This is a genomic window from Bacillus sp. FSL E2-8887 (assembly GCF_038007205.1).
GTDB classification, from domain to species: domain Bacteria; phylum Bacillota; class Bacilli; order Bacillales; family Bacillaceae_G; genus Bacillus_A; species Bacillus_A mycoides.
In genome coordinates this window covers 3399726-3630411 of sequence record NZ_JBBOWS010000001.1, presented here as the reverse complement: position 1 = coordinate 3630411, position 230686 = coordinate 3399726, and the positions used below count along the sequence as shown (strand labels likewise).

Here is a 230686-nt window from a genome sequence, read left to right as displayed (position 1 = left end):
CCCGGAGTAAAGATTGGAATCCCTGGCGGATAAACCATAACAAAATCAGCTATAATACGACCTGCTGCGTTTTCAAATGGAATGACTTCTGTTTCTGAATAAAAAGCATCTCTAGGAGAAAGTGCTAGCACAGGTATTTCAGGTATTTCTACTTGTACTTGAACACCTTTGTCTGCTCTATTTCTATATGTTGCTGCTAAATCTTGTAATGCTGTAATAAGTGTATCTGTTTCACTTTCTGTATCTCCAAATGTGATAAGACAAAGTATGTTATATAAATCAGAGAGTTCTACTTCAATGTTGTAATGTTCTCTAAGCCATACTTCAGCCTGATGGCCTGTAATACCTAAATCTTTTACAGATACAATTATCTTTGTAGGATCATAGTTAAAAGTAGCATCTGTTCCTAGCATTTCTTTTCCGGGACAATAAAGATGCTCAATAGCATTAATAGCATCACGAACATGCTCAGCTAATTGTATTGTTTGTTCTATGAGAGCTGTTCCTTCTGTAGCAAGACGTTTTCTAGCAACATCAAGGGATGCTAACAAAATGTAAGAAGTTGATGTAGTCGTAAGCATGCTAATAATGGATTGGACATGCTTTACGTTCACAAGACCTTCTTTTACATTAAGAATAGAGCTTTGGGTTAAAGACCCACCTAATTTGTGAACACTTGTTGCTGCCATATCTGCACCTGCTTGCATAGCTGATATTGGTAGTTCATCATGAAAATGGATATGAACACCGTGAGCCTCATCAACAAGTACAGGAATATCGTAAGAATGTGCTAATTCTACAATCTGCTCTAAATCTGCAGCAAACCCAAAATATGTTGGATTTATAACAAGTAAGCCTTTCGCATCTGAGTGCTCTTCAAGAGCCTTTTTGACAGATTGAATTGTGATCCCATGTGAAATACCGAGCTTCGGATCAATCTCAGGATGCATGAAAATTGGTTTTGCACCTGAGAAAATAATAGCTGACATTACTGATTTATGCACATTCCGTGGCACGAGGATTTTATCCCCAGGACCGCACACGCTCATCACCATTGTCATAATTGCACCACTTGTACCTTGAATAGAAAAGAACGTATGATCTGCACCGAAAGCAGCGGCTGCTAAATCCTGTGCTTCTTTAATCATACCTTTTGGATGATGTAAATCATCGAGCGGCGCAATATTAATTAAATCAATTGCTAATGCATTATGCCCAATAAATTCGCGAAATGTAGGATCCATGCCCTGTCCTTTTTTATGACCAGGAATATGGAATTGAACTGGATTTCGCTTACTGTGCTCAACTAAAGCGGTAAACAATGGTGTTTCGTATTGGGACAATCTATACACCCCTTCTTCTTCGTAATATTTATTAGAGTTTGTTTTATATGATTTCATCTCATTCTAAAAGGAAATTAAGATGACAAACTTTTAGAACTTGACTTGTTTTTCTGCCATTCGCAAAAGCCTTTTTTGGGATGGTAGTCTCACTTTATTCTCTATAAAACAAAAGCATTATATCACCAATAATTATAGATGTATAGAAAAATCGCATTTTCAAGGTGAGTATGTTTAATAGTTATATTTTAAATACTGCAAAGAGGAAGACAATTCCATTGAAATGGATAAATGGTGTATAATGCAGAGTGGCTATAGTGAAGAATAAAAGGTTGTCTTAAAGGTAGCATAATGGAAAAAGAAAGAATACTGAATGAGGTGCAAAAATGGAATATCAATATCCACTTGATTACAATTGGTCAAATGAAGAAATGGTAGCAGTTGTAAAGTTTTATGAAGCGATTGAAAAGGTATACGAAAAAGGAGTTTTGAGAGAAGATTTGATGGAATTATATCGTCGTTTTAAAGAGATTGTGCCATCGAAGGCAGCGGAGAAAAAAATTGATAAAGAATTTCAAGAAGTAAGTGGATATTCTATATATCGTACGATTCAAAGAGCAAAAGAAGTAGCGGAAAAAAAGATTATAAAGATGTAAAAATATTTTGAAAATTATAATGCAAAGTGCTATAATGTGATAACAACTAAAAACGGACAATATAAATTGTCCGTTTTCTACTATCGATTACAAAGTGCATATAAAGGAAGGAGTGGTTGCATCGTAGATTCAATCTTAGCAAGGAATTGTTCGTTGGTCATTGCTGAAAACTCCTCTGGTGATATATGAATACCGACTAATAACTCTGCTTTTTTCACAGTAGCTAAACGTTCAATCATCTTTTGTAAGTCTTCCGTTTCAAGCGTTTTATGCAGTTTTACACCTGGTTTAGTATGGTCAATGGACCAAACGAAGTCATTTGGAATATTTGTTTTTAAATCATTTAAATGTTCTAAGAAGGCGTGAGCCGTCTCCACTTTTTGTGGACACTCATAGATTAAACCAAAGTATATGAAGGCGTGAGTACCCCATAAACCAATTTGAAAGTGTGGTAACATTTTATATCCACGTTTATTTGTTGAAAAAGCAACCCAAGTATCGTTTGGTGGATTGACTTTGCGGCGTGCATGTTTTGCTACATGGTAGAAAAAGTTTTCATCAGTTTGTTGTGATAAATATTCTGCAAATTGTTCCCCTAAAGCTTCTAGCTTAGGATGAATATTCGTTTTAATTGCGCTCATTCGTTCTTCAAGACCATCAACAGTAAAGACTTCAAAATCAGTTGATGTGAATGTTTGTAGTGTCATGATTGTTCCTCCAACTCCTATTTTGTTTTAATTTTAGCATAGCTTGTACTATTCATAAAAAAAACATCACAAAAAAATTTAAATAAAAAAATATAATTTTGTTGCATAGATGATTTATCCAACATAGTATAGTATAAAACAAAAAATCAGAAAATTGAATCAATTCTAGTCCGAGGGCAGACGAATATTGGGAGGAGGCAAAAAAATGAGACAGGTGATTAATGCGTTAAAGAGAACAGATGCTGAAAAGAGAATTCCGGTGCTACGTTTGGAGCTAGATTATGAATTAGCAACTTTATATGATGCGATGATGGATAATGACAAACAGAAAAAAGAAGAGTGCGTACAAAAATTAGAAGTGTTAAGACTTGAAATGATCCGTTTAGAAGCGTAATAATAGTATATGTATAAATAATTAGTTGGTGCGAACCTTATAAAGGGTTCGTTTTTTCTGTGAACAGTATAGATCGGAGTGTTTAAACATGCAAGAAGTATGGAAAGACATCGATACACACGCGAAACAGTGGATTCGAGAAGCCGGAGAACAATTAATGGCGTCACTGAAAAAAACACTTATTATAGAAACAAAGTCAAATGCAGCTGATCTAGTAACAAATATGGACCGAGAAACGGAGCAGTTTTTAATTGGGAAAATTAAAGAAACATTCCCGGCTCATAATATTTTAGGAGAAGAAGGCTATGGAGATGAGATTACCTCTTCTAATGGGGTTGTTTGGTTAATTGATCCAATTGATGGCACGATGAACTTTGTTCATCAAAAAAGAAATTTCGCAATCTCAATCGGGATTTATGAGAACGGTATCGGAAAGATTGGTCTTATTTATGATCCAGTTCATGACGAACTATATCATGCGGTAAAGGGAGAAGGGGCTTTTTGCAATGATTTAGCTATTCCCATGTTGGAAAAAGGAACGGTAGAGCATGGAGTTATAGCTTTGAATGCGATATGGCTTACTGATAATCCATTGCTTAATATGGAAAAAATGATGATGCTCGTTAAGAAGGCGAGAGGTACGAGGTCATATGGTTGTGCAGCGTTAGAAATGGTATATGTTGCCACGGGAAGATTAGACGCATATGTAACACCGCGCTTATCGCCATGGGACTTTGGCGGGGGACAGATTATTGTAGAGGAAGTTGGCGGTAAAGTGACAACGTTCTTGGGAACGCCTCTTTCTATTGTAGAGAAAAGCAGTGTGTTAGTTGCAAAACCAGGAGTATACGAAGAATTATTACCATTTGTATCGCAATAATGAAAAAAAGTAAGAGGCATAAAGAAGCTTCTTACTTTTTAATGTTATTGCGATTTACGCATTTTTCTTTTTGTTACAAAACCGTATCCAACTGTAACAAATGTGCCGATAATGCAAATAATAATGCCGATGGGACTATTTTCAGCAATCATAATTCCGATACCAATTAAGAAGATAACACCGATAATTGCTGTTAATAAAAAGCGATATTGAATGTGTTCCATTTCTTCACCCTCCAATCTTATTTTACTTTCACAAAAGTAAGAATACAACTATATTTTCATTCTTGATTTTATTTTGATTGCCATTGTATCCCCTTCGCTCTTATAATAGAGAAGGATTAAAAAGACATTAGGAGTTGGACATGTTGAAAAAACGACAAGATTTACGAAATATAGCAATTATTGCCCACGTTGACCATGGTAAAACAACACTTGTTGACCAGTTATTACGTCAAGCGGGGACGTTCCGTGCGAATGAACATATTGAAGAACGCGCAATGGACTCAAATGATCTAGAAAGAGAACGTGGTATTACAATTTTAGCGAAGAATACTGCGATTCACTATGAAGATAAAAGAATTAACATTTTAGATACACCTGGTCACGCTGACTTCGGTGGAGAAGTAGAACGTATCATGAAAATGGTTGATGGTGTTCTACTTGTAGTTGATGCATATGAAGGTTGTATGCCACAAACACGATTTGTTTTAAAGAAAGCTCTTGAGCAAAACTTAACTCCAATCGTTGTTGTAAACAAAATTGACCGTGACTTCGCTCGCCCTGATGAAGTAGTTGATGAAGTAGTTGACTTATTCATCGAACTTGGTGCAAACGAAGATCAATTAGAGTTCCCAGTTGTATTTGCATCAGCAATGAACGGAACAGCAAGCTTAGATTCAAATCCAGCAAATCAAGAAGAGAATATGAAATCATTGTTTGACACAATCATTGAACATATTCCAGCACCAATTGATAACAGCGAAGAGCCACTTCAATTCCAAGTAGCACTTCTTGATTACAATGACTATGTTGGTCGTATCGGGGTTGGACGCATATTCCGTGGTACAATGAAAGTAGGACAACAAGTTGCATTAATGAAAGTTGACGGAAGTGTAAAACAATTCCGTGTAACTAAATTATTTGGTTACATTGGATTAAAACGTCAAGAAATTGAAGAAGCAAAAGCTGGAGATTTAGTAGCTGTTTCAGGTATGGAAGACATTAACGTAGGTGAAACGGTATGTCCGGTTGAGCATGAAGAGGCTTTACCATTATTACGTATTGATGAGCCAACATTACAAATGACATTCCTTGTAAATAATAGCCCGTTTGCAGGTCGTGAAGGTAAATTCATTACTTCTCGTAAAATTGAAGAGCGTCTTCGTTCACAATTAGAGACAGATGTAAGTTTACGTGTAGATAATACAGATTCTCCTGATGCATGGATCGTATCTGGACGCGGAGAGTTACATTTATCTATCTTAATTGAAAACATGCGTCGTGAAGGTTATGAACTACAAGTATCTAAGCCAGAAGTAATTATTAAAGATGTTGATGGCGTAAGATCTGAGCCTGTAGAGCGCGTACAAATCGATGTGCCTGAAGAATACACTGGTTCTATTATGGAATCAATGGGTGCACGTAAAGGTGAAATGTTAGATATGGTGAATAATGGAAATGGTCAAGTTCGCCTTACTTTCATGGTTCCAGCACGTGGTTTAATTGGTTACACAACAGAATTCCTAACATTAACTCGTGGTTACGGTATTTTAAACCACACATTTGATTGCTACCAACCAGTACATGCTGGACAAGTGGGTGGACGTCGCCAAGGTGTTCTAGTTTCACTTGACACAGGAAAAGCATCACAATATGGTATTATGCAAGTTGAAGATCGCGGTGTAATCTTCGTTGAACCAGGTACAGAAGTATATGCTGGTATGATCGTTGGAGAACATACACGTGAGAATGATTTAACAGTTAACGTTGTAAAAATGAAACAACAAACTAACATTCGTTCTGCGACGAAAGATCAAACTTCATCAATGAAAAAACCACGCTTAATGACTTTAGAAGAGTCATTAGAGTACTTAAACGATGATGAGTTCTGTGAAGTAACTCCAGAATCAATTCGTCTACGTAAAAAGATTCTTGATAAGAGTGAGCGCGAAAGAGCTGCTAAGAAAAAGAAATCTGTTGAAGCATAAAATAATAGAACAGCTACCTTTTATAAAGGTAGCTGTTTTTTTGTTTTTTGTTTATTTTTTAGAATATTTACTCTTTTTTGTAGACAGTATTTTTTTTGCGAGTTACTCTTGTATTAAGTACATAAAGAGAATTTGTTTCATGAGAAGGGGTGAAAGATAGTGTTAGAAAGAATGTCATTTTTCGCGAAACTTTGTAAAGTTGATGAAAATCCAGAGTTAGGGATGTGGTTGCTTTATGGAACAATAATTTTATTAAGTGCACTTGTATATAATCTAGGATTTGCAAGGAAGCTATCGGTACTAAAAAATATAGTGATATATACATCTTTAGCAATTGGATGCACGGTATTAACTTTTTTTGCAGTTTTTTTACCCGTTGGAGAGGGGCTCGTTGTAGCGGCAATTGTACTTGGAATTTATAGACTGCGTTTACGTCAAGCTAAACAACAAAAAACAGGGTGAAAAAAGGAGGGGCTTTCATGCGCTCAGTACAAGATGCATTATATAATTGGTTAACAATTAAAACGGTTGCGGAAGCACGTCCAGATGATAGAGCTGCACAAGAAACGTATGTATTATTCCAAAATATGATATATGAAGAGCATAAATTACGAAATGTAGAAGTTGAAAAGAACGAGGAAATGTATTTGATTACATATGAAATTGATGGAGAAATAAGGTGTGCAAGATTTCCAGTAGAAGCCATTGATTGTTTTTTGGATCAGATGAATCGTGAACCAGAAAAATACAAATAAGTCCTTATCTATATGATTAAGGACTTATTTCCGGTTTACCAATCGTCTTCTACTTTTTTATCACGATATAATCGGAAATTACCACTCGCATGGCGTTCCGTAGTACGCTCTGCAATTCGTTCCGTACATTCCATGCACATATATGTATGAATAGGGCGATTACGCAGTTTTTTTGCCATAGGATTTTCGTCATCTAACATATCTTTTTTATCACAAATCATACATTTGACTCTCATTTCGTCACCTCAATACGAATTCTATCAGTATAAGTATATCATGGAAGTATAATGTTTTTGAATAATAGCGGGAAAAAATAATATTTTTGCAATTCGAAAAATAGGTTATGATAAGGATATATAAATAATATTTGGAGGTGGAAATATGGCGAATGTAGTTGAGCCTACATTGACAGGTGATTTAGTACAATCGTTGCGTAAAGAGTGTATCGTTATGATAGCAACAACAGATTTCGAAAAACAAATTCCTAACGTAAGTGCTATTTCTTGGGTATATGCAGTGAGTGAAACTAGTATTCGATTTGCGGTAGATCAACGCTCACGTATTGTGGGGAATATACGGCATAGTGCAGGGGTTGTATTGACTATAATGGCGAATGAATCCGTATTTTCCATAAGTGGTGAAAGTGAAATTTTAACAGATAGAATGGAAGGGATTCCTCTAAAATTAACGGTAGTAGAAGTGAATGTACAAGAAGTTCGTGATGTTATGTTTTATGGTGCGAAACTTGCTACTGAACCAACATATGAAAAAACATATGATCTTCGAGCAGCTAAAAAGCTTGATAACCAAGTATTAGTAGGAATGAAAGAATTATAAAGAAGATGAATAGGAACATCGTTCATAAACTTTTACAAGTGAGTATTGTGATTTAATGTGAAAAATTATAATAAAAAGTAATATATTGAATAGAAATGAATAAAAAATAAAGAAAAGGTTTAATTTCTATGAGTTTCGATTCTACCTCGTTTTTACGGTACATATAATTATAACAATGGTTCGTCCATATTTTATGGATGAAACCCTTGTTCTACAAATTTAAAAGTGGAGTCAGGGGGTAACAGGTTGGATAAAATTTATGTGTTAGATACGAATGTACTTTTGCAGGATCCTTTATCTATTTTTTCATTTGCAACAAATGAAGTAGTGATTCCAGCAGTTGTATTAGAAGAGGTTGATTCGAAAAAACGTTATATGGATGAAGTAGGACGAAATGCTCGCTATGTATCTAAGTTAATCGACAAATTTCGCGAAATAGGAAAGCTGCATGAAAGTATTCCGTTAGAAAACGGCGGTACATTTCGTATTGAATTAAATCATCGCTCATTTGTTCAACTGCAAGATATTTTTGTAGAAAAAACAAATGATAATCGAATTTTAGCGGTAGCGAAAAACCTCTCTTTAGAAGAACAAGAAAAAGAGGACGGGAAATCAGTTATTTTAGTAAGTAAAGATGTACTCGTAAGGGTAAAAGCTGATGCAATCGGATTGCAGGCCGAAGATTATTTAAGTGACCGAGTAATCGAAGTGGAAAATATATATTCAGGATTTTTAGAAGGGTATATATCAAAAGAACAGTTAGATTATTTTTATGAAAAAGGTGAACTACCTTTATCTGAAATCGCAAATCATCCTTTTTATCCAAATCAGTTTGTTGTAATGAAAGATGCACTAGGGGGTTCTAGTTCTGCACTTGGGATTGTGGATCATTTAGGTAAGAAGGTAAAAAAACTTATTTTTCACAATGAACAAGTGTGGGGGATACGCCCACGAAACGTGCAGCAAATTATGGGATTAGAATTGCTACTTCGGGAAGATATTCCACTTGTAACGTTAACAGGGAAAGCCGGTACAGGAAAAACGTTACTCGCATTAGCTTCGGGACTAATGCAAACGGAAGATTTAGGGTTATATAAAAAACTACTTGTCGCGAGACCAATTGTACCGGTAGGGAAAGATATAGGCTATTTACCAGGAGAGAAAGAGGAAAAATTAAGACCGTGGATGCAGCCGATTTTTGATAATCTAGAGTATTTATTCAATACGAAAAAGCCTGGGGAGCTAGATGCTATTTTAGCTGGGATGGGTTCGATTGAAGTAGAAGCGCTTACCTATATACGCGGGAGAAGTATTCCAGACCAATTCATTATAATTGACGAGGCACAAAATTTAACGAAGCATGAAGTAAAGACGATATTAACAAGGGTAGGCGAAAAAAGTAAGATTGTATTAATGGGGGATCCTCAGCAAATTGATCACCCGTATTTAGATGAATATAATAACGGTTTAACATATGTTGTAGAGAAGTTTAAAGAACAACGTATTAGTGGTCATGTAAAGTTTGTTAAAGGAGAGCGTTCTAATTTAGCACAACTAGCAGCGGATTTATTATAAAAAGGAGTGAGCTTAAGCTCACTCCTTTTTTGCCTTTTAATTATACAATTTAAATGATTGTAAATTTACGGATGTTACGAATCGGATTTTGTCTATTAGATCCATCATGGAAATATAGATGAACAGGCCCGTCTTCTCGTAATGGTTTACCTTCTTTTGAAAAACCGAGAATAGCTTTATGGGCTGTTTCTAACGGAAGTGTAATTGTATTGTCTGTGGTTGCAATTTCGACATGAGTAGCATCTTCTAAAATTTCAGCATTTTTTAGAAATGGATGAAGTGGTATGCCAAACGTCCCGTTAATAAGCTGTTCTTTTTTATATTTCTTTACACTTTGTTGTATTGGCGGGAAGGCAGCACCATCACGGATTTCGCGATCCCAATGCTCTGAAGTATGTTTTAAGTATGTTTCTAATTCGGATGATGCTTCTCTAGTTTCATCAAAGTAGGTTGTCAAATCTATTTTTCGATCATCGAAAATCCATACAGTTGGATCGATAGTGATTGGAAAACGAACTTTTCCATTAATAAATAAAATTTCGCTCATTGTTGTTCCCCCATTTGTGTTATACTCCCACTTTTCAGTATAATAGTATTAGGCACTGTTGTCACAAAAAATGTTTCTATTGCAATTTATTAAAACTATCGCTAATATTAATAGATATGAGAGAGTAGGACGGAAACGGAGGGAATCAATTTGGCGTCTGAGACAGTATCAAATCATCAGGAAAAGGCACTAGCCCTTCTACAAGCGGATGCAGAGAAGATTTTAAGACTTATTAAGGTACAAATGGACAATCTTACAATGCCGCAATGTCCATTATATGAAGAAGTTTTAGACACACAAATGTTTGGACTATCCCGCGAGGTCGATTTTGCGGTTCGCCTTGGTCTTATTGGAGAAGAACAAGGGAAAGCAATGTTAGGAGAGCTCGAACGTGAGTTGTCTGCACTTCATGAAGCATTTACAAACAAACAACAATAACGGGTTCAAATAAGGGGGCTCAAACTGAAATAGTTTGGGCTTTTTATTTGTTTAATAAAGAAGGAAGAACCTATATACATATGGAATACAACAATAATTAAATTGAAACAGAAAGAGGAAATGAAATGAAAAAAGTATGGAAATCGATGGATTATTCCTTATTACTTCCTCTTGTTATCTTATGTGTGCTGGGAGTAATAATGGTATATAGTTCTAGTTCCATTGTTGCGATTTCGTCGAGACATAACTGGCCAGCAGATTACTTTTTTAAAAAACAATTATTTGCTCTAGCTGTTGGAACGATAATGTTAGCGATTATAGTTGCCATTCCTTATAAGTTGTGGAGAAAGCGAATAGTTTTGATCGCAATGGGAATAGGGAGTATTGGTCTATTAGCAGCAGCCTTTCTTTTCGGTCAGGTCATAAATGGTGCAAAAGGATGGATATTAGGTATACAACCAGCTGAGTTTGTGAAAATAACGGTTATTATTACGCTAGCAAACTTTTTTGCTAAGAAACAAGAAACGCAAACAGCTTTTGTACAAGGGATAATTCCTCCTCTAGCTGTTGTCGGTGGAGCGATGGGATTAATTTTACTTCAAAATGACTTAGGGACCGATATACTAATAGGTGGAACTGTACTGATTATGTTCTTTTGTTCAGGAGTTAATGTTAATTTAAGTATAAAGCGATTCCTCTTAACGTCTATAATATGGATTCCAGCGTTATATTTTATTGGGAACTATAAGTTAAGTCAGTACCAAAAAGCTCGGTTTTCAGTTTTTCTTGATCCATTTAACGATCCTCAAAATGATGGGTTCCAATTAATAAATTCTTTTATTGGAATTGCTTCAGGAGGGCTAAATGGTCGAGGGTTAGGGAACAGTGTGCAAAAATATGGATACTTACCAGAACCGCAAACAGATTTTATTATGGCAATTATATCTGAAGAACTTGGATTTATAGGCGTAGCTGTCATTTTAATCTGTTTACTACTTATTATTATTCGGGCATTTAGGGTTGCACAAAAGTGCAGAGATCCGTTTGGAAGTTTAATAGCAATTGGAATTGCAAGTTTGTTTGGAGTTCAAACTTTTATAAATGTTGGTGGTATGTCTGGGTTAATACCGCTTACAGGGGTACCATTACCGTTTATAAGTTATGGTGGTAGTTCTTTATTGGCTAATTTACTTGCAATGGGTATACTGTTAAATATTGCTAGTTATGTAAAACGACAAGAGAAACAACAAAACAAATTGACTAACGAAATAGAACAAGGTGGACCGCATCTTGTTGTTGTAAAATAAAAAACACATTGAGCTCTAGAGTTCAATGTGTTTTTTATTTTGTTAGATTTTAAATGTGATACAATATTGATTGTTATAAAACGAAAAGTATATTACATTAAAGTGAATGTGATATACAATATTGTTGTTAGAAAAGGAAGAGGTATGCTATACTATTTTTGTGAAACAAATCGATCAGAAAACTTATCATTTGTTGAAAAATAAGGTATGATGGATAAAAATAAAGTGAAGCTTTCTAAGTATAATATAATGTAGAAAGTGAAGAACTTCACGCTCTTTAGAGTGTGTATGTATTTTATCTCTAGAGTGGTAGGAAAATAGAGGGGGAAAATCATGACAAAGCTGCAACGTATTCAAAAAGTATTGGTAGCTAACCGTGGAGAGATAGCAATTCGTGTGTTCCGAGCATGTTCAGAACTTGGATTAAACACAGTTGCGATCTATTCTAAAGAGGATAGCGGTTCTTATCATCGCTATAAAGCCGATGAGTCCTATTTAGTTGGGGAAGGGAAAAAGCCAATTGATGCTTATCTAGATATTGAAGGCATTATTGAGATTGCGAAAAGTAATCATGTAGATGCAATCCACCCTGGATATGGTTTCTTGTCAGAAAATATTCAATTTGCAAAACGTTGTGAAGAAGAAGGGATTATCTTTATCGGTCCAAAAAGTAAGCATTTAGACATGTTTGGAGATAAAGTTAAAGCAAGAACACAAGCGCAGCTAGCACAAATTCCAATTATTCCTGGTAGTGATGGTCCAGTAAATTCAATAGAAGAAGTTGAAGAATTTGCTGAAAAGTATGATTACCCGATTATTATTAAAGCATCCCTTGGTGGCGGCGGTCGCGGTATGCGTATTGTACGTGCTAGTGAAGAATTAAGAGAATCGTATAATCGCGCGAAATCAGAAGCAAAAGCAGCCTTTGGTAATGATGAAGTGTACGTTGAAAAATTCGTTGAAAAACCTAAACATATAGAAGTACAAATTTTAGCAGATGAAGAAGGTAATGTTGTTCATTTGTATGAGCGTGATTGCTCTGTACAACGACGCCATCAAAAAGTAGTTGAAATTGCACCGAGCGTGTCGCTTTCAGATGATTTGCGTCAGCGTATTTGTGATGCTGCAGTAAAGTTAACGAAAAATGTAAATTATTTAAATGCTGGAACGGTAGAATTCCTTGTAAAAGGTGATGAGTTTTACTTCATTGAAGTAAACCCACGTGTTCAAGTTGAACATACGATTACAGAGATGATTACAGGAGTGGATATCGTTCAATCGCAAATTTTAATAGCTGATGGACATGCATTACATAGCAAAATGGTAGGTGTTCCTAAGCAAGAGGAAGTGGTTGTGCATGGATTTGCAATCCAATCTCGTGTAACGACAGAAGACCCACTTAATAACTTTATGCCTGATACAGGAAAGATTATGGCGTACCGATCAGGCGGTGGTTTTGGTGTTCGTCTTGATACAGGTAATAGTTTCCAAGGTGCAGTTATTACACCGTACTACGATTCTTTACTTGTAAAAGTTACTACTTGGGCACTTACTTTTGAACAAGCCGCTGCAAAAATGGAACGTAACTTAAAAGAATTCCGTATTCGTGGTATTAAAACAAATATTCCATTCCTAGAGAATGTAGTAAAACATAAAAACTTCTTATCAGGAGAATATGACACTTCATTTATTGACGCGTCACCTGAACTATTCTTGTTCCCGAAACGTAAAGACCGCGGAACAAAAATGTTAAATTATATTGGTACAGTAACAGTAAATGGCTTCCCAGGAGTAGGGAAAAAAGAGAAGCCAATTTTCCCAGATGCTCGTATACCAAATGTGATACACTCAGAGCCAATGCAAAATGGAACGAAACAAATTTTGGATGAGCGTGGAGCGGATGGATTAGTAAAGTGGGTACAAGATCAAAAGCGTGTACTTTTAACTGATACAACATTCCGTGATGCACATCAGTCATTACTTGCAACTCGTGTTCGTACAAAAGATTTACATCACATTGCAGAGCCGACAGCGAGAATGTTACCAAACTTATTCTCAGCAGAAATGTGGGGCGGTGCAACGTTTGATGTTGCATATCGTTTCTTGAAAGAAGATCCATGGGAACGATTACTAGATCTTCGTGAAAAAATGCCAAACGTTTTATTCCAAATGTTACTTCGTTCTTCAAACGCAGTTGGATACAAAAACTATCCAGATAATTTAATTCGAAAATTTGTAGAATGTTCCGCGCAAGCCGGAATTGATGTGTTCCGTATTTTTGATAGCTTAAACTGGGTAGAAGGCATGAGAGTTGCAATTGATGCTGTACGAGATACTGGTAAGATTGCAGAAGCAACAATGTGTTACACAGGAGAAATTCATGATCCGTTACGCAGTAAATATGATTTAAATTATTATAAAAATTTAGCAAAAGAGTTGGAAGCATCAGGAGCTCACATTTTAGGAATTAAAGATATGGCGGGCTTACTAAAGCCAAACGCAGCATATGATTTAGTTTCAGCATTAAAAGAGACGGTGTCGATTCCAATTCACCTGCACACACACGATACGAGCGGAAATGGTATTTTAACGTATACGAAGGCAATTGAAGCAGGTGTTGATATTGTCGATGTAGCGGTGAGTTCAATGGCTGGTCAAACGTCACAACCAAGTGCGAATACACTATACTATGCGTTAGGTGGAAACGAAAGACAGCCAGATGTTAATATAGACTCATTAGAAAAACTATCTCATTATTGGGAAGATGTACGAAAATATTATGCTCCATTTGAAAGTGGTATGAATGCTCCTCACACAGAGGTATATATGCATGAAATGCCGGGTGGACAGTATAGTAATCTTCAACAACAAGCAAAAGCGGTTGGCTTAGGAGATCGCTTTGATGAAGTTAAAGTGATGTATCGCCGTGTTAATGATATGTTTGGCGACATTGTAAAAGTAACACCATCATCTAAAGTTGTCGGTGATATGGCATTATTTATGGTTCAAAATCACCTAACAGAACAAGATATTTTAGAACGTGGACATGCTATGGACTTCCCAGGATCTGTTGTTGAAATGTTCTCTGGAGATTTAGGACAACCATATGGTGGTTTCCCGAAAGAATTACAAAAAATTATTTTAAAAGGGAAAGAGCCATTAACAGTAAGACCGGGTGAATTATTAGAACCAGTAGATTTCGATGCTTTAAAAGAAGAGTTATTCCACAAACTTGGACGCGAAGTAACAATTTTTGATGTAGTCGCATATGCATTGTATCCAAAAGTATTTATGGACTACGAAAAAGTTGCTGGGATTTATGGAAATGTATCTGTGCTTGATACACCGACATTCTTCTATGGTATGAGACTTGGTGAAGAAATTGATGTGGAAATCGAGCAAGGTAAAACATTGATGGTTAAACTAGTTTCCATTGGGGAGCCACAGCCAGATGGAAATCGTGTGCTTTACCTGGAGTTTAATGGACAACCGCGTGAAATCGTAGTGAAAGATGAAAACGTGAAATCAACTGTTGCACAGCGTGTGAAGGGGAATCGTGAAAATCCAAATCATATTAGCGCAACGATGCCGGGAACTGTTATTAAAGTAGTTGTAAAAGAAGGCGATGAAGTGAAAAAAGGTGATTCCATGGCAATTACAGAAGCTATGAAAATGGAAACGACGGTTCAAGCGCCATTTAGTGGTAAAGTGAAAAAAGTATATGTAAATGATGGGGATGCAATTCAAACGGGAGATTTACTCATTGAATTAGATCATTAAAATAAAGAAAAAGAGCTGTGCGAAAGCAGCTCTTTTTTGTGTGTAAATAATACCTTGCCGAATTGGCAAGGTATTATAGTTTTACTTTATTTTGTTTGCTTAGAAGTTGATTCAGTTTCTTTTGCATTGACTGTACTTCTTGTACCTATCATAACTAAATAGCATAGTACAGCAAACAGGCAAGAAATGAAGAGCGAATGTAATAATGCCATTGCTAAACTAGCATTTGTAAATACGACCAAAATCCCTACTATAGCTTGAAGTGTAACAAGGATAAATGAAATAATCCATCCCCAGTATACTACACGCTGCTGCTTGTAATGGCGAATAGCGATAATCATCGCATATAGTATCCAAGCGAAAATTAACATCGCTGCAACTCTATGTCCCATTTGAACCCACTCATGTAGTTGAGTTGGCATAGGTCTACTTTTGCTACATAAAGGGAAGTCTGGACAGGCTAAGGTAGCTCGTTCGTGACGTACTAAAGCTCCTGTGTAGACAACGATATAACTGTAAATTGTTACACCATAAATATGAAATTTCATTTTTTTGTCCATAATAAGTGAACGTGCATCAAATTTCTGATCAATTTCAAAAATAAGACACGTTAACAAGATGACAGAAGCAAATGAAATTAAGGAAATACCGAAATGAATAGCTAATACAGCAGGCATTTGACCCCAAACAACCGCCGCCGCCCCCATTAATGCTTGTGCAACTAAAAATACGAAGGATAAAATTGCTAACGTCTTTGTTTCGCGCACATGTTTATAATATTTCCAGGACAAGATACAAAGAAGAGTAACAAGGATTCCGGCTGATCCAGATGTTAAGCGGTGACTTAGCTCAATAATAGTCTCCATTGATAAATTAGATGGAACAAATTCACCGTTACAAAGAGGCCATGATTTGCCGCATCCTTGGCCTGAACCCGTTTTTGTAACTAAAGCGCCTCCTAGTAAAACTACTAATAAATCGAGACTTGTAATGACTGCTAACCATTTAATAAAGCGTTGCAATCTCTTTCACCATCTTTCTGCTATGAAGTTATTGCGAAATATTTTCATTCCATTATGTATAGAATAAAACGTGCTACAGTCCTATGATATATAAAAAATAATAAAATAGCAAAGAAATGGAGGGCGAGGACAACGTACGTATTATAAAGAAAAAAATGGGATTTAAAATACATATTTTAGGAGGAATTTAGGCTATTTTGAAAAGAAATGGGGAGAATACATGCTAAATATGACAAAATAGTTTATTATAGAAGATAACATCATGTTATGATAAGGATAAATTAGAATAAAGTTTTTTAATGTTTGACACAAAAAGTTCATGTTTTCTTCACAAAATGTTCGGGAAATGTGATTTAATATATTGGAGTATGGGCGTAGATTAGTAGTAGAATGGGTTAACAATATTTCTACTGTAATAATATTGCTATATAGAAGCGAAATATTTCACATGAAATATATGCTTAGAAAGATGATAGGTTTAAGAGGGGGTTAAAGTGATGAACCATGCAACAAGTGAGCTGCATGATGAGTCAGCTGTTTCAATTGTACCGGAAACAACTCGGTTACAAGATTTATCAGCGCTCGTTAAAATGGGGATTGTAAACTCAAATACACTTACTGTATTTACAGGATTTTGGTTGGCTTTACATTTTAATGGATTGAGTGTTATGGACAATCTAGATAAGTTATTTTTCACAATCGTTGGTTCGGCATTAATTATGGCAGGGGTATGTTGTTTAAATAACTACATTGACCGAGATATCGATCCATTAATGGAAAGAACAAAAAACCGTCCAACGGTAACAGGTAAATATAAACCTGGCTTTGCACTTGCATTTGGACTTGTAATTTTACTTCTTGGCTTTGTATTTTTATTACTTACTACACCGATGGCAGTGTTAATCTCATTTATTGGTGCCTTCACATATGTTGTTTTATATACGTTATGGACGAAGAGAAAATATACGTTAAATACTGTTGTAGGTAGTATATCAGGAGCAGTTCCACCTTTAATTGGATGGGCGGCAATTGATCCGTCTTTAAATCATCCAATTGCTTGGATGTTATTTTTAATTATGTTTATTTGGCAAATCCCACATTTCCTCGCATTAGCGATGAAGCGTGTTGATGAATATCGAAATGCAGGAATCCCAATGCTTCCTGTTGTACAGGGATTTGATATTACGAAACGTCAGATTATGATTTGGACAGTATGTTTATTACCACTACCATTTTATATGAGTGGACTTGGAATAACATTCATGGTAATTGCAACATTGCTTAACATCGGATGGATCGCATTAGGGCTTTATGGCTTCCGTCAGCAAGATGACATCAAGTGGTCCGTAAAAATGTTTGTTTATTCCCTGAATTACTTAACAATCTTATTTGTGTCAATGATTGTAGTTACATTCTTCTAAGACAACGACATGATTGGATTTCTTTACGTTGAGATTTACTTTACTTAACTATAAAGTACAATCTAATTCACAAAGAAAGTGGGGGTTGTTTGTATGAAGAAACAGTGGCGACTGCTTTCGTTCGTTTCACTGCTGGCTTTACTGTTAGGGGGATGCGGTAAAGCTTTTCAGTCTACTTTAATTCCGCAAGGGGAAGTAGCAAAAATGCAATATGATTTGCTCTTGCTAGCGAGTGCAATCATGGTAGGAGTAGTACTTGTAGTTACTATTATTTTCTTATATGTAATTGTGCGTTTCCGACAAAAAAAGGGTGAGGAAGATTATATTCCAGAGCAAGTTGAAGGAAATCACAAACTAGAAATTATATGGACAGTCATTCCGATTATTCTTTTGTTAATCTTGGCTGTTCCGACTGTTACATATACATTCAAGCTTGCTGATGTAAGTGCGATGGAGAAAAAGAATATTGATAAAGATACTATCGTTGTTGATGTAACAGCGAATCTTTATTGGTGGGAATTTTCTTATAAATCAGAAAAAATAGTAACTTCTCAAGATTTAGTTATCCCCACAGGTAAGAAAGTGTATTTGAATTTGAAGGGTGCCGATATTAAACATTCGTTTTGGGTTCCATCTTTAGCTGGGAAAATGGATACAAATACAGATAATGTAAACAAAATGTGGTTAAAGGCAGATAAATCGGGCACTTATAATGGTTTTTGTACAGAATTTTGTGGCCCATCACATTCTTTAATGCAGTTCAAAGTGAAAGCTCTGGATGAAAGCGAGTACAAAAAGTGGCTTGCTGACATGAAGAAGATTGATGGAAAAAAAGAAGTAGCTTCTACAAAGGCGCAAGAGGGTCAAGAAATATTTAATAAAAGCTGTATTGGTTGTCATGCAGTTGGATCAAATGATAGTAGACCACCTTCTGCTCGTATCGCACCGAACTTAGCAAACTTCGCAGATCGCGATATGGTTGCTGGTATTGCCGAAAATAATGAAGAGAACTTAAAAAAATGGCTCAAAGATCCTGAAAATATGAAACCAGGTAATAAAATGACTGGTAAATATGGCAACTTAACGGATGATCAAATTAATGCATTAAATGCATATTTACAAACGTTAAAGATTGAAAAATAAAGAGGGATCATTTGCGAAGGGGAGGTTGAAAACGTGAGTTCTGTAGCAAAAAAACAGGGGATGGGTGCTGTCATATGGGATTATTTAACGACAGTAGACCATAAAAAGATTGCCATTCTCTATTTAATTGCAGGTGGATTGTTTTTTGTAATAGGTGGAATAGAAGCACTATTTATTCGCCTGCAGTTAGCGATTCCTAACAATGCTTTTCTTGTTGGGGATGCTTATAATCAAGTATTAACGATGCACGGTACAACAATGATTTTCCTCGCAGCTATGCCACTCGTGTTTGCATTTATGAACGCCGCTGTACCACTTCAAATTGGAGCACGTGATGTGGCGTTCCCGTTTTTGAATTCGCTCGGATTTTGGTTATTTTTCTTTGGTGGATTATTTTTAAATTTAAGTTGGTTTTTAGGAGGAGCGCCTGATGCAGGGTGGACATCGTATGCATCTTTAGCTTTAGCCTCTAAAGGACATGGTGTTGATTTTTATGTACTCGGCTTGCAAATATCAGGTATTGGTACATTAATTGGAGGTATTAACTTCCTTGTTACAATTATTAATATGCGCGCGCCAGGGATGACGTACATGCGCATGCCGATGTTTACATGGACAACATTTGTAACATCTTCACTTATTTTATTTGCATTTCCACCATTAACTGTAGGATTAGGACTTTTAATGTTAGATCGTTTATTTGGCACAAGTTTCTTTAATCCGGCACTAGGTGGGAACACGATTATATGGGAGCATTTATTCTGGATCTTCGGTCATCCGGAAGTATACATTCTTATACTCCCAGCTTTCGGAATATTCTCAGAAATCTTCGCCACATTTTCGAAAAAACGATTATTCGGTTATTCCTCTATGGTGTTCGCGACAGTATTAATAGGGTTTTTAGGATTTATGGTATGGGCGCATCATATGTTTACTGTTGGTCTTGGGCCTGTTGCAAATGCTATCTTCTCGGTTGCAACAATGGCGATTGCAGTTCCAACGGGTATTAAAATATTTAACTGGCTCTTTACAATGTGGGGTGGAAGTATTAGGTTTACAACACCAATGATGTGGGCGGTAGCTTTTATTCCATCCTTCGTTATGGGTGGAGTTACAGGTGTTATGCTTGCTTCTGCACCAGCTGATTATCAGTTTCATGATAATTATTTCGTAGTAGCACACTTTCATTATGTAATTGTTGGTGGTGTTGTATTTGGTTTACTTGCAGGTGCGCATTATTATTGGCCACTTATGTTTAATAAAGTATTAAATGAAACATTAGGTAAGATAACATTTTGGTTATTCTTTATCGGTTTCCATTTAACATTCTTTATTCAGCATTTCCTAGGTCTAATCGGTATGCCACGTCGTTACTACACATATCTTGAGGGCCAAGGGTTGGAAATGGGGAATATGATTAGTTCTATCGGAGCTGTGTTTATGGCTCTTGGAACGATTGTTCTTTTATTCAATGTAATAAAAACAACGGTATCAAAAGAGAAGGCTGGCCGTGATCCATGGGATGGACGTACATTAGAATGGACAATGCCAGCACCTACACCGGAATACAATTTTAAACAATTGCCATTTGTTCGCGGGTTAGATCCGTTTTGGATTGAAAAACGTGAAGGTAATAAAGAGATGACAGCAGCGGAACCAGTTGGTGATATTCATATGCCAAATGCTTCATTTTCACCATTTATCATTTCTCTAGGCTTATTCATAGCAGCATTCGGTGCGATGTATATGCAGGGTGGCAAAGATAAATTTTGGTTATTAGTAGCGATTATCGGTTTAATCATTACGTTTGGTACAATGTTCCTTCGTTCAGTAATTGATGATCATGGATATCATATTCATAAGGAAGATTTAGATGATAAGGGGGGCAAGGCGTAATGCATGTAGATGAGAAATTAACGAATGAAACATTTCCAGCAGAGCCTGAAAAAGCAACCCTTGAGGGGAAAAATAAGTTTGTTGGTTTTTGGTTATTTCTTGGAGGCGAAACAGTGTTGTTCGCTTCCTTATTTGGCACATATTTAGCGTTAAAGAACTCTACAAATGGTGGACCAACATCTCAAGAGATGTTTCAAATGCCACTCGTTTTCATTATGACGATGCTTTTGTTAACAAGTAGTTTAACGAGTGTATACGCAATGTATCATATGAAAAATTTTAACTTTAAGAAAATGCAACTTTGGTTACTTGTAACAGTGTTGCTTGGCTTAGGATTTTTGGGGTTTGAAATATATGAGTTTTATCATTATACGCATGAATTTAAGCATACTATGAGAAGTAGTGCATTTGGTTCTGCATTTTATGCTCTTGTTGGTACACACGGGCTCCACGTGTTGTTTGGATTATGTTGGATTTTAACATTAATCTTTAGAAACGCGAAGAGAGGCTTAAATTTATACAACGCACCAAAGTTTTATGTTGCATCAATTTATTGGCACTTTATTGACGTAGTTTGGGTGTTTATTTTCACTGTAGTATATTTGATGGGAATGGTGGGATAAACAATGGCGGTTAAGCAAACGAATAATCCTAAGGTGGATCTTGTTTATCGGAAGAGAAAAAGTGCAGAGGAAATGAAGCACCAAGTTGTTACATTTTCACTAATGATTTTTTTAACATTAGTTGCATTTGCAGCGGTGGCATATCCGAAAACATTTAGCCCGATTTTTTCGGTTCCATTTATATTATTGTTAGCAGTCATTCAAGTTATATTTCAGTTATATTATTTCATGCATATGAGTCATAAAGGGCATGAAGCGGCGAGTTTCTTCTTGTACTCTGGATTGTTAATTGGTTTATTAACAATATTAGCCTTTATGACAATTGTGTGGATTTAAACAGTGATAGTAGGGGGCTCTGATATATCAAAGCCCTCTTTTTATATGAAATATAAGAATTTTGAAAAGGTAGGTGTGGAAATGGAAAACTTATGGGTATTTGGTTTTCAAGCTTTATGGAGTCCAATTTTTTTATTATTTATGATCTCGATTCTTATTAGTTATTTTTTAATTATTGGACCGTATAGAACGCGATTTGAAAATGCGACGAAGGTAAGTAAGAAGCAAATTTTTTATTTTACGACCGGGATTGTTCTTTTGTATGTTGTAAAGGGAGGACCTATTGATTTAATTGGTCATATCATATTTAGTGCACATATGTTTGAGATGGCAGTAATGTATATTGCGGTGCCTCCGTTATTACTGCTTGGTATACCTGTTTGGTTATATCGTTATATTACTTCTTTTAAGTTCGTTCAAATTGTGATAAAGTTTTTTGCTAAGCCGCTTATTGCATTGTTTGTATTTAATGGCCTGTTTTCCTTTTATCATTTGCCAATTGTTTTTGATGCAGTAAAACAAAGTCAAATAGCGCATCCTATTTGCCTTGCTATATTGTTTTTTGCAGCAATGATGATGTGGTGGCCGATGTTAAATCCACTGCCAGAATATCAAACTTTAAGTGATATTAAGAAGCTTGGTTACATGTTTGCTAATGGTATTTTATTAACGCCAGCTTGTGCGTTAATAATTTTTGCGACTGCACCATTATTTGCAACATATACAGATCCGGCCGCTTGGATGAAGGCAATGGAACTCTGTGTACCGGCGGGTACTTTATCAGATTTAAATATAACTGGACCAGAATTTTTACATTGGATGCCGGTAGTACAAGACCAGCAAACAGGTGGTATTATTATGAAAATTGTCCAGGAAATAGTGTACGGTACGATTATCGGTTATGTGTTCTTTAAATGGGCACGTAGAGAGCGTGAAAAGGATAAAGAGCAGCTGCAAGAGTTACCTCCTTATTTACAGACGAAATAAAAACTAGCGCATCGTGTTAATGCGCTAGTTTTTTTGTTATTCAATAATTTGAAATTCTTTTAACTCTTTTTCAATATTTTGTAGGAGTTGTTCGCTTTTTTGAAGTACATTCGTTGGAAAAATCTCATCATCTCCATATTCAACGCCATGAGGATAATAATGTTTTCCTAATAAGGGTGGCAATAGTTTTACTTGAGCGTGTCTGCCGCCGATGTCACCTTCAACAGCAAATCCTTGTACACGTAAATAATAAATATCCTTTAATATTTCAAATTTATAATCATATGTAACGCGTTCGTAATCCCATTGTCCAGCAAGTACAAAATGATTGTTTTCCATAATCTCAGTTAAAAGAGTTAGATCAACGACTGCATCAGTAAAGTTTGTATTTGTAAATTGCATAGAATACCTCCTTATTTTAATGTTAGTTCATTATTTTTATAATAGTACGAATAATAAGAAAGTGCAATTCGTATTGCGAGAAAAGGGATAATCCAGACTTTTTTCGTGAAAATATGATATAGTGAAAAGAGTACGGTACACACAAAAAAAGGAAATAAAAGGATTTGTGTATATCTCGATTTTATGCTTTGTTCAGGAGGTATATCGTTTGAAGAAATTATTGCGTATCGTAATGATTACATTTTTAATTTTAGCTGTTGATTTATACGGGAAGTTACTCGTGTCACAATATATATTAACCCCATCTCACTCTAAGCAAGAAAATAAAATTGTGAAAAAGAAGAAGCAAGTAAATGAAGAATCCACAGACACTGTTTTAAATATGATTGGCGGGGACTCTGAGAATTTATTAGCGAAGTGGGGCGAACCATCTCGAATAGAGCCGTCTGCTTATGGATATGAATGGTGGGTGTATAATCAAGATTTAGCTCAGTATGTTCAATTTGGAGTTGCTGAACGTAAAGTTGTAACGGCGTATGTTGCTGGTGAGCAAGTTAAGGTGGCTCCCTATTATATAAATGAAAAGTATGAAGAGGTATATAAAAAGAATCCACTTTCACATGAGATTTCATTAAAAAGAGGAAAGAATAGTTATCAATTTGAGTTATCTGATACGGAAGTAATGGAACAACCGCTAGTACCTGTAGAAGATGGATGGGCACAATTATACTTTGATCACTTTACACATGAGCTTGTTGGTCTTCGTTATATGGATGATGAAACGTTATTACGACAAAGACCATATCAACTTGTTTATTCAGGTGAATTAATAGCGGAACAGCCGCTGACGCCAGAAAAAATGAAGCAAGTAGAAAATGGAAATATGCAACAAATTCTCGATTTAACAAATATTATTCGGAGTCGTCATCAATTACCGTTGTTAACATTGGATCAACAAACTGCAGATGTTGCATTTGGCCATAGTAAAGATATGAAGGATAATAATTATTTTTCGCACGATTCACCTACTTTTGGTACGTTAGGAGATCGCTTGCAACGTGGGCAAGTGGCTTTTCAACTTGCTGGTGAGAATATAGCGGCGCAACATAGTGATGGAATTGCGGCGGTACAGGGTTGGTTAAATAGTGAGGGGCATAGAAAGAATTTATTAAACGAACAATTTACTGGATTAGGTGTTGGGGTATATGATAAATTTTATACTCAAAACTTTATCCGAAAATAAAATGAAACTTTAATCAGTCGGGGCATCCTTCATTGATTATTAGTCTTCACCAATAGGGCTTTAATTGTCCACAAATAGGAAGATAAAAAGGTGCATGAATCGTCTAAAAATAGGCGAACCATGTGCCTTTTTTTTCTTACAATATAGTAGATATACATGAAGAGGTGAGGATTATGCCAACAACAAAAGGGCCGTTACATCCATCGGTTCAACAGTTTAAAGAGTTTGTAAACCATCACCCTAAAATGGTTCATGAGGTTAGAAGTGGTCAAAAAACTTGGCAGCAATTTTATGAAGAATGGTACTTACTTGGTGAAGAAGATCAAATATGGACAGCATATAGACCTGATGGAGCACCTGCTTTTTCTCCGGTAAAAGAAAATAAAGAAGAAAAAGAAAATCGAACAGAAGAGGAAAAAACTGCTGATGTGATGGGGCAAATGCTTTCTTTCTTTAAAAAGCTAGACGTAGAACAAATGCAACATCATTTAGCAAATGTAACGAGTGCGATTGGTAGCGTGCAACAAGTTATTCAACAATTTCAAGGAAACCGTGCGCAGCAAGAACAAAGTACTTCTGAAAATAATCCTTTTTTCTTTCAAAAGGATTAGGGGGAAAGAGAATGAGAGCAGAGCTTATGGAGTTTATAAAAGCTGATGAGGATTTAGCTCGCTATATTCGGGAACAGCCATACTGGTACCGGAAATTGACGCGTAACCCAGAAGAAAAAGAAGCTTTTGAGTTAGCTGCCATGCAGCATTTCAAAAAAACGATACCAGATAAAGTGGAAAAATTTCAAAATCAATTGGCCGTTGCTTCAATTATGATTGATATGTTCCAGTATATGAAGCAGCAAAATACGACGTAATTGGAAGGGAAAACTATGTCCGTTATGCAAAACTTTTGTTACAATAGAATCGGATTATTTAAAAAAGGAGTTGCAGCATGACGGAAATTTGTTTAGTACGACATGGACAAACTGATTGGAACTTTCAAGAGATTATTCAAGGGCGCGAAGATATTCCACTCAATGAAGTTGGGAAGAAGCAAGCGAGTCAAAGTGCAGCTGCCTTGCAAGCGGAATCGTGGGATATAATTATAAGTAGCCCGTTAATTAGAGCGCAAGAAACAGCTAAGGAAATTGCTGGGGCTATTGGATTACCATCTATTTTATTAGATGAGCGATTTATGGAACGTAATTTTGGGGAAGCTTCTGGGAAACCAGTTGCGGCCGTTAGAGAGTTAATTACAGAAGGTAATGTAGAAGGAATGGAACAGGATGAAGAAATCGTAGAGCGCTGTTTTACGGCTTTACAACAGGTTGCAGCAGCACATGGAGATAAACGTATTATCATTGTTGCGCATTCACATGCAATAAAAGCTATTTTACACGCAATTGCACCAAATGAAATTACATTTAAAACGCCGTTAAAAAACGCATGTATTAGCTACGTGAAAGAGAATAGCGGGAAATGGGATGTTCTTAAATATAATATTGCGGAGCATATTAGTGTATAAGAGTGCAAGGAGATTGTATGAAAAGTAATTAGAATCATATCTTTCTTTTAGGTGAGACACTTCAATTAGTAGTTCTGTTCCAAATGTGTTATGATGAATACTCGGAGGTGTCTCTCATGATTGTAGCGACGCTGGAAAGCGTATTGATTTTAGATAAGGCAGAGCAGCTTGCAAAAGCGATCATCTGTTCAGATATAGCAGAAGATTACCGTAAGTATTATAAGGATTTACAAGAAGATATAGAAGTCCAGACGCTAATTCAGCAATTTACAGCGATGAAAGAGCGATACGAAGAAGTGCAACGTTTTGGTAAATATCATCCTGATTATACTTTCGTTTCGACGAAAATGAGGGAATTAAAGCGTTCTGTAGATATGCATGATAAGGTTGCAACTTTTAAAAGAGCAGAAACAGCTTTACAGAAGTTATTAGATGAAGTTAGTGTAGCAATTGGTTCTGAGGTATCTTCTTCCGTTAAAGTTCCAACAGGAAATCCGTTTTTTGATGCGGGTGGCTGTGGCGGTGGTTGTGGTACCGGAGGCGGTTGTGGTTGTAAAAAAACGGGGTAATTTACCCCGTTTTTTAGAATATAGAAGAAAACGTATACAGAGTTTGTTCTTTAATGTCATAAATTTATGATTGGTTTTCATAAAATATAAGAATATAAGTTTTTAAAAGGAGAAGATGGAGAAGATTATGTTCGGGCAACGACAAAGTATGATTGTTTATTTACATTCATTGAAACATGCCAAGATTTTAAGGAAATATGGTAACATTCATTACATATCAAAACGTTTGAAATATGCCGTTGTATATTGTGATATGGAACAAATTGAGCATATGATGCAAAAATTGAATAAACTTCCTTTTGTAAAAAAAGTAGAACAGTCGTATCGCCCATTTTTAAAAACGGAATTCGAAAATTCGCGTCCTGATCGGGCAAAAGAATACGATTATAGCTAAGTAAAAAAATCCCCTGCTAAATTTAGTAGGGGATTTTTTTACTTGAAATAACGTGTTATTTCATTGGAGGAATGAAATTGTTCATTCGTAAAATACCAATTAGATGATTAAAAAATAGTTCTTTTTCAGGGAAAGTTGTTGATGGTTTTACAGTAAAGGGAGTAACTTTTTTCCCTATTTGTTCCGCCATTTCTTCAAATAAAACGACACGTTTACTTTTTTTATTTTCAAGTACAGGAATGCCTTCACGACATATGTATAATGGTTGGAAATCACCAGTAGTTGTCGGTTTTAGTATTACAACAAGTGAACACACTTTTTTTTCGTTTTTTACAGTTTCGAATTGTAACATATGTGTTACACGTTCTTGGTTTGTTTTGGCAATTTCAAGTAATTCATATAAGTCAGAGTAGCCTTCTCCGAGTTCTATAAAGCGTTGAATCATATTTTTTCCTCCTCTTTCTTTTACTGTACCACCTCACTTTTTAAATGAAAAGTAGACAAATAAAAAAACCCTGCAAAGCAGGGCCCTTCTAATACTAGTATGTACTACTAGTAAGAAGGCAAAGGGAGAGGAGAAACCGGAGGAAGAACTTATGGGGAAACGTAAGTCTTCTCCGCGGTTGGCAACAACATCGAAAATGATGTTGTTATATTTATTTATGTCCAATCTAAAATGAAGATATACATAATGAAATTAAAATTTATGTTAGGCTTTTTATTTTTCTTTTTTTTATTTTATGATAGGATAAAAAAGGTAAAGTGGAACTGATGTACATAGAGGGTTGTTGCTTGCAAATAGTGAAATGGATATGAAAGAAATAGCGAGCGATTATTTTAACTGAGGTTTTCAATTAGTTAAATAACAGATTAATGAAAAAATGTATGAAATAGTATGAATCGGTAGCGGTTACCGAATTGAAATGAATTTGCTGTAATCGCTCTATAGATTGAAATAAAGGTAGTGACAACAGATGAGAGTAGTTTCAGGAAAATGTAAAGGGCACCCACTTAAAGCGGTACCTGGTAATACAACGCGTCCAACGACAGATAAAGTGAAAGAATCTATTTTTAATATGATAGGTCCTTATTATGATGGTGGTATCGCTCTTGATTTATTTGGTGGTAGCGGTGGTCTTGGAATTGAGGCCATAAGTAGAGGGATTGATAAAGCGATTTTTGTTGACCGAGATAGTAAAGCGATAAAAGTCATTCATCAAAATTTAGAAAGCTGTAGACTACAAGAACAAGCTGAAGTGTACCGAAATGATGCAGAGCGTGCGGTAAAGGCGCTTATAAAGCGTGAAATATCATTCGATCTTATACTAATAGACCCTCCATATAAAGCTCAAAAAATTGTGTCTTTAGTTAGTGTAATGGATCAACATGGATTGTTAAATAAAGATGGCATCATTATGGCAGAGCATGGAGATGACGTGGTTTTACCTGATTCTATAGGAGAACTTGTAAAAGTACGGGCAGAAAACTACGGGATTACAGCAATTTCGATTTATAAGTATGAAGGTGAGGGGACAGAATGACAAGTATAGCTATTTCTTCAGGGAGTTTTGATCCAATTACCCTTGGACATTTGGATATTATTAAAAGGGGAGCAAAAGTATTTGATGAAGTATATGTAGTTGTTTTAAACAATTCATCAAAAAAACCATTCTTTTCGGTAGAAGAACGCCTAGAGTTAATTCGAGAGGCGACAAAGGATATTCCGAATGTAAAAGTTGATTCACATAGTGGATTATTGGTGGAATATGCAAAAATGCGTAATGCAAATGCAATATTACGTGGTTTACGAGCAGTTTCTGATTTTGAATATGAGATGCAAATTACTTCAATGAATCGAAAACTAGACGAAAGTATCGAAACTTTCTTCATTATGACAAATAATCAATATTCATTTTTAAGTTCAAGTATTGTGAAAGAAGTTGCGAGATATGGTGGAAGTGTAGTAGACCTTGTTCCTCCGATTGTAGAGCGTGCTTTAAAAGAAAAGTTTAAAACCCCGTTAAAGTGAACGGGGTTTTTCTTTATAAATGCGTAAAAACAATAAGATGACATATAAATATAAACAAAATAAGGTGAAGATTGGTCCGTAGTGTATAAATGATGTCCAAATATCAGTTAGTGTATAAGAATGATTCAATAAAAATACGGGAAGATCTTCTTGCGTAGGCGAGAAAGAATGAACTTTTTCATAAAATGGTCCCCAAAATATAAAAGTGAAAATAGGAGCGAGAATACTTTGGATAATTCGAGCTAAAAAATATGGTTTAAAGCGGATATCTGTCTCCGCTAATATGCTTGCTACTTGTGCCTGAATAGAAAGACCGCTAAATGCTAAAATGAAGCTTGTTACCATCGCTTGTTGAAGAAGTGTTGATTCATTAATTTGACTAATCATTTGGCTTCCGAGCGTCATTTCAAAAATACCGGATAATATCGGAATACTAAATTGGGATGTAAGTTGGAAGAATGATAAAATATGTTGCATAATAAAAGAAAGCGCTTCTGTAATTTTGAAAACAGTAATCATTTTATTTAAAACAGAGAATAAAATAATAAACCCACCAATCATGAGCAATGTTTGAATAGAAGAAACGATAGCGTCACCGAGTAGTTTTCCGATTGGTCTTTTTTCTTGCATACGTGTTTGGTGGAGGATGGAAAAAGGATTTTGAAAGGCACGCTTTTGATTCGTATGTTTGTCTTTTATGTAAGTATCGTTATTACCATAAAAGCGCATAAGTAATCCGACGATAAAGTTACTTATATAATGTGCTGCTGCTAATACGAGTCCTAATTTCGGATTATTGAAAAAACCAATAGAAACCGCTCCGAAAATAAAAAGTGGATTAGAAGAATTTGTGAAAGATACGAGTCGTTCCGCTTCAATTTGTGTTAGTTGATTGCTCTTGCGTAGTCTAGCGCTTAATTTGGCGCCAGCGGGGAATCCTGAAGCCATTCCCATTGCCCAAACAAATCCGCCTACCCCTGGAACACGAAACAGTGGACGCATTAGTGGTTCTAATATAACACCGATAAATTTTACAATACCAATACTGATTAGAAGTTCCGCAATGATGAAAAACGGTAGTAGTGAAGGGAATACAACTTCCCACCATATATTTAACCCGCGAATTGAAGCTTGCAAAGCATCTTGGGGGTGAAGTACAAGAGAAAAGGTTAAAAACAACATTGATATGGTAAGAAAAGCAGTTTTCCATTTTTCGTACATGTAAGAAAATCCCCCTTTGTCCCAAAAACGTTCATTTCAGTATACGTGGATATGTGGTGAATTTAGACCATAAGTATGAAAAAGGAATGAAAAAAATTAAAGGGTGAGAAAAATGAAGGAACCAAAAATCGGTTTAGCGCTTGGATCCGGAGGTGCAAAAGGTTTTGCTCACATAGGGGTAATAAAAGTGTTAAGGGAAGCTGGCATCCCTATTCACATGATAGCAGGTAGTAGTATAGGAGCGTTAATTGGTACATTTTATGCAGCGAGTTGTGACGTTGAAAGACTGTATAGATTGGCCGCTGTTTTTAAAAGGAAATATTATTTGGATTTTACAGTTCCTAAAATGGGATTTATTGCTGGAAAACGTATTAAAGATATGATTAAAATGTTTACATATAATAAAAATTTAGAAGAGTTAGATATCCCGACAGCTGTTGTGGCTACTGACATTTTGAAGGGGGAGAAAGTTGTTTTTACAAGTGGTCCAATTGCGGAGGCGGTTCGAGCTAGTATATCTGTACCAGGGGTGTTTGTTCCAGAAAAAATAGATGGCCGCTTATTAGTGGATGGAGGGGTAATTGACCGTATTCCCGTATCGGTTGTAAAAGATTTAGGTGCTGATATTGTTATTGCTGTTGATGTATCTCCAATTAAGGTGAATGGAGAGGTTACATCGATTTATGATGTAATTATGCAAAGTATTGAAATTATGCAACATGAACTTGTGATGAATCGGCAAATAGCATCAGATTTAATGATGCGGCCAGCAGTGGAACAATTTAGTTCGCGTGCTTTTACACATATTGAAGACATTATTAGGGTCGGAGAAGTGGAAGCGGAACAACATATTTCAAACATTTATTTACTAATTGAGCAGTGGAAGGAGAAACATAATGTTTAAGCGTTTTCGGTTTATATATGCAATTTTAATAGGGGTTATATTGGCGATGCTACTTGTTTATGTGCGCTTGCCGTATTATGTGACAAAACCAGGTATGGCCGCGAAATTAGCGCCGTACGTGCAAGTTGACGGTGGAACTAAAGAGTCTGGTGATTTCATGCTTGTCACTGTCTCAATGGGACCTGCTAATGTGGTGAACTTAATAGCCGCGCAATTTAATAAATATACACACGTTTCGAAGGCGGAAGAAATATTGCAAAAAGGCGAGAGTGATGAAGAATATCAATTTCGCCAAAATTATGCAATGAAAGATTCGCAAAATGCAGCAATCTATAATGCTTATAAACGTGCAAATCGCTCTGTTTCTTTTGAAAATAAAGGTGTACTAGTTGCTGGTGTAGCAAAGGGTATGCCGTCAGAGGGAAAGCTTAAGCTTGGAGATGTTATTATAGCTGTCGATGGAAAAATATTCGACAAGACGGAACAATTTATTGAGTATATGACAGGGAAAAAAGAAGGGGACACAGTAAATATTGAATACAAGCGGGGCGGAAAACAGTTTAAAGAAAATTTAAATGTAAAGACGATCCCTAATGGGAATGGACGCGTCGGTATAGGGGTCTCTATCGTTACGGAAAGAGAGTTAGTAGTAGACCCGAAAGTGAAAATCGATTCCCATGAAATCGGCGGTCCATCAGCGGGGTTAATGTTTACACTAGAAATTTATAATCAGCTCGTTGAAGAAGATTTAACAAACGGACATGAAATAGCTGGAACAGGTACAATCAATGATAAAGGAGAAATTGGTCCAATTGGTGGTATTCAGCAAAAAGTAGTAGCTGCTAGTGATGCGGGAGCTGAAGTGTTTTTTGCGCCAAATGAAAAAGGTGTAGAGAAATCGAATTATAAAGATGCTCTTGAAGCTGCGAAAGATATTAAAACGAAGATGAAAATTGTACCGGTGGACACACTGGATGATGCATTAACTTATTTGGAAAAAATGGGTAAAACAAAGTAAACCTCTCTGAAGAAGAGAGGTTTTTCTTATAGGAATTTTTTCGTTATTTCATCATAACGAATTGGATGATGCGTTGCGTCTTGTTTTAGCAGTTGTGTCCGCAAAGGTTCTTGCATTATGGAGAAATATACAGCATTTGATTTTCGTTCTATGTCTAAAGTTGGATGTTCGAATGTTTTTGTATGAGTAAGGATTGGGAGTTCTATTTTTTTCTTATTTCTAGAAAGATAAGTTTGTCCTTTTTGTGACATTCCGAGAAGACGGATATACGGCGCATGTTGCTCTATATTTGCTTTGTGTATTTCTTCCTTCGTTGTATTTGTTAAAATATGTGTACAAGCTCTTTGCAATCTAGTCCATGTATAACGTTTTGTTTTTAATGCTTCCATGAATGAATAGAAAGATGAACTGTTTTGTATTTTTGATAAAATACGATGCTCTAAACCTTCTTCCATTTCATATATATGTTGTAAGTCCTCTGAAGACATCGTCATAAGTTTGTATTTAAAAAATGAAAAGTATTTTTCCCAGTTATGTAACGTCCCGTAGTTTTGCTTGTAGTTTTCTAAAAGAGAAGCAGTCATTTTCGGGATAAAAGGCTCAATAGTTGTAGAGGAATTGTTTTCATTAAATAGCTGTTTGCGAATACTTGTTGCACTTGCAATATGTTGATCGTGAAATGTTTCATCATGATAATGAGAGGCGAATCTTTTTATAGTTTGTGCTTGCATCGAACTGTTTTGTAAGAGAATTGCTTTAATGTACTGTAAGCCTAAAATGTTATTTGGTTGTGACATATCTACGTTTTTTTCGGGTGGTAAGATGTGTAGAAAGGCTTCAGATGTAGCTTTCGCATAACTATTACCTGCATTCATAAATTGCTTCACAAGACGATTAAAAGTCTCTTCTTCATTTTTTTGTATAGCGATGGTATTGTAGAAATTTTCAGCTTGTCCATCTTCACTACCGAAACAAATTTCAGAAACACCAAGGGCGTTTAAAATCGAAATTGCGCCATTTGCGAAAGTTTCGGCCTTTTGTGTTGCGAATGCATATGGAAGCTCTACAACGAGGTCTACGCCGTTTGTTAAGGCCATTTTGGTACGATACCATTTGGAGATGAGTGCGGGCTCACCACGCTGCAAAAAAGGACCACTCATAACGGCGATAATAATATCAGACTGTGTTAACTTTTTTGTTTGTTGCACATGATAAGCATGACCGTTATGAAAAGGGTTATATTCAACAACAATACCACTGGATTTTATGGTAATCTCTCCTTTCGATGTAGCATCTTTTTGGAAAACGTGATAGTCTATATATTATTTCCTATGATGACTTCATTATAGTGTAAAGAAAAAACATTGACAAATATAAAATGGCTAGCTATAATTTTGTTTGTTGCCTTGAGGTGATATGATATGAAATGGTCCATCCATCAATTGAATAAATTGAGAAATAAAGGATTGACATTAAATGAAATGGTAGATGTAAGTGAGCTAAAAGAGGTCGAGAAAGATATTCGTGAAATTAATCCTGCTCATGTAACAGGAAGAGTTGATTTTGGCTCCGGTAAGTTTACGTTTCATCTACATATAACTGGAAGCATGGTTTTACCATGTTCTCGCTCTTTAGTAGATGTGACATTACCATTTGACATTAAAACAACTGAGGTGTTCCAAACTTCGGAAGAAGAATTTGAAACAGAAGCTGAAATTCATTGTTTAGAAGGAGAAGTACTTGACTTACTGCCCGTAATCAAGGAAAATATACTTTTGGAGATTCCAATGCAAATTTTCAGTGATGATGTTTCTGGTGGAGCACCGATGCAAGGTCAAGACTGGCAAGTGATTTCGGAAGAAAACAAAGAAAAGACTGTTGATCCACGATTAGCAGGACTTGCAAAGTTTTTTGACAAATAATCGGAAGACTGGTTTAGGCCTTCATATGAAAATAACTATTTCTTTTAAGGAGGTGGGAAGAATGGCTGTACCTTTTAGAAGAACTTCTAAAACAGTAAAAAGAAAGCGTCGTACGCATTTCAAATTATCAGTACCTGGTATGGTAGAGTGCCCAAGCTGTGGTGAAGCGAAATTAGCTCACCGTGTATGTAAAGCATGCGGTACTTACAAAGGTAAAGAAGTAATCAGCAAGTAATTGCGGGAAAATAAACGTAGAAGATATCTTCTACGTTTATTTTTTTTTTGTCTTATTCTTTATTTGTTGTATTCTATCTTTTCTAGTAACTGCATATGCTTAATAAAAAATGCATAGGGAGGACTAGAGAGATGGCGACAACAAGACAAGATGCTTGGACTGATGATGAAGATTTGCTTCTGGCAGAAGTAGTACTCCGGCATATTCAAGAAGGTGGAACGCAACTTTCTGCCTTTAAAGAAGTGGGGAGACATTTGTCTCGCACACCAGCAGCATGTGGATTTAGGTGGAATTCTTATGTTAGAAAGCAATACAAAGAACGTATTGAAGAAGCAAAGCAACTTCGTAAAGTAGAAAATTATGAAGTGAAAGAGACAAAGGTAGTAGAGCCTACATCAATTACATTGAATGATGTTATTGAATTTTTGCGAAATTATAAAGATGAAAGCTCTTTAATGGTGTTGCAACAACAAATTGAATCGTTGCAAACAGAGAAAGAACATCTTCTGGAGCGATTATCAGTATATGAGGAAGAATATAGAACATTACTTGATTATATCGATCAAAAAAGAAGTGTAATGGTAGCGGAAAGAAATGGCGCTCGCTCGAATGGAGAATTAGAAAAATTAAAGAAATAAAAACAGCTGCGTAACAGCTGTTTTTTTTTGTTTCTTATGCAGATTCTTCGTTTGTAATCGCATTCGAATTTGTTTCTGGATGCCAAATATAAAAATCACCATCAGTTACTGATACTGGCTGGAAACTTAATTTATCCCAAAAACCAGATGACTGGATACGTGCTATCGTTTTAATTGGGAATTGTAGTTGTTTCGCATAATTAACAAGCATTTGTCCGAATCCTTGTTTTTGAAAAGTCGGCAATACTTCAAGTTTATAAAGTTCTAGGTAAGTACCTGTAATTTCAAATGGTTCTCCGCCGTTCCTTTTCATATATAGACTCATACGTGCGATTAGCGATCCACCATAATAAATACCGTAAAATGGAGACTCACTATCATTTTCAATAATGTTTGCTTGTAATTCTTCCAACATGGATAGTTCTTGAGCTCCGCACCCTTTAAATTTTTTAAATTCATCTAATGTTTTATAATTGATGAGCAAGCGTTCAACTTTTGGGAATCCCATTACATCACGTCCTTTTCTTATCTTGTTGAATGCAGAAAAGTTAAAATATTTATAATAATATTATAACTCATTTTTAAATTTTTATGAAGAAGATAGAATATTTCTTTCATTATTTTTTTGAGGATTTGCTAAACTAAGAATAGAACTATGTATATAGGTAGTATATACGTAGTGAAAGAAGAGGTTGCATTTGTTAAAAGGTAATTGAATCCTCAACTATGTAATTGTAATTTAATAAGATATAAAGGGGGAAAGGCAAGGGAACTTATATCACTTGTTAATATGAGTTCTTTGTGTGAAGATGAAAATTGGAATTGTTGGACCGGGAGCTATTGGTCTCCTATATACATTTTATTTACAAAAAAGTAATCAAGATGTTACGTTGTTTACAAGAAACGATAAGCAAGCAGAAGAATTAAACTTAACGGGTGTAACTTGTATTAGGAATGGAGAACGTGAAACGGTATTTCCATCTATTTTACCGATAGAAAGTATGCTGGATAAACAGTTAGATTATATATTTATTGCTGTAAAGCAATATCATGTAACTGATATATTACCTTTTGTGCAGGGAGAATCGTCATTAATCTTTTTGCAAAATGGAATGTCACATCTTCACGTTATGCAAAAAATAGGAAATGAACGTATAGCAGTCGGGATTGTGGAGCATGGTGCAAAAAAAGAGGATGGACATACAGTTCGTCATACTGGAATAGGTGTTACAAAGTTTGGTGTAGTGCGTGGTCAATCTAGTTGTTTTAAAAAGGTATTTAATTGTTTTCCTTTTGATTATTTTCCGATTCATATAGAAGATGATTGGAAGGGGATTATGCGTAATAAATTAGTAGTCAATGTATGTATTAATCCGTTGACGGCATTATTGCGGGTTGAGAACGGGGAGTTAATTTCAAACCCGCTTTTTTATCAAATGATGGAGCAAGTATTTCAGGAAGTTGCATTTCTTGTTAAAGAAGAAGATAAGGAAATGCTATGGAAAATGGTATGCCAAGTATGTGAAAAAACATCCCATAATACTTCATCTATGTTAGCGGACGTAAGAGCGAATAGACAAACGGAAGTTAATGCGATTGTTGGATATGTATTAGAAGAAGCTAAGGAACAACAACAATCTGTTCCGACACTTCAATTTTTGTTCAATGCAATAAAAGGAATGGAATTATAAGTGTTTTTCTTTGCTTTTACGTGAAACATTGAATACAATGTGGGTTGGTGAGAGAACAGGATACGAAAGGAAGAATTATATGGAGATAAAAGAAATCTCTGTTCCACTACAAGGTGTTGTAGCGGACTATATGAACGGTAAAAAAGAGATACAGTCATGTTTTGATTATCTGTTAACAGAGGATGCTTTTAAACAGCGTTTACATGATTTACGTGAGAGAGAGTTTTTCCGTCAAGATTTAGTAACGCATTTATTAGAATATAATACACAATTGCAAGCGGGAGAATTTACAATTCAAAATATAAAAGCGCTTGAAGATGAAAATACATATGTAGTTATAGCTGGACAACAAGCTGGGTTATTAACTGGTCCGCTTTATACAGTTCATAAGATCATTTCAATTTTACAGCTTGCAAAAGAAAAAGAAGAGAGCTTAGGGGTTCGGGTTGTTCCTGTCTTTTGGATTGCTGGTGAAGACCATGATATGGATGAAATTAATCATACATTTGTAACGAAAAATAAAAAAATAAAAAAGACCATTTTTCATGATCGTTATCCGAAAAAGGCGAGTGCTTCTGAGTCTGAGTTTTCTATTGAAGACTGTAGAAAATGGGTCGAAGAGATTTTTAAAACATATCCGGAAACGAATTTTACAAAGGATGTATTACAATTTGTTGATGATGCTTTAGGTAAATCGCATACATATGTAGATTTCTTTGCGCACCTTATTACGAAAATGTTCGCAAATTCTGGTTTAATTCTTGTAGATTCACATCATCCTGCATTAAGAAAATTAGAAGTGCCGTTTTTACAACAAATTATAAGTAAATATAAAGAAATTCAAGTAGGGCTTCGTAATCAACAGGAAGTACTTAAGGAATTAGGATTTAAACCGATTATTGAAACGAAGACAAATGCAGTGCATATATTTATGGAAATTGATAATGAGCGAGTATTGCTTGAAGAGAATCAAGGGAAGTTTATTGGAAAAGATGGAGTGCATTCATTTTCGTATGAAGAATTGATGGAAGAGATGGAAAGAAGTCCAGAACGTTTTAGTAATAATGTTGTAACGCGCCCTCTTATGCAAGAATATGTGTTTCCTACGTTAGCGTTTATTGGCGGTCCAGGGGAGTTAGCTTATTGGAGTGAATTGCAACAAGTGTTTCATACGGCAGGTTTCCAAATGCCACCTGTTGTTCCGCGGCTTACAATTACTTATATGGAGCGAGATATAGCGACAGATTTATATGATTTAGATTTGCAAGAAATTGATCCATTTCTAAATAATATAGATAATCTGCGTGACAATTGGCTTTCTAATCAAATAGAGGAACCGATAGACGAGCGATTTATAGAAGCGAAAAAAGAAATAATGGATATTCATACATCATTACAACAATTCGTGAAAAAAATAGATCCAGGGTTAAATGAGTTTGCGGGGAAAAATGAACTGAAAATTAATGAGCAAATTGAACTGTTAGAAAAAATGTTGAAAAGAAATGTTGAGAAGAAACATGAGGTTCAACTGAATAAATTCCGCCGTTTACAATTCGCGCTTCGTCCATTAGGAGCACCGCAAGAACGTGTGTGGAATGTGTGTTATTATTTAAATCAGTTCGGCCTTGATTTTGTTGACCGGGTAATGGAACAATCTTTTTCGTGGGATGGAAAACATCATGTAATAAAACTATAGAATCTTGCTCTTTTGAGCAGGATTTTATTTTTATTCTGTTGAATTAACTGTGAAGTGAAATATTTCTGAATTATCCATCTTATGTTAATGTAATGAATCGCTATGTATTAGGTATATATATATATGACAAAATAGCACAAAATGTAAACGGATTAATATCTTTTTCGACAGGTTTTTGTTTAAATTCCCGCAAAAAATGATAAAATTTAGTATATAATAAAATAAAATAGCGATTTGTATAGCGTACTACCTTGTTGGAAGTTAAATGAGTCGTTCTTTAGTAGCATTTCATCCTCTAGTAGTAAATTGTGTTTGTAGAGTGAGAAATGTATTTAACATAATTAATTGGAAAAAGAGTAGGTGCAGCAATGTTCAAACACGTAACAGTACTTTTGAAAGAAACAGTAGATGGCTTAGATATAAAACCGAGTGGTACATATGTAGATTGTACACTGGGTGGAGGAGGACATAGTTCTTATTTATTATCGCAGCTAACAGATGGTGGAAAGTTAATAGCATTTGATCAAGATGAAATAGCGATTCAAAATGCGAAGGAAAAATTTTCTTCTTATGGTGAACAATTTGTAACAGTGAAGAGCAACTTCCGTTATTTATCTGAAAAACTACATGAATTAGGTATCACAGAAGTAGACGGGATTTTATTCGATTTAGGTGTTTCATCCCCACAATTAGATACACCAGAGCGTGGCTTTAGTTATCATCATGATGCACCGTTAGATATGCGGATGGATCAAGATGCCCCATTAACAGCATATGATGTTGTGAACAGCTGGTCATATGAACAACTCGTAAGAATTTTCTTCCAATACGGAGAAGAAAAATTTTCAAAGCAAATAACAAGGAAAATTGAAGCTTATCGCGAGAATAAGGCTATTGAAACGACAGGAGAATTAGTGGAATTAATTAAAGAAGGTATTCCAGCTCCGGCACGTAGAACAGGTGGACATCCTGCGAAGCGAGTATTTCAAGCGATTCGTATTGCTGTAAATGATGAATTAAAAGTATTTGAAGAAGCGTTGGAATCTGCAATTGATATGGTCAAGCCTGGTGGAAGAGTTAGTGTTATAACATTCCATTCTTTAGAAGATCGTATTTGTAAAACGACGTTTAAGCGAAATAGCACAACGCCGCAATTACCACAGGGACTACCGATTATTCCGGATGAATTTAAGCCGAAATTAAAGCTTATTACAAGGAAACCGATTTTACCTTCTGACATTGAATTAGAAGAAAATAATCGAGCGCGTTCTGCGAAGTTGAGAATCGCTGAAAAACGATAAAAAGGAGAGAGAGGTATGACTAATTTAGCTGTAAAGTATAAACAACAGGCGCAAGAAGAGGTACAAATTCAAGCGCCGCCACAGCAGATGGTTAAGCCAAAAGTTAAAACGAAAATTACAAGAATTGAAAAGCTATTGTACGTAACGTTTATTGGATTTTTATTATATGCTTGTGTAGCTTTTATTGGGAATAAAGCGGGTCTATATCAAGTTAATGTAGAAGCAGCGACGATAGAAGAACAAATTGTGAAAAAACAAAAGGAAAATCAAGAATTGCAGGCTGAAGTAGAGAAGTTAAGTCGTTATGAACGTATCGCTGAAGTTGCAAAAAAACACGGGCTAGAAATTAATGCGAATAATGTGAAAGGCCTAAAGTAAGGCAAATAGGTGTGAAGAAAAGATGAAGAGAAATATGACCAAATTTCATACCAATAAGGGAGCAGGTTATTTTATGATATTTTTCCTCCTGCTCTTTTTGCTGTTATTAGCCCGATTTTTTTACATACAAGCAACAGGAACAGTGGACAATCATGATTTGAAGAAACTTGCTGAACAGAAACATAGTAAAAAAGGAGTTCTCGAAGCGAATCGAGGAACAATTTATGACCAAAATGGTCATGTGCTAGCACAAGACGCAAATTCCTATAAAATGGTAGCGGAATTAAAAGGTGCTAAGCCTGTTGAGGATAAAGAGGATACTGCAAAGAAAATCGCTGGAGTACTCGGAACGGGCGAAGATGCGATCTTAGCCGCTTTAAATAAAGATAGAAGTCAAGTGGAATTTGGAACATTAGGTAGGGGCTTGACGAAAGAAAAGAAAGAACAAATAGAAGCGTTGAAATTGCCAGGAATCTCTTTTATCACCGAAAATGCGAGAGTGTATCCAAACGGTGATTTCGCATCTTACGTCATAGGGCATGCCAGCCCTGATGAGAATGGAATCGCAGTAGGTCAATTTGGCTTAGAAAAGAGTTTGGATAAGTATTTAGGTGCTTCTAATGGTGAGGTAGCTTATACAGGGGACCGTAAAGGAGTATCTCTTGACGGTGGGAAAGTGAATGTAAAGGCACCTAAAAATGGAGATAATGTGTATTTAACGCTTGACCAACGTATTCAAAGTTATTTAGAAGACGCAATGAAAGAAGCGAGTAAACATTATGAACCAGAAAATTTAATTGGAATTGTTGCGGATCCAAAGACGGGGAAAATATTAGCGATGTCTAGTAAACCTGGTTATGATCCGAACCAGGGAAAGATGGATTATTATTATAACGATGCAATTGCAAATGCATTTGAACCGGGATCAACAATGAAGATTTTCACATTAGCGGCGGCCATTAATGAAGGTGTATACAATGGACAAGACTTTTATCAGTCTGGTACATATCAAGTTGGTAATCGCAAAATAAAAGATCATAACGGTGGTGCTGGATGGGGTTCTATTACTTTTGATGAAGGGGTAGAGCGCTCTTCAAACGTAGCGTTTGCAATTTTAGGTGATCAAAAACTTGGTCCAGATCGTTTCCGAAAATATATTCATAATTTTGGATTAGATGAAAAAACAAACATTGATTTACCTAGTGAAGGGTCAAATACAATTTTATTTGATCAACAAATACAACAAGTAACAACAGCGTTTGGACAAGGTTCTACAGTTACACCAATTCAACTTGTACAAGCTGCAACAGCGATTGCAAATGATGGGAAAATGATGAAACCTTATACAATTGATAAAATTGTGGATCCAATAACAGGTAAAGTACAGCTAGAGCATAAACCAAAAGAAGTAGGGAAACCTGTTTCTAAAGATACAGCAGCGCAAGTAAGGCAATTACTAGAACGTGTTGTTACATCACCGAAAGGAACAGGAACTGCATATAAAGTTGATGGGTACTCAGTCGGGGGGAAAACAGGTACAGCACAAATTCCTGACGGGAAAGGTGGCTATATGACGGGAAGAGAGAATTATATATTCTCATTCTTAGGTATGGCACCGATGGACGATCCGCAACTTGTTGTGTATGTGTCCGTTAAACAACCAAAATTAAAAGATGATGAAAACGGGGCTAAACCTTTAGCAGATATCTTTAAATATGTAACGAAAAATAGCTTAGAGTACTTAAAGATTAAGCCGAATGAAGTAAAAGACCCGAAAAAATATGTGAAAGAACAACAAACTGTCGTTCCAGATGTAACCGGAAAAACGATGGAAGAAGCGAAAAAAGCAATTGATAAAGCAAAACTTCGTCCAATCGTATTAGGTGAAGGTAAAGTGCAGCAGCAAGTGCCAAAAGCAACTGAACAAACATTAAAGGGTGATCGAGTCTTCTTAGTAGGAGATAAACCTACAATGCCAAATATACAGGGATGGGCACTGCGTGATGTTATGAATTTAGCAAAAACATTAAAGCTTAACTTAAAACCTTCTGGTACAGGATATGTAACTGAGCAAAGTGTAGCGGAAGGGACATTGTTGCAACCTGGTACAGAATTAGGTGTAACACTCGTACCACCACTTGAACCGCAGCAAGAAGCAGAAAAGCCATAATGGTAATAGGGAAGAAGTTCTAATTAAATAAGTACAAGCATATATTGGAACAAGCTAGGCGTAAGGGAGGCTTGTTCCAATATGCGTGTATCAAATGTAACAGTTAGAAAACGACTTATTTTTATACTTATATCGGGTATACTCATTTTCACCATTATCGATATTCGTCTTGGTTATGTGCAATTTTTTCTTGGAAATATGTTAACGGATCGTGCGAAGGATTCATGGAGTCGTAATATTACTTTTGAACCAGAGCGAGGGAAAATTTTAGATCGAAATGGTGTGGAGCTTGCTACGAATAAAAGTGCACCGACCGTCTTTGTTGTGCCGAGGCAAATTGAAAAACCAGCAGAGACTGCAGAGAAGTTAGCTGCAGTATTAGGTGTGGAAAAAGATGATGTTTATAAGCGGATTACAAAAAAAGAATCGATTGTAAGGCTTGATAAAGGCGGAAGGAAAATATCGCATGACAAAGCGAAAGAAGTACGCGGATTAAGTTTAAAGGGTGTCTACATTGCAGAGGATTCTATCCGGTACTATCCATTCGGTAATTTTTTATCACACGTATTAGGATTTGCGGGCAGTGATAATCAAGGGCTTATGGGACTAGAGAAATATTATGATAAAGAGCTAAATGGTGATAAAGGTCATGTGCGATTTTTTGCAGACGCGAAAGGACAGAGAATGCCTAACGTTGGAGATGATTTCAAAAAACCAGAAGCCGGCTTGAATTTAGGATTAACAATTGATTCACGCATTACGAGGATTATGGAAAGAGAAATGAATATTGCGGAATCAACGTATAATCCTGACGGTATGATAGCAATTGCAATGAATCCGAAAAATGGTGAAATTTTAGGTATGTCAAGTCGACCAAGTTTTGATCCAGCAGATTTCCAAAGTGTTTCTCCGGAAGTATATAACAGAAACTTACCTGTATGGAGTACGTATGAGCCGGGGTCAACATTTAAGATTATTACATTAGCTGCAGCCTTGAATGAAAATTTAGTAGACTTAGAGAAAGATACATTTTATGATGATGGGGCAGCTGAAGTTGGTGGAGCTAGATTGCGGTGTTGGAAAGCTGGAGGCCATGGTAGCCAAACGTTTTTAGAGGTAGTTCAAAACTCTTGTAACCCAGGATTTATTGAACTCGGTGATCGTCTTGGTAAAGATCGATTGTTTAAATACATTCGCAATTTCGGGTTTGGACAGAAGACCGGAATTGATTTACAAGGTGAAGGTAGCGGTATTTTATTTAATTTAGATAAAGTTGGTCCAGTCGAGCAAGCGACGACTTCATTTGGGCAAGGTGTTTCTGTTACACCGATTCAACAAGTAGCAGCTGTAGCGGCCGCTGTAAATGGTGGAACTTTGTATCAGCCATATATAGCGAAGGAATTTATTGATCCGAAGAATAATCAAGTTGTCAGCAAAAAGACACCTGTTGCGAAAAGGGAAGTTATTTCCAAGGAAACTTCAGAGAAAGTTCGTTACGCATTAGAGAATGTTGTAGCGAAAGGTTCGGGTAAAGGGGCTTATATTGATGGATATCGTGTAGGTGGAAAAACTGGAACTGCTCAAAAGGTGAAAGATGGAAAATATTTAGATAATAACTATATTGTATCATTTATCGGTTTTGCTCCAGCTGACGATCCGCAAATTGTTGTTTATGTAGCAGTGGATAATCCAAAAGGAGTCACTCAATTTGGTGGAGTTGTAGCAGCACCTATTGTTGGGAATATTCTTCGTGACGCACTTCCTGTAATGGGAGTGGAACCGAGAAAAGAGCAAGTTGAGAAAGAATATAAATGGGGCGATACACCAACTGTGGAAGTTCCTAATTTAATTGGTATGAAAAAGAAAGATTTACAAACGCAACTTGTAGACTTGAAGCTTGATATAAGTGGTGATGGTGGGAAAGTAATTAAACAATCACCAGAAGCAGGAGCTAAAGTAAAAGAGGGTTCAAAAGTTAGAATTTACTTCGGGAATTAAAGGTAACTGATTGTGTTTTATGGTACAATTGGTGGAAGTGAGTTCTTTATAGAAAAATTGCTTTACTTGAGACGATAAGTGTCTCATTAATAAATAAATCTATTGATTAGACTATAGTAGCACTTACCTCCTATTTTTATATAACTAGGAGGTAACGTGTTACTTGCTAAAATAAGAGATAAATAAACAATGTAGAGAGGGTTTAGTGAAATGAAGTTGCATACACTTGTATCATGTTTGCATGATTTTCCAGTTGTTCCAACAGAAAATCCAGAAATAACATCTATTGAAGCGGATTCACGTAAAGTGAAAGAGGGAAGCTTATTTATATGTATGAAAGGATATACGGTTGATAGCCATGACTTTGCTAAGCAAGCAGCCGCACAAGGAGCGGCTGCTATTGTTGCGGAAAGACCAATTGATGTTGACGTTCCAGTTGTACTTGTGAAAAATACTTTTCGTTCGCTAGCGGTTTTAGCTGATTATTTTTATGGCCAACCAACACACAAGTTACATTTAATCGGTATTACAGGTACAAATGGAAAGACAACAACATCGCATATTATGGATGAAATTATGCGCGCACATGGTCATAAAACAGGGCTAATTGGAACGATTAATATGAAAATCGGTGATGAAACATTTGAGGTGAAAAATACAACACCAGATGCACTAACACTTCAACAGACATTTTCAAAAATGGTTGAACAAGGTGTGGATAGCACAGTAATGGAAGTTTCGTCTCATGCTTTAGATCTTGGCCGTGTACACGGGTGCGATTATGATGTTGCAGTATTTACGAATTTAACACAAGATCATTTAGACTATCATAAAACGATGGAAGAATATAAACATGCGAAAGGGTTGCTTTTCGCACAGCTTGGCAATAGTTATCATCATAATCGTGAAAAATACGCTATATTAAACAGTGATGATCCAGTAGCAGAAGAGTATATGAGAAGTACAGCAGCTACTGTTGTAACATACGGTATAGATGTTGCAAGCGACATTATGGCACGAGATATCGTAATGACGAGTGGCGGTACAACATTTTCACTTGTAACACCGTATGAAACTGTAAATGTTACGATGAAATTAATTGGTAAGTTTAATGTATACAACGTGTTAGCTGCTACAGCAGCAGGTCTTGTTTCAGGAGTGAGCTTACAAACAATTATTGATGTAATTAAAGAGCTTGCTGGCGTTCCTGGACGTTTTGAAGTTGTAGATGGTGGACAAAATTACACAGTTATTGTTGACTATGCGCATACACCTGATAGCTTAGAGAACGTACTAAAAACAGCAAAACAGTTTGCAAAAGGCGATGTATATTGTATCGTTGGTTGCGGTGGTGATAGAGATAGAACGAAAAGACCAATAATGGCAAGTGTTGCAACCGAATATGCAACTCATGCAATTTATACATCAGATAATCCAAGAAGTGAAGATCCGAAGGCTATTTTAGATGATATGGTAAATGATGTGAATGGGAATAATTATGAAGTAATTGTCGATCGAAAAGAAGCGATACGTTCCGCTATCTCGAAAGTAAAAGCAGAAGATATTATTATTATTGCTGGTAAAGGGCATGAAACGTATCAAATTATTGGTAAAGAAGTTCATCATTTTGACGATCGTGAAGTTGCTAAAGAAGCAATCACGGAGCGTTTAAACAACGAAGTGTAACAGCATGAGAGGAGGACTACATGTGCTTGAACAAGGTTTATTAGTAACGGCTGGGGTAGCATTTTTAATTTCTGTTGCCCTTTCGCCATTATTTATTCCATTTTTAAGAAAGTTAAAGTTCGGACAGAGTATTCGTGACGAAGGACCGAAGTCACATCAAAAAAAATCAGGGACACCAACGATGGGTGGTATTGTCATATATGTATCTATGATGGTGACTACGCTTATTATGGCGATTAAATTTAACAATTTAGGTGCAGAAGTATCATTGTTATTATTAGTTACATTTGGGTACGGATTAATCGGATTTTTAGATGACTACATAAAAGTAGTAAAGAAAAGAAATCTTGGTTTAACATCAAAACAAAAATTGATTGGTCAGCTTGTAATTGCTATTGCGTTCTTTTTAATTGGAAAAGGGCAAGCATTTCACACGTATATCATGATTCCAGGAACCGATGTTAAATTTGAATTAGGCTGGGCGTATTTTGTTCTCGTATTATTTATGCTTATTGGTGGATCAAATGCGGTTAATTTAACAGATGGTTTAGATGGTTTATTATCAGGAACAGCTGCTATTGCATTCGGAGCATTTAGTATTATTGCTGTAGCTCAAGAACAATTTGGGGTAGCGATTTTCTGTATGGCAGTCGTAGGAGCTGTACTTGGCTTTTTAGTATTCAATGCGAATCCAGCGAAAGTATTTATGGGGGATACTGGTTCTCTAGCTTTAGGTGGTGCTATCGCAGCTGTAGCGATTTTGTTAAAACAAGAATTGTTACTCGTTATTATTGGCGGTGTATTCGTAGCGGAAACTTTATCTGTTATTATCCAAGTTATTTCGTTCAAAACAACAGGAAAGCGTGTTTTTAAAATGAGTCCATTACATCATCATTATGAATTATGTGGTTGGTCAGAGTGGCGCGTTGTTGTAACGTTTTGGTCTGTAGGATTTTTATTAGCTGTGCTAGGAATTTATATCGGGGTGTGGATGTAATTGAAAACTGTAACTGAATATCAAAATAAAAATGTTCTTGTATTAGGTATTGCTAAAAGTGGTTATGCAGCAGCTACTTTATTAAAAAAGTTAGGGGCAAACGTCATTGTAAATGATGGGAAACCATTAGCGGGTAATGTGCTTGCAGCTGAGTTACAAGCGGAAGGAATGGATGTTGTGTGTGGTGGGCATCCATTAGAATTGCTGGAGAGAAACATTTCACTTGTCGTAAAAAATCCAGGAATTCCATATTCTAATCCACTCTTAGTGGCGGCGAAAGAAAAACAAATTCCAATTGTAACTGAGGTTGAATTAGCATATTCCATTTCAGCAGCACCGTTTGTTGGGATTACGGGATCTAACGGTAAAACAACAACGACAATGTTAACGTTTGAAATGTTAAAAGAAGGACAAAAGCACCCAGTTATTGCGGGGAATATAGGTACTGTAGCTTGTGAAGTTGCACAATTGGCGAAGGAAAATGAAGTTGTCGTTACGGAACTTTCATCGTTTCAATTGATGGGAGTGGAATCGTTCCAACCAAAAATTGCAGCCTTTTTAAATTTATTTGAAGCGCATTTAGATTATCACGGGACGAAGAAAGAGTATGGTTTGGCGAAAGCGAATATTTTCAAAAACCAAACTGAAGCAGATTATAGTATAATTAACGCAGATGATGCAGATGTCATGGCGTTATCGGCATATAGTAAAGGACAGAAAGTATTATTTTCGACGACGAAAGAAATTGAAGATGGTGCGTATATAAAAGATAACGCTCTTTATTTTAAAGGCGAAAAAGTAGTTAAAGTAAGTGATATTGTTTTACCTGGTAAGCACAATTTAGAAAATATTTTAGCAGCAATGAGTATTGCTAAATTACTAGGTGTTTCTAATGAAGCAATTACTGCTGTGTTAAAAAGTTTTACAGGTGTAAAACATCGCTTAGAATATGTAACAACGATTAATAATCGTAAATTTTATAATGATTCAAAAGCGACGAATATGCTAGCGACAGAAAAAGCATTATCTGCATTTACACAACCGATTGTATTATTGGCTGGTGGACTTGATCGTGGTAATGAATTTGATGATTTAATTCCATATTTTAAACATGTCAAAGCGATTGTGACATTTGGACAAACTGCACCAAAATTAGTAAGAGCGGCAGAAAAAGCAGGATTAGATGTAATTGAAAGTGTCGATACTTTAGATGATGCAGTAGTGAAAGCTTATGCTCATTCTACCGATGGTGATGTAATTCTTCTTTCACCAGCATGTGCAAGCTGGGATCAATTTAAAACATTTGAAGAAAGAGGAGACATTTTTATACAAGCTGTGCATAAACTTATATAAAGTAAATCAAAACATCAGTAGGCTAACACCTACTGATGTTTTGTTACATAGGGCAAAGGTTCTGCCCAAAGAGGTGGTGTTCATGGGTAATGAAGAAAACGCCTGATTTTATTCTCATCATCGTTACACTTGCGTTGTTAACAATCGGAATGATTATGGTTTATAGTGCGAGTGCGGTTTGGGCCTCTTATAAAATGGGGGATTCATTCTTTTTTGCAAAAAGACAATTGTTATTTGCAAGTCTTGGGGTAGTAGCTATGTTTTTTCTGATGAAAATTGATTATTGGGTATGGCGTACGTATTCAAAAGTAATTTTACTAGTTTGTTTCGTTCTTCTTATTCTAGTTCTTATTCCTGGAGTAGGTCTCGTTCGTGGAGGGGCACGAAGTTGGATTGGAATCGGGGCATTTTCTATCCAACCGTCAGAGTTTATGAAATTCGCGATGATTATTTTCTTAGCAAAATTTTTAGCGGAACGACAAAAATTAATTACATCTTTTAAACGAGGTTTACTACCGGCTCTTAGTTTTGTATTTCTTGCTTTTGGGATAATTATGTTACAGCCAGATCTTGGTACGGGAACGGTAATGATTGGGACATGTATTATTATGATATTTATTTCGGGAGCAAGGGTCTTTCACTTTGCAATGTTTGGTTTGCTTGGTGCAGCGGGATTTGTAGGGTTAATTGCATCAGCGCCATATCGAATGAAACGCATCACATCATATTTAGATCCGTGGTCGGATCCGCTCGGAAGTGGATTTCAAATTATCCAATCGTTACTCGCAATTGGACCTGGTGGTTTATTTGGGCTTGGACTTGGACAAAGTAGACAAAAATTTCTTTATTTACCTGAACCACAAACAGACTTTATATTTGCAATCTTATCCGAGGAATTAGGTTTTATTGGTGGTTCATTTGTGTTATTATTATTTAGTCTATTATTATGGCGTGGGATTCGTATAGCATTAGGAGCGCCAGATTTATATGGTACGTTTTTAGCAGTAGGTATTGTGGCGATGATTGCGATTCAAGTAATGATTAATGTTGGTGTTGTAACAGGACTGATGCCTGTTACCGGTATTACTTTGCCATTTTTAAGTTATGGTGGATCAAGTTTGACCTTAATGTTAATGGCAGTAGGTGTATTATTGAATATAAGTCGCCATTCTCGCTATTAAACCCTGTTTAAAAGACAGGGTTTTTCGTGTGTGTGTGTGAAAATACAATATGTATATAGAAATAAATACGATTGAATAAGAACAGGGAAGTGGAGGAATCAGTAGTGCGAGTATTAGTAAGTGGTGGGGGTACTGGAGGACATATTTATCCAGCTCTTGCTTTAATTAGAGAAATAAAAAAACTAAATCCGGAAGCAAGATTTTTATACATTGGTACAGAGAATGGATTAGAGAGTACCATCGTACCGAAAGCGGGTATTCCGTTCCAATCTATTGTTATAAGTGGATTTAAACGAAAAATATCTCTTGATAATGTAAAAACCGTGATGCGTTTCCTAAAAGGTGTTCAAGATAGTAAACGATATATTCGTCGTTTTAACCCTGATATTGTGATTGGTACGGGTGGATACGTATGTGGGCCAGTTGTATATGCTGCGGCTAAATTAGGTATTCCGACTATTGTCCATGAACAAAATAGTGTACCTGGTGTAACGAATAAATTTTTAAGTCGTTATGTCGATAAAGTTGCAGTTTGTTTTGAAGCAGCTGCAGAACATTTTCCACAGTCAAAAGTGGTTATGACAGGTAATCCACGTGCATCAGAAGTAATGGACCAAAATGGAATGAAAGGAAAACGTTCGGTAGGACTATCCCTTTCTAAAAAATCCGTGCTTATTTTTGGTGGGAGCCGCGGGGCTAGACCGATTAACGATGCTTTTGTAGAAGCGATTGAACAATTTGGGAATAAAAGTTACGAAGTATTATATGTAACAGGCGAAGTACATTATGATAAAGTTATGGAAGCCGTGAAACAAAAAGGGAATCCGAATAATGTTATTATTAAACCTTTTATTCATAATATGCCAGAGGTACTGACGGGTGTAGATCTTGTTGTTTCAAGGGCAGGGGCTACAACGCTTGCAGAATTAACAGCGTTAGGAAAGCCGAGTGTATTAATTCCAAGTCCGTACGTAACAAATAACCATCAAGAAAAAAATGCACGATCAGTTGTTGATAAAGGAGCAGCTAAAATGCTACTTGAAAAAGATTTAACATCTGAAACGCTTATTCGTGACATTGATGAGATTTTATTGGATACACAAACATTACAAAATATGAAACTGGCTACTAAGCAACTTGGTATTCCAGATGCAGCAAATAAGCTATATGAAGTAATGAACAAGCTTATTAAAAAATAACATTAGGTGAACGCCCCGCATATTACTGTAATAAGGAGACTTGATATGGGGGAGATTGTCTATGGAACAATTAGTAAAAGAGCTTTTAGAAGCAAATGTTGGTCGCGTGTTAGTTAATGAACCGTTAGCGCGTTACACGACTATGAAAATAGGCGGACCAGCTGATATTTTAATTGTACCAAAGCATGTTGCTGGTATTGAGAAGACTCTAGAGTTAGTAAAGAAGTACAAGACAAGGTGGACTGCAATTGGTCGTGGTTCAAATCTTCTCGTATCTGATCAAGGTATAGAAGGTGTGGTTATTCGTTTAGGAGAAGGATTAGACCATTTAGAAGTCGAAAAACATAGAGTAAGAGTCGGTGCTGGATATCCCCTTATTAAATTGTCAACTTTACTTAGTCGACAGGGATTAGCGGGCCTGGAATTTGCAAGTGGTATTCCAGGAAGTGTTGGCGGTGCAGTGTATATGAATGCAGGCGCTCATAAGTCCGACATATCGAGTGTATTAACGAAAGCTCGTATTTTGTTTGACAATGGAACAATTAATTGGTTGACGAATACCGAAATGGGCTTTTCTTATCGCACATCTGTATTGCAAATGAAACGCCCTGGTATTGTTTTGGAAGCTGAATTCCAATTGGAGGTAGGCGAACGCGAGGGAATTGTAAGAAGCATGCAAAAGAATAAAGAGTATCGCCGTGAAACGCAGCCTTGGAATCACCCTTGTGCAGGAAGTATATTTCGAAATCCAGTCCCCTATTTTGCAGGAGATTTAATAGAAAAATCAGGGCTTCGTGGTTATACAATAGGTGGAGCTCAAATTTCTGAAATGCATGGGAATTTTATTGTTAATACTGGTGTGGCCTCAGCGCAAGATGTATTAGACTTAATCGCATTGGTAAAGCGTACAATTAAAGATAAATTTGGTGTTGATATGCATACAGAAGTAGAAATAATTGGAAGATAACGGTTGTTCGTTCCGCTCATTATCATTTATGTTATAATAAGAAGATAAGAACGGCATGAGGAACATGCCGTTCTTTATGTTACATAGGGGGATCGTACATGAAAAATAGTAAAGTGATTAAACTACAAGATCGTGTACCAAAATTAAAGAATCAAAATAAAAAAAATAAGAAACCTGTTAATCATCGGTTAATTTTATACATATCGATTTTATTTTTATTAGTACTCTTTTTAATTTATTTTCGGTCTCCGCTTAGTAATATAAAAAAGATAAGTGTCTTTGGAAATCATTATATGACAGATGAACAAGTTATGAAGGAATCAGGTGTGACATATGATACGAGTTATTTCCGAGTAACAGCACATAAAGCAGAAGAAAACTTAACGAAACGAAAAGAAATTAAAGAGGTAAATGTAAAAAAACGTTTCCCAAACAAAATTGATGTTCATATCGAAGAATATTTAACAATTGGCTATATAAACAAAGATGGGAAATTACAACCGTTATTAGAAAATGGGAAAACACTCGATGTACTTCCGAACGGAAAGCTTCCAGTTGCAGCACCAATTTTTGAACCATTTAAAGAGGAAAAAATGAAGGAATTAATTGCAGAACTAGAAAAATTAACGCCAACTATTTTAAGGTCTATTTCTGAAATTCGTTATACACCAACGAACGCAAATGAAGATCATCTTACTTTATATATGAATGAAGGATATGAAGTGAGCACCACTATTCAAAATTTCGCAAAGCGAATGGAAGCTTATCCACTTATTTTAAAAACAATTGAACCTGGTAAGAAGGTTTTAATTGACTTAGAAGTGGGTGCATATACGAAGGAACTAGGTGCTGAAGAAAAGAAAGAATAGAATGATAGTTTTTACTGCGTTATTACGTATGAAATGAAACAAATGTTCTTTTATATGGATGCTAATTTGCAAGAATGCTTAATTTGATGAAAAAAATGTAAATTTTCTTAGATTCATACTAGGATTGGTACAAGTTTCACTTTTCTACAAGTACATCTTAGTGTAGACTTATACTTGGCGGTAATCTTTACACTTGAAATATAATTATTTCAAGATAGAGCAGTTATTCACAGGTTACTGCGATATTCTTAAATGAATGTTAAATAAAAATAAGAAAAATATAGGGTTAAAAAAGGGAAACGTACAAAGACGTTGAATATTTTTCTTATAAATAGTAAAGTTGCGATTGTTGTTCCATATATTGAGTTGTATGGTATAAATAAAGAAGGAGGTGCCAAAGAATGAACAGCAATGAAATATATGTTAGTCTTGACATCGGTACATCCAATGTTAAAGTCATCATTGGTGAAATGGTTAATGATAGCTTAAACATTATTGGTGTTGGAAACGTAAAATCAAATGGTTTGAAAAAGGGATCGATAGTTGATATAGATGAAACTGTTCGATCAATTAAAAAAGCAATTGAACAAGCTGAGCGCATGGTGGGTATCCACATTGAGCAAGTTGTAGTAGGTGTCAATGCAAACCAGGTACAGTTGCTCCCGTGTCACGGAGTAGTCGCTGTTTCAAATGAAGATCGTGAAATCGGGAATGAAGATGTCTTACGCGTTCTAGATGCAGCGCAAGTTGTGTCAATTGCTCCTGAACGTGAATTTATTGATGTGGTACCTCGACAGTTCATTGTAGACGGTCTTGACGAGATTAACGATCCACGCGGGATGATCGGTGTAAGATTAGAAATGGAAGGTACACTTATTACAGGCTCGAGAACTTTACTACATAACCTACTTCGTTGTGTAGAAAAAGCAGGTCTTGAAATTGTTGATATTTGTCTGCAACCTTTAGCGGCGGCGACAGTTGCGTTATCTTCGGATGAAAGAAATAGAGGGGTAGCCCTTGTTGATATGGGCGGAGGATCTACAACCTTATCTATTTTTAAAGATGGAGAGTTGCAAGCAACGAGCGTATTGCCATTAGGTGGAGATCATATAACGAAGGATATAGCGATTGGGCTGAAAACTTCAACAGAAAATGCAGATCAAATTAAGCTGAAATATGGACATGCTTTTTATGATACAGCATCTGAAGAAGAGATGTTTACGGTTCCTATTATGGGAAGCGATCAAACAGAACAATATTCTCAGTTGGAATTATCGGATATAATAGAGGCTCGTGTAGAGGAAATTTTAATGTTTGTTCAAGATGAAGTGCATAAGTTAGGAGTAAAGCAAGCTGCTTCTGGATATGTACTAACTGGTGGGATAGCTTCTATGCCAGGTGTTCTTGATCTTGCATACGATATTTTACATGAAAATGTTCGTATAGCAACTCCTGATTATATTGGTGTTCGTGAGCCTCAATATACAAGTGGAGTTGGATTAATTAAACATTCTTATCAAAAAGCTAAATTACGTGGGAAAAATGTGCAGGAAAAGCAAGAACATTTTGAACCAGTACCAGCACCAATGCCGGTACAACAGCAACCTGCGAAACAAAAAACTCGTAATCAAAACAATACTAATCAAAATGATGACCGCATGATGTCAAAAGTAAAACGTGCATTCCGTTATTTATGGGATTAAAATTGGACACGAAAAATGAGGTTCTAGGGGGATTTCGACATGTTAGAGTTTGATACTACTCAAGATCAATTAGCGAATATAAAAGTTATCGGTGTCGGCGGTGGCGGAAACAACGCTGTAAACCGTATGATTGAACACGGTGTACAAGGTGTAGACTTTATCGCTGTGAATACTGATGCACAAGCATTAAATCTATCAAAAGCTGAAACGAAAATGCAAATTGGTGGAAAATTAACGCGTGGACTTGGTGCAGGCGCAAACCCTGAAGTAGGGAAAAAAGCTGCAGAAGAAAGTAAAGAACAGATTCAAGAAGCGCTTCGTGGCGCGGATATGGTCTTCGTAACTGCTGGTATGGGCGGCGGAACTGGAACTGGTGCAGCTCCAGTTGTTGCTCAAGTTGCAAAAGAACTAGGCGCGTTAACAGTTGGTGTTGTAACACGTCCATTTACATTTGAAGGGCGTAAACGTGCAACTCAAGCTGCATCTGGTATTGCGTCATTTAAAGAAAATGTAGATACACTTATCGTAATTCCAAATGATCGCTTATTAGAGATTGTTGATAAAAATACGCCAATGTTAGAAGCGTTCCGTGAAGCAGATAACGTATTACGTCAAGGTGTTCAAGGTATTTCTGATTTAATTGCTACACCAGGTCTAATTAACTTAGACTTTGCAGACGTAAAAACAATTATGTCTAATAGAGGTTCTGCTTTAATGGGTATCGGTTCTGGTAATGGTGAAAATCGTGCTGCTGAAGCTGCGAAAAAAGCGATTTCTAGTCCATTACTAGAAACATCTATTGATGGAGCTCAAGGTGTTATTATGAACATTACGGGTGGCGCAAACTTAAGTTTATATGAAGTACAAGAAGCAGCAGACATTGTAGCTTCAGCTTCGGATCCAGAAGTAAATATGATCTTCGGTTCTGTTATTAATGAAGGATTAAAAGATGATATCGTTGTCACTGTAATTGCAACTGGTTTTGATGATAGTGCTTCTACACAACCACCAAAACCAATTATCCGTCCGACTGCGAATCACACACAACAGCAACAACAACCATTAGCTCAACCTTCAAAACAACGTGAAGTTAAGCGTGAAATGAAACGTGAAGAGCCGGTTGTGCATGATCGTCATACAGATTCAGATGACATCGATATTCCAGCATTCTTACGTAACCGTCGTAGACGATAAAAGAAAAGGAGCTTTCATGCTCCTTTTTTTTGTTGTCTAAATGGAAAAGATCTGCTAAGCAGATCTTTTTTTATTATTTTGCATATGGAGAGCCCAGTCCTATTTTCAAACCATAAGCTGTGATAAATTGAAACTTTAATTAGTCGGGGGTGTTCATCCAAAAATGATTGTTAGCCCGACTCCTACTTAACTTCTGTCCTTTTTTATAGCTGAATTTTGAGGCAGGGTCTTACTGCTCGCAAATAGCAAGATAAACTTTGTATATATATAATTCAATTATTATATATACAAGTAAAAAAATTATATTATTCTATGAAAAATACACTTTTATTTTTTACCGACAGATTATGTCTAGAAATCACAAAATAACAAAAAAATCCCTCCACCAATTGACACACTTTCCTATTGGATATGCATTATACTAGTCTCAACTTAAAAAAAGAGGTGAATTGTTTGGTTGTTTACGCCGACATTGTCTGGTTGTTAAACGCCTGCATTGATTTTCTTTTACTTTTATTAACAGCCACCGTGTTAAAAAAGAGAATCAAAAGATGGAGGCTTGTGTTAGGGGCATTTATAGGTTCAACTATTGTTATTTTCGCCTTTACGCCTTTTGCTTCTATGATGACACATCCAATTATGAAACTATTGTACTCGTTACTTATTGTGTATACAGCATTTGGGTTTTCGACATTTAGAAATTATACACAAACTGTTTTTACTTTCTATTTTGTAACCTTTATGGTTGGTGGAGGATTAATTGGAACGCATTACTTTTTGCAAACGAACGAAATGGTAAATGGATTAGTTCAATCTAAATCAGTTTCTTACGGTGATCCAATTAGTTGGGTATTTGTTATTTTTGGTTTTCCAGTAATTTATTATTTTTCTAAAAAGCGTATAGAAAGCGTAGAGGTCACAAAGATACACTATGATCAAATCGTGAAAGTGGAAATTCAATTAGCTGGAGAGGAACTAGAATTAGCAGGTCTAATTGATAGTGGGAACCAACTTTATGACCCGTTAACGAAAACACCCGTTATGATTATGCATATTTCATCATTAGAACATTGTTTGCCAGCTTGGTTAACAGAACAAATTTATTCCAAAACAGAAATTCCTCAAATACCAGAAAATGATTCTGGATGGGCGACGAAACTACGTTTAATTCCTTTCCGAGCAGTAGGAGTAGAGAATCAATTTTTATGGGCAATTAAGCCAGATTGTGTGCGAGTTTATCATGAAGGTAGTTCGGTTGTTGTAAACAAAGTACTGATTGGATTAAATACACAACAATTATCTACTAATGGAGAGTATCAATGCATTGTACATCCGAAAATGTTGATTTCGCAAAAGATGGTAATTGCTTAATTATGAGAGGCGGGATAATATGGTGAAATTTAAATTTTATTTGGTATACCTTTGGTATAAAGTATTGCTGAAATTAGGAATTAAGACCGATGAAATTTATTATATTGGTGGAAGTGAAGCGTTGCCACCGCCGTTAACGAAAGAAGAAGAGGCAGTTCTTTTGAATAAATTACCAAATGGAGATCAAGCTGCGAGGTCGATGCTTATTGAACGTAACCTAAGGCTTGTTGTATATATAGCAAGAAAATTTGAAAATACAGGGATCAATATTGAGGATTTGATTAGTATAGGAACAATTGGTCTTATTAAGGCAGTGAATACATTTAATCCAGAAAAGAAAATTAAATTAGCAACATATGCATCTCGTTGTATAGAAAATGAAATTTTAATGCATTTGCGTCGAAATAATAAAAATCGTTCGGAAGTTTCTTTTGATGAACCGCTTAACATTGATTGGGACGGAAATGAACTGTTACTATCAGATGTTTTAGGTACAGATGATGACATTATTACAAAAGATTTAGAAGCTACTGTAGATCGTCATCTTTTAATGAAAGCATTGCATCAATTAAATGACCGTGAAAAACAAATTATGGAGCTTCGGTTTGGACTCGCTGGTGGCGAAGAGAAGACACAAAAAGATGTGGCTGATATGCTTGGAATTTCACAGTCTTATATTTCTCGTTTGGAAAAAAGAATTATAAAAAGATTACGAAAAGAATTTAATAAAATGGTGTGAAGAATAAGACCAGTCGGTATCTAGACTGGTCTTATTCTTTTTTTGTGCATTAGGAAATATGATATTTGTGAAAAATGATGGAAAAACCGTATGCATAAAATCCCCTTCAAAGGAAATACTTTACACTGTACAGCAACTCCCGATAGGAGGGAACACTTTGACGAGAAACAAAGTAGAAATTTGCGGTGTTGATACAGCTAAACTTCCAGTACTAAAAAATGAAGAGATGCGTAAATTATTTCGTGAAATGCAAAGTGGAGAGATAAGCGCCAGAGAGAAATTAGTGAATGGAAACTTACGTCTTGTACTGAGCGTCATCCAAAGATTTAATAACAGAGGAGAATATGTTGATGATTTATTTCAAGTTGGTTGCATTGGACTTATGAAATCCATTGATAACTTTGATTTAGGCCAAAATGTAAAGTTTTCAACGTATGCTGTGCCGATGATTATTGGAGAAATACGCAGATATTTGCGTGATAACAATCCAATTCGTGTATCTCGCTCATTACGAGATATTGCGTATAAAGCGTTGCAAGTAAGAGAAAAATTGATTGCTGAAAATTCAAAAGAACCAACAGCGATGGATATTGCGAAAGTTCTTGAAGTGACACATGAAGAGATTGTTTTTGCACTAGATGCGATTCAAGATCCGGTTTCATTATTTGAACCGATTTATAACGATGGAGGAGATCCTATCTTTGTTATGGATCAATTAAAGGATGAAAAACAAAAGGACGAGCAGTGGGTTGAAGAACTGGCGTTGAAAGAAGGAATGAAGCGTTTAAATGATCGTGAAAAAATGATTATTCGAAAACGTTTCTTTCAAGGAAAGACACAGATGGAAGTTGCCGAAGAAATTGGGATTTCTCAAGCGCAAGTATCACGTTTGGAGAAGTCTGCTATTAAGCAAATGAATAAGACGATTCAAGGATAAGGTCCTCACCAGTTATGGTGAGGTCTTTTTTATATATAATATTTTGCGCTCATAGTAGATTGGGTAGGTTCATATAATGAAAATAAAATGGATGTTCTATTAGTAGCGGTTATATACTGTTTATCCGCTTCGAAATTAGGCTGAAGTAAAAGTTAGATGGAAGCGGGACTGCCCGTAAAAGTCCGATTGGCATGGGTTAATAATCAGTAGGGATGGGGATAATCCCACTGATTAAGGTTTCACTTTATTTGAGAGCGTACTTACGATTCATGATATAAGGGAGAGGATGAATATGATACGGATTTCGGAGTTTCAAATGAAGGATGTTGTAAATGTTTCAGATGGAAAGAGGCTTGGAAATATTGGAGATATTGATATTGATATAGACACAGGAAAGATTAGGGCGGTTATTATTTCTAAGCAGGCACGAATGCTTGGACTCTTTGGGAAGGAAGTAGAATTTGTGATTCCTTGGGAGCAAATTATGAAAATTGGAGAAGATGTCATACTTGTAAAAGTAGATCATGTTAATTCTGTAACAGAATCAATACAAACACCGACAATTTCATAAAGAATATTACAAATTCCTCTTTTTTTTCTGTTGTCATTATGAAAAAATAAAAGTATGGTAAAATAGACAGGAAGTACCATACTTTTTTCTGTTATTTTAATTAAAAGGAGTCGCTTTATGAGAGAACCATTTAAATATGCGGACGGTATACTGTATTTACAAGCGTGGAAAGAACTTGGAAACATTACTGTTGGATTTACGACAAAAGATGGTGGAGTAAGTACAGGCTCCTTTCATGCGATGAATTTAGGATTACATGTGAATGATATCGTGGAGAATGTTCATGAAAACAGACGCATTTTAGCTAATAAGTTACAAAAACCATTAGAAAAATGGATTTGCTCTGAACAAGTTCATGACCATCATGTTGAGAAAGTAGGACTGCAAGAAAAAGGGAAAGGCGTTTATTCATATGAAGACGGTATTCCAAAAACGGATGGCATTTATACGACTAACAAAGATGTTCTCTTAACATCTTGTTACGCTGATTGTGTTCCGCTCTATTTTTATGCACCATCACATGATATGATAGGACTTGCGCATGCTGGGTGGAAAGGGACTGTAACAGAGATTGCGAAAGAAATGATTCAAAAGTGGAATGCAGAAGGTGTTTCAAGTGATGAAATTTATGTCGCAATTGGTCCTGCAATCGGATCATGTTGTTATGTTGTTGATGATCGTGTATTAACAGCAGCACAGCAAGTAGTAAACGGATCTGTTCCTCATAAAGTAATTTCTGATGGTCAGTATGCAATTAATTTAAAAGAAGTTAATCGTATATTATGTGTACAAGCAGGCATAAAAGAAGAACATATTGTAATGTCATCTCTTTGTACAAGCTGTGAAGAACAATTATTTTTCTCTCATCGTCGTGATCAAGGTAAGACGGGGAGAATGTTGAGTTTCATAGGTTTTAAGGAGGAGTGAAGTAAGTGACAGTGCAAGGGAATTTAGCAGATGTAAACGAAGTAATTAAAGAATCTTGTGTACGAGCTGGACGTTCGATGAAAGATATTAAGCTCGTTGCAGTTACAAAAACTGTAGGGATTGAAAAAACAAGCGAAGTAATTGAAACAGGAATTATTGATTTAGGTGAAAATAGAAATGAAGGTTTCTTACAAAAATACGAGCATTTCGGTTCAAAAGTGAATTGGCATTTTATTGGATCATTGCAAACGAGAAAAGTAAAAGAAATCATTAATGAGATTGATTATTTACATTCATTAGATCGTCTTTCGCTTGCAAAAGAAATTCAAAAACGTGCTGATAAGAAAGTTAAATGCTTTATTCAAGTGAAAACATCATCTGAAGAATCAAAGCAAGGATTGGCGATAGAAGAAACAATTTCTTTTATTCAAAGTTTGCAAGAATTGGATAAGATTGAAGTGGTAGGATTGATGACAATGGCTCCGTTTACAGGAGAAGAGGAAGAGATTCGTCGCTGCTTTAAGGAATTGCGCATGCTACAAACAGAGGTGCAGGAGCTAGAATTATTACATGCACCATGTAAAGAATTATCAATGGGAATGTCAAATGATTACACGATTGCAATTGAGGAAGGCGCTACATATATTCGTTTGGGAACGGTTTTAGTAGGAAAAGCGTAGGAGGAAGGAGAAAGTTATTATGAGTTGGTCAAAAGTAAAATACTTCTTTTTTGACACACCGGAAGAAAAAGAAGCAGCTCAATATAGTTATGAAAAGGAGCAAACAGACATGAAAAAGCAACAAGATCCCCCAGAACAACAAGATGTTCCGTTTGCGAAAGTGCAACCGAAGCAAAATGTAGTGAGTATTGAAACAGCGAAGCAATCTTCAAAAGTTGTTTTACTAGAACCACGTACATATTCGGAAGCGCAAGGCATTTCGGATCACTTAAAAGGTAGACGAGCTGTTGTAATTAATTTGCAAAGAATGTCTACAGATCAAGCTGTACGTATCGTTGACTTTTTAAGTGGTACTGTATACGCTATAGGCGGGGATATTCAAAAAATAGGCCCGAAAACATTTATGTGTACACCTGAAAATGTTGATATCGTTGGTGCGATTTCAGAGTTATTCGGTGAAGAAGAAGAGACAAATATAAAGAGGTGGTAATACGCCATGACAACAGTTTTAACAGTGTTACTTACTGCTATCGAGATTTACTCGTGGGCACTAATTATTTACATTCTCCTATCATGGTTTCCTGGCGCAAAGGAATCAGCTTTTGGAGATTTTCTTGCGCGTATTTGCGAACCGTATTTAGAGCCGTTTAGAAGGTTTATTCCACCATTTGGTATGATTGATATTTCTCCACTTGTTGCTATTGTTGCCTTGAAACTTGCTAGAGGTGGTTTAGTGAGTTTATTCAACTATTTTTTATAGTGTGAGGTTAAATACATGAGCATCTATGAGCATTTTAGACCTGATGAAGAGGTCTTTGTGGATAAAGTATTAGAGTGGAAACAGGCTGCTGAGTACCATCAAGTTAAGTTAACAGATTTTCTTGATCCAAGACAGCAACAAATTGTTTCTATGGTAATAGGGCAAGGAGATGTAGCTGTACGGTTTGATGGTGCGATGCCTGAAGCCGAACGGAAAAGAGCACTAATTTATCCAGATTATCTAGAATTAAATGAAGAGGAATTTCAAGTAGAAGTATTAGAAATTGACTATCCTTCCAAGTTTTTTACGCTAGAACATAGGCAAATATTAGGTGCATTCATGTCGCTTGGTTTAACAAGGGAAAAATGTGGTGATATTTTGCTTCAAGAAGACCGTGCCCAAATTGCAGTTGCCAAAGAAGTTGTATCGTATATTGAAATGAACTTACAATCAATAGGGAAAATGAAAGTCACACTCTCTCCTATACAAGTAGAGAAAATTTTGCGTGTAGGTGAAAAATGGGGAGAAAAATCTGGGACTGTTTCGTCACTTCGTCTAGATGTTTTATTAGCTGAAATGCTACATATATCTAGGCAGAAGGTACAGCCTCTTATAAAAGGTGGCTTAGTAAAAGTCAATTGGAAAACAGTAGAGCAAACTTCGTATGAATGTTTTCCGGGGGATGTTTTCTCGGTTAGAGGGTATGGACGAAGTAAATTATTTTCTGTAGAAGGTAAAACGAAGCGCGACAAATGGAGAGTTTTGTATGGTATACTAAAATGATTGGTTTTTTAGAAGGAAATTCTCTTATTTTGTCGAAGAAAAGATATAATTGAAAGAGGAAATTTAGATAACTACTTGGAGGTGGCGTTGTGCCGTTAACACCATTAGATATTCATAACAAAGAATTTGGTCGCGGGTTTCGTGGCTACGATGAAGATCAAGTAAATGAGTTTCTTGATCAAATCATCAAAGATTATGAATTAGTCATTCGTGAGAAAAAAGCTTTAGAAGAAAAGGTTGCACAATTAGAAGGAAAGTTAGATCATTTTTCTAATATTGAAGATACGCTGAACAAATCTATCATTGTCGCACAAGAAGCTGCTGAAGAAGTGAAGCGTAATGCACAAAAAGAAGCAAAATTAATTGTACGTGAAGCAGAAAAAAATGCAGATCGTATCATTAATGAAGCGTTAGTGAAATCAAGAAAAGTTGCTTTTGATATTGAAGAGTTGAAGAAACAAGCGAAAGTATTCCGAACTCGTTTCCGTATGTTATTAGAAACACAACTTGAAATGTTAAACAACGATGATTGGGATAAACTAATTGAATTAGAAGACGAAGTGGACGAACTGTTGAAAAAAGAAGAAACAGTGTAAGCTTGACGTTTTTCTCATTATTACATATAATTTTAAACAGCATATTTATTAAGAAAAACGAAGATAGGGATAAGTACCTTTTTCATACCTTATATAGCGAACTGAGGATGGTGTAAGCTCAGGATAAGGAGATAATGGGAATATCACCCTGGAGTTCCGCGCTGAACAAATTTAGTAAGCGTAGGCGTATATTCGCGTTAAGAATATAAAGAGGACCTTATGCATTTGTATATGGTCTACTAGGGTGGTACCGCGGGAGACTTTCTCGTCCCTTTTTGGGGATGAGAGGTCTCTTTTTTATTCCCTTTTTTAAGGTCTGTCGTTTATATATTTAAGGAGGAATTGAGCATGGAGTACAAAAATACATTACTAATGCCAAAAACAGAATTCCCGATGCGTGGGAATTTACCGAAACGTGAGCCTGCAATGCAAGAAAAATGGGCTGAAATGAATATTTATGAAAAGGTACAAGAACATACGAAAGGCCGTCCTTTATTTGTACTACATGATGGACCTCCATATGCAAATGGTGACATTCATATGGGACACGCACTAAATAAAGTGTTAAAAGACTTTATTGTTCGTTTTAAATCAATGACTGGATACTGTGCACCATATGTACCAGGTTGGGATACACACGGTTTACCAATTGAGCAAGCTTTAACAAATAAAGGTGTAAAGCGTAAAGAAATGACAGTTGCTGAGTTCCGTAAGTTATGTGCAGAGTATGCATATGAGCAAGTGGAACGTCAACGTGAACAATTTAAGCGTTTAGGTGTACGTGCAGATTGGGATAATCCATATATTACTTTAGAGCCAGCTTATGAAGCACAACAAATTAAAGTGTTTGGTGACATGGCGAAAAAAGGTTATATCTATAAAGGACAAAAACCAGTTTACTGGTCTCCAACAAGTGAATCAGCTTTAGCAGAAGCTGAAATTGAATATCAAGATAAAAAATCAGCATCTATTTACGTAGCATTCCCTGTAAAAGATGGAAAGAACGTATTAGAAGGTGATGAGAAATACATTATTTGGACAACAACGCCTTGGACGTTACCTGCAAACTTAGGTATTTCTGTTCACCCAGAACTTGAATATGCTATTGTGAAAGTAAATGATGAGAAATATATCATCGCTTCTGAACTATTTGAGACAGTTGCAAAAACGTTAGAGTGGGAAAATGCTGAAGTTGTGAAAACGGTAAAAGGTAGCGAACTTGAGTATACAGTTGCAAAACATCCATTCTACGATCGTGACTCATTAGTTATGCTAGGAGAGCACGTAACAACAGATGCAGGTACAGGTTGTGTTCATACAGCACCAGGACACGGGGAAGATGACTTCGTTGTTGGTAAACAGTATGGCTTAGAAGTACTTTGCCCAGTTGATGATAAAGGTGTATTAACAAATGAAGCACCTGGATTTGAAGGCTTATTCTATGATAAAGCTAACAAGCCAATTACGGAAAAATTAGAAGAAGTAGGCGCGTTACTGAAACTAACATTCATTACGCATTCATACCCACATGATTGGAGAACGAAAAAACCAATTATTTTCCGTGCGACAGCGCAGTGGTTTGCATCTATTGAAGCGTTCCGTAAAGAATTATTAGAAGCTGTTGCGGAAACAAAATGGGTACCAGCATGGGGAGAAACTCGTCTTCATAATATGGTTCGTGACCGTGGTGACTGGTGTATTTCTCGTCAGCGTGCATGGGGTGTGCCAATTCCTGTATTCTATGCAGAAAATGGTGATCCAATTATTACAGATGAAACAATTAATCATGTAGCAGATTTATTCCGTGAGCACGGTTCTAACGTATGGTTCGAGCGTGAAGCGAAAGATTTATTACCAGAAGGATTTACACATACGGGTAGCCCAAATGGTGAATTCCGTAAAGAAACAGACATCATGGATGTATGGTTCGATTCAGGTTCTTCTCACCAAGCGGTATTAGAAGAGCGCGAAGACTTACAACGTCCAGCTGATTTATATTTAGAAGGATCTGACCAGTATCGTGGTTGGTTTAACTCTTCATTATCAACAGCAGTTGCTGTAACTGGTAAAGCTCCGTATAAAGGCGTACTAAGCCATGGTTTCGTACTAGATGGTGACGGACGTAAAATGAGTAAGTCGATTGGAAACATCGTCGTACCGAAGAAAATTATGGATCAATTAGGCGGAGACATTTTACGCTTATGGGTATCTTCTGTTGACTATCAATCTGATGTACGTATTTCAGATGATATTTTAAAACAAGTAGCAGAAGTGTATCGTAAAATCCGTAACACATTCCGTTTCTTATTAGGAAACTTAGATGATTTTAATCCAAGTGAAAATACAGTAGCGGTAGCTGAACTTCGTGAAGTAGATCGTTACATGTTAGTGAAGTTAAATGACTTAATTACAAAAGTAAAAGATGCATATGAAACATATGACTTTGCTGCTGTATATCATGCAATTCACAACTTCTGTACAATTGATCTAAGTTCATTCTACTTAGACTTTGCAAAAGACATTTTATACATTGAAGGTGCAGATCACGCGGATCGTCGTGCAATTCAAACTGTATTATATGATGTTCTTGTTGCATTAACGAAACTTGTAACGCCAATCTTACCTCATACAGCTGATGAAGTATGGCCATATGTTCCTGGTGCAGAAGAAGAAAGCGTACAGTTAACTAATATGCCAGAAGCTACAGAAGTAGAGGGTTCAGAAGCGTTAAGAGCAAAATGGGATGCATTTATGACATTACGTGATGACGTTTTAAAAGCGTTAGAAGTAGCTCGTAATGAGAAAGTAATTGGTAAGTCATTAAATGCGAGCATTACGCTATATCCGACTGCAGAAATGAAGGCTATGTTAGAGTCTATTAGCGAAGACTTAAAGCAATTATTCATCGTCTCTGAGTATAAACTTGGTGGTACAATTGAAGAAGCACCAACAGATGCACCAAAGTATGAGCATACAGCTGTAGTTGTAGCACAGGCGACAGGTGAGACGTGTGAACGTTGTTGGGTTGTTTCAGAAACAATTGGTAAAGATGCAGAACATGAAACATTATGTGAGCGTTGTGCAACGGTTGTTAAAGAAAATTATGTAAAATAATGAAAAAAAGCTGACTGCTCATAATAGCAGTCAGTTTTTTGTTGATGATATATCAAAATAACTTTCACTCTCTTTCCTATGAAGGAAAAATGTGTGTGAGGTAAGCGTGGAAATTTCGGACACACTAATTGTACATTGCAGCTGGGAGGAATGTACACGTGAATGAAATTTATATGGAAATAAAAGAAGAATTACAATTGATGAGAAAAGAGTTGCAAGATAGATTGGCGAAAGAAGTAATGCACACATACTATATGGAATTTGGGCAAGAACTTGGATACGAAATAAAGGAAGAGACAAAGAAAAAATTGCTATTACATGATATAAAAGAGGATTTAAAAGATGTAGAACGTGCATTGTTTAAAATGGAAATAGATATGTACGGTATTTGTGAAGAAACTGGAAGAGCGATTTCTACAAAACAAATGAAAACAATGCCGACTGCTCGTACTATTCATGAATTTTTCTATGAAAAGGTAAATGTATGAAATACGCACAACGATATTATGTTACCTTTTTTTAATTTATTTTATTCTTCTACAAAGGTTCATTGTGAAAAGGTAGCAGCTATGCTAAAATTTTGAGGTACACTGTCTTTGTGGGGGAAATGAAAATGATATATTATGTAATAGCGTTATTTGTCATTGCCATCGATCAAATATCGAAGTGGCTAATTGTAAAGAACATGGAATTGGGTACGAGCATTCCGATTATCGATAATGTATTATACATAACATCTCATCGAAATAGAGGAGCTGCCTGGGGTATTTTAGAAAATAAAATGTGGTTTTTCTACATTATTACAGTCATTTTCGTAGCATTTATCGTATTTTATATGAAAAAATATGCGAAAACGGACAAGCTTCTAGGTATTTCATTAGGTCTAATTTTAGGCGGAGCAATTGGCAATTTTATTGATCGTGTATTTAGACAAGAAGTAGTGGATTTCATTCACGTGTATATTTTCTCGTACAACTATCCGGTATTCAATATAGCTGACTCAGCATTATGTATTGGAGTTGTATTAATTATTATTCAAACAGTATTAGAAGGAAAGAAAGCGAAGGAGTAATTGAATGAGTGAAGTAGTACAAGTAACAGTTGCAGAAGAACAAAAAAGCGAGCGAATTGATAAATTCGTTGCAGAAATAAACAGTGAATGGTCACGTTCACAAGTGCAGCAATGGATTAAAGATGCTGTTGTGACAGTAAATGGGAAATCAGTTAAAGGGAATTATAAAGTAAAAGGAAATGATGAAATTACAGTAACAATTCCCGAGCCAGAAGAGTTAGATATTCAACCGGAAGATATGAATTTAGAAGTTTATTATGAAGATGCCGATGTACTAGTTGTAAATAAGCCGCGTGGCATGGTAGTACATCCAGCACCAGGGCATACGAAGGGTACGCTTGTAAACGGACTTATGCATCATTGTACAGACCTATCAGGTATTAACGGTGTAATGCGTCCTGGTATAGTACACCGTATTGATAAGGATACATCTGGATTATTAATGGTTGCTAAAAATGATATGGCGCATGAATCACTTGTAAATCAACTTGTAGCAAAAACGGTAACAAGACGTTATAAAGCGATTGTACATGGTGTAATTCCACATGATAAAGGAATAATTGACGCTCCAATTGGTCGTGATAAAAAAGAACGTCAAAGTATGACTGTTGATGAAAATGGTAAGAATGCAGTTACACATTTCCAAGTGTTAGAGCGATTTAAGGATTTCACACTTGTAGAATGCCGCTTAGAAACGGGACGTACACACCAAATTCGTGTTCATATGAAATATATTGGTTATCCACTTGCAGGGGATCCAAAGTATGGTCCGAAGAAAACATTAGATATGAATGGACAAGCACTTCATGCAGGGATTTTAGGTTTCGATCACCCTCGTACTGGTGAATATATTGAGTTTGAGGCACCGATTCCAGAAGTGTTTGAAGAAGCGCTAAATATTTTACGGAAATAGTATTGACAAATCATAAGAAAACTGAGATACTGACAACAGTTAAATAATGATCCTTTAACACAGCCCCGTGAGGTTGAGAAGGTAACGGTTTGAAATACTTAGGGTATGTTGTACCCTTTTTTCAAAAGTCCTCTCGCACACGCTGAGAGGACTTTTTTTATACCATTACTCTCACGCAAGAAAAAAACTTGGAGGTGTAGAGCATGCAAGAGAAAGCTGTCGTTTTAGATGACCAAATGATTCGCCGCGCTTTAACACGAATTAGTCATGAAATCGTGGAACGAAATAAAGGTGTCGATAATTGTGTTCTTGTCGGAATAAAAACACGTGGAATTTTTATTGCACAACGTTTGGCAGAACGAATTGGTCAAATTGAAGGAAAAGAGATGGAAGTAGGAGAGTTAGATATTACGTTGTATCGTGATGATTTAACACTACAATCGAAACATAAAGAACCACTTGTAAAAGGTTCTGATATTCCTGTAGATATTACGAAGAAAAAAGTTATCCTTGTGGATGATGTGTTATATACAGGAAGAACAGTTCGAGCAGCAATGGATGCTCTTATGGATTTAGGTAGACCATCACAAATCCAATTAGCTGTTCTTGTTGATAGAGGTCATCGTGAATTACCAATTCGCGCTGATTATGTAGGAAAGAACATTCCAACATCTAGTGAAGAGCGTATCGAAGTTGATTTGCAAGAGACAGATCAACAAGATCGAGTAAGCATATACGATAAGTAAAGCCCTTTTAAATGTAGTCCTGTGAGGCTGCCAAAGGGTCTTGGCTTTCATATGTCAAATTTGGCATACGAAAGTGTAGGACTCTTTGTGCACAGGCACAAAGAGTTTTTTTATTGCAAAAATTAAAACTGAAGGAGGATGTAACAATGGAGCAAAAGCCAGTGTTAGATATTCATGAAGTACCGAAACCGGGAAAATGGTTATTATTAAGTATACAACATTTGTTCGCGATGTTTGGATCAACAGTGCTTGTTCCGTTTTTAACAGGACTGAATCCATCAGTAGCTTTAATATCAAGTGGATTAGGAACGCTAGCGTTTCTTCTAATAACGAAAGGTCAAGTACCAGCATATTTAGGATCATCATTCGCCTTTATTGCACCAATTATTACAGCAAAAACAGCAGGTGGACCTGGAGCAGCGATGCTTGGAGGAATGCTTGCGGGACTTGTGTACATCTTAATCTCACTCGGAATTAAGAAATCTGGGTCAGAATGGATTATGAAATTACTTCCGCCAATCGTAGTTGGGCCAGTCGTAATGGTAATCGGTTTATCTTTAGCACATACAGCAGTGAACATGGCGATGAACGGTGCGGATGGTAAGTATAGCATTACACACTTTTCAGTAGCATTAGTAACATTAGCAATTACAATCATTTGCTCCATATTCGGGAGAGGATTTTTCAGTATCATACCAGTGCTACTTGGAATCATCGGCGGGTATATATTCGCTTACTTCCAAGGGCTAGTAGATTTAAAGCCAGTAGCTGAGGCAAAATGGTTTGTCATACCAGACTTCACAGTACCGTTTGTAACATATACTCCGGAGTTTTCATGGAAAATTGTACTCTTAATGGTGCCAGTTGCACTTGTAACAATTTCAGAACATATCGGACATCAAATTGTACTTGGAAATGTTATTAAAAGAGATTTAATTGAAAAACCAGGTTTACATCGTTCAATCTTCGGTGATGGGATAGCAACATTGATCGCATCACTAATAGGGGGACCACCGAATACAACGTACGGTGAAAACATCGGTGTGCTAGCAATTACGAGAGCATACAGTGTATACTTATTCATCGGTTCAGCAGTGTTCGCAATCATGTTTGGATTTATCGGGAAGATTTCAGCACTGATTCATTCGATTCCAACACCAGTTATGGGTGGTGTATCAATCTTACTCTTCGGTGTAATCGCATCAAGTGGTTTACGTATGATGGTAGACGATAAAACAGACTTAGGTGACAAACGAAACTTAATGATTGCATCAGTTATACTAGTAATTGGTATTGGCGGAGCGGTACTGCACGTAGGTGAATCGTTCCAAGTAGAAGGAATGGCGCTAGCAGCAATTGTAGGTGTACTATTAAATCTACTACTACCAGAGACAAAACAAACAAATAAAACAAAACAATCTAAGCAGATTGCTTCATAAAAATAACCTTTTAATTCAGTCCTGTGAGATAGAAAAGGGTGGCTACTTTAACGCACCCTAGTCTCAAAGACTAGGGTATTTTTATACAGTTATTGTTATATAAATTCAATGGTGTTATCATAAAAAACAGAAAGATGAGGGATGACGATGAGCCATTTGTTAACGATGAGTGAATTATCGGAACAAGAAATTTCAGAAATCCTAAAAGACGCAGAAGATTTCGCGAATGGAAAAGAGAGAAAAACGACAGAGCAAACATTTGTTGCGAACTTGTTCTTTGAGAATAGTACGAGGACGAGATTTAGCTTTGAAGTTGCTGAGAAGAGATTAGGACTTGAAGTATTAGACTTTTCCGCAGATGCATCTAGCGTACAAAAAGGAGAAACTTTATACGATACGATAAGAACACTAGAATCAATCGGAACAAAAGCGGTAGTCATCCGCCATGAGCAAGATCGTTACTTCGATGAATTAAAAGATCAGGTGAATATCCCAATCTTGAACGCTGGAGATGGATGTGGAAATCATCCAACGCAATGTCTACTCGATCTTCTAACAATTAAACAAGAGTTTGGAAGATTTGAAGGTTTGAAGATTGCAATAGTTGGGGATGTTCGTCATAGCCGAGTAGCACGTTCTAATGCAGAAGCATTAACGAAACTGGGCGCGACAATTTACTTTGCAAGCCCAGAAGAGTGGAAAGATGAAGAGAACACATTTGGAACGTACAAGAGTTTAGATGAACTTGTTCCAGAAGTGGATGTGATGATGTTACTTCGTGTACAACATGAGCGTCATGACCATTATGAAACAGACATTATGAAAGAGTATCACGAGCAACATGGGTTAACAGTTGAAAGAGAAAAACGTATGAAAGAAGGAAGCATTATTATGCATCCAGCCCCTGTAAACCGTGATTTTGAAATTGCGAGTGAACTTGTCGAGTGTGAACGCTCACGCATATTCAAGCAAATGGAAAACGGGGTCTACGTAAGAATGGCTGTACTAAAACGCGCATTACCAAATGTATTAGGAGGAATGAAACATGAATTATTTGTTTAAAAATGGTCGTTATATGAATGAAGAAGGAACAATTGTAGCAACAGATCTTCTCGTACAAGACGGTAAAATTGCGAAGGTAGCAGAAAATATTACGGCAGATAATGCTGAAGTAATCGATGTAAATGGAAAGTTAATCGCACCTGGATTAGTAGACGTACACGTTCATCTTCGTGAACCAGGTGGTGAACATAAAGAAACAATTGAAACAGGAACACTTGCAGCAGCAAAAGGTGGATTTACTACAATTTGCGCAATGCCAAACACACGCCCAGTACCAGATTGTAAAGAACATATGGAAGACCTGCAAAAGCGTATTAAAGAAAAAGCACATGTAAATGTATTACCATATGGAGCAATTACAGTACGTCAAGCAGGTTCTGAAATGACCGATTTTGAAACGTTAAAAGAACTTGGAGCGTTTGCTTTCACTGATGATGGCGTAGGCGTGCAAGATGCAAGTATGATGTTAGCTGCAATGAAGCGTGCATCGAAATTAAATATGGCAGTTGTTGCACACTGTGAAGAGAACACACTTATTAATAAAGGATGTGTACATGAAGGGAAGTTTTCTGAGAAACACGGATTAAACGGTATCCCATCAGTATGTGAATCCGTACATATTGCCCGGGACATCTTACTTGCGGAAGCTGCAAATTGTCACTACCACGTATGTCACGTAAGTACAAAAGGATCTGTACGTGTAATCCGTGACGCGAAACGTGCTGGAATTAAGGTGACAGCAGAAGTAACACCGCATCACTTAGTATTATGTGAAGATGATATCCCATCGGCTGATCCTAACTTTAAAATGAATCCACCACTTCGAGGAAAAGAAGATCATGCAGCGTTAATTGAAGGACTATTAGATGGAACAATTGATATGATCGCAACTGACCATGCACCGCATACTGCAGAAGAGAAAGCGCAAGGGATTGAAAGAGCACCGTTCGGAATTACTGGTTTTGAAACAGCATTCCCGCTTTTATATACAAACCTTGTGAAAAAAGGAATCATTACATTAGAGCAACTGATTCAATTCTTAACAGAAAAACCAGCTGACACATTCGGTTTAGAAGCAGGGCGCCTAACAGAAGGTAGAACAGCTGATATTACAATTATCGATTTAGAACAAGAAGAAGAAATTGATCCAACAACATTCTTATCAAAAGGAAAAAACACACCATTCGCAGGTTGGAAATGCCAAGGTTGGCCGGTTATGACAATCGTTGGTGGTAAGATCGCATGGCAAAAGGAGAGTGCATTAGTATGAAAAGACAACTTATCTTAGAAGATGGAACAGTATTAATTGGAAAAGGTTTCGGAGGAGAAATAGAAAAGTCAGGTGAGGTTGTATTTACAACTGGGATGACTGGATATCAAGAAACTTTATCTGATCCATCATACTGCGGTCAAATCGTAACATTTACGTATCCATTAATCGGAAACTACGGCATTAACCGTGATGATTTTGAATCAATTCACCCATCTGTAAATGGTTTAATCGTAAACGAAATTTGTGATCACCCATCAAACTTCCGTAATGAAATTTCGCTAAATGATTACTTGAAAGAAAGAAATATCCCAGGATTAGCAGGAATTGATACGAGAAAATTAACAAGAAAAATTCGTCAATATGGAACTTTACGCGGACGTCTTTGCAATATGGATGTGGATGTAGAGGACATCGTTAGCCAATTGAAAGCAACTGTCTTTACAGATCATGTGAAACGCGTATCAACAAAAGATCCATATCCAAGTCCAGGCCGTGGACACCGAGTTGTACTTGTAGACTTCGGAATGAAACATGGTATTTTACGAGAATTAAATAAGCGTGATTGCGATGTAATTGTTGTACCTTACAATACAACAGCAGAAGAAATTCTACGCCTTAGTCCAGATGGAATTATGTTAAGTAATGGACCTGGGGACCCAAAAGATGTACCAGAAGCAATTGAAATGTTAAAAGACATTATTGGTAAAGTTCCTTTATTCGGGATTTGCCTAGGACATCAATTGTTCGCCCTGGCATCTGGTGCGAATACAAGTAAGTTAAAATTCGGTCACCGTGGTTTAAATCATCCAGTAAAAAATCTTGCAACTGGAAAAGTAGCAATTACATCTCAAAACCATGGTTACGCAGTAGAAGAAGAATCAGTTGGAAATACAGAACTGGAAATTACACATGTTGCTTTAAATGATGGAACAGTAGAAGGTCTTCGTCATACGAAGTTCCCGGCATTTACAGTGCAATACCATCCAGAAGCTTCTGCAGGTCCAGAAGATGCAAATGATTTATTCGAAGATTTCTTAGCAATGATTGAAAACTTCAAGAAAGAAGGGGAAGAGTTATGCCAAAACGCCTAGACATTAACACAATTTTAGTAATCGGATCAGGACCAATTGTAATTGGGCAAGCAGCAGAGTTTGATTACTCTGGTACACAAGCTTGTCAATCTCTTAGAGAAGAAGGTTACAAAGTAATCCTTGTTAACTCTAACCCAGCAACAATTATGACAGATACTGCAACAGCAGATAAAGTATATATAGAACCATTAACATTAGAATTCGTAAGCCGTATCATTCGTAAAGAACGTCCAGATGCACTCCTACCAACATTAGGTGGTCAAACAGGCCTAAACATGGCTGTTGAACTTGCGAAATCAGGCATACTTGAAGAGTGCGGAGTTGAAATTTTAGGAACAAAATTATCAGCAATCGAGCAAGCCGAGGATCGTGATTTATTCCGTACATTAATGCAGGAATTAAATGAACCAATTCCATCTAGCACGATTATTCATACGCTGGAAGAAGCACATGAATTTGTAAAAGAAATTGGTTATCCAGTTATTGTTCGCCCAGCATTTACAATGGGGGGAACAGGTGGCGGAATCTGTAATAATGAAGAAGAACTAATTGAAATCGTATCAGGTGGATTAAAACATAGTCCAGTAACACAATGTTTATTAGAAAAGAGTATTGCCGGTTGTAAGGAAATTGAATATGAAGTAATGCGTGATTCGAATGATAACGCGATTGTAGTATGTAACATGGAAAATATCGATCCGGTTGGGGTTCACACAGGTGATTCTATCGTTGTAGCACCGAGCCAAACATTAAGTGACCGTGAGTATCAAATGTTACGAAACACTTCATTAAGAATTATTCGTGCATTAGGAATTGAAGGTGGATGTAACGTTCAGCTTGCACTTGATCCACATAGCTTCCAATACTATGTAATCGAAGTAAACCCGCGTGTGAGTCGTTCGTCTGCACTAGCATCTAAAGCAACTGGATATCCAATTGCGAAGCTAGCGGCGAAAATTGCAGTCGGTTTAACATTAGATGAAATTATAAACCCAGTAACACAAAAAACATACGCTTGCTTCGAGCCAGCATTAGACTATGTTGTTTCAAAAATTCCACGTTGGCCATTTGATAAGTTTGAATCAGCAAACAGAACACTTGGTACACAAATGAAGGCAACTGGTGAAGTTATGTCAATCGGACGTAACTTAGAACAATCATTATTAAAAGCGATTCGTTCTTTAGAGCTTGGCGTTTATCACCTAGAGTTAGACCACTTAAAAGAGCTTGATAAAGAAACGATGAAAAAGCGTATTATAAAAGCTGATGACGAGCGTCTGTTCGTTGTAGCAGAAGCAATCCGTCAAGGTGTAACGAAAGAAGAAATCAACGAATGGTGTGAAATGGACTTCTTCTTCTTACAAAAAGTTGAAAATATCGTAAACATGGAACGCGAAGTAAAAGCGAATGTAGGAAATATGGAAGTGTTACAATCTGCGAAAGAAATGGGCTTCAGTGACCATTACATCGCCAATGCTTGGAACAAAACAGAGCGTGAAATTTACGATATGCGTAAAGAAAGCAATATGACTCCTGTTTATAAGATGGTAGATACTTGTGCGGCAGAGTTTGAATCTGCAACACCATACTACTACAGCACATATGGTGACGAGAATGAATCGATTGTAACAGATCGTAAGAGTGTAGTTGTACTAGGATCTGGTCCAATCCGTATTGGTCAAGGTGTTGAGTTTGATTATGCAACAGTTCACTCTGTATGGGCAATAAAAGAAGCTGGATATGAGGCAATCATTGTTAATAACAACCCAGAAACAGTTTCAACAGACTTCAGTATTTCTGACAAATTATACTTTGAACCATTAACAATCGAAGATGTAATGCACATTATCGATTTAGAAAAGCCAGAAGGTGTTATCGTCCAATTCGGCGGACAAACGGCAATTAACTTAGCGGCTAAATTAGAAGCACATGGTGTGAAAATCTTAGGAACATCACTTGAAGATTTAGACCGTGCAGAAGATCGTGATAAGTTTGAAGCAGCTTTAACAAAGCTTGGTATCCCGCAACCAGTTGGTAAAACAGCAACGACTGTAGAGCAAGCAGTAGCGATCGCTGACAAAATTGGTTACCCAGTATTAGTAAGACCATCTTACGTACTAGGTGGACGTGCGATGGAAATCGTATATCGTCAAGAAGAATTACTGCACTACATGAAAAATGCGGTTAAAGTTCACGCAGATCACCCAGTATTAATCGACCGTTATATGGTTGGTAAAGAAATTGAAGTAGATGCAATTTCAGACGGTGAGAATGTATTCATTCCAGGTATTATGGAACATATCGAACGCGCTGGAGTTCACTCTGGGGATTCAATTGGAGTATATCCACCACAGAGCTTATCTGAAAAACTAAAAGAACAAATTATTGAACATACAATTGGGCTTGGAAAAGGTTTAAACATTGTTGGATTACTAAACATTCAGTTTGTAGTATTCAAAGATGAAGTGTATGTAATTGAAGTAAATCCACGTGCGAGCCGTACAGTACCATTCTTAAGTAAAATTACAGGCGTACCGATGGCAAATATCGCAACGAAAGTTATTTTAGGTCAAAACCTTGTAGAACAAGGATATGGAACTGGCTATCACCCAGAAGAGAAGGAAGTGTATGTAAAAGCACCGGTATTCTCATTTGCGAAACTACGATCAGTTGATACAACATTAGGACCTGAAATGAAGTCAACAGGGGAAGTAATGGGGAAAGACTTAACACTTGAAAAAGCCTTATACAAAGGGTTAGTTGCTTCTGGAATTAACATCCCAACGCACGGATCAGTAATCATCACTGTAGCGGATAAAGATAAAGAAGAGGCGATGGAAATTGCAAAACGTTTCCACGAAATCGGTTATAACTTATTAGCAACAGCTGGAACAGCACAAACATTAGCAGAGCAAAACATTCCAGTACAAGTTGTAAACAAAATTGATTCTGAAGACTACAACTTACTAGATATTATTCGTCAAGGAAAAGCACAGTTTGTAATCAATACATTAACAAAAGGCAAACAACCAGCGCGTGATGGTTTCCGCATTCGCCGTGAATCAGTAGAAAATGGTGTGGCTTGCTTAACATCACTTGATACAACGAGAGCAATCTTACGAGTATTAGAATCTATGACATTCTCAGCTCATTCAATGAAAGAAATTACGCAAACGAAGCGTCACGAGGTGGTACATGCATGATGCAAAAGCAAAATATGATCGTCGTTAACCAAAAAGAAATCGCAAAAAACATTTACGAATTAGTGCTTCAAGGGGATCTTGTGCAGCAAATGAACGATCCAGGGCAGTTTGTACACATTAAGGTAGCAGAGGGCATTACGCCCCTTCTGCGCCGCCCAATTAGTATTTGTAATGTCGATCAAGACAAGAACGAATTTACAATGCTATATCGTGCGGAAGGACAAGGAACAAAAACATTAGCGAAAAGAAAACAAGGCGAACTTGTAGATGTGTTAGGACCACTTGGACATGGTTTTCCTGTAGAAGAAGCGGAAGCTGGACAAACGGCTCTATTAGTTGGAGGGGGAATTGGTGTACCACCACTATATGAATTGTCACAGCGTCTTGTAGCAAAGGGAGTACGCGTTATTCACATCTTAGGTTTCCAAACGAAAGATGTTGTCTTCTATGAAGAGAAATTCGCAGAGCTTGGTGATACGTATGTTGCAACAGTTGATGGTACGCATGGTACAGAAGGCTTTGTAACAGATGTAATTGATAGCTATGGAATTGACTTTGACATTCTATACTCATGTGGACCTTTAGCGATGCTTCGTGCATTAGAAGGACGCTATAAAGAGAGAAAAGCCTACATTTCATTAGAAGAGCGTATGGGCTGTGGCATTGGAGCATGTTTCGCATGTGTATGCCATCTGCAAGCAGATCCGAGTGGACATTCTTACAAGAAGGTGTGTAGCGACGGACCAGTATTTCCAATCGGGGAGGTTGTACTATGAACAGATTGCAAGTTGAATTACCAGGGTTATCGTTAAAAAATCCAATCATCCCAGCATCTGGTTGTTTCGGATTTGGTCGTGAGTATGCACAGTTCTATGATTTAAGTGTACTTGGATCAATTATGATTAAAGCGACGACAGAACAACCACGCTATGGAAATCCGACGCCTCGTGTTGCTGAAACACCAGGCGGAATGCTAAATGCAATCGGGCTTCAAAATCCTGGATTAGAAAAGGTAATGAATTCTGAATTACCTTTTCTCGAGCAATTTGATCTTCCGATTATTGCAAATGTTGCTGGCTCACAAGCTGAGGATTATGTAGCAGTTGCGAAGGGAATTTCAAAGGCACCTAATGTTCATGCGCTAGAATTAAATATTTCTTGTCCAAACGTAAAAACGGGTGGTATCGCTTTTGGTACCAATCCTGAAATTGCTGCTGATTTAACGAAGCGAGTAAAAGAGGTTTCTGAAGTGCCGGTATATGTGAAATTGTCACCGAACGTGGCAAATATTGTGGAGATTGCAAAAGCAATTGAAAATGCGGGTGCGGACGGTTTAACGATGATTAATACATTGCTTGGTATGCGTCTAGATTTAAAAACTGCAAAACCAATTTTAGCAAACCGTACGGGCGGACTATCAGGGCCAGCGATTAAGCCAGTAGCAATTCGTATGGTACATGAAGTAAGTCAAGCGGTTAACATTCCGATTATCGGAATGGGTGGTATTGAAACTGCGGAAGATGTAATTGAATTCTTCTATGCTGGCGCAAGCGCGGTTGCAGTAGGTACAGCGAACTTCATAGACCCGTTCGTATGTCCGACAATTATTGAGGAGTTACCAGCATTACTAGATGAATTAGGATTTGATCACATTTCGGAGTGTCAAGGAAGGAGCTGGAAGCAAACATGTCACAGTCGTTAATTGTTGCACTAGATTTTCCAGGGAAACAAGATGTAGAACAATTCTTACACCACTTTGAAGGGGAAGAATTATTTGTCAAAGTTGGTATGGAGTTATTTTACAAAGAAGGCCCTGCGATTATTACGTACTTAAAAGAAAAAGGGCATAAGATCTTCCTAGATTTAAAACTTCATGATATTCCGAATACAGTAAAAAGCGCTATGCGTAGCCTAGCTAGTCTAGAAGTTGATATGGTAAATGTTCATGCTGCTGGGGGAAGCAGTATGATGAAAGCTGCGATTGAGGGATTAGAGGAAGGTAAGCAAGAAGGAAAAGAGAGACCGATTTGTATTGCAGTTACACAACTAACAAGCACTTCGGAAGCTATGATGAAAAAAGAGATCGGCATTGAGAAAACGTTAGAAGAAGCGGTTGCTCATTATGCAAAATTAACGAAAGAAAGTGGACTTGATGGAGTTGTTTGTTCAACACTTGAAGTTCCAAAATTACGTGAAGTATGCGGAAATGAATTTGTAACAGTAACACCGGGGATTCGTCTTGCAAGCGATGATGTAAATGACCAAGTGCGCGTAGCAACACCGAAACGTGCGAGGGAACTTGGTTCAAGCTACATCGTAGTTGGACGTAGTATTACAAAAGCAGAAAATCCGCTTGAAGCGTATAAAACAGTAAAACAACAGTGGGAAGGTGTAACAGTATGAAAAAAGAAATCGCATCGCATTTATTAGAAATTGGAGCAGTATTTTTACAACCGAATGATCCATTTACCTGGTCTTCTGGTATGAAATCACCAATTTATTGTGATAATCGTTTAACTTTATCTTATCCAAAAGTACGCCAAGCGATTGCAGCTGGATTAGAAGAGTTAATTAAAGAGCACTTCCCAACTGTAGAAGTTATTGCAGGAACAGCAACTGCTGGTATTGCGCACGCTGCATGGGTAAGCGATCGTATGGATTTACCGATGTGCTACGTACGTAGTAAGGCAAAAGGTCACGGCAAAGGGAACCAAATCGAAGGAAAAGCTGAAAAGGGTCAAAAAGTAGTAGTGGTAGAAGACTTAATTTCAACTGGCGGTAGTGCAATTACATGTGTAGAAGCACTTCGCGAAGCTGGCTGTGAAGTATTAGGAATCGTATCAATCTTCACATACGAGCTAGAGTCAGGAAAAGAAAAATTAGAAGCAGCTAACGTAGCGTCATATTCTTTAAGTGATTACAGTGCATTAACTGAAGTTGCAGCAGAAAAAGGTATGATTGGACAAGCTGAAACGAAAAAATTACAAGAGTGGCGTAAAAATCCAGCTAATGAAGCTTGGATCACAGCGTAACATGAAAAAAGACGACCGCGGGGGAACGCGGTCGTCTTTTTATATAATTGTTGAAATTTTATGTAAGGTTCCATCGACATCAAAGAAAATCATATTACAATCTCCTCGCTAATAACTATTTAGCGTTTTCTACAACTTCATATCCTCTTACAAACAATAGAGTCATATAAGAAACAATAAATGAGAAGATGCTATACATGCCAACCCAAAAGAAAAATTTTGGAGTAAAGGCGATAACACCTATTATTAAAAAACTAGCAAACGTTACAATCGGCATTACGTAATACGTTTTCGTCTTGCGCGTTCCAATAACAGAAACGATAAAGATAAGTAATGGACAAATTAATAAGACGAAAATCAATTCATTCATAGTTATGTCCCCTTTTCTAATTGAAGTAATCTGTTGCTCGTAAACGTTTTGAAATAATTACTCTCATAATATAATTTCGCTATGTAATAAATAAACCCTTTTGAAGGTTAGTATATTTCAATATTTAACCTAAAAAGGCGTAAGCAAGTATTATCTTGCTTACGTTACAGGATAAACATCACAACGATAGTGGTGACGATTAAGCCGATAATAACTGGCAAAAAATTTCGGCGTGCGAGTTCAAATGGATCTACTTTACAAATAGCAGCGGCTTCACAAGCTGATGTGGTTATGGGAACAAATAGCGCTATTCGTGAGGCAACAATCTTTTTATTTATTGGAAATGAGTTGCTATCACTGTTAGAAAATGCTGGTCGTATGGGAATCCCTTTACCTTCAGCATTAACGAATGCATTTGAAATTTTAGATTAGTATAATGATATTTGTGTAAAATAAAATCTACTTAATTGTAAATAAAGCCTATGTATATGTGAAATAAAGAAGAGCCGTCCTGTTGGGCGGCTTTTTTCTTATTGATTCTCCTAATGTTTCCTTATTCATATTTAAATCTCGATCTCTCTAAGTTTAAAAATTTTTCAAACCTATTTATCAGATCTTCTTTCGTAGTTGGGACTTCTTGAGGCATATAATTAACAAAACTCACCATATCTTCTGGGTAGTGATGATTTCCATAAAACTCTGCAATTTCATTTAATAATTCATTATCTTCTTTACATCTTTCTTTTATTTCAGATAAACAAACAAATCTTAGTTTTCTATTCTCCTCTACTAACATTGTGCTTTCTTCATCTAATTGAGGAAAATAATTAGTTTTTATTTCTAACATCACCTTATCTAAATCTTCACTAGATACTCCCCATGCAAGTTCACTAACAAACTCACTTTCATCACCAATATCCATCAATTCTACCGCATAATCGGAAATGACGTCTTTATTAAAATAATTTTCTTGGATGCCTATAAAAATAGTTTTCCAGTCATACTTAATATGTTTATTTTTTAAATCTTTTAAGTTCATATTATTTACCTCTTACTTTTTGGAATTTGATTTGGCTTACCCGTCATAACACCATTTTCAATGAATCTCCTGTGGCTCACATCACCATTGGGCTCAACAATCCATTCAAAAACACCTTTATTACCATTGTTACTTCCTGTTATTTGATATAATTCCCTTTTAATACGGTCCCCTCCTACTAGTGGAAACTCCTCCGCAAATCTTGAATAATTATCAATAACATCAGAAAAACCATGTTCCTTTGATACATGAGGGAACTCTTTTTCTATAAAAGGTTTCCCTTTTTCATCTCTTCCCCAAACTGGTTTTACATTATCAACCTTTTTTCCACTTCCAACTCGTTTTCCATCTATAACAGGTCCTTTAAGTTCTTCAATTACTCTAAGATTAGCTCCGCTGTTTGTCCCAGCAGTGACTTTTTTAGCTGTATTTGCAGCCTCAGTAGCCTTAGCAGTCATTTTAACTCCTTTTCCTACTTTAGCTATCTTTCCAAAGGGTGTAAGGCCGGCTACAGCCATGACACCTGCCCCAGCACGCTCCCACCCCGAAAGTTTTTCGCCAGTAGATGGATCAATACCATCCCAAACACGACGAACATCATATTCACCACTTATTTCACCAGCAATATCTCTAGCTAATTTTTTACCATCAAAGCCATTCTCTTCAGAAGAAGGTTTACCACACATTGCACCTTCTTCCATTGTAACATCTTGATTATCTGTATTGCGGAATTTTTCGGCAATTCGTTTCAGATCTTCTTCCACTTGTATAATTGAATTGATAGATGTAAAAGCTTTTGGTCTCGCTTCATTGAACATTTGAATGAACTGTTGATTAGAGGCACCAATCCATTGAAAACACAAATGATCAATTTCATTACATAAATTATTATGTATAGATTCTAATGCGATTCTGGTATTACTTGCACGATTAGCAACTTCTTCTAGCATTTCAGGTGTCACTTTGATTTGAACCATTTCTTTCCTCCCTTTTCCCAATTAAAATTATGAGATAAAAAGAAAAAAATGTAAACACAGAAATTTTAGACTAGTATAGTAATATTTATATAAAATAAAATTTGCTTAATTGTAAATAAAGCCTATGTATATGTGAAAGAAGAGCCGTCCTGTCGGGCGGCTTTTTTTATTTATATGTAATTAAAATTTACTTTTAGATAATGCTTTTAATATAGGTTTAAAGATTTTACTCAATAAACGAAATGCGTGGAAGATTGAACGAATGACTTTCATAAAGGTAGAATCTCTCCTTATTTTAAACACCTACTTTTTGTGTACTAGTTACACTTTTACTGTAGATCAGATATCTTTCTAACTTCTTTTTCCTTCGCTTTAAATTCTCTTTTATATTGCTTGAAATCCTGTTTATCTACTCTGAACGTTTCCCCAGTGGCAACATTTTTTACTAAATATGTTTTAAATGCAAATTCCCTTAATAAAAAATACACCAAAAATAATAGCAAAGATATCCCAAGTGTTGGTAATAGCTCAGTAATGGCGTAAATGAAACTTTGAAAAATACCGCTAATAGCAAGAGGGAGAGAACTTGTAGCGGTTAATGCTAATAAAAAGATAAAAACAATACAAATAATTGTCGTATCTTTTCGAAGAATAAAAAAGGTAATAATAGTGAGTAAACAAAGAATATAGAGAGCATGTAAAAGCGTTAATTCAACTCCCATAACATTCACATCCTTTAGGCATTCGTGTAGTTCATTGTATGAAAGCGGTGAAGGTATGTGAGTATAGGAAAAAGAAAAAAGTGAAATTTCATGTACTGTAATGGTAAGAATAATAAATGGATGTTACAATGCAATTAATCCTAAAAATGGAATTAAAGGAGGGCTTATGCGCAAAAAAATTGGATTTTGGGGATTCATCATATCTTGTAGTCTATTAATCATTTTAAATCTGTTTACAAGCAATGAATGGATAAGTATCATACCTGTTTTCGGGTTTGTATTTATACTTTTATATAACTGGGATGATATGAAACAATATAGTAAGAAAAGTATCGGAATTATGATAGGTATCACTGTTGTTTGCTCATTTTTCGTAGGGTTTCTTTTAATAGAAGGGCAGAAACAAATGGAGAAAATGTCTATTTTTCAAGAATGGATGTCTTCTGCAAAAGGTCTTTATATTGTACTTGTAGTTGTTATTTTTCTAAGAATTGTTATAAGCATAGCAAGTTACATATTAAAGGAGAAGTAGAATGGGGGAGTACGAATGAGAGAGAAAATAGGGTATTTTGGTGTGCTCGTTTGTTTACTATTATCAGTTATTTCAGGGCAATTTCTTAAAAGTGAATGGGTACCAGTTATATTAAGTATAGGAGTATTGATTTTTGCTCCTATGTATCGCTGGAATGAATGGAAAGCATATAGCCGAAAAAAGAAAATTGTTTTCAGTATCGAGTTTGTTATTATAATTAGCACGATTCCGTTTTTGTTATTGAAAGGAAATGAGATAATAGATGGAATTGTAATGTTTCAAGGGTGGTTGTTCATTGCAAAATTGCTATATTTAATATGCATTTTAATGTCGGTAGCGGTAGTCGCTAAAAAAGTAAATGAAAAGTTATTCGTTAATGAATAAAAGAAAATGCCACCTTATTCGGTGGCATTTTCTCATTTTACTGAATGTGCTTTTTGCATCTTTTTAATTAAACGAATTTGTCCGCGATGATTGATTTCATCTTCAAATACGTGAAACCATTTAAAGTAGTTATTTGCTGGTTTGTCATGCCAAAAGTCTGTCGTTTTAAATAGCCATTCATCAGGTAACGATTGAAAAGTTTCAATCGTTTTGGAACGTACTTCTTGTAATGTGTTTATGTAAAATTCTATCGGGTTTCCTTTTATTTTCTTGCGTCCAAGATTTCCTAACTCAATAGCAGGTAACCAGCGTTCTAATTCAGCCTCCGTTGGTTCACGATCTTCAAAAGTATGAATTTGGTAGTAAAATTCAATAGCAGCCATATGGTACAATAACATGCCAATTGAATTTGCTTCCTCATCATATAAATAATCAAGTTCTTCAATTGTTAAGCCCTCGACAGCCTGCATTGTTGTATAGCGAGCGTAATTCATCATGGAAACAAGTTTTGAAAATTCAGGCTGTAAACCATCTATTTTATCGATTACAAAGTTCAATTAAAATTCCCCCTCTTTAAACAATTACTCCAGAGAAGGAATTCTATGTGTAAAGAAAAACTCCTGTTAAAAAGCACATGATTTTTAACAAGGAATAACTATTAGTTCCCGATTCGCTTTTGTAATAACTTCATATCCGTCTTTTGTAATGACGATATCGTCTTCAATTCTACAACCGCCCCAGTTCGGAATGTAAATACCAGGTTCAACGGTAACAACCATACCTTCTTCTAAAGTAGCCTTACTTTCTTGGGATAGGCGAAGAGGTTCATGTATTTCTAACCCAAGACCATGACCAGTAGAGTGTCCAAAATATTGACCGTATCCATGTTCTATAATGTAATCTCTCGTTATATCATCGATACTTTTCGCAGTTTCTCCAGGCTTAATTGCTTCAGTTCCACGTTTTAATGCTTCTCGTACAACGTTGTATATCTTTTTGAATTCTTCTGATGGTTCCCCGATTGCTACAGTACGTGTTATATCGGAACAATATCCGTCGTAAAGTGCACCGAAATCTAATGTAACAACGTCGCCTCGTTCGATTATTTTATTTGATGCAACTCCATGGGGAAGTGAAGAGCGAACGCCAGAAGCTACAATAATTTGAAATGATGAGGATGTAGCCCCTTTTTTTCGCATGAAAAATTCTAATTCATCTCGGACATCAGTTTCACTTATTCCTGGTTTTAGAAATGTAAGGATGTGGTGAAATGCTTCGTCAGCAATATTAGCTGCAATTTTCATTGTTTCTATTTCAGGTGTGTCTTTAATAATACGAATATCCTCGATGATTTCGCACACTTGCACCATTTCCGCATGTATGTATTTTTGTAAGTTTTTATATTGTTGTAATGTCATGTTATTTTCTTCAATTCCAAGTTTTTGAATGTTTAATTTCGATACTTGATTTGCAACTTCTTTCTCTAAATTTCCTTTATGCATAACAATTTCAGCGTCTTTTATTTGTGATTTCGCTTGATCTACGTAGCGAAAATCGGTTATAAAAACCGCTTTATCCACAGAGATTAAGACGACGCCAGCGCTGCCTGTAAAGCCTGTTGCATATTGGCGATTTTCTTTTTTTGTAATAAGTAATCCGTCAATTTCATATTTTTGTAGTTGATTTTGGATTTTATTAATTCTTAAAGTCATGTTAATTTCCCCCTTTTCACAGTATTGAATAAAGCAAATAGCGTGCCAAAATGTATATTTGAAGAAAAGATAGTAGGAACTACATATATTTTAGGGGAGATAAAAAATTAGCCGGTTATTTGTGGGAGACGGTTTGTTCATAAAATCAGGATTACTTCAATAATCAGTGGGGGGATGAAAAAATATTGATTGGAGGTGCACTTTATATACATACTGTAAAAAAATTTATACAGATGTGAAATGACACTGTCAATTTTTTTGACAATATTGAAGGGAAGAAAGATGTTATGAATGAGTGAATGGATATATGAACTGAATTGAAACCGTATAAAAAATGCGTCGCTTGCAAGCAACGCATTTTTTAATATTTAAGCTTTTAATTTCATTACAGTATCAGCATCCGGTGTTACATATACGGTTTGCTGATTGTCGTACGTAACAAAGCCAAGTTTTGCGCCACTCGGTTTTTTGACATGACGTATTTTCGTGAAATCAACAGGTACAGAGCTAGACTCTTTTGCTTTACTGAAATAAGCGGCGATTTTTGCAGCCTCTAGTAAAGTTTCTTCAGCAGGTTCTAAAGAACGAATGACAACATGAGAGCCAGGTATGTCTTTCGTATGTAACCAAATTTCATCACGACGGGCAAATTTCGTTGTTAAATAATCATTTTGTTTATTGTTTTTGCCGACGAAAATTTCTGTTCCATCACTAGCTAAATATTTGTCCAATACCGGTTTAGTTGGTTTCTTCTTAGCATTTTTTGCTTTGCGATTGCGCATATAACCTTCTTCGGCTAATTCCTCGCGAATTTCTTCGATGTCTTTTGAAGAAGCAGCTTCCATTTGTTGAAGTAAGCTATCAAAATAAAGAATTTCTTCATTTGTTTTTTCGATTTGTTCTTCTACTACAACAACTGAATTTTTTGCTTTTTGATATTTTTGGAAATAGCGTTGTGCATTGTCGGATGGTGTTTTTAAAGGATCTAATGTGATTTTTACAGTTCCACCATTTTCGTCGTAATAGTTAACGACTTCAATATCTTTGTCACCTTTTTTCAAAGCATACATATTGGCTGTAAGTAGCTCTCCAAAAAGTTGATATTTATCTGCTTTCCCGGCATCTTGTAATGTTTTTTCTAGTTTAATGAGTTTTTTCTCATTTTTATTTTTTTCGTTTTGCATAAAGCGTTCTAAATCGTGAGCTTGTTGTTTTACACGGTCGCGCTCTGCTTTACCGAAGAAGAAGCGATCTAACAATTCGCTTACTGATGAGAATGTTTTTTCTTCTCCTTGCAAGTGCGTAAGAGGGAAAAGATAAAAGAATTCTTTCCCGTTTACAGTACTCATTGTTGGTGCATATGTATGAGTTAGTAATGGCTTTTGTATGGAGAAAAATGCTTCAGATAATGCTTTTTCATTTGCCATACCTGCTTTTTTCACTACTTCTTTTGCGAATAACGGTGATATTCCCGTAAAGGTGCCGACAAGCTGTTTATCCATGTTTCCAGATAGAAAGTCTAGCGGTCTAATAAATTCATCATCTGTTTCAATCTGAAGCGGGTTAATTTTATGTTGTGCTGGTGGTGCAATATATTCAGCTCCAGCGTATACAGTTCGATGTCGGTTTACTGCTAAAGAAACGTGTTTTAAGCTATCTAAAATATTGTTTGTTTTTGTGTCTACTAAAATGATGTTACTATGTCGTCCCATGATTTCAATTACTAATGTCTTAAGCGATTCATCACCAATTTCATTTCTGCTGCGAACTGTAATTTGAATAATGCGCTCTAAATCAATTTGTTCAATCTTTTCAATGAAACCACCTTCTAAATGCTTGCGGAGAAGCATACAAAACATTGGTGGAAGTGCAGGTGAATCGTAATTTTGGTTTGTTAAGTGTAAACGTGCATATGTCGGATGAGCGGAGAGAATCAGTTTTTGATTCTTTCCGTTTGCGCGAATATGTAATAAAATCTCGTATTTTGAAGGTTGATATATCTTGGAAATTCTTCCCGTGTAAAGAGAATTTGCAATTTCATGTGTAATTGCTCTTGTAAATAATCCATCGAATGCCATGAATGAACACTCCTTTCTAACTAAAAGTTAATTATAGCATTTTTTTGGACGAGGCTGAATAAGCTTTCATTAGAGTATGTCTGGAATCAGGAGGTCGATGGCAGGATGAACTGGTATGAAATGCGAGCACATGAAGTGGAGGAAAGAACGAATACGAATGTGGAGGTAGGTCTTACAGAGCAAGAAGCAGAGGGCCGATTAAAGAAATTTGGTACAAATGAATTGCAAGAAGCAAAGCGGCCTTCTGCGCTTATGGTGTTTTTAGCGCAATTTAAAGATTTTATGGTACTTGTTTTATTTGGTGCTACAATTATTTCAGCTTTTTTAGGAGAGTATATTGATTCGATTGCAATTGTTGCAATTGTTATTATTAATGGTGTCCTCGGTTTCTTCCAAGAGAGGAAAGCTGAAAAATCGTTGGAAGCTTTAAAAGAATTGGCAGCTCCTCAAGTTACTGTACTAAGAAATGGGAAGTGGATAAAAGCGCCGTCAAAAGCGCTTGTACTAGGTGATATTATTAAATTTTCTAGTGGTGACCGTATTGGCGCAGATGTTCGCCTTGTGGAATCTTCAAGTTTATATATTGAAGAATCGGCTCTTACAGGAGAGTCATTGCCTGTACAAAAGAAGGTAGATGCGTTACAAGGTCAAGATGTTTCAATTGGTGATCAAAAAAACATGGCATTTATGGGGACGATGATAACGAGAGGTGCTGGAACAGGGGTAGTCGTAGCAACTGGAATGAATACAGCTATGGGGCAAATTGCAAATATGTTGCAAAATGCTGAGCAAATGGAAACGCCATTACAAAGAAGATTAGAACAGCTTGGAAAAATTTTAATTATTGTTGCTCTTATTTTGACGGCTCTTGTTGTACTAGCTGGTGTATATCAAGGGAATGAAGTGTATCACATGTTTTTGGCTGGGGTTTCGCTTGCTGTTGCAGCTATTCCAGAAGGATTGCCAGCTATCGTTACGGTTGCGCTATCACTTGGTGTACAGCGTATGATTAAAAAGAGGGCAATTGTGCGAAAGTTGCCAGCTGTAGAAACGTTAGGCTGTGCTTCTGTTATTTGCTCAGATAAAACAGGAACAATGACACAAAATAAAATGATGGTAACACATATGTGGTCAGGCGGAGAATTGTGGAAAGTAACAGGTCAAGGCTATGAGCCAACAGGTTCGTTTATGAAAGGTGAAGAAGTAATTGACCCTACTAAGACGAAATCACTGTATCAACTACTTACATTTGGCTGTTTATGTAATAATGCGAATGTTATTCAAAAGAAAAAGACGTATGTGTTAGATGGAGATCCAACAGAGGGAGCTCTCGTTGCTGCTGCAATGAAGGCGGGAATATCACGTGAAGCTCTTAAAGGAAAGTTTGAAGTCATTCGTGAATTTCCTTTTGATTCAACTAGAAAAATGATGAGCGTTATCGTTCGTGATCGTGAAGGTAAAAAATTTGTTATTACAAAAGGAGCACCAGATGTTCTTTTGCAGATGAGTCAAACAATTTTGTGGGGAAATAAGCAGCAGCCTTTAAGTGAAATGTATCGAAAAGAAGTGCAGGCAGCGATTCATAGTTTAGGAAGTCAAGCTTTACGAACGATTGCGGTGGCATTTAAACCGTTAAAAGCTACAGATTCAATTGAACATGAAAGAGAAGTCGAGCAGGATTTTATGCTTGTTGGAATACAAGGAATGATAGATCCGCCAAGACTAGAAGTGGCGCAAGCGGTGAAAGAGTGTAAGGAAGCTGGTATTAGAACGGTAATGATTACGGGAGATCATAAAGTGACGGCAATGGCAATTGCGGAACAGCTAGGGGTTTTACCGGCGGGTGGACGCGTTGTTGAAGGTGTAGAACTTGCGAATATGGATGTAGAGGCATTAGAAGATATTGTAGAAGATACGTATGTATTCGCTCGTGTGTCTCCTGAGCATAAATTGAAAATCGTTAAGGCGCTACAAAATAAGGGACATATAGTAGCTATGACAGGTGATGGAGTGAACGATGCTCCAGCTATTAAAACAGCTGATATAGGGATTGCGATGGGAATTACAGGGACAGATGTTGCAAAAGAAGCTTCGTCACTTGTGTTGTTAGATGATAACTTTGCTACGATTAAATCGGCGATTAAAGAAGGTAGAAACATATATGAAAATATTCGGAAGTTTATTCGGTATTTGTTAGCATCTAACGTTGGTGAAATTTTAGTTATGTTATTTGCGATGTTACTTGCACTGCCATTGCCGATGGTTCCAATTCAAATTTTATGGGTGAACTTAGTTACTGACGGTTTACCAGCGATGGCATTAGGTTTGGATAAGGCTGAAGGAGATGTGATGAAGAGAACACCACGCCATCCGAAAGAAGGGGTGTTTGCTAGAGGGCTTGCGTGGAAAATTATAAGTCGTGGTTTTCTAATCGGAGCAGTGACATTAGTAGCGTTTATTATTGCATTTAACCAGCATCCGAATGAATTGAAGTATGCACAAACGGTAGCCTTCGCAACATTAGTACTGGCTCAGCTTATTCATGTATTTGATTGTCGTAGTGAACATTCTATATTTCACCGCAACCCGTTTGGAAATATATATTTAGTAGGGGCGGTTATTATTTCTTTACTGTTAATGCTTGTAGTTATATATTATCCACCATTACAGCCGATTTTTAGCACAATGCCGATACAAGCACGAGATTGGTTGTTAATTGGAGGATTATCATCTATTCCGACCTTCTTATTAGTAGGATCCTTATTAACAAGAAAAAAGGAGAAAAAGAAAAAGCCGCTGTTATATAAGAAGGGATTAAACTTGAAATAGTCAATGATATGAAAATATGATATAATTTACAGAAGGTAGTAGAGCCTTGTCTCTATTGCCTTTTTCATTGAGTTATTTCATGGCTTGGATGTGATAAAGATGATTTGTAGTATGACAGGATTTGGAAGATCGAAGGTAGAAAACGATACTTTTCAAATAACAGTAGAAATGAAGTCGGTGAACCATCGTTTTTTAGAAATGAGTATTCGGCTTCCGAAGCAAATGATGGCGTTTGAAGACAAGATTCGTAAAATAATTGCAAAGCAAGTTCGCCGTGGACGTATTGAAGTGTCTATTAGTATAACAGGTGAAGGGCTTGTTGAAAGAAAATTAACTGTGAATTGGGAACTTCTCAAGCAGTACCAATCCATTATGGAAGATATAAAAGGGAAATTTCAATTACAAGATTCTATTACACTCGGGCAACTAATGGGAATGCCAGAAGTAACGGCAGTTGAAGAAATAGAAAATGTAAATGAACAATTTGAAACCGGTTTATATGAAGCTGTTCGCCAAGCTGCTCATATGTTGAAAACGATGAGAGATGGCGAAGGAGAACGATTACATAAAGATATAGCATATCGTTTGCAAGAGATTCATAATTGTGTAAATGCAATTATTCCACATGCACCAATTGTTACACAAAAATATCGTGAACGATTAGAAAATCGCTTAAAAGAATTACATAATCAAGATTTAGATGAACAACGATTGTTGACAGAAGTAGCAATATTTGCAGAGCGTTCAGATATTCACGAAGAATTAGTTCGATTACAAAGTCATTTAGATCAATTTCGTGAAGCACTGCAAATTACAGAGCCTGTTGGAAGGAAAATGGACTTCATCGTGCAAGAGATGCATAGGGAAGTTAATACGATAGGTTCTAAGGCAAATGACTTAACAATTTCAAAATATGTCGTAGAAATGAAAAATAACCTTGAAAAAATTCGTGAACAAGTACAAAATATTGAGTAGCTTTCAAAAAATATATAAAGTTATACGTGGTGGAGAAATCGGATAGACTTACTAGGAGGCGCAAACTATGGCCATGCGGTTTTTAAATATTGGATACGGAAATATTGTATCTGCTCATCGAATTATTGCTATTGTAAGTCCGGAGTCAGCTCCTATTAAACGGACAGTACAGGAAGCGCGTGAACATAATGCTTTGCTTGATGCTACGTATGGGAGAAAAACAAGGGCGGTTATTGTTATGGATGATGGGCATGTAGTATTAAGTCCAATTCAGCCAGAGACGATTGCACATCGTTTGAATAATAAAGAAGATTTAAGTGAGGAAGGGTAGGTTTTACATATTTATGAGAAGTAGAAGAGGATTGCTCATCGTTCTTTCGGGACCTTCTGGTGTCGGGAAAGGAACGGTTCGAAAAGAGCTGTTTAGCCATGAAGACACACGTTTTCAGTACTCTATTTCAGTAACGACACGTAAACCGCGTGAAGGTGAAGTAGATGGTGTGGATTATTTCTTTAAAGAGAGAGAAGAATTTGAAGAAATGATTCGTAATGAAAAGTTACTTGAATGGGCTGAGTTCGTTGGTAATTATTACGGAACACCGATTGATTATGTTGAAAAAACGTTACAAGAAGGAAAAGATGTGTTCTTAGAAATTGAAGTGCAAGGAGCAATTCAAGTTAAGAAAGCCTTCCCAGCAGGTGTATTTATTTTCTTAGCACCTCCAAGTTTATCTGAACTAAAGAACCGAATTGTCGGCCGTGGTACAGAAACTGAAGATGTTATTGAAAATCGTTTAACTGTAGCGAAAGAAGAAATCGAAATGATGGACGCTTATGACTATGTTGTAGAAAACGATCAAGTTGAATTAGCTTGCGACCGAATTAAAGCAATTGTGGTTGGTGAACATTGCCGCCGCGAAAGAGTGGCAAAATACTATAAAGAAATGACGGAGGGTCTATAATTATGTTAAATCCATCAATTGACTCATTATTAACAAAAATCGATTCTAAATATACACTTGTAACAGTAGCTGCAAAGCGTGCACGTGAAATGCAAATTGCTGACAATTGTGTTATTGAAAAGCCTGTTTCTTATAAATGTGTAGGTAAAGCATTAGAAGAAATCGATTTAGAAGTATTAAAATATGTACCAAGCGATGACACAATAATTGATTAAGACATTCTTTTCGACAAATTAAAACATAGACTTTATAATTTTCTATGTAACGGTAACAACCTATTTACAAGTAGGTTGTTATTTTTTTACGATAGGGATGAAAAGGAATCGAAAAAGACGGAACGAAATACTGGTACTGACGAGCTGGAAATTCTATTTCAGTAGAATAAGTTTGAAAAAGAAAGAGGACGAGTCATATGCTAAAAGGGAAAAAGATACTTCTATGTGTAACAGGAGGCATTGCAGTTTTTAAGGCGGCTGCGTTAACAAGTAAATTGACACAAGCTGGCGCTCTTGTAAAAGTAATGATGAGTGAGTCGGCAATGAAGTTTGTTACGCCTCTTACATTTCAAGCACTTTCTCGCCATGATGTATATACGGATACGTTTGATGAGAAAGACTCGGCTGTTATTGCTCATATTGATTTAGCGGATTGGGCAGATGTTGTACTTGTTGCACCTGCTACAGCTAATTGCATTGGAAAGTTAGCTGGCGGTATTGCTGATGATATGATTACAACTACTTTGTTAGCTACTACAGCTCCAGTGTGGATTGCACCTGCTATGAATGTGCATATGTATGAAAATAAAATTGTTCAAAAAAACATGATGACGTTAAAAACATTAGGATATACATTTATTGAGCCTGGGGAAGGTTTTTTAGCATGTGGTTATGTAGCAAAAGGAAGACTGGAAGAACCTGAAGCAATTATTGGGCGATTAGAAGAGGCTTTCTCGGAACAACAACCATTGCAAGGAAAACGAATATTAATAACAGCTGGACCGACACGTGAAAAGATTGATCCGGTTCGTTTTATGACGAATTTTTCTTCTGGAAAGATGGGGTATGCGATCGCAGAAGTTGCAGCAAGCTTAGGTGCTGATGTCATACTTGTGTCAGGACCGACAGCATTAGAGTCACCATTACATGTCACAACAATACAAGTAGAATCTGCACAAGATATGTTAGAGGCAGTCCTTCAGCATTATCAGAGTGTGGATGTTGTCATCAAAACAGCAGCCGTTGCAGATTACCGTCCGAAATATGTTCATGATAATAAAATGAAAAAGAAAAATGGCGATGCTGTAATTGAATTAGAAAGAACAGTGGATATTTTAAAAACGTTAGGTGAGAAGAAGGACCGACAGTTACTTATCGGTTTCGCAGCTGAAACGACAAACATAGAGGAATACGCAACGAGAAAATTACGTGAGAAAAATGCAAATATGATTGTTGCGAATGACGTGAAAGCGCAAGGAGCTGGGTTTAGTACGGATACAAATATTGTGACAATGTATAGAAAAGATGGAGAAATCATTGAGCTGCCACTTTTAACGAAGAAAGAAGTGGCTCGTGAAATATTAAAGCAAATAGAAATGATGTTAGAAGATGATTATGTATGAAGTTTGCAAGTGTAATTGTTGATGTACCTGCACGTCAAACAGATCGACCGTTTGATTATATTATCCCTAAAAAATGGGAAGATATCGTGCAAACAGGAATGCGTGTAGTAGTCCCATTCGGTCCGAGGAAATTGCAAGGTTTTATTATTGGCATAAAGGATTCGGTTGAACTAGAAAGTAAAAAGTTAAAAGCGTTGTATGAAATATTAGATGTCACTCCGGTTTTAAATGATGAATTATTAAAACTTGGGTATTGGCTTACAAGTGAAACGTTATGTTATATGATTTCAGCTTTTCAGGTGATGCTTCCGACGGCGATTAAAGCAACATATAAAAAGCGTCTGCAACTTCGTAACCGAGAAGAAGTAGCACCAGAAATTCTTTCTTTATTTCAAGGGAAGGAAACGATAGATTGGGAAGTTATCGAAGCACAGCCGCACCTATATCGCACTATTCAACAAGAAATTAAAAATGGTACGACTGAAGTGGTTTATCAAGTAAAGGATAAAGTGCAGAAGAAGAAACAAAGAGTAGTTCAACCGGAGTTGCCGGCAGATAAATTGGAATTAGCAGCATTTGAACTGAAAAGTAAAAAACAACAAGATGTACTCTATTATTTTGTAGAAAACTACAAAAGTGTACCGTTAAAAAATTTAACAGAAGAATTACAAATAACAGATGCTCCAATAAAAGCACTTGTTAAAAAGGGTCTAATCTCAGAAAAGTATGTAGAGGTATACCGGAGTCCGTATGACGATGATGATTTTGAACAAACGAAACCATTTCCGCTTACTGAGGAACAAAAACAAGTAATTACACCGATTTTGTCATCAATTACAAATGAAACTTACAATCCATTTTTACTATATGGTGTTACAGGAAGTGGTAAGACTGAAGTATATTTACAATCTATAGCAGCGGTGCTCGAGAAAGGAAAAGAAGCAATTGTGCTTGTTCCTGAAATTGCGCTAACGCCCCAGATGGTAGATCGCTTTAAAGGTAGGTTCGGTTCGCAAGTTGCAGTTCTTCACAGTGCGCTTTCTGTTGGCGAGAAATATGATGAATGGCGAAAGATATTAAGAAAAGAAGTGAAAGTTGTAGTTGGTGCGCGTTCAGCTATTTTTGCTCCATTCGAAAATTTAGGAATCATTATTATTGATGAAGAGCATGAATCAAGTTATAAGCAAGAGGATAACCCAAAGTATCATGCAAGAGATGTAGCAGTGTGGAGAGGACAATATCATAAGTGTCCAATCGTTCTCGGAAGTGCAACGCCGACACTTGAATCGTTTGCTAGAGCGAAAAAAGGTGTCTATGGGTTGCTTACAATGGAAAAACGTATGAACAAGCAAGCTTTGCCGACTGTAGAAATTGTTGATATGCGTGAAGAGCTTCGTGATGGAAATCGCTCAATGTTTTCAAAGGCACTGCATGAAAAAATAGCAGATCGATTAGAAAAGAAAGAACAAATGGTTCTCTTTTTAAATAGAAGGGGTCATTCTACGTTTGTGATGTGTCGTGATTGTGGGTATGTCGTACAATGTCCGCATTGTGATATTTCGTTGACATATCACAAAATGAACCATCGTTTAAAGTGTCATTATTGTAGTCATGAGGAAAATATGCCAACGGAGTGTCCTGCTTGTAATAGTACGTATATTCGTTTCTTTGGTACAGGGACGCAAAAGGTTGAAGAAGAAATCACAAAACTATTCCCTGAGGCGCGGGTCATTCGAATGGATGTGGATACAACAAGCCGTAAAGGAATGCATGAAAAATTATTAAAGGCGTTTGGTGAAGAGAAAGCAGATATATTACTTGGAACACAGATGATTGCAAAAGGGCTTGATTTTCCGAAGGTGACGCTTGTTGGCGTTTTAACGGCGGATACGATGCTTCATCTACCTGATTTTCGGGCGAGTGAAAAGACGTATCAGCTATTGACACAAGTAAGTGGACGTGCAGGAAGACATGAATTGCCAGGTGAAGTTGTAATTCAAACGTATACGCCGGAACATTACAGTGTAGAATTAGCAAAGAATCAACAATATGATGTATTTTATGAGCACGAAATGCAAATGAGGCAAATGAGACAATATCCGCCATATTACTACGTTGTACTTGTAACTGTATCTCATCCGGAGTTATTAAAGGCAGTCCAAGTGACGGAAAAAATTGTCGGTCATTTACGAACGCATTGTTCAAGGCAAACAATGGTGTTAGGGCCGGTTGCTTCAGCAATTCCAAGGATAAAAGATAGATATCGTTACCAATGCATGATAAAATACAAACGGGAACCAAACTTAAAGAACGTGCTCAAAATGGTAAATGAACATTATCAAGCAGAAATGCAAAAAGAGCTACAAATCTCAATTGATTTTAATCCAACAATGTTAATGTAGCGGAGGGAAATATGGCAGTTTTAGAAATTGTAAAGCATCCAAATGAAGTGTTAGAAACACCATGCGAAAGAGTAATTAACTTTGATAAAAAGTTAGTGAAATTGTTAAAAGATATGCATGAAACAATGTTAATTGCAGACGGAGTTGGTCTAGCTGCGCCACAAGTGGGTGTAAGCTTACAAGTTGCTGTTGTTGATATAGGTGATGATACGGGTAAAATTGAATTGATTAATCCTGTTATTTTAGAAAAACGTGGTGAACAAGTAGGTCCCGAAGGCTGCTTAAGCTTTCCGGGACTTTATGGTGAAGTGGAGCGTGCAGATTACATTAAAGTACGTGCACAAAATCGTCGCGGTAAAATATTTTTATTAGAAGCGGATGACTTCTTAGCGCGTGCAATTCAGCATGAAATCGATCATTTACACGGTGTTTTATTTACATCTAAAGTGAAAAGGTATTATGAAGCAGGCGAATTAGAATAGGTTTAAAAGGAGCGGTTTTTGAATGATGAAAGTAGTATTTATGGGGACACCGGACTTTTCTGTGCCGGTGCTTCGTCGTCTTATCGAGGACGGATATGACGTAGTTGGTGTTGTAACGCAACCTGATCGTCCAGTTGGTAGAAAAAAGGTTTTAACACCTACTCCTGTTAAAGTAGAAGCGGAGAAACATGGTATTCCAGTAGTACAGCCGTTAAAAATTCGTGAAAAAGACGAATATGAAAAAGTATTAGCACTAGAGCCAGACTTAATTGTAACAGCAGCATTTGGACAAATCGTACCGAATGAAATTTTAGAAGCGCCAAAGTATGGATGTATTAATGTCCACGCATCATTACTTCCAGAACTTCGCGGTGGTGCACCAATTCATTATGCGATCATGGAAGGTAAAGAGAAAACAGGTATTACAATTATGTATATGGTAGAAAAATTAGATGCGGGCGATATATTAACGCAAGTAGAAGTAGAAATTGAAGAGCGTGAAACAACAGGTTCATTATTTGATAAGTTAAGCGAAGCAGGAGCACACCTTTTATCTAAAACGGTTCCTTTACTAATTCAGGGTAAACTAGAACCAATTAAACAAAGTGAAGCTGAAGTGACGTTTGCATATAATATAAAACGTGAGCAAGAGATAATTGATTGGACAAAAACAGGTGAAGAAGTATACAATCACATTCGCGGATTGAATCCATGGCCAGTTGCTTATACGACTTTGGCAGGACAAGTTATTAAAGTATGGTGGGGAGAGAAGGTCTCTATTACAGAGAAAGCTGAACCAGGTACAATAGTAGCTCTTGAAGAAGATGGGTTTGTTGTTGCAACAGGGAACGAGACAGGCGTTAAAATCACTGAATTGCAACCATCTGGTAAAAAGCGTATGAGTTGTTCACAATTTTTACGTGGAACAAAACCTGAAATTGGTACGAAGTTAGGAGAAAATGCATGAGACAAAATGTTCGTGAATTAGCTCTGGATGGCTTAATTCAAGTAGAAAAAAGTGGTGCATATAGCAACTTACTTTTAAATAATTTGATTGAAAAAAATACAATTGACAGAAAAGATATTGGTTTATTAACTGAAATGGTATATGGAACAATTCAACGTCGTGACACACTAGATTATTATTTACAACCATTTTTAAGAAAAAAGGTTGAAGCGTGGGTAAGAGTGTTGCTTCGCCTATCTCTATATCAAATGCTATATTTAGACCGAGTTCCAGAAAGAGCGGCTATTCATGAAGCAGTTGAGATTGCAAAGCGTCGTGGACATAAAGGGATTTCAGGCATGGTGAACGGAGTATTGCGTTCAATTCAGCGAGAAGGTGTACCTTCGTTAGAAGAAATCGAAAATCCAGTAGAACGTCTTGCGATTGCAACGAGTCATCCAATGTGGCTTGTACAAGAATGGGCATCCGAATATGGTTTAGAGACAGCAGAGAAAATGTGTGAAGTAAATATGTTGCCACCTGTACCAACAGCACGTGTAAATGTTGATAAAGTAACGGTAGAAGAAGCGGTTGCGTTATTAGCTGATGAGGGTATAGAAGCAAAACGTGGTGAATTGTCAGAGGATGCAATTCAAATTGAAAGAGGAAATGTCGCACATACAGAAGCGTTCAAAAAAGGTTTCCTTTCTATTCAAGATGAAAGCTCAATGCTTGTAGCACGTGCTTTAGAACCGAATAAAGGAGATACAGTTCTAGATAGTTGTGCTGCTCCTGGCGGAAAAACAACTCATATTGCAGAGCGTTTGGACGGAACTGGTAAGGTAATGTCGCTTGATTTACACGCACATAAAGTACGTTTAATTGAACAACAGGCGAAGAGACTTGGTTTAGAAAATGTAGAAACGATGGCTTTAGATGCTAGAAAAGTTCAAGAGCATTTTGCAAATGAATCTTTTGACAAAATATTAGTAGATGCACCATGTTCTGGATTTGGTGTTATTAGACGTAAACCTGATATTAAGTTAGGTAAAGATAAGGGCGATAGTGAAAGGTTATCAACGATTCAACTTGCGATACTAGAAAAAATAGCACCATTGTTAAAACAAGGTGGTCGCCTTGTTTATAGTACGTGCACAATTGAAAAAATAGAAAATGAACAAGTAATAAAGCAATTTTTACAAGAGCATCCTGAATTTGAATGGGATACTACGATAAAAGATCGCATGCCAGAAAAGTTAAATCCGTATATTGATGAAGGTCAAGTACGAATTTTACCGCATTATTTTGCAACAGATGGCTTTTATATTGCTTGTTTAAGAAAGAAGGTGTAGCATCATGGAAACGACTGTAAAAAAACAAAAGAAAAATCTAGAAACAAAGAAACCATCAATTTATTCTTTACAACTTCATGAAATGCAAGATTGGTTAAAGGAACAAGGAGAACCTAAGTTCCGTGCAGGACAAATTTTTGATTGGCTATATAAAAAACGTGTAAAAAATTATGAGGATATGTCAAACCTTGCTAAAGGATTGCGCGATAAATTGTCGAATTCCTTTGATATTACTACTTTAAACACTTTAGTAAAACAAACGTCTTCGGATGGAACGATTAAATTCCTATTCCAGTTATACGATGGATACTCTATTGAAACTGTACTAATGCGACATGAATATGGAAATTCCATTTGTGTAACAACACAGGTGGGTTGCCGCATTGGCTGTACGTTCTGTGCTTCTACACTTGGTGGGTTAAAACGAAACTTAGAGGCTGGAGAAATTGTAGCGCAAGTAGTAGAAGTTCAGCGTGCGCTTGATGAAACAGAAGAACGTGTAAGTTCTCTTGTTGTTATGGGAATTGGAGAGCCATTTGATAATTATGATAACTTAATGTCATTCTTACGCATTGTAAATCATGAAAAAGGAATTCATATTGGTGCAAGACATATGACAGTTTCAACAAGTGGAATTGTTCCAAAAATTTATAAGTTCGCTGAAGAAGATATGCAAATTAATTTTGCGATTTCATTGCATGCTGCAAATACAGAGATACGTTCAAAATTAATGCCGATCAACCGTGCTTATAAGCTACCTGATTTAATGGAAGCTGTTAAATACTATGTAAATAGAACAGGGCGTCGTATTACATTTGAATATGGCTTATTTGGAGGAGAAAATGACCAAGTTGAGCACGCTGAAGAACTTGCTGCGCTCTTAAAAGGTGTAAAATGTCATGTAAACTTAATTCCGGTAAACTACGTGCCAGAACGTGATTATGTACGTACGCCACGAGAGCAAATTTTCTTATTTGAAAAGACGCTAAAAGATCGTGGAGTGAATGTAACCATTCGCCGTGAACAAGGTCATGATATTGATGCAGCCTGCGGTCAGTTGCGTGCAAAGGAGCGCAAAGAAGAGACGAGGTGACTAGATGAAAGCCGTGTTTCTATCGGATAAAGGAAAAGTTCGTCAACATAATGAAGATAGTGCAGGAGTTTTTCGCAATTTAGATGGAAATATTTTAGCGGTAGTAGCAGATGGAATGGGAGGTCATCGAGCTGGCGATGTAGCTAGCTCGATGGCTATTCAATTATTCCATGATTATTGGAAGCAAACGCATAATATGAATGAGCCTAAAAAGGTAGAAAAGTGGTTACATACTAACGTTGGAATTATTAATGAGCGCATATATGCTTACTCTCAGCAGCATGCAGAATGTAATGGCATGGGAACAACACTTATAATAGCCATTTGTACATCGAATTTTGTGACGATAGGTCATATAGGAGATAGTCGTTGTTATATGGTATCAGAGGGGAAAATGACGCTTGTAACGGAAGATCATTCGCTTGTAAATGAACTTGTAAGACATGGCGAAATTTCAAAGGAAGATGCAGAATATCACCCGAAAAAGAATGTTTTGTTAAGAGCATTAGGAAATGAAGAAACAGTTGGATTAGATGTTAAAACATTGGTGCTTGAAGAAGATGATCAATTACTTCTTTGCTCGGATGGATTGTCTAACAAAGTTTCTATTGCTGATATGCAACAAATTTTACAATTGAATGAACAGCTCGAGGCGAAGGGAGAGCATCTCATTCAATTAGCAAATGATCGTGGTGGAGAAGATAATATTACCCTCGTTATTATTGATTATACGGATTCGACAAACGAAAGTAGGTGAAGTGCAACGTGCTGATTGGAAAACGCTTAAATGACCGTTATAAGCTGCTGAAAATGATTGGCGGTGGAGGAATGGCCAATGTATATTTAGCTCATGATGATATACTCGGCCGAGATGTAGCGGTAAAAATATTAAGACTCGACTATTCAAATAATGAAGAGTTTATTAAACGTTTCCATCGAGAAGCGCAATCTGTTACAACGTTGTCGCATCCAAATATTGTGAATATGTATGATGTTGGGGAAGAGGATGATATATATTATCTTGTAATGGAATATGTACCTGGACGAACATTGAAGCAATACATAATTGATCGAGGGATGTTACCGATAGGAGAGGCTCTTGATATAATGGAGCAGTTAACGTCCGCTATGGCACACGCCCATCATTTTGAGATTGTACATCGTGATATTAAACCGCACAATATTTTGATTCGAGATGACGGAGTGGTCAAAGTAACAGACTTTGGAATTGCGACAGCTACAAGTGCAGCAACAATTACACATACAAATTCGGTGCTCGGTTCGGTGCATTATTTATCACCAGAACAAGCGCGCGGCGGTATAGCGAATAAACAATCAGATATTTATTCACTTGGGATTGTTATGTTTGAATTGTTAACAGGAAGACAACCGTTTTCTGGTGAATCTGCTGTTGCAATTGCGTTAAAACATTTACAAAATGAAATGCCATCTCCAAAAAGATGGAATGACAATATTCCACAAAGTGTTGAAAATATTATATTAAAGGCAACTGCGAAAGATCCGTTCCATCGATATCAATCTGCTAACGCGATGAAACGAGATATTGAAACAGCACTATACCCAGAACGAATAAATGAACAACCATTTTACATACCAGAAGATATGGAAGCAACGAAAGCGATTCCAATTATTCAACAAGAACAACTATTTCAAAATGTAAGTGATGAAACGATTGTATTAAAAGGAAGTAAAGTGGATGAACAAGTAAGAAAAGAAGAGACCAAATCAGGTAAGAAGAAAAAGCGAAATAATAAATGGCTGAAAGTTTTAATTACAACATTTTTACTTTTAGCGATAGGGATAACATTAGCACTTACTGTTATTCCAGGCTTCTTTATTCCGAAAGATGTGAAGGTTCCTGATGTGGCTGGTATGAAATATACGACAGCTGTAAATACATTAGTTGAAAAAGGTTTTGAAGTTACTGAACCTAATCTTGTATATACAGATGATGTTGAAGCCGGAAAAGTGATAAAAACAGATCCTATAGCAGGAAGAGTAGTGAAAGAAAACTCTAAAATTACTATCTATCAATCAGGTGGGAAAAAGAAAAGTAAGATGCGTGATTTGACAGGAAAAGATTTCGAGAGTATAAGAGCTGAGTTAGAAGAAGAATATAAACAAGTTACAATAAATTATATTGAAAATGATAAGCCGAAAGGTGAAATTGTAGAGCAAATACCAACGCCTGATCAAATGGTTATAGAGACAGAACAAGAACTGAAAATTTGGGTAAGTAAAGGACCTTATCAAATAAGACCAGGTGATTTTTCAGGATGGACTGAAAATAGTGTAAAAGGTTATTTAAATGAAAGAAAGCTTGTTTCTGATATACAAAGAGAGTATTCAGATAAGGTTGATAAAGGTCTTGTTATTTCACAGTTACCAAAGCCTGGGACACCTTTAAAAGAAGGAGATAAAGTATCGATTGTTATCTCCGATGGTCCGAAGCCTAAAGTGACGAAAACGGTAAAAGTGGATAACATTTCTATCCCATATGAAGCTTCTGCAACAGGTGAGAAAAAGCCGCAAACAATAGAAATTTATAAAGAAGATATGCAGCAAAAAATGGATAAACCAGTTGAAACGAGAACAATTACTGAGTCAGCGATTATTTCTTTAGAATTTGTAATTCAAGAAGGTGCAAAGGGACACTATAAAATTGTCCGAGATGGAGTAACGATTATGGACAAGGAAGTACCATATCCAGCTCAATAATAGTGAATTCCATCGTCCTTATATAGAAGATGGAATTTATTACTCTTGCCTGTTATGCTGTCTACATCGTGGACTGTATAACAGGCAAAAATATATGATTCAAAAAGCTGTAAAAGTGATACTGTTGTAAATAATATTTCAAATTTGATGGTAGATTAAATATATGAACCTGGATATATATTTGGTGGGCTTTGAACTAATTGTTTAAAGAACGCTAGTCTATTCATATTTAATTGCAGTTTCATTTTATACAAAATAAAGGAGGATTATATGCCAGAAGGAAAAATTGTAAAAGCTCTAAGTGGGTTTTATTATGTGCAGAATGAGGAAGGGATTACACAATGTCGTGGGCGTGGTGTATTTAGAAAGAATAAAATTACGCCACTTGTAGGAGACCAAGTTGTTTTTCAAGCGGATAATCCGAATGAAGGTTATGTGTTAGAAGTATTTGATCGGAAAAATGAACTTGTTAGACCTCCTATTGCTAATGTTGATCAAGCTATTCTTGTTTTCTCTGCGGTAGAACCAGATTTTAATCCAGGACTGTTAGATCGATTTTTAGTATTAATTGAATATCATAACATTAAACCAATTATTTGTATTAGTAAGATGGATTTAGTAGATGAAAAAATGAGAGAAACTGTTGAATCTTATGCAAATGATTATCGTGAAATGGGTTATGATGTGTTGTTTACTTCTATAAATACATCGGAAAGTATTGATATTCTGAAACCATTCTTAGAAGGTTGTATTTCCGTCGTTGCAGGCCAATCTGGTGTTGGGAAATCTTCAATGCTAAACGTATTACGTCCAGATTTAGAATTGAAAACTAATGATATTTCTTCACATTTAGGACGTGGAAAGCATACGACAAGACACGTAGAATTAATTACAGTTGGAAGCGGACTTGTTGCGGATACACCTGGTTTTAGTTCGCTTGATTTCATAGATATAGAGGTAGAAGATCTTACATATTGTTTTCCAGAGTTGAAAGAAGCGAGCCAATACTGTAAATTTAGAGGGTGTACACACCTTGCTGAACCGAAATGTGCGGTGAAAGCTGCGGTTGAAGAAGGAAAGATTACCGAATATCGTTATAAGAATTACAAACAATTCGTAGAAGAAATTAGAGAGAGAAAGCCGAGGTATTAGTCATGATTAAAATTGCACCATCGATTTTATCAGCAGATTTTTCAAGATTAGGGGAAGAGATTAAAGATGTAGAAAAAGGCGGAGCTGACTACATTCACGTCGATGTAATGGATGGGCATTTCGTACCAAATATTACGATTGGACCATTAATTGTAGAAGCAATCCGTCCGATTACATCATTACCGTTAGATGTACATTTAATGATTGAAAATCCTGATAACTATATCCCAACTTTCGCAAAAGCGGGAGCGGATATTATTACTGTTCATGTAGAAGCGTGTCCTCATTTACATCGTACAATTCAGTTAATTAAATCTCATGACATTAAAGCAGGGGTTGTATTAAATCCGCATACTCCAGTTTCAACGATTGAGCATGTATTAGAAGATATAGACATGGTATTACTTATGACAGTAAATCCTGGATTTGGCGGGCAGAAGTTTATTCATTCTGTATTACCGAAAATCAAACAAGTTGCAGAAATGGTTAAAGAGCGAAATCTAGAAGTGGAAATTGAAGTTGATGGTGGTGTCAACGCTGAAACGGCAAGACTTTGTATTGAAGCAGGAGCGAATGTTCTTGTAGCGGGATCAGCAGTATACAATCAAAAAGACCGCGGTGAAGCAATTCGTGTAATTCGCGGATAAAGAATGAACGAACCTTTATCCTAGTGAAGCTTCTAGTTCATTAAGACTTCACTATTTATACATGTTAGAGTGGCAAATAAGGAGAAAGGCAATCTACCGAATGGCAGATTGCCTTTTTACAATAGAAGGGGAAGGAAAAATGATTATTCATATTTTAGCGGGAGGACCTGCAGAATACTGCGCAGATTTTTCGCGGTATGAAAATGAAGAAGTAGTTTGGGCGGCCGTTGATAGAGGAGTGTACCGTTTGTTGAAAAGAGGAATCACTCCGGCTGTTGCGTTTGGGGATTATGATTCAGTTACTGATGAGGAATTAGCATGGATGAGGCAGCAAACAAATGAATTACATATCGTCCCGCGAGAAAAAGATCAAACAGATTTAGAAATTGCAATTAGCTGGGCTTTAGAACAGAAACCAAAATTAATTCGTATTTTTGGTGCTACTGGTGGAAGACTTGATCATGGTTTAGCAAATATTCAGATGCTTTTAAAGGGATTAGAAGTAAATATAGAAATGTGTATTGTGGACAATAAAAATGAAATAATGGTGAAAAAGTTTGGTATGTATATAATTGAAGGAAACGAACATTTTCCATACGTATCATTTGTACCAGTTACTGAAAGGGTAGAAGGTATTACACTTCACGGTTTTAAGTATCCCCTTACTAATAAAACAATAGAGTGGGGATCGACACTTTGTATTAGTAATGAACTCGTTGAGGAAAAAGGTACTTTTTCATTCACTTCTGGCATATTAATGATGATAAGAAGCACTGATTGAAGAAACAATTTTGCTCCTTGCATCATATAGTGAACAAGTGGAGTAATGGGGATTAGGAGGGAAACCATGAGATTTTATACAATTAAGTTACCTAAATTTCTTGGTGGAATTGTTCGTGCGATGTTAAATACCTTCAAAAAAGACTAAAAAAAGCACCTATTACCGGTGCTTTTTCCAATGGTATAATAAAAAAAGAGCCTAGCGGCTCTTTTTTTTATTATTAAACACGTTCGATTTTGCCAGATTTTAATGCTCTAGCAGAAACGTAAACACGTTGAACTTTTCCGTCGATGCGTACGCGAACTTTTTGAAGGTTAGCGCCCCATTTACGTTTTGTAGCGTTCATTGCGTGAGAACGAGAGTTACCAGAACGAGCTTTTCTTCCAGTGATAGCACAAACACGAGCCATTTATATTTCCCTCCCTTAACTACCGTAACATACGTAATTTTTCAATATTAGTCTTTTATGCGATGCTAAAAACACTACTATAATTTAACACAACTAAAAAGAGAATGCAACACCGTAGGAAAAAGAAATCAAGAAAAAATACTTGACACTATATGTCAATGAAGAAAAGGTGAAATCAAGAAAAATTGCTTGACATATTATAGTGGTACATGTTGTATAATAACAATGGACTATTTTGCTCATCATAAAAAAATGTAATTTAAAACATAAAATATGAGAGTGAAAAAGAAAGAACGATGGAATTTTCTTTAAAAAGATTATATGATAGTAACTAAAGTAGTCTAGCTCACTTTCACCATTTATGAAGGGGGAAACGAGATGTCAATTGAAATTAAAACGAAGTACGGTCAAATTGATATTAGTACAGATGTAATTGCAACAATTGCTGGAGGTGCCGCAGTAGATTGCTACGGTATCGTAGGTATGGCATCAAAAAATCAGTTAAAAGATGGATTAACAGAAATTTTACGAAAAGAAAACTTCACTAGAGGCGTTATTGTTCGTAAAAATGAAGATGAAGTACATATTGATATGTATATTATTGTGAGCTATGGTACGAAAATTTCAGAAGTAGCACATAACGTGCAGACTAAAGTGAAATATACATTAGATCAAACTGTAGGACTAGCAGTAGATTCTGTAAACATCTACGTACAAGGAGTTAAAGTAATAAACTTGTAATGTGCATTAAGGAGGAAAATCTGTGTCAATTCAAAAAATTGATGGAAAACGTTTATCACAAATGATCATTCAAGGAGCCAATAATTTAACAAATAATGTTCAGCTTGTTGATGCATTAAACGTATTCCCAGTTCCAGATGGCGATACCGGTACAAACATGAACTTATCAATGACTTCAGGCGCACGTGAAGTGAAAGCAAATCCTTCGCAGCATGCTGGTAAAGTCGGTGTAAGTTTAGCCAAAGGATTATTAATGGGAGCTCGTGGTAACTCTGGGGTTATTTTATCTCAGTTATTCCGTGGTTTCTCTAAATCCATTGAACAAAAAGAAGAATTAACGACAGTTGATTTTGCTGCAGCTTTAGAAGCTGGAGTAGAGGCAGCTTACAAAGCGGTTATGAAACCAATTGAAGGAACGATTTTAACGGTTGCAAGAGAAACGGGTAAATATGCAGTGACAGTTGCGAAAAAACAGCGCGACTTTGTTTTGTTTATGGAAGACGTTGTAAAAGAAGCAAACGCATCGTTAAATCGTACGCCAGATTTATTACCTGTATTAAAACAAGTTGGCGTTGTAGATAGCGGTGGTAAAGGTCTTGTTGTTGTATATGAAGGATTTTTAGCTGACTTAAAAGGAGAAACGATTTCTTCTGATATGCCTGCCCAACCATCTATGAATGACATGGTACGTGCAGAACATCACCGTAGTGTACAAAGCCAATTGAGTACAGAAGATATTAAGTATGGATATTGTACGGAGTTCATGGTGAAATTAGAGCCTGGAAAAATGAAGGAACATAATTTCTCTGAACAAAAATTCCGTGAAGATATTAGTGTGTACGGAGATTCACTACTTGTTGTATCGGATGATGAGGTTGTAAAGGTTCATATTCATGCGGAACATCCTGGAGATCCTATGAACTATGGACAACGTTACGGTAGTCTAATTAAGATCAAAGTAGAAAATATGCGTGAACAGCATACTGCTTTATTAGATGAACCTACCATGGTACCTGAACAAACGAATCAGCCAATAGAGAAACAACCGTATGGTATTGTAACTGTAGCTATGGGATCGGGTATTAAAACTCTATTTGAGAGCATTGGTGCAACGAAAGTTATCGAAGGTGGCCAAACGATGAATCCGAGTACGGAGGATATTGTGAAGGCGATTGAAGAGGCGAATGCTGAAAAAATCATCATCTTACCAAATAACGGGAATATCGTGATGGCAGCAGAACAAGCAGCGTCAGTTGTAGAACAAGAAGTTATTGTTATTCGTTCAAAAACAGTTCCTCAAGGTATGGCTGCAATGTTAGCATTTAATCCAGTTGGAACGCTAGAAGAGAATGAAGAAAACATGAAAGAAGCTTTAGCTCATGTGAAAACAGGTCAGATTACGTATGCTGTTCGTGATACGGAAATTGACGGTGTAGCGATTCAAAAAGATGATTTCATGTGTATTGCAGATGGGAAAATTGTATCTACAAATGCTGAGAAAGTAGGAGCTGCAAAGCAATTACTAGAAGCGCTAATTGATGAAGATTCTGAAATCGTAACGATTCTACAAGGTGAAGATGCAACAGATGAAGAAGTGGCTAAATTAGTTGCGTTTGTAGAAGAGAACTTTGAAGATGCAGAAGTAGAAGTACATGCAGGGAACCAACCGGTGTATTCTTTCATCTTCTCTGTAGAATAAGAAAAGATTCGATTTGAAAATAAATGGGTTACTTACTTGCTAATAGATAAGAAATAGTGATATGAAGTTTATTACTAGTTTTTATTCAAAAGGCTAGCATATTGATGATAGAAAAGAGCCTTGCTGCTAATAGTGAGGCTCTTTTCTTACGTATTGTACAACTTTGTTTTATCCCGCTATTTGTGGGCAGTAAAACTTCCACCCCCTATATTCGGCTGGAGCAAAGAAGTTAAGTGGGAGATTAACTGCCCGTAAGCGCCCACTGATTATAGTTTCACTTTATATAGAGGGATTAGAGTAGTTTCTCTTAGAATGCCTATGATAGAATATATAAGGTGAAAGAGAGCGATTACAGATGTCAATGATAATAATGGATAATCAATAGAATGAATCAAAGAAAATAATGTGACGGAGCGTGAGAATCTTGAATGAAGTTGTACAAGTTCCTGTTACGGATGTAAAGGGAATCGGAGGAGAAACATCTGAGTTGTTACACGAGATGGGAATTTATACAGTTTCTCATCTATTAGAACATTTTCCGTACCGCTATGAAGACTATGCGATGAAAGATCTTGCTGAAGTAAAGCATGACGAGCGTGTAACGGTTGAGGGGAAAGTTCATAGTGCTCCTTTACTGCAATATTATGGGAAGAAGAAGTCACGTCTTACAGTTCGTGTTCTCGTCGGTCGTTATTTAATTACAGCTGTATGTTTTAATAGACCATACTATAAACAAAAGTTAAATTTAGATGAAACGGTAACGATTACTGGTAAATGGGATCAGCATCGCCAAACAATTGCTGTATCAGAACTGAATTTTGGACCGGTTGTACGACAACAAGAAGTAGAACCTGTATATTCAGTGAAAGGAAAACTGACAGTAAAACAGATGCGCCGGTTTGTTGCACAAGCATTTAAGGAGTATGGAGATTCTATAGTCGAAGTGTTACCAGATGGTTTGTTAAGTCGATATAAATTATTATCACGCTATGAAGCGCTCAGAGGGTTACATTTTCCAGTGGGACAGGAAGACTTAAAGCAAGCGCGTCGCCGTTTTGTATATGAGGAGTTTTTCTTGTTTCAGTTGAAAATGCAAACATTACGGAAAATGGAAAGGGAAAACTCGAAAGGGACGAAAAAGGAAATTTCATTAGTAGAATTGCAAGAGTTTACTGATGCGCTTCCGTTTCCATTAACTGGTGCACAACGCCGGGTTGTAGATGAAATAATGAAAGATATGATATCTCCGTACCGAATGAATCGATTATTGCAAGGGGATGTAGGTTCTGGGAAAACAGTTGTTGCTGCGATTGCTCTTTATGCGGCGAAATTGGCTCGTTATCAAGGTGCTTTGATGGTTCCTACAGAAATTTTAGCCGAGCAACATTATCAGTCGCTCGCGGAGACGTTTTCACATTTCGGTATGAAGGTTGAATTGCTAACAAGTTCTGTTAAAGGTGCGAGACGTCGAGAAATTTTGTCGAGATTAGAACAGGGAGAAGTAGACATCCTTGTTGGAACGCACGCTTTAATTCAAGACGAAGTTATATTTCATAGGTTAGGTCTCGTTATTACCGATGAACAGCATCGATTTGGTGTGGCGCAGCGCCGGGTTTTACGTGAGAAAGGTGAAAGTCCAGATGTATTGTTTATGACGGCGACCCCAATCCCGCGTACGTTAGCTATCACTGCATTTGGAGAGATGGACGTTTCTATTATCGACGAAATGCCAGCTGGTAGAAAGGTAATCGAAACGTACTGGGCAAAACATGATATGTTAGATCGTGTCCTCGGCTTTGTGGAGAAAGAGATAAAAAAAGGAAGACAGGCATATGTTATTTGCCCTCTTATTGAAGAGTCTGAGAAGCTTGATGTACAAAATGCTATCGACTTACATAGTATGCTGACTCATCATTATCAAGGGAAATGCCAAGTTGGATTAATGCATGGGAGACTATCATCTCAAGAAAAAGAAGAGATAATGGGACAGTTTAGTGAAAATAAAGTGCAAATTCTTGTGTCGACAACAGTTGTTGAAGTAGGCGTGAATGTACCAAATGCGACTGTTATGGTTATTTATGACGCGGAACGTTTCGGTTTATCACAGCTCCATCAGCTAAGGGGGCGTGTTGGGCGTGGTAGTGAACAATCATATTGTTTATTAATTGCGGACCCGAAATCAGAAACGGGAAAAGAAAGAATGCGCATTATGACTGAAACAAATGATGGATTTGTATTGTCAGAAAAAGATTTAGAGTTACGAGGTCCTGGGGATTTCTTTGGAAGTAAGCAAAGTGGTCTACCAGAATTTAAGGTTGCTGATATGGTACATGATTATCGGGCGTTAGAAACAGCAAGACAAGATGCAGCGATACTAGTTGATTCAGAAGCGTTTTGGCATAATGATCAGTATGCTTCGCTGCGTACTTATCTTGATGGGACAGGTGTGTTCCAGGGAGAGAAGCTCGATTAAAAGTAGTCTGCAAAAGTTTTTGTTGCATTCTACTTTTAATGATTATATACTACTTTTAGTACCTAGTCATAAAAATGGATGGTGCGGTATGAAAAAAAGAAGAAGTAAAAAAGAAAGACAAGAATTATTACAACAAACAATAGAAACGAATCCTTTTATAACGGATGAAGATTTAGCGGAAAAATTTCAAGTGAGCATACAAACTGTTCGTCTTGATCGTATGGAATTATCTATTCCTGAATTAAGAGAACGAATTAAGCATGTGGCTACAAAACAACATGAAGAAGACGTGAAATCTTTACCGTTAGAAGAGGTTGTCGGAGAAATTATTGATATAGAATTAGATAGACATGCGATTTCTATCTTTGAAGTAAAGGTAGAACATGTATTTAAAAGAAATCAAATTGCTCGTGGGCATCATTTGTTTGCACAAGCAAACTCACTAGCTGTTGCGGTTATTGATGAAGAATTAGCTTTAACTGCAAAGTCCACCATTCGATATATTCGTCCTGTAAAATTAGGAGAGCGTGTTGTTGCAAAAGTACGTGTTGAAGATGTAGAGAATGATAAAGGACGGACGGTTGTCAAAGTGCGTAGTTTTGTTGGAGAAGAACTTGTCTTTACAGGCACTTTTGAAATGTATCGATCTAGTAATTATAGTGAGGAAGGTAACAACTTATGAAAATCGCAATAGATGCAATGGGCGGCGATCATGCACCAAAGGCTGTAGTATTAGGAGCAATGAAAGCTATTAAGGAATACTCAGATTTACATATTACGTTAGTAGGGAAAGAAGAGGGAATTCGTCAATATTTAACGAGTGAAGAGCGAATTACTATACTTCATACGGACGAAAAAATTGAATCGACAGACGAACCAGTAAGAGCGGTTCGTCGAAAAAAACAAGCTTCAATGGTACTAGCGGCGCAGCAAGTAAAAGACGGCGTAGCGGATGCTTGTATATCAGCAGGTAGTACAGGAGCTTTGATGGCAGCTGGATTGTTTGTTGTTGGTCGTATGGAAGGAATTGAACGACCAGCTTTATCACCTACAATGCCAACTGTTGATGGAGAAGGTTTTGTTATGTTAGATGTTGGAGCCAACGTTGATGCAAAACCAATTCATTTATATCAATATGCAGTAATGGGCTCTGTTTACGCAGAGAAGGTAAGAGGAATTAAAAATCCACGCGTTGGACTTTTAAACGTTGGAACAGAGGATGGTAAAGGAAACGAGCTTTCAAAACAAGTCTTTGCTATGCTCAAGGATGCACCAATTAATTTCGTTGGAAACGTTGAATCAAGAGATTTATTGCAAGGTGTAGCAGACGTTGTTGTATGTGATGGTTTTACGGGTAATGTAGCGCTAAAATCATTAGAAGGAACAGCACTTGCGTTATTCTCTATGTTAAAAGAACAATTAATGAGTTCGTTTACGAGCAAATTAGCAGCAGCGGTATTAAAACCAAAACTTATGGTATTGAAAGATAAAATGGATTATTCGGAGTATGGGGGAGCGGCGTTGTTTGGATTGAAAGCTCCTGTCATTAAGGCTCACGGTTCTTCTAATGACCAATCGATATTTAGTGCGATTCGTCAAACGAGAGAAATGGTAGCGAAAGAAGTAATTCCTACAATTTCAAGTGTAATGGAGAAGGAGCCGCTTCAATAAGAGGAGGATTTGAAATGGGAAAAATAGCATTTCTTTTTCCGGGCCAAGGTTCACAGGCAGTTGGAATGGGTAGACAGTTAGCGGAGAATAATAAAGAGGTTGCGAAAGTGTTTGCAAAAGCGGATGAGGTTTTGCATGATTCTCTTTCAGCAGTGATTTTTGAAGGACCGCAAGAAAAGTTAACATTAACGACAAATGCGCAGCCGGCACTATTAACAACGAGCTTTGCAATTTTAACAGCTTTGAAGGAGTATGATATTACACCTGATTTTGTCGCAGGACATAGTTTAGGTGAATATAGCGCTCTTGTAGCTGCTGGTGCATTAACATTCGAAGACGCTGTATATGCTGTAAGGAAACGCGGGGAATATATGGAAGAAGCTGTTCCAGGCGGGGAAGGTGCAATGGCAGCTATTTTAGGTGCGGATCCGGATATGCTGAAACGAGTTACAGAAGAAGTAACAAGTGAAGGATATGCAGTACAAATTGCTAATATGAATAGTACGAAGCAAATTGTTATTTCTGGAACAAAGCAAGGAGTAGAGCTTGCTTCTCAAAGAGCGAAAGAAAATGGTGCTAAAAGAGCAATTCCGCTCAAAGTAAGTGGACCGTTTCATTCCTCGCTTATGAAACCAGCTGCTGAGAAATTCCAAAGTGTTTTAAATGAAATTACAATTCAAGACACGAATATTCCTGTTATTGCAAATGTTACGGCAGATGTTATTACGCGTGGTACAGATATTCAAGCAAAGCTAATTGAACAGCTCTATTCGCCTGTATTATGGTACCCATCTATTGAGTATATGGTGAATCAAGGGGTAGATACATTTATTGAAATCGGACCTGGAAAAGTACTTGCTGGTCTTATGAAGTCGATTGATTCTTCAGTGAAAGCATATGCGGTATATGATGAAGAGACATTAAAAGATACCATTTCAAATTTGAGAGGAGAAAGCTGATGTTAAAAGGGAAAGTAGCATTAGTAACTGGTGCTTCACGTGGGATTGGTCGTGCGATTGCTATTGATTTAGCGAAACAAGGGGCAAATGTTGTAGTAAATTATGCTGGTAATGAGCAAAAGGCGAATGAAGTAGTTGATGAAATAAAGAAATTAGGTTCAGATGCCATTGCAGTAAGAGCAGATGTTGCAAATGCTGATGATGTTACTGCAATGGTGAAACAAACTGTAGATACGTTTGGACAAGTTGATATTCTTGTAAATAACGCTGGTGTAACAAAAGATAATTTATTAATGCGTATGAAAGAAGAAGAATGGGATACAGTTATTAATACAAACTTAAAAGGTGTTTTCTTATGTACGAAAGCAGTATCGCGCTATATGATGCGTCAACGTCATGGACGTATTATTAATATCGCTTCTGTTGTTGGTGTAACAGGAAACCCAGGACAAGCAAATTATGTTGCTGCTAAAGCTGGTGTAATTGGATTAACAAAAACATCAGCAAAAGAATTAGCGAGCCGAAATATTACTGTAAATGCAATTGCTCCAGGGTTTATTGCAACTGATATGACGGATGTATTAGATGAAAATATAAAAGCCGAAATGTTAAAATTAATTCCTGCAGCTCAGTTTGGAGAAGCACAAGATATCGCAAATACTGTAACGTTTTTTGCTTCTGATCAAAGTAAATATGTTACAGGTCAAACGTTAAATGTTGATGGCGGTATGGTAATGTAATAAAAGAATCGATTTCACCTAGTTTTTTTGGACAATATTTTATATAATATTTGAGGGGAGGTGAATAGAATGGCAGATGTTTTAGAGCGTGTAACCAAAATTGTCGTTGATCGTTTAGGAGTAGAAGAAACTGAAGTAGTACCAGCTGCAAGCTTCAAAGAAGATTTAGGCGCAGACTCCCTAGATGTAGTAGAACTTGTAATGCAATTAGAAGATGAATTCGAAATGGAAATTTCTGATGAAGATGCTGAAAAGATTGCTACTGTTGGCGATGCTGTGACTTACATAGAGAGTCATCTATAATGCTTAAGTGAAGTCCCGTTTTTTAACGGGGCTTCTCGGCTTATATCTGGAGGGACCTATGCCGTACCGAAAACATAGAGAAAAAAAATACGAAGCAAAATATCGTGAAGCTTTTAAAGTATTTCAAGAAGAGATAGGTATTACGTTTACAGATGAAAAATTATTGATTCAAGCGTTTACGCATTCATCGTATGTGAATGAGCATCGAAAAAAACCGCATGAGGACAATGAGCGTCTTGAGTTTCTTGGCGATGCTGTATTGGAACTCACTGTATCACAGTATCTGTTTCAAAAATATCCGACAATGAGCGAAGGAGAGTTAACAAAACTACGTGCAGCTATTGTATGTGAGCCATCTCTTGTTCGTTTTGCAAACGAAATGTCATTTGGTAGCCTTGTTTTATTAGGGAAAGGTGAGGAAATGACGGGTGGACGTGAACGACCAGCTTTATTAGCGGATGTCTTTGAAGCGTTTATTGGTGCCCTTTATCTTGATCAAGGGCTAGAAACAGTTTGGGGTTACTTAAAAGAAGTTGTATATCCAAAAATTAATGAAGGTGCTTTTTCTCATGTGATGGATTATAAGAGTCAATTGCAAGAATTGATTCAGCGTGATGGTAGTGGCAATGTTGAGTATCAAATTTTGCAAGAAAAAGGACCGGCCCATAACCGAGAATTTGTGTCCCGTGTAACTTTAAATAATGAGGCATTAGGTCTTGGAAGTGGTAAGTCAAAAAAAGAGGCAGAGCAACAAGCTGCTGCAGAAGCATTGAAAAAATTAAAAGAACAATCATGAGGAATCCCCCTTTGAATGAGGGGGATTCCTTATGCATAGAATGAAACTTTCCTTTTATTTATAAATAAAAGGAGTGGGAAATCCGTATAGTAGTTTGTTTTCGTACAGACTACGTTTACAACAACGGAGAATAGGAGGAAGGCCTTTCGTGTTTTTAAAAAGATTAGAAATAGCAGGATTTAAGTCTTTTGCTGAGCGTGTATCTGTCGATTTTGTTCCAGGTGTAACTTCTGTAGTAGGACCTAACGGGAGCGGGAAAAGTAATATTACTGATGCAATTCGCTGGGTACTTGGTGAACAATCTGCAAAGTCATTACGCGGTGCAAAGATGGAGGATATTATTTTTGCCGGCAGTGATACGAGAAGAGCGGTTAATGTTGCTGAAGTTACATTAACTTTAAATAATGAAGACCAACGCTTACCGATTGAGTATAACGAGGTGTGTGTAACGCGTCGTGTATCTCGTTCGGGTGATAGTGATTTTTATATTAATAAACAATCTTGTAGATTAAAAGATATTATTGATTTATTTATGGACTCTGGTATGGGAAGGGAAGCTTTTTCGATTATTAGCCAGGGGAAAGTCGAAGAGATTTTGAGTAGTAAATCAGAAGAACGTCGTGGTGTATTTGAAGAAGCTGCGGGTGTGCTGAAATATAAACTTCGTAAAAAGAAAGCTGAAGGGAAATTGGCGGAAACACAAGAAAACTTAAATCGTGTACAAGATATTATTCACGAATTAAGTAGTCAAGTAGAACCACTAGAAAGACAAGCTTCTATTGCGAAAGATTATCTTGAGAAAAAAGAAGAATTAGAGAAAGTAGAAGCTGCGCTTATTGTACATGAAATTGAAGAATTACATGAAAAGTGGGAAGCGCTTCGAAATCAATTTGGGCATAATAAAGATGAAGAAGCTAAAATGTCGGCGAACTTACAAAAAAGTGAAGAAGAGCTTGAGGAATTACGCGGGCAATTACAAGCCGTTGATGAATCTGTAAATTCCTTACAAGAAGTTCTACTTCTGTCTAGTAAAGAACTAGAAAAACTAGAAGGGCAACGCGAGCTGTTAAAGGAAAGAAAGCAAAATGCAACGACACATTGTGCGCAGCTGGAAAAGCTAATTGTTGAGTTAACAGAGAAAACTACAAGTTATGATGGCGAAATTGAAACAAGTACAGAAGCTTTAATGCAATTTGTGAATCAAGTAAAAGAATTGGAGAAGAAATTGCATGATAACGAGCAATTACTTGCGACTTTTGCTGAGAATTTAGAGGAACAAATTGAGAATTTAAAAGGTGACTATATTGAACTTTTAAATCAACAAGCAAGTCTTCGTAATGAATTATCTATGATTGAAGAACAATCAAAACAGCAAAACTCTAAAAACGAACGACTTGATGAAGAAAATGAAAAGTATGTACAGATGCGTGTGGAAATTACAGCGAAAAAGGCGAAACTTGTAGACAGTTATGAGCAAGCGAGAGAGAAAATAGCTGGCATTATTTCTAACATACAGAAGACAGAAACGGCACTTGGGAAATGTAAGTCACAGTATAGTGAAAATGAAACGAAACTGTATCAAGCGTATCAATTTGTGCAACAGGCGCGCTCTCGTAAAGAAATGTTAGAAGAGATGCAAGAGGACTACTCTGGCTTCTATCAAGGGGTACGTGAAGTATTAAAGGCTAGAGAAAATAGACTACAAGGTATTGAGGGAGCTGTTGCAGAACTTCTGACTGTGCCGAAAGAATATGAAATCGCAATGGAAATCGCCCTTGGGGCAGCGATGCAACATATCGTAGTACAAACAGAAGAGCATGCTCGTAATGCAATTGCATTTTTAAAGCAAAATAAACATGGCCGTGCAACGTTTTTACCTCAAGCTGTTATTAAAAGCCGATCGCTATCATTTGATCAATTACGCATTGTGAATCAGCATCCATCGTTTGTCGGTGTAGCGGCAGAACTTGTGCAGTACAATAATAAATATGAGAATGTAGTTTCAAGTTTATTAGGTACAGTTGTTGTTGCGAAAGATTTACGCGGAGCAAATGAGTTAGCGAAACAACTGCAATACCGCTATCGTATTGTAACACTCGAAGGTGACGTAGTGAACCCGGGTGGTTCTATGACGGGTGGAGCTGTAAAACAGGCGAAATCCTCTTTATTGGGACGTCAACGTGAACTTGAAGAGTGGACTAAAAAACTAACTGACATGGAAGAAAAAACAACAAAGCTAGAAAACTTTGTTAAAGCAGTAAAGCAAGAGATTCAAGAAAAAGAAGTACAAATACGAGAGCTACGCCAAGGTGTAGAGACCGAACGTGTAGATGAACAGAAGCTAAGAGAAGAAATTAATCGTTTAGAATTAGATGAACATCGTATTAATGATCGTTTATCGATTTACGATTTAGAGATTGAAGGATTTTTACAAGATCAAGTAAAAATGCAAGGGCGCAAAGAAGAGTTAGAAAAGATTTTAGCGACTCTTCAAGTTGAGATTGGGGAATTAGATAGCAAAATCGTCGTTTTAACGAAACAAAAAAGTGAACAATATTCTTCAAAAGAAAAAGTTCAGAAGGAAATGACGGAGCTAAAAGTACAATCTGCTGAACAACAACAACGTTTGTCTAATCAAAAAGAAAAAGTCGAACGTTTGACGAAGGAAAAGGAAGAGACTGATGCGACGCTTGTAAAAACGAAAGAAGATTTAGCGTTCTTAAAGCAAGAGATGACATCTAATTCAAGTGGCGAAGAACAAATTACGAATATGATTGAGAAGAAAGCGTATGATCGTAATCAAACTTCGGAGTTAATTCGTTCTCGTCGTGAACAACGCGTATCATTGCAAGAAAGAGTCGAGCATTTAGAGCGCGGTGTGAAAGAAACAATAGGTAAACATAAATATATTCTTGAGATGCTGAAAGATCAAGAAGTGAAAATTAACCGACTTGATGTAGAGCTGGAAAATAGATTGCAACATTTACGTGAAACATATACTATTTCATTTGAAGCAGCAAAACTTAAGTATACAATGATGATGCCTGCAGAAGATGCACGTAAAAAGGTGAAACTAATTAAACTATCCATTGAAGAGTTAGGCGCAGTAAATTTAGGGGCAATTGATGAATATGAACGTGTAGCAGAGCGCCATACATTCTTATTAGAGCAAAGAGATGACCTAGAAGAAGCGAAATCGACATTGCATCAACTTATTACGGAAATGGATGAAGAGATGAAAAAACGCTTTTCTACTACGTTCGAAGGGATTCGAACAGAGTTTCAATCTGTATTCTCTGAATTATTCGGAGGTGGAAGAGCGGATTTAGTAATGACAAACCCAGAAGATTTACTAAATACGGGTATTGATATTGTAGCGCAACCACCAGGGAAGAAACTACAAAATTTAGGTTTACTTTCAGGGGGAGAGCGTGCTTTAACGGCAATTGCGCTCTTATTTGGTATTTTAAAAGTACGCCCAGTTCCATTCTGTGTTCTAGATGAAGTGGAAGCAGCTCTTGATGAGGCAAACGTTGCTCGTTTTGCGCAGTATTTAAAGAAATTTAGTGATGAAACGCAGTTTATTGTAATTACACACCGAAAAGGTACAATGGAAGAGTCTGATGTATTGTACGGTGTAACAATGCAAGAATCAGGGGTGTCGAAGCTTGTTTCTGTTCGTTTAGATGATGGCGAAGAACTTGTTGCAAGTAGATAGGAAGGATGGGAAGTATGAGCTTTTTAAAAAAATTAAAAGAAAAAATTTCAAAACAAACGGATACGGTAACAGAGAAGTTTAAACAAGGATTAGAAAAAACGAGAAATTCATTTGCTGATAAAGTAAATGAATTAGTGTACCGTTACCGCAAAATAGACGAAGATTTCTTTGAAGAATTAGAAGAAATTTTAATTAGTGCGGATGTCGGAGTTTCGACAGTGATGGAATTAATTGATCAGTTGAAAGAAGAAGTGCAACGTCGTAACATTCAAGATCCGAAAGAAGTACAGGCTGTTATTTCTGAAAAGCTAGTGGGCATTTACAAAGGTGACAGCGATTTTAGTAATGAAGTTAATATACAAGAGGATCAATTAACAGTAGTTTTATTTGTTGGTGTGAATGGTGTGGGGAAAACGACGACGATTGGTAAGCTTGCACATAAATTTAAATCAGAAGGTAAGTCTGTCCTATTGGCGGCAGGAGATACATTCCGTGCTGGGGCGATTGAGCAATTAGAAGTATGGGGCGATCGTGTTGGTGTAGAAGTAATTAAACAAGGGTCAGGATCTGATCCAGCGGCTGTTATGTATGATGCTGTACAAGCGGCAAAGGCCCGTAAAGTGGATGTATTGCTATGTGATACAGCGGGACGCTTACAAAATAAAGTAAACTTAATGAATGAGTTAGAGAAAGTGAAGCGCGTAATTGAGCGTGAAGTACCAGGGGCTCCTCATGAAGTATTACTTGTTATTGATGCAACAACAGGGCAAAATGGTTTAAGCCAAGCGAAAACATTCCGTGAAGCCACGAATGTTACTGGTATTGTTTTAACGAAGTTAGATGGAACTGCTAAAGGTGGTATCGTCTTAGCGATTCGTAACGAAATGGATGTTCCGGTGAAATTTGTTGGGCTAGGAGAGCAAATGGATGATCTGCAACAGTTTGATCCAGAACAATATGTTTATGGTTTGTTTGCGAACGTAGTAGAAACAGAAGAAGTGTAAGTGAAAGAAGCGGTATTTCCGCTTCTTTTTTTATAAAAATATGTGATGTTAAGAAAAAAACTTGACACTCTTTTATACTCCATGTAAACTAAGTCATGTAAAGGGAAATCACTTAACAAAGGATGATCCAACATGCTCGAGAAAACAACGAGAATGAACTATTTATTTGATTTTTATCAATCGTTGTTAACGCAAAAACAAAGAAGTTATATGTCGCTTTATTATCTAGATGATTTATCTCTTGGTGAAATTGCGGAAGAATTTGATGTAAGTCGCCAAGCCGTGTATGATAACATTAAACGGACTGAAGCGATGCTTGAAGAATATGAAGATAAATTAGTATTACTTCAAAAGTTTCAAGAGCGACAGCGACTTGTTGCAAAGCTAAAACAGCTACTCAGCGAAGAAGAGCATGTGAATGAAGAAATGAAACAAGTTGTTGAAGCTATCGAAAAATTAGATTAGGAGGGCGGCAATATGGCATTTGAAGGATTAGCCGACCGACTTCAACAGACAATGCAAAAAATCCGCGGCAAAGGAAAAGTTTCTGAAGCCGATGTAAAAGAAATGATGAGAGAAGTTCGTCTAGCTCTTTTAGAAGCGGATGTTAACTTTAAAGTAGTAAAAGATTTTATAAAGCGTGTGTCTGAGCGTGCTGTCGGACAAGATGTAATGAAAAGTTTGACACCTGGACAACAAGTAATTAAAATCGTACAGGAAGAACTTACAGAACTTATGGGCGGAGAGCAAAGCAAAATTGCTGTTGCTAATAAGCCACCTACTGTTATAATGATGGTTGGTCTGCAAGGTGCGGGTAAAACAACGACGACAGGTAAGCTTGCAAATTTGCTTCGTAAAAAGCATAATCGTAAACCGATGCTTGTTGCAGCGGATATTTACCGTCCAGCAGCGATTAAACAGCTTGAAACATTAGGGAAGCAATTGGACATGCCTGTTTTCTCCTTAGGAGATCAAGTAAGTCCGGTTGAAATTGCGAAACAAGCGATTGCGAAAGCAAAAGAAGATCATCACGATTACGTTTTAATCGATACAGCGGGTCGCCTGCATATTGATGAAGAACTAATGGGTGAATTAGCAAAAGTCAAAGAAGTTGCGAAACCGGATGAAATTTTCCTTGTTGTCGATGCGATGACAGGACAAGACGCGGTAAATGTAGCACAAAGTTTCCATGAACAGTTAGGATTAACAGGTGTTGTATTAACGAAATTAGATGGTGATACGCGCGGTGGTGCGGCATTATCTATTAAGGCTGTAACAAATACACCAATTAAATTCGCTGGTATGGGTGAAAAACTAGATGCAATTGAAGCGTTCCATCCAGAACGTATGGCATCCCGTATTTTAGGGATGGGCGACGTCTTAACATTAATTGAAAAAGCGCAAGCTACAGTTGATGAAGAGAAAGCAAAAGAACTTGAGCAAAAAATGCGTACGCTTTCGTTTACGCTTGACGATTTCCTAGAACAACTTGGACAAGTGCGTCAACTTGGACCGCTTGACGAATTGTTAGGAATGCTTCCTGGTGCAAATAAAATTAAAGGGCTGAAAAATGCACAAGTTGATGAAAAACAAATTGGGCATATTGAGGCAATTATTCGTTCTATGACTAAAGTAGAACGAGAACAACCGGAAATAATCAATGCTAGTCGTAAAAAGCGCATTGCCAAAGGTAGCGGTACAACGGTACAAGAAATCAATCGTCTAATCAAGCAATTTGATGATATGAAAAAAATGATGAAGACGATGACGGGAATGCAAAAAGGTAAGAAAAAAGGACTAGGTGGATTGAAGTTTCCATTCATGTAAGGAAAAAAGATGGCTCTGTTAAGAAAAAATACTTTACAAAGCAATAGTCTTTTTGCTAATATAATTATCTGTGTGAAATAAATTCGGAGGTGCTTTATAAATGGCAGTTAAAATTCGTTTAAAACGTATGGGAGCTAAAAAAACTCCTTTCTATCGTGTAGTTGTTGCAGATTCTCGTTCTCCTCGTGACGGACGTTTCATTGAGGAAATCGGTACTTACAATCCGGTTGCTCAACCAGCGGAAGTTAAGATCAACGAAGAAGCAGCATTAAAATGGTTAGGAAATGGTGCTAAACCATCTGATACAGTTCGTAACCTTTTCTCTAACCAAGGTATCATGGAGAAATTCCACTTATCTAAACAAGGTAAGTAATTGAGGCAATGACAATGAAAATGTTAGTCGAGACAATTGTTAAACCTCTTGTGGATCATCCTGGAGATGTAAAAGTTACACAGGAACTTTGCAACGGAGAAATAAAGTATCGATTAACTGTACATCCTGAGGATGTTGGAAAAGTCATTGGAAAGCAAGGGAAAGTTGCGAAAGCGATTAGAATGCTCTTGTATTCAGTGGGACATCATAATGATGAGAACGTCACACTGGAAATTCAATAAACGTAAAAAGGGCGAGGAGTTATTTCCTCTCCCTTTTTTAACATTTAAAGAGAAATTGCATGTTCCATATATAAAATGGAAATGCTTAATTTATATAGAAACCAGGGGTGACATACTATTTATGACAAAATGGTTTAATGTAGGGAAAATTGTAAATACTCATGGCGTAAAAGGAGAAATTCGTGTTATTTCTCGTACTGATTTTCCAGAAGAGCGATATAAAGTAGGGAACACGTTATACATATGGGATGAGAAAGGTACAGACTATCTTACAGTGAAGGTAACTTCTCATCGTCAACATAAGACATTTGATTTATTAACACTTGAAGGATACAACAATGTAGATGAAGTAGAGAAGTTAAAAGGTTCTTTAATAAAAGTACCAGAAGAGCAGTTAGGCGAACTAGCTGAAGGTGAATACTACTACCATGAAATTATTGGTTGCAACGTTGTAACGGAAGAAGGAGAAGCGTTAGGGACAATCAAAGAGATTTTATCTCCTGGTGCGAATGACGTTTGGGTGATTAAACGTCCAAAGGGTCAAGATTTGTTGATTCCTTATATTGATGACGTTGTACTTCAAGTTAACATTGAAAATAAATTAGTAACCATTCATGTAATGGAAGGGCTACTATAATGAAAATTGACATTTTAACATTGTTTCCAGATATGTTTACGGGTGTATTTGGTTCTTCAATTTTAAAGAAAGCACAAGAAAAAGAAGCGGTAGAGCTTCGTGTTGTCAATTTTCGTGAGTATACAACTAGTAAGCATAATAGTGTAGATGATTATCCGTATGGTGGGGGCGCTGGTATGGTATTAACCCCACAGCCTATCTTTGACGCAGTAGAAGAGTTAACGAAGGAAACAGACCGTAAGCCGAGAATCGTCTTAATGTGTCCACAAGGAGAGCGTTTCACGCAGAAGAAGGCAGAAGAGCTTGCTGGAGAAGAGCATGTTATTTTTGTATGTGGCCATTATGAAGGATACGATGAACGAATTCGTGAGCATCTTGTAACAGATGAGATTTCTATTGGGGATTACGTATTAACGGGTGGGGAATTGGCTTCTATGGTAGTCACTGACAGTGTTGTACGTCTTTTGCCAGGAGTGCTTGGGAATCAAACGTCACAAGTGGAAGACTCTTTTAGCACAGGTTTGTTAGAACACCCACATTATACACGTCCTGCTGATTTTCGTGGTATGAAGGTACCGGATGTACTAATGTCAGGAAATCATAAAAACATTGATGAATGGCGCCATAAAGAGTCACTACGTCGTACGTACACACGTAGACCGGATTTGCTGGAAGAACGAGAATTATCTAAGCAAGAAGAGAAATGGCTGGAACAGATTAAAGAAGACCGATAAGGGCTTGATATATTTTCTATTGCAACAGTCCTAGCAATATGCTATTATAACATTTGTGCTACTGAAATCAGTAGCCGTATTAACGATGTTCCGCTGTAATTTAATAAGACTTTATAAGAGCATCTGTTTAAAGGAGAGAATTTAATATGCAACAATTAATCACAGAAATCACAAAAGGCCAATTGAAAACTGACCTTCCTTCATTCCGTCCTGGAGACACTTTACGTGTACACGTAAAAGTAGTTGAGGGAACTCGTGAAAGAATTCAGCTTTTCGAAGGTGTTGTAATTAAACGTCGTGGTGGCGGAATCAGTGAAACATTCACAGTTCGTAAGATTTCTTACGGTGTAGGTGTTGAGCGTACATTCCCAGTTCACACGCCAAGAATCGCGAACATCGAAGTACTTCGCCGTGGTAAAGTACGTCGTGCTAAGTTATACTACTTACGTAACCTTCGCGGTAAAAAAGCACGTATTAAAGAAATTCGATAAGACATGTATGGGAGCTTGTAAATACACAAGCTCCCTTTTTCCAATCTATATGAAATTTTGGTATAATACGAGCAGCTTACATAACAGTGGAGGGGAAAGCATGAAGAAAGAGAAGAGCTCACTTTGGGAATGGATCAAAGCAATTTTGATTGCTGTTGTATTAGCGGGCGTAATTAGACAGTTTTTCTTTGCCCCAATTCTCGTAGACGGTGTATCGATGTCGCCGACTTTACATGACCGTGATCGAATGATTGTTAATAAAATTGGCTATCACATAGGTGATCCGAAACGCTTTGATATTATTGTATTCCGAGCGACGGAAGAAAAAGATTATATTAAGCGTATTATTGGCCTGCCAGGCGACGAAATCGAATACCGTAATGATAAACTATATGTTAACGGGAAACCTTATGAGGAGCCGTATTTAGATAAGCAGAAAAAACAACTTGCTGACGGACCGCTTACATATGATTTTACTCTTGAAGAAATGACAGGAAAGAAAACTGTTCCAGAAGGTCAATTATTTGTTTTAGGCGATAATCGTCGTTTTAGTAAAGATAGCCGTTCGATTGGTACAATTTCAATGGACCAAGTGATTGGTAAAGCAAATATGCTATATTGGCCGTTAAAAGATGCGCGTATTGTGAAATAAAAGAAAAAGAAGGTGGCAACATGGTAATTCAATGGTTCCCAGGACATATGGCAAAGGCTAGACGCCAAGTAACAGAAAAATTAAAGTTAATTGATGTTGTAATTGAGCTTGTAGATGCTCGATTACCTTTATCTTCTCGTAATCCAATGATTGATGAAATTATTACACATAAACCAAGGCTTGTTGTTTTAAATAAAGCGGATATGGCGGATGATCGTCTTACAAAGCAGTGGATTGCATATTTTGATGAAAGAGGTCAAAAGGCAATTTCAATTAATGCGCAAGCTGGACAAGGTATGAAAGAAATTGCAGCAGCTTGTAAAGTTCTTGTCAAAGAAAAATTCGATAAAATGGTTGCTAAAGGCATTAGACCAAGAGCAATTCGTGCTTTAATTGTAGGTATTCCAAACGTTGGTAAATCTACACTAATTAATAAATTAGCGAAGAAGAATATAGCAAAAACAGGAGATCGTCCTGGTGTGACAACGGCCCAGCAGTGGATTAAAGTTGGGAAAGAAATGGAATTATTAGATACACCAGGTATTTTGTGGCCTAAATTTGAAGATGAATTAGTTGGTCTTCGTTTAGCGACGACTGGTGCAATTAAAGATTCTATATTAAATCTACAGGATGTAGCTATTTATGCGTTACGTTTTATGGAAAAACATTATCCGGAACGTTTAAAAGAGCGATATAATTTAAATGACATTCCAGAAGAAATTGTGGAGTTATTTGATGCAATTGGAAAAAATAGAGGTTGCTTAATGGGCGGCGGAATGATTGATTATGATAAAACATCTGAGCTTATACTTCGTGAGCTTCGTGGTGGAAGATTAGGAAAAATGACATTTGAAACACCAGAAGAGTTTGCAGAGCAGGTAGAAGATGCGGAAAAAGTAGAAGAAGTATAAGACGTGCGTTTGTACGTCTTTTCTTTTTGGTTACGTTTAAAAGGAGTGTAAATAGATGCAAAAAATGACTATTCATGAAGCGGAATGTTTGCTGCAAGAAATTATGAATGAAGAAGACGAGCGTTTTCAAATGTTAGTGAAAGATGAGCGAAAAGGTGTTCAAAAACTAATTTTGAAGTGGTATAAACAAAAAGAGTTAGCGCAAAAAGAAAGAGAAAAATTTCTAGAAATGTCAAAGTACGAAAATGAGTTACGTGAAAAAGGGCTCACATACATTGCTGGTATTGATGAAGTGGGTCGTGGGCCGTTAGCAGGACCGGTTGTGACGGCGGCAGTCGTCCTTCCGGAAGATTTTTATATTCCAGGATTAAATGACTCGAAAAAATTAAGTGAAGCGAAACGTGAGCGTTTTTATGATGAAATTAAAGAGCATGCAATTGCGATTGGAGTTGGAATTATATCACCACAAGTTATTGATGAAATAAATATTTATCAAGCGACGAAGCAAGCGATGTTAGATGCCGTTGCTAATTTATCATGTACACCAGAATATTTATTAATCGATGCGATGAAGCTTCCTACATCAATTCCGCAAACATCAATCATTAAAGGTGATGCGAAAAGTGTCTCTATTTCAGCTGCATCTATTATTGCGAAAGTGATGAGAGATCGCATGATGAAAGAGTTAGGAGGAAAGTATCCTGCATATGGATTCGAACAACATATGGGATATGGGACGAAACAGCATTTAGAAGCGATTGAAGTACATGGAGTATTAGAAGAACATCGAAAATCATTCGCGCCAATTAAAGATATGATTCAAAAATAAGCTGTATATTCACAGCTTATTTTTTATTTTGGTATATAAACATTATTATTTTCGAAAAAGAATAAAGCGATTTCAGTTTTCTGACACTTTATTGTAGACAGCGTGCCAATCATCTTATACAATGGCAATGTAATGTTTTTTAAACATTAAAAAACTTTTCGAGTAAAACAGGAAAACAGGGGAGGATGGGACCATGAATATCCATGAGTACCAAGGTAAGGCAGTCCTTAGAAGCTATGGGGTTAGCGTTCCGAACGGGAAGGTTGCATTTACAGTAGAAGAAGCTGTAGAAGCAGCGAAAGAATTAGGAACGGAAGTATGTGTAGTTAAAGCGCAAATTCACGCTGGTGGACGCGGCAAAGCTGGCGGTGTAAAAGTTGCGAAAAATTTAGAAGAAGTTCGTACATATGCAGAAAGCATTTTAGGAACTACACTTGTGACGCATCAAACAGGTCCTGAAGGTAAGGAAGTAAAACGCTTACTTATCGAAGAAGGTTGCGATATTAAAAAAGAATATTATGTAGGTCTTGTATTAGATCGTGCAACTTCTCAAGTTGTTTTAATGGCATCTGAAGAAGGTGGAACAGAAATTGAAGAAGTAGCAGAAAAAACGCCTGAAAAAATCTTTAAAGAATATATTGATCCAGCAGTAGGTTTACAAGGTTTCCAAGCGCGTAGAATCGCGTTTAACATCAATATTCCAAAAGAACTTGTAGGACAAGCTGTGAAGTTTATGATGGGCTTATACAGTGCGTTTATCGAAAAAGATTGCTCTATCGCTGAGATTAATCCACTTGTTACAACAGGTGACGGTAAAGTTATGGCGTTAGATGCAAAATTAAACTTTGATTCTAATGCGTTATATCGCAATAAAGATATTTTAGAACTTCGTGATCTTGAAGAAGAAGATTCAAAAGAAATTGAAGCTTCTAAATATGACTTAAACTACATTCCTTTAGATGGAAATATCGGTTGTATGGTTAATGGTGCAGGTTTAGCAATGGCTACAATGGATATCATTAAACATTACCATGGTGACCCAGCTAACTTCTTAGATGTTGGTGGCGGCGCAACAGCTGAAAAAGTTACAGAAGCATTCAAAATTATCCTTTCTGACAAAAATGTAAAAGGTATCTTCGTTAACATTTTTGGTGGCATTATGAAGTGTGATGTTATCGCAGAAGGTGTTATTGAAGCGACGAAGCAGGTAGGCCTTGAGTTGCCTTTAGTTGTACGTCTTGAAGGTACAAACGTAGAGCTAGGAAAGAAAATTTTAAATGAGTCTGGTTTAAATATTGTTGCAGCAGAATCTATGGCAGACGGTGCACAAAAAATTGTTTCACTAGTGGGCTAATAGAAAGCGGGGGAGAAAAATGAGCGTATTAGTTAATAAAGATACAAAAGTTATTGTTCAAGGTATTACAGGTTCTCAAGGGTTATTCCATACAAAGCAAATGATTGAATACGGTACGAAAATTGTAGGTGGTGTAACACCAGGTAAAGGTGGCACTGATATTGAAGGCGTACCAGTATTTGATACAGTAGAAGATGCTGTGAAAGCAACAGGCGCAAACGCTTCAGTTGTATACGTTCCACCCGCTTTTGCGGCTGATGCAATTATGGAAGCTGTTGATGCAAAGGTTGATTTAGTAGTATGTATTACTGAAGGAATCCCTGTATTAGATATGGTAAATGTAAAGAGATATATGGCGGGTAAACATACACGTTTACTTGGACCAAACTGCCCTGGTGTCATTACACCTGACGAATGTAAAATTGGTATTATGCCAGGATATATTCACAAAAAAGGTCATGTTGGTATCGTATCTCGCTCTGGTACATTAACGTATGAAGCTGTACATCAGTTAACGCAAGAAGGTATTGGCCAATCTACTGCTGTAGGTATCGGGGGAGACCCTGTTAACGGTACGGACTTTATTGATGCGTTAAAAGCATTTAATGAAGATGAAGAAACGCATGCTGTAATTATGATTGGTGAAATCGGCGGTACGGCAGAAGAAGAAGCAGCAGAATGGGTACAAGCTAATATGACAAAACCAGTTGTAGGCTTCATTGGTGGTCAAACAGCGCCTGAAGGCAAACGTATGGGTCATGCTGGGGCGATCATTTCTGGCGGCAAAGGAACTGCTGCTGAAAAGATTAAAACAATGGAAGCTTGTGGTATTAAAGTAGCGGAAACACCAGCTGTTATGGGTGAAACATTAATCTCTGTTTTAAAAGAAAAGGGATTATTTGAGACTTGTAAAAACTACTAATCTTTTTGAAAGACACCTTCTTATTAGAGGGTGTCTTTTTACACATTTTTTGTTTACATAATAAAAATTATGGGTAAGGAGAATTGAGATGAAAAGAGAACGTTTATTGCACCTTCATTACATGTTGGCGGATCATTGGAAGGCGATGGAGAGACTACTATATGTTGATCCAGAACTGAAGGGAATATACACTTTTAGTCCGAAACAATTTGAATATTACGCTGGAATATCCTCGAAAAAATCTTTAGAACTAGTAAATTTTCTTCAAATTTCAAATCTCCAACAATATGTATCCCAGTTAGAAAAAAAGAGAATATTTTATATAACAATATGGGATAAGGACTATCCACAATTACTGCGAGAAATACAAGATCCCCCTTTTGTTTTATACGGAAAAGGAGAAGGAGATTTTCTAAATAAAGTAAATAAATTAGCGATTGTTGGAACGAGAGAACCGTCTTTATATGGAAAGGAGAGTATGAAGTTTATTTTACAACCTTTACTTGAAAAAGAATGGCTTATTGTTAGTGGGTTTGCAAGAGGGATAGATACAATTGCTCATGAAGTTACAGTAAGGCAGCATTGCCCGACCATTGCAATATTAGGACATGGATTATCTTATATGTATCCAAAGGAGAATAGAGGTTTATATGACACGTGGAAAGATTATATATTGTTATTGACAGAGTATCCGCCCCATTATGTGCCGAAAAAATGGTATTTCCCAAAAAGAAATCGAATTATTAGCGGTATAAGTAAAGGTGTTTTAGTTGTAGAAGCAAAAACGAGAAGTGGATCCCTTATTACTGCAGACCTTGCGCTAGAACAAAATAGAGAGGTGTTTGCGCTTCCTGGACCTATATTTATAGAGAGTGCAGCGGGAACGAATCATCTAATTCAACAAGGCGCAAAGCTAGTAAGAAATGTGGAGGATATCCTTGAAGAAATTTTAAATTAACCATATATTTTTATGTTTTTATTAAACAATTATTGACAAATGGTAGATTGTCGCTGTATGGTATATTCATTCTTGATTGACAAAAACAAGAGAAATCAATAAGATTGATGAAGACTTGAATCCACCTCTTAAGGAGGCACTAGCATGTCAGATTACCTCGTAATCGTGGAGTCGCCTTCTAAGGCGAAGACCATTGAAAAATATTTAGGGAAAAAATACAAAGTCGTCGCGTCCATGGGACATGTCCGCGATTTACCTAAAAGCCAAATGGGGATAGAAGTAAAGAATAACTTCACCCCGAAGTATATTACCATTCGTGGTAAGGGTCCCGTTTTAAAAGATTTAAAATCAGCGGCAAAAAAAGCAAAGAAAGTCTATCTCGCGGCCGATCCGGATCGTGAAGGAGAAGCAATTGCTTGGCATTTAGCAAATACGTTAAATGTGGACGTTGAATCAGATTGCCGAGTTGTATTTAATGAGATTACAAAAGATGCAATAAAAGAATCATTTAAATATCCTCGTGCAATTAATATGGATTTAGTAGATGCACAACAGGCAAGGCGTATACTCGATCGTCTTGTTGGTTACAATATTAGTCCTTTATTATGGAAGAAAGTAAAAAAAGGATTAAGTGCAGGACGCGTACAATCTGTAGCAGTTCGTTTAATCATCGAACGTGAAAAAGAAATTCAAAGTTTTGAACCTGAAGAATTCTGGACAATTAAAACAGAATTTGTGAAAGGGAAAGACACATTTGAAGCAAGCTTTTACGGTGTAGATGGTGAAAAAGTTCAATTAACGAACGAAGCACAAGTGAACGAAATAATCGAAAAGATGAAAGACAATGCGTTTTCGGTTGAAAATGTAACGCGAAAAGAGCGAAAGCGTAACCCTGCATTACCGTTTACAACATCTTCCTTGCAACAAGAGGCAGCGCGTAAGTTAAATATGCGAGCAAAGAAAACAATGATGCTTGCACAGCAGCTGTATGAAGGGATAGATCTTGGAAAACAAGGGACTGTAGGTCTTATTACGTATATGAGAACTGATTCAACACGTATCTCAGAAACAGCTCAAACAGAGGCTCGTGATTACATTACTGAGGCGTTTGGTGCGGAATACATAGGAACAGAGAAGAGGAAAGAAACGAAAAAGTCGAAAGCACAAGATGCGCATGAGGCGATTCGTCCTACTTCGGTAATGAGAAAGCCAGAGGAACTAAAAAGTTTCTTAAGTCGTGATCAACTCCGTTTGTATAAACTGATTTGGGAGCGATTTGTTGCAAGTCAAATGGCATCTGCTATAATGGATACTGTTACAGCGAAACTCATTAATAACAATGTTCAGTTCCGTGCAAGTGGATCAGTTGTAAAGTTCCCAGGATTTATGAAAGTGTACGTAGAGTCGAAAGATGATGGTGCGGAAGAAAAGGATAAGATGTTGCCACCGTTAGAAGTAGGTGAAACTGTATTTTCAAAAGATATAGAACCAAAGCAACATTACACACAGCCTCCGCCGCGTTACACAGAGGCTCGTCTAGTAAGAACACTTGAAGAGCTTGGAATTGGGAGACCGTCTACTTATGTACCGACACTTGAAACAATCCAAAAACGAGGATACGTTGCTTTAGATAATAAACGCTTCGTTCCGACTGAGCTTGGTGGAATAGTAATCGAACTTATTTTAGAGTTTTTCCCAGAAATTATTAACATTGAATTTACTGCCAATATGGAGCAAAGCCTTGATGAAGTAGAAGAAGGAAATGCAAATTGGGTGAAAATTGTTGATGATTTCTACGTAGGATTTGAACCGCGCTTAGAAAAAGCGGAAAAAGAAATGCGTGAAGTGGAAATTAAAGATGAACCAGCTGGGGAAGACTGTGAATTATGTAGTCACCCGATGGTCTTTAAAATGGGTAAATATGGGAAGTTTATGGCTTGTTCAAATTTCCCGGAATGTCGTAATACAAAACCGATTGTAAAAGAAATCGGTGTTACTTGTCCGAAGTGTGATAAAGGGCAAATTATTGAACGCCGTAGTAATAAAAAGAAACGCCTTTTCTACGGATGCGGTACGTATCCAGAATGTGACTTTGTATCTTGGGATAAGCCGATTGGTCGTAAATGTCCGAAGTGTGAAGGTATGCTCGTAGAGAAAAAGTTAAAAAAAGGCGTGCAAGTACAATGTATTTCGTGTGATTATGAAGAAGAACAACAAATGTGAGCGTAACTGCTCACATTTTTTTCGGGAAGAAAAGGAAAGGTGATATATATGACAACACAAGTAGTAAACGTCATTGGCGCAGGTCTTGCAGGAAGCGAAGCAGCTTACCAAATTGCAAAGCGTGGTGTCCAAGTAAAATTATATGAAATGAGACCAGTAAGGCAAACACCAGCTCATCATACAGATAAATTTGCTGAATTAGTATGTAGTAACTCACTTCGCGCAAACACATTGACAAATGCTGTTGGTGTTATTAAAGAAGAAATGCGTCTAATGGATTCTGTCATTATTCGTGCAGCTGATGAGTGCTCTGTACCAGCAGGAGGTGCTTTAGCTGTAGACCGTCATGAATTCGCGGCGAAAGTGACTGAATATGTGAAAAATCATCCGAACGTAACTGTAATGAATGAGGAAATCACTGAAATTCCAGAGGGACCAACTGTTATCGCGACAGGTCCACTTACGTCTCCGGATCTTTCTGCACAATTAAAAAAACTAACAGGTGAAGATTATTTTTATTTCTATGATGCTGCAGCGCCAATCGTTGAGAAAGACAGCATTGACATGAATAAAGTATATTTAAAATCCCGTTATGATAAAGGTGAAGCGGCATATTTAAACTGTCCAATGACAGAAGAAGAGTTTGATCGTTTTTATGAGGCTTTAATTGCTGCTGAGACAGTGCCTTTAAAAGAATTTGAAAAAGAAATTTTCTTTGAAGGTTGTATGCCAGTAGAAGTTATGGCAAGTAGAGGAAGACAGACGTTAGTATTTGGACCGATGAAGCCTGTTGGGTTAGAAGATCCGAAAACAGGGAAAACACCGTATGCGGTTGTTCAATTACGTCAAGATGATGCAGCAGGAACATTATATAATATTGTAGGCTTCCAAACACATTTAAAGTGGGGGCCACAAAAAGAAGTGTTACAGCTAATTCCAGGACTAGAAAACGCAGAGATTGTACGTTATGGTGTAATGCATCGTAATACGTTTATTAATTCGCCTAATTTACTTCGTCCAACATATCAATATAAACAACGTGATGATTTATTCTTCGCTGGTCAAATGACTGGTGTAGAGGGTTATGTTGAATCAGCAGCATCAGGATTATTAGCGGGTATTAACGCTGCTCGACTTGTAAAAGGTGAAGAGCCAGTTGTATTACCACCTGTAACTGCAATGGGAAGTATGGCAAATTATATTACTGCGACAAATGCGAAAAACTTCCAGCCAATGAATGCAAACTTCGGTTTATTTACACCGTTAGAGAAGAAAATTAAAAAGAAACAAGAGCGAAATGAAGCATATGCTACACGCGCTTTGGAAACAATTCAAAATTTTGTAAATATTTAATTAAATTTCTTGCAAAGGCTACTAAGTTGTGATACGATTTAGTAGCCTTTATTGAGGTGAATTATATGGATGTGAATGTGAAGAAATTGTTACAATTATTCGTTGGATATTTACAAATTGAAAGAAATTATTCAAAATATACAATTGCAAGTTATCAAAATGATTTAGAACATTTTGTGCAATTTATGGAGCGAGAAGGCATATCCTCTTTTTTAGATGTTACATACGCGGATGTTCGTTTATACTTGACGACGTTGCACGATCAGAAGTTAGCCCGTAAATCTGTCGCAAGGAAAGTATCAAGCTTACGAAGTTTATATCGTTTTTTGATGCGTGAAGGTTATCAAAAAGATAATCCGTTTGCACTTGCGTCACTTCCCAAGAAAGAATTGTCAATCCCAAAGTTTTTATATGCTGAAGAGTTAGAGGAATTGTTTGAAGTTTCTGATACAGGGGCACCATTAGGTCAAAGGAATCAAGCTTTATTAGAGTTGATGTATGCAACTGGGATTCGTGTAAGCGAATGCGTTAATTTGCAACTTACCGACATTGACTTTGCAGTGGGAACAATTTTAGTGATGGGAAAAGGGAAAAAACAAAGATATATTCCGTTCGGAAGCTATGCACAAGATGCTTTAATTACTTATATAGAGAACGGGAGAAAACAGTTAGCTCAAAAGACTGAAGAACAATCTCATATGGTATTTTTAAATGCGAAAGGTAAGCCGTTAACAGATCAGGGTGTACGTTATGTTTTGAACGAACTCATTAAGAAAGCTTCACTTACAATGCGGATAAGTCCCCATATGTTAAGGCATACATTTGCTACACATATGTTGGATGAAGGAGCGGATTTACGTACTGTGCAGGAGCTATTAGGTCATGAGAATTTGTCAACCACACAAATTTATACGCATGTCTCTAAAGAAAGATTGCGTTCTGTGTACATGAAGCATCACCCGCGGGCATAAATTGCTTTTAAGGCTATAAAAACATATAAAGGAGTTTTTTCTATGGGAAATTTCCACGCTACAACGATATTTGCAGTTCATCATAATGGAGAATGTGCAATGGCTGGAGATGGTCAGGTAACGATGGGAAATGCTGTTGTAATGAAACATACAGCTCGCAAAGTTCGCAAACTTTTCCAAGGGAAAGTTTTAGCTGGTTTTGCAGGATCAGTTGCTGATGCATTTACTCTTTTTGAAATGTTTGAAGGAAAATTAGAAGAGTATAATGGCAACTTGCAGCGCGCTGCAGTTGAGATGGCGAAACAATGGCGTGGTGATAAAATGCTACGTCAGCTAGAAGCAATGCTCATTGTCATGGATAAAACAACGATGCTCCTTGTTTCAGGTACAGGAGAAGTGATTGAACCAGATGATGGTATTTTAGCAATTGGTTCAGGCGGACATTATGCACTTGCTGCTGGTCGTGCTTTAAAGCAACATGCAAGTGAACATTTAACAGCGAAACAAATTGCGAAGGCCAGTTTAGAAATTGCAGGCGATATTTGTGTTTATACGAACCACAACATAATTGTTGAAGAATTGTAGAATCGTAAGGGAGGCATTTTATATGCATTTACATTTTACTCCGCGTCAAATTGTGGAAAAATTAGATCAATACATCATCGGTCAAAAAGATGCAAAGAAAGCGGTTGCTGTAGCTCTACGAAATCGATACCGTCGCAGTAAATTAGTTGAAAATTTACGTGATGAAATTGCACCTAAAAACATTTTAATGATTGGACCGACAGGTGTTGGTAAAACAGAGGTAGCACGGCGAATGGCGAAACTCGTTGGAGCACCTTTTATTAAGGTTGAAGCGACGAAATTTACAGAAGTTGGATATGTGGGTCGAGATGTAGAGTCGATGGTCCGTGACCTTGTTGAAACGTCTGTTCGCATTGTGAAAGAGGAAATGGTAGTTAAAGTTCAAGATAAAGCAGAAGAGCAAGCGAATCAACGTCTTGTTGAAATTTTAGTGCCGAGTCCGGAGAAGCAATCTGGATTTAAAAATCCATTAGAAATGCTTTTTGGTGGTAATCAAAATTCAAACCAAACATCTGATGCACAGGAAGATGATGAAATCGAAAAGAAACGTCAAGATGTGGAAAGAAAGCTTGCGGCAGGCCTTCTTGAAGATGAAGTGATATCAATCGAAGTGACGGAACAACAGTCTTCTATGTTTGATATGTTGCAAGGAACTGGCATGGAACAAATGGGAATGAATTTCCAAGATGCACTAGGAAGTATCATGCCGAAAAAAACGAAAAAACGTAAACTTTCTGTAAAAGAAGCAAGAAAACTCTTGACAAATGAAGAGGCACAGCGCTTAATTGATATGGATGAAGTTACACAAGAGGCTGTTTATCGTGCTGAACAGCTCGGGATTATTTTTATCGATGAAATTGACAAAATTGCTGGTAAGCAGTCGAATAGCGTAGATGTATCGCGTGAAGGTGTGCAACGTGACATTTTACCGATTGTAGAAGGATCGAATGTAGCAACGAAATACGGATCAGTAAAAACCGATTATATTTTATTTGTTGCAGCTGGAGCGTTCCATATGTCTAAACCGTCGGATTTAATTCCGGAATTGCAAGGGAGATTTCCGATTCGAGTAGAATTAACAAAATTATCGGCGGATGATTTTGTTAAAATATTAATCGAGCCTGACAATGCGCTAATTAAACAGTACACGGCGTTATTAGCGACTGAAGGTATAGAAATTGAATTTTCAGACGAAGCTATTCGTAAGATTGCTGAGATTGCTTATCAAGTTAATCAGGATACAGATAATATTGGAGCGAGAAGACTTCATACTGTTATGGAGAAGCTCCTTGAAGATTTATCGTTTGAGGCATCTGAAATTACGTTAGAGAAAATAACGATAACACCTCAATATGTTGAGGAAAAATTAGCGACAATAGCTAAAAATAAAGATGTGAGCCAGTTTATTTTGTAATAGTGTCATCAGGTGACTCGCCCTAGTTTCCAAGTGATGAAAAAATATGTAAGTAACATGTAGGAGGAAATTTTGAAATGGAATTATTAGCAAAAACGAGAAAATTAAATGCGTTATTACAGAGCGCAGCAGGAAAGCCTGTAAACTTTAGAGAGATGTCTGACACAATGTGTGAAGTAATTGAAGCGAACGTGTTCGTTGTAAGTCGTCGCGGTAAATTATTAGGATATGCGATTCACCAACAAATCGAAAACGAACGTATGAAGCACATGCTTGCAGAGCGTCAATTCCCAGAAGAGTATACGCAAAGTTTATTCAATGTTACAGAAACATCTTCAAATTTAGGTGTGGATAGTGACTACACAGCATTCCCAGTAGAAAATAGAGAATTATTCGGTCAAGGTTTAACTACAATCGTACCAATCGTTGGTGGCGGTGAGCGTCTAGGTACACTAGTATTAGCTCGTCTTGGTCAAGAGTTCTTAGACGATGATTTAATTCTTGCTGAATACAGCTCAACTGTTGTAGGTATGGAAATCTTACGTGAAAAAGCAGAAGAAATCGAAGAGGAAGCACGTAGTAAAGCTGTTGTTCAGATGGCGATTAGCTCATTATCTTACAGTGAGTTAGAAGCAATCGAGCATATCTTCGAAGAATTAAATGGAACAGAAGGTTTACTTGTTGCAAGTAAAATTGCTGATCGCGTAGGAATTACTCGTTCGGTAATCGTAAATGCACTACGTAAATTAGAAAGTGCTGGTGTTATTGAGTCTCGCTCTTTAGGTATGAAAGGAACATACATTAAAGTGCTAAACGACAAGTTTCTACAGGAACTTGCTAAATTAAAAACAAACTAATTTATAAAAAAACTCTCCTCGCTTGAGGAGAGTTTTTTGTTTTTTTAAGTGAATGATTTTGCTTACGTAAGGCGTCATGACAACATTCATTAGAAAACTATTAATTAACCTTCAATTCCTTGCTTAAAGGAATTGAAGGTTGGTAATACTAGGATTTGAGCGTGAAAAAAAGAAAGTTTTACATTGTTCGCATTTTCGACTTGATTGTAATATTTCAGTATGATATAGTAAGCAGTGGTGTCAGTACAAAGTACACACGTTTACTGATTTAAGTGTTGGTGCTACGTTCGTAGTTTCGCTTAGAGATGAAGTAAACGGAGGATATCAAAAAAACCATTTAGGAGGAACTAAATTATGTCAGTAATTTCTATGAAACAATTGCTTGAAGCTGGTGTTCATTTCGGACATCAAACTCGTCGTTGGAACCCAAAAATGAAGCGTTACATCTTCACAGAGCGTAACGGTATCTACATCATCGACTTACAAAAAACTGTGAAAAAAGTTGAGGAAGCTTACAGAACGATGCGTGACATCGCTGCTGAAGGTGGAGACATTTTATTCGTAGGTACTAAAAAACAAGCACAAGAAGCTATTAAAGAAGAAGCAACTCGTGCTGGTATGTACTTCGTTAACCAACGTTGGTTAGGTGGAACTTTAACAAACTTCCAAACAATCCAAAAGCGTATCAAGCGTCTTAAAGATATCGAAAGAATGCAAGAAGATGGTACTTTCGAAGTACTTCCTAAGAAAGAAGTTGTTCAACTTAAAAAAGAGTTAGAGCGTCTTGAGAAATTCTTAGGCGGTATTAAAGATATGAAAGGTCTTCCAAGTGCATTATTCATAGTAGACCCTCGTAAAGAGCGTATTGCAGTTGCTGAAGCACGCAAATTACACATTCCAATCATCGGTATCGTTGATACAAACTGTGATCCGGACGAAATCGATCACGTTATTCCAGCAAACGATGATGCAATTCGTGCTGTAAAACTTCTTACATCTAAAATGGCAGACGCGATCCTTGAAACAAAACAAGGTGAAGAAACTGTTACTGCGTAACAAATTTGGAAAGGTGATAAGGGGTTCGGCCTTTTATCACCTTTTTTAAGGTATAAACACCTTTATAAAAGGTATAAATACATATTTTAGGAGGATGAAAAATATGGCAATCACTGCACAAATGGTAAAAGAACTTCGCGAAAAAACTGGCGCAGGTATGATGGACTGCAAAAAAGCTTTAACAGAAACTAACGGCGACATGGAGAAAGCAATTGACTTCTTACGTGAAAAAGGTATTGCGAAAGCTGCTAAAAAAGCAGACCGCATCGCTGCTGAAGGTTTAACTTTCATCGAAACAAACGGTAACGAAGGTTTAATCTTAGAATTAAACTCTGAGACTGATTTCGTTGCGAAAAACGAAGGTTTCCAAGCGTTAATTAAAGAATTAGCTGCTCACTTATTAGCTAACAAACCTGCTAACGTTGAAGAAGCTATGGCTCAAACAATCGAAGGCGGCAAAACAGTAGAAGAGCACATCAACGAAGCAATCGCTAAAATTGGTGAAAAACTTACACTTCGTCGTTTCGAAATCGTATCAAAAACTGATGCTGATGCATTCGGCGCTTACCTACACATGGGTGGACGTATTGGTGTATTAACAGTTCTTGAAGGTTCTACTGACGAAGCAGCTGCTAAAGATGTAGCAATGCACATCGCAGCAGTTAACCCTAAATACATCGACCGCGATGCTGTAACAGCTGAAGAAGTTGAGCATGAGCGTCAAGTATTAACACAACAAGCTTTAAACGAAGGCAAGCCTGAAAAAATCGTTGCGAAAATGGTAGAAGGCCGTCTTGGCAAATTCTTTGAAGAGATTTGCTTACTTGACCAAACATTCGTTAAGAATCCTGACATGAAAGTTCGTCAATTCGTTGAGTCTAAAGGCGGAACATTAAAAGGATTCGTTCGCTACGCTGTTGGTGAAGGTATCGAAAAACGCGAAGACAACTTTGCTGAAGAAGTAATGAACCAAGTAAAAGGTAACAACTAATACAGATTAGGGAACACATTGTGTTCCCTTTTTTAAAATAAAGATGTAAGCAATTGGAGGTTCATTATGAGTAAACCGAAATATAATCGTGTCGTTTTAAAGCTGAGCGGAGAAGCTTTAGCTGGCGAGCAAGGATTTGGAATTAACCCAGCTGTTATTAAGTCAGTTGCGGAACAAGTGAAAGAAATTGCAGAACTTGATGTAGAGGTTGCTGTTGTTGTTGGTGGCGGTAACATTTGGCGTGGGAAAATTGGAAGTGAAATGGGCATGGATCGTGCAGGAGCAGATTACATGGGCATGTTAGCAACAGTTATGAATTCATTAGCTCTTCAAGATAGCTTAGAGAATATTGGAATTCAAACTCGCGTACAAACTTCAATTGAGATGCGTCAAGTGGCAGAGCCTTACATTCGTCGTAAAGCAATTCGTCACTTAGAGAAAAAACGTGTTGTTATCTTTGCTGCAGGTACAGGTAACCCATACTTCTCTACAGATACAACAGCAGCATTACGTGCAGCTGAAATCGAAGCGGACGTTATTTTAATGGCGAAAAATAATGTGGATGGCGTATATAGTGCAGATCCATCTATTGACCCAACAGCTACGAAATACGAAACACTTACTTACTTAGATGTATTAAAAGCAGGTTTAGGTGTAATGGATTCTACAGCTTCTTCTTTATGTATGGATAATGATATTTCATTAATTGTATTCTCGGTTATGGAAAAAGGTAACATTAAACGTGCCGTTTTAGGCGAAAATATTGGAACAGTTGTAAGGGGGAAATAAATTATGGGACAACAAGTATTGAAGTCTTCAAATGAAAAAATGGAAAAAGCAGTTGCTGCTTATTCTCGTGAATTAGCAACAGTTCGCGCTGGTCGTGCAAGCTCGTCTGTATTAGATAAGGTACAAGTTGATTACTATGGTGCACCAACACCAGTTGTGCAATTAGCGAACATTACAGTTCCAGAAGCACGTTTGCTTGTAATTCAACCTTATGATAAAACTTCTATCGGTGATATTGAAAAAGCAATTTTAAAAGCAGATTTAGGCTTAAACCCTTCTAATGATGGAACTGTAATTCGTATTGCATTTCCTGCATTAACAGAAGAGCGTCGTCGCGATCTTGTAAAAGTTGTGAAGAAATATGCTGAGGAAGCAAAAGTTGCTGTTCGTAACGTACGTCGTGACAGTAATGATGACCTTAAGAAGCTTGAAAAAGCTGGCGACATTACAGAAGATGATTTAAGAGGATATACTGAAGATATCCAAAAAGAAACAGATAAATATATTGCAAAAGTTGACGAAATCGCAAAAAACAAAGAAAAAGAAATTATGGAAGTGTAATAGCGATAATTTCGCAAATATGACCCTCTTCTTAAGGGGGTCTTTTTACACTTTTAGGCATACGTCTGCTTGTTGGAGGGTATGAATGATGTTTAAAAAGTTTCCTTTTTTTAAAAGTAAAAAGGTCACATCGTTTGATCATCTCATTGAAAAAGTGAAAAAAGGATATATCCCAGAACATATTGCTATTATTATGGATGGTAATGGAAGATGGGCAAAGAGAAGAGCCATGCCTCGCATTGCTGGTCATCATGAAGGTATGCAAGTTGTGAAGAAAATCACAAAATTTGCAAGTAAGCTTGATGTGAAAGTATTAACTCTTTATGCTTTTTCGACTGAGAACTGGAAAAGACCGAAAAAAGAAGTTGATTATTTGATGAAGCTTCCAGAAGAATTTTTAGGTGCATTTTTACCAGAGTTGATTGAAGAAAACGTACAAGTCCGAGTAATAGGGCAAAAAGATCGTCTTCCTACGCATACGCGCAGAGCGATGGAAAAAGCCATGGAAGATACGAAAGAGAATACGGGATTAATTCTTAATTTCGCGTTAAACTATGGAAGTCGAGATGAAATCGTTTCTGCTGTGCAACATATGATGAAAGATAGTGAGGAAGGAAAAATTCGTTCGGAAGAAATAAGTGAAGAAAAGATTTCTTCTTACTTAATGACGAGTTCTTTACCTGATCCAGAGTTGTTAATCCGTACAAGCGGAGAGCTACGTATTAGTAATTTCATGTTATGGCAAATTGCTTATTCGGAATTTTGGTTTACAGATGTGTATTGGCCAGATTTTACCGAGGAACATTTGCTAAATGCGATTACAGACTTTCAACATAGAGGGCGCAGATTCGGAGGCGTGTAGAAAGAGAGGGTTTGGTAGTGAAACAGAGAATTATTACTGGAGTGATTGCTGCCGCGCTATTCATTCCCATCGTAATTTACGGTGGCGTGCCTTTTACAGTTTTAGTGTATGCACTTGCTTCTATAGGTTTATATGAATTAATTCGTATGAACAAGCTTACGCTTATTTCGGTACCAACAGTTTTAGCTGCAGTATTATTGTGGATTATTTTAATTCCGAGTAGTGCATCAGAACTGTTTACGTGGATTGGGTTAGGTAAATTAGAAATCACATTTGTGATTGTTTTATTACTTTTATCATATACAGTCCTTTCTAAGAATACATTTACTTTTGACAATGCTTCATTTTTACTTATGGCAACGACATATGTTGGAATGGGATTCTTATATTTAAATGAAACGAGAATATTAGGAATCAAATATGTGTTCTGTGCACTATTTGTCATATGGGCAACTGATTCAGGTGCATATTTCATAGGGAAAGCATTTGGAAAAAGAAAATTATGGCCAGAAATTAGTCCGAATAAAACGATTGAAGGTTCATTAGGCGGTATTGTTTGTGGAATTGTTGTTGCACTTGTTTACAATATGTTCTTCCCAGTTGAAGCGAATGTAGGAGTTTTAATCGTTCTGACGATTATCATTTCTATTTTTGGACAAATTGGTGATTTAGTGCAATCTGCATTTAAACGCCATTATGGTGTAAAGGATTCAGGTACAATTTTACCTGGACATGGTGGTATTTTAGATCGAACAGATAGTTGGTTATTTGTGTTACCAATTCTATACTTCTTATTACAATACAATTAATAAATGAACGAGGGGTTGGAGTCATGAAAAACATTAGTTTACTAGGTGCAAGCGGATCAATCGGTACACAAACATTAGATGTGTTACGCTCGCACCCAGACCAATTCCGTCTCGTTGCTTTTTCTGTAGGGAAAAATGTTGATTATGCAGTAAAGGTAATTCAAGAATTTTCCCCGCAAATTGTCTCTGTGCAAAGAGAGGAAGATGTTTTAAAATTACAAGCTGTTTCTGGTAATACAAAAGTAGTATATGGTAGCGAAGGCTTATTAGAAGTAGCGCTGCACCCAGATACAGAAATTGTAGTGAATGCTGTTGTAGGTAGCGTAGGGTTGTTACCGACACTCCGCGCAATTGAGGCGAAAAAAACAATTGGAATTGCAAATAAAGAAACGTTAGTAACTGCAGGGCATCTTGTAATGGAAGCAGCACGAAAACATAATGTATCGTTACTTCCAGTAGACAGTGAACATTCAGCTATTTTTCAATGCTTGAATGGTGAAAATGAAAAAAGAATCTCTCGCTTAATTATAACTGCTTCAGGCGGAAGTTTTCGTGATAAAACGAGAGATGAATTGCATCAAGTGACCGTAGAAGATGCACTTCGTCATCCAAACTGGTCAATGGGTTCGAAAATTACAATTGATTCTGCTACAATGATGAATAAGGGGCTAGAAGTAATTGAAGCACACTGGCTTTTTGGTATCCCTTATGAGCAAATCGATGTTGTTCTACATAAAGAAAGTATTATTCATTCTATGGTTGAATTTGAAGATCGTAGTGTAATGGCACAGCTTGGCTCACCTGATATGCGAGTACCGATTCAATACGCGCTTACATATCCTGATAGATTGCCTCTTTCAGACACGAAACAGTTAAATTTATGGGAAATGGGAACATTGCATTTTGAGAAAATGAATCAAGAGCGTTTCCGTTGTCTACGTTTTGCGTATGAAGCTGGAAAGACAGGTGGAAGTATGCCGGCTGTAATGAACGCGGCAAATGAAGTAGCTGTTGAAGCTTTTTTACAAAAGAGAATTGGTTTCTTAACAGTGGAAGACCTCATTGAAAAAGCAATGCACCATCACACTGTCATTGCACGTCCGAGCTTAGAGGAAATTCAGGAAATTGACGCAGCCACAAGACGGTTTGTGATGGAACAAATTTAGCAAAGGTGGTTATGGAATTGAATACAGCGATTGCCTTTATATTAATTTTCGGTGCACTCGTATTTTTCCATGAGCTAGGGCATCTATATTTCGCAAAAAGAGCAGGTATTTTGTGCCGCGAGTTTGCGATTGGTTTTGGTCCGAAAATATTCTCATTTGAAAAGAATGAAACGGTGTATACGATTCGATTACTGCCCCTTGGTGGCTATGTAAGAATGGCTGGCGAGGATGCGGACACAGTTGAGTTAAAACCTGGAAAAAAGGTTGGACTTGTATTAAATGAAAAAGACGAAGTTGTGAAATTAGTTTTTGACGGGCATGAAAAATATCCAAATGTTCGTGTCATTGAAGTCGAACAAGCTGATTTAGAGCATAATCTTACAATTTTGGGTTATGAAGAGTACGAGGAAGAGCTGCAAACATTCCGAGTAAATGAAAAAGCTCGTATCATTTCTGCGGGAGAAGAAATTCAAATCGCTCCGTACAATAGACAATTTGGCTCTAAAAAATTGGGCCAACGTGCTCTAACAATCTTTGCAGGTCCTGCAATGAACTTTATTCTAGCATTTGTTATTTTTGTGATTCTTGGATTTGTACAAGGAGTTCCTGTTGACAAACCAATGGTCGGAAAAGTAATGGAGAATAGTGCTGCAGAACAAGCTGGATTAAAAGAAAACGATACAATTCAAGCAATCAATGGGAAAAACACTAGTACATGGAAAGATGTTGTAACGATTGTACGTGAAAACCCAAATAAAGAAATTACGTTACATGTAAAGCGTGATAGTGAGCAATTTAATGTGAAAGTAACACCAACGCTTGATAAAGAAGGAAAAGACGAAGTTGGTAGAATTGGTGTTTATTCTCCTGTAGAGAAAACAGTGATGGGTTCTATTAAATCAGGGTTTGAACAAACATACGAATGGACGAAACTAATTTTTGATTCTCTTGTGAAATTAGTAACGGGTCAATTTTCTATTAATGAGTTGTCAGGTCCAGTAGGAATTTATAATCTAACAGATCAAGTTGTAGATTATGGATTTACGCGTGTACTAAGTTTAGCGGCAGTTTTAAGTATTAACCTTGGTTTATTTAATTTATTACCAGTCCCAGCTTTAGACGGTGGACGTTTGTTCTTCTTCTTAATTGAAGCATTACGAGGAAAACCAATTGATCGTCAAAAAGAAGGAATGGTTCACTTTATTGGGTTTGCATTATTAATGTTGCTTATGTTAGTTGTAACATGGAATGACATCCGTAAGTTTTTCTTGTAAAATAAGAAGAAGTTTATAATGAAATAGAGCTCATAGAATAAAATCCCTCACCTAACTCGAGGTGAGGGATTTTATTGCGTGTAAGAGTAAAATGAAGAGGTGCGAATAAATGAAACAAAGTATGGTATTCAGTCCTACATTACGTGAAGTTCCAGCAGATGCTGAAATTAAGAGTCATCAATTATTACTTCGCGCAGGGTTTATGCGTCAAAATGCTTCTGGTATTTATAGTTTTCTACCATTTGGTTTAAAAGTGTTACACAAAGTAGAACGTATTGTTCGTGAAGAAATGGAGCGCGCAGGGGCAGTAGAACTATTAATGCCAGCTATGCAAGCTTCTGAATTATGGCAAGAATCAGGTCGTTGGTATTCTTACGGATCAGAATTAATGCGTATGAAAGATCGTAATGCTCGCGAGTTTGCGCTAGGGGCAACTCATGAGGAAGTAATTACAGATCTTGTACGTGATGAAATTAAATCATACAAAAAACTACCATTAACATTATATCAAATTCAAACAAAATTCCGTGATGAGCAAAGACCACGTTTCGGTTTATTACGCGGAAGAGAATTTTTAATGAAAGATGCGTATTCTTTCCATGCAACACAAGAAAGTTTGGATGAAGTATATAGCGGTTTATACAAAGCGTATTCTAATATCTTTGCTCGTTGTGGTTTGAATTTCCGTGCAGTTATCGCTGATTCTGGAGCAATGGGTGGAAAAGATACACACGAATTTATGGTGTTATCTGATGTAGGTGAAGATACAATTGCGTATTCTGATACATCTGATTATGCGGCAAATATTGAAATGGCTCCTGTTGTTGCTACGTATACGAAGAGCGATGAAGCCGAAAAAGCACTTGAAAAAGTAGCAACTCCAGATCAAAAAGCTATTGAAGAAGTATCTGCATTCTTAAATATCGCAGCGGAAAAATGCATTAAATCTATGGTGTTTAAAGTAGATGCGAAATTAGTAGTAGTACTTGTTCGTGGCGATCATGAAGTCAATGATGTAAAAGTGAAGAATGTATACGGAGCTTCAGTCGTTGAGCTTGCTTCACATGAAGAAATAAAAGAGTTATTAAACTGTGAAGTGGGTTCTTTAGGACCGATTGGTGTTACAGGGGATATCGAAATTATCGCTGACCATGCTGTAGCATCAATTGTCAACGGATGTTCAGGAGCGAACGAAGAAGGGTTCCATTATGTAAATGTAAATCCAGAACGTGACTTTAAAGTAAGTCAATATACAGATTTACGCTTCATCCAAGAAGGAGACCAATCTCCAGATGGAAATGGAACAATTCTTTTCGCACGTGGAATTGAAGTTGGTCATGTATTCAAATTAGGAACTCGTTATAGTGAAGCAATGAACGCAACGTTCCTAGATGAAAACGGAAAAACAAAACCACTTATTATGGGTTGTTACGGTATCGGTGTATCTCGTACAGTGGCAGCAATCGCAGAGCAGTTTAATGATGAGAACGGTTTAGTTTGGCCAAAAGCTGTTGCACCGTTCCATGTGCATGTAATTCCAGTAAATATGAAATCTGATGCACAACGTGAAATGGGTGAAAATATCTATAACTCATTACAAGAGCAAGGATACGAAGTATTACTAGATGATCGTGCAGAACGTGCAGGTGTTAAATTTGCAGATGCAGATTTATTCGGCCTTCCAGTTCGTGTTACAGTTGGTAAAAAAGCAGATGAAGGTATTGTAGAAGTGAAAGTACGTGCTACAGGCGAGTCTGAAGAAGTGAAAGTAGAAGAACTTCAAACATATATTGCTAATATTTTAAAATAAGAAGAGGTACCTCGTAATGAGGTACCTTCTCTTTCTTTGTAAACGTATTTTGTAAAAGAAGAAGGAAGAAATCTTTCTTTGTAGTACGTTTCAATTTATAATAGCAAATGGAAGGAGAGTGCTTATGTCATTAACAAATGAACAACAAGAGCGATTTCAAATTTTGCTCCAACAGTTGCAAATACCAGAAGACCTTATAAATCAATATTTACATGGCGGTGGTATTGAAAAGCTAGTTATTGATAAAGCGAATAAAAGTTGGCATTTTGACTTACAAGTGCCACGTATTTTGCCGACAGAATTATATGAGTTGCTAGAAACAAAGCTTAAGCAATCATTTTCTCATATTGCAAGAACAACATTTGCATTAGAAGCAGAGAATAAACAATTTACAGAAGAAGAAGTAAAGGCATATTGGCCGCTTTGTACAGAACGAATTACATTTTCACCTATGTTCGCGTACTTAAAGAAGCAACTTCCGCAGGTCAATGGCGTGAAGTTGCTATTAAATGTGAATAATGAGCTGGAATCTACTACTTTAAAGAAAAACGTTGCGAAACCAGTAGGTGATCAATACGAAGCTTTTGGATTCCCGCGTTTTCAGTTAGACACACATATAAAGCAAAATGCAGAAGAAATGCAAAAGTTTCGTGAGCAGACACAGGAAGAAGATCGTCAACGAGTTATACAGGCTATGGAAGAGATGGCTAAAAGGCAAGCTGAAGAAAGTGATGTTGTTCATGAAGGACCAGTTGTGCTTGGTTATCTTATTAAGCCAGATGAAGAGATTACGCCGCTGCGTGAAATTCAAGATGAAGAAAGAAGAAAAACCGTTCAAGGGTATGTTTTCCATGTAGAGACGAAAGAACTTCGTAGTGGACGTACATTATTAACTTTAAAGATAACTGACTATACGGACTCTATTATGATTAAGATGTTCTCACGTGATAAAGAAGATATCCCGATGTTACAATCCTTGAAAAAAGGAACTTGGGTAAAAGCGCGTGGTTCAGTTCAAAATGATACATTCGTGCGTGATTTAGTTATGATCGCAAATGATATAAATGAAATAACGGGACCTTCTCGTAAAGATAAAGCAAAAGAAGGAGAAAAAAGAGTAGAACTTCATCTTCATACTCCAATGAGTCAAATGGATGCTGTTACTTCTGTTTCTAAGCTCGTTGCCCAAGCCGGAAAATGGGGGCATGAGGCTATTGCAGTTACAGACCATGCTGTTGCACAGTCGTTCCCAGAAGCATATTCTGCTGGTAAAAAGGCTGGAGTTAAAGTTCTATATGGTGTAGAAGCAAATTTAGTTAATGATGGTGTGCCGATAGCATATAACGAAGCACATCGTCTACTTGCAGAAGAAACATATGTTGTCTTTGACGTTGAGACAACAGGGTTATCTGCTGTATATGATACAGTCATTGAGTTAGCTGCTGTAAAGGTAAAAGGTGGAGAAATTATTGATCGCTTTGAATCTTTCGCAAATCCTCATCAACCATTATCGGCGACGATTATTGAATTAACAGGTATTACAGATGATATGTTAACTGATGCACCAGAAGTGGACGAAGTGTTTAAAAAGTTTGAGGAATGGATGGGTGACCATACACTTGTTGCTCATAACGCAAGCTTCGATATGGGCTTTATTAACGTAGGTTTTAAAAAGGCTGGGATAGAAAAAACGAAAAATCCAGTTATTGATACGTTAGAACTTGCACGGTTCTTATTCCCAGAAATGAAAAATCATCGATTAAATACGATGTGTAAAAAGCTTGATATTGAATTAACGCAACATCACCGTGCGATTTATGATACAGAAGCAACGGGATATTTACTTGTGAAGATGTTAAAAGATGTGATTGAAAAGGGATTTGAATATCACGATCAACTAAACGATAGTATGGGACAAGGGGATGCGTATAAACGTGGGCGTCCAAGTCATATGACGTTACTTGCCACATCAGATGTTGGGTTGAAAAACTTATATAAACTTGTTTCATATTCTCACTTGAATTACTTTTATCGTGTACCACGTGTACCACGATCACTATTAAAAAAATATCGCGAAGGCATTTTAGTAGGAACAGCTTGTGACAAAGGTGAAGTATTTGAAGCTATGATGCAAAAAGCGCCTGAAGAAGTAGAAGAAATTGCACAGTTTTACGATTACATTGAGGTTATGCCTCCAGAAGTGTTACGTCATTTAGTGGAACGTGAACTCGTTCGAGATGAAGGACAGTTAAAAACAATAATTTCTAACTTAGTAAAACTAGGTGAGACGTTAGATAAACCAGTTGTTGCTACTGGGAATGTGCATTATTTAGATCCTGAGGACGCGATATATCGGAAAATTTTAGTCAGTTCGCAGGGAGGAGCTAATCCGTTAAATCGCCATTCATTACCACCTGTACATTTCCGTACAACAAATGAAATGCTAGATTGTTTTTCATTCTTAGGTGAAGACAAAGCAAAAGAAATTGTTGTGACAAATACACACAAGATCGCATCATTAATTGGTGATGTTCGTCCAGTAAAAGATGATTTATACACACCGAAAATTGAAGGTGCTGATGATGAAACACGTGATATGAGCTATATAATGGCAAGAAGTATCTATGGAGATGAACTACCGGAAATTGTAGAAGCTCGTTTGGAAAAAGAATTGAAAAGTATTATTGGACATGGATTCGCCGTTATTTATTTAATTTCACATAAGCTTGTGAAAAAATCGTTAGTGGACGGTTATCTAGTAGGTTCGCGTGGATCGGTAGGTTCATCATTTGTTGCAACGATGATGGAAATTACAGAAGTAAACCCATTACCACCGCACTATGTATGTCCAAAGTGTAAACAATCAGAGTTCTTTAATGACGGTTCTGTAGGTTCTGGTTTTGATTTACCAGATAAAGAATGCCCAACATGTAATGTTCCATATGTGAAAGATGGGCATGACATTCCTTTCGAAACGTTCCTTGGATTTAAAGGGGATAAGGTACCGGATATCGATTTGAATTTCTCCGGAGAATACCAACCACGCGCCCATAACTATACGAAATTACTGTTCGGTGAAGATTATGTATACCGCGCAGGAACAATTGGTACGGTTGCGGAAAAAACCGCTTATGGGTATGTGAAAGGTTATGCTAATGATCATAACTTAACAATTCGAAATGCAGAGATTGATCGCTTAGTTGCAGGATGTACAGGTGTAAAGCGTACGACCGGACAGCATCCAGGTGGTATTATCGTTGTACCAGATTACATGGATATCTTTGACTTTTCACCAATTCAGTTTCCGGCTGATTCAATAGGTGCTGAGTGGAGAACAACGCACTTTGACTTCCACTCAATTCATGATAATTTATTGAAACTTGATATATTAGGACACGATGATCCGACTGTTATTCGTATGCTTCAAGATTTAAGTGGTATTGACCCGAAAACAATCCCAACGGATGATCCAGAAGTAATGAAAATTTTCTCTGGTCCAGAATCTTTAGGGGTAACGGAAGAACAAATTAACTGTAAAACAGGTACACTTGGTATACCAGAGTTTGGTACGAAATTCGTAAGACAAATGTTAGAAGAAACGAAACCAACGACGTTTTCAGAGCTTGTCCAAATTTCTGGACTGTCCCATGGTACAGATGTATGGTTAGGTAATGCGAATGAATTAATTTATAACGGTACGTGTACACTGAGTGAAGTTATCGGTTGTCGTGATGACATCATGGTATATTTAATTTATCAAGGCTTGGATCCATCATTAGCCTTCAAAATCATGGAGTCGGTGCGTAAAGGTAAAGGTGTACCTGAAGAATGGGAAGAGGAAATGAGAAATAACAATGTACCAGGTTGGTATATTGATTCATGTAAGAAGATTAAGTACATGTTCCCTAAAGCCCATGCGGCCGCTTACGTACTTATGGCTGTACGTATTGCATACTTTAAAGTACATTTCGCACTTTTATTCTATGCGGCATATTTTACAGTTCGTGCAGATGACTTTGATGTAGAGGCGATGGCGAAAGGTTCAGCATCCATACGTGTAAAAATTGATGAGATTGCACAAAAAGGATTGGATGCAGCACCGAAAGAGAAGAGTTTATTAACGGTATTAGAAATGACACTTGAAATGTGTGAGCGTGGTTATTCATTCCAAAAGGTTGATTTATACCGCTCGCATGCAACCGAATTTATAATTGATGGGGATACTTTAATTCCTCCATTTAATGCAGTTCCCGGTCTTGGTACAAACGCAGCTTTCAGTATTGTTGAAGCTCGTAAAAATGGTGATTTCTTATCAAAAGAAGACTTACAGCAGCGCAGTAAGGTTTCTAAAACGATTATTGAGTATTTAGATGGTCAAGGTTGTCTAGGAGATTTACCGGATCAAAACCAATTGTCACTGTTCTAATAGGTAGGAAAAATCTTTGCAAATCAACATTTGCTATGGTATACTATAAACCGAGATAACCATGTCATGTATATTTTGTGAAAAAGAGAGTGGGGAAACCCACTCTTTCGTGTTACTATCTACATTTTGCTGATGTAGATAGTAAAGATATTTCTGTCGTATATACATATTTTGTTACAAGTTTTACTTCTTAAATTTGGTAATACTAAGACAGATATTCCCTGCTTAACGGCAGGGGCTTTTGTTAGCTAACGAGAAAGAATAAGATAGACCGTCTTTATGAACGGGATCTTTTCTTGTAAATGGTACATGGCGGCAGGAAGGAGGCTGTTTATGGATAAGAAAGTCACAGAAATTGTAGAAGCATTTGCGCAGCCAATCGTTGAAGAGTTAAATCTTGAACTTGTAGATGTAGAGTATGTGCAAGAAGGACAAGACTGGTTCTTACGCGTATTCATCGATTCTGAAAAGGGAGTCGAAATTGAAGAATGCGGTGCGGTAAGTGAACGTTTAAGCGAAGCTTTAGATAAAGAGGATCCAATTCCTCATCTTTACTTTTTGGATGTATCATCTCCTGGAGCGGAACGTCCATTAAAGAAAGAGAAAGACTTCCAGCAAGCGGTAGGAAAACAAGTGGCAATTAAAACATATAAGCCGATTGATGGTGAGAAGATGTTTGAAGGAAAGCTACTTTCCTACGACGGTAATACAATTACACTACTATTAACAATTAAAACACGTAAAAAAGAAATCCAAATTCCAATGGATAAAGTTGCAAATGCGCGACTTGCTGTTACGTTTTAGTAAGAAGGGGGATCTTCATGAGCACTGAGTTGTTAGATGCTTTGCTCGTATTAGAGTCAGAAAAAGGTATTAGCAAAGATATTATTATTGATGCGATTGAAGCAGCATTAATCTCTGCTTATAAACGCAATTTTAACCAAGCACAAAACGTTCGTGTGAGCTTTAACCCAGAAGTGGGAACAATTCAAGTTTTAGCACGTAAGGACGTTGTAGATAATGTGTTTGATCCACGTCTTGAAATCTCTGTAGAAGAGGCAAGACAAATTAATCCAAACTACCAAGATGGTGACGTACTAGAAATTGAAGTAACGCCAAAAGATTTTGGTCGTATTGCAGCGCAAACTGCAAAACAAGTTGTAACACAACGAGTTCGTGAGGCGGAACGTGGTGTAATTTATTCAGAATTTAGTGATCGTGAAGAAGACATTATGGTTGGTATTGTACAGCGCCAAGATGCTCGTTTCATCTATGTAAGCTTAGGTAAAGTAGAAGCTTTATTACCTGTAAGTGAGCAAATGCCAAATGAGCAATATAAACCACATGATCGTATTCGCGTATTTATTACAAAAGTAGAAAAGACAACAAAAGGACCACAAATTTACGTATCACGTACACATCCTGGTCTTTTAAAACGTTTATTCGAAATGGAAGTTCCAGAAATTTATGATGGAACTGTAGAAATTCGCTCTGTAGCACGTGAAGCAGGCGACCGTTCTAAAATTTCTGTATATGCAGAGAATATCGATGTTGATCCAGTAGGTTCTTGTGTAGGACCGAAAGGACAACGTGTACAACGCGTTGTAGATGAACTAAAAGGTGAAAAGATTGACATCGTTCGCTGGTCGAATGACCCAGTTGAATATGTTGCAAATGCTTTAAGTCCATCACAGGTTGTTAAAGTACTTGTAGATGAAGCAGAGAAAGCAACAACTGTTGTTGTTCCAGACCACCAGCTTTCATTAGCGATTGGTAAGCGTGGACAAAATGCGCGTCTTGCAGCTAAATTAACAGGCTGGAAAATTGATATTAAAAGTGAGTCTGATGCGAAACAACTTGGTATTGTGACAGAAGAAGATAGCGTAATCGCATTCGGATTCGATTCAGCTGAAGACGAAATCGAATAGAGGTGATGAGTATGAGCAATCGAAAAGTTCCGTTACGAAAATGTATTGCGACGCAAGAGATGAAATCAAAACGAGAGCTAGTTCGCATTGTTCGTTCCAAAGAGGGCGAAGTGTCTATTGATTTATCAGGAAAAAAATCAGGACGAGGTGCATATTTATCAAAAGATAAAGAAAGCATTATTCAAGCCCAAAAGAAAAACATTTTGGAACATCATCTAAAAGCGAAAATCGACAGTTCTCTGTACGAAGAGCTTCTTGAGCTTGTTGAGAAGGAGTCGAAATAAGTGTCTGATTGGAAATCATTTTTAGGACTAGCAAACCGCGCTCGAAAACTTATTTCGGGTGAAGAACTCGTTTTAAAAGAAGTACGAAGTGGCAAAGCAAAGCTAGTATTGCTTTCTGAAGATGCGTCAGCGAACACTACAAAACGTATCATTGATAAAACCACGTACTACAACATACCAATGAGAAAAGTCGAAAATCGACAACAATTAGGGCATGCGATTGGGAGAGACGAGCGAGTCGTTGTAGCTGTTTTAGATGAAGGCTTTGCGAAAAAGCTACGTAGCATGCTCGATACAAATTACCGGGGGTGAAGGTATGAGTAAAATTCGAGTACATGAATATGCAAAAAAAAATAATATCTCAAGTAAAGATCTTATGACAAAACTAAAAGAGATGAATATCGAGGTTTCGAATCATATGACAATGTTAGAAGATGAAGTAGTAAACAAATTAGATAATCAATATAGCGCTGGAGCGGAAAAACCTTCTGTTGCAGATGAGTTTGAAGTAGAAGAGAAAGTTGTTCGCAGTAAAAAGAACAGCAATAAGAATAAGAAAAAAGGCAAAGCAAATGAAGATAAACGTCAAGATAACTTTGCTGGAAGACAACAAACACCAATAGTAGAAACACCAGATAAAATCACTTTCTCTGGAAGCCTTACAGTAGGTGACCTTGCTAAAAAGTTAAGCAAAGAGCCATCTGAAATTATTAAAAAGCTCTTCATGCTAGGAATTATGGCGACAATTAACCAAGACTTAGATAAAGATACAATTGAGTTAATTGCTACTGATTACGGTATTGAAGTAGAAGAAGAAGTAGTTGTAAGTGAAACTGAATTTGAAACATTCATCGATGAGCAAGATGATGAAGAAAACTTAAAAGAACGTCCAGCTGTTGTTACAATTATGGGACACGTTGACCATGGTAAAACAACATTGCTTGACTCTATCCGTAATTCAAAAGTAACTGCTGGCGAAGCTGGTGGAATTACTCAGCATATCGGTGCATACCAAGTTGATGTAAATGATAAGAAAATTACGTTCTTAGATACACCAGGTCACGCGGCATTTACAACAATGCGTGCTCGTGGTGCACAAGTAACAGATATTACAATTCTTGTTGTTGCAGCTGATGACGGTGTTATGCCACAAACAGTTGAAGCGATTAGCCATGCGAAAGCAGCTGGAGTACCAATTATTGTTGCTGTGAATAAAATGGATAAACCAGCGGCAAATCCTGATCGTGTAATGCAAGAATTAACAGAATATGAATTAGTTCCAGAAGCTTGGGGCGGAGACACGATTTTCGTACCAATTTCTGCAATTCAAGGCGAGGGAATTGACAACTTACTAGAAATGATCCTTCTTGTGAGTGAAGTAGAAGAATATAAAGCAAATCCAAATCGCTATGCAGCTGGTACTGTAATTGAAGCACAGCTTGATAAAGGTAAAGGAACTATCGCGACATTACTTGTTCAAAACGGTACACTTCGAGTTGGAGATCCAATTGTTGTTGGAACATCATTCGGTCGTGTTCGTGCAATGGTAAGTGATATTGGTCGTCGTGTAAAAGTTGCTGGTCCATCAACTCCTGTTGAAATTACAGGTTTAAATGAAGTGCCACAAGCGGGAGATCGTTTCATGGCATTCGCTGATGAGAAGAAAGCTCGTCAAATTGGTGAATCACGTGCACAAGAAGCGTTAGTTGCACAACGTGGTGAGAAATCTAAATTCAGCCTGGAAGATTTATTCCAACAAATCCAAGAGGGCGATGTAAAAGAAATTAACTTAATTGTGAAAGCAGACGTACAAGGTTCTGTAGAAGCAATGGCAGCATCACTTCGTAAAATTGATGTTGAAGGCGTAAAAGTAAAAATTATCCATACAGGCGTAGGTGCGATTACAGAATCTGATATTATTTTAGCTTCTGCATCTAATGCAATTGTAATTGGATTTAACGTACGCCCTGATGTGAATGCGAAGCGTACAGCTGAATTAGAGAAAGTTGATGTTCGTTTACACCGTATTATCTATAAAGTAATCGAAGAAATTGAATCAGCAATGCAAGGTATGCTGGATCCAGAATTCGAAGAAAAAGTAATCGGTCAAGCGGAAGTTCGTCAAACATTCAAAGTAACAAAAGTTGGAACAATCGCAGGTTGTTACGTAATAGACGGTAAAATTACACGTGATAGTGGCGTTCGTATTATCCGTGATGGCGTAGTAGTCTTCGAAGGAAAACTTGATACGTTAAAACGTTTCAAAGACGACGTAAAAGAAGTTGCACAAAACTATGAGTGTGGTATTACAATTGAGAGATATAATGATCTTAAAGAAGGGGACATCATTGAAGCATACGTTATGGAAGAAGTGAAGCGATGATTATCGCTTCACTCTCATTCGAGTGTATGATTTACGATGTGCATTCTTTAAAAGAGAAACGAGCAATTTTGCAACGTGTGTTAACTCGTGTGAAACAGCGCTATAATGTAGCTGTTTCTGAAGTTGGGCATCAAGATGTATGGCAACGTACAGAAATTGCAATTGTTTCCGTATCCTCAAATCGTGTTGTCTGTGAAAAAGAAATGAATCGTGTACTTGAGTATATCGATTCATTTCCTGAAATTGAACGTACGATAACACATTTGGAATGGTATTGAATGAGGTGAAGAGTTATGAAATTACGTGCGAACCGTGTGGGCGAGCAAATGAAAAAAGAATTAGGCGACATTATCAGTCGTAAAATTAAAGACCCACGTATTGGATTTGTTACAGTAACAGATGTACAAGTGAGTGGAGATTTACAAATTGCTAAAGTATACATTTCTGTTTTAGGTGACGAAGAACAGAAAGAAAATACATTAAAAGGTTTAGCGAAGGCAAAAGGCTTTATTCGTTCAGAAATTGGCCAACGTATTCGTCTTCGTAAAACACCAGAAATTACCTTTGAGTTTGATGAGTCTATCGGATATGGTCATCGAATTGATACACTTTTACATGAAATTAATAAAGACGGTAAACGTGAAGAATAATGGATAGACATTTGTCTATCCATTTTTTCAATGTAAAATAAGTTTTGCATAATTGCAATTACTACAAAAGAATAATGATGAGGTGAGTATATGGAAGGTGTAGTATTATTACATAAGCCAAAGGGAATGACATCACATGATTGTGTGTTCAAATTAAGAAAGATATTGCGTGAGAAACGAATTGGTCATACAGGGACACTGGATCCAGATGTAACAGGAGTATTACCTATTTGCGTTGGGCGTGCAACAAAAATTGCGCAATTTTTAACAAGTGAAACAAAAACATACGAAGGTGAAGTGACATTAGGATTTTCGACAACAACAGAAGATGCTTCTGGTGAAGTTGTGGAGAAACAAGATGTAAATCGTGTCATTACACGTAAAGAAGTAGAAGAGGTACTAGCGGAATTAACAGGGACAATTGAACAAATGCCGCCGATGTTCTCAGCTGTAAAAGTTAACGGGAAAAAACTATACGAATATGCAAGGGCAGGACAAGAAGTTGAACGTCCAGTTCGTACAATTACAATTCATGAATTTGTATTACTTGATGAACGTGAAGTTTTTGAAGGGGAAAATATTTCATTTCGTTTCCGTGTAACGTGTAGTAAAGGAACATATGTAAGAACACTAGCAGTAATGATAGGTGAAAAGCTTGGATTTCCATCACATATGTCTCACCTTGTAAGAACAGCATCTGGTGAATTTTTACTAGAAGATTGCATATCATTTGAAGAAATTGAAGAAAACGTGCAAAATGGAACAGTAGAGTCTATTTTCATCTCAATTGATGAGGCGCTAAGTAAGTTTCCAAAAATGGTTGTAGATGAAAAGCAAGCTGAAAAAATAAAGAACGGTATGTTCTTAAAGAATGAATTAGAAACAACAGCACCATTTATTACAGTATTTGATAAAAATGATCGTTGCTTAGCAATTTATGAACATCACCCAAAACACCCTGGAATGCTAAAGCCAATGAAAGTACTTGTGAATAATCAAGAACTAAAGCTATAATGAATTATTGGAAGGATTATTACAGAAAAAGGTGAATTCAAGCGTGAAACTTATTCATTTAACTCATCCACATGAACAGAATAAAATAGAATTACCACCTACTGTAATGGCATTAGGATATTTTGATGGCATTCATTTAGGACATCAACGTGTGATTCGAACAGCGAAAAAAATAGCGGATGAAAGAGGATGTAAAAGTGCTGTCATGACGTTCCATCCACACCCATCTGTTGTATTAGGAAAAAAAGAAGCGCATGTGGAGTATATTACACCGATGCGCCTTAAAGAAGAAATCATCGCAAGTTTAGGAATTGATATCTTATATGTGGTGAAATTCGATGAGCCATTTGCTGGATTATTACCACAGCAGTTTGTCGATGAGTATATTATTGGTTTAAATGTAAAGCATGTAGTAGCAGGCTTTGATTATTCATATGGACGTTTAGGAAAAGGGAAGATGGAGACTTTACCATTTCATGCAAGAGGGGAGTTTACACAGACCGTGATCGAAAAAGTTGAATATCAAGAAGAAAAAGTAAGTTCTACTTCATTACGAAAGTTAATTCGAAACGGTGAAATGGAACAAATTCCATCTATTTTAGGGAGAGCTTACACGGTAGAAGGAACAGTTGTACACGGTGATAAGCGTGGACGTCAAATTGGTTTCCCAACTGCAAATGTAGGTTTAAGTGATGAATATTTGTTGCCACCTGTAGGTGTATATGCGGTAAGGTTGAAGGTTCATGATGAATGGCATGATGGTGTATGTAATATCGGATATAAACCAACTTTCAAAGAGAATGAGCGTCAATTATCTATTGAAGTGCATCTATTTGAATTTAATAAAGACATATACGATCAAAGTGTTACAGTGGAATGGCACATGCGTATAAGAGAAGAAAAAAAGTTTAATGGAATTGATGAGTTAGTTGCGCAAATCGCTCAAGATAAAAAGGTTGCCCAAGAATATTTTGCGAGCGTAAAGAATATACTTGCTTTTTCAAATGAAAAGTAGTATTCTATGTTATGTACTTTATGACAACCATTACTTGGCATTGCGACTCACCGATGCTTGCTAGGTAACTGGGGGTTTAATTATTAGGAGGTGAAATAGGATGGCTTTAACACAAGAGCGTAAAAATGAAATCATTGCACAATTTAGAACTCATGAGACTGATACTGGTTCTCCAGAGGTTCAAATTGCTGTCCTAACGGAGCAAATTAACACTCTAAACGAGCACTTACGTACTCACAAGAAGGATCATCATTCACGTCGTGGTCTATTAAAGATGGTTGGTAAACGTCGTAACTTACTTACTTACCTTCGTAATAGCGATATCACACGTTACCGTGAATTAATCACAAAGCTTGGCTTACGTCGATAGTCAAAGAAGCGGGAATATTCCCGCTTTTTTGTTAGGTAAAAATATATCTTCTACTCTTTATAGCTTACTTAATTTTCGGCAATACTAGAGGAAAGAATATTGTGATATACTACCCATTTACATAGAAGAATTGAATATTTTAAATTGAGAGGGGTACTTAAATGAGTCAGGAAAAGCAAGTCTTCTCGATAGATTTAGCTGGTCGTCAGCTAACAATTGAAACAAGTCAGCTTGCAAAACAAGCAAACGGAGCAGTATTAGTAAGATATGGCGACACAGCAGTTCTATCTACAGCAACTGCATCAAAAGAGCCAAAAAATGTAGATTTCTTCCCGCTTACAGTAAACTATGAAGAGCGTTTATATGCAGTTGGAAAAATCCCAGGCGGTTTTATTAAGCGCGAAGGCCGTCCAAGTGAAAAAGCAATTTTAGCAAGTCGTTTAATTGACCGTCCAATCCGTCCACTTTTCGCAGATGGTTTCCGTAATGAAGTACAAGTTGTCAGCATCGTAATGAGTGTTGATCAAGATTGTTCTTCTGAGATGGCAGCTATGCTTGGTTCTTCATTAGCATTATCTATTTCAGATATTCCATTTGAAGGTCCAATCGCAGGTGCGACAGTTGGTCGTATTAATGGCGAGTTCGTTATTAATCCAACAGTAGAACAGCAAGAACAAAGTGATATGCACCTTGTTGTAGCTGGTACGAAAGATGCAATTAACATGGTTGAAGCAGGAGCGGATCAAGTACCTGAAGAAACAATGTTAGAAGCAATTATGTTTGGACACGATGAAATTAAACGTCTAATTGCATTCCAAGAAGAGATTGTACAAGCTGTCGGTAAAGAGAAAACAGCAGTGAAACTTTATGAAGTGGATGCTGATTTGAACCAAGCTGTACGTGAAATGGCTGAGACAGATATGCATTCTGCAATTCAAGTGCACGAAAAACATGCACGTGAAGATGCAATTAGCGTAGTGAAAAAGCGTGTAATTGAGCATTACGAAGCTGAGGAAGCTGATGCTGATACATTAGGACAAGTAAGTGAGATTTTATATAAAATTGTAAAAGAAGAAGTACGTCGTCTTATTACAGTTGAAAAAATCCGCCCAGATGGTCGTAAAGGTGACGAAATTCGTCCTTTAGCATCAGAGGTTGGCATTTTATCTCGTACACATGGTTCTGGTCTATTCACACGTGGACAAACGCAAGCATTAAGTATTTGTACATTAGGTGCATTAGGCGATGTGCAAATTTTAGATGGTCTAGGTGTAGAAGAGTCAAAACGCTTTATGCACCATTATAATTTCCCTTCATTTAGTGTTGGTGAAACAAGACCAATGCGTGGACCAGGTCGTCGTGAAATTGGTCACGGAGCACTAGGAGAACGAGCTCTTGAACCTGTACTTCCATCTGAAAAGGATTTCCCATATACAGTTCGTCTTGTATCTGAAGTATTAGAGTCAAATGGTTCTACTTCACAAGCAAGTATTTGCGGTAGTACATTAGCGATGATGGATGCGGGTGTACCACTTAAAGCACCAGTTGCTGGTATTGCAATGGGTCTAGTGAAATCTGGTGAGCATTACACAATTTTAACAGATATTCAAGGAATGGAAGACCATTTAGGTGATATGGACTTTAAAGTAGCAGGTACTGCAAAAGGTGTAACTGCACTACAAATGGACATTAAAATCGATGGTTTATCTCGTGAGATTTTAGAAGAAGCATTACAACAAGCGAAAGTTGGTCGTATGCACATTCTAAATCACATGTTATCTGTTATCGCTGAACCTCGCATTGAGTTATCTGCGTATGCTCCGAAGATTATTACAATGGCAATTAACCCAGATAAAATTCGTGATGTTATTGGACCAAGTGGTAAACAAATCAATAAAATCATTGAAGAAACTGGCGTTAAAATTGACATCGAGCAAGATGGTACAGTATTCATTTCATCAATTAATCAAGAGATGAATGAAAAAGCGAAGAAAATTATCGAAGATATCGTTCGCGAAGTACAAGTAGGCGAAATCTACTTAGGAAAAGTTAAACGCGTTGAAAAATTCGGTGCGTTCGTTGAATTATTTAGCGGTAAAGATGGACTTGTTCACATTTCTGAACTTGCACTTGAGCGTGTAGGTAAGGTAGAAGACGTTGTGAAAATCGGTGATGAGATTTCAGTTAAAGTTATCGAGATTGACAAACAAGGTCGTGTAAACTTATCTAGAAAAGTATTGCTAAAAGAAGAGCAAGAAAAAGAAGCAGCTAAAGAAGAAGCAGCTAAAGAAGAAAACGCACAAGAGCAACAATAAGTGAAAGCCAGTTTAGCTGGCTTTTTTTGTTATGTAAAAAATGTGATTCATTTAGATTTTTATGTGAGTATAGGTATAGTTTTCATCATAACGCTCAAATTAACAAAGATAAGAAGAAAATGGTTTCTTTTTTTATAGTTAATGGGAGGGTTTATATGAAAGCTCGTATATTAGCGTACATATTTATATTTTCTTTATATATGGGTTGTGGCTCTTATTCCGTTTTTGCGCAGGATAACTTGCATGAAGAGATTCAAAAGCATGTAAAACAGTACGAGATTATGCCGCAAAATGCGATGATTGATAAGATTTGGAAGGCGACGCCTGGGTATAATGGAAAACAAGTGGATATAGAAGCGTCCTATAATAATATGAAGAAAATCAAGAAGTTTGATCAAAAACAACTTGAATTTAAGGAAGTATCACCGAGTGTTCACTTAGAAGATTTACCACCAGCTCCCATTTATCGAGGACATCCAAATAAAAAGATGGTGGGATTAACAATTAATGTGGCCTGGGGTAATGAGTATTTGCCACGTATATTAGAGATATTGAAAAAACATGATGTGAAGGCGACTTTCTTTTTAGAAGGACGCTGGGTGAAAGAAAACTTACGATTTGCCAAAATGATTGTCGATGCAAATCAAGAAGTAGGAAATCATTCTTACACACACCCTAATATGAAAACGCTGTCTACAGATGAAATACGAGATCAATTACAAAAAACGAATCGAATGATAGAAGCAGCTACAAATCAGAAAGTGAGATGGTTTGCTCCGCCAAGTGGAAGCTTTCGGGATGAGGTAGTAAAAATAGCGGATGATTTCCAAATGGGGACGATTATGTGGACTGTAGATACAATTGATTGGAAGCGGCCAGAACCGGGTGTGCTATTGCAGAGAGTAATGCGAAAAATACATCCAGGTGCTATTGTGCTAATGCATCCTACTTCACCTACAACAGAAGCGCTAGATACTATGATTAAAAATTTAAAGGAACAAGGATATAAAGTGGGGAATATTACAGAATTACTAGATGAAAAACGTGTGGATTAAATACATTTGCATGACATTCATCTCTAAACTTGTTATCATTAAATAATAGCAATTATTTAGAGAAACTGGCATTAGGAGGAAAGTTTTTGATTAAAAAATATACGTGTAAAAATGGTGTAAGAATTGTTATGGAGAATATACCAACTGTACGCTCGGTTGCGATTGGTGTATGGATCCACGCAGGTTCAAGAAATGAAAATGAAAAAAATAATGGGGTTTCACACTTTTTGGAACATATGTTCTTTAAAGGGACAGAAACGCGAAGTGCAAGAGAGATTGCAGAATCATTTGATAGCATTGGTGGACAGGTAAATGCTTTTACTTCAAAAGAATATACATGTTACTATGCGAAAGTGCTAGATGAGCATGCTAAATATGCATTAGATGTTTTAGCAGATATGTTCTTTAATTCAACATTTGATGAGGAAGAACTGAAAAAAGAGAAGAATGTTGTATGTGAAGAAATAAAAATGTACGAAGATGCGCCAGATGATATTGTGCATGATATGTTAACGAAAGCAACATATGAAACGCATCCGCTTGGATATCCTATTTTAGGAACAGAAGAAACGCTTGAAACATTTACAGGTGATACGTTACGTCAATATATGAAAGATCATTACACACCTGAAAATGTTGTTGTATCAATTGCAGGGAATATTGATGAAGCATTTTTACAAACTGTAGAGCAATATTTCGGTAGTTACGAAGGGACAACAAATCGTGAACAAGTACATAGCCCAATCTTCCATTTCAATAAAGTAGCACGTAAGAAGGAAACAGAACAAGCTCATTTATGTTTAGGATATAAAGGCTTGCAAATGGGACACGAAGATATTTATAACTTAATTGTATTAAATAATGTTTTAGGCGGTAGTATGAGTAGCCGTTTATTCCAAGAAGTACGTGAGCAACGTGGATTGGCGTACTCAGTGTTCTCTTATCACTCTTCTTATGAAGATACAGGAATGTTAACACTTTACGGTGGAACAGGTAGTAAACAATTAGATACACTGTATGAAACAATGCAAGAAACGTTAAATACGTTGAAAAATACAGGTATTACAGAAAAAGAGCTTGTTAACAGTAAAGAACAATTAAAAGGAAACTTAATGTTAAGTTTAGAAAGTACGAATAGTCGTATGAGCCGTAATGGTAAAAACGAATTGCTTCTTCGTAAACATCGTTCTCTTGATGAGATTATTGAAAGTGTAAACACTGTGACAAAGCAAAATGTAGACGAGTTAATTCGCAATATGTTTACCGATGAATTCTCTGCGGCACTTATTAGTCCAGATGGAAAACTGCCAAAAGGAATGAAACTTTAATCGATCTTGTAATTCATTCGCTTTCGGAAATAACCGTATCTCTTTTATATGAGATACGGTTATTTTTTTTATATATGCAGAATAGGTACTTATTATAGGATAACCTTCATAAAAAGTAGGATAGGGGGAGATTTAATGCGTTTAAGTGAATTAAGTGGCAAAGAGATTGTGGATTTAGAAAGAGCAGAAAAAATGGGAGTTTTAGGTCATGCAGATTTAGAAATTGATGAGAGAGATGGAAAAATACAAGCGCTTATTATACCTGCTGGGAAATGGGGAGGTTTTAAAAGAGAACAGCAAGAAGTGAGAGTAGAATGGAGCAAAATAAAGAAGGTTGGAAATGATATGATACTTTGCGATCTTACGAACCATTCAAGATCATAGTGAAAGATGACCATTTTGGTTGTCTTTTTTTTATCTTTATATAAAGAAGATAAATCACGTGTGCTTTTTGTTTTTCAATCACCTCAAACTCGTACATTACATATGATGTGGAGGAAAAAGAAAAAGTAGGCATTTTTCTTATAAATGAAAGAAAAAGAAGGTGAATTAGGGAATGTTGACTGAGATGCATATTGCTGTCATAGGAGGAGATGCACGGCAGCTAGAAGTAATTCGCAAGCTAGTCGAACTGGACGCGAAACTTTCATTAATAGGGTTTGAACAGTTAGATCATGGCTTCACAGGGGCAGCAAAGGAAAGTATACAAGATTTAAATTTCACTTCTTTAGATGCAATTATTTTGCCGGTTGCAGGGACGAATGCCAGAGGAGAAGTAGATACTATTTTTTCAAATGAGAAAGTTTCCATAACGAAAGAACAAATTGAAAAGACGCCAGAAAACTTCACTATATATTCAGGTATTGGTACACCTTACTTGGAAAATCTCGTAGCTACTACAAATCGCAAACTTGTAAAATTATTTGATCGTGATGATGTTGCAATCTATAACTCTATTCCGACCGTAGAAGGTACACTAATGATGGTTATTCAACATACTGATTACACAATTCATGGATCGAATGTAATGGTTTTAGGATTTGGTAGAACTGGTATGAGTGTTGCAAGAGCCTTTCAATCATTAGGAGCACATGTCAAAGTTGGAGCGAGACGTTCGGAACATATTGCTCGTATTACAGAAATGATGTTTTCTCCTTTTCATATGCAAGACATAGAGAAAGAAGTAGGTAATATCGATATTGTTATTAATACAATTCCGCATCTTGTTGTGACAGCGAATGTTCTTTCAAAAATGCCAGCTCATACGCTAGTTATTGATTTAGCTTCTAAGCCAGGTGGCACGGACTTTCGCTATGCGGAGAAGCGTGGAGTGAAGGCACTATTAGCACCTGGTCTTCCTGGGATTGTTGCACCGAAAACAGCAGGACAAATATTAGCGAATGTTCTTTCTCAGTTATTAATAGCAGATGCAATCGCAAAGGAGGATGATGAGAAATGAGTTTGAAGGGAAAACGAATTGGTTTCGGATTTACAGGGTCACATTGTACGTATGAAGAAGTTATGCCACATTTAGAGAAGTTAATTGCAGAAGGTGCAGAAGTACGTCCCGTTGTTTCTTATACTGTCCAATCAACAAATACTAGATTTGGCGAAGGGGAAGAATGGATTAAAAAGATCGAAGAAATAACCGGTTTTAAGGCAATTAATTCAATCGTTGGCGCAGAGCCACTAGGACCGAAAATCCCACTAGATTGCATGGTGATTGCACCACTAACAGGGAATTCGATGAGTAAATTTGCAAATGCAATGACAGACTCTCCAGTATTAATGGCAGCAAAAGCGACGCTTAGAAATGGGAAGCCTGTCGTATTGGCTGTTTCGACGAATGATGCTTTAGGGCTTAATGGAGTAAATCTAATTACACCAACAAGGTGACGACAAAGCATAAACGCTTATATGTCGCCATCTTGAGGGAGCTTAGGGTAAAGCACAAGTTCGAAATCATCGAGTCTTTGCCACTTTTCTTTCTTATAAACAGCCTTTTCTAAAACCGACTTTAGGAGGCTGTTTTTCTTTTTGGGATCATCTGTTTTAAAGTACAAATCAAGAACATGCTCTACTTGAGGAATTGTATCTTTCTTCACTTTTTCCTTCTTAATTTCTGTTTTAATTTTTTTCTTTAAGTTTTCCATCGTGGAAGTAATTTCAGTAATGCGATCAGAAACTACATTCGAGCGTTCTAAAAACATATCGACTGTGTAAACGCCACGTTCTAATAAATCATGTAAATTATTTTTTTGTTTTTGGACATCCACTAATTCTTTTTCAAGCTTGCGTAATGCAGTTTCATTCATTTGAATAACTTGTGTTTCTTTTAATTTTTCATCTTGCTTATGTTTTTCAAAATCAGCTTTATAATTGATGTACCATTCTTTTAAGGCCTCGAGTAAACGCTTCTCGATTAATTCAGTATAGCTTGATTTGTTTTCACAGCCCCGGTGTTTACAATCCATAGTTTCTTTTCGGTTCTTGGGATAACGTTGGACCATACTGTAACCACACTTAGCGCATTTAATAATACCAGCCAATGGATTCTTTATCCCGTTCGTATTGTATGGAATGTGATACCTTGAGTTTAATTTTTCTTGCACTTGCTCAAACAAGCTTTCAGGTATGATTGACTCATGTTTGCCATCAGCAATAATCCAATCTGACTTATCTTGTCTTGCAGAACTACGTTTCACAGCATCAGGACGTTTTACTTCTTTTCGCTTTTGCCAAGTTACCTTTCCGATGTACACATTGTTTTTTAATATATCCAAGATGCTATAGGGATTCCATTCATTCCCTAACTTGCTCTTATAGCCGAGATCGTTTAACTTGCTCCTAATTGCATTCGCACCCATATCCTCATTTGCATACCAATCAAATATCAATCTTACAACAGAAGCCTCTTCTGAATTAATCGTTAAAGTACGTTCTCGCTTATTTAAACGATGGATATCATATCCGAAGGGTGCATGTGTGCCAAGGTAATTACCAGCTTCTACACTTGCAACACGACCTCTCTGCATACGGCGTGTAATAATCTTTAACTCCTTACGTGCCATAAACGCTTCAAATTCGCTGTATTCTTCGTCCCACTCATCATTAAGGTCATAAGTCTTCCTAGGTGTCATAATCTTCGTATTCGAGCGTTTAAACGTCTCTAAAATGATTCCTTGTTCTTTCATACCACCACGACCTAAACGGTCCATATCCATACAAAGAACAACATCATATTTGTTATCTTCAATTTCTTCAAGCAGCGCTAACATCTCAGGACGTTTCACTAAGCTCTCGCCAGAAATGATTTCCTCACGGACAGATAAAACATCTAAATTTAGTTCTTTAGCTATCTTCAGTAGGGTAGTGCGGTGCTTTGCTAAAGTTTCGCCCTCGCCACGTGCTTCAGCTTCGAGATCGGCACGGGATTTTCTTAGGTAGATTGCGGTTTTCATAAGAATTCCTCCTCTTATTAGTATCTAGTATATAAAAATTAATTTTAAAAAATTATAAAAATTGTTTGGAGAATTTTGTATAAAAACAAGCATATGTATATTTTTTATTATGTAATTAACAATGTTTGTGAAAAGATAGTTTGTAAATGAGCAGCTAATAATTGATTTTCATAATGTAATAAGCGTTGATTTGCGACTTGAAATGAAACATTGAAAGTTTTTGCGATGAGGTGTATCGATTCTTTTCTAGTTTCGGGGAATTCTAGTGTCCTTAACATAAAAGTCGGAATGCAAAAGTGCAACATGAATTTGTTCGCTTTTGCTTCTTGATAGTCTAAAAATAATTTCGGCATGTTTAGCTGATTTCCTACATGGAATAGAACATGACAAAGTTCATGACTAAAGTCCTCCCATTGCTGAAAAGCTGTGTTTCGATTATCAATAATAATGCTTGGTAAATCATTTCTACAAATAGAACGACTTCCAAACGGAGCAAAATGTAGCCAAATGTCTAGCTTTTGAGCAATCAATCTCATATCAAGTTGTTCTGGAACAAAAATAGATAAGGAATGCAAAAGGTTCTCAATATAATCTTCAATTTGTGTTGTGTAGTAGGGCTGTGTTTTATGCATATAATTTCACTCCATTACCTTAATATCGAACTTGTGTTCTTGTTTTACTATAAAAATAAAAGCCCGTGAAGGGGCTCTTGATAATAGATACTATCTAAATGTAGATTAATCAGAAAATGGATTTATTACGTTTATTATTTTTGTTTATCCTCAGGCTTACGGTTTTTTTCTTTATTTTTAATAAACTCCCAAAATTGTCTAAGCTCTTCTTGTTTATCAGGCGAAGCGTCTTTGATGTCTTTGAACCAAAGGCCGAGTTCAGGATCGTTAAGTGTTTTTTCAAAATCACGATCTACAACTTCAGCTTTCTTAGATTGATCGTGGTCATTAAGGTAACCAATTTCTTCTAATAAATTAGTTTTTTCTTTATTTATTGCTTTAGCAATTTGTTCGATGACAGTTAATGTAGGTTCTACGGGTTTACCATTTCGAAGATCTATACCTTTTTCTAATTTATCTATGTAAGAGTGACTTAATTGGCAACGTGTAGCAAACTCACGTAATGAAAGGTTATGTTCTTGGCGGTATTCTCGTATTATCATGCCTAATGTTTTCATAATATGAGCCTCCTTGAATACAATTGTAATCTATCGTTTACAAAAAAGCTAAAAATAACTTGTACTTCATAGTTGACACGTTGTATTCAATGGAGTACAATTTTGTTGTAATCATATGAATACAGGAGGTGCTTAAGTGAATCATGTAGCAGAGGCTCGTAAAGAGCTGAATATGTCACAAGATATGTTAGCTAAAAGAGCAAAAGTATCAAGACCCTATTTATCTAATATAGAAAATTTAAAAGTTCAGCCTAGTGTTGGAGCAGCAATCAGAATTGCTAAAGCTTTAAATAAACGAGTTGAAGATATTTTTTTAAGTAATTTGTAAACCATGGTGTACAAAGGGGTGGTGATTAAATGACAGCAACTAATATGGTAGTACCAACAGATCAGCAGCATACAAATATAGAAAGCACTTCAAGAGGTGACACCATGAGCCAACAAGAAGAATATGCAGCGACTTATGAATTTGGAAAAACGAAAGTCCATGTTGTGGCTCCTGAACCAAAATCGCAAAAGGATATTGATAAAATCCTTCAAGCATATTACAAGGCTGGTTGGGCCATCATCAAAGAAATGCAAGTGAAAGAAAACATTGAGGAATAGTTCCTCTCTTTTTAAATGAAAAATAGACAAGTTACATATGTACTAAATTCATTGTAACCATTTGAAAACTAAATATGGAGGCGAACAGATATGGGAACAAGCATATACTGCAATTCAGCAATAGGGGAATTATTACAGAATGCTAGAGAATGTTGTGATAATGTTCAGCTGAAAACGAAGAAAGGACTATCTAAGTACCTTGGCATTACACATGAACGCTTAACTCGTATTGAATCTGGACTTTCTAAACCAGAATTTGAGCTTGCGATGGATTGGTGTCATGCAACAGGAGCAAAGTTAAATCAACAAGCAATTAAACATATTTATGGTGTTGGGTTACCGCCTACAGATCCACGATTAACTCAAGATGTAAATCTACAATTGATGAACTACATTAAACAAGCTGAAGAGGGGATTAAAGCAGCGAAGGTAATCATGAACTTACAAATTACAACAAGGTCATGGAAGCTTGATGAAAAAGAGAAAAATGAATACGCAGTTCATGCAAAAGAAATCTTCGATACAATCCAAGCTACTCAATGTGTAGTACAAGCTCTTGAGCAGGTTCATTTTGGCATTATGGAACAAATACAAAGAAGTTGGTTGCAAAAGGCTATGGCAGAGAACGTTATTATTCAATCGGTGGATAGCTTAATGACTTTAACAAAGATGCTGTAAAGGAGGAAGAAAAATGACAGTAGATTACAAGAAACCAAGTTTAAGAGAATATAAGGAACTAATTCGTTATGATGCAAAGTTAACTGGTGAAATAAAAATAGCGAAAATACTAGGTGAGGATTCAAAGTCAGTTGAGTTAAAGCAAGAGAAGAAGTTAGTGGGGATTCGAATCAAAATTATCGAAGCATCATTCATTTTAAAACATAAATGGGCAAAAGAAAAAGCTACCGCCTGAGAACAGTAGCTAGCAATAAAGTCTACAAAGCAATTATAACATTTTATTCATTATTTGGACAAGCCACTGTGCTTGTCGTTATGACCAGAAAGGGATTGTTCCTTCCATCCCCCCTTACAATAAACCTTTCTGGTTGTAACGATGCGTACAGCATCAACTCCAATAGAAAGGAGGTGTAATTCATGACACATAAATACGATTGTCTTCATGATCTAGTTCTCCCAGGAGACTTTTCCTTTGCGAATAAACTTCATAACTGTATGGTTGCATGTATTCATAACATGTTTTATGCAAAATCAGCCGAAGAATCAAATCATTGGGAAGAAGAACTGGAACGATGTATGAAAGAATTTAAAATGCTTCGTGATACAAAAGAAGAACATGAGGCATCGATGAGTTATCGTGTAGTGATTAAAGATTTAAGAGCAAGAGGAGTTAACGCCTCTTTAGTAACACGTAGAAAATAAAAAATCTATCACTTGGCAGAGTGATAGATAAATGGCTTTGGAAAAAATATTTAAATTAATTATATCAAATTAGCATTCGTATAACAACGGAGTGTGTTGCATGCTTTTGGACAAATCATTATATAGAGTGTTGCTGAATCCTAAGATCCTTCAGCAAGCGACAACAGAGCAGCACCTAAATTACTTAGTAAAACAATATCTCAAAACAGGATATAAGAATTATCGCTTATTACGTATAGAAGACAGATTTGCGATATGTAAACGGGAGGATGAATAATATGGCAGTTTATAGACCAGTACATGTTTCATTTTGGCAGGATTCATTTGTTTTAGATCTTACACCGGAGGAAAAGTATTTCTACTTATATTTGATGACAAACAGTAAGACGTCTCAGTCAGGAATCTATGAGCTTCCACTTCGTATCATTGAAACTGATACAGGGTACAACCGCGAAACTGTTATGAAGTTATTAGAACGCTTTGCAGAGTACGGGAAAATTAATTACAACCAAAAAACAAAAGAATTGTTCTTAATCAACTGGTTGAAATTCAATCCGATTAAAAATGTGAACATTGAAAAGTGTGTATTAAAAGAAATTCAATCTGTGAAGGACCAGGATTTTTTAGTTGATTTCTATGAAACTTGCTTGGAATTAGAAGTGCAACAAGAATTTAAGATTCCAAGAATTAAGGAGTATTTATCAGTGCGTTTGGAGGGGCTTATAAGGGGCTTCCAAGACCCTAGCAAGGAAGAAGAAAAAGAAGAAGAAAAAGAAAAAGAACAACAACAAGAAGAACGCGCAGGCGCGGAAGAAGTTGTTGAGGTTAATCCAATTTCTTTTTACGAGCAGAACTTCGGATTCATTACACCTTTTGTAGCAGATGGTATACACGCTTGGATAGATGATTTAAATGCAGAGCTAGTTGTAAAAGCCATGGAGATTGCTTTAGAGAAAAATACGAGAAACATGTCTTACGTAAATACGATTTTACGAGATTGGCATCTTAAAGGTTTTAAAACGATAGCAGATGTGGAGGTGGCGGATAAAGCATTTCGCGCTCAACGATTAACAAAAGTGCAACAGCCGACACAAATACCTTATCAACAAAAAGGCTTATCGGAATCTACTAAAAACGTAATACAGCAGCAACAATCATGGGAACAAAACATTCCAACGGATGAAGAACTTGCAGCGCTTAATCAACAGAATGGGTGGATGGTTCAATGAGTAACGATATGATTCGTAACGCAGAAGCTGAACAAAGTGTTTTAGGTAGCATTATCCAAGAAGGAGATTTAATTAAAGATTGCCAACTAAAGGCAAAACAGTTTTCTTTACCAACACATCAAGTGATTTTTAAAGCGATGAGAGAGTTAGAGGATGCTGAGGTCCCAATAGATCTTGTCGCTCTCATGGGAAAATTCGATGAAAGCTTTATGAATCAAATTGGCGGAATTGAATTCTTTGTAAACTTGACAGAAGTTGTAACGACAACTAAAAACTTCTCGTATCACGAAGGTTTAGTAATTGAGGCGTGGAAGATACGACATGCTCAGGAGGTTGCTGGTAATTTATATAATCGTCTTCAGCAAGAAAGGGATATGAGCGCAATTAGTACTTCGATTGATGAGCTAAGTGCCATTGAAGAAACAGGTTATTCAGATGAATTTAATTTAAAGGAAACCCTAGTTGATCTGTATAAGAACATGCAAATTGATGTAGGAGATTTAACCGGTATACCGACTGGTTATGACGACCTAAACAGAATGACCGCGGGATTACAAGAAGGTGATTTAATTATTGTGGGTGCCCGTCCTTCGATGGGGAAAACAGCATTTGTATTAAACGTTGCTTTTCATGCAGCGAGCGCTCATGCAGCAACAGGGGTCTTTTCGCTAGAGATGGGAGAAGAACAGTTACTTAAGCGTATGATCTCAAGTACTGGAAATATAGATGCTACGAAATTAAAGAATCCTAAAAAACTATGTAATTTAAAGGATTGGGAAAAGATTAGTCAGGCTATGGGCTTGATAAATGATTTACCACTAGAAATATACGATAAAGCCAATGTAACGATGCAAGAGATTTACGCAAAGACTAGGAAACTAAAGCGCAAATACCCAGACAAAAAGGTGCTAGTCGCAATTGATTACTTGCAGCTTATTGTAGGTGACCCAAAGCACAAAGGAAATCGCATGCAAGAGATTGGTGAGATTAGTCGCAAGCTAAAACTTATGGCAAGAGAGCTAAACGTATGTGTGGTTGCATTATCGCAGTTAAGTCGTGCTGTTGAAAGTAGACAAGATAAAAGGCCGTTACTCTCAGACCTACGTGAAAATGGTCAAATTGAGCAAGATGCGGACTTGATTGCATTCTTATATCGCGAAGATTATTACGACCGTGAAACAGAAAATAAAAACATAACGGAAATCATTTTAGCGAAACAGAGAAATGGTCCAGTTGGTGTTGTTGAGCTAGCATTCATTAAAGAATTTAGTAAGTTTGTAAATTTAGAGCGGAAGTTCAATCACCAACAGGAGGCTTAATCATGTTGTTACGTCAGGAAGTAGAACGTAGAAAACTAGCAATCATTCGTAAATTATTGGGATTAGGATTAGCTGAAATTAACGGACAAACATTAGATCAACTAACGTTAACGCAGCTTGAAGGAATTTTAATAGCAAGTTTGCAGGTGTTGGAGGGAACAAGCGATGACAAAGCAGCTAACAATCTTTGATGTTGAACCAGTTGTATCATTTGATCCTAAGAAGGCTCATGTTCATCGGTTAAATTCTAAACTACGTTTTGCTGACGTTGTTGTACAAATACCACGCCAAGCAAAGGCAATTGACGAATTAAAACCAACGACAGCGCCAGATGATCGTTACGAATTATTTGAGGATTATGCAATTGGGATTTGGCGTTATAAGCGAGTGGAGGATAAACAGTTTGATTGGGAAGAAGCTGAAGAGATATGTAAGCGAGCAAGGGATAGCAAAGAGCCGATTCCAATACGACTTCATCTATCCTTGGAACAATCATTTGTTCCGGAGAATGTTGTGCAGTATTTATAAGCAAATAAAAAAGTCGAGAATACTCCCGACTACTTTCGACAAAGTAATTATAACATATGGGAGTGAACTTGGTGGGAATCAGAAAAGAAAATCTTGTAGAAATGACAGCTGAAATAGATTTGGGAATAAATGGAATGTATGTTGTTAAAAATGGTCAAGTCCAACTAATAGAACCACCTCAAGGTGGATTTGGTGAACAATCATTTGTATATCAAAGCGGAAAAGTAATTCGTATGGAAGAACGAAAAACACAGTTACTTTAATCAAATTTGAATTTTATTAAAAAATTGGACTAAAAGCATCGATAATGAGGTGGGAAAAAGAGCATCATCACTGAAATAAAAAAGCCCTGCACACAGGTCGTATAAAAAGATACCTTAGCAATAACGACGATTAGGGGGACGTATTAGCTAAGGTATCTGTATAGGTGATTGCATACTAAGTATGCAATCAGGAGCATTGTTGAATGTATTGGGTTATTCAACACGTTTAGAATAACGCGAAATTTCTGTTAACTCATCCGGTAAATTTATCCTAAAAATATTCGGCAGGATTTTTAAGTCTAAAATATGTTCATAAATTATAACAAAAGCGTTATTTGGGAGAAAAGAGGTGAGATGATGATTTTCGGCAATGGATTTACCCGTATGCTACTCGGAATCTGGTTATGGCAACTAATAAAATGGCAAGGTCCTGCATTCTTAATCGGATTAGGAACAGGATGGGTTATATGGGGATGACTTTAAACAAAATAGTTAATTTAATAAAAAAGCAGTTAGCTTTCGCTAGGCTGCTTTGCTCCCTAATGGAGTTCTCGTTATGTGATTTAGATGAAGATACTACCTACTAGGAATAAAGCTCCTAGCAAAATTAGAGAATCAACTAAAATCAAGAACTGGTTTTTCTCTGGCTTTTTCAATTCCTTTATTAAGCTAAAAACTGCACTCAATCCGAAACAAATGTATAACAAAATCATTATTGTTTCTGACATAATTAACACTCCTAATATATTGATAACTTAATTATATAACGAAAAGCATATACATGTAAGTTTTTAACAAAATCCTTATTTAAATAGAAAATGACAGCTGAAATGTCAAGGATGTATCAGCTGTCAATGGAATAGGTATTAACTTTTATTATTAGGTTTTTTAGTTGGCAGTTTTGCTCTTATTTCTAGAAGAGATTGTACCAAATATTGCTCCAGACATTGCTCCAATTAAAGTCATAAAAATTGCACTCCATGCTGCAAATGACATAATTACACCTCCTAATAATAAATTGTTGCAACTATATATTTTATTATATATAAATTTATTAATGTAAGGTAGGGAAAAGTTTAGAAAACTAAACAAAATCGTTATTTCATAGTAAATAAAAAAGAGCACTTTTGCAATGTGCTCTTAATCAGAAAGATGTTATGTGTAAATATGTACTAGATTTTTGGTGAATTGCTTTTTTTACGGTGATCTTTGTCTTCAATATCAGTTTCAGGCATTCCATATAATCCGTTCATAGTCTGTTCATCTAAATCAAGACCAAGCACATTATTATTTGTCACATCATTTTTTTCTTTTTTAGAGTTATTCATATATATCACCTCCTATTTTTAGGATGTCTAAAAGTGACATAAACATTCAAGGTTTGTTTCATGATAAAAACTTCATTTTAGAGCAAAGGGGAGTTGGGGAATGGAGTTAAAGGAGTACGCCATTTATAAGGGTGAATCACTAATATGTATTGGAACTGTACAGGAGTGCGCTCAACATTTGGGCGTACTTCCTAAGACAATACTCTTTTATAAGACACCAGCTTATAGAAAGAGAGTGGACAGCAGAAAGAAAGCTCGTAATTATTTAACTGTTACGGCGTAAGATGAGGATTAATACAAAAATTTCATTTTGTAGAATAGATGAAACTAAAAAAGAGCACTTACTTACGGTGCTCTTTAGGGGAAAAGTGAAATGTTGAAAAGTAGATTAGGGTTTCTTGCTTCGAAATAATATATGACCATTTCAACGTAATGTGAAAATGAATCACTAATGCTAAATACTTGTTGAAAAAAGAATCCTTTCTAGATTATTGACTGCCAGAGCTTCAAGGAATAATTAATTTAACTTTTCAATTACAATTGAAGCATTTATATTGGTTTGTGTTCCACCCGCTAAAGTCTGCAAAGTAACTGCAGCAGCGGAAGTATGATTATTAAGGGTAAGAATATCACCTGCGGCTAAATTGAGAACTGTTTGCCCATTGTTTTGTTGAGTACCTGCACCTGATCCATAAACGGAGTTGGTAACGGGAGCCCCATTTAAAAAGAGGGCAAATTGATTAGGCTCAACTCCTGATACAGAAAAAGAAATTTTATAATCTCCAGCATTAATAACTGTCATCTGAGAAGTTCCAAGAGTATGAGTAAAACCGGATGTGATTTTACCGTGTGAATTAAAAAGAATAGGTGCTTCTAATGCAACAACTTGAGCTACTGTATTGAAAACATAAGCATACTGGGATAAACCAGATGTTGTAAGTCCAGAAGGCCCGGTTGATCCAGTAGATCCTGTCGCTCCAGTTATTCCGGTTGGCCCAGTTATTCCGGTTGGCCCAGTTGGTCCTGGAGGTCCACCTGAAGGTCCTATTGCTCCAGTTATTCCGGTTGGCCCAGTCGGTCCTGGAGGTCCACCTGAAGGTCCTGTTGCTCCGGTTATTCCGGTTGGCCCAGTCGGTCCTGGAGGTCCACCTGAAGGTCCTGTTGCTCCGGTTATTCCGGTTGGCCCAGTCGGTCCTGGAGGTCCACCTGAAGGTCCTGTTGCTCCGGTTATTCCGGTTGGCCCAGTCGGTCCTGGAGGTCCACCTGAAGGTCCTGTTGCTCCGGTTATTCCGGTTGGCCCAGTCGGTCCTGGAGGTCCACCTGAAGGCCCTGTTGCTCCAGTTATTCCGGTTGGCCCAGTCGGTCCTGGAGGTCCACCTGAAGGTCCTGTTGCTCCGGTTATTCCGGTTGGCCCAGTCGGTCCTGGAGGTCCACCTGAAGGTCCTGTTGCTCCAGTTATTCCGGTTGGCCCAGTCGGTCCTGGAGGTCCACCTGAAGGTCCTGTTGCTCCGGTTATTCCGGTTGGCCCAGTCGGTCCTGGAGGTCCACCTGAAGGTCCTGTTGCTCCAGTTATTCCGGTTGGCCCAGTAAATCCTGTCGCTCCAGTTATTCCAGTAGGCCCTATTTGAGGCAAAGGGAGGGCACATGGAAAGGGTGTGTGACAATTCTTTAAATTTACTCATTTTTACACCTCCCTTATAAATTAACTACCAATTTATATTTATACTTTAACAACTTATGAGTAAACAGACACAGGGGTGTAAGGAAAAAACCTATAATAATTACATAAAAGGTTTTAAGAGCAAGCCTCTATTTCACATTCCATACCAAAAAGAGCACCATATATAAGTGCTCTTCGGACCAAAACTCTTAATGTAAAAGAGTACGTGATACCATATGTAATTTTTTCATGGGGCGTGAAGTATTTGAACGAAATCGCTATTTTAATTTCAAACAAAAGAGCAGCTAGCAAAAGCTAACTGCTTAGTCTTAAAGAAGATCTAAATGGTTACAGTACATTAAAGATGGGTTATCTATAGTATGGACGGGATATTGAGTTTTATTCAGGGGGAGAAGGAAGTGAATAAAATCAAGCTGTCCCAACTTGATTTTGGTCTGCAACATCAGCATCAAATGTGTTTGTTGCGCTAACACCGCTAAAGGTATTGACAACAAAACCAACATTTGATGCCCCTGAACCATTATAAGATTTTGTATTCTCTTTTGGAGAAACGTTATAAAAATCGCCTAAGTTGAAAGAACCAGCACTATTTTGTACGACAAGGTTTGCTACAACTGAGGGCATAGTACGCACCTGCTTTCCTGGAAAGTATTTAAATTAGCATATGGCGTAATCGTCTAGAGGTTCATTTAGATCTAATAATTCGAAGTTATGGCTTGTGAAGATTTTAATAAAATAATCCTTTTGTGGGGAAAAGGACTTTATAAAATAGGTACAATTCACGTTTAGATTATTTTTGAATGTAATATAGGTATCAAGAGGAGTGAAACGCTCCAAAATGGAAATGAGAGACGTTTGCATGAAAGGGATGAGAGGAATGGCAAATGCAAAGAAAAAGAAAATAAGAAAAGCTATCGCTCGTCGTGCGATAGACGTTGATAAATACCAAGTTAACAAAGCTTGGAGAAACATCTTTGTGCAGGCTGGTATTATCAAATAAATGAAAACAGAATACAGTCCGGCTAGAAAACTAGAGGATACCAATTTTTAGAGCAGCAATAGAGCTGTTTTAAGAAATGGTGTCCTTTTTATTTTGAAAAGGGAGATGGAGAAATGAAGGTGCTAAGGGATCAATTGCGTGAGTGGAATAAGCAATCAAAACAAGCGAAGAAGAAAAACAAGAAAAAACAAAAAGAGAAATTAAGCACTCGTGACATTGAAGATTTAATGGGGATTCGTGGACCACGTTATGAACGTAGACGTGGAGCTTTAAGACAAAAGTAATTAAAAAATAAAAAGGGGTGGTCTTACATGACTAAACAATTATCTTTCTTACCAAAAATCGATAGAACGGCAACACAAGAGGAATTAGAAGGCGTGTTGGAAAGTGTACGTATACATAGACAATTTGGGATGATGCGTAAAGAAATGAAAGTCACTCCTTCTTATGAAATGCGCGAGCACGGTCCTACACATGCAGTTGGTAAGCCATTAGAAGATGTTGCCATAGCGAATATTCAACAAAGTAAACGTGAAGAATGGCTCGAAAGAATGTCATTACGTATTGATCAATTTCTAAATCGATTAGGAAACGGACGTGCAGGAAGTATCCAAAGGGATATTATTTGTAAACGTTATTTAGAAGAAGAGGATGTATGTGATTACATGGTTTATAACGAAATCGGAATGTCAGAGCGTACTTACCGCCGTTGGAAGTCTAAAGCATTTTATAAACTAGCTTTTGCACTTGGATTAGAAGTTTACGAGACAGAAGAGACTGGAGGTAATGAATAATGAATTTTGTTCAACCAATACGTAATCCAGAGCAAATACAACAGATAAAAGAATATTTGAAAGAAAAGAGTGACCGTAATTATATCTTATTTGTGATGGGAATTAATACAGGGTTACGTATAAGTGATATTTTAAAACTAAAGGTTGGAGATTTAAAAAGCAGCCACATCTCAATACGTGAAATGAAGACAGGTAAGCAGAAGCGTATACAGATTACAACAGCACTAAAGAGAGAGCTTAAATGGTTTAATGAAAATAGAGAAGATGATGAGTACCTATTAAAAAGTAGACAAGGGAAGAATCGTCCGATTGGTCGCAGTATGGCATATAAGATATTAAGTGGAGCTGCAGCAGAGTTTGGATTAGATGAGATAGGGACGCATACTTTGAGAAAGACGTATGGGTATCACATGTACATGCAAACCAAAAACATAGCATTACTTATGGAGATATTCAATCACTCGTCAGAGAAGGTCACGTTACGTTATATAGGTGTAAACCAAGATGCAATGGATAAAGCAATGACTAGGTTTAAAATCTAATCATTGCTTTTTTCTTTTTAAATCTAGGGGTATCGCCAGCATTTTTGAAAAACCCCACGATAAGAGCATACAAAATTTTATACAGTTTTCGACTAATCCAGTAACAAACAAGAGCCCTAAAACCGCACCAGAATAAGAATGTATAAAAAATGAATAGAGTCATAGAAAAAGAAAAAGGAGGATTCCTCGTAAAAGTAGGGATCCTCCTTTTTCTTGCTACCGATAATAGGACGTTATGTTAACTAGATGTGTATGAGATATACAATCAAACAAAGTTATTTTCCATTTTCATTCTTATTTTGAAATAGATGCACAATCAAAAGTCCACCAACAAATAAGATTGGAAATCCTACGACTATATATAATCCGTTTTTTGGTATTCCTAATATAATTGCAAGATAACTAAAAGAAAAAGCCCATAATGCTAAAATTATGATTTCTAACATCTTCTTTTTCATTAAAAGTTAAGCACCCCAAATCCCCTTAAAAAAGTTGTATTCGGAATATTGTAACAAAATCAAAAAAAAGACCCTACAATAGGGTCTTTCATCAGCTAATATTAAGCTTTTTGAACATTAGTAGCTTGTGGGCCACGTTGTCCTTGTTCTACTTCAAACGTTACACTTTGTCCTTCGTCTAAAGATTTGAAACCGTCGATTTGGATAGCCGAGAAATGTACGAATACGTCTTCTCCACCTTCACGCTCGATGAATCCAAAACCTTTGTCTGCATTAAACCATTTTACTTTACCTTGTTCCATAATTGTTGCCTCCTAGTGTGGATACCCACACATATGTTACTACCCTTGCTCAAATACCTTAGACGAAAAACAAAATTTATTCTTAATCTCAAACCGAACAAAAATAGGTCTTTCTTACATTAACATACTTTCTAAAAAACAGCAAATTTCAAAAATAAGTCCTTATGGTAATTAGCCACTAATAGTGGTTGCTGGAGAAAAAGTCACTATGATAGTCATCACAGCAAGAAGTTGCCAAAGGATCTCGACAATATCATTGCTTTGATTTTTTTCAGACATTCAACAACTGATAAAATTAGCTATTTTCGAGTTAAATTTTACTTCTGATAAAGATAATTATGTAAATAAGCTGTCCACATGGGCAGCTTATTTTATTTTTCCGCATAGCGTAGGTTATTTTGAAAAATGCTGCTTTTACCCCTATATAGTTACTCATAAATTTCGTACTGTGGAACTCAAAAGAGAAAGTTAAATTAAATCAATGATATCAATGGATTCAGCAATAGGGTCAGTTACACACAATATAAGATATGGGTAAGTGAAGAAAAGGCATAAAAAAGGAGCGTAGTTCGTCAAATAGATGTAATGCTCTATTACTATTAAGTTAAGAAATTCATTGTTTCCGATTAATTGCATCTGTTTATTGTGATTCTTATTGATTTTAAAAAATAAAAAATCGCCTTATTAAAGGCGATTCATCTTGTATTTTTTTGATAAATAAATATCTTTTAAAATTAAATACAATGTTCTACATTAACGTGTTTCTGGATCTTTGTCTTTTTTTCTAAGACCAAATAATCCTAGTAGTCCCAATAAACCAAGCCAAGTCCAATTATTATTTTTATTACGATTATCATTTAAATCATTTGTCGTATTTACATTTCGAGTTCTCACATCATTATTAACTCTATTCATGTTATAGTCATTAACTCTATTCGTGTTATAGTCATTAACTCGAGTTGTAGTATTATTATTGTTAACTCTATTCGTATTATATCCATCGTATTCAGCATGGACGCTTGTACCAAAAACCGTAATAGTTAGTAATAGGGCACCTAAAATAGATGAAAGTTTTTTCTTCATGGTTTTCCCTCCTTTCGTATTTAGTAATGTCTCCAGTTCCTTTAGACAATATTCGGTTGAAAATATATAAAACCATTTGAATTCAAATTATGATAAATATCTTTAATTTTTATTATTAAAAGTACTTAATAATAATGGATTAAGTTAATTGAAATGTATTTATTCTTTATAAGCATAAATTTTTGGTAACGGTACATTCTATGAGAGGTAATTACTATATTTGGGTAAGGTGTTCCTTATGAGTTATAAGAACTTATTTTCTTTAATCAAGAACATGATTGGGAAAATTTTTTCTATAGTAAGTATTGTTGCTAAAAGTCTAATTTCTTTAAGGAGGAATATTTTTATGGGTATTTTAAGTGGAAATCCACAAAATGAACCAATGCACTACGGAGAAGTCTTTGGGATTTGGAGTTACCTTGCAGCGGCACAAGGCGCAATTGCTGGATATCAAGTTCTTATTAACCACACAGGGGACGAGGATTTAAAGAAATTTTTAGAAAACCTTGTAGAGAATGATATTCAATCAGAAGTTGAAGAATTAAAAAATATATTAAAATTGAATGGTGTTGCATTACCACCAGCACCTCCAGAAAGACCAGTTGCATCTATTGAAACGATTCCTCCTGGTGCTCGTATTAATGATGCGGAAATTGCAGCTAAAGTTTCTATGGATCTTGCTGCTGGCTTAGTAGCATGTAGTCAAGCTATGGGACAATCTCTTCGAGAAGATGTTGGAATGATGTTTGGTCAATTTCATATGAAAAAAGCACAAGCTGGAGCTATATTACTTCGTCTGAATAAGAAAAAAGGTTGGATTATTCCGCCTCCATTACATGTTCTACAATCCGATCAAGCATAATTACTAAAAGGAAATTCAATTTATTCAGTATGGCTGTTGCAGTGAGGTAATCTAGGAAAATAAAGGTTATTAGCGAATTAAAATAAGTGGCAGAATCGTGACCGCTTTTTGGCAGTAAATGTGCCGGTTGTTTTGGAATTAGCATGTTATATTTGTATTGTGAGTAGTGGCGGAAAACATTGCTCACAAGATTCCTTATAACTGAAAATGGATCGTCATGACCGGTGGCGATGATTGTAGATTGAATGAACAGTTGTTTCTTGTTTTCACATTCAATTGCAATTCACGTTGTGTAAACGGAGAAGGGCTTTTGCTCTTCTTCCAGCTACTTAATAATATTGGCGCAGATGAATGTAGCAACATTAGGTGATTGGAAGAAGGTTAAAACTTCATTTACCGTAATTGAAGTATAGATTAATAATTAATGAAAAACGCATCCATTTGGGTGCTTTTTATTTTGAGGTAAGGAGCGAGGATAATGTGTGAGCATAGATACCAACTGTTAGAAAGTGAGACTACTACTTTTTATTCTGATGCCAGACATTATGGGGTAGATGTTTCGGTTACATTTTACTGCGAGAAGTGCCTTGATATTCAACATCGTGAGAAAAGAATTGATACGGGAGTGATTGAGGCAAAGGCTAATGAATGAATACAAAACCAAACAGCAGAAGCGTAAGTTCTATGACAGTGGTGAGTGGAAGACTATACGAGAACAAGTAAAGAAGCGTGACAACTATGAGTGTCAAGAGTGTAAACGAAACGGTCGAGTTCAAACTGATACAAATGAGTACAGTGAGAGTGCGAAGCGTAAGAAGATATAGCTCGTTGTCCATCATATAAAAGAACTAGAACATCATCCAACACTTGCATTAGACATAAATAATCTAGAAACAATCTGTGTGGATTGCCATAATAAAGAACACGGTAGAACATTCAAAAAGAAAATCAACAAATGGGAAAACGATGAAAAGTGGTAAAAATGATTCGAAAACAACACCCCCCCTTAAAAAAATTCATCAAAAAATGCTCTTAGGGGCACCGGAGGAGGGGGTTAACTGTCAGGTTTTTTTCGAAATTACGCACGTAAGGGGGGGTGGGTAGATGGCTGTTAGTATTGTGAGGTTAAAAGAACAGCTCATGAATAGTATTGATATTGCAGATTTAGTCGAAGTTGAAAAGGTAGAAAGATACATTGATCTGGTCAAGGCATTTAGAAAAATAAACAAAACCATTAATAAAGAAGGCGAGTCCGTAACAGTAAAAAACGGTTCTCAAGTTTTTGTTAAAGCCCACCCTCTTATAGGTGAGAGGAATAAAATTAACAGTTCTTTAATTGCGTTAGGCAGAGATATAAAGTTTGTTGTTAAGGCTAACATTCCTAATGCGGGTTATAGTGAAAGTGATCTAACATGATTAGGCAAAAGTACATTGATGAATATATTGAACTTTATCGAAGTGGAAAAGTAAAGTTCAATAAAGAAAGAGAATTGTTAATTGAATATCTAGAAAAATATGTTTTGAACAGAGACGATTTATATTTTGATGATGAAATGATCGAGAAGTGTATCCGCTTTGGTGAGAAGTGGTACTTTCCATTACAATCTTTTCAGAAATTCTTAATAGCATTCGTCTTTTTATTTTACAAGAAAAATGGTCGCGTATTTTATCGTAAATTCTTATGGATGCTTGGACGTGGTGGCGGTAAAAACGGATTAATATCAGTCATCATTCACTTTTTAATTAGTGAAATGCATGGTATTCCGGAGTATAACATTTCCGTTGTTGCAAACAGTGAAGAACAAGCGAAAACAAGTCCTGATGAAGTTCATAAATGCGTTAAACGGAATGAAATATTGCAACGAGCATTTAAAACAACATTAACTCAAACTGTTTCTAAAGCTACAGGAAGTGTATTGAAGTTTAGGACATCAAACGGAGATACAAAAGATGGTTTGCGTGATGGTGCGGTTGTATTTGATGAAATACATCAATATGAAAGTAATAAAGATGTGCGAGTCCATATCAGTGGTTTAGGGAAAAAGAAAAACCCACGCGAATTTTATATTGGTACAGATGGATATGTACGTGATGGTTTCTTAGATAAGCAAAAAGAAAAAGCAATGAAGGTTTTAAACGGTGAAGCCCGTCCAAATGCTATCTTTCCATTCATTTGTAAATTGAATGATGAAAAAGAAGTTGATGATCCAGACGATTGGGAAATGGCAAACCCTATGTTATCGCAGCCTTTAAGTGAGTATGCCGAAGGATTGCTTGAAACAATCAAGGAAGAATACGAAGATTTAGAAGATGATCCAAGTAACCGAGAAGAGTTCATGACGAAGCGTATGAACTTACCAGTTACAAACTTAGAGCGTTCCGTTGCAAAGTGGTCAGAAATTCTTGCTACAAATCGTCCATTCCCTAATTTGTATGCTCAAGAATGTATAGGAGCATTAGACTTTGCAAGTATTAGAGATTTTGCAGCATGTGGCCTTTTATTTAGACAAAATGGTGAGTACATTTTTAAAACGCATTCCTTTGTCCGAAAGGAATTTGTAGATATCTATTATGGATATTCTAAAAAAGCAGGTGAGTTTAAAAAGCAGAAATTTGCTCCAATAAAAGAATGGGAAGAACAAGGACTACTAACGGTTGTGGATGAACCGACTATTAATCCTCAACACATTGTTGATTGGTTTGTAGAAATGCGCGAACAATACGGAGTTAAAAAGATTATAGCTGATAATTTCCGTATGGAAGCAATAAGGCCTTTATTAGTTGCGGAAGGGTTTGAAATAGAAGTTATACGAAATCCAAAGGCAATTCATAGTTTGCTAGCCCCACGTATTGAAATGGCATTTGCAAATAAACAAATTATTTTCGATGATAACCCTTTAATGCGTTGGTACACACAAAACGTATTGGTTGTTATCAAAGGTGATGGAAACAAAATATACGAGAAAAAAGAGCCAGTACGTAGAAAAACAGATGGATTCCAATGTTTTGTCCATGCTCTTTATCGAGCGGATGAGATACAAGAGGCAACCGACTTTATACTAAGCGATATTAAATTCTAATAAAGGGGGTGATAACCATTGGATGGTTAGGTTCAGTATTCAAAAGAAATAAAGAGCTAGAATTTATGGTCGATTTGGATTTGATTGCTGATACAGCAAACAGGGTTCATATGAAACGATTAGCAATTGATACATGCGTATCATTTTTAGGAAGAACAATTAGTCAATCTGAATTTAGAGTAAGAAACGGTAAAGCATTTGAGAAGAATGAGCTTTATTATCGATTAAACGTTAGACCGAACAAAAACATGACGGCCAGTACCTTCTGGGAAAGATTTATTCGCAAACTTATTTATGATAATGAGTGTTTAGTTATACAAGCAGATGATAGTGATTTACTTATTGCTGATGGATTTCAACATAACGAATATGTTGTGTTTGAAGATATTTTTACCGATGTAATAGTAAAGGATTATACGTTTAAGAGAAGTTTTAAGCAAAGCGAAGTTATTCATTTAAAGTATCGAAATGATAAATTATCTCCACTTATTGATGGATTATTTGCAGATTACGGGGACTTATTCGGTAGGCTATTAAACTCTCAAAAACGTAAGAATCAAGTTCGTGGAACAGTTGATATGGATATTATCGGTGCTAAAACAGAAGAACAGATAGCCAAGTTGCAAGAGTTTATTGACAATATGTATAAAGCAATTGGTACGAAAGATATCGCTATTGTTCCACAACAAAAGGGTATTAATTATAACGAAATATATAATGGGGTTGCGAATGGTCCTAGTGTGGAAGAAATCAATAAAGTAACCAATGGTTTTTTAAATCAAGTAGCAATGGCTATTGGTATTCCAACAGCTTTGTTATATGGCGAAATGGCTGATGTAGAGAAGCAAACGAAAAATTACATGCTTTTTACAGTAAGGCCATTATTAAAAAAGCTATCTGATGAAGCGAATGTTAAATTCTTTGAAATGAATGAATATCTTTCAGGACAAAAGATTGAAGTTAAAGCTGTTTCTTATCAGAGTATATTTGACCTTGCAACAAGTATTGATAAACTCATTTCTTCAAGTGCATTTACAGGAAATGAGATTCGTTCAGAAGTAGATTATGAAGGTTCTGATGATCCAAACTTAAATATCCATCATATTACGAAGAACTATAAGAAACTAAATGAATCTGAAGGAGGTGATAAATGATGGAACATTTGAACATGAATAAGCTTTTAAATTTAAAACGAGATATTCGCTTTGAAGCTAAAGGTGAGAATGAGTACAAATTAACCGTTTATGGATCAATCGGTGGATGGTTTAGTGAAAATAACGCTGAAGCAGTAAGAAGAAAAATTCAAGATGTAAAAGCAGAAAAAATTCACGTTCATATTAATTCAGGTGGAGGTTCAGCATTTGATGGTGTAGCAATTTGCAATCTGTTAAAGCAGCATGATGCCGAAATTATAGTTCATATTGATGGCTGGGCGGCTAGTGCCGCATCTGTAATTGCAATGGCTGGTGATAAAATCGTTATGCCTAGTAATACCATGATGATGATTCATCAAGCTAGTAGCATCGAATATGGAAATGCAGATCTTTTTGAAAAAACAGCACGAGATTTACGAAAAATTGATTCAGCTTTAGCAGCATCTTATAAAAACGTTTTGTTGGAACAGACGAAGAGTTAAAACAGCTTTTAAAAGATGAAACTTGGCTAACAGCAGAGGAAGCAGTTGCTCTTGGTTTAGCTGATGAAATTGCTGATGAAATTGAAATTGATGATACGCAAGAAGATGAAGAAGAGGAAGTTGTAGAAAATTTTAAAGAAGATTTAGTAGCTAAGTATACGAAACAACCAAATAATCAAAATCCAAAAGAGCCTATTCAAGAGCCTGTTAATAAACAGAACTTGAGTACGCTCTTTTTAAATTTAGGAGGAAAATAAAATATGGTGATTAAATTTAATAATTTTGAAGAGAAAAAAATAGCTTTTGCGAAAGCAACACAGGAAGGAACACCGGAAGAACAAACAGCGGCATTAAATTCTATGATTGAAGCACTTGCTACAGATGTCCGCTCAGATATCTTGAATCAAGTCAATGAATCTATTGTAGACCGTTCTATTATGCAGTCTCGTGGTTCTAATGTATTAACAAGTGAGGAAATGAAATTCTTTAATGCAGTTGTTCAAGATGGTGGATTTAAAGATACTGAAACATTACCTAAGACAACACAAGAACGAATTTTTGATGATTTAGTTCAAGGTCATCCGTTGTTAGAACATATCGGATTAGAAAACTTAGGTGCTGTGACAGAATTTATCTATGGAGATCCAGAAGGTGCAGCTGTATGGGGACCATTATTCGGTGATATTAAAGGGCAATTAAATGCTACATTCCGAAAAGAGTCTATCTCTCAACTTAAATTAACGGCATTTATCCCATTGGCAAATGACATGCTTAAACTTGGTCCAGTGTGGGTGGAACGCTATGTTCGTACAATGATTTCAGAAGCTATGTCTGTAGGTTTAGAACGTGGATTCGTAATTGGTACAGGTAAAGATGAACCTATCGGATTGTTAAAAGATCCAAGTGGAAGTGTTGTTGGAGGAGTATATCCAGATAAAAAAACAGCAGGGACTTTAACATTTGAGCCAGGTCGAAAAACAATCAATGAATTAAAAGGAGTTGTTAAATTACTGGCTAAAAAGCTAAATCCTGATGGTAAAACTGATGCAGACAGACCAAAAAATATTGCTGGGAAAGTAGTTATGGTAACAAATCCGTTTGATACTTTTGATATCCAAGCAAATGCAACAATTCAAAATGCAGCTGGAGTGTATGTGACAAGCTTACCGTTCAATCCAACTCCTACAGAATCAGTGTTTGTACCTCAAGGTAAGGTGCTGTTTTTTGTTAAAGGAGAGTATATTGCAGCGATGGGTGGAACTGAACCAATTAAAAAGTATGAAGAAACATTAGCTTTAGAAGATGCAACACTTTATATTGCTAAACAATATGCTACGGGTAAGCCGAAGGACAAATATACTTCACAAGTTTACACATTAAGCCTGGAGGAAACACCACCAGTAACTAAATAAGGAATGATGTAAATGGAAACAGTAATTTCAAATGAAATATTACAGCAATTCAAAGATAGGATGCGATTAGGTGATGATGAAGATGATAACCTAAGACGCATCCTATTTGCATCAAATAAAGCTTTAATAAAAGACTGTGGATCATATGACATAAACAAAGACGAGACGTTCAAAGAATTAGTTTTTGAACGTTCTCGCTATGTTTATAATGATGCACTCGAGTATTTTTCTGAGAATTTTTTAACGGAAATTAATAGCTTCGGCATTCAAAAAGCTTTAGAAGAAATCAAACTGGACGGTGAATAAAATGCGTCCTTTTCAATACAAAAAGCCACTGAATACAGGCGATTTTAGAAATCGAATCAATATTGAACAACCTGTAGTAATAAAAGATGAATTAAACCAGGTAATTGAAACATCTTGGCAGGAGTTAAAAAAAGCCTGGTCAATGATAAAAACGGTGAAAGGTTCCGAGTATATTGAAGCTTCAGCTTCACAGGCTACACGGGTGTATCGTTTTGTGATTCCATATACTTCTGGTATTACGGAAGAAATGCGAATTAATATGAAAGGCCGTATCTTTGATATTATCGAACCGCCAATGAATGATGATGAAATGTATCAAACATTGACTATTATCGCAAAGGAGCATGTTTAGTATGAATGATTTTGCGAGTGATCTTGCTAGAGAATTACAAAGATATGCAAGTATTGTGGAAGAAGATTTGGAAAATGAAATCGATGAAGTAGCAGATATTGCTGTAAGTAAATTAAGGCAAAGTGGTCCTAAAAAAACAGGTGCTTATCGTAAGGGTTGGCGTAAGAAAAAAGAGGGGAATGGCGTTGTTCTTCATAATACAAAAGGGCAATTAACACATCTATTAGAAAATGGGCATGCAAAAGTTGGTGGTGGTCGAGTGCCAGCAAAAGTGCATATTCGTCCAGTTGAAGAGTATGTAATTGACGAATTGCCAAGACGTATCGAAAGGACGATTGGGCAATGACATTAGGTGAATTAACAAAAATTCTTGAAGCGACCGGTTATCCTGTGGCTTATTCGCATTTCACAGCAACGCCAACCAATCCAGTTCCAGCACCACCTTATATTTGTTTTCTTGTGGACGGTTCAGCCAATCTCATGGCTGATAACAAGGTCTATCACAAGATAAACGATTTAAATATTGAGCTTTATACAACTAGAAAAGATTTAGTTGCAGAAGCCAAACTTGAAAAAGTCCTAGACGATCATGAAATAACTTATGACTCGTATGGGACTTATATTGAATCTGAGAAATTATTTCAAAAAATATATGAAACGAGGTTGATGTAAATGAAGAATGAAAACAAAGTGACATTCGGTTTGAAGAATGTACATTATGTGCCAATTGATATTGAAGGGTTTTTAGTGAAGTTTGGTAAACCAATTCCACTACCTGGTGGAGTTGAATTAACTTTTGAACCACGCGGTGATTTAATTGAATTCTATGCAGATGACATGCTTTATTACGCGGCAAGTAATAACCAAGGTTACGATGGAACGTTGAATATTGCTACTATCCCAGAGCAATTTGCTATTGATGCACTTGGAGAACAATTAGATCCGGAAGACGGAGTGTTAAATGAGTTGGCGGATGCAAAAGGAAAATCATTTGCACTACTATTTGAATTTGATGGTGATGTGAATGCAACTCGTCATGTTATGTATAACTGTTCAGCAAGCCGTCCAACACTAGGATCTAAAACAAAAACAAACTCTGCTGAACCAAATACGAATGAATTGAAATTTGTCTCTAGTCCAATTATTTTAGTACCTGGTGGAAGACCAATGGTTAAAACAAAAACAACATCTAAAACAACTCAAGCAATCCATGATAATTGGTACAAAAAAGTATATGTAAAAACACCAGCAGCACCAAAAGGAGCGTAATTATAAATGGAAAAGACAATTACAATTGACGGAAAACAAGTTCGATTAAAAGGTACAGCGGCAACAGTTAAACGCTATAAGGCACAATTCAGACGTGATTTATTCGCAGATATGATGGCATTAGGAGCTATCGGTACATTTACCTCGCAAGATGAGTCACAAGGCACTATCGACCTATCAACCGCAGATTTTAAGAACGTCGATTTTGAAGTTATTTATGATTTAGTTTGGTTATATGCAAAAACAGCAGATCCAAATCTTCCTGATCCAATTACATGGCTAGATGGATTTGACGAGTTTCCTATTTACGATATCATGCCAGAAATTAATGACATGATTCAAAGTACAATGGGAGCAAAAAAAAAATAAAGAAAAATAATGGAGAGCAAGGGACTTTCAGTGATGAAGAATTATCCACTGATACGTTCCTTGCTCTTTGTTATAAAGCGAAGTTAACACATGGTGATTTAGAAGAAATGACCGTTGGTGATTGTTTTGATTACATTGCTGAATTCGCTGAAATGGAGAATCCAGACAAAGAAAAAACTCGTAAAGCAAATCAGAGTGATATGGACAATTTCTAAGAAAGGGGTGAGAAAATGGCAGGAAGAATTAAAGGGATTACTATCTCTATTGATGGAGAAACTACTGGTCTTCAAAATTCTTTAAAAGATGTTAATAAACGTAGTAATGATTTAACTAAGGAATTGAAAGACGTTGAACGGTTGTTGAAGTTCGACCCAGGTAATGTGGAAGCATTAGCGCAAAAGCAACAGTTACTTACACAACAAATTGAAAATACAACACAAAAGCTAGATAAATTGAAAGCAGCGGAACAACAGGTCCAGGCACAATTTCAAAATGGTAAGATTTCCGAAGAACAATATCGTGCATTCAGGCGTGAAATTGAATTTACAGAAGGGTCACTTAATGGTCTGAAAAATAAGCTTGGAAGCATGAAAGCTGAACAAGAAAATGTAGCAAGTTCAACAAGACAATTAGAAACATTGTTTAGCGCTACAGGAAAAAGCGTTGATGATTTTGCAGGAGCATTAGGGAATCGTCTTGTGAATGCAATTAAAAGCGGAACAGCTACAAGTCGGCAGTTAGAACAAGCGATTGGAATTATCGGCCGAGAAGCATTAGGAACAGAAGCAGATATCGAAAAGCTACAACGTGCACTTCGATCTGTGGATGCTGGCAACTCCATACAACAAGTACGAAATGAGTTAAGAGATTTACAGCAAGAAGCTGACAAAACAGAGAAAAAGTTTGAAGGCTTACAAGTAGGATTAGAAAATGTTATAGGTGGAATGGCAGCTGGTGGGGGTATTGCAAGTGCAGTTGAACAAGCAATGGACATGTCTAAGTTAAAAACGAAGATTGATATTACTTTTGATGTCCCTGAATCCTCAAAGAAATCTGTGGAGGAAGCTGTAAGGGGTGTTACCGCTTATGGTGTTGATGCAGAAGCATCTTTAGAGGGCGTACGTAGGCAATGGGCCCTAAATAAAAACGTTAGTGATGAAGCAAATGCAGCAGTTGTAAAAGGAGCAGCAGCGATAGCTCAATCTTATGAAGGTATTGATTTCACTGAATTAATACAGGAAACGAATGAAATAGCAAGTGAGTTAGGGATTTCGCAAGAAGGCGCGTTGGGATTAACAAATTCACTTTTAAAAGTCGGATTCCCTTCTGAACAATTGGATATCATCGCCGAATATGGAGGGCAATTAACACGAGCTGGATATAATGCAGAGGAAGTACAAGCTATTATGGAAGCTGGTGTTGAAACTGGTACTTGGAACATTGACAACTTATTGGATAAAAAATTGTCCCTATGAATGGTGACATTCATAGCAAACTCCTTTAATTCGGTGAAACTCTCAATAATTTTTCATAGAGACAATACCGAGCCAAGCTTTTAACAAATCGACGAAGATTTTATTTTTTATTTTAAATACCGTTCCTAATAGTTCAAACATTTCTTCCTCAAAAGTAAATGATACAATATAAGTATCATTAAGGATTGTAAATATGAGGTGAGTAGATGGACAACCGGTTCTATGTTTACGAATTTATAAGACTTGATACAGGAGAGCCATTTTACGTAGGAAAAGGCTGTGGAAATCGAGTGAATGATATACACAGAGGGAGAAGCGAATGGTTTAAAAATACAATCAAGGTGCATGGCACTATTTCTAGGATTATAGCTGATAATCTTACTGAGAAAGAAGCGTACGAAGCTGAAGTCTGGTATATCTACGAATATAAGTACTTATTTAATTACAAACTTGTGAATTTAGATGACGGTGGATATGGTGCAGCCTCTGGTGATTCTAATCCAATGTACGGAAGAAAAGGTAGTTTAAGTCCGTTATATGGAAGAAAAGCCACGGAAGTGAGGAAGCAAAAAATCAGTAAAGCGCTTGAAGGTAAGAAAAAGTCAGAAGAGCATAAGTTAAAACTTAAAGCTCATTGCTTGAATAGGGATTATTCGGGTAATAATAATCCTAACTTCGGTAATGGAGCAGCTATATCTGGAGAAAATAATCCTAGTTCTATAAAGATAAGAGCTACTGATAATAATGGAAGTGTTACTATATTTGCTTCTAAAGAAGAGGTTACTGAACAATTTAGGATAAGTTATTACTTATTGAATAAATTAATAGGGAAAAAAATATCCGTAGAAAAAGATTTTAACAGAGAAAAAAATAAATATCGTCATTTAGAAGGGTATCAATTCGATTTGTTAAATGAAGGTGTAACGACTAGTCTAGAGACGTACACTATAAGTTGATGATAGTGGAAATAGGGAGCATCTAGGCTCTCTTTTTTATTGCCTAGATGATGATATAGTCTGGTCTGTATAGTGATATACAGAAGTTCATAAGAGAACTGGCAGGGCGTTGCGAATCCTGCTGAACATTACGGGTCTAAAAGAAGGGCGTATTAAAGCAGCTGAATTTGGTCAAGGTGTCGATAAAGCGATGAAAGAAACCCTTGAAGGAACTAACATTTCAGCCGAACAATTACAAAAATGGGGACAGGCTGTATCGAACGGTGGCAAAGAAGGATCAGCCGCTATGACTGAAATTGCACAGGCTTTATCAGAAGTTGATGATGAAACGAAACGAAATGAGCTAGGAGTAAAGCTTTTTGGTACGATGTACGAAGACCAAGGACAAAACATAATTAATACTTTACTAGATGCAAAAGAGAAAACTGTTGATTTTAAGAATAACCAAGATCAATTGAATGACTCCATAAAGAAAATGGATGCAAATCCAGCTGTAAAAATGCAAAAAGCTATGAATGATTTAAAAATGGCTCTTGAACCGGTTCTAGGTGTCGTAGCGGATTTAGTAGCAAAGTTTGCTGAGTGGGTCACAAATAATCCGGAGTTGGCAGCGACATTAGCAACAATTGCTGTAGCCATTGGCATAATATCAGGTGCTATCATGGCACTTGCGCCTATAGTTGTGACAGTCATGAGTATCTTCGGGATTGGAGCGGCTGCAGCGGCTGGAATTTTTGCTGCTATTCCCCTTATCGTAGCCGCGATAGCTGCCATAGGTTTTGCGATTTATAAAAACTTTGATGACATTAAACAATGGATTATAGATATTTGGAATTCTATTACGGAATATTTAGTAGAGCTTTGGGACGGTATAGTTCAATCATCCAGTGAAGCGTGGAGTTCATTTTTAGAAACAATGCATGAGTTTTTTGATCCCATTGGTCAATTTTTCAGTGATTTATGGACAGGTATAGGTGAGGTATGTAGTAATGCATGGAATTCAATTGTTGAATTCTTTTCTGGAGCTTGGGCTTCATTCACAGAAATGATGCATAGTTTCTTTGACCCAATAGGCGAATTCTTTAGTAGCTTATGGTCTGGGATTGTTGAAACAGCTTCCTCTTGGTGGTCTTCTTTAGTTACAACAGCTACCGAATTGTGGGGCATGTTAACGCAAGCTTGGCAAGATACTTGGAATACAATTCTTACTGTTTTAGATCCAATTATTTCGGCGGTTTCTACCGTTTTAGAAGCTGGTTGGCTGTTAATTCAGGCAGGTGCACAAATTGCATGGGCGGCAATCTGCCAATATATTATTCAACCGATTCAAGAAGCTTACGACTGGGTAAGTACAAAAATCGGTGAAATGGTCACTTGGCTTGGTACACAATGGGAAATTGCAAAAGCTGTGGCACAAGTTGCGTGGGGATTATTTAAACAATATATTATTCAACCAGTCCAGGAGACTTGGAGCTTGGTGAAAGAAAAATTCTCTGATTTGGTTTCTTGGCTTGGTTCACAGTGGGAAACAGCGAAATCTTATACACTAGCAGGTTGGAATTTAATAAAACAGTATGTAATTCAACCGGTCCAAGAATTGTGGAATACAACAAAACAAAAGCTTGGAGATTTAGCGAATTGGATATTAAGTAATTGGGAAACTATAAAATCCTATACACTCACAGCTTGGAATTTGGTTAAGAAATATGTGATTGATCCAGTCACTGAAACGTATAATCAAGCCAAGCAAAAATTCACCGATTTATATAACTCAGCTAAAGAAAAATTTGATGCGGTAAAGAATGCAGCGCAAGAAAAATTTGAAGCAGCGAAACGATTTATTGTAGATCCAATAAAAGATGCAGTTGACAGCATAGAAAAGTTTATTGGGAAGATTAAGGGATTCTTTAGTGACTTGAAGTTAAAGATTCCAAAACCTGAAATGCCACCTCTTCCACATTTCAGCCTGGAAACAAGCACGAAAAACGTTTTAGGTAAAGATGTTACTTATCCATCTGGAATCAATATTGATTGGCGCGCGAAAGGTGGTATTTTCACTAAACCAACTATCTTTGGAATGAATGGTGGAAACTTGCAAGGCGCTGGAGAAGCGGGAAGAGAAGCAGTGCTTCCCCTAAATAAAAAGACACTTGGAGATATTGGTGCAGGTATTGCTGCGACTATGGTTGGCACGACTGGATCTATGAGCCAATTAATGAGTGATATGGGTAGTATGATGGATAGTTCTATGAGCCAGTTGTCAGGATTAAAAACTGTTATGAGTGGTGTGTATGGAAGTATGTCAAATAGTAGACAGGCTATGACAAATACTACCGCAAATCAAGTATTCAATTATTCACCTGGTCAATCTGGCGTTAGTGGAGCGGTACCGATGCAAGGTGGCGATTTATTAATTGAAGTACCTGTCACGTTAGATGGTAGAGCGGTTGCGCGTGGGACTTACCGACATACAACTGAATATCAAAGAAGAGAAGAAGAAAGAAACTCAGCCTTTTAGGTTTGGGTTTCTTTTATTTTATAAAGAAATGAGGTGTTAACATGAGTTCTTTTACATTTAACAAAGAACGTAAAGATTTTATTCAAATAGAAAAAGGATGGAAAAGACCAGCATGGGCACCGTTAAAAAGAAATTTTCTAAATGTTCCAGGTTATCCAGGCGCAAGATTATTAAACACGCAAACAGAAATTCGCACTCTTTCTATTCCAGTTGGAATTATTGTTCCTGATGGTGCAGATTTAGAAACATTAAAAGAAGAAATAGCAGGTTGGCTTATTACAGAGCAACCAGTAGAGCTTACTTTCGATGTAGAACCAAATAGAACGTATTTAGCTGTTGTGGATGATAGCTTTGATCCAGATGAATTTGTAACACTTGGTCAGGGCGTTCTTAAATTTATTTGTCCAATGCCTTATAAATTAGGACCTACTCGAACGACAGAATTTCAAATGGATGGGCGTGGATTAATAGCAAATGTTCAAAACAAAGGAAGTGTGGAATCTAACTCGATTATAGAAGTTGAAGTAGCGAAACCTTCCACTTTTCTTGATGTATGGAATAGTACGAATTATTTTCGCATTGGATATCCATTGAAAGCAGATCAGGTTCCCGTTGAAAGAAATCAACGTGTGTTGTGGGATGAAATGTCAACAACTGTAGGATGGACAAAAGTAGCTAAGACAGAGGATATGACTGGTGGAGGTGAATTTAAGCCAGATGGATATCGCCTTGTACCACTGCATTTTGGAACGGAAGGTACAAATGGATGGCATGGTGCTATCGCTAAAAAGAATATTCCGCAAGGTCCATTGCAGGATTTCATTATGCAAGCTTATGTTGGAGTAAGAAGTTTGCACTGGGACCAAATGGGGCGTGTAGAAATTGGACTTCTTGATGAAAATAGTGATTATGTTGCTCGTATATCTATGAGTGACGTGCAATGGGAAGCGGAACAGAATAGTGGATTTGCTTCTGTTGGAAATCGAAAGAAGCCAGGTGGTCAAGTATTTATTAACGAAACAGGCGACCATCCTAATACCTGGAATCAATACAGAGGTCGATTGTGGTTAGCACGAACAGGGAACAGATGGGAAGCTTATATTTCAAGATTTAAAGACGGCACAGAAATTGATGATTCTGAACGATTTGTAGTATGGATAGATGAAAACAACGTCAATATGAATAAAGTGGCACAAGTACAAATCAGTATCTGCCAATTCTCTAACAATATGTTTTCGCAAAATATGAGCATCGATGATTTGAAAATATGGAAAGTGAATATGAATACACAAGATAATCCGCCTTATATCTTTGATGTTGGGGACAAGGTTGTTATCGATACAGAGCGAAGTCTTGTCACGATAAATGGTAAGAGTGCTATTAATCTAAAAGATATATTTAGTGATTATCCCGTTATTCATAAGGGGTTGAATAAACTAGAAATAATGCCTTCAACTGTCGGAACATCCAAAGCAACGTACAGGGAGCGATTTAGATGAAGACACCAAGCGGAATTTTACATGTTGTTGATTTTAAGACAAGTCAAATCGTTTCCAATATACAACCAAAAGATTATTGGGATGATAAACGACATTGGGAGATAAAAAATAACATTGATACATTAGAGTTTAGAGTATTTGATAATACAGACCATGCAGCTACACTCATGCAGCAAAATTTAGTTTTAAAAGAGGTAAGGGGTGGACGGATTGTTCCGTATGTCATTACTGAAACTGAAAAAAATTCAGATGATAGATCCATCATTGCTTATGCATCTGGTGAATGGATTCAACTAGCGAAAGCTGGCATTATCAATCCGCAGAAGATTGAAGGCAAAACAGTCAATGAGTTTATCGATATGGCTCTTGTAGGTACGAAGTGGAAAAGAGGAAAAACGGAATACGCTGGCTTCCACACGATGACGATTGATGAATTTATAGATCCATTAAAATTTTTAAAAGATATTGCGTCCTTATTCGAATTAGAAATCCAATACCGTGCGGAAGTTGTAGGCTCTCAAATTGTAGGCCGTTATGTAGATATGGTGAAGAAGCGAGGGCGTGATACTGGTAAAGAAGTAACTCTTGGTAAAGATTTGATGGGTATCAAACGAATTGAGAATTCCCAAAACATCTGTACAGCCCTATTAGGGTTCGTGAAAAAAGAAGGTGGGGATTTTATCACCATCGCCAGTATCAATAATGGTATTCCTTATCTTGTGGATGGTGATGCATTCCAACGTTGGAATGAAAAAGGACAACATAAATTCGGATTCTATACTCCTGAGACAGAACAAGATATAACGCCACAACGTTTAATGACCCTTATGAAAACTGAGTTAAAGAAACGTGTTAATACATCTTATTCATATGATGTTCAAGCACAAAGTATAGGGCGTGTATTTGGGCTAGTTCATGAGCTGATTAATGAAGGAGATACAATTCGAATTAAAGATACAGGATTCACGCCTAAATTGTATCTAGAAGCTCGTGTTATTGCTGGTGATGAATCATTTACTAATCCTACACAAGATAAATACGTTTTCGGAGATTATCGTGAAATTGTGGATGCTAACGAAGAATTAAGGAAGTTATACAATAAAATTCTTGCTTCATTAGGAGATAAACAAGAATTATTAGACAGGCTGAATGAACTTGTTAAAGAAACGGCTGAAACAGCTAACAATGCTCAAAAAGAATCTGAAACCGCAAAGAAACTTGCTGAAAAAGTACAAGAAAACATAAAGAACTATCAAACGACTATCATTGAAAGTAAAACAGCGCCGACTACAGGATTGGAAGCTGGTAAAACAATATGGCGAGATATTAGTAACGGGAAACCTGGTATTTTAAAAGTATGGAACGGTAACGGGTGGGAATTGCTGATTCCTGATGTAGAAGCAGTAAAGAAAGAGACACTGGAGCAGGTCAATAAGGATATTCAGTCCACAAAAGAAGAGTTAAATAAGAGAGTGGAAGAAGCACAAAACGAAACCGCTGGACAATTTAATGTAGTAAATGAAAATCTTCAAGAGGTTTCTCGAACTATTAAAAATGTACAAAGCTCCCAAGGTGAAATTAATAAAACTGTCTCTGAAATGAAACAAACCAATGAAGGTTTTACTAAATCTATTGAATTATTAACAAAAAAAGACGGTGAAATCACTGGAAAATTAAATACAGTAGTAGAGACTTCCGAAGGCACAAAAAAGATAATCTCTGAGGTGCAGCAAACAACAAATGATCTAAAGAAAACCACAACTGAAATTACAGAAAAAGCAGGGAAGATTAGTGAGAAATTAGAGAACTTAGAAAAGAAGGTTGCTAACGATAAAGCTGGAGGACGTAACCTTCTTTTAGATTCAAATGTTAAATATGAAAAAGCGGATTATTTAATTAATCAATATACTCTATCTGAAAATTTTTCTGCAGGTGAGGAATATACTTTTGTAATTAAAGGTAGTGTTCCACAGGGACAGAAATTTGGCATTTGGCAGAATGGTGGTTCGAATAATGTCGGGTATGCAACAAGCGCTTATGCCAGTGGAATTACTTATGTGACATTTAAAGCTGTTGCAACGACGGTAGGTAACGAGAAGAAATTGTCTTTATACAATGCCCCTCAAAACATAACGAAAGCAACAGTTGAATGGGTTGCTTTATATAAAGGGAATAAACCGCAAGACTGGACGCCAGCACCGGAAAATCAGGTAACAAATGATGATTTTACTAAAAAAACAAATGAGATTATCAAAAGTGTGGAAGGTACTACAGAAACTATTAAAAAAGTAGAAAAAACACAAGGTGATTTTAGTGAACGGGTTAATACTGTAGAAAAGAATGCAGAAGGATTCAATCAAAGCGTTAAAAAATTACAAGAAACACAAACGCAGCAAGGAAAACAATTAACCGAAGCTGCTACAACGATAGAACAACACTCTGAGGCATTGAATCTAACAATGAAAAAGAAAGATGTTGAGGACTATGTTGGCGGTTTAGGTACTGTCAATGAGGTGCGTGATGCTGATTTTAAGTTAGGACAGAAATATTGGATTTGGAATAGTGGTAATGGGGCTGTTGGTTCTGTCGATACAAATCTGAAATACAAAGGTATGAATACATTCTCAATTACCGTTACTGGACAGACTCAAGATCGTTGGTGGGGTCTAACAAGTCAATTCATTGAGTGTCAAGTTAACGAGGAATTTGTTGCATCAGGTTATTTCAATACTGACGGGAAAACACCTATTGATAGTGGCGGTGCATTTATTGAAATTGAATGGTGGACTGCTGACAAAAAAACTCGTGTTAAAACAGCTAGAACTAATGTCAAAGTTGTAAATAATATGTGGGTTCGTGCTGTATGCACAGATAAAGCACCTGCTAATGCATCGTTTGTAAGATGGCGTTATTATGTTACAAGAAATGGGCGTTTGTGGTGTACTGCACCTATGCTGCAACGTGGGACTATAGCAAGTGAATTTTGGTTACATCCGAAAGATCAAAATGATGTTGATAAGATACTAGATGATATAGCCGATAGAGTAGTAACTGAGAATTACAATAAAAAAGTAACGGACCTTGAGAGGGGAATAAAAGCTACAGCAGACGGCATCGAATTAACCTCGAAGAAACAAGAAACCTTTATAAATGAGACTTACGCCGCTTATGTAAAAGAAACGGGTTCTAAGCTTAAAGTTCTTGATGAAGGAATCCTTGCAGAAGTTAAAAAAGGGAATATCATCGCAGCTATTAACTTTTCATCAGAAAAATTAGTAATAGATGTTGCAAAGGTAAATATCAATGCAGATACAATGGTGAAATGGCTAACTGCAAAAGGTATTGATACGAATATCATCAAAGTTAATGGCGATAAAATTACCATCGATAAAAACGGCGTTACTATTAAAATGTTAGACTTCCTTTTTGAAGATGAATGGGGAACGAAAACAACCGTTATGCCGAAAAGGAATTTAATAGCCGATCATGATTTTTCTAGTGTTCCAAAAATGAACATAGGTAATCAAAATTATCAGGGGTTTGGTACTGGATATGGTCTACCTTGGAAAGCACAAGGAAATGGAGTAGCGATAGAAAATAGCACTTTTATATTTAACTATGAACAAATGGTAAATGCAGTCCGTGTTGACACGTATAATTACCCAGAAACAAAAGTTCAAAACGGGATTCATCCAGGAAACTCATATACATTGTCAGCACATTATAGAACTGCACAGATTAATGGTGTGCGTACAACTGCAAAACCAAGATTGCAGGTATGCTTTGTTACGCCATTGGATGAAGTGAGTTATAAAATTTGGCACGAAATGTACAAAGATTTTCCAGAGCCATCTACATTTTACGGTGACATTAGAAGGTATAATTTCACATTTACCGTTCCTAACAATTACAATCCACAAGAACACATGATTGTAGTTAAAATTACAGCTGCAAACGCGCAAATTTCTGCGGGTAAAGCTGTTTGTGTTTCAGGGATAACATTGGTTAGTGGTAACTACGCTTGCATGTATAACTGGGATCGTGCGGCAGCGGAAAGAGCAGACGGTATTCAGCCGTTTCGTAGGATTGCACTAGGTGATGCCAATACGAACATAGGTATATCTGATGATGGATATACAGTGGATTTCACAAGTAACAAAGAAGTGAAGTTTTTTACCAACATACGAGCAGTACAAGGTGTAAACATGGGGGGCAATCAGTTCCAAGGCTGGGGGCACATCCGTTTTACAGATGGTAATCTTGGACCAGGATTTTATGTAAGTACTCCAAACGGTTGGAAGTTTAACGCGCTTGGATAGAAAGGAAAGATATAAATGAAAGATATTCAAATGATGCCACTTCAAGCAGGTGAAAGCTTTCCTTTTATGGGGAGGCTGGTAGATGCAACAAGAACCGATACAGGGATTTCCGTCCAAATACCTGCCGATATGCTAAAGAACGCTGGCATTCCTGACGGAACTAGTAAAGTTGAAGTGTGGAGGGAGATGTCTGACGGAACGATCTGTTTCAGAATCGCAACAAGATGTGAACTATGTGGACGAGGTTCGAGGTTGTATGAATTAGATATGGGATTTGCTAAAAAAGGCCTTTGTGCAGAAGATTATTTTAAACTTACAGGCAAAAATCCTCCACAAGAGCCATTAACAACTGAAAATAAAACACAAACAGAGCAGCCATAAGCTGTTTTTTATTTTGTACAAAATACGGCTTTTATAACAAAGAGGGGCGATTTCGCTTCTCTTTTTATTTTGAAACGGGGTGGTCAAAGTGGAAGGATTACAAGAAGTAAGAAGTGATGTTCAAGAAATAAAGCAAGATATCAAGGACATTCGTTTAGAAATTAAAAGCTTAGAGATGCGAACAACTGGTAACGAGAAAGACATTATTAATATCACTAAACAGTTAGATAAGATTGGTGCCAATACTACTTGGATATTACGACTTATTGTGGGCGGACTTGTTGGGGCAGCGCTGACTTTCTTAATGAAAGGAGGTGGTATGTAATGTTTGAAATTACAGTAATGATTGGCATTGTAGTTGGTCTTTCACAAATTGGAAAAACAATTGGATTACAAACAAAATATGTTCCGTTATTGAATTTAACGCTTGGCATTGTGCTAGGCGTTTTATTTTTGGGCGGAGATATCAAAACAAATGTATTTCAAGGAATCATCATTGGATTGTCAGCAAGTGGACTATTTGATCACACAAAAATTATAAAAAAGGATGTTGATGTAAAATGAAAAAAACATTAAAAAATATTTCTTCTGTAGCATTTGCTGTTATTTTAGTTTTATCTGTTGCAACTAGTACTTTTGCTGATAGAACACTTATTATTCCTGATTTACCGAAACAACCATACCGTAATGGTGTAGGTGCTTATGAGGGCGTTGTGGCACATTCTACAGCAACTCCAGAAGCACCAGCTATCAATATTCAAAAATATGAGTCTCGTACATGGCGTTCAGCATTCGTACATTATGCGGTTGATTGGAATGAAACAATCCAAATTGCTGATACGAAATATATTGCTTATGGTGCAGGACCAGGAGCGAATAAACGATTTGTTCATGTGGAATTATGCGAAACAAAAGATTATGAGAAGTTTAAACGCAGCTATGATAAATACGTGAAGTTACTAGCTAAAATCTTACGTGACCGTGGATTATCAGAAGAAAAAGGATTATGGACTCACTACGATGTTACAAAGTACCTTGGTGGTACAGATCATGAAGATCCACTTGATTATTTACGTAGTCATGGCGTGTCAGAAGCTCAATTTAGAGTTGATGTGCAACGTGCATACAATAATGCTAATGTTGAAGTTTCTGTTCCTGAGAAGCCATCTAAGCCTGCCGAAGTTCTAACGGCTGTAACAGATGAAATTGCTTATATTGATGGTTACAATGTGAACTTACGTAAAGGACCAGGTACAAGCTATTCTAAGATTCGTCAGTTAAACAAGCCAGAATCATATGTTGTATGGGCTGAAAAGGATGGTTGGTTAAATCTTGGCGGCGATCAATGGATTAAAAACGATTCATCTTATGTGAAGTTTAATAAGAAAAGCACAGTAGATTTTTCTATTGTTGGAAAACGCGTTGTTTCTAAAGTTAACAATCTACGTTTCTATGATGCTCCATCTTGGCAAGATAAAGATGTTGCTGGTTCTGTAGATGTAGGGTTAGGCTTCACAATTGATGCAAAAGTATCTGTCAATGGATCGTCACAATATAAAGTACACAACAGCAAAGGGAAAACATACTATGTAACAGCAAATAAAGCCTATGTGTATGTGAGGTAAGGCGAAAAAAGGTTCTCAGTTAAGAGAACCTTTTTATTTATCTCCAACGCCATTCTATTTCATTCGAATCGAAGTAAACAGCAGGTATGCCAATTCTTTCTAATTTGTTATTTTTTGATATAAACCAATTGTTTTCATCCAAAAAAAATGGATTTACATTATCTAACGATGGATTATTTTCATCTACCATTTTGTTAAGAAAATCTTTAAAATTAGAAATATTATCGGTGAATTTAATATCCCCGTACATCCAAAATCCATCACCATTTTCATTGGAAATATCACCCAAATGTATGTCTTTAAAGTATAGTTTCATAGCTAATATCCCCCTCACTCCTTAATGTTAAAGTATTTAATAGAAGAAATTAAAATGGATTCCTCTTTGTAGGTAAGCGTGTTGTTGCTAAGGTTAATAATCTACGTTTCAATTATACCCCTTTTTGGCAGGGGATAGATGTTACTGTAAATGAAGTCTATGTATACGTCTATTAACCTAGTAGCAGTATGAAAAAGAAACCGGCTCTTTATTTGAGCCGGTTTTTTATATACTAGTTTACTTTTGTTATATCTCACTACATTATAACAACTATGCCTTAGTTATGTATTTAGTTTCTGTTATAAATTGGTATTAAATAGCTTAATTGAAGTACACTGTATTTCTACCCATTCATTTGATATATCTTGCTCAATTCCTTCTAAATCAATTAGTACTACACTATCATAAATATTTAGTGATGCTAAGTTATCCTCGCTGTTATAATCTAGCTTAGCAATTACTTTAATGCCCTCATCATTCTGAATTATTGCATTAGCATTTTCATCTGAAAAGGCTATATTTGTATTCCATATAAATTCATCATCTATATCTATTTCTACATTATAGTTTTCATTTTTTTCTGGCTTATTACCATCCCACTCAGCGATAAATTGATTGCTAGCTACTTGAACTAATACTTTATATCCATCTAATAATTTCTCTGATATATCTACTATTTTAACATTCATTGTTTATTACTCCTTTTTATTTTTTATACGGTACTCTAACAAGTGTATTGTCAACATTCATAACATTATTTACTGGGTCATAAGTCCATGTTTCTTCATGATAGTGGAACTTACTTGGTTTTGAGTTCATTTCATGTGAACCGAATCGTATACTTCTAGTTCCATCAGCTGAAAATATTCTATCTGAGTCTTTTAATCCTGTTCTTGGATGAATATTAGTATGCTCACCAGTTCCTAAAAATTCATCCCACTTAGTTACCGCGTCTTGTACTTTCACAGGTTTATTAGCATACACTTCTTTGTGATAACCTCTATCAGGAATATTTTTAGCTTCAGCCACCTTCTCAGTGTTCTTAACACCTTCAGCCGCCTTCTCAGCGTTTTTAACACCTTCAACCGCATTAGCAGTCATTTTTACCCCTTTGCCAACTTTGGCAATTTTTCCAACTGGTGTAAGACCAGCTACTGCCATTCCGCCTGCAAAAATTCTTTCCCAAGCGGAAAGTTTTTCGCCAGTAGATGGATCAATACCATCCCATGCACGACGAGCATCGTATTCACCGCTGATTTCACCAGCAATATCTCTAGCGAGCTTTTTACCATCAAAACCTTTCTCTTCCGATGATATTTTACCACACATTGCACCTTCTGACATTGCTACATCCTGATCATCAGCATTACGGAATTTTTCGGCAATTCGTTTCAAATCTTCTTCTACTTGTACAATAGAATTGATAGATGTAAAAGCCATTGGTTTGGCATCATTGAACATTTGAACGAAATGTTGATTAGAAGCACCGATCCATTGAGAACACAAATAATCAATTTGATTACATAAATTATTATGTATGGATTCTAAGGTGTGTCTGGTATTACTTGCACGATTTGCGACTTCTTCTAGCATTTCAGGTGTTACTTTGATTTGAACCATTTTCTTCCTCCCTTTCCCAATTAAAATTATGAGATAAAAAGAAAAAAATGTAAATATCTAATTCTAATGTAGAGATAAATGTAGCCTATGTATATGTGAAGTAAGGTAAAAGCGGGATTCTTAGTATGGGAGGAAGCCTCTTTTTCGGCTTCGATATACTATCTTGTAAAAATTGAGAATAATATGAATATTAATCTATCCAATAAAATATGGGGAATGTATAATATTCGTATCTAAGGGGGTATACAACATGAAGATAATAGACTTAATACAATTTAGAAAGAAAAAAGAATTAGAAAAAAGATTAGAAAAGCAGATTGTAAATGTCCCCGTAGTGACACAGATTAGCGTAGAGAATGGTGAAGTGAAATTTGAAGTTTCTGGTGAAAGAAAAAAACACTTTGATGAAGAGTAATGTTTAAGCCGTCTCCTTAGTGGAGGCGACTTTTTTATTGTTATGATGTTTAGAATTTACTTTTAGATAATGCCTTTAATATAGGATTTATGATTTTACCAATTAAACGAAATCCCCTAAATATAGACCTTACAACCTTCATATAGTCATCCCCTTTAAATTAAGTAAATCATACCAATTAAAGGAACGAGCTGTAAATACTACAAACTCCCAAAAATGAAATCCTATGTATATGTAAAGTAATAAAAAGCGGGTCTACTCAAATATGAGCGGGCCCGCTTTTTTAAAATTTTGACCACCGACCACAAAAACGACCACCCACTTAAAATAAAATAAATACATTTCACACGCATAAATGACAATTCCTTTTGTTTCTTTTACGATAGAATGCAAAAGGATAACATAAACAACACTAATTGATATGGTATACTTTATACTGCGCATATGGGATTTGATAATTAAATAAATTCAACTCCTCATGATGTACTATATATAATAGAAGAAGAATGAAAATGTTTATTGGTTTTGTTATCACCCTGTTGGCGTCAACCTCATGCGCCTAATGGCTACAAAAGACATCTACTTCGTACCATTTGGCCAAGATGCACCAGAGAAAAAACCGAACTCAATGGTAGCTCGTATGGAGTTACTTGAAGATACAGTATTGGAAGCGCTACAAGGAAAACAATTACAACCTGTTGTTGTAGAAAAATTCAGATATATGAATTAAAAAACGAAAAAAACGTACAATTTTTGTTGAAACCATCATTCTTACTGTAGAATATGATAAAATTAACGTTATTAAGATTAGAGGGGGCATTGTAAGCTCCTTCTAATTCTAAGTTATAGAAGGATTGGTATCTAGAAAGGGGCATAGTGATGGAAAAGCAAAAAACTTTTCATGTCGCTGTAGTTGGAGCAACCGGCGCAGTTGGTGAACAAATGTTAAATACTTTAGAGAAACGAGAATTTCCAATTGGGAAGTTAACGTTACTTTCATCTAAACGATCTGCAGGTAAGAAACTTGTATTTAAAGGCGAAGAATTTACAGTTCAAGAGGCAACTCCTGAAAGTTTTGAAGGAGTAGATATTGCACTATTTAGTGCAGGTGGATCTGTATCGAAACAATTAGCGCCAGAAGCAGCAAAGCGCGGTGCAATTGTTGTTGATAATACAAGTGCATTCCGTATGACAGAAAACGTGCCACTTGTTGTACCTGAAGTAAATGAAAATGATTTAAAAGAACATAATGGTATTATTGCAAATCCAAACTGTTCTACAATTCAAATGGTAGTAGCTCTTGAACCAGTTCGCCAGCAATATGGTTTAAAACGAGTAATCGTTTCCACATATCAAGCTGTATCAGGTGCTGGTGCGGCAGCTATTGAAGAACTTCATGAACAATCACAAGCAATCTTAAATGGCGAAGAAGTAAAGGCGAATGTTTTACCTGTATCAGGTGACGAAAAGCATTTCCAAATCGCTTTTAATGCTATTCCACAGATTGATAAATTCCAAGATAATGGATTTACATTCGAAGAAATGAAAATGATTAATGAAACGAAAAAAATTATGCATATGCCTGAATTAGAAGTAGCTGCGACATGTGTACGTTTACCAGTTGTATCGGGTCATTCCGAGTCTGTGTACATTGAAGTAGATAAAGAAGGCGTAACAGTAGAAGAAATGAAAAACTTACTTGCAAATGCAGAAGGTATTGTACTGCAAGATAATCCAGCAGAGCAGTTATATCCAATGCCAGCTACTGCAGTAGGTAAAAATGAAGTATTCGTTGGAAGAATCCGTAAAGATTTAAATAATGATAAAGGATTCCACCTTTGGGTCGTATCTGATAACTTATTAAAAGGCGCTGCATGGAATTCTGTTCAAATTGCAGAGCGCTTAGTAAAATTACAATTAGTGTAAACGGCTAAGAGAAGGTGCAAAATATGAAAATTATTGTTCAAAAATTTGGTGGTACATCAGTACGTGATGACAATGGGCGCAAGCATGCGCTTCACCATATAAAAAAATCGTTAGCTGCTGGTTATAAAGTAGTTACTGTTGTATCAGCAATGGGCCGTAAAGGTGAACCGTATGCAACTGATACGTTATTAAGTCTTGTAAATCAAGAGGAACCTAATATTTCTAAACGTGAGCAAGATTTATTATTATCATGCGGAGAATTAATCTCAGCAATTGTTTTCTCTAACATGTTGAATGAGAATGGTATAAAAGCAGCAGCATTAAATGGTGCGCAAGCTGGTTTTGTAACGAATAATGACTTTACGAATGCTAAGATTATTGAAATGAATTGCGATCGTATACATGAAGAGTTACAAAATGTAGATGTTATCGTCGTGACTGGATTCCAAGGTCAAACGAAAAATGGAGATACGACAACACTTGGACGCGGAGGTAGTGATACCTCAGCTTCAGCATTAGGTGTTGCGCTTCATGCTGAATATATCGATATCTTCACAGATGTTGAAGGTGTTATGACTGCGGATCCTCGTATCGTAAAAGATGCACGTCATCTTCAAACTGTAACATATAACGAGATTTGTAACATGGCTTATCAGGGTGCGAAAGTTGTTCATCCGCGTGCGGTTGAAATTGCGATGCATGCAAAAGTACCACTTCGTGTACGTTCTACGTATTCTGATAGTGAAGGTACGCTTATTGCGGCATATGATGGTGCTACAAAAGGGCAGGATGTAGAAGAACGTCCTGTTACAGGGATTGCCCATGTGTCAAACGTAACGCAAATTAAAGTGCTTGCAAAAGAAACTGCATATGATTTACAACAACACGTGTTTAAAGAAATGGCTAATGAAGGGATTAGTGTGGACTTAATTAACATTTCTCCTACTGGTGTAGCTTACACAGTAAAGGATAGTGTATCAGCGCGTGCAGTTGAGGTTTTAAAGCAACTTGGATATGATCCAGTGGTTACAGAGCATTGTGCGAAGGTTTCTATCGTTGGTGCTGGAATGGCAGGTATTCCAGGGGTTACAGCGAAAATTGTCACAGCTTTAGCGGAAAAAGGTATTCAAATTCTGCAATCAGCAGATAGTCATACGACAATTTGGGTTCTTGTAAAAGAAGCCGATTTAGTGGAGGCTGTGAATGCATTACATAGTGCATTTGAGCTTTCAAAAGAAAAGCAACTGGAACAATAAGGAGTGAGATCATGATAGATTTTGGGACAATTGCAACCGCGATGGTAACACCGTTTGATAAAAATGGTAATATCGATTTTGCAAAGACAACGAAATTGGTAAATTATTTAATTGATAACGGTACAACAGCAATCGTGGTAGGAGGGACGACTGGAGAATCTCCTACATTAACATCAGAAGAAAAAGTAGCGTTATATCGCCATGTCGTATCTGTTGTCGATAAAAGGGTGCCCGTCATCGCTGGAACAGGTAGCAATAATACGCATGCTTCTGTCGATTTAACAAAAAAGGCAACTGAAGTTGGTGTTGATGCAGTTATGCTAGTGGCACCGTATTATAATAAACCGAGTCAAGAAGGGATGTACCAGCACTTTAAAACAATCGCTGAAAGCACTCCGCTTCCGGTAATGCTATATAATGTTCCAGGACGATCTATTGTACAAATCTCCGTTGATACAGTTGTTCGTTTATCAGAAATAGAAAACATTGTTGCGATTAAAGATGCAGGCGGCGATGTATTAACAATGACAGAAATCATTGAAAAAACAGCGGACGACTTTGCAGTATACAGCGGTGATGATGGTTTAACATTACCAGCTATGGCAATTGGAGCAAAAGGTATTGTTTCTGTAGCATCTCATGTTATCGGGAATGAAATGCAAGAAATGATTGCTGCATTCCAAGCTGGAGAGTTCAAAAAAGCGCAGAAATTACATCAATTACTAGTAAAAGTAACGGATGCACTATTTATGGCGCCGAGCCCAACACCAGTAAAAACAGCATTACAAATGGTGGGATTAGATGTAGGTTCTGTACGTTTGCCACTTCTTCCATTAACGGAAGAAGAAAGAATAACGTTACAATCCGTAATGCAATCTATTCCTCGTTAATAAAAATGACCTAGTGTGAAACTAGGTCATTTTTATTTTGACTAACTATATGTAAGTGCTGAAAATTAGCTATAGTTAATAGGCTGTAATAAGAAGGGGATGGCAGGGGGGAGAATTAGTAAGAAACTGATTACAGAGATAAGATTTTTTTAGTGAATATCGTTTCATGTTTATGTAAAGAATTTACATGAATATTTTTCCATCAAACTCTTATTACGTAGGGAAAATAGTAAAACTGATATGAATTTTGCCCTCTTAAATTATAATCTCATTTTAGTGTCTTCTCTTGTCTTTCGCATAATTTAACTTGTGTTCTATTTCTTGTATCAGTTATAATATGGCTAAGTAGCTTAGTACGGGTATGCTTAGCAAAATTGGTAAAAATTAAGATTTAATGAAATTTTCATATCATATCGAATAAGATATTTGATTTATATAATGAAAGAGAGGTGAAACCTGGTTTAAAAAATTAACAAGGACATGATATCGCATAACGGTAAGGACATTCGTCTTGGACGGTGAATATATGGTGGTTGTAGAGTTTCCCCTGGTGTCTCTGCAATTTTAGTGAAATCAGTGTTTGCAAGATTTTTAAACCAGGCAACAACATGAAGAGAAAAGAGAATGAGTCTGTTAAAGTATTTGCTCTTGGCGGAGTAGGTGAAATCGGAAAAAACATGTACTGTGTTGAAATTGATTCTGAAATCTTTATTGTAGATGCCGGATTGATGTTCCCGGGAGATGAAATGTTTGGGATTGATATTGTTATTCCTGACATTACATATTTAGTAGAAAATCAAGAGCGAGTAAAAGGACTATTTATTACCCATGGTCATGAAGATCATATTGGTGGAATTGTTTATGTGCTTCGTAAATTACCTATTCCAGTATATGCGACGAAATTAACGGTAGGACTTATACAAGAAAAGCTTGGCGAAGCAGGAATGTTAGGCCGTGTAGACTTAAAAACAATTGACTCGAATTCAACAGTAGAGTTTAATTCAACAAATGTGTCATTCTTCGGAACGACACATAGTATTCCGGATTCTGTGGGTGTTTGTTTCCATACATCAAAAGGTGCTGTAGTATATACAGGAGACTTTAAATTTGATCAAACTCCAATCGGAAATAGTGGAGCAGATCTTGGGAAAATGGCGCAAATTGGAAATGAAGGCGTACTTTGCTTGTTATCTGATAGTACAAACGCTGAACGTCCTGGTTATACAGGTTCGGAAAAAGAAGTTGGTATAGAGATTTCTAAAGTATTCTATAGTTCAGAAGGACGTATTATTGTTGCTTCATTTGCATCGAATGTACACCGTATTCAACAAGTGTTTGATGCAGCTGCTGAAACTGGAAGGAAAGTAGCGGTAGTAGGACGTAGCATGGTGAAAGTGGTAGATATTGCAAGACGTCTTGGTTATTTAGATGTTCCAGAAGGTATGGTTATTTCATTACAAGAAATAGACAATTTCCCGGAAAAAAAGGTAGCTATCTTAACGACTGGTAGTCAAGGGGAACCGATGGCAGCCCTTTCTAGAATGGCGAAACAAGCTCATAAACAAATTTCAATTCGTAAAGGTGATACTGTTATTATTGCAGCTTCTCCAATTCCAGGAAATGAAGTATCTGTATCAAAAATTATTGATTTGTTATTTAGATCTGGTGCTGAGGTTATTTATTACGGTGAAAGAAAAGTTCACGTTTCAGGTCATGGTAGCCAAGAAGAATTAAAGCTGATGATAAATTTAATGAAGCCGAAGTATTTTGTACCCGTACATGGTGAGTTCCGTATGCAAAAAGCACATGCGTATTTAGCGGAAGATGTAGGTATTGCGAGAGAGAATATCTTTATCGTAGAAAAAGGCGATGTAATTGCTTTTGGTGACGATGAAGCAAAATTAGCTGGTAAAGTGCAAGCTGGTAATGTTTTAATTGATGGATTAGGTGTAGGTGACGTCGGTAACATCGTTCTTCGAGATAGAAAGATGTTATCTCAAGATGGAATTTTAGTTGTTGTTGTAACACTTGGTAAGGATGAAAAGAAAATAATCTCTGGTCCAGAAATTATTTCACGCGGCTTTGTATATGTTCGTGAATCAGAAGCATTAATCGAACGATCCACAGATATTGTACGTATGATTGTTGAACAATCAATTAAAGAATATACAATTGAATGGTCTATGTTGAAACAAAATATTCGTGAATTATTAGGGCAGTTCTTGTACGAAGAAACGAAGAGAAAGCCAATGATTTTACCGATTATTATGGAAGTATAAAGAAGGTCACCTTTACAGGTGATCTTTTTCTTTTTTAACCCTATCGAATGAAATTCATAACTTAAGAAATAATAGTTATATACGAGTGAAAGGGGATGCGATATGACAGAACGTGATCGTTATACAAATGAAGAAAAAGAAGCTGAGCCGAAAGAAGTTCCAAAAGAGGCTTCTATAGTGGAGAAAATTCAGCAACTTGGACAGACAAATGTACCACAAATGAATGAATCGCGTATTCATTGCTTAACAATTGTTGGGCAGGTGGAAGGTCATATTCAGTTGCCACCACAAAATAAAACAACAAAATATGAACACATCATTCCGCAAATTGTCGCGATTGAACAAAATCCAAAAATTGAAGGTTTACTGTTAATATTAAATACAGTTGGGGGTGACGTTGAAGCTGGATTAGCGATTTCTGAAATGGTGGCTTCGCTTTCAAAACCAACTGTATCTCTTGTGTTAGGAGGAGGGCATTCAATCGGTGTACCGATTGCGGTCTCAACTGATTATTCATTTATTGCCGAAACAGCGACGATGACAATTCATCCAATTCGTTTAACAGGTCTTGTTATAGGTGTGCCACAAACATTTGAGTATTTGGATAAAATGCAAGAAAGAGTCATTCGATTTGTGACAAAGCATTCGAAAGTAACGGAAGATCGTTTTAAAGAGCTTATGTTTGCAAAAGGGAATTTGACGCGAGATATTGGGACGAATGTAATAGGTGGAGATGCAGTGAAGTATGGTCTTATAGATGGTGTCGGTGGTATTGGTAGCGCACTTCGAAAATTAAACGAATTAATTGATGAACGCAAGGATAATAGTACAGAAGGGACAATGCTACAATGATTTTATATACAATTATGCCAGAGCAACTTGTGTATCCGGCCGATTATTCACAATGCGAAAGCCAAAAAGTTGTGAATATAAATGGCGTGGAATTAGTGGTTTCTGAGGAGGATAATCAATGTTACTCTATTGTACGTGTATTAAGTACGAATCCGTCTCACTACCTAGAGTTTGAGCCTGGACAGAAAATTACCTTTTAGCAAAAAGAAGGATTTTGTTTAGGAGCTATGGTATAATATAAAAAACAAGACGGTTGAGCAGCCATGAGTAGGCTGCTTTCTTCTGTTTATTTAACATTTTACAAGAAGTGTAAAAATAGAAGATATAAAGACCTGAAAAATAGAGAGAAAGACATGTAAGTAGATCTTTTTTATAAGAAAGTTGTACTTAATTTCTAGAACACGAGGTGAAGAAATGGCAAAACAAAAGCAAAGAGGGACGAAGGCTAAGGCAAGACGTACGATAAAGCCAACTTTGTATTATGAAATCGTCGGGTTGACTCTTTTTGCACTTTCGATTATTACGATTTTACAGCTAGGTGTTGTAGGGAAATCGTTTGTGTTATTTTTTCGCTTCTTCTTTGGTGAGTGGTACATAATTGGTGTGTTAGGTGTAATAGCTTTATCTGTTGCGTTTGTAATAAAGCGGGGATGGCCCAACCTTTTAAATAAACGGCTAATAGGTGTTTATTTAATTGTACTAGCAATATTAATGTTTAGTCATATTACATTATTTAACCTGCTTACGAAAGATGGAGCTGTGCAAAATACTTCTGTAATTGTTAGTACAAAAGATTACTTCTTCCTTGAAATGAAAAAGGGCCCGGATAGTGTTCATTTAGGTGGTGGTATGTTCGGTGCATTGATGTTCGCAACGTGCTACTTCTTATTTGACGAAGTAGGGGCATATATCATTGGAATTATTTTAGTTATTCTTGGAATACTTTGTATAACAAATAAACATATTGGAGAAGTACTTGCTCCGGTAGGGAGAATTCTTAGAAGTCAGTTTCAAGTAATGCAAGGGGATTATAAAGATTGGAAATCTCAAAGGGTCGCCGAGCAAACTGAAAAGAAAAAAACAACAAGAAGCAAGAGGCGTGAACGTGTTGCTGAACAAGAAGAAGCTATTGAGCCAGTAGAAGAAATAGAAATTGGTCCACCAATTATTTCGAATTTTACTGAGAATTATCCAGTACGTGAAGAGACGGAAAAGCAGATAGAAGAAAATGATTTAATCACTCCTCCGTTTATTGAAGAGGCAGTTCCGCCTGCGCCAGAAGAACAACCTCACAAGAAACGAGGAGAAAAAATCGTTGAATCGCTAGAAGGTGAAACGAAAGCACCTCCTATGCAATTTTCTAATGTGGAAAATAAAGATTATAAGCTTCCTTCGCTTGATATATTAAAGTTTCCCCAAAATAAGCAAGTTACAAATGAAAATGCGGAAATTTATGAAAATGCTCGTAAATTGGAACGTACATTCCAAAGTTTTGGTGTGAAAGCGAAAGTAACAAAAGTACATAGAGGTCCTGCAGTTACGAAATATGAAGTGTATCCTGATATGGGAGTAAAGGTAAGTAAAATTGTTAGTTTAAGTGATGATTTAGCGCTTGCTTTAGCAGCGAAAGACATTCGTATTGAAGCACCTATTCCCGGGAAATCAGCTGTAGGGATTGAGGTTCCGAATTCAGAAGTTTCTATGGTAACGCTGAGAGAAGTTCTTGATTCAAAGGCGAATAACCACCCAGAAGAGAAGTTATTAATCGGTCTTGGACGTGATGTTACAGGAGAGGCTGTATTGGCACGTTTAAATAAAATGCCCCATTTATTAGTAGCTGGTGCGACTGGTAGTGGAAAGAGTGTATGTATTAATGGAATTATTGTAAGTATTTTAATGCGTGCAAAACCGCATGAAGTAAAATTAATGATGATTGATCCGAAAATGGTAGAGTTAAATGTATATAACGGTGTTCCGCACTTATTAACACCAGTCGTAACTGATCCGAAAAAAGCATCACAGGCTTTGAAGAAAGTTGTGAGTGAAATGGAGCGTCGTTATGAATTATTCGCGCATAGCGGTACGCGTAACATTGAAGGATATAATGATTATATTAAAGAACATAATAGCCAATCGGAAGCGAAACAACCTGAATTACCATATATTGTAGTAATTGTGGACGAGTTAGCTGATTTAATGATGGTTGCTTCTTCGGATGTAGAAGATGCGATTATGCGTTTAGCGCAAATGGCACGTGCTGCTGGTATTCATTTAATTATTGCGACTCAGCGCCCGTCAGTTGATGTTATCACAGGTGTTATTAAAGCGAATATTCCATCGCGTATTGCATTTGCTGTATCTTCCCAAATAGATTCTCGAACGATTCTTGACGGTGGTGGTGCAGAAAAGTTGCTAGGTCGTGGAGATATGTTATTCATACCAATTGGTGCATCGAAACCTGTTCGTGTACAAGGGGCATTTTTATCAGATGATGAAGTTGAGAGAGTCGTAGAATCTGTTATTGCGCAGCAAAAAGCGCAATATCAAGAGGATATGATTCCACAAGATGTTCCTGAAACAAAGCAGGAAGTAGAAGATGAATTATACGATGAAGCTGTTCAGCTTGTAGTAGAAATGCAAACAGCATCTGTTTCTATGTTACAACGTAGATTTAGAGTAGGATATACGCGAGCAGCTCGTTTAATTGATGCCATGGAAATGAATGGTGTAGTAGGTCCTTATGAAGGTAGTAAACCAAGGGGAGTACTCATTAAAGATGTGCAAGAAAAAAGTTCTTAAAAAAAGCCTAATTGTTTTTACAATTAGGCTTTTTTATATGCTGTTTTTGTTATATACTATAGTCATCGACTAAGAAAGGGCTTACATTTTTAAGGGTCCTTTAGAATACGAATGCTTATCGTTTTGGTTTTCAAAACGTTCGATATTTAATGTAGAAAAATGTTGAAATCTGTTGACACATATGGGAGCAAGTGGTAAGATTACTTCGAAAAGAATCACTGCCTCATATAATCTTGGAGATAAGGTCCATAAGTTTCTACCTGGCAACCATGAATTGCTAGACTATGAGGGGAAAAGTGTGTAACAAAGGATGTAAGGAATCTTTGTGCCGAACTTTTTCTCTATATGAGAAATGTTTATGGTACAAAGTTTTTTTTATGGAATAAAGTGTGAAAATTTCATCTTGAAAAATTATTAATATTTATTCGATAATTACGCTTATTTTTAGTATTTAGTAATTTATACTATGTTGTAAGTTGAAAAAAGAGAAAAGAAGTCTTACATCAGAGGTCGAATAATTGAAATGCGGGGGAGTCTTATGTCAGTAAAATCCGATAGTCGTCACCTATATTTGCGGGTGATTGATCACATCAAAGGAAAAATTAAAGATGGGGCTTACAAAGAAAAACAAAAGTTACCTTCAGAGTTTGATCTAGCGAAAGAACTTGGTGTAAGTAGGGCAACTTTAAGGGAAGCACTACGTATTTTAGAAGAAGAAAATGTTGTTATTCGTAGACATGGTGTAGGGACATTTGTAAATGCGAAGCCGTTATTTTCTTCCGGAATAGAGCAACTTTCTAGTATTACAGATATGATTTCTAGTGTGGGGAAAACACCAGGAACAATCTTTTTATCATCATCTACAACAACTTTAACAGAAGAAGAAAAAGAGAAATTTAATTGTGAAGATGCTTTTAGCGCAGTAATGATTGAACGTGTTCGTACAGCGGATGGGGAACCAGTTGTATATTGCATTGATAAACTGGCAAAAGAGATATTACCAGATTTATCGGGATACAATGAGGAATCGCTGCTTACAGTAATACATAATAATACGCACAAGCGTATCACATACGCAGTTGCGCACATTGAACCGATTGGTTATCACCCGAAAATTTCACCGATTTTAGAATGTGAACCTGAAACGGCACTGCTAGTTTTAAAACAAATGCACTATGATCAAAATGATGAGCCAATCTTATATTCTATTAATTACTTTAGAGCTGATAAGTTTAGCTTCCACGTATTAAGAAAACGTATGTAGGGAAGTTCCTTTTTAGGGAGGTGACAGCAAGAAGTAAGGGACAGCAGCGTATGAATCATTAGACAAAACATTTCAGGAGGGGTTTCTAGTATGAAGAAAAAAACAGGTCTTTTATTATCGTTAACGTTAGCAGCAAGTACAGTGTTAGGTGCATGTGGTAACTCGGATAAAGCGGATAGTGACAAAAAAGGGGATAAAGAGTTTAAGGTTGGTATGGTTACAGATGTTGGGGGCGTTGATGACAAATCATTTAACCAATCAGCTTGGGAAGGTTTAACAAAATTCGGTAAAGACAACGATTTAAAGAAAAATGAAGGATATCGTTACCTTCAATCAAGTAAAGATGCTGATTACATTCCAAATTTAACGAAATTTGCGAAAGATAATTATAACACAACATTTGGTATTGGATACTTAATGGAAAAATCAATTGAAAAGGTGGCTGAACAGTATCCAAAAGAGCAATTTGCGATTGTAGATACTGTTGTAAAGAAGCCAAACGTAACAAGTATTACATTTAAAGACCATGAAGGTTCATTCCTAGTTGGAGCTGTAGCAGCGATGACAACAAAATCAAATAAAGTTGGTTTTGTTGGTGGTGTGAAGAGTCCATTAATTACAAAATTCGAATCAGGTTTTAAAGCTGGTGCAAAAGCAGTAAATCCAAATATCGAAATTGTATCACAATATGCTGATGCATTTGATAAGCCAGAAAAAGGATCTGTATTAGCTTCAGCAATGTATGGTCAAGGCGTTGACGTAATTTACCATGCTTCAGGTGCAACTGGTAACGGTGTATTCACAGAAGCGAAAAACCGTAAGAAAAAAGGTGAAAATGTTTGGGTAATCGGTGTTGACCGTGACCAAAATCAAGAAGGCATGCCTGAAAACGTAACTTTAACTTCAATGGTAAAACGTGTTGATGTTGCAGTAGCAAAAGTAGCGCAAGAAGCGAAAGATGGTAAGTTAAAAGGCGGTAAAGTAGAAGAGTTCGGCTTAAAAGATGATGGCGTTGGTATCGCGAAAACAACTGATAATGTGAAAAAAGTAAACCCAGAAATTTTAACAAAAATAGAAGAGTTTGAGAAGAAAATCACTGCTGGTGAAATTAAAGTACCTGCAACTGACGAAGAATATAAAGCATATGAAGCTTCTCTAAAGAAATAATGATAGAGAAATAGCAAAGGTTAGTTCTTAGAACTAACCTTTGTATATATAAAAATACTTTTAATAGAGTGTAATTGGGGAGTGTTCCCTGCTAGAAGGAGGAACAAAATGGAATACGTAATTGAGATGAACAATATTACAAAAGTATTCCCAGGTATTGTAGCGAATGACGATATTACGCTGCAAGTAAAACAGGGAGAGATACACGCTTTACTTGGAGAAAATGGTGCAGGGAAATCAACGTTGATGAATGTACTGTTCGGTTTGTATCAACCAGAACAGGGCGAAATTAAAATTAAAGGAACCCCTGTAAAAATTACAAATCCGAATATAGCAAATGACCTTGGAATTGGGATGGTCCATCAGCACTTTATGCTTGTTCATAATTTTACAGTTACAGAGAATATCATTCTTGGAAATGAGCCGAAGAGAAAAGGGAAAATAGCTGTTGAAGAGGCTGCAAAAGAAATTAAACAATTATCTGAACAGTACGGTTTAGCTGTTGATCCAAATGCAAAGATTGAAGATATTTCGGTTGGGATGCAGCAAAGGGTTGAAATATTAAAGACGCTTTATCGTGGTGCGGAGATTTTAATATTCGATGAACCGACTGCAGTGTTAACTCCTCAAGAAATTCATGAGTTGATTCAAATTATGAAAAAGCTTGTGCAAGAAGGAAAATCTATCATTCTTATTACACATAAATTAAAAGAAATTATGGAAGTTTGCGATCGTTGCACAATTATTCGTAAAGGTAAAGGAATTGGTACAGTTGACGTTGCGAAAATGGATGAACATAAACTTGCAGAATTAATGGTCGGACGTCAAGTGAATTTTAAAACAGAAAAAATAGGGGCCAAACCGAAAGAGGAGGTTCTGTCTGTTGCGAATCTTGTCGTTCATGATGCACGCCAATTACCTGCTGTAAAAGGCCTTGACTTAACTGTTCGTGCAGGAGAAATCGTTGGTATTGCAGGGATTGATGGAAATGGTCAAAGTGAATTAATAGAGGCGATTACTGGTTTACGAAAAGTTGAGTCAGGTTCTATTGCAATTAAAGGAAAAGAAATAACGAATTGGCCTGTTCGAAGAATTACAGAAGAAGGAATTGGTCATATTCCAGAAGACCGTCATAAACACGGGCTAGTTCTTGATTTTTCTGTTAAAGACAATATAGTTTTGCAAACATACTATAAAAATCCATTTTCAAAGAAGGGGATTTTAAATTTTAGCAAAATCACAGAGAAAGCAAAGGCGCTTATTGAACAGTTTGATGTACGTACGCCTAGCGAACAAACATTAGCGCGTGCTCTATCAGGTGGAAATCAGCAGAAAGCTATCATTGCACGTGAAGTAGATCGTAATCCAGATTTATTAATTGCAGCACAGCCAACACGTGGTTTAGATGTAGGTGCGATTGAATTTATTCATAAAAAATTAATCGAGCAGAGAGATAATGGGAAAGCAGTATTACTTCTATCGCTAGAACTGGATGAAATTTTAAATGTAAGTGATCGAGTTGCTGTTATATATGAAGGTAAAATTGTAGCAATTGTCGATGCGAAAGAAACAAATGAACAACAGCTTGGTTTGTTGATGGCTGGCGGAACGGAGAAAGAGAAGGTGAATACAAATGGCTAAAAAATTTTTAACGGAGCGAACAATTAACATTTTAGTTCCTGTATTATCCGTTATTTTTGGTTTACTTGTTGGTGCCATTGTAATGTTAGTTAGTGGATATGATCCAATTGTTGGGTATGCAGCGCTTTGGGAAGGAATGGTTGGAAATCCGCAGGCTATCGGTGAGACGCTACGTACGATGATTCCACTCGTGTTAGCTGGTCTGTCTGTTGCATTTGCGTTTCGTACAGGTCTCTTTAACATTGGGGTAGAAGGACAATTATTAGTTGGATGGCTTGCCGCTGTCTGGTTTGGATATGCAGTATCGTTACCAGCATTTTTGCATATTCCGTTATCTATTTTAGTAGCCGCGATTGCCGGTGGTTTATGGGGATTTATACCCGGATATTTGAAAGGAAAGCTTAAAGTAAATGAAGTAATTGTCACAATTATGATGAACTACATTGCACTTTATGTTACGTATGATCTTATTAAACGTTTTATACATGAAGGTAATGAGAAATCTTATGATGTACAAGCGAGTGCTTCATTAGCTTCTGATTGGCTATCTTCATTGACAGATGGATCTCGTTTGCACTGGGGAATTGTTGTAGCTATTTTAATTGCTATTGTAATGTGGTTCGTATTAGATAGAACTACGTTAGGATATGAGTTGAAATCGGTTGGTTTTAACCAAAATGCATCGCAATATGCAGGGATGAAAGTCTCTCGTAATGTTGTATTATCAATGACAATTGCTGGCGCTTTTGCTGGAATTGGTGGGGCAATGGAAGGTCTAGGAACATTCCAAAGTATGACGGCAATGACATCGTTTACTGGTATTGGATTCGATGGGATTGCGGTAGCTCTTCTTGGAGGAAATAATCCGTTTGGTATATTATTATCGGCTTTACTGTTCGGTGGTTTGAAAAGTGCAGCCCCGCAAATGAATTTTGAAGCAGATGTACCTTCTGAGTTAATTAATGTTATTATCGCATGTATTATTTTCTTTGTTGCTTGCAGTTATGTTTTACGCTGGGCACTTACACGCATGAGCAAGGAGGGGAAATAAATGAGCTTTATAGATATTTTAGCCATTCTTGTGACTGGTACGTTATATACGGCAGCGCCACTTATTTTTACGGCGTTAGGTGGAGTGTTCAGTGAACGTTCTGGGGTTGTAAATATAGCCTTAGAAGGTTTAATGTTATTTGGTGCATTTACTGGTATCGTTACAACGTTATTAATGGGTGATACGTGGGGAGCAATGACTCCTTGGATTGCACTATTATTTGCAGCTATTGGTAGTGGGTTATTTGCACTTCTTCACGCAGTAGCGTCCATTACATTCCGCGCGGATCAAGTAGTAAGCGGGGTAGCGATTAACTTTTTGGCTCTCGGTTTAACAGTATTTGCGATTAAGAAAATCTTTGGTAAAGGACAGACTGATTTTATTCAATACCGAATTGAAAAAATCGATGTTCCAGGACTTTCGGATATTCCGGTAATCGGGAAAATCTTTTTCTCAAATGTACCGTTAACATCGTATATTGCCATTATTTTAGCATTTGTTGTTTGGTACATTATTTATAAAACACCGTTCGGTCTTCGTCTACGTGCTGTTGGTGAACATCCAATGGCAGCAGATACGATGGGGATTAATGTATATAAAATGCGTTATATTGCAGTTTGTATATCTGGAATGTTTGCAGGAGTGGGTGGTGCGGTCTTCGCAATGTCGATTTCTGGTAACTTCTCAGGTGCTACAATTACTGGACAAGGTTTCTTAGCACTAGCAGCTATGATCTTTGGTAAATGGAATCCACTTGGTGCTCTTGGAGCAGCGCTGTTCTTCGGATTTGCTCAATCACTTGGGATAACAGGTGGTACAATTCCTATATTAAAAGAAATTCCAAGTGTATTCTTAACGATATTACCGTATGTATTTACAATATTAGCACTTGTTGGTTTTGTAGGCCGATCTGAAGCTCCGAAAGCATTAGGAACGCCTTATGAAAAAGGAAAACGATGAGTATTTAGAAAGTATAAAAAAAGCTCGCACATTAGTGCGGGCTTTTTTACATAGAATATATTTAATACGGAATTTTACTATGTTCCTTACATATTAAAGTTTTTAGAAAGACTCAAATGTAAGCATAATAAGGAAGAAAAGTTGATTTTTTATTTCTAAAAACTGTATATTGAAGAGGAATATTCCTACATACGTAAAGGAGGGCTATTAATGAAACTAATGGAACAGCAACTGCATGAATTAGGTGGCTTGCGAGTACATATTATTCCGACTGATAAATTTAAAACAAATACCTTTGTATTTCGTTTTAAAGCACCTTTAAATGAGGAGACGGTGACAGAGCGTGCCCTATTGCCGTACGTATTGCAAAGTGCGACAGAAAAACTGCCTTCTGTAATTCGTCTTCGTCAATATTTAGAAGAATTATATGGATCTTCTTTAGCGGTAGATGTAAGTAAAAAAGGGGAAGACCATATCATCTCTATTTATGTAGACATTGCAAATGAAACATATTTACGCGATGCACCACCGTTATTTGAAAAAGCGCTTTCTATGTTATCTGATATTGTTTTACATCCAGCAACAGAAGGGGACGGTTTTCTATCTTCTATTGTAGAAAGTGAGAAACGAGCACTCTTGCAACGAATTGAAGCTACTTATGATGATAAAATGCGTTATGCAAATGAGCGTTTAATTGCAGAAATGTGCAAAGTAGAACCATATCGCTTAAGTGCAAATGGAAAAAAAGAAAGTGTTGCTTCTATTACAAATGAAAGTTTGTATCAATATTATCAAAAAGTGTTAGCTGAAGATGAAATGGATTTATATATCATTGGTGATATTTCGGAAGATGCTGTGGAGCTTGTAAATAAGTATTTTTCGATCTCACCTCGCGCTATGAAAGAGAGAAATGTACTTCTTCATAAACGAAATAATGAAGAAAAAGAAATTGTTGAAAAACAAGAACTAAAGCAAAGTAAATTAAATATCGGCTATCGCACATTCATTACGTATAAAGATGAAGATTATTTTGCATTACAATTGTTTAACGGATTATTTGGAGGGTTTTCTCATTCGAAGTTATTCGTAAATGTCCGTGAAAAAAATAGTTTAGCGTACTATGCAGCATCGAGATTTGAAAGTCATAAAGGTTTGCTCTTCGTTATGTCTGGAATTGAAGCGAAGAACTTTGAAAAAGCTGTTGAAATTATTAAAGAACAGATGAAAGCAATGCAAAGCGGTGATTTTTCAGAGGAAGAGATTCAGCAAACGAAAAGTGTAATTCAAAATCAAATCTTAGAGGCAATTGATACACCACGTGGTTTTGTTGAAATGCTTTATCACGGGGTGATTTCAGAGCGTACGCGTCCAGTTGAAGAATGGCTAACGGGCATAGAAAGCGTGACGAAAGAAGAGATTGTGAAAGTTGCTAATAATATTGAACTAGATACAATTTACTTTTTACATGGAACGGAGGGAGAATAAATGGAGAAAATTGTGTATGAGCAATTAAAAGAGACGCTATATTATGAAAAACTTCCGAATGGATTAGACGTATATATCTTACCGAAACAAGGCTTCAACAAAACATTTGCAACATTTACGACGAAGTACGGTTCTGTTGATAATACATTTGTACCGCTTGGAAAAGAAGACATGACTCGTGTACCAGATGGAATTGCTCATTTCCTTGAGCATAAATTGTTTGAAAAAGAGGACCATGACGCGTTTCAATTGTTTAGTAAACAAGGTGCTTCAGCGAACGCTTTTACATCTTTTACAAGAACCGCTTATCTCTTTTCCTGTACATCAAATGTAGAGAGAAATTTAAATACGTTGTTAGACTTTGTACAAGAACCGTATTTCTCTGAAAAAACGGTTGAAAAAGAAAAAGGTATTATCGGTCAAGAAATTCAAATGTACCAAGATAACCCAGACTGGCGTTTATACTTTGGGTTAATCGATAGTTTGTTTGTGAAACATCCAATTAAAATTGATATTGCAGGGACGATTGAGTCTATTAGTAAAATTACAAAAGACCTACTGTATGAATGTTATGAGACTTTTTACCATCCGAGCAACATGTTATTATTTGTTGTTGGAGCGATTGATCCTGAAAAAACAATGGATTTAGTTCGTGAAAATCAAGCGAAAAAAGATTACGAAAATCAACCAGAAATCGTTCGCTCTTTTGAAGAGGAACCAGAAGAAGTAAATGAAAAGAAAAAGATTATTTCAATGCCTGTTCAAACTCCAAAATGTTTAGTTGGTATTAAGGCAACGAATTTAAAAGAAAAAGGGCAAGCTCTGTTAAAACAAGAAATTGCACTTACATTACTTTTAGATTATTTATTTGGAAAAGGGTCAGTTCATTACGAATCTTTATATAATGAAGGTCTTATTGATGATTCGTTCTCGTATGACTATACAGAAGAAAATAACTTCGGTTTTGCAATGGTTGGTGGAGATACGAAGCACCCTGATGAATTGGCAGAGCGATTAAAAGGTATTTTACTACAAACGAATTATGATCAGTTAGATGAGACTGCGCTGGAACGGGTGAAGAAAAAGAAAATTGGCGGATTTTTACGATCGTTGAATTCACCTGAATATATTGCAAATCAGTTTACACGATATGCGTTTAATGAATCTAGTTTATTTGATGCTCTTACAGTGTTAGAAGGATTAACTGTTCAAGACCTACAACAAGCAGCAAAAACATTATTAATTGAAGAGAAAATGAGTGTCTGCCAAGTGTTACCAAAAAAATGAAGTAATATGTGAATAAAAAACGCAGTATCTATATCCCTCATCTAACGTTTGGTTATTGCCAAATGGTAAGATGAGGGTATTATTTATTTATACATAAAAAGATAAGAGAGGGAATTTATGAAAAAGTATGCATTAGTAACTGGAGGAAGCGGAGGGATTGGCTCTGCTATTTCGAAGCAGTTAATCGAGGATGGTTATACAGTCTATATTCATTACAATAAAAGCGAAGAGAAGATAAGGGGGTTACAAAAGGAGTTTGATGCAGTGATTCCTGTGCAAGCAAATTTAGCTTCTATCGATGGAGCAGAGAAATTGTGGGGACAAATCGAACATCCTATTGATGTTATTGTATACGCAGCTGGAAAGAGTATATTTGGATTAGTAACGGATGTTACGAACGAAGAATTAGATTATATGGTGGAGCTTCAAGTGAAGAGTGTATATAGACTTTTATCGATGGCGCTTCCACCGATGATCGGGCGGAGAAGTGGTAATGTTGTTGTTATTTCATCCATTTGGGGGCAAATAGGAGCGTCTTGTGAGGTGCTGTACTCAATGGTGAAAGGTGCACAAAATTCATATGTGAAGGCTTTAGCGAAAGAAGTTTCTCTAAGTGGATTGCGCGTTAATGCGGTAGCGCCAGGTGCGATCGAAACAGAAATGTTAAATGTATTTTCAGAAGATGATAAAAATGAAATTGCTGAAGATATTCCATTAGGTAGAATAGGACTACCCGAAGAGGTAGCAAAAACAGTATCATTCCTCGTTTCGCCAGGAGCTTCTTATATTACGGGGCAAATTATCGGAGTGAATGGCGGTTGGCATTGCTAAAAAATTCTTACATAAAAAACAAGAAATTGTACAAATTAAGCATGATTCTATTACTAAAATAGTGAGGTGCTTAAACATGTCAGTGTTAGATAATTTTGATCAGTGGAAGAGCTTTTTAGGAGAACGTTTAGAACAAGCGGGGGGAAAAGGGCTTGATGGTGGTGCCGTATCAGATATGGCATTTCGTGTTGGTGATTATTTAGCAAATGAAGTAGAAGCGCGCAACGATCAAGAAAAATTATTGTCTGAGCTTTGGAAAGTTGCTGATGAACAAGAGCAACATACAATTGCAAATTTAATGGTGAAGTTTGTACAACATAAGTAAAAGTAGAGAGGAGCTTCTCCTCTCTACTTTTTTTGTATAGTAATTAGGAGGAATAGATTATACATTTAGCTTCCCTATTAAGGTGAAATCATATAATATAGTACGTAGGTGTAAAGTAAGCGTAGGGGAGTGATCTTGGATGATTGAATGGTATTTTGAATATGAAATACATAAAAACCGACCTGGCTTACTTGGTGACGTTTCTTCGTTAATCGGTATGCTTGGCATCAATATTGTCACAATTAATGGTGTAGATAATGCACGACGTGGACTTTTGCTTATGTGTGATAATCAAGAGCAAATCTCTAGACTTGAATCAATTTTAAATACGATGGATAATATAACGGTAACGAAATATCGTCCGCCAAAGCTTAGAGATAAGCTAGCAGTTAGACATGGTAGGTACATACAACGAGATGCAGATGATAAGAAAACATTTCGATTTGTGCGTGATGAATTAGGATTGCTTGTAGACTTTATGGCGGAGATAATGAAAAAAGAAGGTCATAAATTAATTGGGATACGAGGAATGCCTCGTGTCGGAAAAACAGAATCTATTGTTGCCGCAAGTGTTTGTGCAAATAAGAGATGGTTATTCGTATCATCTACTCTCATTAAGCAAACTGTTCGTAGCCAATTGATTGAAGATGAGTATAGCGACGATAATATTTTCATACTAGATGGAATTGTGTCGACAAAGCGTGCAAATGAAAGACACTGGCAGCTCGTTCGTGAAATCATGAGATTGCCTGCAACGAAAGTTGTGGAACATCCGGATGTGTTTGTGAGTCAGTCAGAATACACATTGGATGATTTTGATTATATTATCGAATTGCGTAACGATTATGATGAAGAAATTCAATATAATTTAGTAGATGAAATTGAGCAAGGTACGCAAAACAATTTCTCTATGTTCGACTTTTAAAGAAATATTGAGGTGTTAGTAGTGACGGAATTAGGACAAAAGCTGACAGAAGCAAGAGAAGCGAAAGGCTTATCTATTGATCAGCTGCATGAGATTACAAAAATTCAAAAACGCCATTTAGTAGCGATTGAAGAAGGCAATTATGATGTGTTGCCAGGAGCTTTTTATGCGCGTGCATTCATTAAACAATATGCAGATGCTGTTGGATTAAATGGAGAGGAACTGCTTGTGGAATATCAGAGTACGATACCACAGTCTGAAAAACGTGAAGTTCCACAAGTATCAACTGGACAAAAAACACAAGAAACAATGCAAAAATCTTCATCATGGCCAATTGCGGATCATATGCCCAAAATTTTGATTGCGTTGTTAGTAATCGCATTTGGAGTGGTAGTCTGGTTTGTTATTCAAGCGTTAACTGGAAAAGATGATAGGCAAGTTCAAAATGCTCAAAGTGAGAAAATTGAGGTTCAAAAAGCAAAAAATTCTCCGTTAGATACGAAGAAAGATGAAGCGAAAGCGGAAGAACCAAAAAAAGAAGAACCAAAGAAAGAAGAACCAAAGAAAGAAGAGCAACCAGCGCAACCAACTGGACAACAAGAAGTGAAGGTAGTTGGAACGAGTGGTAAGGTATCTACTTTGGAAATTCATAATAATAAAACATTAGAACTGGAAATTTCAGCGAAGGGTGCAAGCTATGTAGATGTTAAAGATGATGCGGGTAACGAAATTCTAAACACTACAGTACAAAGTGGTCAAACAGAAAAACGTGATTTATCAACAGTAAAAGAAGTGCGGCTTAATATTGGAAGTGCACCGAATGTTGAAATTAAACTGAATGGCCAAGTGGTTACTTTCCCATTAGATCCAGCAAAAGAATATCACCAAAGATTGGTGATAAAAAACCAAGGGATAGGGCAAGCTGCGCAATAACAGTCATCGCTTCGATGACTTTTTTCAATGAACAAATGTTTTTGACATGATGGAGGAATAGCTGTGAATTTACCAAATAAAATTACAATATCTAGAATCTTCTTAATTCCAATTTTTATGGTAATTATGTTAGCGCCCTTTGAGTGGGGCTCATTTATAATTGGTGATGTAGAGTTACCAATTCAACATTTAGTAGGGGCACTTATCTTTATTATTGCTTCGGCTACAGATTGGATTGATGGACATTATGCAAGAAAGTATAATCTTGTAACGAATTTAGGGAAATTCCTTGACCCGTTAGCAGATAAATTACTTGTTTCGGCAGCACTTATCACATTGGTAGAAATGCAATATGTACCTGCTTGGATCGTTATTGTAATTATAAGCCGTGAGTTTGCAGTAACAGGTTTACGCCTTGTACTTGCTGGGACAGGGGAAGTAGTTGCAGCAAATCAGCTAGGGAAAATTAAGACATGGACACAAATTATTGCAATTGCAGCATACTTATTACATGATGTACCGTTAAATCTACTTCATATTCCAGTTGCAGATATTTTCATATGGATTGCATTATTCTTTACCGTTATTTCAGGATGGGATTATTTCTGGAAAAATAAAGATGCTTTTGTAAACTCAAAATAGAAGTTTATGGGGGAATTGGGATGAATGCTGAAATTATTGCGGTTGGAACGGAATTATTACTTGGACAAATTGCAAATACAAATGCCCAGTTTTTATCTGAAAAGTTAGCTTCAATCGGAATTAACGTGTACTACCATACTGTTGTTGGGGATAATAACAAGCGATTACAGAAGGCAATTGAATTGGCTGAAGAACGAGCTGATATGCTCATTTTTACAGGTGGATTAGGACCGACAAAAGATGATTTAACGAAAGAAACAATAGCGTCTAGTTTAGATGAAGAGCTTGTGTATGATGAAAAGGCATTAATATCGATAAGCGATTATTTTAAGCGTACAGGCCGTGAATTTACGGAGAATAATAAAAAGCAGGCGCTCGTTTTAAATGGATCGACTGTATTTGCGAATGATCACGGTATGGCGCCTGGTATGGGATTAAATACGAATGGAAAAGTTTATATTTTATTACCAGGACCACCAAAAGAAATGAAGCCGATGTATATAAGTTACGTAGAGCCTTTTTTATGTAAGTTTACAACGGGGGAAAATATTTATTCTCGTGTTCTTCGTTTTTTTGGTATTGGGGAATCTCAATTAGAGGTGAAAGTTCAAGATTTAATTGATGGACAAACGAACCCAACCATTGCACCACTTGCAAATGATGGAGAAGTGACATTACGTTTAACTGCCAAACATCATGATGCTGATGAGGCGGAGAAACTGATTCAGCATGTGGAAGATTTGATTTTAGAAAGAGTAGGAGAATTTTTCTACGGATATGACCAAGATTTCCTTCATTACAAGGCAATAAGGCTATTGAAGGAAAAAGGGTTAACTTTAGCGTGTGCAGAAAGTTTAACAGGTGGTCTTTTTGGAAATCAAGTAACAGAAAATGCTGGTGTTTCGTCTGTATTTAAAGGCGGTGTCATTTGTTATCAAAATGATGTGAAGCAACAAATTTTACATGTACCTGAAGAAGTGTTACGTACTGATGGCGCGGTTAGTAAACAGTGTGCTCGCTATCTTGCTGAAAATGTAAAGAAACTGTTAAAAGCAGATATCGGAATTAGTTTCACTGGGGTGGCAGGGCCGGATGCTTCAGAGCATAAAGAACCAGGAACAGTATTTATTGGATTGGTGATTAAAGATGAACCAGCTGTAGTCTTCTCGCTTAATTTAAGTGGAAGTCGTCAACAAATTAGAGAACGCTCTACAAAATATGGATTTTATCATTTATTTAAAAAGCTAGAAGAGATATAAATTTCTTCTAGTTTTTTTTGTTGGAAAACCTAGTTTTATTCGATATAAAATAAAAAAATCGAATAAATGTTCGATTTTTGTTGGCAAATTGAATTGAAAATAGGTATAATAAGATTAGCAATTTAGTTAAGGAGGAATTTTGAATGAGTGATCGTCAAGCGGCATTAGATATGGCGTTAAAACAAATAGAGAAGCAATTCGGTAAAGGTTCAATTATGAAATTAGGAGAACAAGCGGAGCGTAGAATTTCTACAATTTCAAGTGGTTCTTTAGCACTTGATGTGGCACTAGGGGTAGGCGGATACCCACGTGGCCGTGTTATTGAAATTTATGGACCTGAAAGTTCAGGTAAAACAACAGTTTCATTACACGCAATCGCGGAAGTACAGCGTCAAGGTGGACAAGCAGCGTTCATTGATGCGGAGCATGCAATGGATCCTGTATATGCACAAAAATTAGGTGTTAACATAGATGAATTACTATTATCACAGCCTGATACAGGGGAGCAAGGACTAGAAATCGCAGAAGCACTTGTACGAAGTGGAGCGGTTGATATTATCGTAATTGACTCTGTGGCAGCTCTTGTACCGAAAGCTGAGATCGAAGGGGACATGGGTGACTCTCACGTTGGTTTACAAGCACGTTTAATGTCACAAGCACTTCGTAAACTTTCAGGTGCAATCAACAAATCAAAAACAATCGCAATCTTTATCAACCAAATTCGTGAAAAAGTTGGGGTTATGTTCGGGAACCCAGAAACAACTCCAGGTGGTCGTGCGTTGAAATTCTATTCAACTGTCCGTCTTGAAGTACGTCGTGCTGAGCAGTTAAAGCAAGGTAACGATATTGTTGGTAATAAAACGAAAGTAAAAGTAGTTAAAAATAAAGTAGCACCGCCATTCCGTGTTGCTGAAGTTGATATTATGTACGGAGAAGGTATTTCAAGAGAAGGTGAAATCTTAGATATGGCTTCTGAACTTGATATCGTTCAAAAGAGCGGTGCTTGGTACTCTTATAATGAAGAACGCTTAGGACAAGGTCGTGAAAATTCGAAGCAATTCTTAAAAGAGAATACGGATTTAAGAGAAGAAATTGCCTTCTTTGTTCGTGAACATCACGGAATTGGTGAAAACTCTGGTGTTGAAGACACGGAAGATTCAACTCGTCAAGATTAAAAAATAAAAGACACGGTCCCGTGTCTTTTATTTTTTAATCCACTATGAAAGCGTTATATATAGCTGGAGATAAAATATTTATTCTATCCAAAAGGCTATGTGTAAAGGGGAATATTCATATATTTTAAGTGAATGAATTGGGATTTTCTAAGGTTTTCCAGGATAATATGCTGTCTGTTTTTTAAATCCATATAAGATTCAGGGCTTAAGGTAAAGAAAGTAAAAGTAGACAACGCTTGACAATGAAAATTGCGATAGATACAATGAGAATGTATATTTTTTCTTATATACGATATACTCTTCTCAAGAAGAGAAGTAATATTCGGAGTAAGACTTAAATCTTGCCGAAATAATAATATGACATTTTAATTGTGAAATGAAGAAAGTCCCTTAAAAAAGCGGGACGACGGTCTTTGCTGTACGTTGTAATTCAATGTACATGCCGACAGTCTTTTTTCATTCATAGCAAGGGGAGGTGAAATCATGAGTAGTAGTACAGTTTGGATACTCATCTCCATTTTGCTTGCAACAGTCGGTGCAGTTGTTGGCTTTTTTGTTCGAAAGTCTATTGCTGAAGCGAAGATTAATGGTGCAGCTAATGAAGCAAAACGTATTCTAGACGAAGCGAATCGTGATGCTGAAGCACTTAAGAAAGAAGCGCTTTTAGAAGCAAAGGATGAAATTCATACACTTCGTACAGAAGCTGAATTAGAAATTCGTGACCGTAGAAGCGAATTACAAAAACAAGAAAATCGTTTAATGCAAAAAGAAGAGAACCTTGATCGTAAAGACGAAACGCTCGAT

231 protein-coding genes, 8 pseudogenes, 1 riboswitch and 1 other annotated feature (2 of these 241 only partly in view) are annotated in these 230686 nt (G+C 36.7%); of the genes and pseudogenes, 206 read left to right on the top strand and 33 right to left on the bottom strand.

What is annotated here, in order from left to right:
- A protein-coding gene (gene speA, locus NSQ08_RS18400; RefSeq protein WP_002128878.1) for an arginine decarboxylase crosses the window boundary here: on the bottom strand, positions 1-1343 show its 5' portion. 130 nt of this gene lie to the left of the window's left edge; the window shows 1343 of its 1473 coding nt (coding positions 1-1343); it begins with the start codon at positions 1341-1343; its stop codon lies beyond the left edge, outside the window.
- A gap of 383 nt (positions 1344-1726) precedes the next feature.
- Here speA and NSQ08_RS18395 point away from each other — a divergent pair, with 383 nt between their 5' ends.
- Complete coding sequence (locus NSQ08_RS18395; RefSeq protein ID WP_340777764.1) at positions 1727-1996, top strand: UPF0223 family protein; 270 nt, start codon at positions 1727-1729, stop codon at positions 1994-1996.
- Positions 1997-2076: 80 nt separating this feature from the next.
- Here NSQ08_RS18395 and NSQ08_RS18390 read toward each other — a convergent pair whose 3' ends face one another.
- Positions 2077-2703: a YktB family protein gene (locus tag NSQ08_RS18390; RefSeq protein WP_002014864.1), complete on the bottom strand. Its 627-nt coding sequence runs from the start codon at positions 2701-2703 to the stop codon at positions 2077-2079.
- A gap of 205 nt (positions 2704-2908) precedes the next feature.
- Between NSQ08_RS18390 and NSQ08_RS18385 the strand changes: the two genes are divergently transcribed.
- Both NSQ08_RS18385 and NSQ08_RS18380 read left to right on the top strand, forming a co-directional pair.
- Positions 2909-3097: a hypothetical protein gene (locus NSQ08_RS18385; protein WP_002121995.1), complete on the top strand. Its 189-nt coding sequence runs from the start codon at positions 2909-2911 to the stop codon at positions 3095-3097.
- An 88-nt stretch (positions 3098-3185) separates the two neighbouring features.
- Positions 3186-3977 (top strand): inositol monophosphatase family protein, encoded by a 792-nt coding sequence (locus NSQ08_RS18380; RefSeq protein ID WP_002033721.1) that lies wholly within the window; start codon positions 3186-3188, stop codon positions 3975-3977.
- Between the two features lie 44 nt (positions 3978-4021).
- Here NSQ08_RS18380 and NSQ08_RS18375 read toward each other — a convergent pair whose 3' ends face one another.
- Positions 4022-4201 (bottom strand): DUF5325 family protein, encoded by a 180-nt coding sequence (locus NSQ08_RS18375; protein ID WP_000400127.1) that lies wholly within the window; start codon positions 4199-4201, stop codon positions 4022-4024.
- A gap of 140 nt (positions 4202-4341) precedes the next feature.
- Between NSQ08_RS18375 and typA the strand changes: the two genes are divergently transcribed.
- The 3 genes from typA to NSQ08_RS18360 all read left to right on the top strand — a co-directional run bounded on the left by typA (position 4342) and on the right by NSQ08_RS18360 (position 6941).
- Complete coding sequence (gene typA, locus NSQ08_RS18370) at positions 4342-6186, top strand: translational GTPase TypA (RefSeq protein WP_002066916.1); 1845 nt, start codon at positions 4342-4344, stop codon at positions 6184-6186.
- A 159-nt stretch (positions 6187-6345) separates the two neighbouring features.
- On the top strand, positions 6346-6648 hold the full coding sequence (locus tag NSQ08_RS18365) for a YlaH-like family protein (RefSeq protein WP_002066917.1): 303 nt from the start codon (positions 6346-6348) through the stop codon (positions 6646-6648).
- A gap of 17 nt (positions 6649-6665) precedes the next feature.
- Complete coding sequence (locus tag NSQ08_RS18360) at positions 6666-6941, top strand: hypothetical protein (protein ID WP_002014793.1); 276 nt, start codon at positions 6666-6668, stop codon at positions 6939-6941.
- 35 nt (positions 6942-6976) lie between these two features.
- Here NSQ08_RS18360 and NSQ08_RS18355 read toward each other — a convergent pair whose 3' ends face one another.
- Positions 6977-7177, bottom strand: coding sequence for a YlaI family protein (locus NSQ08_RS18355; protein WP_002088318.1), 201 nt, complete (start codon positions 7175-7177; stop codon positions 6977-6979).
- Positions 7178-7322: 145 nt separating this feature from the next.
- Here NSQ08_RS18355 and NSQ08_RS18350 point away from each other — a divergent pair, with 145 nt between their 5' ends.
- Both NSQ08_RS18350 and NSQ08_RS18345 read left to right on the top strand, forming a co-directional pair.
- The gene (locus NSQ08_RS18350; RefSeq protein ID WP_002014791.1) at positions 7323-7778 is read left to right on the top strand and encodes a pyridoxamine 5'-phosphate oxidase family protein; all 456 of its coding nucleotides are present in this window, start codon (positions 7323-7325) and stop codon (positions 7776-7778) included.
- Positions 7779-8024: 246 nt separating this feature from the next.
- On the top strand, positions 8025-9353 hold the full coding sequence (locus tag NSQ08_RS18345; protein ID WP_002088317.1) for a PhoH family protein: 1329 nt from the start codon (positions 8025-8027) through the stop codon (positions 9351-9353).
- 49 nt (positions 9354-9402) lie between these two features.
- Here NSQ08_RS18345 and NSQ08_RS18340 read toward each other — a convergent pair whose 3' ends face one another.
- Complete coding sequence (locus tag NSQ08_RS18340; protein ID WP_002142965.1) at positions 9403-9900, bottom strand: hypothetical protein; 498 nt, start codon at positions 9898-9900, stop codon at positions 9403-9405.
- A 150-nt stretch (positions 9901-10050) separates the two neighbouring features.
- Here NSQ08_RS18340 and NSQ08_RS18335 point away from each other — a divergent pair, with 150 nt between their 5' ends.
- The 3 genes from NSQ08_RS18335 to pyc all read left to right on the top strand — a co-directional run bounded on the left by NSQ08_RS18335 (position 10051) and on the right by pyc (position 15425).
- Positions 10051-10338 (top strand): YlaN family protein, encoded by a 288-nt coding sequence (locus tag NSQ08_RS18335; protein WP_002088314.1) that lies wholly within the window; start codon positions 10051-10053, stop codon positions 10336-10338.
- A gap of 125 nt (positions 10339-10463) precedes the next feature.
- Positions 10464-11645, top strand: coding sequence for an FtsW/RodA/SpoVE family cell cycle protein (locus tag NSQ08_RS18330; RefSeq protein ID WP_002033727.1), 1182 nt, complete (start codon positions 10464-10466; stop codon positions 11643-11645).
- 333 nt (positions 11646-11978) lie between these two features.
- Positions 11979-15425 carry a pyruvate carboxylase gene (gene pyc / locus NSQ08_RS18325; RefSeq protein WP_340777742.1) on the top strand — a complete coding sequence of 1149 codons (3447 nt, stop codon included), beginning with the start codon at positions 11979-11981 and terminating at the stop codon, positions 15423-15425.
- Between the two features lie 86 nt (positions 15426-15511).
- On the opposite strand, the gene ctaA is transcribed toward pyc, so the two are convergent.
- On the bottom strand, positions 15512-16447 hold the full coding sequence (ctaA, locus tag NSQ08_RS18320; protein WP_002088309.1) for a heme A synthase: 936 nt from the start codon (positions 16445-16447) through the stop codon (positions 15512-15514).
- A 497-nt stretch (positions 16448-16944) separates the two neighbouring features.
- Between ctaA and cyoE the strand changes: the two genes are divergently transcribed.
- From cyoE to ctaG, 6 genes are all read left to right on the top strand, one after another.
- Positions 16945-17868: a heme o synthase gene (cyoE, locus tag NSQ08_RS18315; RefSeq protein ID WP_002142959.1), complete on the top strand. Its 924-nt coding sequence runs from the start codon at positions 16945-16947 to the stop codon at positions 17866-17868.
- 93 nt (positions 17869-17961) lie between these two features.
- Positions 17962-19011, top strand: a complete 1050-nt coding sequence (gene coxB, locus NSQ08_RS18310; protein ID WP_002088304.1) for a cytochrome c oxidase subunit II — start codon at positions 17962-17964, stop codon at positions 19009-19011.
- Between the two features lie 60 nt (positions 19012-19071).
- Positions 19072-20907, top strand: coding sequence for a cytochrome c oxidase subunit I (gene ctaD, locus NSQ08_RS18305; RefSeq protein WP_002014777.1), 1836 nt, complete (start codon positions 19072-19074; stop codon positions 20905-20907).
- Positions 20907-21530, top strand: a complete 624-nt coding sequence (ctaE, locus tag NSQ08_RS18300) for a cytochrome c oxidase subunit III (RefSeq protein ID WP_000557861.1) — start codon at positions 20907-20909, stop codon at positions 21528-21530. Before ctaD ends, ctaE begins: the two co-directional genes overlap by 1 nt.
- Before the next feature lie 3 nt (positions 21531-21533).
- Positions 21534-21866: a cytochrome c oxidase subunit IVB gene (gene ctaF, locus NSQ08_RS18295; protein ID WP_002014776.1), complete on the top strand. Its 333-nt coding sequence runs from the start codon at positions 21534-21536 to the stop codon at positions 21864-21866.
- An 81-nt stretch (positions 21867-21947) separates the two neighbouring features.
- Positions 21948-22853, top strand: a complete 906-nt coding sequence (gene ctaG / locus NSQ08_RS18290; RefSeq protein WP_033708188.1) for a cytochrome c oxidase assembly factor CtaG — start codon at positions 21948-21950, stop codon at positions 22851-22853.
- Positions 22854-22889: 36 nt separating this feature from the next.
- Here the strand turns inward: ctaG and NSQ08_RS18285 are convergent, their stop codons facing one another.
- Positions 22890-23255 carry a YugN family protein gene (locus NSQ08_RS18285; protein ID WP_002014773.1) on the bottom strand — a complete coding sequence of 122 codons (366 nt, stop codon included), beginning with the start codon at positions 23253-23255 and terminating at the stop codon, positions 22890-22892.
- Positions 23256-23463: 208 nt separating this feature from the next.
- On the opposite strand from NSQ08_RS18285, the gene NSQ08_RS18280 reads away from it, so the two are divergent.
- The 6 genes from NSQ08_RS18280 to NSQ08_RS18255 all read left to right on the top strand — a co-directional run bounded on the left by NSQ08_RS18280 (position 23464) and on the right by NSQ08_RS18255 (position 26979).
- The gene (locus tag NSQ08_RS18280) at positions 23464-24498 is read left to right on the top strand and encodes a CAP domain-containing protein (RefSeq protein ID WP_002088298.1); all 1035 of its coding nucleotides are present in this window, start codon (positions 23464-23466) and stop codon (positions 24496-24498) included.
- A gap of 173 nt (positions 24499-24671) precedes the next feature.
- Positions 24672-25109 (top strand): YlbD family protein, encoded by a 438-nt coding sequence (locus tag NSQ08_RS18275; protein WP_088034443.1) that lies wholly within the window; start codon positions 24672-24674, stop codon positions 25107-25109.
- Between the two features lie 11 nt (positions 25110-25120).
- Positions 25121-25366: a YlbE-like family protein gene (locus NSQ08_RS18270; protein ID WP_002014770.1), complete on the top strand. Its 246-nt coding sequence runs from the start codon at positions 25121-25123 to the stop codon at positions 25364-25366.
- 77 nt (positions 25367-25443) lie between these two features.
- The gene (locus NSQ08_RS18265) at positions 25444-26016 is read left to right on the top strand and encodes a histidine phosphatase family protein (protein WP_002014767.1); all 573 of its coding nucleotides are present in this window, start codon (positions 25444-25446) and stop codon (positions 26014-26016) included.
- Positions 26017-26132: 116 nt separating this feature from the next.
- Positions 26133-26585, top strand: a complete 453-nt coding sequence (locus NSQ08_RS18260; RefSeq protein ID WP_002014765.1) for a YlbF family regulator — start codon at positions 26133-26135, stop codon at positions 26583-26585.
- Positions 26586-26712: 127 nt separating this feature from the next.
- Entirely contained in the window at positions 26713-26979 is a 267-nt protein-coding gene (locus tag NSQ08_RS18255) for a YlbG family protein (protein WP_002088292.1), read from the top strand.
- A gap of 55 nt (positions 26980-27034) precedes the next feature.
- Here the strand turns inward: NSQ08_RS18255 and NSQ08_RS18250 are convergent, their stop codons facing one another.
- Entirely contained in the window at positions 27035-27424 is a 390-nt protein-coding gene (locus tag NSQ08_RS18250; protein WP_002014762.1) for a DUF7147 family protein, read from the bottom strand.
- A gap of 529 nt (positions 27425-27953) precedes the next feature.
- Between NSQ08_RS18250 and rsmD the strand changes: the two genes are divergently transcribed.
- Positions 27954-28520 (top strand): 16S rRNA (guanine(966)-N(2))-methyltransferase RsmD, encoded by a 567-nt coding sequence (gene rsmD / locus NSQ08_RS18245; RefSeq protein ID WP_001266992.1) that lies wholly within the window; start codon positions 27954-27956, stop codon positions 28518-28520.
- Positions 28517-29008, top strand: coding sequence for a pantetheine-phosphate adenylyltransferase (coaD, locus tag NSQ08_RS18240; RefSeq protein WP_002142952.1), 492 nt, complete (start codon positions 28517-28519; stop codon positions 29006-29008). Before rsmD ends, coaD begins: the two co-directional genes overlap by 4 nt.
- Here coaD and ylbJ read toward each other — a convergent pair.
- Positions 29000-30229 (bottom strand): sporulation integral membrane protein YlbJ, encoded by a 1230-nt coding sequence (gene ylbJ / locus NSQ08_RS18235; protein WP_002142951.1) that lies wholly within the window; start codon positions 30227-30229, stop codon positions 29000-29002. The two genes, coaD and ylbJ, sit on opposite strands and share 9 nt — an antisense overlap.
- Before the next feature lie 112 nt (positions 30230-30341).
- Between ylbJ and NSQ08_RS18230 the strand changes: the two genes are divergently transcribed.
- Complete coding sequence (locus tag NSQ08_RS18230; protein ID WP_002138096.1) at positions 30342-31133, top strand: patatin-like phospholipase family protein; 792 nt, start codon at positions 30342-30344, stop codon at positions 31131-31133.
- Positions 31126-32151, top strand: a complete 1026-nt coding sequence (locus NSQ08_RS18225) for a SepM family pheromone-processing serine protease (protein ID WP_002088283.1) — start codon at positions 31126-31128, stop codon at positions 32149-32151. Before NSQ08_RS18230 ends, NSQ08_RS18225 begins: the two co-directional genes overlap by 8 nt.
- A gap of 26 nt (positions 32152-32177) precedes the next feature.
- On the opposite strand, the gene NSQ08_RS18220 is transcribed toward NSQ08_RS18225, so the two are convergent.
- On the bottom strand, positions 32178-33419 hold the full coding sequence (locus tag NSQ08_RS18220; protein WP_165570773.1) for a nucleotidyltransferase: 1242 nt from the start codon (positions 33417-33419) through the stop codon (positions 32178-32180).
- 153 nt (positions 33420-33572) lie between these two features.
- Between NSQ08_RS18220 and NSQ08_RS18215 the strand changes: the two genes are divergently transcribed.
- The 3 genes from NSQ08_RS18215 (at position 33573) to NSQ08_RS18205 (ending at position 34946) form a co-directional block, all read left to right on the top strand.
- The gene (locus tag NSQ08_RS18215) at positions 33573-34073 is read left to right on the top strand and encodes a YceD family protein (RefSeq protein WP_002014753.1); all 501 of its coding nucleotides are present in this window, start codon (positions 33573-33575) and stop codon (positions 34071-34073) included.
- Between the two features lie 61 nt (positions 34074-34134).
- Entirely contained in the window at positions 34135-34308 is a 174-nt protein-coding gene (gene rpmF / locus NSQ08_RS18210; RefSeq protein WP_001984764.1) for a 50S ribosomal protein L32, read from the top strand.
- 131 nt (positions 34309-34439) lie between these two features.
- A complete protein-coding gene (locus tag NSQ08_RS18205; protein WP_002033739.1) occupies positions 34440-34946 on the top strand; it encodes an RsfA family transcriptional regulator in 507 nt (168 codons plus the stop codon).
- A gap of 34 nt (positions 34947-34980) precedes the next feature.
- Here NSQ08_RS18205 and NSQ08_RS18200 read toward each other — a convergent pair whose 3' ends face one another.
- Positions 34981-35454, bottom strand: a complete 474-nt coding sequence (locus NSQ08_RS18200) for an N-acetyltransferase (protein WP_002014751.1) — start codon at positions 35452-35454, stop codon at positions 34981-34983.
- 295 nt (positions 35455-35749) lie between these two features.
- On the opposite strand from NSQ08_RS18200, the gene panE reads away from it, so the two are divergent.
- The 39 genes from panE to pyrE all read left to right on the top strand — a co-directional run bounded on the left by panE (position 35750) and on the right by pyrE (position 79638).
- Positions 35750-36637 carry a 2-dehydropantoate 2-reductase gene (gene panE / locus NSQ08_RS18195; RefSeq protein WP_340777701.1) on the top strand — a complete coding sequence of 296 codons (888 nt, stop codon included), beginning with the start codon at positions 35750-35752 and terminating at the stop codon, positions 36635-36637.
- 79 nt (positions 36638-36716) lie between these two features.
- On the top strand, positions 36717-38333 hold the full coding sequence (bshC, locus tag NSQ08_RS18190) for a bacillithiol biosynthesis cysteine-adding enzyme BshC (protein WP_002128861.1): 1617 nt from the start codon (positions 36717-36719) through the stop codon (positions 38331-38333).
- Positions 38334-38701: 368 nt separating this feature from the next.
- Complete coding sequence (gene rsmH / locus NSQ08_RS18185; RefSeq protein WP_002014746.1) at positions 38702-39634, top strand: 16S rRNA (cytosine(1402)-N(4))-methyltransferase RsmH; 933 nt, start codon at positions 38702-38704, stop codon at positions 39632-39634.
- A 15-nt stretch (positions 39635-39649) separates the two neighbouring features.
- The gene (ftsL, locus tag NSQ08_RS18180) at positions 39650-40012 is read left to right on the top strand and encodes a cell division protein FtsL (RefSeq protein WP_002014745.1); all 363 of its coding nucleotides are present in this window, start codon (positions 39650-39652) and stop codon (positions 40010-40012) included.
- A gap of 22 nt (positions 40013-40034) precedes the next feature.
- Positions 40035-42182, top strand: a complete 2148-nt coding sequence (locus NSQ08_RS18175; protein WP_445686190.1) for a penicillin-binding protein — start codon at positions 40035-40037, stop codon at positions 42180-42182.
- An 81-nt stretch (positions 42183-42263) separates the two neighbouring features.
- Entirely contained in the window at positions 42264-44180 is a 1917-nt protein-coding gene (locus NSQ08_RS18170) for a stage V sporulation protein D (protein ID WP_002014741.1), read from the top strand.
- 210 nt (positions 44181-44390) lie between these two features.
- The gene (locus tag NSQ08_RS18165; protein ID WP_340777687.1) at positions 44391-45866 is read left to right on the top strand and encodes a UDP-N-acetylmuramoyl-L-alanyl-D-glutamate--2,6-diaminopimelate ligase; all 1476 of its coding nucleotides are present in this window, start codon (positions 44391-44393) and stop codon (positions 45864-45866) included.
- A 22-nt stretch (positions 45867-45888) separates the two neighbouring features.
- Positions 45889-46863: a phospho-N-acetylmuramoyl-pentapeptide-transferase gene (mraY, locus tag NSQ08_RS18160; protein ID WP_002014738.1), complete on the top strand. Its 975-nt coding sequence runs from the start codon at positions 45889-45891 to the stop codon at positions 46861-46863.
- Positions 46864-48216, top strand: a complete 1353-nt coding sequence (gene murD / locus NSQ08_RS18155) for a UDP-N-acetylmuramoyl-L-alanine--D-glutamate ligase (protein WP_002142942.1) — start codon at positions 46864-46866, stop codon at positions 48214-48216. It begins immediately after the preceding gene.
- A gap of 89 nt (positions 48217-48305) precedes the next feature.
- Positions 48306-49397: a stage V sporulation protein E gene (gene spoVE, locus NSQ08_RS18150; protein WP_002014736.1), complete on the top strand. Its 1092-nt coding sequence runs from the start codon at positions 48306-48308 to the stop codon at positions 49395-49397.
- A gap of 104 nt (positions 49398-49501) precedes the next feature.
- Complete coding sequence (gene murG / locus NSQ08_RS18145) at positions 49502-50596, top strand: undecaprenyldiphospho-muramoylpentapeptide beta-N-acetylglucosaminyltransferase (protein WP_002088269.1); 1095 nt, start codon at positions 49502-49504, stop codon at positions 50594-50596.
- A 61-nt stretch (positions 50597-50657) separates the two neighbouring features.
- The gene (murB, locus tag NSQ08_RS18140) at positions 50658-51563 is read left to right on the top strand and encodes a UDP-N-acetylmuramate dehydrogenase (RefSeq protein ID WP_002033752.1); all 906 of its coding nucleotides are present in this window, start codon (positions 50658-50660) and stop codon (positions 51561-51563) included.
- A 98-nt stretch (positions 51564-51661) separates the two neighbouring features.
- A complete protein-coding gene (divIB, locus tag NSQ08_RS18135) occupies positions 51662-52432 on the top strand; it encodes a cell division protein DivIB (protein ID WP_002014733.1) in 771 nt (256 codons plus the stop codon).
- A 401-nt stretch (positions 52433-52833) separates the two neighbouring features.
- Positions 52834-54135: a cell division protein FtsA gene (gene ftsA / locus NSQ08_RS18130; RefSeq protein WP_002014731.1), complete on the top strand. Its 1302-nt coding sequence runs from the start codon at positions 52834-52836 to the stop codon at positions 54133-54135.
- 39 nt (positions 54136-54174) lie between these two features.
- Positions 54175-55329, top strand: coding sequence for a cell division protein FtsZ (ftsZ, locus tag NSQ08_RS18125; RefSeq protein ID WP_340777672.1), 1155 nt, complete (start codon positions 54175-54177; stop codon positions 55327-55329).
- Between the two features lie 453 nt (positions 55330-55782).
- A complete protein-coding gene (gene spoIIGA / locus NSQ08_RS18120; protein ID WP_002165147.1) occupies positions 55783-56700 on the top strand; it encodes a sigma-E processing peptidase SpoIIGA in 918 nt (305 codons plus the stop codon).
- A 19-nt stretch (positions 56701-56719) separates the two neighbouring features.
- Positions 56720-57439 carry an RNA polymerase sporulation sigma factor SigE gene (sigE, locus tag NSQ08_RS18115; RefSeq protein ID WP_002128857.1) on the top strand — a complete coding sequence of 240 codons (720 nt, stop codon included), beginning with the start codon at positions 56720-56722 and terminating at the stop codon, positions 57437-57439.
- A 157-nt stretch (positions 57440-57596) separates the two neighbouring features.
- Entirely contained in the window at positions 57597-58376 is a 780-nt protein-coding gene (gene sigG, locus NSQ08_RS18110; protein WP_002014725.1) for an RNA polymerase sporulation sigma factor SigG, read from the top strand.
- Positions 58377-58668: 292 nt separating this feature from the next.
- Positions 58669-58947: a YlmC/YmxH family sporulation protein gene (locus NSQ08_RS18105; protein WP_012261605.1), complete on the top strand. Its 279-nt coding sequence runs from the start codon at positions 58669-58671 to the stop codon at positions 58945-58947.
- 117 nt (positions 58948-59064) lie between these two features.
- On the top strand, positions 59065-59874 hold the full coding sequence (gene pgeF / locus NSQ08_RS18100) for a peptidoglycan editing factor PgeF (protein ID WP_340777659.1): 810 nt from the start codon (positions 59065-59067) through the stop codon (positions 59872-59874).
- Positions 59875-59879: 5 nt separating this feature from the next.
- A complete protein-coding gene (locus NSQ08_RS18095) occupies positions 59880-60554 on the top strand; it encodes a YggS family pyridoxal phosphate-dependent enzyme (RefSeq protein WP_002033757.1) in 675 nt (224 codons plus the stop codon).
- A 19-nt stretch (positions 60555-60573) separates the two neighbouring features.
- The gene (locus tag NSQ08_RS18090; RefSeq protein ID WP_002014721.1) at positions 60574-61044 is read left to right on the top strand and encodes a cell division protein SepF; all 471 of its coding nucleotides are present in this window, start codon (positions 60574-60576) and stop codon (positions 61042-61044) included.
- A 6-nt stretch (positions 61045-61050) separates the two neighbouring features.
- On the top strand, positions 61051-61314 hold the full coding sequence (locus tag NSQ08_RS18085) for a YggT family protein (RefSeq protein WP_002014720.1): 264 nt from the start codon (positions 61051-61053) through the stop codon (positions 61312-61314).
- Positions 61315-61329: 15 nt separating this feature from the next.
- Positions 61330-62097: a YlmH family RNA-binding protein gene (locus NSQ08_RS18080; protein ID WP_002033759.1), complete on the top strand. Its 768-nt coding sequence runs from the start codon at positions 61330-61332 to the stop codon at positions 62095-62097.
- Positions 62098-62186: 89 nt separating this feature from the next.
- Positions 62187-62693, top strand: a complete 507-nt coding sequence (gene divIVA / locus NSQ08_RS18075) for a septum site-determining protein DivIVA (RefSeq protein ID WP_001131609.1) — start codon at positions 62187-62189, stop codon at positions 62691-62693.
- A 51-nt stretch (positions 62694-62744) separates the two neighbouring features.
- Positions 62745-62969: a binding site (T-box leader), on the top strand.
- 72 nt (positions 62970-63041) lie between these two features.
- Positions 63042-65807, top strand: coding sequence for an isoleucine--tRNA ligase (ileS2, locus tag NSQ08_RS18070; RefSeq protein ID WP_340777648.1), 2766 nt, complete (start codon positions 63042-63044; stop codon positions 65805-65807).
- 158 nt (positions 65808-65965) lie between these two features.
- A complete protein-coding gene (locus NSQ08_RS18065) occupies positions 65966-66295 on the top strand; it encodes a hypothetical protein (protein ID WP_002014715.1) in 330 nt (109 codons plus the stop codon).
- Positions 66296-66420: 125 nt separating this feature from the next.
- Positions 66421-66879, top strand: coding sequence for a lipoprotein signal peptidase LspA (gene lspA / locus NSQ08_RS18060; RefSeq protein WP_002128849.1), 459 nt, complete (start codon positions 66421-66423; stop codon positions 66877-66879).
- A 4-nt stretch (positions 66880-66883) separates the two neighbouring features.
- Positions 66884-67792 (top strand): RluA family pseudouridine synthase, encoded by a 909-nt coding sequence (locus NSQ08_RS18055; RefSeq protein WP_002033761.1) that lies wholly within the window; start codon positions 66884-66886, stop codon positions 67790-67792.
- Between the two features lie 203 nt (positions 67793-67995).
- On the top strand, positions 67996-68538 hold the full coding sequence (pyrR, locus tag NSQ08_RS18050; protein WP_001156489.1) for a bifunctional pyrimidine operon transcriptional regulator/uracil phosphoribosyltransferase: 543 nt from the start codon (positions 67996-67998) through the stop codon (positions 68536-68538).
- A gap of 146 nt (positions 68539-68684) precedes the next feature.
- Positions 68685-69977, top strand: a complete 1293-nt coding sequence (uraA, locus tag NSQ08_RS18045) for a uracil permease (RefSeq protein WP_002014712.1) — start codon at positions 68685-68687, stop codon at positions 69975-69977.
- Positions 69978-70124: 147 nt separating this feature from the next.
- Complete coding sequence (gene pyrB / locus NSQ08_RS18040) at positions 70125-71039, top strand: aspartate carbamoyltransferase (RefSeq protein WP_340777639.1); 915 nt, start codon at positions 70125-70127, stop codon at positions 71037-71039.
- Positions 71023-72309, top strand: a complete 1287-nt coding sequence (gene pyrC / locus NSQ08_RS18035) for a dihydroorotase (RefSeq protein WP_033707133.1) — start codon at positions 71023-71025, stop codon at positions 72307-72309. Before pyrB ends, pyrC begins: the two co-directional genes overlap by 17 nt.
- Positions 72306-73403 carry a carbamoyl phosphate synthase small subunit gene (locus tag NSQ08_RS18030; RefSeq protein ID WP_002121861.1) on the top strand — a complete coding sequence of 366 codons (1098 nt, stop codon included), beginning with the start codon at positions 72306-72308 and terminating at the stop codon, positions 73401-73403. Before pyrC ends, NSQ08_RS18030 begins: the two co-directional genes overlap by 4 nt.
- Positions 73388-76606 carry a carbamoyl-phosphate synthase large subunit gene (carB, locus tag NSQ08_RS18025; RefSeq protein ID WP_340777634.1) on the top strand — a complete coding sequence of 1073 codons (3219 nt, stop codon included), beginning with the start codon at positions 73388-73390 and terminating at the stop codon, positions 76604-76606. The genes NSQ08_RS18030 and carB overlap by 16 nt, the downstream gene beginning before the upstream one ends.
- Complete coding sequence (pyrK, locus tag NSQ08_RS18020) at positions 76603-77382, top strand: dihydroorotate oxidase B electron transfer subunit (RefSeq protein ID WP_000983346.1); 780 nt, start codon at positions 76603-76605, stop codon at positions 77380-77382. Before carB ends, pyrK begins: the two co-directional genes overlap by 4 nt.
- Positions 77379-78308, top strand: coding sequence for a dihydroorotate oxidase B catalytic subunit (gene pyrD / locus NSQ08_RS18015; RefSeq protein ID WP_340777631.1), 930 nt, complete (start codon positions 77379-77381; stop codon positions 78306-78308). The genes pyrK and pyrD overlap by 4 nt, the downstream gene beginning before the upstream one ends.
- Positions 78293-79009, top strand: a complete 717-nt coding sequence (gene pyrF, locus NSQ08_RS18010) for an orotidine-5'-phosphate decarboxylase (RefSeq protein WP_097830931.1) — start codon at positions 78293-78295, stop codon at positions 79007-79009. Before pyrD ends, pyrF begins: the two co-directional genes overlap by 16 nt.
- Entirely contained in the window at positions 79006-79638 is a 633-nt protein-coding gene (pyrE, locus tag NSQ08_RS18005) for an orotate phosphoribosyltransferase (protein WP_000711457.1), read from the top strand. The genes pyrF and pyrE overlap by 4 nt, the downstream gene beginning before the upstream one ends.
- A 115-nt stretch (positions 79639-79753) precedes the next feature.
- Here pyrE and NSQ08_RS18000 read toward each other — a convergent pair whose 3' ends face one another.
- A complete protein-coding gene (locus NSQ08_RS18000; RefSeq protein ID WP_087985066.1) occupies positions 79754-80008 on the bottom strand; it encodes a YbeF family protein in 255 nt (84 codons plus the stop codon).
- A 164-nt stretch (positions 80009-80172) separates the two neighbouring features.
- A pseudogene (locus NSQ08_RS17995) lies at positions 80173-80280 on the bottom strand (MFS transporter); the annotation flags it as partial.
- Between NSQ08_RS17995 and NSQ08_RS17990 the strand changes: the two are divergent.
- A pseudogene (locus NSQ08_RS17990) lies at positions 80264-80440 on the top strand (phage holin family protein); the annotation flags it as partial. The pseudogenes NSQ08_RS17995 and NSQ08_RS17990 overlap by 17 nt on opposite strands.
- Positions 80441-80561: 121 nt before the next feature.
- Here the strand turns inward: NSQ08_RS17990 and NSQ08_RS17985 are convergent.
- The 3 genes from NSQ08_RS17985 to NSQ08_RS17975 all read right to left on the bottom strand — a co-directional run bounded on the left by NSQ08_RS17985 (position 80562) and on the right by NSQ08_RS17975 (position 82746).
- Entirely contained in the window at positions 80562-81047 is a 486-nt protein-coding gene (locus NSQ08_RS17985) for a DUF2247 family protein (RefSeq protein WP_193651961.1), read from the bottom strand.
- Between the two features lie 5 nt (positions 81048-81052).
- Positions 81053-82024, bottom strand: coding sequence for a WXG100 family type VII secretion target (locus tag NSQ08_RS17980; protein ID WP_340777610.1), 972 nt, complete (start codon positions 82022-82024; stop codon positions 81053-81055).
- 329 nt (positions 82025-82353) lie between these two features.
- Positions 82354-82746 carry a hypothetical protein gene (locus NSQ08_RS17975; RefSeq protein WP_012261596.1) on the bottom strand — a complete coding sequence of 131 codons (393 nt, stop codon included), beginning with the start codon at positions 82744-82746 and terminating at the stop codon, positions 82354-82356.
- Positions 82747-82846: 100 nt separating this feature from the next.
- On the opposite strand from NSQ08_RS17975, the gene NSQ08_RS17970 reads away from it, so the two are divergent.
- Together NSQ08_RS17970 and NSQ08_RS17965 are read left to right on the top strand one after the other, a co-directional pair.
- Positions 82847-83278, top strand: a complete 432-nt coding sequence (locus NSQ08_RS17970) for a YoqO family protein (protein ID WP_193339753.1) — start codon at positions 82847-82849, stop codon at positions 83276-83278.
- 15 nt (positions 83279-83293) lie between these two features.
- Positions 83294-83662 (top strand): YoqO family protein, encoded by a 369-nt coding sequence (locus NSQ08_RS17965; RefSeq protein WP_012261594.1) that lies wholly within the window; start codon positions 83294-83296, stop codon positions 83660-83662.
- A gap of 32 nt (positions 83663-83694) precedes the next feature.
- On the opposite strand, the gene NSQ08_RS17960 is transcribed toward NSQ08_RS17965, so the two are convergent.
- From NSQ08_RS17960 to NSQ08_RS17950, 3 genes are all read right to left on the bottom strand, one after another.
- Entirely contained in the window at positions 83695-84219 is a 525-nt protein-coding gene (locus NSQ08_RS17960; RefSeq protein ID WP_012261593.1) for a DinB family protein, read from the bottom strand.
- Between the two features lie 84 nt (positions 84220-84303).
- Complete coding sequence (locus NSQ08_RS17955; RefSeq protein ID WP_193651957.1) at positions 84304-85374, bottom strand: M24 family metallopeptidase; 1071 nt, start codon at positions 85372-85374, stop codon at positions 84304-84306.
- Positions 85375-85742: 368 nt separating this feature from the next.
- Positions 85743-87452: an Rqc2 family fibronectin-binding protein gene (locus NSQ08_RS17950; protein ID WP_193651956.1), complete on the bottom strand. Its 1710-nt coding sequence runs from the start codon at positions 87450-87452 to the stop codon at positions 85743-85745.
- A gap of 105 nt (positions 87453-87557) precedes the next feature.
- Here NSQ08_RS17950 and NSQ08_RS17945 point away from each other — a divergent pair, with 105 nt between their 5' ends.
- The 17 genes from NSQ08_RS17945 (at position 87558) to spoVM (ending at position 105577) form a co-directional block, all read left to right on the top strand.
- Positions 87558-90281: a calcium-translocating P-type ATPase, SERCA-type gene (locus NSQ08_RS17945; protein ID WP_002033778.1), complete on the top strand. Its 2724-nt coding sequence runs from the start codon at positions 87558-87560 to the stop codon at positions 90279-90281.
- Positions 90282-90380: 99 nt separating this feature from the next.
- On the top strand, positions 90381-91256 hold the full coding sequence (locus NSQ08_RS17940) for a YicC/YloC family endoribonuclease (protein WP_002088227.1): 876 nt from the start codon (positions 90381-90383) through the stop codon (positions 91254-91256).
- A 67-nt stretch (positions 91257-91323) separates the two neighbouring features.
- Complete coding sequence (gene remA / locus NSQ08_RS17935) at positions 91324-91587, top strand: extracellular matrix/biofilm regulator RemA (protein ID WP_001251456.1); 264 nt, start codon at positions 91324-91326, stop codon at positions 91585-91587.
- Positions 91588-91600: 13 nt separating this feature from the next.
- Positions 91601-92218 carry a guanylate kinase gene (gene gmk / locus NSQ08_RS17930; protein WP_002014492.1) on the top strand — a complete coding sequence of 206 codons (618 nt, stop codon included), beginning with the start codon at positions 91601-91603 and terminating at the stop codon, positions 92216-92218.
- Between the two features lie 2 nt (positions 92219-92220).
- Complete coding sequence (rpoZ, locus tag NSQ08_RS17925) at positions 92221-92433, top strand: DNA-directed RNA polymerase subunit omega (protein WP_002014493.1); 213 nt, start codon at positions 92221-92223, stop codon at positions 92431-92433.
- A 197-nt stretch (positions 92434-92630) separates the two neighbouring features.
- The gene (gene coaBC / locus NSQ08_RS17920) at positions 92631-93836 is read left to right on the top strand and encodes a bifunctional phosphopantothenoylcysteine decarboxylase/phosphopantothenate--cysteine ligase CoaBC (RefSeq protein ID WP_340777583.1); all 1206 of its coding nucleotides are present in this window, start codon (positions 92631-92633) and stop codon (positions 93834-93836) included.
- Positions 93833-96238 (top strand): primosomal protein N', encoded by a 2406-nt coding sequence (gene priA, locus NSQ08_RS17915; RefSeq protein WP_002128835.1) that lies wholly within the window; start codon positions 93833-93835, stop codon positions 96236-96238. The genes coaBC and priA overlap by 4 nt, the downstream gene beginning before the upstream one ends.
- Before the next feature lie 11 nt (positions 96239-96249).
- The gene (gene def / locus NSQ08_RS17910; protein ID WP_002014496.1) at positions 96250-96720 is read left to right on the top strand and encodes a peptide deformylase; all 471 of its coding nucleotides are present in this window, start codon (positions 96250-96252) and stop codon (positions 96718-96720) included.
- A gap of 22 nt (positions 96721-96742) precedes the next feature.
- Positions 96743-97687 (top strand): methionyl-tRNA formyltransferase, encoded by a 945-nt coding sequence (gene fmt / locus NSQ08_RS17905; RefSeq protein WP_002014498.1) that lies wholly within the window; start codon positions 96743-96745, stop codon positions 97685-97687.
- Entirely contained in the window at positions 97684-99018 is a 1335-nt protein-coding gene (gene rsmB, locus NSQ08_RS17900; RefSeq protein ID WP_002128834.1) for a 16S rRNA (cytosine(967)-C(5))-methyltransferase RsmB, read from the top strand. Before fmt ends, rsmB begins: the two co-directional genes overlap by 4 nt.
- Before the next feature lie 4 nt (positions 99019-99022).
- Positions 99023-100111 (top strand): 23S rRNA (adenine(2503)-C(2))-methyltransferase RlmN, encoded by a 1089-nt coding sequence (gene rlmN, locus NSQ08_RS17895; RefSeq protein ID WP_002014500.1) that lies wholly within the window; start codon positions 99023-99025, stop codon positions 100109-100111.
- A 4-nt stretch (positions 100112-100115) separates the two neighbouring features.
- Complete coding sequence (locus NSQ08_RS17890; RefSeq protein ID WP_002066780.1) at positions 100116-100868, top strand: Stp1/IreP family PP2C-type Ser/Thr phosphatase; 753 nt, start codon at positions 100116-100118, stop codon at positions 100866-100868.
- An 8-nt stretch (positions 100869-100876) separates the two neighbouring features.
- Positions 100877-102850 carry a Stk1 family PASTA domain-containing Ser/Thr kinase gene (gene pknB / locus NSQ08_RS17885; RefSeq protein WP_002142922.1) on the top strand — a complete coding sequence of 658 codons (1974 nt, stop codon included), beginning with the start codon at positions 100877-100879 and terminating at the stop codon, positions 102848-102850.
- Positions 102851-103120: 270 nt separating this feature from the next.
- Positions 103121-104002: a ribosome small subunit-dependent GTPase A gene (rsgA, locus tag NSQ08_RS17880; protein WP_002014503.1), complete on the top strand. Its 882-nt coding sequence runs from the start codon at positions 103121-103123 to the stop codon at positions 104000-104002.
- Between the two features lie 2 nt (positions 104003-104004).
- Entirely contained in the window at positions 104005-104649 is a 645-nt protein-coding gene (gene rpe, locus NSQ08_RS17875) for a ribulose-phosphate 3-epimerase (protein ID WP_002014505.1), read from the top strand.
- A gap of 100 nt (positions 104650-104749) precedes the next feature.
- A complete protein-coding gene (locus tag NSQ08_RS17870) occupies positions 104750-105430 on the top strand; it encodes a thiamine diphosphokinase (protein WP_002014506.1) in 681 nt (226 codons plus the stop codon).
- Between the two features lie 66 nt (positions 105431-105496).
- The gene (spoVM, locus tag NSQ08_RS17865) at positions 105497-105577 is read left to right on the top strand and encodes a stage V sporulation protein SpoVM (RefSeq protein ID WP_001213599.1); all 81 of its coding nucleotides are present in this window, start codon (positions 105497-105499) and stop codon (positions 105575-105577) included.
- 73 nt (positions 105578-105650) lie between these two features.
- On the opposite strand, the gene rpmB is transcribed toward spoVM, so the two are convergent.
- A complete protein-coding gene (rpmB, locus tag NSQ08_RS17860; protein ID WP_000124776.1) occupies positions 105651-105839 on the bottom strand; it encodes a 50S ribosomal protein L28 in 189 nt (62 codons plus the stop codon).
- 378 nt (positions 105840-106217) lie between these two features.
- Here rpmB and NSQ08_RS17855 point away from each other — a divergent pair, with 378 nt between their 5' ends.
- The 56 genes and pseudogenes from NSQ08_RS17855 to dpaB form a co-directional block, all read left to right on the top strand.
- Positions 106218-106580 (top strand): Asp23/Gls24 family envelope stress response protein, encoded by a 363-nt coding sequence (locus NSQ08_RS17855; RefSeq protein WP_002014507.1) that lies wholly within the window; start codon positions 106218-106220, stop codon positions 106578-106580.
- A 22-nt stretch (positions 106581-106602) separates the two neighbouring features.
- Positions 106603-108279 (top strand): DAK2 domain-containing protein, encoded by a 1677-nt coding sequence (locus tag NSQ08_RS17850; RefSeq protein WP_002033789.1) that lies wholly within the window; start codon positions 106603-106605, stop codon positions 108277-108279.
- A gap of 424 nt (positions 108280-108703) precedes the next feature.
- Positions 108704-110752 (top strand): ATP-dependent DNA helicase RecG, encoded by a 2049-nt coding sequence (gene recG / locus NSQ08_RS17845; RefSeq protein ID WP_256484434.1) that lies wholly within the window; start codon positions 108704-108706, stop codon positions 110750-110752.
- A gap of 88 nt (positions 110753-110840) precedes the next feature.
- On the top strand, positions 110841-111434 hold the full coding sequence (gene fapR, locus NSQ08_RS17840) for a transcription factor FapR (protein ID WP_000747354.1): 594 nt from the start codon (positions 110841-110843) through the stop codon (positions 111432-111434).
- Positions 111431-112423 carry a phosphate acyltransferase PlsX gene (gene plsX, locus NSQ08_RS17835; protein WP_002128828.1) on the top strand — a complete coding sequence of 331 codons (993 nt, stop codon included), beginning with the start codon at positions 111431-111433 and terminating at the stop codon, positions 112421-112423. The genes fapR and plsX overlap by 4 nt, the downstream gene beginning before the upstream one ends.
- 14 nt (positions 112424-112437) lie before the next feature.
- On the top strand, positions 112438-113382 hold the full coding sequence (fabD, locus tag NSQ08_RS17830; protein ID WP_002033790.1) for an ACP S-malonyltransferase: 945 nt from the start codon (positions 112438-112440) through the stop codon (positions 113380-113382).
- A complete protein-coding gene (fabG, locus tag NSQ08_RS17825) occupies positions 113382-114122 on the top strand; it encodes a 3-oxoacyl-[acyl-carrier-protein] reductase (protein ID WP_002014514.1) in 741 nt (246 codons plus the stop codon). The genes fabD and fabG overlap by 1 nt, the downstream gene beginning before the upstream one ends.
- A gap of 69 nt (positions 114123-114191) precedes the next feature.
- Entirely contained in the window at positions 114192-114425 is a 234-nt protein-coding gene (gene acpP, locus NSQ08_RS17820) for an acyl carrier protein (protein WP_002014515.1), read from the top strand.
- Between the two features lie 58 nt (positions 114426-114483).
- Entirely contained in the window at positions 114484-115221 is a 738-nt protein-coding gene (rncS, locus tag NSQ08_RS17815) for a ribonuclease III (protein WP_002033792.1), read from the top strand.
- A 148-nt stretch (positions 115222-115369) separates the two neighbouring features.
- The gene (smc, locus tag NSQ08_RS17810) at positions 115370-118939 is read left to right on the top strand and encodes a chromosome segregation protein SMC (RefSeq protein WP_215588456.1); all 3570 of its coding nucleotides are present in this window, start codon (positions 115370-115372) and stop codon (positions 118937-118939) included.
- Positions 118940-118953: 14 nt separating this feature from the next.
- Entirely contained in the window at positions 118954-119943 is a 990-nt protein-coding gene (ftsY, locus tag NSQ08_RS17805; protein ID WP_002185064.1) for a signal recognition particle-docking protein FtsY, read from the top strand.
- Between the two features lie 132 nt (positions 119944-120075).
- Positions 120076-120408, top strand: coding sequence for a putative DNA-binding protein (locus NSQ08_RS17800; protein WP_002033794.1), 333 nt, complete (start codon positions 120076-120078; stop codon positions 120406-120408).
- A 12-nt stretch (positions 120409-120420) separates the two neighbouring features.
- Complete coding sequence (gene ffh, locus NSQ08_RS17795) at positions 120421-121770, top strand: signal recognition particle protein (RefSeq protein ID WP_002014519.1); 1350 nt, start codon at positions 120421-120423, stop codon at positions 121768-121770.
- Positions 121771-121870: 100 nt separating this feature from the next.
- Entirely contained in the window at positions 121871-122143 is a 273-nt protein-coding gene (gene rpsP / locus NSQ08_RS17790) for a 30S ribosomal protein S16 (RefSeq protein WP_000268750.1), read from the top strand.
- 14 nt (positions 122144-122157) lie between these two features.
- Positions 122158-122385: a KH domain-containing protein gene (locus NSQ08_RS17785; protein WP_002088196.1), complete on the top strand. Its 228-nt coding sequence runs from the start codon at positions 122158-122160 to the stop codon at positions 122383-122385.
- A gap of 121 nt (positions 122386-122506) precedes the next feature.
- Positions 122507-123022, top strand: a complete 516-nt coding sequence (rimM, locus tag NSQ08_RS17780) for a ribosome maturation factor RimM (RefSeq protein ID WP_002014521.1) — start codon at positions 122507-122509, stop codon at positions 123020-123022.
- Positions 123022-123756 carry a tRNA (guanosine(37)-N1)-methyltransferase TrmD gene (gene trmD, locus NSQ08_RS17775; RefSeq protein ID WP_002014522.1) on the top strand — a complete coding sequence of 245 codons (735 nt, stop codon included), beginning with the start codon at positions 123022-123024 and terminating at the stop codon, positions 123754-123756. The genes rimM and trmD overlap by 1 nt, the downstream gene beginning before the upstream one ends.
- 146 nt (positions 123757-123902) lie before the next feature.
- Positions 123903-124247, top strand: coding sequence for a 50S ribosomal protein L19 (rplS, locus tag NSQ08_RS17770; RefSeq protein WP_002014524.1), 345 nt, complete (start codon positions 123903-123905; stop codon positions 124245-124247).
- Between the two features lie 100 nt (positions 124248-124347).
- A complete protein-coding gene (lepB, locus tag NSQ08_RS17765) occupies positions 124348-124899 on the top strand; it encodes a signal peptidase I (protein WP_002066791.1) in 552 nt (183 codons plus the stop codon).
- Between the two features lie 20 nt (positions 124900-124919).
- Positions 124920-125810, top strand: coding sequence for a ribosome biogenesis GTPase YlqF (ylqF, locus tag NSQ08_RS17760; RefSeq protein WP_002014526.1), 891 nt, complete (start codon positions 124920-124922; stop codon positions 125808-125810).
- Between the two features lie 55 nt (positions 125811-125865).
- Positions 125866-126639: a ribonuclease HII gene (locus NSQ08_RS17755; RefSeq protein WP_340777528.1), complete on the top strand. Its 774-nt coding sequence runs from the start codon at positions 125866-125868 to the stop codon at positions 126637-126639.
- Between the two features lie 193 nt (positions 126640-126832).
- Complete coding sequence (sucC, locus tag NSQ08_RS17750; RefSeq protein ID WP_002014529.1) at positions 126833-127993, top strand: ADP-forming succinate--CoA ligase subunit beta; 1161 nt, start codon at positions 126833-126835, stop codon at positions 127991-127993.
- A 19-nt stretch (positions 127994-128012) separates the two neighbouring features.
- Positions 128013-128915 (top strand): succinate--CoA ligase subunit alpha, encoded by a 903-nt coding sequence (gene sucD, locus NSQ08_RS17745; protein WP_002033796.1) that lies wholly within the window; start codon positions 128013-128015, stop codon positions 128913-128915.
- An 88-nt stretch (positions 128916-129003) separates the two neighbouring features.
- Positions 129004-129873, top strand: a complete 870-nt coding sequence (gene dprA, locus NSQ08_RS17740) for a DNA-processing protein DprA (RefSeq protein ID WP_340777522.1) — start codon at positions 129004-129006, stop codon at positions 129871-129873.
- A gap of 144 nt (positions 129874-130017) precedes the next feature.
- The gene (gene topA / locus NSQ08_RS17735) at positions 130018-132096 is read left to right on the top strand and encodes a type I DNA topoisomerase (RefSeq protein WP_002088184.1); all 2079 of its coding nucleotides are present in this window, start codon (positions 130018-130020) and stop codon (positions 132094-132096) included.
- Between the two features lie 48 nt (positions 132097-132144).
- On the top strand, positions 132145-133449 hold the full coding sequence (trmFO, locus tag NSQ08_RS17730) for an FADH(2)-oxidizing methylenetetrahydrofolate--tRNA-(uracil(54)-C(5))-methyltransferase TrmFO (RefSeq protein ID WP_002014534.1): 1305 nt from the start codon (positions 132145-132147) through the stop codon (positions 133447-133449).
- Positions 133450-133520: 71 nt separating this feature from the next.
- Positions 133521-134420, top strand: coding sequence for a tyrosine recombinase XerC (gene xerC / locus NSQ08_RS17725; protein ID WP_078175468.1), 900 nt, complete (start codon positions 133521-133523; stop codon positions 134418-134420).
- A gap of 42 nt (positions 134421-134462) precedes the next feature.
- On the top strand, positions 134463-135005 hold the full coding sequence (gene hslV / locus NSQ08_RS17720; protein ID WP_002014538.1) for an ATP-dependent protease proteolytic subunit HslV: 543 nt from the start codon (positions 134463-134465) through the stop codon (positions 135003-135005).
- Between the two features lie 22 nt (positions 135006-135027).
- A complete protein-coding gene (gene hslU, locus NSQ08_RS17715; protein ID WP_002014539.1) occupies positions 135028-136419 on the top strand; it encodes an ATP-dependent protease ATPase subunit HslU in 1392 nt (463 codons plus the stop codon).
- Between the two features lie 77 nt (positions 136420-136496).
- On the top strand, positions 136497-137276 hold the full coding sequence (codY, locus tag NSQ08_RS17710; RefSeq protein ID WP_002014541.1) for a GTP-sensing pleiotropic transcriptional regulator CodY: 780 nt from the start codon (positions 136497-136499) through the stop codon (positions 137274-137276).
- A gap of 354 nt (positions 137277-137630) precedes the next feature.
- Positions 137631-138332, top strand: coding sequence for a 30S ribosomal protein S2 (rpsB, locus tag NSQ08_RS17705; protein WP_002088178.1), 702 nt, complete (start codon positions 137631-137633; stop codon positions 138330-138332).
- 103 nt (positions 138333-138435) lie between these two features.
- Positions 138436-139323: a translation elongation factor Ts gene (gene tsf / locus NSQ08_RS17700; RefSeq protein ID WP_002088177.1), complete on the top strand. Its 888-nt coding sequence runs from the start codon at positions 138436-138438 to the stop codon at positions 139321-139323.
- A 66-nt stretch (positions 139324-139389) separates the two neighbouring features.
- On the top strand, positions 139390-140112 hold the full coding sequence (gene pyrH, locus NSQ08_RS17695; RefSeq protein ID WP_002014544.1) for a UMP kinase: 723 nt from the start codon (positions 139390-139392) through the stop codon (positions 140110-140112).
- 3 nt (positions 140113-140115) lie between these two features.
- Entirely contained in the window at positions 140116-140673 is a 558-nt protein-coding gene (gene frr, locus NSQ08_RS17690; RefSeq protein ID WP_000531506.1) for a ribosome recycling factor, read from the top strand.
- Between the two features lie 85 nt (positions 140674-140758).
- Positions 140759-141535: an isoprenyl transferase gene (locus NSQ08_RS17685; protein ID WP_002014545.1), complete on the top strand. Its 777-nt coding sequence runs from the start codon at positions 140759-140761 to the stop codon at positions 141533-141535.
- A gap of 17 nt (positions 141536-141552) precedes the next feature.
- Positions 141553-142344, top strand: coding sequence for a phosphatidate cytidylyltransferase (cdsA, locus tag NSQ08_RS17680; RefSeq protein WP_002088171.1), 792 nt, complete (start codon positions 141553-141555; stop codon positions 142342-142344).
- A 23-nt stretch (positions 142345-142367) separates the two neighbouring features.
- Positions 142368-143510 carry a 1-deoxy-D-xylulose-5-phosphate reductoisomerase gene (dxr, locus tag NSQ08_RS17675; protein ID WP_002014547.1) on the top strand — a complete coding sequence of 381 codons (1143 nt, stop codon included), beginning with the start codon at positions 142368-142370 and terminating at the stop codon, positions 143508-143510.
- A gap of 17 nt (positions 143511-143527) precedes the next feature.
- Entirely contained in the window at positions 143528-144784 is a 1257-nt protein-coding gene (rseP, locus tag NSQ08_RS17670) for an RIP metalloprotease RseP (RefSeq protein ID WP_002088169.1), read from the top strand.
- A gap of 109 nt (positions 144785-144893) precedes the next feature.
- Complete coding sequence (locus NSQ08_RS17665; protein ID WP_078175371.1) at positions 144894-146594, top strand: proline--tRNA ligase; 1701 nt, start codon at positions 144894-144896, stop codon at positions 146592-146594.
- Positions 146595-146718: 124 nt separating this feature from the next.
- Positions 146719-151020, top strand: coding sequence for a PolC-type DNA polymerase III (locus NSQ08_RS17660; protein WP_002033677.1), 4302 nt, complete (start codon positions 146719-146721; stop codon positions 151018-151020).
- A gap of 333 nt (positions 151021-151353) precedes the next feature.
- A complete protein-coding gene (gene rimP, locus NSQ08_RS17655) occupies positions 151354-151824 on the top strand; it encodes a ribosome maturation factor RimP (RefSeq protein ID WP_002088165.1) in 471 nt (156 codons plus the stop codon).
- A gap of 17 nt (positions 151825-151841) precedes the next feature.
- Positions 151842-152948, top strand: a complete 1107-nt coding sequence (nusA, locus tag NSQ08_RS17650; protein WP_002014554.1) for a transcription termination factor NusA — start codon at positions 151842-151844, stop codon at positions 152946-152948.
- A gap of 11 nt (positions 152949-152959) precedes the next feature.
- Positions 152960-153232, top strand: coding sequence for an RNase P modulator RnpM (gene rnpM, locus NSQ08_RS17645; protein ID WP_002088161.1), 273 nt, complete (start codon positions 152960-152962; stop codon positions 153230-153232).
- Positions 153233-153544, top strand: a complete 312-nt coding sequence (locus tag NSQ08_RS17640) for a YlxQ family RNA-binding protein (protein ID WP_002033679.1) — start codon at positions 153233-153235, stop codon at positions 153542-153544. It begins immediately after the preceding gene.
- Between the two features lie 4 nt (positions 153545-153548).
- Positions 153549-155615: a translation initiation factor IF-2 gene (infB, locus tag NSQ08_RS17635; protein WP_002014558.1), complete on the top strand. Its 2067-nt coding sequence runs from the start codon at positions 153549-153551 to the stop codon at positions 155613-155615.
- Positions 155612-155893, top strand: coding sequence for a DUF503 domain-containing protein (locus tag NSQ08_RS17630; protein ID WP_002088157.1), 282 nt, complete (start codon positions 155612-155614; stop codon positions 155891-155893). The genes infB and NSQ08_RS17630 overlap by 4 nt, the downstream gene beginning before the upstream one ends.
- 15 nt (positions 155894-155908) lie before the next feature.
- Positions 155909-156265, top strand: coding sequence for a 30S ribosome-binding factor RbfA (gene rbfA / locus NSQ08_RS17625; protein ID WP_000776437.1), 357 nt, complete (start codon positions 155909-155911; stop codon positions 156263-156265).
- 90 nt (positions 156266-156355) lie between these two features.
- Positions 156356-157279, top strand: a complete 924-nt coding sequence (truB, locus tag NSQ08_RS17620; RefSeq protein WP_002033681.1) for a tRNA pseudouridine(55) synthase TruB — start codon at positions 156356-156358, stop codon at positions 157277-157279.
- 43 nt (positions 157280-157322) lie between these two features.
- Positions 157323-158294: a bifunctional riboflavin kinase/FAD synthetase gene (ribF, locus tag NSQ08_RS17615; RefSeq protein ID WP_002128800.1), complete on the top strand. Its 972-nt coding sequence runs from the start codon at positions 157323-157325 to the stop codon at positions 158292-158294.
- 100 nt (positions 158295-158394) lie between these two features.
- Positions 158395-158664, top strand: a complete 270-nt coding sequence (gene rpsO, locus NSQ08_RS17610) for a 30S ribosomal protein S15 (RefSeq protein WP_001229392.1) — start codon at positions 158395-158397, stop codon at positions 158662-158664.
- 161 nt (positions 158665-158825) lie between these two features.
- On the top strand, positions 158826-160979 hold the full coding sequence (pnp, locus tag NSQ08_RS17605; protein WP_002033682.1) for a polyribonucleotide nucleotidyltransferase: 2154 nt from the start codon (positions 158826-158828) through the stop codon (positions 160977-160979).
- A gap of 155 nt (positions 160980-161134) precedes the next feature.
- Entirely contained in the window at positions 161135-162034 is a 900-nt protein-coding gene (locus NSQ08_RS17600; RefSeq protein WP_193651947.1) for a polysaccharide deacetylase family protein, read from the top strand.
- A gap of 86 nt (positions 162035-162120) precedes the next feature.
- Positions 162121-163362, top strand: coding sequence for a M16 family metallopeptidase (locus NSQ08_RS17595; RefSeq protein WP_085312221.1), 1242 nt, complete (start codon positions 162121-162123; stop codon positions 163360-163362).
- A 135-nt stretch (positions 163363-163497) separates the two neighbouring features.
- A complete protein-coding gene (locus tag NSQ08_RS17590) occupies positions 163498-163746 on the top strand; it encodes a YlmC/YmxH family sporulation protein (protein ID WP_002014571.1) in 249 nt (82 codons plus the stop codon).
- Between the two features lie 172 nt (positions 163747-163918).
- A complete protein-coding gene (dpaA, locus tag NSQ08_RS17585) occupies positions 163919-164821 on the top strand; it encodes a dipicolinic acid synthetase subunit A (protein WP_002088148.1) in 903 nt (300 codons plus the stop codon).
- Positions 164818-165243: pseudogene (dpaB, locus tag NSQ08_RS17580) on the top strand (dipicolinate synthase subunit B); the annotation flags it as partial. The gene dpaA and the pseudogene dpaB, both read left to right, overlap by 4 nt.
- A gap of 32 nt (positions 165244-165275) precedes the next feature.
- On the opposite strand, the gene NSQ08_RS17575 reads toward dpaB, so the two are convergent.
- From NSQ08_RS17575 to NSQ08_RS17565, 3 genes are all read right to left on the bottom strand, one after another.
- Positions 165276-166823 (bottom strand): recombinase family protein, encoded by a 1548-nt coding sequence (locus NSQ08_RS17575; RefSeq protein ID WP_340777457.1) that lies wholly within the window; start codon positions 166821-166823, stop codon positions 165276-165278.
- A 107-nt stretch (positions 166824-166930) separates the two neighbouring features.
- On the bottom strand, positions 166931-167455 hold the full coding sequence (locus NSQ08_RS17570; RefSeq protein WP_340777453.1) for an ImmA/IrrE family metallo-endopeptidase: 525 nt from the start codon (positions 167453-167455) through the stop codon (positions 166931-166933).
- Positions 167456-167589: 134 nt separating this feature from the next.
- Positions 167590-168012 (bottom strand): helix-turn-helix domain-containing protein, encoded by a 423-nt coding sequence (locus tag NSQ08_RS17565; protein ID WP_016130174.1) that lies wholly within the window; start codon positions 168010-168012, stop codon positions 167590-167592.
- A 136-nt stretch (positions 168013-168148) separates the two neighbouring features.
- Between NSQ08_RS17565 and NSQ08_RS17560 the strand changes: the two genes are divergently transcribed.
- The 10 genes from NSQ08_RS17560 to NSQ08_RS17515 all read left to right on the top strand — a co-directional run bounded on the left by NSQ08_RS17560 (position 168149) and on the right by NSQ08_RS17515 (position 173337).
- Positions 168149-168340 (top strand): helix-turn-helix transcriptional regulator, encoded by a 192-nt coding sequence (locus tag NSQ08_RS17560; RefSeq protein ID WP_002128789.1) that lies wholly within the window; start codon positions 168149-168151, stop codon positions 168338-168340.
- 29 nt (positions 168341-168369) lie between these two features.
- Positions 168370-168618, top strand: coding sequence for a hypothetical protein (locus NSQ08_RS17555; protein ID WP_340777445.1), 249 nt, complete (start codon positions 168370-168372; stop codon positions 168616-168618).
- 90 nt (positions 168619-168708) lie between these two features.
- A complete protein-coding gene (locus NSQ08_RS17550; protein ID WP_340777442.1) occupies positions 168709-169296 on the top strand; it encodes a sporulation sigma factor-processing peptidase in 588 nt (195 codons plus the stop codon).
- Positions 169297-169309: 13 nt separating this feature from the next.
- On the top strand, positions 169310-169531 hold the full coding sequence (locus NSQ08_RS17545; RefSeq protein WP_002165166.1) for a hypothetical protein: 222 nt from the start codon (positions 169310-169312) through the stop codon (positions 169529-169531).
- Positions 169532-169713: 182 nt separating this feature from the next.
- On the top strand, positions 169714-169998 hold the full coding sequence (locus tag NSQ08_RS17540; RefSeq protein WP_078180730.1) for a hypothetical protein: 285 nt from the start codon (positions 169714-169716) through the stop codon (positions 169996-169998).
- 278 nt (positions 169999-170276) lie between these two features.
- On the top strand, positions 170277-171227 hold the full coding sequence (locus NSQ08_RS17535; RefSeq protein WP_340777432.1) for a DnaD domain-containing protein: 951 nt from the start codon (positions 170277-170279) through the stop codon (positions 171225-171227).
- Positions 171224-172546: a replicative DNA helicase gene (gene dnaB, locus NSQ08_RS17530; protein ID WP_340777429.1), complete on the top strand. Its 1323-nt coding sequence runs from the start codon at positions 171224-171226 to the stop codon at positions 172544-172546. The genes NSQ08_RS17535 and dnaB overlap by 4 nt, the downstream gene beginning before the upstream one ends.
- A 2-nt stretch (positions 172547-172548) precedes the next feature.
- A complete protein-coding gene (locus NSQ08_RS17525) occupies positions 172549-172737 on the top strand; it encodes a hypothetical protein (RefSeq protein WP_016512402.1) in 189 nt (62 codons plus the stop codon).
- A complete protein-coding gene (locus NSQ08_RS17520; protein WP_340777426.1) occupies positions 172712-173074 on the top strand; it encodes a cell division protein SepF in 363 nt (120 codons plus the stop codon). Before NSQ08_RS17525 ends, NSQ08_RS17520 begins: the two co-directional genes overlap by 26 nt.
- A 71-nt stretch (positions 173075-173145) precedes the next feature.
- Complete coding sequence (locus NSQ08_RS17515; protein WP_340777422.1) at positions 173146-173337, top strand: DUF3954 domain-containing protein; 192 nt, start codon at positions 173146-173148, stop codon at positions 173335-173337.
- Positions 173338-173900: 563 nt separating this feature from the next.
- Here the strand turns inward: NSQ08_RS17515 and NSQ08_RS17510 are convergent.
- Together NSQ08_RS17510 and NSQ08_RS17505 are read right to left on the bottom strand one after the other, a co-directional pair.
- Positions 173901-174065, bottom strand: a complete 165-nt coding sequence (locus tag NSQ08_RS17510; RefSeq protein WP_016100730.1) for a hypothetical protein — start codon at positions 174063-174065, stop codon at positions 173901-173903.
- Between the two features lie 444 nt (positions 174066-174509).
- A complete protein-coding gene (locus NSQ08_RS17505) occupies positions 174510-174665 on the bottom strand; it encodes a DUF4021 domain-containing protein (RefSeq protein ID WP_001065784.1) in 156 nt (51 codons plus the stop codon).
- A gap of 100 nt (positions 174666-174765) precedes the next feature.
- On the opposite strand from NSQ08_RS17505, the gene NSQ08_RS17500 reads away from it, so the two are divergent.
- Positions 174766-174948, top strand: coding sequence for a hypothetical protein (locus NSQ08_RS17500; protein WP_012261566.1), 183 nt, complete (start codon positions 174766-174768; stop codon positions 174946-174948).
- Positions 174949-175182: 234 nt separating this feature from the next.
- Here NSQ08_RS17500 and NSQ08_RS17495 read toward each other — a convergent pair whose 3' ends face one another.
- Together NSQ08_RS17495 and NSQ08_RS17490 are read right to left on the bottom strand one after the other, a co-directional pair.
- Entirely contained in the window at positions 175183-176298 is a 1116-nt protein-coding gene (locus tag NSQ08_RS17495) for a BclA C-terminal domain-containing protein (RefSeq protein WP_445686167.1), read from the bottom strand.
- A gap of 456 nt (positions 176299-176754) precedes the next feature.
- Complete coding sequence (locus NSQ08_RS17490) at positions 176755-176970, bottom strand: spore germination protein (protein ID WP_002066656.1); 216 nt, start codon at positions 176968-176970, stop codon at positions 176755-176757.
- Between the two features lie 253 nt (positions 176971-177223).
- Between NSQ08_RS17490 and NSQ08_RS17485 the strand changes: the two genes are divergently transcribed.
- From NSQ08_RS17485 to NSQ08_RS17470, 4 genes are all read left to right on the top strand, one after another.
- Complete coding sequence (locus tag NSQ08_RS17485; RefSeq protein WP_085960919.1) at positions 177224-177346, top strand: DUF3983 domain-containing protein; 123 nt, start codon at positions 177224-177226, stop codon at positions 177344-177346.
- Positions 177347-177459: 113 nt separating this feature from the next.
- Positions 177460-177630 carry a hypothetical protein gene (locus tag NSQ08_RS17480; protein WP_002066658.1) on the top strand — a complete coding sequence of 57 codons (171 nt, stop codon included), beginning with the start codon at positions 177460-177462 and terminating at the stop codon, positions 177628-177630.
- Between the two features lie 27 nt (positions 177631-177657).
- On the top strand, positions 177658-178140 hold the full coding sequence (locus NSQ08_RS17475; RefSeq protein ID WP_002142886.1) for an ArpU family phage packaging/lysis transcriptional regulator: 483 nt from the start codon (positions 177658-177660) through the stop codon (positions 178138-178140).
- Positions 178140-178682, top strand: coding sequence for a site-specific integrase (locus NSQ08_RS17470; protein WP_061688569.1), 543 nt, complete (start codon positions 178140-178142; stop codon positions 178680-178682). The genes NSQ08_RS17475 and NSQ08_RS17470 overlap by 1 nt, the downstream gene beginning before the upstream one ends.
- Before the next feature lie 275 nt (positions 178683-178957).
- Here NSQ08_RS17470 and NSQ08_RS17465 read toward each other — a convergent pair whose 3' ends face one another.
- From NSQ08_RS17465 to NSQ08_RS17455, 3 genes are all read right to left on the bottom strand, one after another.
- The gene (locus NSQ08_RS17465; RefSeq protein ID WP_033714597.1) at positions 178958-179140 is read right to left on the bottom strand and encodes a hypothetical protein; all 183 of its coding nucleotides are present in this window, start codon (positions 179138-179140) and stop codon (positions 178958-178960) included.
- A 101-nt stretch (positions 179141-179241) separates the two neighbouring features.
- Entirely contained in the window at positions 179242-179442 is a 201-nt protein-coding gene (locus tag NSQ08_RS17460; protein WP_012261563.1) for a cold-shock protein, read from the bottom strand.
- 753 nt (positions 179443-180195) lie between these two features.
- Entirely contained in the window at positions 180196-180525 is a 330-nt protein-coding gene (locus NSQ08_RS17455) for a WGxxGxxG family protein (protein ID WP_002088113.1), read from the bottom strand.
- Positions 180526-180871: 346 nt separating this feature from the next.
- Here NSQ08_RS17455 and NSQ08_RS17450 point away from each other — a divergent pair, with 346 nt between their 5' ends.
- The 22 genes and pseudogenes from NSQ08_RS17450 (at position 180872) to NSQ08_RS17345 (ending at position 202584) form a co-directional block, all read left to right on the top strand.
- Positions 180872-181387 (top strand): DUF3231 family protein, encoded by a 516-nt coding sequence (locus NSQ08_RS17450; RefSeq protein ID WP_000512143.1) that lies wholly within the window; start codon positions 180872-180874, stop codon positions 181385-181387.
- A gap of 644 nt (positions 181388-182031) precedes the next feature.
- Positions 182032-182367: pseudogene (locus NSQ08_RS17445) on the top strand (HNH endonuclease).
- A gap of 124 nt (positions 182368-182491) precedes the next feature.
- Positions 182492-182803 (top strand): P27 family phage terminase small subunit, encoded by a 312-nt coding sequence (locus tag NSQ08_RS17440; RefSeq protein ID WP_048517240.1) that lies wholly within the window; start codon positions 182492-182494, stop codon positions 182801-182803.
- Complete coding sequence (locus tag NSQ08_RS17435) at positions 182800-184467, top strand: terminase TerL endonuclease subunit (protein ID WP_088034542.1); 1668 nt, start codon at positions 182800-182802, stop codon at positions 184465-184467. Before NSQ08_RS17440 ends, NSQ08_RS17435 begins: the two co-directional genes overlap by 4 nt.
- 8 nt (positions 184468-184475) lie before the next feature.
- Positions 184476-185621, top strand: a complete 1146-nt coding sequence (locus NSQ08_RS17430; protein ID WP_340777376.1) for a phage portal protein — start codon at positions 184476-184478, stop codon at positions 185619-185621.
- Positions 185621-186360, top strand: a pseudogene (locus NSQ08_RS17425) (head maturation protease, ClpP-related). Before NSQ08_RS17430 ends, NSQ08_RS17425 begins: the two are co-directional and overlap by 1 nt.
- 3 nt (positions 186361-186363) lie before the next feature.
- Positions 186364-187515 carry a phage major capsid protein gene (locus NSQ08_RS17420; protein ID WP_340777373.1) on the top strand — a complete coding sequence of 384 codons (1152 nt, stop codon included), beginning with the start codon at positions 186364-186366 and terminating at the stop codon, positions 187513-187515.
- A 12-nt stretch (positions 187516-187527) separates the two neighbouring features.
- On the top strand, positions 187528-187821 hold the full coding sequence (locus NSQ08_RS17415; RefSeq protein ID WP_002066670.1) for a hypothetical protein: 294 nt from the start codon (positions 187528-187530) through the stop codon (positions 187819-187821).
- A gap of 1 nt (position 187822) precedes the next feature.
- A complete protein-coding gene (locus NSQ08_RS17410) occupies positions 187823-188173 on the top strand; it encodes a phage head closure protein (RefSeq protein WP_088034549.1) in 351 nt (116 codons plus the stop codon).
- A gap of 1 nt (position 188174) precedes the next feature.
- On the top strand, positions 188175-188519 hold the full coding sequence (locus tag NSQ08_RS17405; RefSeq protein WP_105586480.1) for an HK97 gp10 family phage protein: 345 nt from the start codon (positions 188175-188177) through the stop codon (positions 188517-188519).
- On the top strand, positions 188516-188845 hold the full coding sequence (locus tag NSQ08_RS17400) for a hypothetical protein (protein WP_340777354.1): 330 nt from the start codon (positions 188516-188518) through the stop codon (positions 188843-188845). Before NSQ08_RS17405 ends, NSQ08_RS17400 begins: the two co-directional genes overlap by 4 nt.
- On the top strand, positions 188846-189442 hold the full coding sequence (locus tag NSQ08_RS17395; RefSeq protein ID WP_340777352.1) for a major tail protein: 597 nt from the start codon (positions 188846-188848) through the stop codon (positions 189440-189442). It abuts the gene before it with no gap.
- Positions 189443-189448: 6 nt separating this feature from the next.
- Positions 189449-189811, top strand: coding sequence for a hypothetical protein (locus NSQ08_RS17390; protein WP_002128744.1), 363 nt, complete (start codon positions 189449-189451; stop codon positions 189809-189811).
- A 230-nt stretch (positions 189812-190041) separates the two neighbouring features.
- Positions 190042-191268, top strand: a pseudogene (locus NSQ08_RS17385) (DUF2207 domain-containing protein); the annotation flags it as partial.
- 224 nt (positions 191269-191492) lie between these two features.
- Positions 191493-192242 (top strand): GIY-YIG nuclease family protein, encoded by a 750-nt coding sequence (locus NSQ08_RS17380; protein WP_340777347.1) that lies wholly within the window; start codon positions 191493-191495, stop codon positions 192240-192242.
- Positions 192243-192369: 127 nt separating this feature from the next.
- A pseudogene (locus NSQ08_RS17375) lies at positions 192370-194760 on the top strand (phage tail tape measure protein); the annotation flags it as partial.
- A 41-nt stretch (positions 194761-194801) separates the two neighbouring features.
- On the top strand, positions 194802-196259 hold the full coding sequence (locus tag NSQ08_RS17370; protein ID WP_340777344.1) for a distal tail protein Dit: 1458 nt from the start codon (positions 194802-194804) through the stop codon (positions 196257-196259).
- Complete coding sequence (locus tag NSQ08_RS17365) at positions 196256-200578, top strand: phage tail spike protein (protein ID WP_340777342.1); 4323 nt, start codon at positions 196256-196258, stop codon at positions 200576-200578. The genes NSQ08_RS17370 and NSQ08_RS17365 overlap by 4 nt, the downstream gene beginning before the upstream one ends.
- Before the next feature lie 15 nt (positions 200579-200593).
- Positions 200594-200959, top strand: a complete 366-nt coding sequence (locus NSQ08_RS17360; RefSeq protein WP_340777339.1) for a hypothetical protein — start codon at positions 200594-200596, stop codon at positions 200957-200959.
- An 88-nt stretch (positions 200960-201047) separates the two neighbouring features.
- Positions 201048-201284: a hemolysin XhlA family protein gene (locus NSQ08_RS17355; RefSeq protein WP_199691425.1), complete on the top strand. Its 237-nt coding sequence runs from the start codon at positions 201048-201050 to the stop codon at positions 201282-201284.
- Positions 201284-201523 (top strand): holin, encoded by a 240-nt coding sequence (locus tag NSQ08_RS17350; protein ID WP_340777327.1) that lies wholly within the window; start codon positions 201284-201286, stop codon positions 201521-201523. Before NSQ08_RS17355 ends, NSQ08_RS17350 begins: the two co-directional genes overlap by 1 nt.
- Positions 201520-202584, top strand: a complete 1065-nt coding sequence (locus NSQ08_RS17345; protein ID WP_340777323.1) for an N-acetylmuramoyl-L-alanine amidase — start codon at positions 201520-201522, stop codon at positions 202582-202584. Before NSQ08_RS17350 ends, NSQ08_RS17345 begins: the two co-directional genes overlap by 4 nt.
- Before the next feature lie 37 nt (positions 202585-202621).
- On the opposite strand, the gene NSQ08_RS17340 is transcribed toward NSQ08_RS17345, so the two are convergent.
- The 3 genes from NSQ08_RS17340 to NSQ08_RS17330 form a co-directional block, all read right to left on the bottom strand.
- On the bottom strand, positions 202622-202900 hold the full coding sequence (locus NSQ08_RS17340; protein WP_340777320.1) for a hypothetical protein: 279 nt from the start codon (positions 202898-202900) through the stop codon (positions 202622-202624).
- 299 nt (positions 202901-203199) lie between these two features.
- Positions 203200-203589 (bottom strand): hypothetical protein, encoded by a 390-nt coding sequence (locus tag NSQ08_RS17335; protein WP_340777317.1) that lies wholly within the window; start codon positions 203587-203589, stop codon positions 203200-203202.
- Between the two features lie 16 nt (positions 203590-203605).
- Positions 203606-204520 carry a WXG100 family type VII secretion target gene (locus NSQ08_RS17330; RefSeq protein WP_340777314.1) on the bottom strand — a complete coding sequence of 305 codons (915 nt, stop codon included), beginning with the start codon at positions 204518-204520 and terminating at the stop codon, positions 203606-203608.
- 250 nt (positions 204521-204770) lie between these two features.
- On the opposite strand from NSQ08_RS17330, the gene NSQ08_RS17325 reads away from it, so the two are divergent.
- The 24 genes and pseudogenes from NSQ08_RS17325 to rny form a co-directional block, all read left to right on the top strand.
- Entirely contained in the window at positions 204771-204935 is a 165-nt protein-coding gene (locus NSQ08_RS17325; RefSeq protein WP_340777311.1) for a hypothetical protein, read from the top strand.
- Between the two features lie 541 nt (positions 204936-205476).
- Positions 205477-205665, top strand: a pseudogene (gene spoVFB / locus NSQ08_RS17320) (dipicolinate synthase subunit B); the annotation flags it as partial.
- A gap of 149 nt (positions 205666-205814) precedes the next feature.
- Positions 205815-206861, top strand: a complete 1047-nt coding sequence (gene asd / locus NSQ08_RS17315) for an aspartate-semialdehyde dehydrogenase (protein WP_002014577.1) — start codon at positions 205815-205817, stop codon at positions 206859-206861.
- A 23-nt stretch (positions 206862-206884) separates the two neighbouring features.
- Positions 206885-208117 carry an aspartate kinase gene (gene dapG, locus NSQ08_RS17310; protein WP_002088068.1) on the top strand — a complete coding sequence of 411 codons (1233 nt, stop codon included), beginning with the start codon at positions 206885-206887 and terminating at the stop codon, positions 208115-208117.
- An 11-nt stretch (positions 208118-208128) separates the two neighbouring features.
- Positions 208129-209007, top strand: a complete 879-nt coding sequence (gene dapA / locus NSQ08_RS17305) for a 4-hydroxy-tetrahydrodipicolinate synthase (protein WP_002014579.1) — start codon at positions 208129-208131, stop codon at positions 209005-209007.
- A gap of 608 nt (positions 209008-209615) precedes the next feature.
- Positions 209616-211286: a ribonuclease J gene (locus NSQ08_RS17300; RefSeq protein WP_340777302.1), complete on the top strand. Its 1671-nt coding sequence runs from the start codon at positions 209616-209618 to the stop codon at positions 211284-211286.
- 102 nt (positions 211287-211388) lie between these two features.
- On the top strand, positions 211389-212138 hold the full coding sequence (gene tepA / locus NSQ08_RS17295; RefSeq protein ID WP_002014582.1) for a translocation-enhancing protein TepA: 750 nt from the start codon (positions 211389-211391) through the stop codon (positions 212136-212138).
- The gene (locus NSQ08_RS17290) at positions 212135-212338 is read left to right on the top strand and encodes a YlzJ-like family protein (protein ID WP_002088064.1); all 204 of its coding nucleotides are present in this window, start codon (positions 212135-212137) and stop codon (positions 212336-212338) included. The genes tepA and NSQ08_RS17290 overlap by 4 nt, the downstream gene beginning before the upstream one ends.
- Positions 212339-212552: 214 nt before the next feature.
- Positions 212553-214937, top strand: a complete 2385-nt coding sequence (locus NSQ08_RS17285; protein WP_002014584.1) for a DNA translocase FtsK — start codon at positions 212553-212555, stop codon at positions 214935-214937.
- Positions 214938-215140: 203 nt separating this feature from the next.
- Positions 215141-215242, top strand: a riboswitch (purine riboswitch).
- A gap of 233 nt (positions 215243-215475) precedes the next feature.
- Positions 215476-216201, top strand: coding sequence for a GntR family transcriptional regulator (locus tag NSQ08_RS17280; RefSeq protein WP_002088063.1), 726 nt, complete (start codon positions 215476-215478; stop codon positions 216199-216201).
- Positions 216202-216291: 90 nt separating this feature from the next.
- The gene (locus NSQ08_RS17275) at positions 216292-217368 is read left to right on the top strand and encodes a BMP family lipoprotein (protein ID WP_044442918.1); all 1077 of its coding nucleotides are present in this window, start codon (positions 216292-216294) and stop codon (positions 217366-217368) included.
- Positions 217369-217476: 108 nt separating this feature from the next.
- Positions 217477-219009, top strand: a complete 1533-nt coding sequence (locus tag NSQ08_RS17270) for an ABC transporter ATP-binding protein (protein ID WP_002128712.1) — start codon at positions 217477-217479, stop codon at positions 219007-219009.
- A complete protein-coding gene (locus tag NSQ08_RS17265) occupies positions 219002-220060 on the top strand; it encodes an ABC transporter permease (RefSeq protein WP_002088061.1) in 1059 nt (352 codons plus the stop codon). The genes NSQ08_RS17270 and NSQ08_RS17265 overlap by 8 nt, the downstream gene beginning before the upstream one ends.
- Positions 220061-221020 (top strand): ABC transporter permease, encoded by a 960-nt coding sequence (locus tag NSQ08_RS17260; protein ID WP_002066758.1) that lies wholly within the window; start codon positions 220061-220063, stop codon positions 221018-221020.
- 210 nt (positions 221021-221230) lie between these two features.
- Positions 221231-222505 carry an EF-P 5-aminopentanol modification-associated protein YfmF gene (gene yfmF, locus NSQ08_RS17255; protein WP_002033691.1) on the top strand — a complete coding sequence of 425 codons (1275 nt, stop codon included), beginning with the start codon at positions 221231-221233 and terminating at the stop codon, positions 222503-222505.
- The gene (gene yfmH, locus NSQ08_RS17250) at positions 222506-223792 is read left to right on the top strand and encodes an EF-P 5-aminopentanol modification-associated protein YfmH (protein WP_002014592.1); all 1287 of its coding nucleotides are present in this window, start codon (positions 222506-222508) and stop codon (positions 223790-223792) included.
- A 117-nt stretch (positions 223793-223909) separates the two neighbouring features.
- On the top strand, positions 223910-224623 hold the full coding sequence (ymfI, locus tag NSQ08_RS17245) for an elongation factor P 5-aminopentanone reductase (protein WP_002014593.1): 714 nt from the start codon (positions 223910-223912) through the stop codon (positions 224621-224623).
- Positions 224624-224699: 76 nt separating this feature from the next.
- The gene (locus NSQ08_RS17240; protein WP_000114449.1) at positions 224700-224948 is read left to right on the top strand and encodes a DUF3243 domain-containing protein; all 249 of its coding nucleotides are present in this window, start codon (positions 224700-224702) and stop codon (positions 224946-224948) included.
- Positions 224949-225087: 139 nt separating this feature from the next.
- Positions 225088-225873 (top strand): DUF3388 domain-containing protein, encoded by a 786-nt coding sequence (locus NSQ08_RS17235; RefSeq protein WP_000574107.1) that lies wholly within the window; start codon positions 225088-225090, stop codon positions 225871-225873.
- A 21-nt stretch (positions 225874-225894) separates the two neighbouring features.
- Entirely contained in the window at positions 225895-226806 is a 912-nt protein-coding gene (locus tag NSQ08_RS17230) for a helix-turn-helix domain-containing protein (protein WP_002142844.1), read from the top strand.
- Between the two features lie 63 nt (positions 226807-226869).
- Positions 226870-227448 (top strand): CDP-diacylglycerol--glycerol-3-phosphate 3-phosphatidyltransferase, encoded by a 579-nt coding sequence (pgsA, locus tag NSQ08_RS17225; RefSeq protein WP_002014596.1) that lies wholly within the window; start codon positions 226870-226872, stop codon positions 227446-227448.
- A 20-nt stretch (positions 227449-227468) separates the two neighbouring features.
- Positions 227469-228707, top strand: coding sequence for a competence/damage-inducible protein A (locus NSQ08_RS17220; RefSeq protein ID WP_340777270.1), 1239 nt, complete (start codon positions 227469-227471; stop codon positions 228705-228707).
- Positions 228708-228850: 143 nt separating this feature from the next.
- Positions 228851-229882 (top strand): recombinase RecA, encoded by a 1032-nt coding sequence (gene recA, locus NSQ08_RS17215; RefSeq protein WP_002014599.1) that lies wholly within the window; start codon positions 228851-228853, stop codon positions 229880-229882.
- Positions 229883-230365: 483 nt separating this feature from the next.
- A protein-coding gene (gene rny, locus NSQ08_RS17210) for a ribonuclease Y (RefSeq protein WP_002014600.1) crosses the window boundary here: on the top strand, positions 230366-230686 show its beginning. The gene runs 1245 nt beyond the window's last position; only the first 321 of its 1566 coding nucleotides appear in the window; its start codon is at positions 230366-230368; the stop codon falls past the right edge of the window.

Coding starts and splice junctions, on each gene's coding strand:
- ylqF (WP_002014526.1), top strand. CDS start 124,920: ATGGTAATTCAATGGTTCCCAGGACATATGGCAAAGGCTAGACGCCAA.
- NSQ08_RS17440 (WP_048517240.1), top strand. CDS start 182,492: ATGGCTGTTAGTATTGTGAGGTTAAAAGAACAGCTCATGAATAGTATT.
- NSQ08_RS17950 (WP_193651956.1), bottom strand. CDS start 87,452: ATGGCATTCGATGGATTATTTACAAGAGCAATTACACATGAAATTGCA.
- NSQ08_RS17330 (WP_340777314.1), bottom strand. CDS start 204,520: ATGGTTCAAATCAAAGTAACACCTGAAATGCTAGAAGAAGTCGCAAAT.
- rpoZ (WP_002014493.1), top strand. CDS start 92,221: ATGTTAAATCCATCAATTGACTCATTATTAACAAAAATCGATTCTAAA.
- ileS2 (WP_340777648.1), top strand. CDS start 63,042: ATGGAGTACAAAAATACATTACTAATGCCAAAAACAGAATTCCCGATG.
- NSQ08_RS17325 (WP_340777311.1), top strand. CDS start 204,771: ATGAAGATAATAGACTTAATACAATTTAGAAAGAAAAAAGAATTAGAA.
- NSQ08_RS17270 (WP_002128712.1), top strand. CDS start 217,477: ATGGAATACGTAATTGAGATGAACAATATTACAAAAGTATTCCCAGGT.
- NSQ08_RS17590 (WP_002014571.1), top strand. CDS start 163,498: ATGCGTTTAAGTGAATTAAGTGGCAAAGAGATTGTGGATTTAGAAAGA.
- NSQ08_RS17575 (WP_340777457.1), bottom strand. CDS start 166,823: ATGAAAACCGCAATCTACCTAAGAAAATCCCGTGCCGATCTCGAAGCT.
- NSQ08_RS18260 (WP_002014765.1), top strand. CDS start 26,133: ATGATTGTAGCGACGCTGGAAAGCGTATTGATTTTAGATAAGGCAGAG.
- ymfI (WP_002014593.1), top strand. CDS start 223,910: ATGAAAAAGTATGCATTAGTAACTGGAGGAAGCGGAGGGATTGGCTCT.
- NSQ08_RS17540 (WP_078180730.1), top strand. CDS start 169,714: ATGACACATAAATACGATTGTCTTCATGATCTAGTTCTCCCAGGAGAC.
- pgeF (WP_340777659.1), top strand. CDS start 59,065: ATGAGAGAACCATTTAAATATGCGGACGGTATACTGTATTTACAAGCG.
- rsmD (WP_001266992.1), top strand. CDS start 27,954: ATGAGAGTAGTTTCAGGAAAATGTAAAGGGCACCCACTTAAAGCGGTA.
- pyrB (WP_340777639.1), top strand. CDS start 70,125: ATGAGCCATTTGTTAACGATGAGTGAATTATCGGAACAAGAAATTTCA.
- NSQ08_RS17275 (WP_044442918.1), top strand. CDS start 216,292: ATGAAGAAAAAAACAGGTCTTTTATTATCGTTAACGTTAGCAGCAAGT.
- nusA (WP_002014554.1), top strand. CDS start 151,842: ATGAGCACTGAGTTGTTAGATGCTTTGCTCGTATTAGAGTCAGAAAAA.
- NSQ08_RS18200 (WP_002014751.1), bottom strand. CDS start 35,454: ATGGGATTCCCAAAAGTTGAACGCTTGCTCATCAATTATAAAACATTA.
- uraA (WP_002014712.1), top strand. CDS start 68,685: ATGGAGCAAAAGCCAGTGTTAGATATTCATGAAGTACCGAAACCGGGA.
- rlmN (WP_002014500.1), top strand. CDS start 99,023: ATGGAAACGACTGTAAAAAAACAAAAGAAAAATCTAGAAACAAAGAAA.
- infB (WP_002014558.1), top strand. CDS start 153,549: ATGAGTAAAATTCGAGTACATGAATATGCAAAAAAAAATAATATCTCA.
- NSQ08_RS18000 (WP_087985066.1), bottom strand. CDS start 80,008: ATGAATGAATTGATTTTCGTCTTATTAATTTGTCCATTACTTATCTTT.
- typA (WP_002066916.1), top strand. CDS start 4,342: ATGTTGAAAAAACGACAAGATTTACGAAATATAGCAATTATTGCCCAC.
- NSQ08_RS17345 (WP_340777323.1), top strand. CDS start 201,520: ATGAAAAAAACATTAAAAAATATTTCTTCTGTAGCATTTGCTGTTATT.
- rpmB (WP_000124776.1), bottom strand. CDS start 105,839: ATGGCTCGTGTTTGTGCTATCACTGGAAGAAAAGCTCGTTCTGGTAAC.
- NSQ08_RS17410 (WP_088034549.1), top strand. CDS start 187,823: ATGCGTCCTTTTCAATACAAAAAGCCACTGAATACAGGCGATTTTAGA.
- ftsL (WP_002014745.1), top strand. CDS start 39,650: ATGACTAATTTAGCTGTAAAGTATAAACAACAGGCGCAAGAAGAGGTA.
- sucD (WP_002033796.1), top strand. CDS start 128,013: ATGAGCGTATTAGTTAATAAAGATACAAAAGTTATTGTTCAAGGTATT.
- spoVE (WP_002014736.1), top strand. CDS start 48,306: ATGAAGAAAACGCCTGATTTTATTCTCATCATCGTTACACTTGCGTTG.
- NSQ08_RS18205 (WP_002033739.1), top strand. CDS start 34,440: ATGGCGACAACAAGACAAGATGCTTGGACTGATGATGAAGATTTGCTT.
- NSQ08_RS18380 (WP_002033721.1), top strand. CDS start 3,186: ATGCAAGAAGTATGGAAAGACATCGATACACACGCGAAACAGTGGATT.
- tsf (WP_002088177.1), top strand. CDS start 138,436: ATGGCAATCACTGCACAAATGGTAAAAGAACTTCGCGAAAAAACTGGC.
- NSQ08_RS17400 (WP_340777354.1), top strand. CDS start 188,516: ATGACATTAGGTGAATTAACAAAAATTCTTGAAGCGACCGGTTATCCT.
- NSQ08_RS17290 (WP_002088064.1), top strand. CDS start 212,135: ATGATTTTATATACAATTATGCCAGAGCAACTTGTGTATCCGGCCGAT.
- NSQ08_RS17785 (WP_002088196.1), top strand. CDS start 122,158: ATGAAAATGTTAGTCGAGACAATTGTTAAACCTCTTGTGGATCATCCT.
- tepA (WP_002014582.1), top strand. CDS start 211,389: ATGACAGAACGTGATCGTTATACAAATGAAGAAAAAGAAGCTGAGCCG.
- NSQ08_RS17535 (WP_340777432.1), top strand. CDS start 170,277: ATGGCAGTTTATAGACCAGTACATGTTTCATTTTGGCAGGATTCATTT.
- rpsP (WP_000268750.1), top strand. CDS start 121,871: ATGGCAGTTAAAATTCGTTTAAAACGTATGGGAGCTAAAAAAACTCCT.
- cyoE (WP_002142959.1), top strand. CDS start 16,945: ATGAACCATGCAACAAGTGAGCTGCATGATGAGTCAGCTGTTTCAATT.
- NSQ08_RS18215 (WP_002014753.1), top strand. CDS start 33,573: ATGAAATGGTCCATCCATCAATTGAATAAATTGAGAAATAAAGGATTG.
- NSQ08_RS17660 (WP_002033677.1), top strand. CDS start 146,719: ATGTCATTAACAAATGAACAACAAGAGCGATTTCAAATTTTGCTCCAA.
- NSQ08_RS17435 (WP_088034542.1), top strand. CDS start 182,800: ATGATTAGGCAAAAGTACATTGATGAATATATTGAACTTTATCGAAGT.
- dpaA (WP_002088148.1), top strand. CDS start 163,919: ATGTTGACTGAGATGCATATTGCTGTCATAGGAGGAGATGCACGGCAG.
- rimM (WP_002014521.1), top strand. CDS start 122,507: ATGACAAAATGGTTTAATGTAGGGAAAATTGTAAATACTCATGGCGTA.
- rpmF (WP_001984764.1), top strand. CDS start 34,135: ATGGCTGTACCTTTTAGAAGAACTTCTAAAACAGTAAAAAGAAAGCGT.
- pyrD (WP_340777631.1), top strand. CDS start 77,379: ATGAACAGATTGCAAGTTGAATTACCAGGGTTATCGTTAAAAAATCCA.
- topA (WP_002088184.1), top strand. CDS start 130,018: ATGTCAGATTACCTCGTAATCGTGGAGTCGCCTTCTAAGGCGAAGACC.
- def (WP_002014496.1), top strand. CDS start 96,250: ATGGCAGTTTTAGAAATTGTAAAGCATCCAAATGAAGTGTTAGAAACA.
- pyrK (WP_000983346.1), top strand. CDS start 76,603: ATGATGCAAAAGCAAAATATGATCGTCGTTAACCAAAAAGAAATCGCA.
- rpe (WP_002014505.1), top strand. CDS start 104,005: ATGATTAAAATTGCACCATCGATTTTATCAGCAGATTTTTCAAGATTA.
- NSQ08_RS17285 (WP_002014584.1), top strand. CDS start 212,553: ATGGCAAAACAAAAGCAAAGAGGGACGAAGGCTAAGGCAAGACGTACG.
- pyrF (WP_097830931.1), top strand. CDS start 78,293: ATGTCACAGTCGTTAATTGTTGCACTAGATTTTCCAGGGAAACAAGAT.
- dnaB (WP_340777429.1), top strand. CDS start 171,224: ATGAGTAACGATATGATTCGTAACGCAGAAGCTGAACAAAGTGTTTTA.
- NSQ08_RS17970 (WP_193339753.1), top strand. CDS start 82,847: ATGGTAAGAATAATAAATGGATGTTACAATGCAATTAATCCTAAAAAT.
- priA (WP_002128835.1), top strand. CDS start 93,833: ATGAAGTTTGCAAGTGTAATTGTTGATGTACCTGCACGTCAAACAGAT.
- NSQ08_RS17550 (WP_340777442.1), top strand. CDS start 168,709: ATGGGAACAAGCATATACTGCAATTCAGCAATAGGGGAATTATTACAG.
- NSQ08_RS18105 (WP_012261605.1), top strand. CDS start 58,669: ATGATACGGATTTCGGAGTTTCAAATGAAGGATGTTGTAAATGTTTCA.
- rsgA (WP_002014503.1), top strand. CDS start 103,121: ATGCCAGAAGGAAAAATTGTAAAAGCTCTAAGTGGGTTTTATTATGTG.
- NSQ08_RS17395 (WP_340777352.1), top strand. CDS start 188,846: ATGAAGAATGAAAACAAAGTGACATTCGGTTTGAAGAATGTACATTAT.
- NSQ08_RS17955 (WP_193651957.1), bottom strand. CDS start 85,374: ATGACTTTAAGAATTAATAAAATCCAAAATCAACTACAAAAATATGAA.
- NSQ08_RS17665 (WP_078175371.1), top strand. CDS start 144,894: ATGAAACAAAGTATGGTATTCAGTCCTACATTACGTGAAGTTCCAGCA.
- NSQ08_RS18085 (WP_002014720.1), top strand. CDS start 61,051: ATGACAACAGTTTTAACAGTGTTACTTACTGCTATCGAGATTTACTCG.
- NSQ08_RS18170 (WP_002014741.1), top strand. CDS start 42,264: ATGCGTGTATCAAATGTAACAGTTAGAAAACGACTTATTTTTATACTT.
- coaBC (WP_340777583.1), top strand. CDS start 92,631: ATGCTAAAAGGGAAAAAGATACTTCTATGTGTAACAGGAGGCATTGCA.
- NSQ08_RS18275 (WP_088034443.1), top strand. CDS start 24,672: ATGCCAACAACAAAAGGGCCGTTACATCCATCGGTTCAACAGTTTAAA.
- gmk (WP_002014492.1), top strand. CDS start 91,601: ATGAGAAGTAGAAGAGGATTGCTCATCGTTCTTTCGGGACCTTCTGGT.
- NSQ08_RS18030 (WP_002121861.1), top strand. CDS start 72,306: ATGAAAAGACAACTTATCTTAGAAGATGGAACAGTATTAATTGGAAAA.
- NSQ08_RS17415 (WP_002066670.1), top strand. CDS start 187,528: ATGGAAACAGTAATTTCAAATGAAATATTACAGCAATTCAAAGATAGG.
- bshC (WP_002128861.1), top strand. CDS start 36,717: ATGGAGATAAAAGAAATCTCTGTTCCACTACAAGGTGTTGTAGCGGAC.
- rpsO (WP_001229392.1), top strand. CDS start 158,395: ATGGCTTTAACACAAGAGCGTAAAAATGAAATCATTGCACAATTTAGA.
- dxr (WP_002014547.1), top strand. CDS start 142,368: ATGAAAAACATTAGTTTACTAGGTGCAAGCGGATCAATCGGTACACAA.
- ffh (WP_002014519.1), top strand. CDS start 120,421: ATGGCATTTGAAGGATTAGCCGACCGACTTCAACAGACAATGCAAAAA.
- NSQ08_RS18080 (WP_002033759.1), top strand. CDS start 61,330: ATGAGCATCTATGAGCATTTTAGACCTGATGAAGAGGTCTTTGTGGAT.
- hslV (WP_002014538.1), top strand. CDS start 134,463: ATGGGAAATTTCCACGCTACAACGATATTTGCAGTTCATCATAATGGA.
- NSQ08_RS18375 (WP_000400127.1), bottom strand. CDS start 4,201: ATGGAACACATTCAATATCGCTTTTTATTAACAGCAATTATCGGTGTT.
- murB (WP_002033752.1), top strand. CDS start 50,658: ATGGAACAATTAGTAAAAGAGCTTTTAGAAGCAAATGTTGGTCGCGTG.
- NSQ08_RS17240 (WP_000114449.1), top strand. CDS start 224,700: ATGTCAGTGTTAGATAATTTTGATCAGTGGAAGAGCTTTTTAGGAGAA.
- ftsA (WP_002014731.1), top strand. CDS start 52,834: ATGAACAGCAATGAAATATATGTTAGTCTTGACATCGGTACATCCAAT.
- divIB (WP_002014733.1), top strand. CDS start 51,662: ATGAAAAATAGTAAAGTGATTAAACTACAAGATCGTGTACCAAAATTA.
- NSQ08_RS17940 (WP_002088227.1), top strand. CDS start 90,381: ATGATTTGTAGTATGACAGGATTTGGAAGATCGAAGGTAGAAAACGAT.
- NSQ08_RS17600 (WP_193651947.1), top strand. CDS start 161,135: ATGAAAGCTCGTATATTAGCGTACATATTTATATTTTCTTTATATATG.
- pyc (WP_340777742.1), top strand. CDS start 11,979: ATGACAAAGCTGCAACGTATTCAAAAAGTATTGGTAGCTAACCGTGGA.
- NSQ08_RS17405 (WP_105586480.1), top strand. CDS start 188,175: ATGAATGATTTTGCGAGTGATCTTGCTAGAGAATTACAAAGATATGCA.
- rpsB (WP_002088178.1), top strand. CDS start 137,631: ATGTCAGTAATTTCTATGAAACAATTGCTTGAAGCTGGTGTTCATTTC.
- NSQ08_RS18330 (WP_002033727.1), top strand. CDS start 10,464: ATGAAAAAAGTATGGAAATCGATGGATTATTCCTTATTACTTCCTCTT.
- trmFO (WP_002014534.1), top strand. CDS start 132,145: ATGACAACACAAGTAGTAAACGTCATTGGCGCAGGTCTTGCAGGAAGC.
- lspA (WP_002128849.1), top strand. CDS start 66,421: ATGATATATTATGTAATAGCGTTATTTGTCATTGCCATCGATCAAATA.
- NSQ08_RS17485 (WP_085960919.1), top strand. CDS start 177,224: ATGGCAAATGCAAAGAAAAAGAAAATAAGAAAAGCTATCGCTCGTCGT.
- NSQ08_RS17350 (WP_340777327.1), top strand. CDS start 201,284: ATGTTTGAAATTACAGTAATGATTGGCATTGTAGTTGGTCTTTCACAA.
- NSQ08_RS18265 (WP_002014767.1), top strand. CDS start 25,444: ATGACGGAAATTTGTTTAGTACGACATGGACAAACTGATTGGAACTTT.
- recA (WP_002014599.1), top strand. CDS start 228,851: ATGAGTGATCGTCAAGCGGCATTAGATATGGCGTTAAAACAAATAGAG.
- plsX (WP_002128828.1), top strand. CDS start 111,431: ATGAAAATCGCAATAGATGCAATGGGCGGCGATCATGCACCAAAGGCT.
- dapA (WP_002014579.1), top strand. CDS start 208,129: ATGATAGATTTTGGGACAATTGCAACCGCGATGGTAACACCGTTTGAT.
- NSQ08_RS17755 (WP_340777528.1), top strand. CDS start 125,866: ATGCAAAAAATGACTATTCATGAAGCGGAATGTTTGCTGCAAGAAATT.
- carB (WP_340777634.1), top strand. CDS start 73,388: ATGCCAAAACGCCTAGACATTAACACAATTTTAGTAATCGGATCAGGA.
- NSQ08_RS17545 (WP_002165166.1), top strand. CDS start 169,310: ATGACAGTAGATTACAAGAAACCAAGTTTAAGAGAATATAAGGAACTA.
- NSQ08_RS18175 (WP_445686190.1), top strand. CDS start 40,035: ATGAAGAGAAATATGACCAAATTTCATACCAATAAGGGAGCAGGTTAT.
- NSQ08_RS18270 (WP_002014770.1), top strand. CDS start 25,121: ATGAGAGCAGAGCTTATGGAGTTTATAAAAGCTGATGAGGATTTAGCT.
- NSQ08_RS18360 (WP_002014793.1), top strand. CDS start 6,666: ATGCGCTCAGTACAAGATGCATTATATAATTGGTTAACAATTAAAACG.
- NSQ08_RS17855 (WP_002014507.1), top strand. CDS start 106,218: ATGTCAATTGAAATTAAAACGAAGTACGGTCAAATTGATATTAGTACA.
- NSQ08_RS18055 (WP_002033761.1), top strand. CDS start 66,884: ATGAGTGAAGTAGTACAAGTAACAGTTGCAGAAGAACAAAAAAGCGAG.
- NSQ08_RS17965 (WP_012261594.1), top strand. CDS start 83,294: ATGAGAGAGAAAATAGGGTATTTTGGTGTGCTCGTTTGTTTACTATTA.
- sucC (WP_002014529.1), top strand. CDS start 126,833: ATGAATATCCATGAGTACCAAGGTAAGGCAGTCCTTAGAAGCTATGGG.
- frr (WP_000531506.1), top strand. CDS start 140,116: ATGGGACAACAAGTATTGAAGTCTTCAAATGAAAAAATGGAAAAAGCA.
- trmD (WP_002014522.1), top strand. CDS start 123,022: ATGAAAATTGACATTTTAACATTGTTTCCAGATATGTTTACGGGTGTA.
- fabG (WP_002014514.1), top strand. CDS start 113,382: ATGTTAAAAGGGAAAGTAGCATTAGTAACTGGTGCTTCACGTGGGATT.
- yfmH (WP_002014592.1), top strand. CDS start 222,506: ATGGAGAAAATTGTGTATGAGCAATTAAAAGAGACGCTATATTATGAA.
- coxB (WP_002088304.1), top strand. CDS start 17,962: ATGAAGAAACAGTGGCGACTGCTTTCGTTCGTTTCACTGCTGGCTTTA.
- pyrR (WP_001156489.1), top strand. CDS start 67,996: ATGCAAGAGAAAGCTGTCGTTTTAGATGACCAAATGATTCGCCGCGCT.
- NSQ08_RS17465 (WP_033714597.1), bottom strand. CDS start 179,140: ATGAAAAAGAAGATGTTAGAAATCATAATTTTAGCATTATGGGCTTTT.
- NSQ08_RS17565 (WP_016130174.1), bottom strand. CDS start 168,012: ATGAAAACATTAGGCATGATAATACGAGAATACCGCCAAGAACATAAC.
- NSQ08_RS18225 (WP_002088283.1), top strand. CDS start 31,126: ATGTTTAAGCGTTTTCGGTTTATATATGCAATTTTAATAGGGGTTATA.
- NSQ08_RS18285 (WP_002014773.1), bottom strand. CDS start 23,255: ATGCAATTTACAAATACAAACTTTACTGATGCAGTCGTTGATCTAACT.
- rnpM (WP_002088161.1), top strand. CDS start 152,960: ATGAGCAATCGAAAAGTTCCGTTACGAAAATGTATTGCGACGCAAGAG.
- fmt (WP_002014498.1), top strand. CDS start 96,743: ATGATGAAAGTAGTATTTATGGGGACACCGGACTTTTCTGTGCCGGTG.
- rncS (WP_002033792.1), top strand. CDS start 114,484: ATGCCGTACCGAAAACATAGAGAAAAAAAATACGAAGCAAAATATCGT.
- NSQ08_RS17490 (WP_002066656.1), bottom strand. CDS start 176,970: ATGCCCTCAGTTGTAGCAAACCTTGTCGTACAAAATAGTGCTGGTTCT.
- NSQ08_RS17975 (WP_012261596.1), bottom strand. CDS start 82,746: ATGGGAGTTGAATTAACGCTTTTACATGCTCTCTATATTCTTTGTTTA.
- NSQ08_RS17335 (WP_340777317.1), bottom strand. CDS start 203,589: ATGAATGTTAAAATAGTAGATATATCAGAGAAATTATTAGATGGATAT.
- rsmH (WP_002014746.1), top strand. CDS start 38,702: ATGTTCAAACACGTAACAGTACTTTTGAAAGAAACAGTAGATGGCTTA.
- rimP (WP_002088165.1), top strand. CDS start 151,354: ATGGATAAGAAAGTCACAGAAATTGTAGAAGCATTTGCGCAGCCAATC.
- NSQ08_RS17370 (WP_340777344.1), top strand. CDS start 194,802: ATGAGTTCTTTTACATTTAACAAAGAACGTAAAGATTTTATTCAAATA.
- remA (WP_001251456.1), top strand. CDS start 91,324: ATGGCCATGCGGTTTTTAAATATTGGATACGGAAATATTGTATCTGCT.
- pyrC (WP_033707133.1), top strand. CDS start 71,023: ATGAATTATTTGTTTAAAAATGGTCGTTATATGAATGAAGAAGGAACA.
- NSQ08_RS18350 (WP_002014791.1), top strand. CDS start 7,323: ATGGCGAATGTAGTTGAGCCTACATTGACAGGTGATTTAGTACAATCG.
- NSQ08_RS17800 (WP_002033794.1), top strand. CDS start 120,076: ATGCTCGAGAAAACAACGAGAATGAACTATTTATTTGATTTTTATCAA.
- NSQ08_RS17630 (WP_002088157.1), top strand. CDS start 155,612: ATGATTATCGCTTCACTCTCATTCGAGTGTATGATTTACGATGTGCAT.
- ftsY (WP_002185064.1), top strand. CDS start 118,954: ATGAGCTTTTTAAAAAAATTAAAAGAAAAAATTTCAAAACAAACGGAT.
- NSQ08_RS17220 (WP_340777270.1), top strand. CDS start 227,469: ATGAATGCTGAAATTATTGCGGTTGGAACGGAATTATTACTTGGACAA.
- NSQ08_RS17480 (WP_002066658.1), top strand. CDS start 177,460: ATGAAGGTGCTAAGGGATCAATTGCGTGAGTGGAATAAGCAATCAAAA.
- NSQ08_RS17870 (WP_002014506.1), top strand. CDS start 104,750: ATGGCAGATTGCCTTTTTACAATAGAAGGGGAAGGAAAAATGATTATT.
- NSQ08_RS17475 (WP_002142886.1), top strand. CDS start 177,658: ATGACTAAACAATTATCTTTCTTACCAAAAATCGATAGAACGGCAACA.
- NSQ08_RS17525 (WP_016512402.1), top strand. CDS start 172,549: ATGTTGTTACGTCAGGAAGTAGAACGTAGAAAACTAGCAATCATTCGT.
- NSQ08_RS17340 (WP_340777320.1), bottom strand. CDS start 202,900: ATGAAACTATACTTTAAAGACATACATTTGGGTGATATTTCCAATGAA.
- NSQ08_RS18250 (WP_002014762.1), bottom strand. CDS start 27,424: ATGATTCAACGCTTTATAGAACTCGGAGAAGGCTACTCTGACTTATAT.
- NSQ08_RS17685 (WP_002014545.1), top strand. CDS start 140,759: ATGATGTTTAAAAAGTTTCCTTTTTTTAAAAGTAAAAAGGTCACATCG.
- ylbJ (WP_002142951.1), bottom strand. CDS start 30,229: ATGTACGAAAAATGGAAAACTGCTTTTCTTACCATATCAATGTTGTTT.
- ctaE (WP_000557861.1), top strand. CDS start 20,907: ATGCATGTAGATGAGAAATTAACGAATGAAACATTTCCAGCAGAGCCT.
- NSQ08_RS17265 (WP_002088061.1), top strand. CDS start 219,002: ATGGCTAAAAAATTTTTAACGGAGCGAACAATTAACATTTTAGTTCCT.
- sigE (WP_002128857.1), top strand. CDS start 56,720: ATGGTGAAATTTAAATTTTATTTGGTATACCTTTGGTATAAAGTATTG.
- pnp (WP_002033682.1), top strand. CDS start 158,826: ATGAGTCAGGAAAAGCAAGTCTTCTCGATAGATTTAGCTGGTCGTCAG.
- dprA (WP_340777522.1), top strand. CDS start 129,004: ATGAAAAGAGAACGTTTATTGCACCTTCATTACATGTTGGCGGATCAT.
- NSQ08_RS17460 (WP_012261563.1), bottom strand. CDS start 179,442: ATGGAACAAGGTAAAGTAAAATGGTTTAATGCAGACAAAGGTTTTGGA.
- NSQ08_RS17945 (WP_002033778.1), top strand. CDS start 87,558: ATGAACTGGTATGAAATGCGAGCACATGAAGTGGAGGAAAGAACGAAT.
- NSQ08_RS17420 (WP_340777373.1), top strand. CDS start 186,364: ATGGTGATTAAATTTAATAATTTTGAAGAGAAAAAAATAGCTTTTGCG.
- pyrE (WP_000711457.1), top strand. CDS start 79,006: ATGAAAAAAGAAATCGCATCGCATTTATTAGAAATTGGAGCAGTATTT.
- hslU (WP_002014539.1), top strand. CDS start 135,028: ATGCATTTACATTTTACTCCGCGTCAAATTGTGGAAAAATTAGATCAA.
- rplS (WP_002014524.1), top strand. CDS start 123,903: ATGCAACAATTAATCACAGAAATCACAAAAGGCCAATTGAAAACTGAC.
- yfmF (WP_002033691.1), top strand. CDS start 221,231: ATGAAACTAATGGAACAGCAACTGCATGAATTAGGTGGCTTGCGAGTA.
- NSQ08_RS17505 (WP_001065784.1), bottom strand. CDS start 174,665: ATGAATAACTCTAAAAAAGAAAAAAATGATGTGACAAATAATAATGTG.
- NSQ08_RS17260 (WP_002066758.1), top strand. CDS start 220,061: ATGAGCTTTATAGATATTTTAGCCATTCTTGTGACTGGTACGTTATAT.
- coaD (WP_002142952.1), top strand. CDS start 28,517: ATGACAAGTATAGCTATTTCTTCAGGGAGTTTTGATCCAATTACCCTT.
- truB (WP_002033681.1), top strand. CDS start 156,356: ATGGAAGGTGTAGTATTATTACATAAGCCAAAGGGAATGACATCACAT.
- NSQ08_RS17450 (WP_000512143.1), top strand. CDS start 180,872: ATGGGTATTTTAAGTGGAAATCCACAAAATGAACCAATGCACTACGGA.
- acpP (WP_002014515.1), top strand. CDS start 114,192: ATGGCAGATGTTTTAGAGCGTGTAACCAAAATTGTCGTTGATCGTTTA.
- fabD (WP_002033790.1), top strand. CDS start 112,438: ATGGGAAAAATAGCATTTCTTTTTCCGGGCCAAGGTTCACAGGCAGTT.
- NSQ08_RS18355 (WP_002088318.1), bottom strand. CDS start 7,177: ATGAGAGTCAAATGTATGATTTGTGATAAAAAAGATATGTTAGATGAC.
- NSQ08_RS18385 (WP_002121995.1), top strand. CDS start 2,909: ATGAGACAGGTGATTAATGCGTTAAAGAGAACAGATGCTGAAAAGAGA.
- spoVM (WP_001213599.1), top strand. CDS start 105,497: ATGAGATTTTATACAATTAAGTTACCTAAATTTCTTGGTGGAATTGTT.
- ctaD (WP_002014777.1), top strand. CDS start 19,072: ATGGGTGCTGTCATATGGGATTATTTAACGACAGTAGACCATAAAAAG.
- NSQ08_RS18255 (WP_002088292.1), top strand. CDS start 26,713: ATGTTCGGGCAACGACAAAGTATGATTGTTTATTTACATTCATTGAAA.
- NSQ08_RS18340 (WP_002142965.1), bottom strand. CDS start 9,900: ATGAGCGAAATTTTATTTATTAATGGAAAAGTTCGTTTTCCAATCACT.
- NSQ08_RS17570 (WP_340777453.1), bottom strand. CDS start 167,455: ATGCATAAAACACAGCCCTACTACACAACACAAATTGAAGATTATATT.
- NSQ08_RS17520 (WP_340777426.1), top strand. CDS start 172,712: ATGACAAAGCAGCTAACAATCTTTGATGTTGAACCAGTTGTATCATTT.
- NSQ08_RS18390 (WP_002014864.1), bottom strand. CDS start 2,703: ATGACACTACAAACATTCACATCAACTGATTTTGAAGTCTTTACTGTT.
- NSQ08_RS17985 (WP_193651961.1), bottom strand. CDS start 81,047: ATGAACTTAAAAGATTTAAAAAATAAACATATTAAGTATGACTGGAAA.
- codY (WP_002014541.1), top strand. CDS start 136,497: ATGGAATTATTAGCAAAAACGAGAAAATTAAATGCGTTATTACAGAGC.
- NSQ08_RS17980 (WP_340777610.1), bottom strand. CDS start 82,024: ATGGTTCAAATCAAAGTGACACCTGAAATGCTAGAAGAAGTTGCTAAT.
- rsmB (WP_002128834.1), top strand. CDS start 97,684: ATGAGACAAAATGTTCGTGAATTAGCTCTGGATGGCTTAATTCAAGTA.
- NSQ08_RS17455 (WP_002088113.1), bottom strand. CDS start 180,525: ATGAAGAAAAAACTTTCATCTATTTTAGGTGCCCTATTACTAACTATT.
- rbfA (WP_000776437.1), top strand. CDS start 155,909: ATGAAATTACGTGCGAACCGTGTGGGCGAGCAAATGAAAAAAGAATTA.
- fapR (WP_000747354.1), top strand. CDS start 110,841: ATGAAAAAAAGAAGAAGTAAAAAAGAAAGACAAGAATTATTACAACAA.
- ctaF (WP_002014776.1), top strand. CDS start 21,534: ATGGCGGTTAAGCAAACGAATAATCCTAAGGTGGATCTTGTTTATCGG.
- NSQ08_RS17380 (WP_340777347.1), top strand. CDS start 191,493: ATGGACAACCGGTTCTATGTTTACGAATTTATAAGACTTGATACAGGA.
- lepB (WP_002066791.1), top strand. CDS start 124,348: ATGAAGAAAGAGAAGAGCTCACTTTGGGAATGGATCAAAGCAATTTTG.
- NSQ08_RS18395 (WP_340777764.1), top strand. CDS start 1,727: ATGGAATATCAATATCCACTTGATTACAATTGGTCAAATGAAGAAATG.
- NSQ08_RS17365 (WP_340777342.1), top strand. CDS start 196,256: ATGAAGACACCAAGCGGAATTTTACATGTTGTTGATTTTAAGACAAGT.
- NSQ08_RS18090 (WP_002014721.1), top strand. CDS start 60,574: ATGAGTTGGTCAAAAGTAAAATACTTCTTTTTTGACACACCGGAAGAA.
- NSQ08_RS17555 (WP_340777445.1), top strand. CDS start 168,370: ATGACAGCAACTAATATGGTAGTACCAACAGATCAGCAGCATACAAAT.
- NSQ08_RS17470 (WP_061688569.1), top strand. CDS start 178,140: ATGAATTTTGTTCAACCAATACGTAATCCAGAGCAAATACAACAGATA.
- NSQ08_RS17890 (WP_002066780.1), top strand. CDS start 100,116: ATGAAAGCCGTGTTTCTATCGGATAAAGGAAAAGTTCGTCAACATAAT.
- NSQ08_RS18230 (WP_002138096.1), top strand. CDS start 30,342: ATGAAGGAACCAAAAATCGGTTTAGCGCTTGGATCCGGAGGTGCAAAA.
- NSQ08_RS17280 (WP_002088063.1), top strand. CDS start 215,476: ATGTCAGTAAAATCCGATAGTCGTCACCTATATTTGCGGGTGATTGAT.
- NSQ08_RS17390 (WP_002128744.1), top strand. CDS start 189,449: ATGGAAAAGACAATTACAATTGACGGAAAACAAGTTCGATTAAAAGGT.
- NSQ08_RS17300 (WP_340777302.1), top strand. CDS start 209,616: ATGAAGAGAAAAGAGAATGAGTCTGTTAAAGTATTTGCTCTTGGCGGA.
- pyrH (WP_002014544.1), top strand. CDS start 139,390: ATGAGTAAACCGAAATATAATCGTGTCGTTTTAAAGCTGAGCGGAGAA.
- asd (WP_002014577.1), top strand. CDS start 205,815: ATGGAAAAGCAAAAAACTTTTCATGTCGCTGTAGTTGGAGCAACCGGC.
- NSQ08_RS17510 (WP_016100730.1), bottom strand. CDS start 174,065: ATGTCAGAAACAATAATGATTTTGTTATACATTTGTTTCGGATTGAGT.
- ctaG (WP_033708188.1), top strand. CDS start 21,948: ATGGAAAACTTATGGGTATTTGGTTTTCAAGCTTTATGGAGTCCAATT.
- dapG (WP_002088068.1), top strand. CDS start 206,885: ATGAAAATTATTGTTCAAAAATTTGGTGGTACATCAGTACGTGATGAC.
- NSQ08_RS17235 (WP_000574107.1), top strand. CDS start 225,088: ATGATTGAATGGTATTTTGAATATGAAATACATAAAAACCGACCTGGC.
- ftsZ (WP_340777672.1), top strand. CDS start 54,175: ATGTTAGAGTTTGATACTACTCAAGATCAATTAGCGAATATAAAAGTT.
- NSQ08_RS17500 (WP_012261566.1), top strand. CDS start 174,766: ATGGAGTTAAAGGAGTACGCCATTTATAAGGGTGAATCACTAATATGT.
- NSQ08_RS18165 (WP_340777687.1), top strand. CDS start 44,391: ATGAAGTTGCATACACTTGTATCATGTTTGCATGATTTTCCAGTTGTT.
- NSQ08_RS17360 (WP_340777339.1), top strand. CDS start 200,594: ATGAAAGATATTCAAATGATGCCACTTCAAGCAGGTGAAAGCTTTCCT.